At 72.1% G+C, this 225,610-nt stretch carries 199 protein-coding genes, 7 pseudogenes and 1 riboswitch (1 of these 207 cut by a window edge); of the genes and pseudogenes, 78 read left to right on the plus strand and 128 right to left on the minus strand.

The features are described 5' to 3' along the window. The 3 genes and pseudogenes from ACFPFQ_RS04900 to ACFPFQ_RS04910 form a co-directional block, all read left to right on the plus strand. Positions 1–1,354 (plus strand): annotated as a pseudogene (locus ACFPFQ_RS04900) (hypothetical protein); the annotation flags it as partial. Between the two features lie 48 nt (positions 1,355–1,402). After that, positions 1,403–1,972, plus strand: coding sequence for a phosphotransferase (locus ACFPFQ_RS04905; protein ID WP_379615193.1), 570 nt, complete (start codon positions 1,403–1,405; stop codon positions 1,970–1,972). 271 nt (positions 1,973–2,243) lie between these two features. Further along, positions 2,244–2,756 (plus strand): SRPBCC family protein, encoded by a 513-nt coding sequence (locus ACFPFQ_RS04910; RefSeq protein ID WP_379615195.1) that lies wholly within the window; start codon positions 2,244–2,246, stop codon positions 2,754–2,756. A gap of 20 nt (positions 2,757–2,776) precedes the next feature. On the opposite strand, the gene ACFPFQ_RS04915 is transcribed toward ACFPFQ_RS04910, so the two are convergent. The 3 genes from ACFPFQ_RS04915 to ACFPFQ_RS04925 are packed head-to-tail and all read right to left on the minus strand — an operon-like array spanning position 2,777 to position 5,123. Next, positions 2,777–3,802 (minus strand): TIGR03617 family F420-dependent LLM class oxidoreductase, encoded by a 1,026-nt coding sequence (locus ACFPFQ_RS04915; protein ID WP_379615197.1) that lies wholly within the window; start codon positions 3,800–3,802, stop codon positions 2,777–2,779. Next, complete coding sequence (locus ACFPFQ_RS04920) at positions 3,784–4,410, minus strand: winged helix-turn-helix transcriptional regulator (RefSeq protein ID WP_379615199.1); 627 nt, start codon at positions 4,408–4,410, stop codon at positions 3,784–3,786. Before ACFPFQ_RS04920 ends, ACFPFQ_RS04915 begins: the two co-directional genes overlap by 19 nt. After that, entirely contained in the window at positions 4,305–5,123 is an 819-nt protein-coding gene (locus ACFPFQ_RS04925) for an esterase/lipase family protein (protein ID WP_379615201.1), read from the minus strand. Before ACFPFQ_RS04925 ends, ACFPFQ_RS04920 begins: the two co-directional genes overlap by 106 nt. Positions 5,124–5,227: 104 nt before the next feature. Between ACFPFQ_RS04925 and ACFPFQ_RS04930 the strand changes: the two genes are divergently transcribed. Continuing rightward, on the plus strand, positions 5,228–6,973 hold the full coding sequence (locus ACFPFQ_RS04930; protein WP_379615203.1) for an MFS transporter: 1,746 nt from the start codon (positions 5,228–5,230) through the stop codon (positions 6,971–6,973). Positions 6,974–7,001: 28 nt separating this feature from the next. On the opposite strand, the gene ACFPFQ_RS04935 is transcribed toward ACFPFQ_RS04930, so the two are convergent. Continuing rightward, positions 7,002–9,245 (minus strand): DEAD/DEAH box helicase, encoded by a 2,244-nt coding sequence (locus ACFPFQ_RS04935; protein WP_379615205.1) that lies wholly within the window; start codon positions 9,243–9,245, stop codon positions 7,002–7,004. Between the two features lie 502 nt (positions 9,246–9,747). Here ACFPFQ_RS04935 and ACFPFQ_RS04940 point away from each other — a divergent pair. Continuing rightward, complete coding sequence (locus ACFPFQ_RS04940) at positions 9,748–10,197, plus strand: hypothetical protein (RefSeq protein WP_379615950.1); 450 nt, start codon at positions 9,748–9,750, stop codon at positions 10,195–10,197. On the opposite strand, the gene sigJ (ACFPFQ_RS04945) is transcribed toward ACFPFQ_RS04940, so the two are convergent. Beyond that, on the minus strand, positions 10,191–11,111 hold the full coding sequence (sigJ, locus tag ACFPFQ_RS04945; RefSeq protein ID WP_379615207.1) for an RNA polymerase sigma factor SigJ: 921 nt from the start codon (positions 11,109–11,111) through the stop codon (positions 10,191–10,193). The genes ACFPFQ_RS04940 and sigJ (ACFPFQ_RS04945) overlap by 7 nt on opposite strands. Before the next feature lie 21 nt (positions 11,112–11,132). Continuing rightward, positions 11,133–12,179 (minus strand): nuclear transport factor 2 family protein, encoded by a 1,047-nt coding sequence (locus tag ACFPFQ_RS04950; RefSeq protein ID WP_379615952.1) that lies wholly within the window; start codon positions 12,177–12,179, stop codon positions 11,133–11,135. 255 nt (positions 12,180–12,434) lie between these two features. Between ACFPFQ_RS04950 and ACFPFQ_RS04955 the strand changes: the two genes are divergently transcribed. From ACFPFQ_RS04955 to ACFPFQ_RS04975, 5 genes are all read left to right on the plus strand, one after another. Next, positions 12,435–13,262 (plus strand): patatin-like phospholipase family protein, encoded by an 828-nt coding sequence (locus tag ACFPFQ_RS04955; protein WP_379615208.1) that lies wholly within the window; start codon positions 12,435–12,437, stop codon positions 13,260–13,262. After that, positions 13,259–14,245, plus strand: coding sequence for a 1-acyl-sn-glycerol-3-phosphate acyltransferase (locus ACFPFQ_RS04960; RefSeq protein ID WP_379615210.1), 987 nt, complete (start codon positions 13,259–13,261; stop codon positions 14,243–14,245). Before ACFPFQ_RS04955 ends, ACFPFQ_RS04960 begins: the two co-directional genes overlap by 4 nt. Next, the gene (locus ACFPFQ_RS04965) at positions 14,242–14,601 is read left to right on the plus strand and encodes a DNA polymerase ligase N-terminal domain-containing protein (protein WP_379615212.1); all 360 of its coding nucleotides are present in this window, start codon (positions 14,242–14,244) and stop codon (positions 14,599–14,601) included. Before ACFPFQ_RS04960 ends, ACFPFQ_RS04965 begins: the two co-directional genes overlap by 4 nt. A gap of 141 nt (positions 14,602–14,742) precedes the next feature. Beyond that, the gene (locus ACFPFQ_RS04970; RefSeq protein WP_379615214.1) at positions 14,743–16,365 is read left to right on the plus strand and encodes an ABC transporter transmembrane domain-containing protein; all 1,623 of its coding nucleotides are present in this window, start codon (positions 14,743–14,745) and stop codon (positions 16,363–16,365) included. Beyond that, the gene (locus ACFPFQ_RS04975) at positions 16,362–18,095 is read left to right on the plus strand and encodes an ABC transporter ATP-binding protein (RefSeq protein WP_379615216.1); all 1,734 of its coding nucleotides are present in this window, start codon (positions 16,362–16,364) and stop codon (positions 18,093–18,095) included. Before ACFPFQ_RS04970 ends, ACFPFQ_RS04975 begins: the two co-directional genes overlap by 4 nt. Before the next feature lie 150 nt (positions 18,096–18,245). Here the strand turns inward: ACFPFQ_RS04975 and ACFPFQ_RS04980 are convergent, their stop codons facing one another. Further along, entirely contained in the window at positions 18,246–18,524 is a 279-nt protein-coding gene (locus ACFPFQ_RS04980) for a GlsB/YeaQ/YmgE family stress response membrane protein (protein WP_379615218.1), read from the minus strand. Positions 18,525–18,780: 256 nt separating this feature from the next. Between ACFPFQ_RS04980 and ACFPFQ_RS04985 the strand changes: the two genes are divergently transcribed. After that, positions 18,781–19,377 carry a hypothetical protein gene (locus ACFPFQ_RS04985; protein ID WP_379615220.1) on the plus strand — a complete coding sequence of 199 codons (597 nt, stop codon included), beginning with the start codon at positions 18,781–18,783 and terminating at the stop codon, positions 19,375–19,377. Positions 19,378–19,450: 73 nt separating this feature from the next. After that, positions 19,451–19,951 carry a hemerythrin domain-containing protein gene (locus ACFPFQ_RS04990; RefSeq protein WP_379615222.1) on the plus strand — a complete coding sequence of 167 codons (501 nt, stop codon included), beginning with the start codon at positions 19,451–19,453 and terminating at the stop codon, positions 19,949–19,951. Positions 19,952–19,966: 15 nt separating this feature from the next. Here ACFPFQ_RS04990 and ACFPFQ_RS04995 read toward each other — a convergent pair whose 3' ends face one another. Next, positions 19,967–20,977 carry a LacI family DNA-binding transcriptional regulator gene (locus ACFPFQ_RS04995; protein WP_379615224.1) on the minus strand — a complete coding sequence of 337 codons (1,011 nt, stop codon included), beginning with the start codon at positions 20,975–20,977 and terminating at the stop codon, positions 19,967–19,969. Positions 20,978–21,099: 122 nt separating this feature from the next. On the opposite strand from ACFPFQ_RS04995, the gene ACFPFQ_RS05000 reads away from it, so the two are divergent. Both ACFPFQ_RS05000 and ACFPFQ_RS05005 read left to right on the plus strand, forming a co-directional pair. After that, complete coding sequence (locus tag ACFPFQ_RS05000; protein WP_379615226.1) at positions 21,100–22,908, plus strand: glycoside hydrolase family 2 protein; 1,809 nt, start codon at positions 21,100–21,102, stop codon at positions 22,906–22,908. Positions 22,909–22,982: 74 nt separating this feature from the next. Then, positions 22,983–23,402: a nitroreductase/quinone reductase family protein gene (locus tag ACFPFQ_RS05005; protein ID WP_379615228.1), complete on the plus strand. Its 420-nt coding sequence runs from the start codon at positions 22,983–22,985 to the stop codon at positions 23,400–23,402. 439 nt (positions 23,403–23,841) lie between these two features. On the opposite strand, the gene ACFPFQ_RS05010 is transcribed toward ACFPFQ_RS05005, so the two are convergent. Together ACFPFQ_RS05010 and ACFPFQ_RS05015 are read right to left on the minus strand one after the other, a co-directional pair. Continuing rightward, positions 23,842–25,647 carry an NAD(P)-binding domain-containing protein gene (locus ACFPFQ_RS05010; RefSeq protein WP_379615230.1) on the minus strand — a complete coding sequence of 602 codons (1,806 nt, stop codon included), beginning with the start codon at positions 25,645–25,647 and terminating at the stop codon, positions 23,842–23,844. Between the two features lie 303 nt (positions 25,648–25,950). Then, positions 25,951–27,147, minus strand: a complete 1,197-nt coding sequence (locus tag ACFPFQ_RS05015) for a cytochrome P450 (protein WP_379615232.1) — start codon at positions 27,145–27,147, stop codon at positions 25,951–25,953. A gap of 318 nt (positions 27,148–27,465) precedes the next feature. On the opposite strand from ACFPFQ_RS05015, the pseudogene ACFPFQ_RS05020 reads away from it, so the two are divergent. Continuing rightward, positions 27,466–27,600 (plus strand): annotated as a pseudogene (locus tag ACFPFQ_RS05020) (2-oxo-4-hydroxy-4-carboxy-5-ureidoimidazoline decarboxylase); the annotation flags it as partial. 192 nt (positions 27,601–27,792) lie between these two features. On the opposite strand, the gene ACFPFQ_RS05025 reads toward ACFPFQ_RS05020, so the two are convergent. From ACFPFQ_RS05025 to ACFPFQ_RS05045, 5 genes are all read right to left on the minus strand, one after another. Further along, positions 27,793–28,560, minus strand: coding sequence for an IclR family transcriptional regulator (locus tag ACFPFQ_RS05025; RefSeq protein WP_379615954.1), 768 nt, complete (start codon positions 28,558–28,560; stop codon positions 27,793–27,795). Positions 28,561–28,636: 76 nt separating this feature from the next. Next, positions 28,637–29,791 (minus strand): glycerate kinase, encoded by a 1,155-nt coding sequence (locus ACFPFQ_RS05030; RefSeq protein WP_379615234.1) that lies wholly within the window; start codon positions 29,789–29,791, stop codon positions 28,637–28,639. A gap of 7 nt (positions 29,792–29,798) precedes the next feature. Further along, the gene (gene gcl / locus ACFPFQ_RS05035) at positions 29,799–31,574 is read right to left on the minus strand and encodes a glyoxylate carboligase (RefSeq protein WP_379615236.1); all 1,776 of its coding nucleotides are present in this window, start codon (positions 31,572–31,574) and stop codon (positions 29,799–29,801) included. Positions 31,575–31,578: 4 nt separating this feature from the next. After that, positions 31,579–32,493 carry a 2-hydroxy-3-oxopropionate reductase gene (locus ACFPFQ_RS05040; protein ID WP_379615238.1) on the minus strand — a complete coding sequence of 305 codons (915 nt, stop codon included), beginning with the start codon at positions 32,491–32,493 and terminating at the stop codon, positions 31,579–31,581. Continuing rightward, positions 32,490–33,341 (minus strand): hydroxypyruvate isomerase family protein, encoded by an 852-nt coding sequence (locus ACFPFQ_RS05045; RefSeq protein ID WP_379615240.1) that lies wholly within the window; start codon positions 33,339–33,341, stop codon positions 32,490–32,492. The genes ACFPFQ_RS05040 and ACFPFQ_RS05045 overlap by 4 nt, the downstream gene beginning before the upstream one ends. 652 nt (positions 33,342–33,993) lie before the next feature. Here ACFPFQ_RS05045 and rpoB point away from each other — a divergent pair. Then, the gene (rpoB, locus tag ACFPFQ_RS05050) at positions 33,994–37,473 is read left to right on the plus strand and encodes a DNA-directed RNA polymerase subunit beta (protein ID WP_379615242.1); all 3,480 of its coding nucleotides are present in this window, start codon (positions 33,994–33,996) and stop codon (positions 37,471–37,473) included. A 53-nt stretch (positions 37,474–37,526) separates the two neighbouring features. Here the strand turns inward: rpoB and ACFPFQ_RS05055 are convergent, their stop codons facing one another. The 4 genes from ACFPFQ_RS05055 to ACFPFQ_RS05070 form a co-directional block, all read right to left on the minus strand. Continuing rightward, a complete protein-coding gene (locus tag ACFPFQ_RS05055) occupies positions 37,527–37,913 on the minus strand; it encodes a hypothetical protein (protein ID WP_379615244.1) in 387 nt (128 codons plus the stop codon). Positions 37,914–38,158: 245 nt separating this feature from the next. Next, the gene (locus ACFPFQ_RS05060) at positions 38,159–38,662 is read right to left on the minus strand and encodes a nitroreductase family deazaflavin-dependent oxidoreductase (RefSeq protein ID WP_379615246.1); all 504 of its coding nucleotides are present in this window, start codon (positions 38,660–38,662) and stop codon (positions 38,159–38,161) included. Beyond that, on the minus strand, positions 38,659–38,859 hold the full coding sequence (locus tag ACFPFQ_RS05065; RefSeq protein WP_379615248.1) for a hypothetical protein: 201 nt from the start codon (positions 38,857–38,859) through the stop codon (positions 38,659–38,661). Before ACFPFQ_RS05065 ends, ACFPFQ_RS05060 begins: the two co-directional genes overlap by 4 nt. Further along, positions 38,856–39,299 (minus strand): CBS domain-containing protein, encoded by a 444-nt coding sequence (locus ACFPFQ_RS05070; protein WP_379615250.1) that lies wholly within the window; start codon positions 39,297–39,299, stop codon positions 38,856–38,858. Before ACFPFQ_RS05070 ends, ACFPFQ_RS05065 begins: the two co-directional genes overlap by 4 nt. A gap of 124 nt (positions 39,300–39,423) precedes the next feature. Here ACFPFQ_RS05070 and ACFPFQ_RS05075 point away from each other — a divergent pair, with 124 nt between their 5' ends. Together ACFPFQ_RS05075 and ACFPFQ_RS05080 are read left to right on the plus strand one after the other, a co-directional pair. After that, entirely contained in the window at positions 39,424–39,915 is a 492-nt protein-coding gene (locus ACFPFQ_RS05075) for a MarR family winged helix-turn-helix transcriptional regulator (RefSeq protein ID WP_379615252.1), read from the plus strand. Positions 39,916–40,065: 150 nt separating this feature from the next. Next, positions 40,066–41,862 carry a chloride channel protein gene (locus ACFPFQ_RS05080; protein WP_379615254.1) on the plus strand — a complete coding sequence of 599 codons (1,797 nt, stop codon included), beginning with the start codon at positions 40,066–40,068 and terminating at the stop codon, positions 41,860–41,862. A 40-nt stretch (positions 41,863–41,902) separates the two neighbouring features. Here ACFPFQ_RS05080 and ACFPFQ_RS05085 read toward each other — a convergent pair whose 3' ends face one another. The 3 genes and pseudogenes from ACFPFQ_RS05085 to ACFPFQ_RS05095 form a co-directional block, all read right to left on the minus strand. After that, positions 41,903–42,268 (minus strand): enolase C-terminal domain-like protein, encoded by a 366-nt coding sequence (locus tag ACFPFQ_RS05085; protein WP_379615256.1) that lies wholly within the window; start codon positions 42,266–42,268, stop codon positions 41,903–41,905. 124 nt (positions 42,269–42,392) lie between these two features. Further along, a pseudogene (locus tag ACFPFQ_RS05090) lies at positions 42,393–42,632 on the minus strand (enolase); the annotation flags it as partial. Positions 42,633–42,764: 132 nt separating this feature from the next. Continuing rightward, the gene (locus ACFPFQ_RS05095) at positions 42,765–42,977 is read right to left on the minus strand and encodes a substrate-binding domain-containing protein (protein ID WP_379615258.1); all 213 of its coding nucleotides are present in this window, start codon (positions 42,975–42,977) and stop codon (positions 42,765–42,767) included. A gap of 415 nt (positions 42,978–43,392) precedes the next feature. On the opposite strand from ACFPFQ_RS05095, the gene ACFPFQ_RS05100 reads away from it, so the two are divergent. From ACFPFQ_RS05100 to ACFPFQ_RS05115, 4 genes are read left to right on the plus strand one after another with little or no spacing between them, the layout of a single operon-like run. Further along, positions 43,393–43,983: a TetR/AcrR family transcriptional regulator gene (locus ACFPFQ_RS05100; protein WP_379615260.1), complete on the plus strand. Its 591-nt coding sequence runs from the start codon at positions 43,393–43,395 to the stop codon at positions 43,981–43,983. Continuing rightward, positions 43,980–45,410, plus strand: coding sequence for an amidase (locus ACFPFQ_RS05105; RefSeq protein ID WP_379615262.1), 1,431 nt, complete (start codon positions 43,980–43,982; stop codon positions 45,408–45,410). Before ACFPFQ_RS05100 ends, ACFPFQ_RS05105 begins: the two co-directional genes overlap by 4 nt. A 31-nt stretch (positions 45,411–45,441) precedes the next feature. Next, positions 45,442–46,365, plus strand: a complete 924-nt coding sequence (locus ACFPFQ_RS05110; RefSeq protein ID WP_379615264.1) for an alpha/beta fold hydrolase — start codon at positions 45,442–45,444, stop codon at positions 46,363–46,365. Next, positions 46,362–47,675, plus strand: coding sequence for an MFS transporter (locus ACFPFQ_RS05115; protein WP_379615266.1), 1,314 nt, complete (start codon positions 46,362–46,364; stop codon positions 47,673–47,675). Before ACFPFQ_RS05110 ends, ACFPFQ_RS05115 begins: the two co-directional genes overlap by 4 nt. Here the strand turns inward: ACFPFQ_RS05115 and ACFPFQ_RS05120 are convergent. After that, positions 47,672–48,619, minus strand: a complete 948-nt coding sequence (locus ACFPFQ_RS05120) for a LysR family transcriptional regulator (RefSeq protein ID WP_379615268.1) — start codon at positions 48,617–48,619, stop codon at positions 47,672–47,674. The genes ACFPFQ_RS05115 and ACFPFQ_RS05120 overlap by 4 nt on opposite strands. A 91-nt stretch (positions 48,620–48,710) precedes the next feature. On the opposite strand from ACFPFQ_RS05120, the gene ACFPFQ_RS05125 reads away from it, so the two are divergent. Beyond that, positions 48,711–49,907, plus strand: coding sequence for an MFS transporter (locus tag ACFPFQ_RS05125; RefSeq protein WP_379615270.1), 1,197 nt, complete (start codon positions 48,711–48,713; stop codon positions 49,905–49,907). A gap of 171 nt (positions 49,908–50,078) precedes the next feature. Further along, positions 50,079–52,385 (plus strand): hypothetical protein, encoded by a 2,307-nt coding sequence (locus ACFPFQ_RS05130; RefSeq protein WP_379615272.1) that lies wholly within the window; start codon positions 50,079–50,081, stop codon positions 52,383–52,385. 43 nt (positions 52,386–52,428) lie between these two features. On the opposite strand, the gene ACFPFQ_RS05135 is transcribed toward ACFPFQ_RS05130, so the two are convergent. The 11 genes from ACFPFQ_RS05135 to ACFPFQ_RS05185 form a co-directional block, all read right to left on the minus strand. After that, positions 52,429–52,572 (minus strand): hypothetical protein, encoded by a 144-nt coding sequence (locus ACFPFQ_RS05135; protein ID WP_379615274.1) that lies wholly within the window; start codon positions 52,570–52,572, stop codon positions 52,429–52,431. 32 nt (positions 52,573–52,604) lie between these two features. Then, entirely contained in the window at positions 52,605–53,378 is a 774-nt protein-coding gene (locus ACFPFQ_RS05140) for an ANTAR domain-containing protein (protein ID WP_379615276.1), read from the minus strand. A gap of 29 nt (positions 53,379–53,407) precedes the next feature. After that, complete coding sequence (locus ACFPFQ_RS05145; protein ID WP_379615278.1) at positions 53,408–54,118, minus strand: GAF and ANTAR domain-containing protein; 711 nt, start codon at positions 54,116–54,118, stop codon at positions 53,408–53,410. Positions 54,119–54,340: 222 nt separating this feature from the next. Next, positions 54,341–54,895 (minus strand): phosphatase PAP2 family protein, encoded by a 555-nt coding sequence (locus ACFPFQ_RS05150; protein ID WP_379615280.1) that lies wholly within the window; start codon positions 54,893–54,895, stop codon positions 54,341–54,343. Positions 54,896–54,966: 71 nt separating this feature from the next. Continuing rightward, positions 54,967–55,689, minus strand: coding sequence for a TetR/AcrR family transcriptional regulator (locus tag ACFPFQ_RS05155; RefSeq protein ID WP_379615282.1), 723 nt, complete (start codon positions 55,687–55,689; stop codon positions 54,967–54,969). Between the two features lie 205 nt (positions 55,690–55,894). Next, positions 55,895–56,293 (minus strand): YciI family protein, encoded by a 399-nt coding sequence (locus ACFPFQ_RS05160; RefSeq protein WP_379615284.1) that lies wholly within the window; start codon positions 56,291–56,293, stop codon positions 55,895–55,897. A gap of 26 nt (positions 56,294–56,319) precedes the next feature. Beyond that, a complete protein-coding gene (locus ACFPFQ_RS05165) occupies positions 56,320–57,528 on the minus strand; it encodes a cytochrome P450 (RefSeq protein WP_379615286.1) in 1,209 nt (402 codons plus the stop codon). Positions 57,529–57,564: 36 nt separating this feature from the next. Further along, a complete protein-coding gene (locus ACFPFQ_RS05170) occupies positions 57,565–57,840 on the minus strand; it encodes a 2Fe-2S iron-sulfur cluster-binding protein (RefSeq protein ID WP_379615288.1) in 276 nt (91 codons plus the stop codon). Between the two features lie 14 nt (positions 57,841–57,854). Continuing rightward, complete coding sequence (locus tag ACFPFQ_RS05175) at positions 57,855–58,778, minus strand: VOC family protein (RefSeq protein ID WP_379615290.1); 924 nt, start codon at positions 58,776–58,778, stop codon at positions 57,855–57,857. Positions 58,779–58,806: 28 nt separating this feature from the next. After that, positions 58,807–60,021, minus strand: a complete 1,215-nt coding sequence (locus ACFPFQ_RS05180; RefSeq protein WP_379615292.1) for an acyl-CoA dehydrogenase family protein — start codon at positions 60,019–60,021, stop codon at positions 58,807–58,809. Positions 60,022–60,155: 134 nt separating this feature from the next. Further along, entirely contained in the window at positions 60,156–61,163 is a 1,008-nt protein-coding gene (locus tag ACFPFQ_RS05185; protein ID WP_379615294.1) for an AraC family transcriptional regulator, read from the minus strand. 121 nt (positions 61,164–61,284) lie between these two features. Here ACFPFQ_RS05185 and ACFPFQ_RS05190 point away from each other — a divergent pair, with 121 nt between their 5' ends. The 3 genes from ACFPFQ_RS05190 to ACFPFQ_RS05200 are packed head-to-tail and all read left to right on the plus strand — an operon-like array spanning position 61,285 to position 63,677. Continuing rightward, the gene (locus ACFPFQ_RS05190; RefSeq protein WP_379615296.1) at positions 61,285–61,509 is read left to right on the plus strand and encodes a hypothetical protein; all 225 of its coding nucleotides are present in this window, start codon (positions 61,285–61,287) and stop codon (positions 61,507–61,509) included. Positions 61,510–61,569: 60 nt separating this feature from the next. Next, positions 61,570–63,018 (plus strand): hypothetical protein, encoded by a 1,449-nt coding sequence (locus ACFPFQ_RS05195; RefSeq protein WP_379615297.1) that lies wholly within the window; start codon positions 61,570–61,572, stop codon positions 63,016–63,018. Positions 63,019–63,065: 47 nt separating this feature from the next. Continuing rightward, positions 63,066–63,677, plus strand: coding sequence for a copper resistance CopC family protein (locus ACFPFQ_RS05200; RefSeq protein WP_379615299.1), 612 nt, complete (start codon positions 63,066–63,068; stop codon positions 63,675–63,677). A gap of 14 nt (positions 63,678–63,691) precedes the next feature. Here ACFPFQ_RS05200 and catC read toward each other — a convergent pair whose 3' ends face one another. The 10 genes from catC to ACFPFQ_RS05250 form a co-directional block, all read right to left on the minus strand. Beyond that, positions 63,692–63,982: a muconolactone Delta-isomerase gene (gene catC / locus ACFPFQ_RS05205; RefSeq protein ID WP_379615301.1), complete on the minus strand. Its 291-nt coding sequence runs from the start codon at positions 63,980–63,982 to the stop codon at positions 63,692–63,694. 4 nt (positions 63,983–63,986) lie between these two features. Continuing rightward, positions 63,987–64,853: a catechol 1,2-dioxygenase gene (gene catA, locus ACFPFQ_RS05210; protein ID WP_379615302.1), complete on the minus strand. Its 867-nt coding sequence runs from the start codon at positions 64,851–64,853 to the stop codon at positions 63,987–63,989. Positions 64,854–64,906: 53 nt separating this feature from the next. Then, entirely contained in the window at positions 64,907–66,010 is a 1,104-nt protein-coding gene (locus tag ACFPFQ_RS05215; RefSeq protein ID WP_379615304.1) for a mandelate racemase/muconate lactonizing enzyme family protein, read from the minus strand. An 18-nt stretch (positions 66,011–66,028) separates the two neighbouring features. Further along, positions 66,029–67,087 carry a 2Fe-2S iron-sulfur cluster-binding protein gene (locus tag ACFPFQ_RS05220; protein WP_379615306.1) on the minus strand — a complete coding sequence of 353 codons (1,059 nt, stop codon included), beginning with the start codon at positions 67,085–67,087 and terminating at the stop codon, positions 66,029–66,031. Then, entirely contained in the window at positions 67,084–67,404 is a 321-nt protein-coding gene (locus tag ACFPFQ_RS05225) for a phenol hydroxylase subunit P4 (protein ID WP_379615308.1), read from the minus strand. Before ACFPFQ_RS05225 ends, ACFPFQ_RS05220 begins: the two co-directional genes overlap by 4 nt. 2 nt (positions 67,405–67,406) lie before the next feature. Continuing rightward, positions 67,407–68,936, minus strand: coding sequence for a YHS domain-containing protein (locus ACFPFQ_RS05230; RefSeq protein ID WP_379615310.1), 1,530 nt, complete (start codon positions 68,934–68,936; stop codon positions 67,407–67,409). A 1-nt stretch (position 68,937) separates the two neighbouring features. Next, positions 68,938–69,222 (minus strand): MmoB/DmpM family protein, encoded by a 285-nt coding sequence (locus ACFPFQ_RS05235; RefSeq protein WP_379615311.1) that lies wholly within the window; start codon positions 69,220–69,222, stop codon positions 68,938–68,940. Next, entirely contained in the window at positions 69,219–70,166 is a 948-nt protein-coding gene (locus ACFPFQ_RS05240; RefSeq protein WP_379615313.1) for a phenol 2-monooxygenase, read from the minus strand. Before ACFPFQ_RS05240 ends, ACFPFQ_RS05235 begins: the two co-directional genes overlap by 4 nt. Positions 70,167–70,180: 14 nt before the next feature. Beyond that, the gene (locus tag ACFPFQ_RS05245) at positions 70,181–70,591 is read right to left on the minus strand and encodes a hypothetical protein (RefSeq protein WP_379615315.1); all 411 of its coding nucleotides are present in this window, start codon (positions 70,589–70,591) and stop codon (positions 70,181–70,183) included. Positions 70,592–70,710: 119 nt separating this feature from the next. Further along, positions 70,711–71,625, minus strand: a complete 915-nt coding sequence (locus ACFPFQ_RS05250; RefSeq protein WP_379615317.1) for a LysR family transcriptional regulator — start codon at positions 71,623–71,625, stop codon at positions 70,711–70,713. Between the two features lie 57 nt (positions 71,626–71,682). Here ACFPFQ_RS05250 and ACFPFQ_RS05255 point away from each other — a divergent pair, with 57 nt between their 5' ends. Then, entirely contained in the window at positions 71,683–72,702 is a 1,020-nt protein-coding gene (locus ACFPFQ_RS05255) for an LLM class flavin-dependent oxidoreductase (protein WP_379615319.1), read from the plus strand. 30 nt (positions 72,703–72,732) lie between these two features. Here ACFPFQ_RS05255 and ACFPFQ_RS05260 read toward each other — a convergent pair whose 3' ends face one another. The 4 genes and pseudogenes from ACFPFQ_RS05260 to ACFPFQ_RS05275 all read right to left on the minus strand — a co-directional run bounded on the left by ACFPFQ_RS05260 (position 72,733) and on the right by ACFPFQ_RS05275 (position 73,804). Further along, the gene (locus tag ACFPFQ_RS05260; RefSeq protein WP_379615321.1) at positions 72,733–73,128 is read right to left on the minus strand and encodes a VOC family protein; all 396 of its coding nucleotides are present in this window, start codon (positions 73,126–73,128) and stop codon (positions 72,733–72,735) included. Positions 73,129–73,144: 16 nt separating this feature from the next. Continuing rightward, positions 73,145–73,321 (minus strand): annotated as a pseudogene (locus tag ACFPFQ_RS05265) (SDR family oxidoreductase); the annotation flags it as partial. A 295-nt stretch (positions 73,322–73,616) separates the two neighbouring features. Next, positions 73,617–73,661 (minus strand): annotated as a pseudogene (locus ACFPFQ_RS05270) (hypothetical protein); the annotation flags it as partial. Beyond that, a complete protein-coding gene (locus ACFPFQ_RS05275) occupies positions 73,658–73,804 on the minus strand; it encodes a hypothetical protein (RefSeq protein ID WP_379615323.1) in 147 nt (48 codons plus the stop codon). The gene ACFPFQ_RS05275 and the pseudogene ACFPFQ_RS05270, both read right to left, overlap by 4 nt. 136 nt (positions 73,805–73,940) lie before the next feature. Between ACFPFQ_RS05275 and ACFPFQ_RS05280 the strand changes: the two genes are divergently transcribed. From ACFPFQ_RS05280 to ACFPFQ_RS05295, 4 genes are all read left to right on the plus strand, one after another. Continuing rightward, the gene (locus tag ACFPFQ_RS05280; RefSeq protein WP_379615325.1) at positions 73,941–75,173 is read left to right on the plus strand and encodes an MFS transporter; all 1,233 of its coding nucleotides are present in this window, start codon (positions 73,941–73,943) and stop codon (positions 75,171–75,173) included. Between the two features lie 447 nt (positions 75,174–75,620). Further along, the gene (locus ACFPFQ_RS05285) at positions 75,621–75,941 is read left to right on the plus strand and encodes a hypothetical protein (protein ID WP_379615327.1); all 321 of its coding nucleotides are present in this window, start codon (positions 75,621–75,623) and stop codon (positions 75,939–75,941) included. Positions 75,942–76,030: 89 nt separating this feature from the next. Further along, positions 76,031–76,477 carry a Pr6Pr family membrane protein gene (locus tag ACFPFQ_RS05290; RefSeq protein ID WP_379615329.1) on the plus strand — a complete coding sequence of 149 codons (447 nt, stop codon included), beginning with the start codon at positions 76,031–76,033 and terminating at the stop codon, positions 76,475–76,477. A gap of 89 nt (positions 76,478–76,566) precedes the next feature. Beyond that, positions 76,567–77,400 (plus strand): TIGR02391 family protein, encoded by an 834-nt coding sequence (locus ACFPFQ_RS05295; RefSeq protein WP_379615331.1) that lies wholly within the window; start codon positions 76,567–76,569, stop codon positions 77,398–77,400. 412 nt (positions 77,401–77,812) lie between these two features. On the opposite strand, the gene ACFPFQ_RS05300 is transcribed toward ACFPFQ_RS05295, so the two are convergent. Continuing rightward, positions 77,813–78,709, minus strand: a complete 897-nt coding sequence (locus tag ACFPFQ_RS05300; protein ID WP_379615333.1) for a LysR family transcriptional regulator — start codon at positions 78,707–78,709, stop codon at positions 77,813–77,815. A gap of 94 nt (positions 78,710–78,803) precedes the next feature. Between ACFPFQ_RS05300 and ACFPFQ_RS05305 the strand changes: the two genes are divergently transcribed. Next, on the plus strand, positions 78,804–79,658 hold the full coding sequence (locus ACFPFQ_RS05305; protein ID WP_379615335.1) for an alpha/beta fold hydrolase: 855 nt from the start codon (positions 78,804–78,806) through the stop codon (positions 79,656–79,658). Further along, positions 79,655–80,425 carry a class I SAM-dependent methyltransferase gene (locus ACFPFQ_RS05310; protein WP_379615337.1) on the plus strand — a complete coding sequence of 257 codons (771 nt, stop codon included), beginning with the start codon at positions 79,655–79,657 and terminating at the stop codon, positions 80,423–80,425. The genes ACFPFQ_RS05305 and ACFPFQ_RS05310 overlap by 4 nt, the downstream gene beginning before the upstream one ends. A 13-nt stretch (positions 80,426–80,438) precedes the next feature. On the opposite strand, the gene ACFPFQ_RS05315 is transcribed toward ACFPFQ_RS05310, so the two are convergent. The 3 genes from ACFPFQ_RS05315 to ACFPFQ_RS05325 form a co-directional block, all read right to left on the minus strand. Beyond that, on the minus strand, positions 80,439–81,377 hold the full coding sequence (locus tag ACFPFQ_RS05315; protein WP_379615339.1) for an NADP-dependent oxidoreductase: 939 nt from the start codon (positions 81,375–81,377) through the stop codon (positions 80,439–80,441). Positions 81,378–81,409: 32 nt separating this feature from the next. Next, entirely contained in the window at positions 81,410–82,048 is a 639-nt protein-coding gene (locus ACFPFQ_RS05320; RefSeq protein WP_379615341.1) for an HD domain-containing protein, read from the minus strand. Positions 82,049–82,187: 139 nt separating this feature from the next. Further along, positions 82,188–82,889 (minus strand): DUF899 domain-containing protein, encoded by a 702-nt coding sequence (locus ACFPFQ_RS05325; RefSeq protein WP_379615343.1) that lies wholly within the window; start codon positions 82,887–82,889, stop codon positions 82,188–82,190. A 146-nt stretch (positions 82,890–83,035) separates the two neighbouring features. On the opposite strand from ACFPFQ_RS05325, the gene ACFPFQ_RS05330 reads away from it, so the two are divergent. From ACFPFQ_RS05330 to ACFPFQ_RS05345, 4 genes and pseudogenes are all read left to right on the plus strand, one after another. After that, complete coding sequence (locus ACFPFQ_RS05330; RefSeq protein WP_379615345.1) at positions 83,036–83,500, plus strand: phage tail protein; 465 nt, start codon at positions 83,036–83,038, stop codon at positions 83,498–83,500. Between the two features lie 665 nt (positions 83,501–84,165). Next, on the plus strand, positions 84,166–84,330 hold the full coding sequence (locus ACFPFQ_RS05335; RefSeq protein WP_379615347.1) for a hypothetical protein: 165 nt from the start codon (positions 84,166–84,168) through the stop codon (positions 84,328–84,330). A gap of 52 nt (positions 84,331–84,382) precedes the next feature. Further along, entirely contained in the window at positions 84,383–85,834 is a 1,452-nt protein-coding gene (locus tag ACFPFQ_RS05340; RefSeq protein ID WP_379615349.1) for an MFS transporter, read from the plus strand. Positions 85,835–85,967: 133 nt separating this feature from the next. Beyond that, positions 85,968–86,321 (plus strand): annotated as a pseudogene (locus ACFPFQ_RS05345) (alpha/beta fold hydrolase); the annotation flags it as partial. Here ACFPFQ_RS05345 and ACFPFQ_RS05350 read toward each other — a convergent pair. Next, entirely contained in the window at positions 86,287–86,694 is a 408-nt protein-coding gene (locus ACFPFQ_RS05350; RefSeq protein WP_379615351.1) for a VOC family protein, read from the minus strand. The pseudogene ACFPFQ_RS05345 and the gene ACFPFQ_RS05350 sit on opposite strands and share 35 nt — an antisense overlap. A 62-nt stretch (positions 86,695–86,756) precedes the next feature. On the opposite strand from ACFPFQ_RS05350, the gene ACFPFQ_RS05355 reads away from it, so the two are divergent. Continuing rightward, positions 86,757–87,767, plus strand: coding sequence for a helix-turn-helix transcriptional regulator (locus tag ACFPFQ_RS05355; RefSeq protein WP_379615352.1), 1,011 nt, complete (start codon positions 86,757–86,759; stop codon positions 87,765–87,767). A gap of 82 nt (positions 87,768–87,849) precedes the next feature. Further along, positions 87,850–89,061, plus strand: coding sequence for a DUF480 domain-containing protein (locus ACFPFQ_RS05360; RefSeq protein ID WP_379615354.1), 1,212 nt, complete (start codon positions 87,850–87,852; stop codon positions 89,059–89,061). A 92-nt stretch (positions 89,062–89,153) separates the two neighbouring features. Here the strand turns inward: ACFPFQ_RS05360 and ACFPFQ_RS05365 are convergent, their stop codons facing one another. Next, entirely contained in the window at positions 89,154–89,531 is a 378-nt protein-coding gene (locus ACFPFQ_RS05365) for a hypothetical protein (protein WP_379615355.1), read from the minus strand. A gap of 222 nt (positions 89,532–89,753) precedes the next feature. Between ACFPFQ_RS05365 and ACFPFQ_RS05370 the strand changes: the two genes are divergently transcribed. The 3 genes from ACFPFQ_RS05370 (at position 89,754) to ACFPFQ_RS05380 (ending at position 92,471) form a co-directional block, all read left to right on the plus strand. Continuing rightward, positions 89,754–90,800, plus strand: a complete 1,047-nt coding sequence (locus ACFPFQ_RS05370; protein WP_379615357.1) for an ankyrin repeat domain-containing protein — start codon at positions 89,754–89,756, stop codon at positions 90,798–90,800. Between the two features lie 67 nt (positions 90,801–90,867). Next, a complete protein-coding gene (locus ACFPFQ_RS05375) occupies positions 90,868–91,284 on the plus strand; it encodes a Zn-ribbon domain-containing OB-fold protein (protein ID WP_379615359.1) in 417 nt (138 codons plus the stop codon). Beyond that, on the plus strand, positions 91,281–92,471 hold the full coding sequence (locus ACFPFQ_RS05380; RefSeq protein WP_379615361.1) for a thiolase C-terminal domain-containing protein: 1,191 nt from the start codon (positions 91,281–91,283) through the stop codon (positions 92,469–92,471). The genes ACFPFQ_RS05375 and ACFPFQ_RS05380 overlap by 4 nt, the downstream gene beginning before the upstream one ends. A gap of 70 nt (positions 92,472–92,541) precedes the next feature. Here the strand turns inward: ACFPFQ_RS05380 and ACFPFQ_RS05385 are convergent, their stop codons facing one another. The 7 genes from ACFPFQ_RS05385 to ACFPFQ_RS05415 all read right to left on the minus strand — a co-directional run bounded on the left by ACFPFQ_RS05385 (position 92,542) and on the right by ACFPFQ_RS05415 (position 100,326). After that, a complete protein-coding gene (locus tag ACFPFQ_RS05385) occupies positions 92,542–94,014 on the minus strand; it encodes a class I adenylate-forming enzyme family protein (RefSeq protein WP_379615363.1) in 1,473 nt (490 codons plus the stop codon). A 6-nt stretch (positions 94,015–94,020) separates the two neighbouring features. Then, the gene (locus tag ACFPFQ_RS05390) at positions 94,021–94,332 is read right to left on the minus strand and encodes a hypothetical protein (RefSeq protein ID WP_379615365.1); all 312 of its coding nucleotides are present in this window, start codon (positions 94,330–94,332) and stop codon (positions 94,021–94,023) included. A 28-nt stretch (positions 94,333–94,360) separates the two neighbouring features. Further along, positions 94,361–95,593 (minus strand): CaiB/BaiF CoA transferase family protein, encoded by a 1,233-nt coding sequence (locus ACFPFQ_RS05395; RefSeq protein ID WP_379615367.1) that lies wholly within the window; start codon positions 95,591–95,593, stop codon positions 94,361–94,363. 1 nt (position 95,594) lies between these two features. Further along, positions 95,595–97,730 carry an acyl-CoA dehydrogenase family protein gene (locus tag ACFPFQ_RS05400; protein ID WP_379615369.1) on the minus strand — a complete coding sequence of 712 codons (2,136 nt, stop codon included), beginning with the start codon at positions 97,728–97,730 and terminating at the stop codon, positions 95,595–95,597. Positions 97,731–97,754: 24 nt separating this feature from the next. Next, entirely contained in the window at positions 97,755–98,024 is a 270-nt protein-coding gene (locus ACFPFQ_RS05405) for a hypothetical protein (protein ID WP_379615371.1), read from the minus strand. After that, entirely contained in the window at positions 98,024–99,178 is a 1,155-nt protein-coding gene (locus tag ACFPFQ_RS05410) for an amidohydrolase family protein (protein ID WP_379615373.1), read from the minus strand. Before ACFPFQ_RS05410 ends, ACFPFQ_RS05405 begins: the two co-directional genes overlap by 1 nt. Before the next feature lie 77 nt (positions 99,179–99,255). Further along, on the minus strand, positions 99,256–100,326 hold the full coding sequence (locus tag ACFPFQ_RS05415; RefSeq protein ID WP_379615374.1) for an enoyl-CoA hydratase/isomerase family protein: 1,071 nt from the start codon (positions 100,324–100,326) through the stop codon (positions 99,256–99,258). 107 nt (positions 100,327–100,433) lie between these two features. Between ACFPFQ_RS05415 and ACFPFQ_RS05420 the strand changes: the two genes are divergently transcribed. The 3 genes from ACFPFQ_RS05420 (at position 100,434) to ACFPFQ_RS05430 (ending at position 106,307) form a co-directional block, all read left to right on the plus strand. Beyond that, complete coding sequence (locus ACFPFQ_RS05420) at positions 100,434–101,597, plus strand: CoA transferase (protein ID WP_379615376.1); 1,164 nt, start codon at positions 100,434–100,436, stop codon at positions 101,595–101,597. Further along, the gene (locus tag ACFPFQ_RS05425) at positions 101,594–102,973 is read left to right on the plus strand and encodes an amidohydrolase family protein (RefSeq protein WP_379615378.1); all 1,380 of its coding nucleotides are present in this window, start codon (positions 101,594–101,596) and stop codon (positions 102,971–102,973) included. The genes ACFPFQ_RS05420 and ACFPFQ_RS05425 overlap by 4 nt, the downstream gene beginning before the upstream one ends. Positions 102,974–103,151: 178 nt before the next feature. After that, positions 103,152–106,307 carry a BTAD domain-containing putative transcriptional regulator gene (locus tag ACFPFQ_RS05430; RefSeq protein ID WP_379615956.1) on the plus strand — a complete coding sequence of 1,052 codons (3,156 nt, stop codon included), beginning with the start codon at positions 103,152–103,154 and terminating at the stop codon, positions 106,305–106,307. A gap of 9 nt (positions 106,308–106,316) precedes the next feature. Here ACFPFQ_RS05430 and ACFPFQ_RS05435 read toward each other — a convergent pair whose 3' ends face one another. The 5 genes from ACFPFQ_RS05435 to ACFPFQ_RS05455 all read right to left on the minus strand — a co-directional run bounded on the left by ACFPFQ_RS05435 (position 106,317) and on the right by ACFPFQ_RS05455 (position 110,886). Beyond that, the gene (locus ACFPFQ_RS05435; protein ID WP_379615380.1) at positions 106,317–106,745 is read right to left on the minus strand and encodes a hypothetical protein; all 429 of its coding nucleotides are present in this window, start codon (positions 106,743–106,745) and stop codon (positions 106,317–106,319) included. Positions 106,746–106,804: 59 nt separating this feature from the next. Further along, complete coding sequence (locus ACFPFQ_RS05440; protein WP_379615382.1) at positions 106,805–107,566, minus strand: ABC transporter permease; 762 nt, start codon at positions 107,564–107,566, stop codon at positions 106,805–106,807. Continuing rightward, complete coding sequence (locus tag ACFPFQ_RS05445) at positions 107,563–108,381, minus strand: ABC transporter ATP-binding protein (RefSeq protein ID WP_379615384.1); 819 nt, start codon at positions 108,379–108,381, stop codon at positions 107,563–107,565. The genes ACFPFQ_RS05440 and ACFPFQ_RS05445 overlap by 4 nt, the downstream gene beginning before the upstream one ends. 172 nt (positions 108,382–108,553) lie before the next feature. Next, positions 108,554–109,786 (minus strand): CoA transferase, encoded by a 1,233-nt coding sequence (locus ACFPFQ_RS05450; protein WP_379615386.1) that lies wholly within the window; start codon positions 109,784–109,786, stop codon positions 108,554–108,556. 140 nt (positions 109,787–109,926) lie between these two features. Beyond that, entirely contained in the window at positions 109,927–110,886 is a 960-nt protein-coding gene (locus ACFPFQ_RS05455) for a helix-turn-helix domain-containing protein (protein WP_379615388.1), read from the minus strand. Positions 110,887–111,089: 203 nt separating this feature from the next. On the opposite strand from ACFPFQ_RS05455, the gene ACFPFQ_RS05460 reads away from it, so the two are divergent. Genes ACFPFQ_RS05460 through ACFPFQ_RS05470 form a run of 3 tightly spaced genes read left to right on the plus strand, consistent with a single transcriptional unit; the run spans position 111,090 to position 113,620 of the window. Then, positions 111,090–112,040: a ring-cleaving dioxygenase gene (locus ACFPFQ_RS05460; RefSeq protein WP_379615390.1), complete on the plus strand. Its 951-nt coding sequence runs from the start codon at positions 111,090–111,092 to the stop codon at positions 112,038–112,040. Positions 112,041–112,085: 45 nt separating this feature from the next. Then, positions 112,086–112,580 (plus strand): nuclear transport factor 2 family protein, encoded by a 495-nt coding sequence (locus ACFPFQ_RS05465; RefSeq protein WP_379615392.1) that lies wholly within the window; start codon positions 112,086–112,088, stop codon positions 112,578–112,580. Between the two features lie 50 nt (positions 112,581–112,630). Further along, positions 112,631–113,620 carry an aldo/keto reductase gene (locus tag ACFPFQ_RS05470; protein WP_379615394.1) on the plus strand — a complete coding sequence of 330 codons (990 nt, stop codon included), beginning with the start codon at positions 112,631–112,633 and terminating at the stop codon, positions 113,618–113,620. Here ACFPFQ_RS05470 and ACFPFQ_RS05475 read toward each other — a convergent pair. Further along, complete coding sequence (locus ACFPFQ_RS05475) at positions 113,586–114,773, minus strand: FAD-dependent oxidoreductase (RefSeq protein WP_379615396.1); 1,188 nt, start codon at positions 114,771–114,773, stop codon at positions 113,586–113,588. The two genes, ACFPFQ_RS05470 and ACFPFQ_RS05475, sit on opposite strands and share 35 nt — an antisense overlap. A 5-nt stretch (positions 114,774–114,778) precedes the next feature. Beyond that, positions 114,779–114,871: riboswitch (SAM riboswitch) on the minus strand. 644 nt (positions 114,872–115,515) lie between these two features. On the opposite strand from ACFPFQ_RS05475, the gene ACFPFQ_RS05480 reads away from it, so the two are divergent. Further along, positions 115,516–116,217 carry a GNAT family N-acetyltransferase gene (locus tag ACFPFQ_RS05480; RefSeq protein ID WP_379615398.1) on the plus strand — a complete coding sequence of 234 codons (702 nt, stop codon included), beginning with the start codon at positions 115,516–115,518 and terminating at the stop codon, positions 116,215–116,217. Positions 116,218–116,268: 51 nt separating this feature from the next. Here the strand turns inward: ACFPFQ_RS05480 and ACFPFQ_RS05485 are convergent, their stop codons facing one another. From ACFPFQ_RS05485 to ACFPFQ_RS05495, 3 genes are read right to left on the minus strand one after another with little or no spacing between them, the layout of a single operon-like run. Next, a complete protein-coding gene (locus tag ACFPFQ_RS05485) occupies positions 116,269–116,475 on the minus strand; it encodes a hypothetical protein (RefSeq protein WP_379615400.1) in 207 nt (68 codons plus the stop codon). Continuing rightward, a complete protein-coding gene (locus tag ACFPFQ_RS05490) occupies positions 116,475–116,675 on the minus strand; it encodes a hypothetical protein (protein ID WP_379615402.1) in 201 nt (66 codons plus the stop codon). The genes ACFPFQ_RS05485 and ACFPFQ_RS05490 overlap by 1 nt, the downstream gene beginning before the upstream one ends. Positions 116,676–116,724: 49 nt before the next feature. Beyond that, positions 116,725–117,030, minus strand: a complete 306-nt coding sequence (locus tag ACFPFQ_RS05495; protein ID WP_379615404.1) for an STAS domain-containing protein — start codon at positions 117,028–117,030, stop codon at positions 116,725–116,727. Between the two features lie 50 nt (positions 117,031–117,080). Here ACFPFQ_RS05495 and ACFPFQ_RS05500 point away from each other — a divergent pair, with 50 nt between their 5' ends. Beyond that, the gene (locus ACFPFQ_RS05500; RefSeq protein ID WP_379615982.1) at positions 117,081–117,215 is read left to right on the plus strand and encodes a hypothetical protein; all 135 of its coding nucleotides are present in this window, start codon (positions 117,081–117,083) and stop codon (positions 117,213–117,215) included. Between the two features lie 20 nt (positions 117,216–117,235). Here the strand turns inward: ACFPFQ_RS05500 and ACFPFQ_RS05505 are convergent, their stop codons facing one another. Beyond that, complete coding sequence (locus ACFPFQ_RS05505; RefSeq protein WP_379615406.1) at positions 117,236–117,979, minus strand: TetR/AcrR family transcriptional regulator; 744 nt, start codon at positions 117,977–117,979, stop codon at positions 117,236–117,238. A gap of 110 nt (positions 117,980–118,089) precedes the next feature. Between ACFPFQ_RS05505 and ACFPFQ_RS05510 the strand changes: the two genes are divergently transcribed. Further along, positions 118,090–119,256, plus strand: coding sequence for an FAD-dependent oxidoreductase (locus ACFPFQ_RS05510; RefSeq protein ID WP_379615408.1), 1,167 nt, complete (start codon positions 118,090–118,092; stop codon positions 119,254–119,256). A 154-nt stretch (positions 119,257–119,410) separates the two neighbouring features. On the opposite strand, the gene ACFPFQ_RS05515 is transcribed toward ACFPFQ_RS05510, so the two are convergent. Both ACFPFQ_RS05515 and ACFPFQ_RS05520 read right to left on the minus strand, forming a co-directional pair. Continuing rightward, positions 119,411–119,842 (minus strand): OsmC family peroxiredoxin, encoded by a 432-nt coding sequence (locus ACFPFQ_RS05515; protein ID WP_379615410.1) that lies wholly within the window; start codon positions 119,840–119,842, stop codon positions 119,411–119,413. Positions 119,843–119,928: 86 nt separating this feature from the next. Next, on the minus strand, positions 119,929–120,516 hold the full coding sequence (locus ACFPFQ_RS05520; protein ID WP_379615412.1) for a PadR family transcriptional regulator: 588 nt from the start codon (positions 120,514–120,516) through the stop codon (positions 119,929–119,931). Positions 120,517–120,639: 123 nt separating this feature from the next. On the opposite strand from ACFPFQ_RS05520, the gene ACFPFQ_RS05525 reads away from it, so the two are divergent. From ACFPFQ_RS05525 to ACFPFQ_RS05550, 6 genes are all read left to right on the plus strand, one after another. Continuing rightward, on the plus strand, positions 120,640–122,154 hold the full coding sequence (locus tag ACFPFQ_RS05525) for a class I adenylate-forming enzyme family protein (protein WP_379615414.1): 1,515 nt from the start codon (positions 120,640–120,642) through the stop codon (positions 122,152–122,154). Further along, positions 122,147–124,570: a xanthine dehydrogenase family protein molybdopterin-binding subunit gene (locus ACFPFQ_RS05530; protein ID WP_379615416.1), complete on the plus strand. Its 2,424-nt coding sequence runs from the start codon at positions 122,147–122,149 to the stop codon at positions 124,568–124,570. The genes ACFPFQ_RS05525 and ACFPFQ_RS05530 overlap by 8 nt, the downstream gene beginning before the upstream one ends. Position 124,571: 1 nt before the next feature. Further along, the gene (locus ACFPFQ_RS05535; protein WP_379615418.1) at positions 124,572–125,351 is read left to right on the plus strand and encodes an enoyl-CoA hydratase/isomerase family protein; all 780 of its coding nucleotides are present in this window, start codon (positions 124,572–124,574) and stop codon (positions 125,349–125,351) included. Further along, positions 125,351–126,253 carry an FAD binding domain-containing protein gene (locus ACFPFQ_RS05540; RefSeq protein ID WP_379615420.1) on the plus strand — a complete coding sequence of 301 codons (903 nt, stop codon included), beginning with the start codon at positions 125,351–125,353 and terminating at the stop codon, positions 126,251–126,253. Before ACFPFQ_RS05535 ends, ACFPFQ_RS05540 begins: the two co-directional genes overlap by 1 nt. Next, positions 126,250–127,425: a 2Fe-2S iron-sulfur cluster-binding protein gene (locus ACFPFQ_RS05545; protein ID WP_379615422.1), complete on the plus strand. Its 1,176-nt coding sequence runs from the start codon at positions 126,250–126,252 to the stop codon at positions 127,423–127,425. Before ACFPFQ_RS05540 ends, ACFPFQ_RS05545 begins: the two co-directional genes overlap by 4 nt. A 114-nt stretch (positions 127,426–127,539) precedes the next feature. Further along, positions 127,540–128,586 (plus strand): LLM class flavin-dependent oxidoreductase, encoded by a 1,047-nt coding sequence (locus ACFPFQ_RS05550; protein ID WP_379615424.1) that lies wholly within the window; start codon positions 127,540–127,542, stop codon positions 128,584–128,586. A gap of 22 nt (positions 128,587–128,608) precedes the next feature. On the opposite strand, the gene ACFPFQ_RS05555 is transcribed toward ACFPFQ_RS05550, so the two are convergent. From ACFPFQ_RS05555 to ACFPFQ_RS05570, 4 genes are read right to left on the minus strand one after another with little or no spacing between them, the layout of a single operon-like run. Further along, a complete protein-coding gene (locus ACFPFQ_RS05555; RefSeq protein WP_379615426.1) occupies positions 128,609–129,457 on the minus strand; it encodes an SDR family NAD(P)-dependent oxidoreductase in 849 nt (282 codons plus the stop codon). Further along, a complete protein-coding gene (locus tag ACFPFQ_RS05560) occupies positions 129,454–130,935 on the minus strand; it encodes an APC family permease (protein WP_379615428.1) in 1,482 nt (493 codons plus the stop codon). The genes ACFPFQ_RS05555 and ACFPFQ_RS05560 overlap by 4 nt, the downstream gene beginning before the upstream one ends. Before the next feature lie 11 nt (positions 130,936–130,946). Next, positions 130,947–131,723, minus strand: a complete 777-nt coding sequence (locus tag ACFPFQ_RS05565; protein WP_379615430.1) for an SDR family NAD(P)-dependent oxidoreductase — start codon at positions 131,721–131,723, stop codon at positions 130,947–130,949. Positions 131,724–131,728: 5 nt separating this feature from the next. After that, entirely contained in the window at positions 131,729–133,090 is a 1,362-nt protein-coding gene (locus ACFPFQ_RS05570) for a flavin-containing monooxygenase (protein ID WP_379615432.1), read from the minus strand. A 272-nt stretch (positions 133,091–133,362) separates the two neighbouring features. Between ACFPFQ_RS05570 and ACFPFQ_RS05575 the strand changes: the two genes are divergently transcribed. Continuing rightward, complete coding sequence (locus ACFPFQ_RS05575; protein ID WP_379615434.1) at positions 133,363–133,968, plus strand: TetR/AcrR family transcriptional regulator; 606 nt, start codon at positions 133,363–133,365, stop codon at positions 133,966–133,968. A gap of 74 nt (positions 133,969–134,042) precedes the next feature. On the opposite strand, the gene ACFPFQ_RS05580 is transcribed toward ACFPFQ_RS05575, so the two are convergent. Further along, on the minus strand, positions 134,043–134,939 hold the full coding sequence (locus ACFPFQ_RS05580; RefSeq protein ID WP_379615436.1) for an SDR family oxidoreductase: 897 nt from the start codon (positions 134,937–134,939) through the stop codon (positions 134,043–134,045). A 105-nt stretch (positions 134,940–135,044) separates the two neighbouring features. On the opposite strand from ACFPFQ_RS05580, the gene ACFPFQ_RS05585 reads away from it, so the two are divergent. From ACFPFQ_RS05585 to ACFPFQ_RS05595, 3 genes are all read left to right on the plus strand, one after another. Then, on the plus strand, positions 135,045–135,641 hold the full coding sequence (locus ACFPFQ_RS05585; protein WP_379615438.1) for a TetR family transcriptional regulator: 597 nt from the start codon (positions 135,045–135,047) through the stop codon (positions 135,639–135,641). Between the two features lie 500 nt (positions 135,642–136,141). Further along, positions 136,142–137,104, plus strand: coding sequence for an RNA polymerase sigma factor SigJ (gene sigJ / locus ACFPFQ_RS05590; RefSeq protein ID WP_379615440.1), 963 nt, complete (start codon positions 136,142–136,144; stop codon positions 137,102–137,104). Continuing rightward, positions 137,101–137,559, plus strand: coding sequence for a carboxymuconolactone decarboxylase family protein (locus tag ACFPFQ_RS05595; protein ID WP_379615442.1), 459 nt, complete (start codon positions 137,101–137,103; stop codon positions 137,557–137,559). The genes sigJ (ACFPFQ_RS05590) and ACFPFQ_RS05595 overlap by 4 nt, the downstream gene beginning before the upstream one ends. An 80-nt stretch (positions 137,560–137,639) precedes the next feature. Here the strand turns inward: ACFPFQ_RS05595 and ACFPFQ_RS05600 are convergent, their stop codons facing one another. The 7 genes from ACFPFQ_RS05600 to ACFPFQ_RS05630 form a co-directional block, all read right to left on the minus strand. Continuing rightward, positions 137,640–164,021: a protein phosphatase 2C domain-containing protein gene (locus ACFPFQ_RS05600; protein WP_379615444.1), complete on the minus strand. Its 26,382-nt coding sequence runs from the start codon at positions 164,019–164,021 to the stop codon at positions 137,640–137,642. 92 nt (positions 164,022–164,113) lie between these two features. Continuing rightward, positions 164,114–164,533, minus strand: coding sequence for a pentapeptide repeat-containing protein (locus tag ACFPFQ_RS05605; RefSeq protein WP_379615446.1), 420 nt, complete (start codon positions 164,531–164,533; stop codon positions 164,114–164,116). A 450-nt stretch (positions 164,534–164,983) separates the two neighbouring features. Beyond that, a complete protein-coding gene (locus tag ACFPFQ_RS05610; protein ID WP_379615448.1) occupies positions 164,984–165,574 on the minus strand; it encodes a hypothetical protein in 591 nt (196 codons plus the stop codon). After that, positions 165,540–165,893 carry a hypothetical protein gene (locus ACFPFQ_RS05615; protein ID WP_379615450.1) on the minus strand — a complete coding sequence of 118 codons (354 nt, stop codon included), beginning with the start codon at positions 165,891–165,893 and terminating at the stop codon, positions 165,540–165,542. Before ACFPFQ_RS05615 ends, ACFPFQ_RS05610 begins: the two co-directional genes overlap by 35 nt. A 97-nt stretch (positions 165,894–165,990) precedes the next feature. After that, complete coding sequence (locus tag ACFPFQ_RS05620) at positions 165,991–166,563, minus strand: hypothetical protein (RefSeq protein ID WP_379615452.1); 573 nt, start codon at positions 166,561–166,563, stop codon at positions 165,991–165,993. Beyond that, positions 166,560–166,862: a hypothetical protein gene (locus ACFPFQ_RS05625; RefSeq protein ID WP_379615454.1), complete on the minus strand. Its 303-nt coding sequence runs from the start codon at positions 166,860–166,862 to the stop codon at positions 166,560–166,562. Before ACFPFQ_RS05625 ends, ACFPFQ_RS05620 begins: the two co-directional genes overlap by 4 nt. 55 nt (positions 166,863–166,917) lie before the next feature. Continuing rightward, positions 166,918–169,779, minus strand: a complete 2,862-nt coding sequence (locus tag ACFPFQ_RS05630) for a helix-turn-helix transcriptional regulator (protein WP_379615456.1) — start codon at positions 169,777–169,779, stop codon at positions 166,918–166,920. Positions 169,780–169,886: 107 nt separating this feature from the next. On the opposite strand from ACFPFQ_RS05630, the gene ACFPFQ_RS05635 reads away from it, so the two are divergent. Then, the gene (locus ACFPFQ_RS05635) at positions 169,887–170,534 is read left to right on the plus strand and encodes a maleylpyruvate isomerase family mycothiol-dependent enzyme (RefSeq protein ID WP_379615457.1); all 648 of its coding nucleotides are present in this window, start codon (positions 169,887–169,889) and stop codon (positions 170,532–170,534) included. Positions 170,535–170,740: 206 nt separating this feature from the next. Here ACFPFQ_RS05635 and ACFPFQ_RS05640 read toward each other — a convergent pair whose 3' ends face one another. Both ACFPFQ_RS05640 and ACFPFQ_RS05645 read right to left on the minus strand, forming a co-directional pair. Beyond that, a complete protein-coding gene (locus ACFPFQ_RS05640; RefSeq protein ID WP_379615459.1) occupies positions 170,741–171,283 on the minus strand; it encodes a DUF421 domain-containing protein in 543 nt (180 codons plus the stop codon). Between the two features lie 54 nt (positions 171,284–171,337). After that, on the minus strand, positions 171,338–171,586 hold the full coding sequence (locus ACFPFQ_RS05645; RefSeq protein ID WP_379615460.1) for a PLP-dependent transferase: 249 nt from the start codon (positions 171,584–171,586) through the stop codon (positions 171,338–171,340). 7 nt (positions 171,587–171,593) lie between these two features. Between ACFPFQ_RS05645 and ACFPFQ_RS05650 the strand changes: the two are divergent. Beyond that, positions 171,594–172,271 (plus strand): annotated as a pseudogene (locus ACFPFQ_RS05650) (thiamine pyrophosphate-dependent enzyme); the annotation flags it as partial. Here the strand turns inward: ACFPFQ_RS05650 and ACFPFQ_RS05655 are convergent. The 7 genes from ACFPFQ_RS05655 to ACFPFQ_RS05685 form a co-directional block, all read right to left on the minus strand. After that, positions 172,231–173,505, minus strand: coding sequence for a dihydrolipoamide acetyltransferase family protein (locus ACFPFQ_RS05655; protein ID WP_379615461.1), 1,275 nt, complete (start codon positions 173,503–173,505; stop codon positions 172,231–172,233). The pseudogene ACFPFQ_RS05650 and the gene ACFPFQ_RS05655 sit on opposite strands and share 41 nt — an antisense overlap. 51 nt (positions 173,506–173,556) lie before the next feature. Then, complete coding sequence (locus tag ACFPFQ_RS05660; RefSeq protein ID WP_379615462.1) at positions 173,557–174,549, minus strand: alpha-ketoacid dehydrogenase subunit beta; 993 nt, start codon at positions 174,547–174,549, stop codon at positions 173,557–173,559. A 51-nt stretch (positions 174,550–174,600) separates the two neighbouring features. After that, complete coding sequence (gene pdhA, locus ACFPFQ_RS05665) at positions 174,601–175,626, minus strand: pyruvate dehydrogenase (acetyl-transferring) E1 component subunit alpha (RefSeq protein ID WP_379615958.1); 1,026 nt, start codon at positions 175,624–175,626, stop codon at positions 174,601–174,603. Positions 175,627–175,866: 240 nt separating this feature from the next. Beyond that, the gene (locus ACFPFQ_RS05670; protein WP_379615464.1) at positions 175,867–177,078 is read right to left on the minus strand and encodes a PucR family transcriptional regulator; all 1,212 of its coding nucleotides are present in this window, start codon (positions 177,076–177,078) and stop codon (positions 175,867–175,869) included. Between the two features lie 271 nt (positions 177,079–177,349). Then, complete coding sequence (locus tag ACFPFQ_RS05675) at positions 177,350–177,568, minus strand: hypothetical protein (protein WP_379615466.1); 219 nt, start codon at positions 177,566–177,568, stop codon at positions 177,350–177,352. A gap of 45 nt (positions 177,569–177,613) precedes the next feature. After that, a complete protein-coding gene (locus tag ACFPFQ_RS05680) occupies positions 177,614–178,051 on the minus strand; it encodes a VOC family protein (protein WP_379615468.1) in 438 nt (145 codons plus the stop codon). Positions 178,052–178,141: 90 nt separating this feature from the next. Next, on the minus strand, positions 178,142–178,684 hold the full coding sequence (locus tag ACFPFQ_RS05685; RefSeq protein WP_379615470.1) for a cysteine dioxygenase: 543 nt from the start codon (positions 178,682–178,684) through the stop codon (positions 178,142–178,144). Positions 178,685–178,758: 74 nt separating this feature from the next. Here ACFPFQ_RS05685 and ACFPFQ_RS05690 point away from each other — a divergent pair, with 74 nt between their 5' ends. Then, a complete protein-coding gene (locus ACFPFQ_RS05690; RefSeq protein WP_379615472.1) occupies positions 178,759–179,652 on the plus strand; it encodes a LysR family transcriptional regulator in 894 nt (297 codons plus the stop codon). Between the two features lie 12 nt (positions 179,653–179,664). Here the strand turns inward: ACFPFQ_RS05690 and ACFPFQ_RS05695 are convergent, their stop codons facing one another. Genes ACFPFQ_RS05695 through ACFPFQ_RS05705 form a run of 3 tightly spaced genes read right to left on the minus strand, consistent with a single transcriptional unit; the run spans position 179,665 to position 181,838 of the window. Next, positions 179,665–180,417: an amino acid ABC transporter ATP-binding protein gene (locus ACFPFQ_RS05695; RefSeq protein WP_379615474.1), complete on the minus strand. Its 753-nt coding sequence runs from the start codon at positions 180,415–180,417 to the stop codon at positions 179,665–179,667. Next, positions 180,414–181,082, minus strand: coding sequence for an amino acid ABC transporter permease (locus tag ACFPFQ_RS05700; protein WP_379615476.1), 669 nt, complete (start codon positions 181,080–181,082; stop codon positions 180,414–180,416). The genes ACFPFQ_RS05695 and ACFPFQ_RS05700 overlap by 4 nt, the downstream gene beginning before the upstream one ends. Continuing rightward, positions 181,083–181,838, minus strand: coding sequence for a transporter substrate-binding domain-containing protein (locus ACFPFQ_RS05705; protein WP_379615478.1), 756 nt, complete (start codon positions 181,836–181,838; stop codon positions 181,083–181,085). Positions 181,839–182,329: 491 nt separating this feature from the next. On the opposite strand from ACFPFQ_RS05705, the gene ACFPFQ_RS05710 reads away from it, so the two are divergent. The 3 genes from ACFPFQ_RS05710 to ACFPFQ_RS05720 all read left to right on the plus strand — a co-directional run bounded on the left by ACFPFQ_RS05710 (position 182,330) and on the right by ACFPFQ_RS05720 (position 185,434). Further along, entirely contained in the window at positions 182,330–183,397 is a 1,068-nt protein-coding gene (locus tag ACFPFQ_RS05710) for a helix-turn-helix domain-containing protein (protein WP_379615480.1), read from the plus strand. A gap of 79 nt (positions 183,398–183,476) precedes the next feature. Continuing rightward, a complete protein-coding gene (locus ACFPFQ_RS05715; protein ID WP_379615960.1) occupies positions 183,477–184,184 on the plus strand; it encodes an SDR family NAD(P)-dependent oxidoreductase in 708 nt (235 codons plus the stop codon). Next, entirely contained in the window at positions 184,184–185,434 is a 1,251-nt protein-coding gene (locus tag ACFPFQ_RS05720) for an acyl-CoA dehydrogenase family protein (protein ID WP_379615482.1), read from the plus strand. Before ACFPFQ_RS05715 ends, ACFPFQ_RS05720 begins: the two co-directional genes overlap by 1 nt. A 19-nt stretch (positions 185,435–185,453) precedes the next feature. Here ACFPFQ_RS05720 and ACFPFQ_RS05725 read toward each other — a convergent pair whose 3' ends face one another. Continuing rightward, entirely contained in the window at positions 185,454–186,638 is a 1,185-nt protein-coding gene (locus ACFPFQ_RS05725) for a PP2C family protein-serine/threonine phosphatase (RefSeq protein WP_379615484.1), read from the minus strand. 789 nt (positions 186,639–187,427) lie between these two features. Here ACFPFQ_RS05725 and ACFPFQ_RS05730 point away from each other — a divergent pair. Then, positions 187,428–187,613 (plus strand): hypothetical protein, encoded by a 186-nt coding sequence (locus ACFPFQ_RS05730; protein WP_379615486.1) that lies wholly within the window; start codon positions 187,428–187,430, stop codon positions 187,611–187,613. Positions 187,614–187,635: 22 nt separating this feature from the next. On the opposite strand, the gene ACFPFQ_RS05735 is transcribed toward ACFPFQ_RS05730, so the two are convergent. The 6 genes from ACFPFQ_RS05735 to ACFPFQ_RS05760 form a co-directional block, all read right to left on the minus strand. Next, on the minus strand, positions 187,636–188,796 hold the full coding sequence (locus ACFPFQ_RS05735; protein ID WP_379615488.1) for a phytanoyl-CoA dioxygenase family protein: 1,161 nt from the start codon (positions 188,794–188,796) through the stop codon (positions 187,636–187,638). Between the two features lie 111 nt (positions 188,797–188,907). Then, a complete protein-coding gene (locus tag ACFPFQ_RS05740; RefSeq protein ID WP_379615490.1) occupies positions 188,908–191,754 on the minus strand; it encodes an ATP-binding protein in 2,847 nt (948 codons plus the stop codon). A 48-nt stretch (positions 191,755–191,802) separates the two neighbouring features. Then, positions 191,803–192,462 carry an RNA polymerase sigma factor gene (locus ACFPFQ_RS05745; protein ID WP_379615492.1) on the minus strand — a complete coding sequence of 220 codons (660 nt, stop codon included), beginning with the start codon at positions 192,460–192,462 and terminating at the stop codon, positions 191,803–191,805. A gap of 131 nt (positions 192,463–192,593) precedes the next feature. Further along, complete coding sequence (locus ACFPFQ_RS05750; RefSeq protein WP_379615494.1) at positions 192,594–192,743, minus strand: hypothetical protein; 150 nt, start codon at positions 192,741–192,743, stop codon at positions 192,594–192,596. Positions 192,744–192,858: 115 nt separating this feature from the next. Then, the gene (locus ACFPFQ_RS05755; RefSeq protein WP_379615496.1) at positions 192,859–194,640 is read right to left on the minus strand and encodes an AMP-binding protein; all 1,782 of its coding nucleotides are present in this window, start codon (positions 194,638–194,640) and stop codon (positions 192,859–192,861) included. After that, positions 194,640–195,824: a thiolase family protein gene (locus ACFPFQ_RS05760; protein WP_379615498.1), complete on the minus strand. Its 1,185-nt coding sequence runs from the start codon at positions 195,822–195,824 to the stop codon at positions 194,640–194,642. The genes ACFPFQ_RS05755 and ACFPFQ_RS05760 overlap by 1 nt, the downstream gene beginning before the upstream one ends. Positions 195,825–195,921: 97 nt before the next feature. Between ACFPFQ_RS05760 and ACFPFQ_RS05765 the strand changes: the two genes are divergently transcribed. Then, positions 195,922–196,485, plus strand: a complete 564-nt coding sequence (locus tag ACFPFQ_RS05765; RefSeq protein WP_379615500.1) for a helix-turn-helix domain-containing protein — start codon at positions 195,922–195,924, stop codon at positions 196,483–196,485. A 46-nt stretch (positions 196,486–196,531) separates the two neighbouring features. Here the strand turns inward: ACFPFQ_RS05765 and ACFPFQ_RS05770 are convergent, their stop codons facing one another. Together ACFPFQ_RS05770 and ACFPFQ_RS05775 are read right to left on the minus strand one after the other, a co-directional pair. Continuing rightward, positions 196,532–196,963: a nucleoside deaminase gene (locus ACFPFQ_RS05770; protein ID WP_379615502.1), complete on the minus strand. Its 432-nt coding sequence runs from the start codon at positions 196,961–196,963 to the stop codon at positions 196,532–196,534. Further along, complete coding sequence (locus ACFPFQ_RS05775) at positions 196,960–197,811, minus strand: LLM class flavin-dependent oxidoreductase (RefSeq protein WP_379615503.1); 852 nt, start codon at positions 197,809–197,811, stop codon at positions 196,960–196,962. Before ACFPFQ_RS05775 ends, ACFPFQ_RS05770 begins: the two co-directional genes overlap by 4 nt. Positions 197,812–197,905: 94 nt before the next feature. On the opposite strand from ACFPFQ_RS05775, the gene ACFPFQ_RS05780 reads away from it, so the two are divergent. The 3 genes from ACFPFQ_RS05780 (at position 197,906) to ACFPFQ_RS05790 (ending at position 200,477) form a co-directional block, all read left to right on the plus strand. Then, positions 197,906–198,364 carry an Lrp/AsnC family transcriptional regulator gene (locus ACFPFQ_RS05780; RefSeq protein WP_379615505.1) on the plus strand — a complete coding sequence of 153 codons (459 nt, stop codon included), beginning with the start codon at positions 197,906–197,908 and terminating at the stop codon, positions 198,362–198,364. 107 nt (positions 198,365–198,471) lie between these two features. Then, positions 198,472–199,509, plus strand: coding sequence for a helix-turn-helix domain-containing protein (locus ACFPFQ_RS05785; protein WP_379615507.1), 1,038 nt, complete (start codon positions 198,472–198,474; stop codon positions 199,507–199,509). A 50-nt stretch (positions 199,510–199,559) separates the two neighbouring features. Continuing rightward, positions 199,560–200,477 carry an alpha/beta hydrolase gene (locus tag ACFPFQ_RS05790; RefSeq protein WP_379615509.1) on the plus strand — a complete coding sequence of 306 codons (918 nt, stop codon included), beginning with the start codon at positions 199,560–199,562 and terminating at the stop codon, positions 200,475–200,477. A gap of 351 nt (positions 200,478–200,828) precedes the next feature. Here the strand turns inward: ACFPFQ_RS05790 and ACFPFQ_RS05795 are convergent, their stop codons facing one another. Both ACFPFQ_RS05795 and ACFPFQ_RS05800 read right to left on the minus strand, forming a co-directional pair. After that, positions 200,829–201,044: a dodecin gene (locus tag ACFPFQ_RS05795; RefSeq protein WP_379615511.1), complete on the minus strand. Its 216-nt coding sequence runs from the start codon at positions 201,042–201,044 to the stop codon at positions 200,829–200,831. Between the two features lie 106 nt (positions 201,045–201,150). Continuing rightward, on the minus strand, positions 201,151–202,353 hold the full coding sequence (locus ACFPFQ_RS05800) for an MFS transporter (protein WP_379615513.1): 1,203 nt from the start codon (positions 202,351–202,353) through the stop codon (positions 201,151–201,153). Positions 202,354–202,492: 139 nt separating this feature from the next. Between ACFPFQ_RS05800 and ACFPFQ_RS05805 the strand changes: the two genes are divergently transcribed. Next, positions 202,493–203,176 (plus strand): GntR family transcriptional regulator, encoded by a 684-nt coding sequence (locus tag ACFPFQ_RS05805; RefSeq protein ID WP_379615515.1) that lies wholly within the window; start codon positions 202,493–202,495, stop codon positions 203,174–203,176. After that, positions 203,173–203,595 carry a carboxymuconolactone decarboxylase family protein gene (locus ACFPFQ_RS05810; protein ID WP_379615517.1) on the plus strand — a complete coding sequence of 141 codons (423 nt, stop codon included), beginning with the start codon at positions 203,173–203,175 and terminating at the stop codon, positions 203,593–203,595. Before ACFPFQ_RS05805 ends, ACFPFQ_RS05810 begins: the two co-directional genes overlap by 4 nt. A gap of 36 nt (positions 203,596–203,631) precedes the next feature. Here ACFPFQ_RS05810 and ACFPFQ_RS05815 read toward each other — a convergent pair whose 3' ends face one another. From ACFPFQ_RS05815 to ACFPFQ_RS05870, 12 genes are read right to left on the minus strand one after another with little or no spacing between them, the layout of a single operon-like run. Then, entirely contained in the window at positions 203,632–205,089 is a 1,458-nt protein-coding gene (locus ACFPFQ_RS05815; RefSeq protein WP_379615519.1) for a UbiD family decarboxylase domain-containing protein, read from the minus strand. 10 nt (positions 205,090–205,099) lie between these two features. Next, entirely contained in the window at positions 205,100–205,519 is a 420-nt protein-coding gene (locus ACFPFQ_RS05820; protein ID WP_379615521.1) for a Zn-ribbon domain-containing OB-fold protein, read from the minus strand. Between the two features lie 5 nt (positions 205,520–205,524). Further along, a complete protein-coding gene (locus ACFPFQ_RS05825; RefSeq protein WP_379615523.1) occupies positions 205,525–206,673 on the minus strand; it encodes a thiolase C-terminal domain-containing protein in 1,149 nt (382 codons plus the stop codon). Then, on the minus strand, positions 206,670–207,134 hold the full coding sequence (locus tag ACFPFQ_RS05830; RefSeq protein ID WP_379615525.1) for a hypothetical protein: 465 nt from the start codon (positions 207,132–207,134) through the stop codon (positions 206,670–206,672). Before ACFPFQ_RS05830 ends, ACFPFQ_RS05825 begins: the two co-directional genes overlap by 4 nt. Continuing rightward, entirely contained in the window at positions 207,121–207,735 is a 615-nt protein-coding gene (locus ACFPFQ_RS05835; protein WP_379615527.1) for a UbiX family flavin prenyltransferase, read from the minus strand. Before ACFPFQ_RS05835 ends, ACFPFQ_RS05830 begins: the two co-directional genes overlap by 14 nt. Further along, positions 207,735–209,024 (minus strand): CaiB/BaiF CoA transferase family protein, encoded by a 1,290-nt coding sequence (locus ACFPFQ_RS05840; RefSeq protein ID WP_379615529.1) that lies wholly within the window; start codon positions 209,022–209,024, stop codon positions 207,735–207,737. Before ACFPFQ_RS05840 ends, ACFPFQ_RS05835 begins: the two co-directional genes overlap by 1 nt. Positions 209,025–209,033: 9 nt before the next feature. Further along, complete coding sequence (locus ACFPFQ_RS05845) at positions 209,034–209,819, minus strand: IclR family transcriptional regulator (RefSeq protein WP_379615531.1); 786 nt, start codon at positions 209,817–209,819, stop codon at positions 209,034–209,036. Continuing rightward, a complete protein-coding gene (locus tag ACFPFQ_RS05850; RefSeq protein WP_379615533.1) occupies positions 209,819–210,808 on the minus strand; it encodes a quinone oxidoreductase family protein in 990 nt (329 codons plus the stop codon). Before ACFPFQ_RS05850 ends, ACFPFQ_RS05845 begins: the two co-directional genes overlap by 1 nt. Continuing rightward, positions 210,805–211,530 carry an alpha/beta fold hydrolase gene (locus tag ACFPFQ_RS05855; protein ID WP_379615535.1) on the minus strand — a complete coding sequence of 242 codons (726 nt, stop codon included), beginning with the start codon at positions 211,528–211,530 and terminating at the stop codon, positions 210,805–210,807. The genes ACFPFQ_RS05850 and ACFPFQ_RS05855 overlap by 4 nt, the downstream gene beginning before the upstream one ends. Next, positions 211,527–213,866: a molybdopterin cofactor-binding domain-containing protein gene (locus ACFPFQ_RS05860; RefSeq protein ID WP_379615537.1), complete on the minus strand. Its 2,340-nt coding sequence runs from the start codon at positions 213,864–213,866 to the stop codon at positions 211,527–211,529. The genes ACFPFQ_RS05855 and ACFPFQ_RS05860 overlap by 4 nt, the downstream gene beginning before the upstream one ends. Beyond that, positions 213,863–214,357, minus strand: coding sequence for a (2Fe-2S)-binding protein (locus tag ACFPFQ_RS05865; RefSeq protein ID WP_379615962.1), 495 nt, complete (start codon positions 214,355–214,357; stop codon positions 213,863–213,865). Before ACFPFQ_RS05865 ends, ACFPFQ_RS05860 begins: the two co-directional genes overlap by 4 nt. 2 nt (positions 214,358–214,359) lie before the next feature. Continuing rightward, positions 214,360–215,265, minus strand: coding sequence for an FAD binding domain-containing protein (locus ACFPFQ_RS05870; RefSeq protein WP_379615539.1), 906 nt, complete (start codon positions 215,263–215,265; stop codon positions 214,360–214,362). A 192-nt stretch (positions 215,266–215,457) separates the two neighbouring features. Between ACFPFQ_RS05870 and ACFPFQ_RS05875 the strand changes: the two genes are divergently transcribed. Further along, entirely contained in the window at positions 215,458–216,279 is an 822-nt protein-coding gene (locus ACFPFQ_RS05875) for an IclR family transcriptional regulator (RefSeq protein WP_379615541.1), read from the plus strand. 8 nt (positions 216,280–216,287) lie between these two features. Further along, positions 216,288–216,830, plus strand: a complete 543-nt coding sequence (locus ACFPFQ_RS05880) for a carboxymuconolactone decarboxylase family protein (protein WP_379615543.1) — start codon at positions 216,288–216,290, stop codon at positions 216,828–216,830. On the opposite strand, the gene ACFPFQ_RS05885 is transcribed toward ACFPFQ_RS05880, so the two are convergent. The 6 genes from ACFPFQ_RS05885 to ACFPFQ_RS05910 all read right to left on the minus strand — a co-directional run bounded on the left by ACFPFQ_RS05885 (position 216,779) and on the right by ACFPFQ_RS05910 (position 222,838). Continuing rightward, the gene (locus ACFPFQ_RS05885) at positions 216,779–217,780 is read right to left on the minus strand and encodes an NADP-dependent oxidoreductase (RefSeq protein ID WP_379615545.1); all 1,002 of its coding nucleotides are present in this window, start codon (positions 217,778–217,780) and stop codon (positions 216,779–216,781) included. The two genes, ACFPFQ_RS05880 and ACFPFQ_RS05885, sit on opposite strands and share 52 nt — an antisense overlap. Before the next feature lies 1 nt (position 217,781). Continuing rightward, complete coding sequence (locus tag ACFPFQ_RS05890; protein WP_379615547.1) at positions 217,782–218,498, minus strand: enoyl-CoA hydratase/isomerase family protein; 717 nt, start codon at positions 218,496–218,498, stop codon at positions 217,782–217,784. A 49-nt stretch (positions 218,499–218,547) separates the two neighbouring features. Then, complete coding sequence (locus ACFPFQ_RS05895) at positions 218,548–219,870, minus strand: MFS transporter (protein WP_379615549.1); 1,323 nt, start codon at positions 219,868–219,870, stop codon at positions 218,548–218,550. Positions 219,871–220,002: 132 nt separating this feature from the next. Next, positions 220,003–221,028: an ABC transporter substrate-binding protein gene (locus tag ACFPFQ_RS05900; protein ID WP_379615551.1), complete on the minus strand. Its 1,026-nt coding sequence runs from the start codon at positions 221,026–221,028 to the stop codon at positions 220,003–220,005. Then, complete coding sequence (locus ACFPFQ_RS05905) at positions 221,025–221,990, minus strand: ABC transporter ATP-binding protein (RefSeq protein WP_379615553.1); 966 nt, start codon at positions 221,988–221,990, stop codon at positions 221,025–221,027. Before ACFPFQ_RS05905 ends, ACFPFQ_RS05900 begins: the two co-directional genes overlap by 4 nt. Beyond that, positions 221,987–222,838: an ABC transporter permease gene (locus ACFPFQ_RS05910; RefSeq protein ID WP_379615555.1), complete on the minus strand. Its 852-nt coding sequence runs from the start codon at positions 222,836–222,838 to the stop codon at positions 221,987–221,989. Before ACFPFQ_RS05910 ends, ACFPFQ_RS05905 begins: the two co-directional genes overlap by 4 nt. 341 nt (positions 222,839–223,179) lie before the next feature. On the opposite strand from ACFPFQ_RS05910, the gene ACFPFQ_RS05915 reads away from it, so the two are divergent. Then, complete coding sequence (locus ACFPFQ_RS05915) at positions 223,180–223,695, plus strand: MarR family winged helix-turn-helix transcriptional regulator (protein WP_379615557.1); 516 nt, start codon at positions 223,180–223,182, stop codon at positions 223,693–223,695. Positions 223,696–223,802: 107 nt separating this feature from the next. Here ACFPFQ_RS05915 and ACFPFQ_RS05920 read toward each other — a convergent pair whose 3' ends face one another. Next, the gene (locus ACFPFQ_RS05920) at positions 223,803–225,116 is read right to left on the minus strand and encodes an NtaA/DmoA family FMN-dependent monooxygenase (protein ID WP_379615964.1); all 1,314 of its coding nucleotides are present in this window, start codon (positions 225,114–225,116) and stop codon (positions 223,803–223,805) included. A gap of 129 nt (positions 225,117–225,245) precedes the next feature. After that, on the minus strand, positions 225,246–225,610 hold the 3' portion of the coding sequence (locus tag ACFPFQ_RS05925; protein ID WP_379615559.1) for a PIG-L deacetylase family protein. It continues 346 nt past the right edge of the window; the window shows 365 of its 711 coding nt (coding positions 347–711); its start codon lies off the right edge, out of view — the gene reads right to left on this strand; it ends in the stop codon at positions 225,246–225,248.

The following is a 225,610-nucleotide window of genomic DNA, read 5'->3' on the forward strand; positions in this document are numbered from 1 at the left end:
GTTGGTCAACCGGTTGCCGCTCGTGCACGCGGCGTTGTGGGCGGGGCGGTTGGATCATCACAAGGCGCGGGTGTTCGCCGACTACCTCGCTGACCTCACCGACCGCCAGATCGCGGTGATCTGCTCGCGGCTGGTGGGTCCTGCGGAGGGGTGGACGACGGGGCAGCTTGCCCATCGGCTTCTTCGGGAAGTTCTGGCGGTGGATCGGTCGTATGCGCGGAAGAAGTACCAGGCCGCGGTCCGGGAGCGTGGTGTCACCGGCCATTTGGCGCCGGATGGCACGGCGACGATGACCGCGCACGGCTTGACCCCGACCGAGGCGGCTGCAGCCGCGGCACGGGTGGAGGATCTCGCGGACGTGATCCGGCGGGCGGGGCATCCGGGAACGGTGCAGCAGGTCCGTGCGGATCTGTTCGTGCGGTTGCTCGATGGGAGCCTGACGGGGTTGGGGCGGGCGGAGATCATCGCGGTGATGGTCGCCGAGGGCCGCACCGCCGCCGCCCAAGATGCCGCCGCCCAAGATGCCGCCGCCCGGGGTGACGCTGATGCCGCTGCCGATGGAGAGCCATCGGGTTCGTCGGAGCAGCCGCCGCCGAGCAGCGTGCCGGAGCCGATCGCATCGGAGCCGATCGCATCGGAGCCGACCGAGCCGGAGCCACAGCCGAGCGCGCACGGGTTCGGGTTGGATCATGAACCGGTGGGCGTTCGACCCGCACCCGCCGGTCCTCGGGAGGGTGTGGTGGTGCGGGTCGGGGTCGCGACCCTGCTCGGCTTTGATGATCACCCGGCGGAGTTGCCCCGGTGGGGCCCGGTCCTGGCCGAACAGGCACGGGAACTGGTGCGCCGCCAGCGCAGCGCGCAGTGGTGGTTCGCGATCACCGACCCCGACGGCTACCTGATCCACGGCGGCATCACCACCCGCCGCGCGTATCCGGCCACGCCCGGGTCGGCATGCCGGGGTGGGGTCGTGGAGATCCACCTCCCGCTGACCTTGTTGCAGGAGTTGGCCGCGCGCAGCGATCTCCCCGACCACTGGGCGGCCGTGATCACCGACATCGCCAACCAGTACTTGTGCGCGTTTCATCATGCGCTCGAACACCGCGGCGGCTGGCGGCTGTGGCAGCCGGTGCCGGGGCAGTTCGTGTGGCGCTCCCCGCTGGGGCGGGTCTACCGCACCCGCGGCGCCCCGATCGGGCCCGACCTACCCGAGCCGATCTCGCGGGAGGAGGAACCCGAGGTGACCGACCGCTCGGGCGCGAAGCGAGACCTGCCGATCCTCGAGCCACCCTGTCCCCACGAGCCCGATCCACCGCCGCCACCAGCGGTGGATCTCGACGACCTCCCACCGTTCTAGCGGTCCCGCGCCGGATCGTGCTCACCACCGCGGGAGGCTGCCGAGGCGATGACGGACGCCACCCAGCCGAGCGTGCCGGTAGCGACGGTGCGCGCATTGCTCGTGCGGCAATTCCCGCAGTGGGCGCACCTACCGGTCACGGCGGGGCCCTCCGCCGGGGCCGGCAACGCGTTGTTCCGCCTGGGCGACGACCTGGTGGTGCGCCTTCCGCTCCATCCCGGTTCGGCGGCGGCCGTCGCCCTCGAGCTGACCTGGTTGCCCCGGCTGGCTCCGCGGCTGCCGCTGGCCATACCGATTCCGGTCGCCGCGGGAGTCCCGGACGAGACGTTTCCCTGGCCGTGGGCCGCGTTCCGGTGGCTTCCCGGTACCAGCGTGGACACCTTCCAGGACATCGATCACAGGGACGTCGCAGAGCGCCTCGGCCAGTTCGTGGCCGCACTCCGCAACACCGACGTCACGGGTGCGCCGGCGTCGCTGCGCCCGCATCCGCTGGAAGGCGACGACAGCGAGGTCCGCTCCGATATCCGCATGCTCGACGCAGCGGGTCGGTCATCGATTTCGACCTGCTGGGAGTGGGCGACTCGGCCGTCGACATGGTGCCGGCGTGGACACTGCTGACGGCAGCGACGCGGCCGACGTTCCGGGCCGCCTCCGGCGTCGATGACAACACCTGGATCCGGGGACGAGGCTGGGCGTTGAAGGCCGCTCTCGGCGCGATCCGCCGATACGGCGAGGTCAGCCACCCCCAAGCGTTCACGGGACGATACGCATTGGCCCAAACCCTCGCCGACCATCGGCAGACTTCCTGACCCGACAGACTTGACGCAACTCTACGGTTGCCATAGTGTCGCAACCGTTCAGTTGCCACTACGAATGAAGCAGGGATGTCATGACCGGCACCGGATTCACCACCACCTTCACCGTCGACCAGACCCGCGCCGAGGCGTTCGCCGCCGTGCTCGACCCCCGCGGATGGTGGGCGGAGGGGATCGACGGCCGCACCGACGAGGTCGGCGCCGAGTTCACCTACGCCTTCGAGGACGTCCACCGCACCCGCATCCGCGTCACCGACATCGAGCCCGACCGGAAGGTGTCCTGGCTCGTCCTCGAGAACCACTTCAACTTCACCCAGGACGACACCGAGTGGACCGGAACCACGATGACCTTCGACATCACCGAGGCCGACGGCGCCACCACCGTCCGCTTCACCCACGAGGGGCTCGTGCCCGCCTACGAGTGCTTCGAGGCCTGCTCGACCGGATGGACCTTCTACGTCGCCACCAGCCTGCGAAACCTGATCGCCACCGGCACCGGGCAGCCCAACGCCGACGGCCGCCCCCGCCTGGACACGGAGGTGGCCGCCGTCGAGGCCACCGGACGAAGGGCCGCAGCACACGCGTGAACGCGCGGCCTGGCCCTTCCTCAGGCGATCGCGCGGGCGATCGCGCCCCACCGCGCCGGTGCCAGCGGGTCGGTGTCGATCGTCTCCTCGGCGAGGTAGGAGACGAGCCGGGCCGCCCGGCCTGCGTAGCGGGAGACGAGGGCGTCGGGGATGTCGTCCCAGCGTCCGACGACGGCGAACTGCTCGACGATGTCGTCGGTGATCGCGTCGCGCATGCCGTCGAGGTCACCGGCCTTCAGCAGCGTGTTGAGCCGCGCCGACAGCCCGGTGAACCCGAGGTCGTCGAACTGGAAGGCGTAGTTGCGGGTGGAGCCGTAGAACGCGATCTGCTCCTTGGCGCGGCGCAGCAGCGGCGCGCGATCGGCCGCCGTGTCACCGCCGACGACGAAGACGGGCACGATCAGGTCGACGTCGGAGACCGGCCGACCGGCACGGGCGCAACCCTGCGTGACGGCGGGGAGCAGCCGGTTCTCCAGGTACGGCAGCGAGTGCAGGGGATGGACGTGGATGCCGTCGGCCACCTCGCCCGCCATGGCGCACATCCAGTCACCCACGGCCGAGACGTCGATCTTGATGTCGGGCCACGCGTGCTGCTCGGGACGCCAGGAGTCCGGCAGTAGCGACATCCGGTAGAACTCGCCGTCGTAGGCCAGCGGCGCGCGGCCTGCGAACGCGTCGAAGCAGGCGCGCACGGCTCGGACGTAATCACGCAGCCGCGGGCCCGGGTGGTCGAACTCGGCCGAGTACCGGCGCTCGACGTGTGCCCTGACCTGCGTGCCCAGGCCGAGCCGGAACCGGCCGCCGGTGTTGCCGGCGAGCTCCCACGCGATGGCTGCCGTCACCATCGGGCTGCGCGGGAACGCCACCGCGATGCCGGTGGAGAGTTGCAGTTCCGGCGCGACGGACGCGGCCTGCGCCAGCGACATCCACGGCGTCTGGGTGGTCTCGGTGAACACGATGCCGGCGAGCCCGGCACCGCTAACCGCCCGGGCGACGCGAGCGGTGTGCGCCCAGGACGACGGGCCCTTCATGATGTCGAGCTGCATGCCGTCATGGTGCACCGCCGACCGACGCCCCGAAACGCGGCACTCCCAGGATCACACCGCAGCGGGCTCAGCGCCCGGCCCGGATGTGCGGCACGTTCAGGAACCGGCGCGCGCCGGCACGATGGGGTCGAGGAGCCGTCGGGGCGTGTTGATCGCGGCCGAGATCGGATCGAGCACGGCGCCGCACAGCTCGCAGCGCCCACCCGCGTCGAGCGCCGCCGTCCAGGTCGTGACGCAGCGGCGCGTCTCGCCCCGGCCGGTGAGTAGAACTCATCCCCCAGCCCATGAGTGCCCCAGCCCATGAGCGTGCGCACGGCGGGCCACAACGCGATGCCCTTGGCCGTCAACCGGTACTCGGGGTTGCCCGCAGCATCATGATCACGCGTGAGGACACCCTCCTGCACGAGGGACCTCAGCCGGCTCGTCAGCACCGCGCGCGGGATGCCGAGCTGGGTGGCGTGGTCGCCGAACCGGCGCACCCCGTAGAACGCCGGGGCGGCGCTCAGGCCGCCACCCCACCGGCAGGCTTGCGCAGCGGCGCGGGCAGGAGATCGACCGGGTTCGGGAACAGCCGCCGCCACAGCGGCGTGGACCGGAACGGGCGCCACGTGCCCTCCGGCTGGGCGAGGCGGTCGGCCACCGCCCACAGCACACCCGGGTTGTGCCCCAGGCCGATGTGGCTGCCCACCACCGCGATGTTCTCGGTACGCGGTCCGACCTCGTCGAGGCACGCCTCCCAGGCGACGATGCCGTCGGTGCGGGAGTAGACGGAGGTGGCCGGCACCGCGAGCGGCTCGCAGCCGTGCTCCAGCGGCAGCTCCCACTTCTCCACGTGCAGGTGGGAGTACTGCTCGAACGCGGAGAAGGCGCGCGTCTGGCTCTCGCACTCCAGCCGGATCGGGCTGCCGAGCGTGATCACCTGGCGCACCGCGTCCGGTGTCCGGCGGGCCAGCTCGCGCGCGAAGATGCCACCGAGGCTCCACCCGATCACGGTGACGGGCCGGCCGTGCCGGTCGGCGAGCTCGAAGAGCCGATCGCGCATCCCGTCGACGATGTGCTCGGTCGGCCCGATGTTGCGGCCGAGCCGCCAGCCGTGCACGTGGTAGCCGAGCCTGCGCAGCGAGCCGCGCAGCGGGCGGGTCGAGGAGTCGGCCGCCAGCAGGCCGGGGATCACGAGCACCGGATGGCCGTCTCCCGTGGGCAGGTGCGCCCGCAGCGGGCGGCTGGCGAGGTGGAGCCCGAACTCGGTGACGGCGCGCACGGGATCGGCGAGGTACCACCCCAGCGCGGGGGCGCGATCGGAACGCTGCTCGGTGTCCATGTGGTCCTCCTCGACCGGTGGTCCTCGTTGCCTCCCGGGTTCCCCGTTTCGCTCTCGATCAAGCATCGCTTGTTCTATTGCTTGCCGGCAGGCAATGATGGGGGATGCGCACGCGAGGGCATCGGTCGACCGGACCGACGATCGACGCCGACGACCGCTACAAGTGGGTAGCGCTCACCAACACGACCGTCGGCGTGCTGCTGGCCACGATCGACTCGTCGATCATGCTGATCGCGATGCCGGACATCTTCCGCGGCATCGGCCTGGACCCGCTGCTGCCGGAGAACAGCTTCTACCTGCTCTGGATGATCCTCGGCTACCTCGTGACGAGCAGCGTGCTGGTGGTGAGCGTCGGCAGGCTCGGCGACATGTTCGGCCGGGTGCGGATGTACAACCTCGGCTTCGTCATCTACACGTTCGCGTCCCTGATGCTGACGATCACCTGGATGAACGGGCACGCCGGCGCCATCTGGCTGCTCGCGTGGCGCGTCGTCCAGGGCGTGGGCGGGGCGTTCCTGGTGGGCAACTCCGGCGCCATCCTCACCGACGCCTTCCCCTCCCACCAGCGCGGGCTCGCGCTGGGCATCAACAACGTCGCCGGCATCAGCGGCACGTTCATCGGGCTGGTGCTGGGCGGGCTGCTCGCCCCGGTGAGCTGGCGGCTGGTGTTCCTGGTCTCGGTGCCTGCCGGGCTGTTCGGGGCGATCTGGGCCTACCGGCGGCTGCGCGACATCAGCGCCCGCTCAACGGACCCGATCGACTGGCCCGGCAACGTCACGTTCGCCGTCGGTCTCGTGCTGGTCATGGTGGGCATCACCAGCGGCATCCAGCCCTACGGCGGGCGCACCATGGGATGGACCAGCCCCTACGTGCTCGGCTCGCTGGGCATCGGGATCGCCCTGCTGGCCGCGTTCGCGGTGATCGAGGCCCGGGTCCGCTACCCGATGTTCCGGCTGCCGCTCTTCCGGATCAGGGCGTTCACGTTCGGGACGCTGTCGACCTTCCTGTCCGCGCTCGGGCGCGGGGGCCTGATGTTCATGATGATCATCTGGTTGCAGGGGATCTGGCTGCCGCTGCACGGCTTCACCTTCGAGGAGACGCCGCTGTGGGCCGGGATCTACATGCTGCCGCTGACCGTCGGCTTCCTCACCGCCGGTCCGCTGTCGGGAGTGCTGTCGGACCGCTACGGGGCGCGCCCGTTCGCCACGGGCGGGATGCTGGGCGCCGCGCTCAGCTTCGCGCTGCTCGAGCTGCTCCCCATCGACTTCCCGTACTGGGCGTTCGCCGGGATCCTGCTGCTCAGCGGCCTGTCGATGGGCTGTTTCGCCTCCCCCAACCGCGCCGCGGTGATGAACAGCCTCCCGGCCCGCGACCGGGGTGCAGGCGGCGGGATGAACTCCACGTTCCAGAACTCCGCGCAGGTGTTCTCGATCGGGATCTTCTTCACCCTCATGATCAGCGGGCTCGCCGCGGCGCTCCCGGCGGCCCTCACCGCCGGGCTGAGCGCCCACCACGTGCCCGCCGACGCGGTCGCCGCCGCGGCGGGCAGCCCCCCGGTGTCGGTGCTGTTCGCGGCCTTCCTCGGCTACAACCCCGTCGAGCACCTCGTCGGACCGGCGGCGCTCGCCCACCTGTCGCCCGCCGACACCGCGGCGCTCACCGGCAGCACGTTCTTCCCGGGCCTGATCTCCGGCCCGTTCGAGGCCGGCCTGCACATCGCCTTCGCCTTCGCCATCGCCACCTGCCTCATCGCCGCCGCGGCGAGCCTGTTCCGGGGCACCCGCTACGTGGCGGTGGAACCGGAGACCCCGAGCGACACCAGCAACCCCCGCGTCGAGAACTCGATCTGACCGGGCGACCGACGCCGGGGCTCCGCGCTCAGCGTTCGGGGTCTCCCCCGGACAGATCCGCGAACGGTTCCGCGAAGCTCGGTGACAGGGGGTCCCCGTCTGCCGAGAACGCGTCGAACTCCCGATCGTCGGGCACGGCCGTCCGGTTCGCGAGAGCCTCGGTCAGCAGCGCGACCAAAGCCTCGAGCTGCACGTCCGCAGAGGACTGCACCTCCTCGTCGGAACCGTCCAGCGCGCGGGCGGCGAGCCCGGCCTTGCTGTCGATCAGCTCCGCGATCTTCGCGTCGATCGTCTGGGCGGCGATGATGCGCCAGGCGGTGACGGGTTCGGTCTGGCCGATGCGGTGGCAGCGGTCGATGGCCTGGGTCTGCTCGGCGTCGGTCCAGGACAGCTCGGCGAGCACGATGTTGGACGCGACCTGCAGGTTGATGCCGACCCCGGCCGCGGTCAGTGAGCAGACCGCGATCGCGACGCCGGGATCGTTGACGAAGGCGTCGATCTGCTTCTGCCGCGCCGTGGAGGTCTGGTCGCCGCGGATCGACGAGAACCGGATGCCGGCCTTGGCGAACGTCTCCTCGGCGGCGTCCATCACGTCGACGTGTTTGGCGAAGAAGACGACCTTGCCGGCACTGCGCGCGAGCTGCGCGGCGTAGTCGGCCGCGAGGACGGCCTTCGCCTGCCCGATGCGACGCATCATGGCGAACACGTTCTCGCCGCTCTCGGCCTCGGCCGCCTCCTTGCGCTCCCGGGTGGCGATGCGGCGCACGAGGTCGTGGTCGATCCCCTCGACGACAGGTCCGGACTTGCGCCGCACCAGCGCGCTCTCGTAGTGCGCCACCATGCGGCGGGCGAGGCGCTGCTCGGCGTCGCGGATCGACCGGATGACCTTCCCGTCCAGCTCGACGGGGAGATCGGCGATCCGCCGGGCCGGGATGTCGGCGGCGACGTCGACCTTGCGGCGGCGCACGATCCCCAGGTCGACCACGGACTGCCGGGCGGCCGGGTAGAAGCCGGGGTCGGCCGGGGTGAGCGCGGTCTCCTCCAGCGCCCGCATCAGCTCGACGAGCGGCTTCGTGTCGTCGATCCAGCCGAGGAACTGCCAGATCGCGCGGAAGTCCTCGATGTCGTTGATCAACGGGGTGCCGGTCAGCGCCATCAGGAGCGGCCGCGCGACGCGGGCCCGGATACGCTCGGAGAGCTGCAGCACGTGCTGCGAGCGCTGGGAAGCCTTGTTCTTGATGAAGTGTGCCTCGTCGATCACCATGCCGCGGAAGCCCAGGTCACCGATCCAGCCCACGTGGCGGTCGAGCACCTCGTAGTTGACCACCACGATGTCGGCGAAACCGTCCATCGTGTCCCCGTTGCCGTGGATCACGGTGGCGCGCCGGGTGGGAGTCCAGAGTGCCGCCTCGCGCGCCCAGTTGGCCTTGACGACGTTGGGCACGACCACGAGCAGCGGGTAGGCGTTGGCCGCCTTCGCGGCGAGCAGCGCCTGTGCCGTCTTGCCCAGGCCGGGCTCGTCGGCAAGCAGGAAGCTGCGGTGTCCCGCCGCGGCCGCGGCCACCAGCTCGCCCTGGTGGGGCATCAGCTCCCGGCCACCCGGTGCCTGCAGGGACCGCGGCCTCGGCAGCACCATGCAGGGCGACGAGCCGGCGCCGGCGCGCTCGAACGAGCTGAACAGCGGCCCGAGCAGCTCCCACGTGACCAGCCTGCGCGCCGGTGCAGCGCTCGGCCGGGCCGCGGAGAAGTCGGGCGCGAGGAACGGGTTGGCGAGCTGGCGCGAAACGATCGACTGCGGCACCACCCGACGCTCGGGAACCGCGGGGGCAGCAGCTTCCGGCTCGGGATCCGCGACCTCCACGGGTGCCACCTCGACCCCGGCGTCCTTCAGCAGGTTGCGGGTGAGCGCCCTGGCCGCGTCGGACTGGACGGCGTCCTCGCCGAGCAGCTCGATCAACGACGTGTCGAGCGTGGCGATCTGCGCGAGGATCAGCGCGATCCCGTCGAGTCGCTTGAGCATGGCGGAGCGGCCCGTGTCGCTGCCGACCTCCGCACGCACCCGGGCCCGCTCCTGCCGCGCGAGCGCGGCCACGACCTGGAACTTCGTGCGGTCCGACGGCAGCACGCGCCCGCGCTGGGCTGCCACCTCGACCTCACGTGCTGTGCGCGCAAGGAGCGGGATGATGCCTTCCTCGTCGCGCGGGCGGGTACGGCGTTGCGGCGCGCGCGTCGTGCGGCGAGCGCGCGACGGGCGGTTGTCACCTCGAGCCAAGAACTGCTCCTGTCTACACACGGTGGAAGCCCGGCCACCCAGCGGCGGTCGGGCCCTCACGTGAGGCGGCGTAGCGGGCACAGGATGAAGAACCTGTGGCTTTCCGGGTCAGGAGCCGGGCAGGCGACCGGGACGAGTTGCCAGCGCCATCCAGTTGCCAGCGCCATCCACATGCAAGCTCGTTCAGCTTACTCGAATCGGTGCCTCCGCACCCACCCGCCCATGGTCGTTCCGTCCCGTGTTGTCCACCGAACGCCACGAAGGAGTTCGCGGCGGCGACGCGCGGGCCCCGCGGTGGACGGCGCGACCGCCTGCCCCGAGAATGCACGCGACCGAGAGCGCCCGCGGCGCTCTCCGGAGGGACCCACCCGAGGACCCGACACCGGCGAGATGCGGAGCTGACCACAGATGCCCGACTACGACGAGACGATGCGCATGGGCGACGGGCGGAACGTGCCCCCGCCCCGGCGAGTCGAACGTCCCGTACGTCAACGCCGCCCGGCTGTGGTCGGGCGGGGCCGCCACCGCGGTGGTCGCCGCGCTGATCGGCGTCGTCGGTGTGCTCGTCCTGCGCGCGCTGTTCAAGGTCGCCGTGCTGGGACCGGCCACGGCAGGGGTCCTCGGTGACTCGGGCACGATCTGGCTCTGCCTCTCCGGTGCGCTGGCCGCCCTGCTCGCCACCGGCCTCGCGCACCTGCTGCTGCTGGGCACCCCGCGCCCACTCGCCTACCTCGGCTGGATCGCCGGGCTGGTCACCGCGATCGCCACCATCTGGCCGTTCCTGCAGGGCAACGTGTTGGTGATCATGATCGGCACCGCCGTGATCCACCTCGTGATGGGCCTGGTGATCGTCAGCCTGGTCACCGGTGCGGCCGCGAGCGCGTCGCGGCGCCCGCGCCCGGTGGCGGGCCAGCCCGACTACCCGCAGAGCTGGCCCGACACCCGCTACTGAGTGCCCCTGTCCGTCCAGGTGCGCAGCTTCTCCGGGTTGCGGACCACCCAGATCCGCTGGATCGTCTCGCCCGCGATCTCGAACGCGTAGACCGCGATCGGGACACCGTCCTGGGTGGCCACGAGCCCGGCGTGTCCGTTGACCGTTCGCTCCAGCAGCGTCAGCGCTCCCGCCGACCCGGCCAGCTCGATCTGTTCTGCCAGTCCGACGAGGTAGCGCGCGATCTGCTCACCGCCCTCGACGGGCTGCAGGGAGGCGGTGACGAGGCCCCCACCGTCGGCGACCGCGGTGGCCGACGCGTCGAGCAGCTCGATGAGCGCGCCGATGTCCTTGGCCTCCCACGCCTGCTTGAACCCGCGGACGATCTCCGCGCGCTGCGGCGACGGCGTCGCGACGGGTCGTGCCTCCCGGACGCGGCGACGGGCCGAGGTGGCGAGCTGGCGGCAGGCCGCCGGCGTGCGCCCGACCATCTCGGCGACCTCCGCGAAGGGATAACGGAAGACGTCGTGCAGGAGGAAGGTGACGCGCTCGGCAGGCGTCATCGCGTCCAGGACGACGAGGAACGCCATGTCGATCGACTCGTCGAGGGTGATGCGGTCCGCCGGATCCGCACTACCCGACCACTCGGTGAGGTCGGGCAGCGGTTCGGGCAACCACTGGCCCACGTACTGCTCGCGTCGCGCCCGCGCCGATCCGAGCTGATCCAGACAGATCCGGCTGACCACCGTGGTGAGCCACGCCCCGGGCGACACGATCGACCCCTGCTGCTGTGGCGAGAGCGCGAACCAGCGGGTGAAGGCCTCCTGGACCGCGTCCTCGGCGTCGGCGAGCGACCCCAGCAGCCGGTAGGCGAGGTTGATCAGGTGCCGGCGCTCGTCCATGAGCAGTTCCGCGGCGTCGGATCGGCTGTCCATGACGGTTCAGCATGCTCCTGTTCAGAATCCGATGGCTTCGCGCAGCAGCAGGACCGTGCAGCGCCCGGGGTGGGGCTCCGCGTTGAGCACGAGCAGCCGGTTGACGGCGCTGCCCTGCCCGTAGACCGCCCGCGCCCGGGCGTCCTCCAGCGGTAGCGCGTGCTCCTCGACCCGACGCAGCGCGGTGCCCAGGTCGGGAACGACCTTCTGCGCCCCGACGACCCAGATGGCCCGGGCGGCCCCGCCGGAGTAGGAGGGGATCTGGCTGCCGCTGCCCGACGCCACCACGATCGAGCCGGTCTCGGTGAGCGCGGCGACGCTGCCCACGACGACATCGGGGCTCGCGAGCAGGCGCCGGATCTCGTCGGCCCGGGTGGCGCGGTCCATCGCGAGCACGCGCGGCTTCACCGCGTCGTAGCGCCCGCCGGCATTGATGTCCGCGTCGATGCCGGAGAGCCGCAACGTCTCGCTGGCCGAGGTGAACACGGTGGCGCCCGCCGGGATCAGCCCAGCGATGCGACCTCGTGCGGCGGCGACGTCGTCGAGGATCTCGACCGTGAAGCCGTTCGCCCGCAACGCCGCGGCCGCCCGCTCCAGGCGCGGTGCCGATGCCGGTTCACCGAATCCGGGTTCCGCCGCCGCGCGGGGTGCCGAGCCGGGCAACGCGGTGGTGTCGACGTAGCGGACCTCGTAGACGCGCTCGGCGAACCGCCAGCCCTCGTCGGTCCGGCGGTACTGATCGTGGTAGACGGCGTAGTTCTGGCCCTCGCGACCGTCGAGGGTGCGCGCCAGCTCCTGCATGTAGGCCCGGCCGCTCGCGGTGTCGCCGTCGAGCCGGACGGAGCCGGGGTGGGTGGTCTGCACGAAGAAGTCCCACTGCGCCTGCAGCCGCTCTCCCCCGGCGAGGATCTCGTCGCGGCCGATCAGCTCGACCGGGATGTTGGGCATCCGCAGCGCGCCGTCGGTGGTGAACAGCGCGGCGAGGCGGCCGCGGTCGCGCATCATCACCGCGTCGCTGAACTCGCTGCGCAGCGCGTCGATCTCGACGCGGTCGGCGATGGCCTGCATGTCACGCACGGGGTTCCTCCTGCTGATCGTCCGGGCGGGTCGTCCACCCCTCCGACGACGCAGGCCCCCCGGACGTGAGGTCGGGCTAGTCGCCGCGCAGTTCGATGCTGATCTGATCGGCGTCGAGGTTCTCCAGCGCCGTGCTGAGCTGGGCGGGCTTCACCAGCCGGACGACCCACGCCCGCGTCGCGCCCTGGGAGGCCCGATCGGGTCTCCGGCCGGGCGGCCGGTCACGGACGGGCGTATACCGAGCCGGTGACAGGAACTGCGTTCGTTCTCGGGGGTGGGGGCGTGCAGGGCGCAGCCGAGGCCGGGATGGCCAGGGCGTTGCTCGAGGCCGGGATCGTGCCGGACCTGATCTACGGCACCTCGATCGGGGCGATCAACGGCGCGGCGATCGCGGCCGATCCGACCCCCGCGGGCGCCCACGAGCTGATCCGGACCTGGGAGGCACTCGCCTCGGGCGACGTGCTGGGCGGATCGCTGCTGGAGCGCGTCGGACAGATCGTCCGGAGCGGGACGGCCCTGCACGACAGCGACGACCTGCGGCGCCTGCTGCACGAGCACCTCCCGGTCCGCCGGTTCGACGAGCTGGCGGTCAGCTTCGAGTGCGTGGCGGCGAGCATCGAGAACGCGCGGGAGCACTGGTTCAGCACCGGCGAGCTCGTGGAGGCCGTGCTCGCCTCCTGCGCGCTGCCGGGGATCTTCCCGCCCGTGCGGATCGGCGACGAGCACTTCGTCGACGGCGGCCTGGTCAACAGCATCCCGCTCGCGCGGGCGGTCGCCGCGGGCGCCGACACGGTGTGGGTGCTGCACGTGGGCCGGATCGAGGAGCAGTTGCGGGTGCCGCGGCGCCCGTGGGAGGTGGGATTCGTGTCCTTCGAGATCGCCCGGCGCCACCGCTTCCACGCCGACCTCGCGCACGTCCCCGACGGTGTCACCGTGCACGTGCTGCCGACAGGTCTCCCGGCCCGGCCCGCGGCCACCTGGTCCAACCTGCGCTACCGCGACCCGAACCGCATCACCGCAGGCGCCCGCCGCGCCTTCGACGCCACCCGCGACTACCTGGCCGATCACCGATGAGCGGCCTGGGCGCGGTAGTGCGCCGCACCGTGACGGTGCCGATCGTGATCGCCCTCGAACTCCTGATCATCACCACGGCACCGATCACGCTCGCCGTCGCCGCACTGGCGTGCCTGGTGGCGCGCTCGAGCCTGCCGGTGCGCAGCACGGCGCTCGTGGTGGCCTACGCGGCCATCGAGCTGTCATTCCTGCCCCGGTTGCTCGCCGCGACCGAACCCGACTGGGACGCGCTGCTGCGCGAGGTGCTCGACCGTGCCTACCGGGCGATGCGCGCCATCCTGGACGTCACGGTCACCGTCGACCCCGGGTCGGCCGCACCGGAGCGGCTCCGGGGCAGCGGCGGCCTGATCGTGCTGGCGCGCCACTGCGGCCCCGGCGACTCCCTGTTCATCGCCTGGCTGCTCGCCGTGCGCTACGGCCTGCGGCTGCGGGTCGTGCTCATCGCCTTGCTGCGGCTGGAACCGAGCGTCGACCTCGCCGGTGACCACCTGCCGCTGTGCTTCGTCGGCCCCGACCGCCGCCGGGCCCGGGCGTGCGTCGAGGACGCGGCCCGCTCGATGAGGGCGGGCGACGTGCTGCTGCTGTTCCCCGAGGGTGGCAACTTCAGCCGTCCCCGCTGGCACCGGGCGCTGGCGGAGCTGCGGGCCTCCGGTGCGTACGCGCGGGTGCGACGGGCCCGGCGCAACACCCACACCCTGCCGCCCCGCCTCGGTGGCACCCTCGCCGCGCTCACCGGAGCACCCGATGCCGACGTGCTGCTGCTCGCCCACTCCGGTTTCGCCGACGACGGCCGCGAGCGGCCGCTGTGGCGCCTGCCCACCCACCGCGACCTCGTCGTGCACACCGCCTTCGTGCCCGCCGCCGACGTCCCGCGGGTCGACGACGCCGCCCTCTCGACGTGGCTCGACCAGGCCTGGTCCGGCATCGATGCCTGGATCGCCGCCGCCGTGACGGAGCCGGTCGACCAGGTGCTCGGACGGTGACGGACCGGCCCGCCTTCGTCCTGCACGAGCACCGCGTGCCGCGTCCGCACTTCGACCTGCGGTTGGAGGAGGGCGGCGCGCTGCGGTCGTGGGCCGTGCCCCGCGGGCTCCCCGACTCCCCCGGCCGCAACCGACTCGCCGTGCCGGTGCCCGATCACGCACTCGATCACCTCACCTACACCGACGCCGACAAGGACATCGCCGACATCGGCTGGTGGGAGGAGCACGACCGCACCGACCGGCGGATCCTGTTCACCCTCCACGGCCGGGGAGCGCCGCGGCGCTACGCGCTCATCCACACCGGTCGCGACTGGCTGCTGCACCTCACGAAGGACCAGCCGCCCGACCCCGGCTGACGCCGCACGCTGCGTGTAAGGGACCTGTAAGGCTGAAGGTGCCGAAATTCGGGCTCGTTCAGCGGCGTGTCGCCGCTACGGTCGTCTGACGACTTGGCCCGCGCTGACGCACCCGCGCGGCCACCCGGGAAGAAGGACACCGTGCATCCCCAGTTCACCGCAGGCTCGGTCATGGGCCGCGCGCTCCGCGTCCGACGGCGCGACCTCGTCGTCGGCGCCGCCCTGATCGCGCTGCTGCAGCTGTCGGAGGCCGCGGTGCCGGTCGCCGTCGGCTCCGTCATCGACACCGCCGTGTCCACCGGTGACCCCGGCGCCCTCGTGGGCGGGCTCGCCATCACGGCTGCGGTCTTCGCCGTGCTGGCGACGTCGGGCTTCGTCGGCAGCAGGCTGGCGGAACGGGCCGAGCGCGCCGCCGCGCACGAGATCCGCATGGCGGTGGCGGCACGCGTGCTGGACCCGGCGGGTGGCGCACCGGGCCGCGCGGGCGAGCTGGTCAGCATCGCCGGCTCCGACGCCGATCGCACCGCCTCGATCTGCAAGGTCATCACCGAAGCCGGTGCGCTGGCGGCGCTGGTCGGCGGGGCCGTCGTCTTGCTGAACGCCTCCGTGCTGCTGGGCGTGGTGGTGCTGGTCGGTGTGGGCGGCGTGCTGGTGGCGTCACGGCTGCTCGCCACGCCGCTGTCGCGACGAGCGGAGGCCGAGCAGGAGTCACTGGCCACCGCCACCGCGGTGGCGGGCGACCTCATCACGGGTCTGCGTGTGCTGAAGGGCATCGGCGCCGAGCGCGCAGCGTCGCGGAACTACCGCTCGGCCAGCAGCGCGGCACTGCGCGCGCGGCTGGCCTCCACCGTCACCGACGGCGTGCACACGGGCGCCACCACGTTCCTGTCCGGGGTGCTGCTGGTGCTGGTCGCCTGGCTCGGTGGGCGGCTCGCGCTCACCGGGACGATCACCGTCGGCCAGCTCGTCGCGGCCGTCGGGCTCGCCCAGTTCCTCCTCGAGCCGCTGCGCGAGCTGACCGATCTCACCCCGGTCCTCGCCGGCGCCCGCGGTGCTGCGGTCCGGGTCGCCGCGCTGCTGGGCGCGCCCGGGGCCGTGACGGCGGGCAACGCAGCGCTGGCGGCCGGTCCGGGCGCCCTGCGCGTGCAGGTGCCCGACGGCACCGCGATCACCGTCGCTGCCGGGGAGCACCTCGGGATCGTGACGGCACAGGCGACGCCGCTGATCGACCTGCTCGCCCGTGACGTCGACGGGCTCGTCGAGGTGGACGGCACCGACCTGCGCACCGTCACGCTCGACGACGCCCGCGCCACCGTGCTCGTGGCCCGGCACGAGGCCATTCTCTTCGAGGGAACCGTCGCCGAGAACGTGAGCGGACCGGCTGCGGGCCCCGCCCTCGCGGCCGCGGCAGCCGACGAGATCGTGGCCGAGCTGGGGCCGGACGGCACGCTCGCCGAGCGCGGTCGATCCCTCTCGGGCGGGCAGCGCCAGCGCCTGACCCTCGCCAGGGCGCTGGCCGCCGACGCTCCCGTGCTCGTCCTGCAGGAGCCGACGACCGCCATCGACGCGGCCACCGAGCACCGCATCGCCGAAGGGCTCGCGAAGCTGCGGGCCGGACGCACCACCGTCGTGCTCACCTCGAGCCCGCAACTGCTGGCCGGCTGCGACCGGGTGCTCCTGATGATCGACGGTGCCGTGGCCGGCTCCGGAACCCATGCCGAGCTCGTCGCCGACGAGCGCTACCGCGAAAAGGTCCTCGCATGACCGCCCTGCCCGTTGCCACCGCCGCCCGCACCCGATCCGTGGTGGGCGCGCTGCTGCGCCCGCTGCGGCTGCGGCTGGCGCTGATGGCGCTCGTGTTCGTCGCCGGGACCGTCGCGGTGCTGGCGATACCGCTGCTGCTCGGCGGCATCGTCGACGCCGTGATCGGCGGCGGCCCGGCAACTCGTCTGGACCTGCTGGCCGCGGGCGTGCTCGCGGCGGTCATCGTCGCCGCTGCGCTGGGCGCAACCGGTTCGGTGCTGCTCGGACGCCTCGGCGAGACGATGCTCGCGCAGCTGCGCGAACGCGTCGTCGACCGGGCCCTGCACGTACCGCTGGCCACCATCGAGCGCGGTGGCACCGGCGATCTGCTCTCCCGGGTGAGCGGGGACGTCGCGGTGGCGTCGGAAGGCATCCGCTCGGCACTGCCTGCGCTGGTCACCGCCGTGCTGGAGCTGGGGCTCACGATCGTCGGGCTCGGCCTGCTCGACTGGCGCCTCGCGCTGGCCGGGCTGCTGCCGATGCCGATCTGGCTGCTGGTGACCCGCTGGTACATCCGCACATCCGGGCCGCGCTACGCGACCGCGCAGGCCGCCGCCGGCAGGCGCACCCAGTCCCTGCTGGAGGGTGTGGGTGGGGCCGCGACGGTGCGGGCCTACCGCCTGCAGGAATCCACGCTGCGCCGGATCGCGCGCGACTCCGTCGCCACCGTCACCGCCGACCTCAAGGCCTTCGCCCCGCTCGGCCCGTTCGGGGCGAGCATCAACGGCGCCGAGCTGCTCGGCACCGCATCGGTCCTGACCGTGGGCTTCCTGCTGGTGCAGGGCGGAGCGGTCACGGTCGGCGCGGCGACGGCGGCCGCGTTGTACTTCCTGCGCCTGTTCAACCCGATCGGGCTCGCGCTGTTCCTGTTCGACCAGGCGCAGTACACGAGCAGCGCGCTGGCCCGGCTCGTCGGCGTCGTGGACCTGCCGGTGAGCCCGGAGCCGGTGGCGCCGCGCGAACCGGCCGACGCCACCGTGCGGCTGCGCGGCATCCGCCACGCCTACGACGGTGGCGACGACGTGCTGCACGGCATCGACCTCGACGTGGCCGCCGGTGAGCGGCTCGCGGTGGTCGGCGCGAGCGGGGCGGGCAAGACGACGCTGGGCGCGATCATCGCGGGCATGCACGAGCCCACGTCCGGCACCGTGGAGATCGGCGGTGCCGCCCTCACGGCGCTGCGCGAACCGCATCGCCACGTCGCGCTCGTGACCCAGGAGGTCCACCTGTTCGCCGGCACCGTCGCCGACAACCTGTTGCTGGCCGCCGACGCCGGATCACCAGGGGAACAGGCGGGGCCGGACGAGCTGGCGACCGTGTTGCGGCGCGTCGGGGCCACGGTCGGGCTCGACGACGTCGTCGGGGACGGCGGCGACGAGCTCGGCGCGACCCAGGCGCAGCAGCTAGCGCTCGCCCGCCTCCTGCTCGTCGACCCGGCCGTTGCCGTGCTCGACGAGGCGACGGCCGAGGCAGGCAGTGCGGGCTCGCGGGTGCTGGAGCGCGCGGCGGATGCCGCGCTGCAGGGCCGCACGGCCGTGGTGATCGCGCACCGGCTCACACAGGCGGTGTCGGCGGATCGCATCGTCGTGCTCGACAAGGGCCGCATCGTCGAGACCGGCTCCCATGCCGAGCTCGTCGCCGCGCACGGCCGGTACGCGCAGCTGTGGGAGGCCTGGAACCAGCCGCGGTGAGCGAACCTCTCTCGGACCTACCCATAATTCGGCCACCCCGATCCGGCTCGCACACACCGCAGGGGCACCGCACACACCGTCTGCGGTGTGTGCGGTGCCCCTGGGATGTGTGCGAGCAGCGCCGACGTGCCGGTCCCTAACCGTCGAAGGTCAGCGGCGGACCCCCCGGCGTCCGTAGGCGGCCGAGACCAGCCCGACCCCGATCACGGCGACCACGAGCTGGACGAGCAGTTCGAGCCAGTCGATCCCACTGGTCTGCGTGGGGATCCCGATCGCACGGGCGATGAACGTGCCGACGAACGCCGCGACGATACCGACGACGATCGTGAGCCAGATCGGGATGTTCTGCTTGCCGGGCAGGATGAGACGGGCCAGCGCGCCGATGATGGCACCGATGACGATGGCGGTGATGATGCCGGTGACGGTCATTGCTTCCTCCGAGGGGACACGGATCGGTGAGCGTCGTCGATCCGTCCGATGTGGCGGGACTGGACCGGATTACCCGGTTCGGTGCCGACACATGCACGCCGGGTCGCCAGATTCTGGACCCGCAGGCGCGAACTTGCGTTGCGGGCCGGCCGACCGCATCATCGGATTCCCTCGGGTTGGACACACAGCCTCCACACCTCGCGCGATCCCGCCTCCGGCTCGGAGTGCCGGGCCGCGCCGGCGGACGGAGCCGCGGATGGCCACCCCCTCGATGCGCACACCCGGACGGCGCGACCGCCGGACCATGGCGGTCATCGCCGCTGCCGAGACCGCGGGCGGCGCCGCGGCGAAGCTGTTGCGCCCCATGGGCCAGAACGGGCGATCGGCGATCTGGGCCTACCGCGCCGCGGTCCACGACGCGGTCGAGCGGGCCGGGCGACCCGTGGAGCTGGCGCACGACCAGGGTCAGACCCAGATCGGGTTGCGCGTCGACGGCGCCCCCGAGCTCCTGATCATCTGGCGGATCGACACCGGCTGGTACTACCTCGATGCGAAGCTGGGCACCCCGCTCGTCGCCCCGACCCGCTACTACGTCCCGCCCCGTCACGACGGCCCGACCCACGACGACGGCGCAGCCGACCCGATCGAACGGCTGCTGCCGGTCGCGTCGGAGGTGGCGACGTGGATCGTCGAGCTGGCCGACGGCAGGCGCACCGGCACGACCCTGCCACCGCCGCCGATCTCGGCGACGCTGGCGCTCGCCCTGCGCAACCGGCTGTCCGGCCTGCTGCCCGGCCTGCTGCCCGCCGACGGCGCCGCCGTGCGCTACTTCGACGTCGATCCGCGCCCCTGACCCGTTCGGATCGGTGTTTCAACACGACGTGGGTGGTTATCCCGGCAGGTACCACCACAACGAGAGGCCCACCATGTCGACTGACGCCATCGTCGTACTCAAGGACGACCACAAGGCGATACGCGGCCTTTTCCGTGATTTCCAGCAGGCGGGCCCGAATGCCGCGAAGACCCGGGCGAAGATCGTCGACCGGATCCTCGAACTGCTCACGGTGCACACCTACATCGAGAACGAGTGCATGTACCCGGAGATCCGCAAGCTGGTGCCCGAGCTGGAGGACGACATCCTCGAGTCCTACGAGGAGCACCACGTCGCCGACGTGCTGTGCATGGAGCTCGCGGCGATGTCGGCCGATGACGAGCGGTTCGCGGCCAAGGCCACCGTGTTGATCGAGAACGTCGACCACCACATCGACGAGGAGGAGAAGGAGTGGTTCCCGCAGGTACGGGAGGCGCTCGGGCGCAAGCAGCTGCAGGAGATCGGCGCCGCGATGCTGGAGATGAAGAAGACGGCGCCACGCAAGCCCTCGCAGCCCGGCGCGCTGAAGAAGGTGGCGGACGCCGTCCTGTCCTGACCGGCCGCGACGCCGCTACCGGGCGGGCGCGCTCTCCCGGACCAGGATGCGGTGCCCGACGGTGACGTGGCGGCCGGGCGTCTCCGGCTCTTCGATGCGTTCGAGCAGCAGGCCCAGCGCGCGGCGTACCAGCGCATCGGTGTCCGGCTCGACGGTGGTGAGGCTCGGCACCGTGCTCGCGCCGAGCTCGATCGCGTCCCAGCCGATGACCGCGACGTCCCCGGGCACGTCGATGCCGCGCCGCCGCAACGCGCGCAGCGCACCGATGGCGGCCAGGTCGTCGCGGCAGAGCAGGCCGTCGAGCGTGAGCCCGGCGTCGAGCGCCGCACCGAGCGCGGCCTCGGCGCCCACCGCGTCGCCGCCGTCGCGGGCGACGAGCAGTCCGTCGTCGAACGTCAGCCCGGCGCGGGCGAGTGCCAGCCGGTAGCCGGCGATGCGGAGCTCCGACGGGCGGGACGGCTCGCCGACCTCGTGGCCGAGGAAGCCGATCCGGCGCCGTCCCAACCCGAGCAGGTGCGCCATCGCCTCGTCCGCGGCGGCGACGTTGTCGATCGCCACCTGGTCGGCCGTCGGCGGTCGCGGGTCCTCCCCGAGGAAGACGAGCGGGGTGTCGCGGCGCAGTCCCTCCAGCTCGGCGGCGGTGAGCGCCTGCGGGTGGATCACCACACCGGCGACGACACCGGCCTCGAGGTCGCGCAGCACCGCGCGCTCCCCCTCCGGCGTGCCCCCGGTCTCCTCGAGCAGCAGCCGGTAGCCGCCCGCCGTGCTCACCCGCGCGAACACATGGGCCAGCTCGGCGAAGTACGGGCGCCGCAGATCCGGCACCGCGAGCGCGAGCATGCTCGACCGGCCGGTGGCCAGGCTGCGGCCGCTGAGGTTGGGCCGGTAGCCGAGCTCGTCGAGGGCGGCCTGCACCCGCTCCCGCATCGGGGTGCTCACGTGCCGGTAGCCGCGCACCACGTTCGACACCGTCTTCGTCGACACCCCGGCGCGCACGGCAACGTCGCGCAGCGTGACCCTCTCCACGGTCGCACCGTAGCGGTTGACCCCGATTTACAGCGCTGTAAACTTGCGCGGTGCGCATCGCCGGCTCGCTTTCCGACCTTCCGCAGGCCTCCCGACAGGACGGGTCCTACCCCCGTCCCCAGATGATGCGCACCGCCTGGGCCGACCTCGACGGCACCTGGTCGTTCCGCCACGACGACGAGGACACCGGGCTCGGTGCGCAGTGGGCCGCCGGGCTCCCGGACGCCCAGCAGATCGTCGTCCCCTTCCCCCCGGAATCGACGGCATCAGGCATCGCCGACCCCCGGTTCCACCCCGTCGTCTGGTACGCCCGCACGATCACCGCGCACGAGCTGGCCGCGGCCGGCCGGTCCGAGCAGGCACCCGTGGTGCTGCTGCACTTCGGCGCCGTCGACCACCGCGCCCGGGTGTGGGTCGACGGCCGGCTCGCCGGGGAGCACGAGGGCGGCCACACCCCCTTCACGTTCGACATCACCGCACTGGTCGACGGTGGCCCTGACGGCGGCTCTGACCAGGACGGGGACCACGTGCTCGTCGTCCGGGCGCAGGACGATCCGCATGACCTCACGCAACCGCGCGGCAAGCAGGACTGGCACGAGGACCCGCACGCCATCTGGTACAGGCGCACCACCGGCATCTGGCAGACGGTGTGGCTGGAGGCGGTGCCCGCCACCGGCATCGAGCACCTGCAGTGGCTCCCGGCCGGGCCGTCCGACGTCGAGCTGAGCGTGCGGTTCCGCGGCCGGGCCGGCGGGACGCGGCTACGGGCGGTGCTGCGGTTCGACGAGCGGGACGAGAACCCTGCCGAGGTCGCCGAGGTCGAGGTCGCCGTGCCCGCCCACGCCACCCGCGTCCGGGTGCCGGTGCCCCTCTCGCAGCAGCGCAGCGGCCCGGCCGCCGACGAGCTGCACTGGTCGCCGGAGCGCCCGCGGCTGATCGACGCCACGGTGTCGCTGCACGACGCGGACGGGGCCGCCGTCGATGCCGTGGCCTCCTACCTGGGATGGCGCACCGTCGGCGTGGCCCGCGGCACCTTCCTCCTCAACGGCCACCCCTACGACGTCCGCTCGGTACTGCAGCAGGGGTACTGGCCGGAGAGCCACCTTGCCGCACCCTCCCGGGCGGCACTGCGCCGCGAGGTCGAGCTGATCAAGGAGCTGGGCTTCACGGCGTGCCGGATCCACCAGAAGATCGAGGACCCGCGGTTCCTCTACTGGGCCGACCGGCTCGGGCTGCTCGTATGGGGCGAGGCGCCCGGCGCCTACGAGTTCTCCCCCGTCGCGGTGCAGCGGCTCACCCGCGAATGGATGGAGGCCGTCGACCGGGACGTCTCGCACCCGTCGATCGTCACCTGGGTGCCGTTCAACGAGTCCTGGGGGATCCAGCAGGTCGCCGACGACCCGCGCCAGCAGGCGTACTCCCGCGCGCTGTCCGACCTCACCCGGGCGCTGGACCCCAGTCGTCCGGTGATCTCGAACGACGGCTGGGAGCAGCCGGACTCCGACATCGTCACGGTGCACGACTACGAGGGCGTAGGTGCGGTGCTCGCCCGCACCTACGCCGACGAGGCGGCGCGCGACCGCCTGCTCGCCGGGCCGGGACCGGCCGGCAGGCGCATCCTCGTCGACGGCGTCGCCTACCGCGGCCAGCCGATCATGCTCACCGAGTTCGGCGGCATCGACCACCAGCCCGCGGAGCAACGGGCCGACGGTTGGGGCTACACCAGCGCCGCCGACCCGCAGGACTGGATCGCGCGCATCACCGCGCTCTACGACGCCATCCGGGCGAGCGCGTTCCTCGCCGGCTCCTGCTACACCCAGCTCACCGACACCCTGCAGGAGACCAACGGGCTGCTGACGGCCGACCGGGAACCGAAGGTGCCGATCGCGGAGATCCGCCGCGCGGTGCTCGGCAGGGGCCCGGCCGGGTGACCGGCGGTCCGACCCCGCACTTCCGGGCGGATACCGCCATTCAGCCCAGGGACACCGCAGTTAGAGTGCGCCACATGGCATCGTTCAACGACAGCGTGATCGAGGACTTCCGGGCCAAGGACGGCGTGCTCGGCGGTCACTGGGAGGGCAAGAAGACCCTCCTGCTGCACGTGCCCGGCCGCAAGTCCGGCCGGGATCTCGTCAACCCGCTCGTGGCGGCGCCCGACGGCGACTCCTACATCGTCTGCGGCAGCGCGGGCGGTGCCCCGGCCGAGCCGCAGTGGCTCGCCAACCTGGAGGCCACCTCCGGCCCCGTCACGATCGAACTGGGCGCCGACACGGTGCCGGCCGACTTCCGGGTGGTCCGCCCGGGCCGCGACGACGACTGGGATCGCCTCTACGGCGTGTGGCGCGCGTACTGGCCCGACGCCGCCGACTACGAGACGAAGACCGACCGCAAGTTCCCGGTCGTCGTGATCACCGTCAACGCCTAGCTCAGCCCGACTTCGCACACCCTCGCCGGTCCTCGCACGCGTTCCAACCCGTGCGAGCACGGGTAACGGTGTGCGAGGTCGGCAGGCGGTGCTCCCCGGCTCGACGACATGGTCACCGCGGCCGGCGCGACTCTGCAGCAGCTGCCGTGGCGGGGCACGGCGCTCGCTGCGCTGCTCGTCGGGTTCGCCGCGAGCCTCCCGTTCTCGAACACCACCTCGGCTCGGAGCTCGCCGCGCACGGCCCGCTCTTGGACGCGCTGTTCGGTTCGGTCTCGCGCGACGCGCTGCACGGCGCCGACCTGGCCTACCCCGTGGGCTCGTGCTGGGCGGTGGCATCTACCTGGCGCTGGAGGGGGTCCGCGCGCTCCAGGCCGTTCGCATCACCCGGGCGGTCGGATGCGAAGCGACGTGATCGAGCGCGCGGTCCCCGCCCCGCTACTCAGGAGGTGTGGTGCACCTCCTGCAGCCCGTACACGGGTGTCGGGATGCCTTCCGCACGCGCCTTGAGCTGCAGCGCGAGGTAGAGCGAGTAGTACCGCGACTGGTGCAGGTTGCCGCCGTGGATCCACAGCCCCTCCTGCTGGGTGGGCTTCCACATGTTGCGCTGCTCGCCCTCCCAGGGCCCCGGGTCCTTCGTCGTGTCCGAGCCCAGGCCCCAGACCTTGCCGACAGCGTCGGCGATCTCCTGCCCGACGATGTCCGCGGCGAGGCCGTTCATCGACTGGTAGCCGGTGGCGTAGACGACGAGGTCGGCCGGGAGGCGGGTGCCGTCGGTGAGCACGACCTCGTCCTTCGTCAGCTCCTGGACGACACCCTTGGCGAGTTTGATGCTGCCGTCGGCCACCAGCTGTGACGCGCCGACGTCGATGTAGTAGCCCGAGCCGCGGCGCAGGTACTTCATGAACAGGCCCGAGTCGTCGTCGCCGAAGTCGAGGTCGAAACCGGCGCGTTCCAGCGAGGCGTAGAAGTCGGCGTCGCGCTCCCGGATCGCGTCGTACACCGGCTTCTGCAGCGTGTGCAGGATCCGGTAGGGCAGCGAGGCGAAGATCGTGTCGGCCTTGAACGTGGTGACGCCCGCAGCCACCGCCCGCTCGGAGTAGAGGTCGCCGAGTGCGAGGTCCATGAGCGAGTCGGAGCGCACGATGTGGGTGGAGCTGCGCTGCACCATCGTCACGTCGACGCCGCTCTCCCACAGCGCCGCGCAGATGTCGTGCGCGGAGTTGTTGGAGCCGATGACCACGGCCTTCTTGCCCTTGTAGGCATCCGGTCCGGGGTGGGCCGAGGAGTGGTGCTGATCGCCGGCGAAGACGTCCGCGCCGGGGATCTCCGGCACGTTCGGCTTGCCCGAGACGCCCAGCGCCAGCACGAGGTGGCGGGGCCGGAGCGTCACCTCCTCGCCGTCCCGGTCGACGACGACCGTCCACCCGTCGCCGTCCCGGGTGGCGCTCTTCGCGGTGGTGGAGCCCCAGTAGTTGAGCTCCATCACCCGCGTGTACATCTCCAGCCAGTCGCCGATCTTGTCCTTCGGCGAGAACACCGGCCAGTTGGCAGGGAACGGGATGTAGGGCAGGTGGTCGTACCAGACCGGGTCGTGCAGCGAGAGGGACTTGTAGCGGCTGCGCCACGAGTCCCCCGGCTTCTCCCGGCGCTCCACGATGATCGCCGACACCCCGAGCTGGCGCAGGCGGGCCCCGAGCGCGATGCCGCCCTGCCCGCCACCGACGATCACCACCTCGGGCTGGGTGGTGTAGCCCAGCTCGGTGGCCTCCTTCGCCCGCGCCTCCAGCCAGGTGACCCGCTCCTGGTTCGCGCCGTGCTCGGCACCCATCGGCCGGCGCTCGCGCTGGGGCTCCTCGTGGCCCGTCAGCTCGTCGAGCGTGGTGAGGAGCGTCCACGCCCTGCCGTCGACGAGCCGCAGGTGACCGCTCCCCCGTCCCACGGCCGTCTCGAACTCCAGCCAGGCCTCGGTGACACCACCGGCCTCGGTCGGCTCCTCGCTGACCCGGAAGCCCGTGGGGTCGGTGGCGTCCAGCTGGGCGCGCAGCATGGCGGCGATCTCGGCCGGGCCCTCGACGGTCTTGATGTTCCAGTTGAAGGCGACGAGATCACGCCAGTAGCTCTCGGCGGCGAACAGGGCGCCCACCGCCTCGGGATCGCGGGCGGTGAGTGCTGCCTGGAACTGCTCCAACCAGGCGTCCACCCCCACGGCAGCAGCAGAGCGGGTGCTGTCGACGGTCTGGGTCACGACGAACCTCCTACGAGCACAACAACGGGCCGAGGCGAGGACCTGTACGCAGGCGAGCCCACGAGTCGTCCTTGCGTTCGACCCTAGTGCCGTTCACCCGCAGTCCGCCCGCGTCGACCCCGCTCTCATCGGAGCTCGGTGGCACCGAGCCTCGGCGCGAGTTCCCTCGCCGACCTCGCGGCGGCCGACCTCGCACACCGTCGCCCGTCCTCGCAGGGGTTGGAACGCGTGCGAGGACCGGCGACGGCTTGCGAAGTCGGCCGGCACCCGCACCGTCTGTTGCGCGGGTGCCGGCCGACTCGTTCACCACTGGACGGGCAGTGAGCTCAGGCCGTAGATCGCGCTGAAGATCCGCGCGTCCATGTCCGATCCGACCGCCCGCAGGTCGGGGAACCGGCGCAGCAGGGCCGGGAACGCGATCCGCATCTCCATCCGGGCCAGTGGCGCACCCAGGCAGTGGTGCACGCCGTGCCCGAATCCGACGTGACCGAGGGCGCCGCGCCGGACGTCGAGCTCGTCGGGGCGCTCCACCAGCGCCGGATCCCGGTTCGCCGCGGCCAGCACGCAGATGATGAGCTCGCCGGCCCCGATCGTCCGGCCGGACAGCTCGACGTCCGTCGTGGTCACCTTGGCGGTGCCCGCGTGCAGGATGCTGAGCCAGCGCATGAGCTCCTCGATCGCGGGGCCCACCGCGTCGGGGTCGTCGCGGACGAGTGCGAGCTGGTCGGGGTGGCGCAGCAGCGCGAGCGTCCCGAGACCCAGCATGTTGGCTGTGGTCTCGTGGCCGGCCACCAGCAGCAGCGAAGCGACCCCGGTGAGCTCCTCGCTCGTGATGGCGTCGCCGTGCTCGCGCACCAGCATGCCGAGCATGTCCTCACCCGGATCGGTCCGGGCCTTCGCCACGAGCCGCGCCATGTAGGTGCGGGCATCGGTCTGGGCCCGCACCTGCTCCTGCGGCGGCAGCGACTGGTCCAGCTGCCGCGCACCCAGCTCCTGGAACTCCGCGCGGTCGGTGTAGGGCACACCCAGCAGCTCGCAGATCACGAGTGACGGGATCGGCATGGCGAACTCGGCCACCAGGTCGGCCGGTGGGCCCTTCCGCTCCATGGCGTCGAGGTGATCCGCGACGATCTCGGTGATCCGCGGCTCCAACCGTCCGATCCGCCGCATCGTGAACTCCGGGGTGAGCAACCGCCGCAGCCGCCCGTGCTCGGGCGGATCGAGGGTGAGCAGGTTGCCCACCTGCGACGCGGCGAGCTCCGCGGCCAGCGCCTCGTCGAGCCCCTCGGTCTGCATTGCCGCCTGCCGCGCATTGCTGAACCGCCCGGGATCGCTGAGCACCGTGCGCACGTCCTCGAAGCGCGTCACCAGCCAGCCGAAGTACCCGCCACCGAAGTCGAGCCTGCGGACACCCTCGTCCTTCCGCAGCGCCGTGAGCTCCGGAACCGGATCGAAACCATCCCGCTGCATGAACACGGGCAGCACCGGCGTCTCCGTCACGAGAGATCCCCCAACGTCCACCGCGGTGTCGGTCACCGCGACCGACACCGATCCTGGCGCACAACCGATGCATCCGGTTGCGGGACACCGCAACGACAGCGGCAGACCTGGCCGGAGCCCCACCCCGACCAGGTCTGCCGCACTTCAACTACGCAACGCTCGCCCCCACCACCGAGACCCGGTACGGGCTCGGCCCCCCAACGGGAGGCTCCGTGGGCATAGTGCCCGGTCAACGAGCGGGCGGCGGCAACAGATGCGCACCTAAGGGATGGTGAGCCGAGCCTCTCCTGACGGAATCAGTTACGGAGAGTACGCATGATGCCGCGCAGCACGTTCCTGATCGCGGCGGCGGGGCTGTCCGGCAGCCAGGTGCAGGACGACCTCACCGCGCGGCTGGGCCACGATCCCGACACGGAGCTGAGCATCGCCCGCCGGCACCTGGAGCGGATCTGCCGGTCCCGGGTCGGGCGCATCGTCGGAGCCGGCTCGGCCTCGTCACGCCTGGATCGGCACCGTCGAGGGCCGGGCCGACCGCGCCAACCAATTGGCCACCGCGCCGATGTCCAGACGTTGGCGCCGTGGCCACCAGGTTGGCGCGGTGAGGGCCGCGTCGACGGCCCCGCTGTCGGGTGCGGTTCGGGCCGGTCAGGCGCTCGAACGCACCGCGAGCCGGCTGCGCAGTTCCACGGCCGCGTCGCCGAGCAGCCGCACGGCGCGCTCCACCAGCTCGTCGGTCATGCGGGTGGCGGGGCCCGACACCGAGACCGCCATCCTGGTGCCGTCGCTGGTGACGGGGACCGCGACGCAGTGCACACCCATCTCCTGCTCGCTGTCGTCCACCACGTAGCCGCGGGCCCTGGCCCGGGCGAGCTCGGCCAGGAGGAGGTCCGGATCGGTGATGGTGCGTGCCGTCATCGCGGGCATCCCGGTCCGTGCGACCAGCGCTCGGACCTCGGCGTCGGGAAGCTGGGACAGCAGCGCCTTGCCGACCCCGGTGGAGTGCAGTGCCACGCGCTTGCCGACCTCGGTGAACATCCGCATCGAGCGCGTGGAGGGCACCTGCGCGACGTAGACGGCCAGGTCACCGTCGGGCATCGCCAGGTTGGCCGACTCGCCGAGCGTCTCGACCAGCAGCGACAGCACCGGCTGCGCCCAGGAGCCGAGCATGCCGCTCGCGACGTCGCCGAGCGGGATCAGGCGTGGCCCCAGCGCGTAGCGGCGATTGGGCTGCTGGCGCATGTACCCGCCGGTGACGAGCGTGCGCAGCAGCCGGTGGATGGTCGGCAGGGGCAGCCCGGCCGCGTCGGCGATCTCGCTGATCGACGCTGCCCCGCCCGCGCGCGCGACGACCTCCAGCAGCTCGAAGGCCCGCTCGACGGCCTGGACGCCGCCACCACCGGAGGACTCGACCATGGCCGTGCGAACCCCTTCACCATCAGGCGGCTCGGCGCCGCCCGCCCGCGGGAACCGCTGTTCCTCGATCACGACACTAGAGCATGTCCGACAACGCATCCGGGACGGCGGCGAGGTGATCCCGCGCGATCCGGTGGGCCAGCCGCTCCAGCAGCGGGCCCGCGTGCTCCATGCACCGGGCCGGGTCCGCCTCGATGTCGGTCAGCGCGTAGGCACCCTGGATGCCGGACGCCGCGAGGTCGGCATCCGAGAGCGCGTTGCGTCCCGCTGCGGCGATCACCGGCACGCCGGCCACGCGGGCCGCGGCGGCGACACCGGCCGGGGCCTTGCCGCGCAACGTCTGCGCGTCCAGCGATCCCTCGCCGGTGATCACCAGCCGGGCCCCCGCGAGATGGCGCGGGAACCCGACCATGTCGAGGACGAGGTCGATACCCGGTTGCAGCACGGCGCCCAGCACGGCCAGTGCGGCGAACCCGACACCACCGGCCGCACCGGCACCGGGGCAGCTCGCCCGGTCGTGCCCGGTGGTGGCGGCGACCACCGCCGACCACCTGCCCAGCGCGGCGTCCAGCTCCTCGACCTCGCCGGTGTCGGCACCCTTCTGCGGGCCGTAGACCGCCGCGGCACCGGTGGGGCCCAGCAGCGGGTTGTCCACATCGCAGGCCACCACGATCTCGGCCGTGCGCAGGCCGGGGTGCAGCCGCGAGAGATCGAGATCGGCGACCGCGCCCAGCGCGGACCCGCCGTCGCCGATGTCGCGCCCCGCGGCGTCGAGCAGCCGCCCGCCGAGGGCCACGACGATCCCCGCACCGCCGTCGGTGCCGGCGCTGCCGCCGATGCCGAGCACGATCCGGGTGCAGCCCGTGTCCAGCGCCGCGGCCAGCACCTCCCCGGTGCCGCGGCTCGACGCCGTCAACGGGGCCGGTCGGCCCCCGACGAGCCGACCCAGACCCGAGACGTCGGCCAGCTCGATGACGGCCACCCCGTCGCGTCGCGCGTACCCGGTCCGCACCGGCTGCCCGGTCGGACCGGAGGCGACCACCGGCACCAGCGTGAACCCGGCGGACACCGCGGCGTCCAGGGTGCCGTCACCGCCGTCGGCGACCGGTACCGCCACCACCGCCAGCCCGGGCAGCGCCGCCAGCAGCCCGGTGCGCAGGTGCGCGGCGACCCGCGACGCCGGGATCGAGCCCTTGAACTTGTCCGGAGCCAGCACCACGTGCCCGGTCATGTCGGCCTCAGTCCAGCAGCGCGACGTGCGTCGGGGCGTCCTGGTCGTTCGCCGCCAGCTCGTCGAACTCGACGACGTTGTCGATCTCGGTGCCCATCGCGATGTTCGTGATGCGCTCGAGGATGACCTCGACGACGACCGGGACCCGGAACTCGGCCATGAGCTTGCGCGCTTCCTCGAACGCCGGAGCGAGCAGGTCAGGCTCGTGCACCCGGATCGCCTTGCAGCCCAGGCCCTCGGCCACCTTGAGGTGGTCGACGCCGTACCCGCCGACCTCCGGCGCGTTGACGTTCTCGAACGCGAGCGACACCTGGTAGTCCATGCCGAACCCGCGTTGCGACTGGCGGATCAGACCCAGGTAGGCGTTGTTCACGACGACGTGGATGTAGGGCAGGTTGTACTGCGCCCCGACCGCCAGCTCCTCGAGCATGAACTGGAAGTCGTAGTCGCCCGACAGCGCGACGACCAGCGCGTCCGGATCAGCGGTGCACACCCCCAGCGCCGCCGGCAGCGTCCAGCCCAGCGGGCCGGCCTGGCCCGCGTTGATCCAGTGCCGCGGCGCGTAGACGTGCAGCAGCTGCGCCGCCGCGATCTGCGAGAGCCCGATCGTGCTGACGTAGCGCGCCTCGCGGCCGAACGCCCGGTTCATCTCCTCGTACACCCGCTGCGGCTTGATCGGCACCTCGTCGAAGTGCGTGCGCCGGTGCGAGCCGCCGCGGCGGTCCTTGCACTCGGTGGCCCATGCCGAGAAGTCCGGCAGCGTGCCGGCGTCGCGGCGCTCGGCGGCCGCCTCGACGAACAGCTTCAACGCCGCGCCCGCGTCGGAGACGATGCCGAACTCGGGGGCGAACACCCGCCCGATCTGGGTCGGCTCGATGTCGACGTGCACGAACCGGCGACCCTTCGTGTACACCGGGATCGAGCCGGTGTGCCGGTTCGCCCAGCGGTTGCCGATCCCGAGCACGAAGTCCGACGCGAGCATCGTCTCGTTGGCGCACCGGTGCGCGGTCTGCAGGCCGACCATGCCCACCATCAGCGGGTGGTCGTCGGGGATCGTGCCCCAGCCCATCAGCGTCGGAACGACCGGGACGCCGAGTATCTCGGCGAACTCGACGAGCAGGTCGGCGGCATCGGCGTTGACGATCCCGCCACCGGCGATGATCAGCGGCCGCTCCGTGCTGCACAGCATGTCGAGCGCCTTGTCCACCTGCGCGCGGGTGGCGGCGGGCTTGAAGGCGGGCAGCGGCTCGTAGGTGTCGGAGTCGAAGTCGATCTCGGCGAGCTGGACGTCGAAGGGCAGGTCGATCAGGACGGGACCGGGCCGACCGGAGCGCATCAGGTGGAACGCCTGCTGGAAGGCGCCGGGGACCTGGGCCGGTTCCAGCACCGTCATCGCCATCTTGGTCAGCGGCTTGGCGATGGCGGCGATGTCGACGGCCTGGAAGTCCTCCTTGTGGAGGCGAGCGACGGGCGCCTGGCCGGTGATGCACAGGATCGGGATGCTGTCGGCCGATGCGGAGTACAGACCGGTGATCATGTCCGTGCCCGCGGGCCCCGAGGTGCCGATGCAGACGCCGATGTTGCCGGCAGCGGTGCGCGTGTAGCCCTCGGCCATGTGGGAGGCGCCCTCGACGTGGCGGGCCAGCACGTGCTCGATGGTGCCGTCGGCCCGCATCGCCGCGTAGAGCGGGTTGATGGCGGCACCGGGAACCCCGAACGCGTGCTGGACGCCCTCGCGCTTCATGATCGCGACAGCGGCCGCGGCAGCAGACATGCGTGGCATGGTCCTACTCCTGTTCCTGGTTGCGCGGTTCCTGATGGGAGCGGCCGGCGAGCCGCTCCACCCCGCGCAGCAGCGCGGAGTGGTCGAGCCCGCCGTCGCCCTGGGCGCGGGCGGCGGCCATGAGCTGGCCGAGAACGGCTCCGACCGGCAGCACCACCCCGGCCTCGCGGGCCGCGGCGAGCACGATGCCCATGTCCTTGTGGTGCAGGTCGATCCGGAAGCCGGGCTGGAAACTGCGCGCGAGCATGCCGGGCGCCTTGCGCTCGAGGATGGCGTTGCCGGCCAGCCCACCGGCCAGCACGCGCACGGCCGCCTCGGTGTCCACCCCGAAGGCCTCGAGGAACACGATCGCCTCGGCGACCAGCTCGATCGTGCCGGCCACGATGAGCTGGTTGGCCGCCTTGACGGTCTGCCCCGAGCCGGCCGGCCCGACGTGCACCACCGTGCGGCCGAACGTCTCCAGCACCGGGCGCGCCGCCTCGACGTCGGCCGCGGCACCCCCGACCATGATCGAGAGGATGCCGTCCTTCGCGCCCTGTTCCCCTCCGGAGACCGGGGCGTCGAGCACGCGGATGCCCTGTGCGGCCCCGATCTCGGCGATGCGCGCGGCGGTGTCGGGGCGGATCGTGCTCGCGTCGATGTGGAGCGTGCCCGGCTTGGCGTGGGCGAAAACCCCGTCGTCACCGAGGACGACGGCCTCGACGTCGGGTGAGTCGGGCAGCATGGTGATCACGACGTCGGCATCGCGCACGGCATCGGCGATGTCGGCGGCGGCCCGGCCACCGGCCGCGACCAACCGGTCGACCGCTGCCTGGCTGCGGTTGTGGCCGACGACGTCGTACCCGGCGGCCACGAGGTGCGCCGCCATCGGCGCACCCATGATCCCCAGTCCGATGAAGCCCACCGTGGTCGCGGTCATCGCTGCGCTCCTGTCGTCGTTGCCGCTGCGTGTGCTGAGCCGCGGTGCTCCCGAGGAAGCCACGCGAAGCTGTCGGCGCTGGCGCCGCTCGGCTTGTACTCGAGGCCGACCCACCCGTGGTAGCCGCCCGCGCCGAGCGCGTCGAGCTGCCGGGCCAGGGCGAGGGTGCCCGTGCCGGGTTCGTTGCGGCCGGGGGCGTCGGCGATCTGGACGTGGGCGATGTCGCCGCAGTGGCGGGCGATCACGGCGTCGACGTCGTCGCCGTTGACGGCGAGGTGGTACAGGTCGGCGAGGAGACCGATGTCGGTCGCCCCGGAGGCGGCACGGACCCGGTCGATCACCGCCAGCGCGTCCGCCGCGGTCAGCAGCGGGTACCGCGGTGCGCCGCTGACCGGCTCGACGAGCACCACGCCATCGATGCGAGCCGCGGCGGCCGCGGCGAGCGCGAGGTTCTCGACGGCCACGGCGTCCTGCTCGGCGGCGGAGGCCCCGTCGATCCGGTTGCCGTAGAGGGCGTTGAACGCGCGGCAGCCCAGCCGCTCGCCGATGGCCACCGTCACGTCGATGTTGTCGCGGAACTCCGTGCGCCGCGCCGGCCACGAGACGAGACCGCGATCCCCCGCGGGCATGTCGCCCGCGAAGAAGTTCAGCCCCACCAGCGCCACCCCGGCGTCGGTGATCGCGCGCTCGAACGCGGCGACCTCGCTGTCACCGGGCACCGCGGCGGCGAAGGGCCACCAGAACTCGACGGCGTCGAACCCCGCCGTCCGCGCCGCTGCGGGCCGATCGAGCAGCGGCAGCTCGGTGAACAGGAGCGAACAGTTCACCGCGTAACGCGATGCCGTCATGGCGTTGACCCGCCCTTCCGTGGTTTCCGTATTGTGGAAATCTTCTTCTGTGATACGGAAAAGATAAACCGATGTGCCCCGTCCGTCAACCACGCACCTGCCGCGGTGCCACGACGGCCCGGAACGGCCGCACCGGGCGGACCGATCGCCGAACCGACCCGGCCGGGCGGCAGCGCGGCGTCGGGCCCCGGTCGGGCCCGCCCCGCCGGACCCGACCGGACCCACGCCTCTCACCAGTACGTATCCGTGAGATCATGAGCCGGCGAGGCCGCCACGCGACGCGCTGAGCCTTGACGCCGCGCAGCGGCCCGGGTTACTGTTCCCTTGCGCTCGTTGATTAGCTCGGTGACGTATGTCGACAGAGTTCAATTGAGCAGCTACACTCCCCCCTTGCGCTGCCTCCGCATGGTCTGCGCGCACCCAGGGAGCTCCCCACGCCATCGGGAATCCTTCTGTCGCGCGCGGGTCCGTCGGCGGCTGTGCCTGTCAACAGACGGCGTGCGCCGGTTCCGCGCTCCACACGACCCGCTCGATCCGGGCCTCCCGCCCGGAGCGCAGGTCCGACGGGGGTCGCGAAGCCTGCTGCCCGCCGGATGCGCGCACAGTTCCGGAAGGACGCACCTTGGCATCGCCGCAAGGCACCACGAACACCATGACCTCCGTCTTGGCCCATCCGAACTTCCCCGGCGCGCCCAACCGGGTCACCTTCGCGAAGATCCGCGAACCGCTCGAGGTGCCCAACCTCCTCGACCTGCAGATCCAGTCCTTCGAATGGCTCGTGGGCGACGAGGCGTGGTTCCAGCGGCGCATCGATGCCGGCGACGAGAACCCGGTCGGTGGCCTCGAGGAGATCCTCGCCGAGATCTCGCCGATCGAGGACTTCGCCGGCACCATGTCGCTGTCGCTGTCGAACCCGCGCTTCGACGAGGTCAAGGCCAGCGTCGAGGAGTGCCGCGACAAGGGGCTGGTCTACTGCGCTCCCCTGTTCGTCACGGCGGAGTTCACCAACAACGCCACCGGTGAGATCAAGAGCCAGACCGTCTTCATGGGCGACTTCCCCGTGATGACGCCCAAGGGCACCTTCATCGTCAACGGCACCGAGCGTGTCGTGGTGTCGCAGCTGATGCGCTCCCCCGGCGTCTACTTCTCCCACGAGATCGACAAGTCCACCGAGAAGGACGTCTACTCCGTCCGCGTGGTCCCTGGTCGGGGTGCGTGGCTGGAGTTCGACGTCGACAAGCGCGACACCGTCGGTGTGCGCATCGACCGCAAGCGCCGCCAGCCGGTCACCGTGCTGCTCAAGGCGCTGGGGTGGACCGCCGAGCAGATCGCGGCGCGTTTCGGGTTCTCCGAGACGATGCTGGCGACGCTGGAGAAGGATCACACCGCCGGGCAGGACGAGGCGCTGCTCGACATCTACCGCAAGCTGCGCCCGGGTGAGCCGCCCACCCGTGAGAGCGCGCAGACGCTGCTGGAGAACCTGTTCTTCAAGGACAAGCGCTATGACCTCGCGCGCGTCGGTCGTTACAAGACCAACAAGAAGCTCGGGCAGAAGACGCCGAACTCGGTGGGCACGCTGACCGAGGACGACATCGCCACCGCCATCGAGTACCTGGTGCGCCTGCACGCTGGCGACACGATGATGACGGTCGGCGAGGGCGAGAACGCGGTCGAGATCCCGGTCGAGACCGACGACATCGACCACTTCGGCAACCGCCGCCTGCGCACCACCGGTGAGCTGATCCAGAACCAGGTCCGGGTCGGCCTCTCGCGCATGGAGCGGGTCGTCCGCGAGCGGATGACCACCCAGGACGTCGAGGCGATCACGCCGCAGACCCTGATGAACATCCGTCCCGTCGTGGCGTCGCTGAAGGAGTTCTTCGGCACGTCCCAGATGTCCACGTTCATGGACCAGACCAACCCGCTGGCCTCGCTCACCAACCGCCGCCGGTTGTCCGCGCTGGGTCCGGGTGGCCTGTCGCGGGAGCGCGCCGGCTACGAGGTCCGCGACGTCCACACCAGCCACTACGGCCGGATGTGCCCGATCGAGACGCCGGAGGGCCCGAACATCGGCCTGATCGGCTACCTGTCGACGTTCGCGCGGGTCAACCCGTTCGGCTTCATCCAGACCCCGTACCGCAAGGTCGAGAACGGCCGCGCCACGGATCAGATCGACTACCTCACCGCCGACGAGGAGGACCGCTTCGTCATCGCGCAGGCCAACGAGCCGCTCGATCGCGACGGTCGCTTCACCGGCGAACGGGTGCTGGTGCGACGCAACGGTGGCACCGAGATCGACCTCATCCCACCGGCGGGCGTCGAGTACATCGACGTCTCTCCGCGGCAGATGGTGTCGGTCGGCTCGGCGATGATCCCGTTCCTCGAGCACGACGACGCCAACCGCGCGCTCATGGGCGCCAACATGCAGCGTCAGTCCGTCCCCCTGCTGCGCAGCGACTCACCGCTGGTCGGCACGGGCATGGAGCTGCGTGTGGCCGTCGACGGCGGCGATGTCGTGATCACGCCGAAGGCGGGCGTCGTCGAGGAGCTGTGCGCCGACTTCATCACGGTGATGGCCGACGACGGCACCCGCCAGACGCACCGGCTCGACAAGTTCCGCCGCAGCAACCAGGGCACCTGCATCAACCAGCGCCCGATCGTCGACGAGGGGCAACGGGTGGAGGCCGGGCAGGTGCTGGCCGACGGGCCCAGCACCGAGAACGGCGAGATGGCGCTCGGCAAGAACCTGCTCGTGGCGATCATGCCGTGGGAGGGCCACAACTACGAGGACGCCATCATCCTCTCGCAGCGGCTCGTGCAGGACGACGTGCTCACCTCCATCCACATCGACGAGCACGAGGTCGACGCCCGCGACACCAAGCTGGGCACCGAGGAGATCACGCGCGACCTCCCGAACGTCTCCGAGGAGGTGCTCGCCGACCTCGACGAGCGCGGCATCATCCGCATCGGTGCCGAGGTCCGCGACGGCGACATCCTCGTCGGCAAGGTCACGCCCAAGGGCGAGACCGAGCTGACGCCCGAGGAGCGCCTGCTGCGCGCGATCTTCGGCGAGAAGGCGCGCGAGGTGCGCGACACGTCGCTGAAGGTCCCGCACGGCGAGACCGGCAAGGTCATCGGCATCCGGGTCTTCTCCCGCGACGACGGCGACGAGCTCGCACCCGGTGTCAACGAAGTGGTCCGGGTGTACGTGGCGCAGAAGCGCAAGATCCAGGACGGCGACAAGCTCGCCGGCCGCCACGGCAACAAGGGCGTCATCGGCAAGATCCTCCCGCCCGAGGACATGCCGTTCCTGCCCGACGGCACGCCGGTCGACATCATCCTCAACACCCACGGTGTGCCGCGCCGGATGAACATCGGCCAGGTGCTGGAGACCCACCTCGGGTGGATCGCCAAGACCGGCTGGGAGGTCGAGGGCCGGCCCGATTGGGCGTCGAGCATGCCCGACGAGCTGCTCTCCATGCCGCCCGGCACGAAGACGGCCACACCGGTGTTCGACGGTGCCAAGGAGCACGAGATCACCGGCCTGCTGGGCTCGACGCTGCCCAACCGCGACGGCGAGCGGATGGTCGGCCCGGACGGCAAGGCGCAGCTGTTCGACGGTCGATCCGGGGAGCCGTTCCCGTTCCCGGTGGCCGTTGGCTACATGTACATCCTGAAGCTCTCGCACATGGTGGACGACAAGCTGCACGCGCGTTCCACCGGCCCGTACTCGATGATCACGCAGCAGCCACTGGGTGGTAAGGCCCAGTTCGGTGGCCAGCGGTTCGGTGAGATGGAGTGCTGGGCGATGCAGGCCTACGGCGCGGCATACACGCTGCAGGAACTGCTCACGATCAAGTCCGACGACGTGCTGGGCCGGGTCAAGGTCTACGAGGCGATCGTCAAGGGCGAGAACATCCCCGAGCCGGGCATCCCGGAGTCGTTCAAGGTGCTCCTCAAGGAGCTCCAGTCGCTGTGCCTCAACGTCGAGGTGCTCTCCAGTGACGGCGCGACGATCCCGATGCACGACAGCGACGACGACGACCTCGAGCGCACGGCGGCGAACCTGGGCATCAACCTGTCCCGGCGCCCGGGTGCCGACTCGATGACGATCGACGACGTCGTCGGCTGATCACGGCACCGCGCTTCACGGCACGGCACTGAGCGGCCACCGCCTCCTGATCGTCAGGAGGCGGTGGCCGCTTTCACGCGGCGGAGCAGTTCGCGCACCGTGGCGAGCGTCTCGTCGGGGTGGTCGAGCTGCAGGTTGTGTGCCGCGTCCGGCCACGAGATGAGCGGCGCGTCGAGCGCGGACGCGAGCCGGGTGTGGGACCGGCGGATCGCGTCGGTCGGCTTGCGGTCGGCGGTGACCACCACGGCCGGCACCCGGGGCAGGTCCGCGTCGCGCAGCCCCGCCGACAGCGCCGTGATGCCCCGCACGGCGCGGGCCAGCTTCGGGATGTCGAGGTCGCCGATCCTCGCGTGGGGGGCCGCACAGTCCGGTCGCAGCCGCAGGCGACGGCGCTGCCGGGCGAACGATGCCCGCAGTGCCGCGGCGAGCAGTCGGCGCACGGGCGCGACGCGGGTCGCCTTCTCGATCAGGTTCGTGGTGCGTTCGAGCCGCGCGCACCCCGCCGCGTCGTTGAGCGGGGTGGGGTCGAGCAGGACCAGGCCCGCAACGGTCTCGGGGTCCGTCCACGGGCACCGGTGCTCCTCGCTCTCGCCGGTCCACGCATCCTGCCAGCGCCTGCGCGACGGGTGGCGCCGGAGATCCTGGGGAAGACGGGACCGTGCGGAATTACGGAGACCGCGCCGACTCAGAGCGGCCGCAGCGCCACGAACGGGAGCTCCGCCACGAGCCGGCGCCGTGCGTCGGGAGTGCCGTCGTAGGTCCACCCGACGAGCCGGCTCAGCACGACGCGGATCACGGGAGCCGCCCACCGGTTGCGGCGCTCGTAGTCCGCCAGCACCGCGAGGGCCTCGGTCGCACCGAGGACGCGGTGGCGGGGTGCGAACCGCTCCCGCCCGATGGCGACCTCGACGGCCGGTCGTGCCTGCAGGTTGCGGTACCAGTCCGCGGACCGTCCGGTGCCGGACAGCACGATGAACTCGGCCGGTTCGCGACCGACGCCGACGACCTCGAGCATCGTCCGGTAGCGGCGACCGGAGCGCCGCCCGACGTGGGAGAGACGCAGGAACCGGTGGCCAAGCAGCCACCCCGCGTTCCGGTCGTAGAGCACCGCCGGGGCCCGCAGCAGCCACCGGCCCGCACGGCGGAGCGCCCGCCTCGACGCTGATCGCGCGGCCCGCGGTCGGTTCACGTCCGACGGATCCGGTCGCAGGTCTGCTCGACCTCGTCCCAGACCCGGCGCGCCTCGGCGTCCCGATCGAGCCACTGCCGAGCGGTCGCGGCCGCGTCGGGATCGCCGTTCTCGGCGAGGACGTGCAGGTCCACGATGCGGTCCCGCCACGAGCCGGCCGCCTCGACGGGGAGCGGGGGAACTCCCGGCGTGATCACCGGTGCGCCAGGTACATGTCGCGCAGCACATCCGCTTCCAGGCGCATCTCGTCGAGCCGGTGGCGCACGACGTCGCCGATGCTGACCAGGCCGCACAGCACGCCGTCCCGGACGACCGGGAGGTGGCGCTGACGGGTGTGCGTCATCTCCGCCATCAGGTGCGCGAGCGAGTCGTCGGGAGCGCAGACCGGCACGTGCCGGTGCATGAGGTCGCCAACGGACCGCTCCAGCACCGCCGGGCCGGCCCGGTGCAGGGCCTTGATCAGGTCGCGCTCCGTGAGCAGGCCCTCGACGCGGCCGCGGCCCTCACCGTCGCAGACGACCAGCGCTCCGATCTGCGGCGGCCCGGCCAGCCTGCGGATCGCCTCGGTGACCGGTGTCCACGAGTGCACCGTCTCCACCGCATGCCCCTTGATCTTCAGGATGTCCGAGACCTTCACACCGCACCTCCGAGCGCACCTGGTCACTATCACGCAATGATTGCGCTTAAGCATACATTGCGTCCGATCGAACACCCCATGGCAATGTTTGGCGCTGCGCAGGCGGCGGGGCACACTGGCACACGTGAAGAGCAGCGGCCGGACCGGCGACGAACGAGACATCGAGGCGGTGATGGCCGCCGCCCGCGTGCTGGTCGGGGTCAGCGCGCAGTCCGTGGCCGCCATCGACGACCTGGTCACGCTGCCGCAACTGCGCGTGCTGGTGATGGTGGCCAGTCGCGGACCGCTCAACCTCGGCGCCGTCGCAGCCGGCCTCGGCGTCCACTCCTCCAACGCGACGCGCCTGGTCGAGCGGCTGGTCGTGGCCGGGCTGCTCGACCGCCGCGACGACCCCGCCGACCGCCGCAACCTCCTCCTGGACCTGACCGCGGCCGGTCGCGACCTCGTCGACAACGTCATGGACCACCGCCGGGCAGCCATCGTCAAGATCCTCGAACGGATGCCGGAGAGCAGGCGGCGCGCGCTCGCCTCGGCGCTGCGGTCCTTCGCCGAGGCCGGGGACGAGATCTCCGACGACGCGGTCTGGTCACTGGGCTGGACCACCACCCACGGCTGACACCCTCCGGGGCGAGTGCTCTTCATCACCGAACGCACAAACGATGCTGACCTATCATCGTTGCGGTTGAGCACATATCCCGCCTCGGAGGTACCCGCAGTCGTGAACGCCGCACCGCATCCGCGACGCTCCCATCTCGGGGACTTCACCGTGACCCCGCGCGTCCTGCAGATCATCGGCTGGGCGCTGCCGATCGGCGCCGCCGCGGCCGTGGCCGCCTGGGGACTGCTGCGTCTGATCGGGCTGATCACCAACCTGGTCTTCTACCAGCGGGTGTCGTCCGCGATGGTGGCACCGGGCGCCGCCCATCCCCCGGCGTGGCTCGTGCTGGTCGCCCCGGTGCTGGGCGGCCTCGTGGTGGGTCTCATGGCCCGATACGGCTCGGAGAAGATCCGCGGCCACGGCATGCCCGAGGCGATCGAGGCCATCCTCATGCGCCGCAGCCGCGTGGAGCCCCGGGTCGCGGTGCTCAAGCCGGTGTCCGCTGCGGTGAGCATCGGCAGCGGCGGCCCCTTCGGAGCCGAGGGCCCGATCATCATGACGGGCGGCGCCGTCGGCTCGATCCTCGCGCAGGCGCTGCACCTGAGCGCCGACGAGCGCAAGGCGCTGATGGTCTCCGGCGCGGCGGCCGGGATGGCCGCCACCTTCAACGCGCCGCTCGCGTCGGTGCTGCTGGCGGTGGAGCTGTTGCTGTTCGAGTGGCGCCCGCGCAGCTACCTGCCCGTTGTCGCCGCGGTCGCCGTGGCCACGATCGTGCGGGGCCCGCTGCTGGGCACGGCACCGGTGTTCCCGATGGCCGCCGACGCGCTGCACCCGGGCGCCGCCGCGGAGCTGCTCTGCGTGGTCGCCGGGGTGATCGGTGCGCTGCTCGCGGTGGCCGTGACGGCGCTGGTCTACTTCTCGGAGGACACCTTCGCCCGGCTGCCGCTGCACTGGATGTGGTGGCCCGCCATCGGCGGGCTGATCATCGGCATCGGCGGCCTGATCGAGCCGCGCGCGCTGGGCGTGGGCTACGACGTCATCGCCGACCTGCTCAGCGGGCGGGCCGCGATCTCGCTGATCGTGGGCATCCTGATCGTGAAGAGCCTGATCTGGGGCCTGTCGCTGGGATCGGGCACCTCCGGTGGCGTGCTCGCCCCGGTCTTCATGATCGGGGCGTCGCTCGGGGCGCTGGAAGGGCTGGTGTTCCCCGCGGTCGGACCCGGGTTCTGGGCACTGATCGGGCTCGCCGCGGTGGTGGGCGGCGTCATGCGATCCCCGCTGACGGGGGTGGTGTTCGCGCTGGAGCTCACCCACGCGTGGCCGGCGCTGCTACCACTGCTGATCGCCTCGAGCGCTGCGTACGGGGTGTCCGCCCTGGTACTGCGGCGGTCGGTGCTCACCGAGAAGATCGCCCGGCGCGGCTTCCACCTCTCCCGCGAGTACGACGTGGACCCGCTCGAGGTGCTCTACGTCAACGAGGTCATGCACACCGACCCCGCGTGCCTGCCGATGACCGACCACGTCGGGTCGGCCGCGCTGCTGCTGGAGCGCACCGTGCCGCGGCCGGAGGGCCGCGGCGGCGACACCCCCGTCCGGGAGCCGTTGCAGCGGCTGTTCCCCGTCGTGGACGCCGACCGCAGGCTCGTCGGTGTCGTGCCCCGCCAGTCGCTGGCCGAGGCGGTCGGCAGCGCGCCACCGACCGCGGATCTCCTCCTGACCCGGCCCGTCGTCGTGCACGACGACGACACCCTGCGCACCGCAGCATCCCTGTTCGCCGAGTACGGCGTGACGGCCGCGCCGGTGGTCGCCCGCGACGAGCCCGACCGGCTGCTCGGGCTCGTCACCGTGGAGCACCTGCTCGACGGTCGCCTGCGCGACCTTGCCGAGCACCACCACCGCGAACGCCTCATCACCCCCGGCCGCTGGGTGCGCGGCGGCCGTCGCCGCCAGGCCGATCCCCTCTAGGGCTTCAGCACGCCCGCCCACCCGTCAGCGCCGCCCACCGTCAGCGACCGCCCCCGGACGGGGGTTCCCCGACCTGGAACTCGGCCACCGTCCAGGCTCGGGCCTGCTCGCTGATCGTCACGCCCAGACCGGGACGGGCCGAGAGGTGCATGAGCCCGTCACGGATCTCCAGATGCTCGACGAACAGCGGGTCGAGCCACTCGAAGTGCTCCACCCACGGCGCCATCGGACAGGCCGCGGCGAGGTGCACGTGGATCTCCATCGCGAAGTGCGGGGCGAGTTGCAGGTTGCGGTGCTCGGCCAGCGCCATCACCTTCAGGAACGGGGTGATGCCGCCGATGCGCGGCGCGTCGGGCTGCACGATGTCGGCGCCGCCGAGGCGGATCAACTCGGCGTGCTCCGCCACGCTGGTGAGCATCTCGCAGGAAGCCGCCGGAGGTGTTGTAGCAGCGCACCGCGTCGCGGTGCGCGCCGAGCAGCTTCGCGAGCGGCAGTCCGGCCCGCTTGGCCTTCAGGACCCACAGCGCCACGTCGAAGGCCGCGATCGCCTGCACCGCCAGCCCGCTGCGTCCCACCGACGCACCCGCCCATGCGAGCTTCGTCGCGATCTTCGCGATGTCGCTGGGGTCCTCCCCGATCAGGACGGGGGCGAGCTCGCGGGCGTGCGCGAACTGGCCGGGGCCGCCCGCGCGCTTGGAGTAGCTGAAGCCCACACCCTCGACGCCCGACGCGGTGCTGATCTCCGCGAACAGCATCGCCACCTCGGTCATCGGTCGCTGCCGGCCCGTCAGCACCTTCGCGTCGCTGATCGGGGTGGCCAGCGGCAACGTCACCGAGGAGATCCGCACGCCGGTGATGCTGTCGAGGACGGCCGGATGGGACGCGCCGGGATCGGACACGTGCTACTCCTTCTCGATGACGGCGGGCACCGGCCCGCTGGTGGCGCGGACGATCAGCTGTGCGGGCAGCACCCGCTGCGGGGTGATGTCGCTGCCGGCGATCATCGCGAGCAGCATCGCGACGGCCGTGCGGCCCGCCTCGAGCGTGGGCACCGCGATCGTGCTGAGCGCCGGGTGCGTCATGGCCGACATCGGGATGTCGTCGTAGCCCAGCACGCTGATGCGGCCCCGGCACCGCGACGCCCCGCACCCCGAACCGGTTGAGCAGGCCCAGCGCGATCAGGTCGTTGTAGGCGATGACGGCCGTGGCGCCGGAGGCGAGCACGAGGTCGGCTGCGGCGACACCCGCGTGGAACTGCGGCGGGAAGTTGCCGAGGTGGACCAGATCGATGCCGGTGGCCGTCGCGTTGATGCAAACGTTTGGAGAGCTGGGCAGGGGGTGCGGTTGGTGATCAACGCCCACCGGTTCGGTGTTGACCATGAGCAGGTGGGCGTTGATCACGGCACCGTTGGTCGAGCCGGCCGCCGGCGCGCCTGCCGCTCCCGAACCAACCCCTGATCCGGCATTGCGCACACGACGGGCGCAGCCCTATCCTCATTCGACTACAACATGTAGCGAAATGAGGTTGATGTGGCCGGGCGCCCCCGAGATCCCGATCTCGAACTGCGACTGCTGGACGCGGCGTGGTCCCTTCTCACGAGCGGGGGCTACGACGCGCTGAAGCTCAGCCAGGTCGCGTCGCAGGCCGATGCGCACCGCACCGACGTCTACCGGCGCTGGTCGAGCAAGGCACAGCTCGTCGTCGATGCGCTCGCCGAGCACCTGCCGCCCGTCGCGGCGGTCGACACGGGCACGTTGCGCTCGGACCTGCGGGCCATCGTCGAGGACTTCGCCGCGTCCTGGTCGTCGGAGTGGATCGACGGGCTGATGGGGTTGCTGGCCGACCTGCAGCGCGACCCCGATGCCGAGCTCGCCTTCCGGCGGATGGCCGAGCGCCGGGGCGAGCCCCTGCGCACCGCCATCGTCCGCGCGACCGAGCGCGGCGAGATCGGCGACGTCCCCGATCTCGCGCTCGTGGGCGACCTCGTCGAGGGACCGCTGATGCACCACCGGATGCTGGGTCGCCAGCCGCTGACACCGGAGTTCCTGGACGCGGTCACGGTGGTGGCGTGGCGCTTCCTGACCGGGGCCCTCCTCTCCGCCGATCAGGCGACGCCGTGAGCGGCGCGCTGCACGACCTGTCCGCCGCGGCGCAACTGCGAGCGCTGCGGGCCGGTGAGGTGAGCTCCCGGGAGCTGACCCGGCACTACCTGGACCGCATCGAGAAGCTCGACGATGAGCTCGGTGCCTTCGCCACCGTCACGCCGGAGCTCGCCACCGCGGAGGCCACCCACGCCGACGCCCGAATCGCCGCAGGCGAGTGGTCGCCCCTGCTCGGGCTCCCGATCGGCATCAAGGACCTGTACGCGACGGCAGGCGTGCGCACGACCTTCGGTTGCGCCGCGCTGGCGGAGTTCGTCCCACCGGCCGACGCCTGGACCGCGGGTCTGCTGCGGAAGGCGGGCGCCGTGCTCGTCGGCAAGACCAACACCGCCGAGTTCGGGGCCACCTGCTTCACCGACAACGACGTGGCGGGTCGGGCCACGGTCACCCCGTACGACCCGACGCGCTACGCGAGCGGCTCCAGCGGGGGCGCCGCCGCCGCCGTCGCCGCCGGGCTGCTCCCGCTAGCGCAGGCCGGTGACGGCGCCGGTTCGACCCGCACCCCCGCCGCCACCTGCCACCTCGTCGGGGTCAAGCCCAGCCGCGGGCTGGTCACCTCCGCGGAGCCGACGACGTCGTTGATCAGCACCACCGCCGAGGGCCCGATCGCCCGGACCGTCGAGGATGCGGCGCTGCTGCTGGACGTGATGGCGCAGCCCGCACCCGGCGACCCGTACGGCTGGCGGCCCGATGGCCGCTTCGCCGACGCCATCGCGGTGGCCCCGCGGCCGCTGCGCATCGCGATGTGGACCGAGACCGGTGTGGACGGCCGCGATGCCCATCCCGAAGCGGTCCACGCGGTGCAGCGAGCAGGAAAGCTGCTGCAGGAGCTGGGCCACGAGCTGCACCAGGTCGCGATCCCGGCACGCTGCGCCGAACCGGTCGCCTCCGCGCTGCGCACGATGTTCGCCTACGCCGTCAACGCCGTGGTGTCGGCGGCGGTCCCGGCCGACCGCGAGCACCTGCTGCTGCCCTACACCCGGCTCCTCCACACCGCGGGTCGGGCGCTGCGCGGAAGCGACGTCGTCCGTAGCCAGACCGTGCTGGCCCGGTACGCCAGCACGTTCCTCGCCGCCCTCCACGGCTACGACGTCGCGCTGACCCCGGTGACGAGCGGGCCACCCGTGCCGCTCGGGCACTTCCACGCCGACGGGGTGGCGGGCGTCGCCGACGCGATGCTGGCCTGGTCGGCCCCGACCCCGTGGGCCAACCTCACCGGCCAGCCCGCGGTCGCACTGCCGTCCCACCTCGACAGCGACGGCCTGCCCTTCGGCGTGCAGATCGTCGGACGCCGGCAGCACGACGCCGAGCTGCTGGCCCTCGCCACACAGCTCGAACACGCCGGTCTGTGGAACGACGTCCATCCCCCCTGCTGGTCCCAGTGAGAGGCCGCATCCGATGACAACGCAGCATCCAATGACAACGCAGCGTCGCGCCACCGGCAGCAGTCCCGGACACCTCGACCCCGGAGCGGGGTTGGCCGAGAAGGTCGTCCTGCTGCCCGATGGGCGCAGGCTCCGGACCATCACCGCCGGGGAGGGCGACGGTCCGCTCGTCGTGTTCGAAGCCGGCATGAGCGCGCCCGCCGCGTCGTGGGTGCACACCCAGCGCGAGATCGGTGCGCACCACCGCACGGTGTCCTACGACCGCGCCGGCTACGGCGGCAGCGATCCCGACCCGCAGGACCGGACGCTCGAACGGATCGTGGACGACCTCACCGCCCTGCTCGACGGCCTCGGCGAGGAGCAGCCCGTCGTGCTGGTCGGACACAGCTGGGGTGGGCCCATCATCCGGCTGTTCGGCGAGCGCCACCCGCAGCGCGTTGCCGGCCTCGTCTTCGTCGACGCGACCCTCGCCGAGATCATGAGCGACGGGGACGGCCGGGTGCTCGCCTGGTCGTTCCGCGCCGTGGCACTGCTCGCACGCCTCGGCCGCCGGAACCTGATCAGGAAGCTGACACTGCCGCACCTCTCGCCGTCGATCTCCGCGTCCGATGTGGACATCCTCGTGCGCGACTACGCCAACGCCCGCGCCATGCGCGCCGGTTGCCAGGAGGCCGCGCAGGTGGCACCGGCGCTGCGCACGATGCGCCGGCTGCAGGCGGCGGGGACCCCGGACGTCCCGACGGTCTGCCTGCAGGCCGGGCGGATCGACCGCGGCAGGGCGAAGGCCAAGGGGCGCCTGCTGTTCAACCGGGTCGCGACGGAGCTGATGGCCGCCGCGCCGGACGGGCGGGTCGTCGTCGTCGAGGGGGCCGGGCACCTCATCCCCCAGGAGGATCCCGCGGCGGTGCGCGAGGCCGTCCTCGAGGTCGTGGCCGCGGCCGGAGCCCGGCGATGATCCCCGACGAGGTGCTCCCGCCGGTCGTCGCCACCGGGTCCCCCTCCGGGATCGCGGCCGTCCAGGCGACCGGCCAGCGGCGACTGGTCGGCGCGCTGGTCGGCACCAACGCCGCCGCCTACATCATGACGGCGGTACCGATCAACCTGCTGCTCGTCACCCACCTCACCGTGATCGCCGGGGCCGAGGCGACGTCCGCGTTCAGCATCGTCACCGGCGTCGGCGGTCTCGCCGGGCTGATCGCGAACCCGCTCGGCGGGAGGATCAGCGACCGCACGGCGGCCCGCTTCGGCAGGCGCCGCACCTGGATCCTCACCGGCGGCCTCGGCGCCGCCATCCTGCTGGTGATCATGGGCTGGACGACCGAGGTGTGGCAGGTGGCGCTGGGCTGGGCACTCGCCATGGTGCTCGTCAGCTTCCAGCTCGCGGCGACCGCCGCGCTGGCCGCCGACCAGGTGGCCCCGCAGCGGCGGGGAATGGTGTCCGGGGTCGTGGCCTTCGTGGCACTCGCCGGCCCGGTCGTCGGCTTCGCAGTGGTGAGCGCCGTGCCGGCCGTCCCGTGGCTGCAGTGGCTCGTGGTCGGCGTGCTGAGCGCGGCAGGCGTGCTCATGACCGTGGTGCTCGTGCGCGATCCCCAGCACCGGGTGCCGGCGGGCGAACCGCCACTCGACCTGCGGATCATCCTGCGCTCGTACTGGGTCAGCCCGCGCGAGCACCCCGCGTTCGGCTGGGCGTGGGCCGTGCGCTTCCTGATCACTGCCGCGTGGGCGGCCAACAGCTACCTGGCGTTCCTGTTCACGCAGCGCTTCGCCGTGCCCACCGACGCGGTGCCGGGAATGATCTTCCTGTTGACGTTGCTCGCGATCGCCTGCGTCGCCGTCACCGCCTGGGTGACGGGCTGGCTCTCCGACCGGATCCAGCGGCAGAAGCCGTTCGTGCTCTTCGGCGGCATCGTGCTCGCCGCCGGGCTCGTGGTCGTGGCTCTCGCCCCCGACATCCCGATCGCCTACCTGGGCACCGGGATCATGTCGCTGGGCTACGGCACCTTCCTGGCCACCGACTTCGCCCTCTGCCTGCGCATGCTGCCCGACGCCGAGTCGGCGGGGAAGGACTTCGCGGTGCTCAACATCGCCGCCACCCTGCCCGTCGCCCTCGTGCCGCTCGTCGCGCCGGCGCTGCTCGCGGTCGGCGGGTTCCCCGCCCTCTTCGGCGGCATCGCCGTGCTCGGCCTCGTCGGCGCGGCGTGCGTGGTCCGCATCCCCGACATCGGACAGGAAGGCCGGCCGGGCTTCGCGGCCATGCAGCGCTAGGGCGTCGTGGCCCAGATCGGTCGCCAGGCCGGCTCGGGTGCGGGCGCGAGGCTCCGGCAGTGCCGGGTGATCGCGCGCAGCGCCGGATGCGGACGCGTTCCGGCGAACAGCAGCGAGATCGGGTACACGAGCGCCGGACCCCTGATCGGGATGCGGCGCAGGTCGTGGGTCGGCGGCCACAGGTACCGATCGCGGGCACCGACGAGGGTGGCCACCTCCGCGGAGTCGGCGAGGACGTCGAGGAGGACCTCGTTGCCGAAGTTCGGGCCCGCCGCGTCGATGCAGAGGTCGAACTCGGCGGCGAGCTGGTCGTAGAACACGGCCCACTCGCTGCGGGCGGCAATGCCCGGCACCCGGATCCGGTGGCGGCGCAGCTGCGACGGCGTCAGCGTTCCCGTGCCGTCCGCGGCCACGCGGGCGAGGGGGTGCCGGGGGCCGACGAGCACCTCCAGCGGCGAGTCGAACGCGTGGATCATGTGCACGGCGGGTGGCAGGCCGGCCGGATCGGTGACGGTGCGGAACGAGGCGTCGACCTCACCCGCCCGGACGGCGGCGACCGCAACGCGCGGGTCGTCGGCCCGGATGGTCACGACGTCGAGTGCGATCTCGGGGTGCGCGCGCCAGTAGTCGTGCAGGACGACGGCCTGGGCGCTGCGCAGGCCCAGCACGTCGATCCGCAGCGCCCGCGAGCCCGGCCGGACCGCGGTGAGGGCGCGCTCGACGTCGGCGACGATGCCCCGCGCGTGCGGGAGGAACACCTGGCCGTCGACGGTCAGCTCCACCCCGCGTGCGGTGCGGATGAACAGCCGGACGCCCAGCTCGCGCTCGAGGGTCGCGATCCGCTTCGAGACGCCCTGCTGCGTCACGCCCAGCTCGTCGGCCGCATGCTGCAGCCGGCCGAGCTCCGCCGCGCGGACGAACGACCGCACCGCCTCGACATCCACGGGTGCAGCCTAAGCGTGCCCAACCGAGCGTTGTGGCTCGCCGCGAGCCGGTTGTTCGCCCCGGCCCCGGCACGGTTGGTGGGATCAGTGGATGTCGCGATTCCACTGGCTGTGGGCGTCCTACGCCGTCAGCACCTACGGCTCGTGGATCGCCTTCGGGGCGTTCCCCCTCCTCGCGGTGCGCGAGCTGCACGCGACGGCGTTCGCCGTCGCGGTCCTGGAGGCGGCCGGGCTCGCCGTCGCTGCGGTCGTCGCCGTCCCGCTGGGACCGTGGGTCGACCGTCGGGCCGCACGCCCGGTGCTGATGACGATGGACCTGGCCCGGTTCCTCGCGATGGTGAGCGTTCCGATCGCCTACCTCGCCGGCGCGCTGTCCTACGGACAGCTGCTGGCCGTCTCGGTCGTCGCCGCCACCGCGAACATCACCTTCGGCGCCGCCTCCGGCGCGTACCTGAAACACGTGGTCGGGCGGGAGCAACTCCTCGTCGCGAACGGCAGGTTCGAGGCCGCGATGTGGGTGGCGACCGCAACCGGCCCGCCCCTGGGCGGCGCGCTCATCGGGCTGCTCGGCCCGGTCGTCACCGTCACGGCCGACGCCGCCAGCTACCTGCTGTCCGCACTCGCGGTCGGGCGCATCCGGGGCGGCGACGTGGCGCCGCCCGGTGACCCGACCCGGGGCCCGGCCACCACCCTGCGCGGCGCCGACCTGCTGGCCGGCGGGCGGTTCATCCTCCACGACGCCGTGCTGCGGCGGCTGTTCCTCAACGGGATACTGGTCAGCGGCCTGATCATGGCCACCAGCCCGCTGCTCGCGGTCCTCCTGCTGGGCCAGTACCACTACCCGGCCTGGCAGTACGGCCTCGCCTTCGGCATCCCGGCGCTCGGTGGCTTCGCCGGTGCGCGCCTGTCGGGCCGCCTCACGACCCGCTGGGGCCGGCACCGGGTCCTCATCGTCACCGGCCGGCTGCGGTCGCTGTTCCCGCTCGGCCTCGCGCTGGTGGGCCCCGGGGTCCCCGGGCTCGTCACCGTGATCATCGTCGAGGGCCTGCTGATCACCTGCATGGGCATCTTCAACCCGATCTCCGCGACCGAGCGCCTGCAGCGCGCCCCCGCGGGCCACGCCGCCCAGGTGCTCACGACGTGGACGGCCGCCAGCAGGCTCGTGCAGGCCGCCCTGATGGCGCTCTGGGGCGTCCTCGCCACCTGCACCGGCCCGCTCGCCGCGATCACCCTCTCCGGCCTCCTCCTGCTCGCCACCCCGCTGCTGCTGCCCCGCCGGCAGCCATGATGCGGGGTGCCGGACGAGCACCCGTCGCCCCGTTCGACCGCGCCGACCCGTTGGCCACCGCGCCGACGTCCCGACATCGGCGCCGTGGCCACTAGGTTGGCGCGGTCGAACGGGTCGCGGCTTGCTGCACAATCGTCGAGCCACGGGGACTGCGGAGATCCGGAGCTGGTCATGATCGAGCGGCAGGTCGTCGAGCTTCGGGTCCACGGTGTCTCGGGCACGCCCGCGGGTGAGCTGCTCGACCGCGCGCTCGTCCGGCAGGTCGCCGGCGACACCACGGCCGGCTTCTACCGGCCCCAGCTCGCTGCGGAGACCCTCGACGAGCCGATCCCACCCGCCGCGGTTCCCACGACGGCGGCCCACCTCGAGGGATACGCGTGGGGCGGGCTGACCTCCGGGGCGCCGAGCCGCGCGCTGTGGCTCCTGCTCCTGCCCTTCGCCGTGATCAACGTGGCCTCGCGGTTGCGTCGGACGAACCGCCGGCTGCTCCTGCAGCTCGCGCTCCACCGGCTCGCGGCGCTCGCGGCGACGGTCGCGCTGCTCGTCGCGATGACGGGGATCGGCGCCGACCTCGTCGGTTGGCAGTGCGGCGGCGGCACCCAGGGCGGCTCCGCCGCCGACATCGACGTGCGATGCGGCGGGCTGCCGGACTGGTTCGCGCGCTGGCTCACCGGGTTGCCACCGGGGTCACGGCTGCTGGTGGGCGCGGCGCTCCCGGTGGCCGTGCTGATCATCCTGTGGTTGCTGAGCCGTCGCTCGGCACAGCGCTACGAGCACGTGCCCGACGGCAAGCCGCTCGGCGCGCCGTCGACCAGCGGCGACCCCGACGAGCCAGACCCCGCGATGGCGAGCGAATGGATGTGGCGGGGCGCCTACATGGTCGACCGGCTGCGGCGCCTGCACCTCGCCGGCGGTGCCGCCGGCATGCTCACCGTCCTGTCCACGACGCTCGGGGCGGTGTGGTTCTGGGCGGTGGCGGCGACCGCGGCCGCCGGGCTCGTCACGGTCGCCGTCGCCCTGTGCACCCCGTCGGTCGTCGGACGTTCGGCGCGGGCGACACCGGAGGCGAACGGGACCCAGCGCGCGGCGTTCACGGCCGTCACCGTCTCGGCCGCACTCGCCGCCGTCGCGCTCGCGACCGGCCAGGTCACGACCACCACTGCGCCGGGCCTACCGGGGTACGACCTGCTGATCAGCATCGGCTTCGCGGTGCAGCTGCTGCTCGTGCTGGCGATCGTCGTGGTCTCCGGACGGCCCGGGGCCGGGTTGGCGAACTGGCGGGCGCCCATGTTCGTCGCGCTGGGCACGTTGCTCGGGGCGGTGTTCAGCGCCGGCGCCTACATCTACGTCGCCACCTGGCTGGCCACCGGCGACGTCGCGCCGGGCATCGGGAAGATGGAGAGCAGCCGCCGGGACCTGGTGGTGCCACCCGCGCTCCAGGCCGCCGCCGAGGCGCTCACCTGGACACTCGCCGGGCTACTTGTCGCGCTCGCCGTCGGCGTCGTGGCCGCCGTACGCAGCCGGCGTCGCGCTCTCGCCGGGCCGCTCGGGGCCGGGTACCCGGCGGTCACCGATCCCCGGGCCGACCGGCCGCGACAGATCCTGTCGATCTTCTGGCAGGCCCGGCTGGTCGACTCCGTCGGCACACCCGTGGTCGCGCTGCTCGCCACCGTCACCGCGACGGCAGCGGTGGTCACGGCCGTCACCCTCGCCTTCGCGGTGGCGGCGCCCGCCGACACGCCGTGGCTGTCGGCATGGGAGTGGACCTACCAGCTCGGCGCCTACGCCGCCGCCGGCGGCCTGGTGCTGCTCGTCGGGCTCGGCGCCGCGGTGTTCCGGGTCGGAAGGACTCGCCGATCGGTCGGGATCCTCTGGGACCTGGCCTCGTTCTGGCCCCGTTCCGTGCACCCGCTCGCGCCGCCCTGCTACGCCGAGCGCACCGTTCCCGACCTCAAGGAACGGATCCGCTGGCACGTCAACGGGCTGTCCGGCGAGGCGTCCGACCTGCCCCGCGGAGCACTCGTGCTCGCCGCGCACAGCCAGGGCACCGTCATCACCGCCGCCGCACTGCTGCAGCTGCAGGCACACCCCGACAAGGAACGGGTGGACCTCGCCCACGTCGCGTTCCTCTCCTACGGCTGCGTCCTCCAACGCCTCTACGCCGACTACTTCCCGCTCTACCTCGGGGAGGCTCAGCTCAAGGATCTCGACCGCGCCGTCGGCGACGACCGGCGCTGGCTCAACCTCTGGCGGCGCAGCGACCACCTCGGCGGCCCGGTCAGCCGCAATCCGGTGGACCGGCAGCTCGTCGACCCGCGCTACTCCCCCGTCCCGGGCGACCTCAGCTACCCGGCCCCCGGCCGGCACTCGATGTACCCGCGGGACCCCGCGTTCCAGCAGGCCGTCGCCGACCTCGCCGAGCGGCTCCCCCCGGCCGCACCGGGCACACCGGAAGCCGCTCCCCGCACCCTCCCGTGATCGCGATGAGCGGGGACGGGGACACACCAGCCGAGACGCCCGCTCAGAACCGGACCGCGACCCCGCCGATCTCGCTGCGCAGCGCGACGAGAGCGGCGTGCTGGACGGCGTGCACCGCAGCACGCGTCGAGCCCAGCGCTGCGGCGATGTCGTCGACCGAGCTCCCCGCGATCCGCCGCGCGAGCACCTCCCGCTGCCCTCCGAGCGCGACGAGCCGAGCTACGAGGTCGGGCCCGTCCGGCGGCGGGCGGTCGAGCCCGGCACGATCAACGTATCCGGGAGCAGGTCTCGCTCCACGAGGAGCCGGGCCACCTCACCGAGTCGTTGGTTCGTCGTCCGGGCGTGGTGGCGGATCCGCGCGAAGGCGTCGTTCATGCTCAGCCCGAACCGCTGGGCGACGACCCCCTTGGCCTGCTCGATGATCACCCGGCTGTTCAGCGCGGACTGGAGTTGCTCGATGACCACCTCGCCGCGCCGGATCGCGCGCTCCTGCAGGATCCCGATCGTGGCGACGTCCGCGAGAGCCTGGCCGAGCTCGCGATCGGACACCGACAGGTCACCGGTCCCGCGGCGGAACAGGTTCAGCGCCCCGATCGACTCCCCGCGCAGGCGCAGCGGCAGCGCGTGCGTCGAGCCGAACACGCCCCGTTCCGCGATCGCGGCCGCGAACCGCGGCCACCGGATTCCCGCGTCGTCGAGATCGGCGACGCTCACCGGCATCGCGGTGCGATAGCAGTCCAGGCACGGGCCCTCATCGTTCTGGAGCTGCATGAGCTCCATGAACTCCGCGTCGTCGCTGGTGGAGGCCATGACCCGGAGCGCGTCGCGCGCATCCGCCAGCACGATCACCGCGGCATCCGATTCCAGCAGTTCAGCGCAGTACGCGACGAGCTGGTCGAGCAGATCCAGCACGTCATAGTCGTCGACCAACGTGTCCGCGAGACGGACGAACGCCCGTCCTGGCATGCCATCGCGCTCTTCAGGTGGACTCATGTCCGCTGCAACCCCTCTGGCTTTCCTGCTCAACCCATGTCCTCGCCGAAGTCCAGCCGCCGCGCGATCACGTCGCGCGCGACATCGATGAGCAACCGTTGCTCGGTGAAGGCGTAGCCGCGCATGCGCGCCAACGCCACCTCCACCGATGCCCCGAGCTGCTGCAGGACCATGCCGGTGGCCTGGTGAATCTCTACTCTGCTGTCGGTCGAGCGGTCCAGCCACCCGTCATCCCCGGGGTCGGTGCGCAGCGTCAACAGCATCAACGACGCCGCATCGGCGACGCCGATCGCGTCGCGCATCGCGTCGGTGGACAGCGGGCCGGGCCGCGACCGGTAGAGGTCGAGCACCCCGAGGTTCACGGCACCCCACTGCAGGGGCAGCACGAACAGGGCGCGGACGTCGGTGCGCTCGAGCACCGACGCGGCGAACATCGGCCACTGCGCGGACTCCGTGCCGTGCTCCAGGTCGGGGACGAACACCGGACGTCCGGTTTCCGCCGCCTCCATGCACGCACCCTCGTTCAACGTGAACTGCATGTCCTCGATCATGTCGGCGGTGGCGTCGGTGGCCCAGAGCGTCAACCGCGCGGGCGTGCTCGTCAACAGCGAGAGCGCGGCACCGTCGACATCGAGCCCGTCGACGCAGGCCCGGCAGATCCGGGCGGCCAGATCCCGCTCATCGAGAACATGGCGGTCGATGGCCATCAGCGCCCGAGTGACGTCACCGATCCGCGGCACGACCACCCCTGACGATGCCTGGTCCGGCCACGGCAGGTGTTGCCTCCGATCCGGGTCGTACACAGCGGTTCCCACGAACCGGGGCACGACAGGGAGGGATCGGGCACCGACAGTGCTGGCCCCACCGTAGCGCCGATCCGCAACGGCGGCCGGACCACCCGTGGGTTGCAGCAGCGGTTCGTCGTCGACTGCGCGCCCCAGCGGGCGGGATGCGCGATCGCCTCACGCACCCGGCGCCGGCCACCACCTCCGGGAGGCGAGCGCGATGGTCGTACCCAACGCCGCCCCGGCCGCCACGTCCGTGGCCCAGTGCACGCCGACGTGGATGCGGGAGTACGCGACGGCCGCGGCCAGCGGAGCCAGCACCACACCCACCGCGGGACTCTCGATCATGAAAGCCGTGGCGAACGCCGCCGCCGACGCCGAGTGCCCGGACGGGAACGAGGACGACGTCGGCGGGTCCGGGATCGTCTGGTAGGCGGGCAGCTCCGACGCGGCCGGTCGCCGCCGGGGCAGCAGGGGCTTCAGCACGGCGTTGGCGACGACGCTGGAGCAGCCCAGTGCGACGACACCGCGGACGGCGCCCCGGCGCGTCGCCCCGCGCCTGGTCGCGAGCAGCGCCGCCGTCGCGAACCACAACAGTCCGTGATCGGCCGCCTGGGAGACCGCCTTCATCACCGTGTCGAACGGGCTCGGCGGGATCTCCGAGACGGCGCGGGAGATCGCCCGATCCAGGTCGTCGATGCGGTCACCGGTCCGGCGGGATGTGGGGTGCACGCCGCGAACCTACGGCGACCGGCACCGCTGCGCCGGGTGGGTCAGCGCCGGGTGGGTCAGCGCCGGGTGGGTCAGCGCCGCGGACGTCCGGTCGAGCGGACCGCCCGCCCCAGCTCCTCCTCGGTGAGGGCCGGGGTGGGCAAGGTCGCCACGACATCGGTGCGGGGCTGCAGCCCCTCGAGGATCATGCTGATCATCCGTTGCTCGATGCCCGGCCGGGCGTCGCTCGCGAAGCCGACGATCGCCTGGACGGCCGCGTTGATCAGCTGGACGTCGGTCGGTTCGACGTCGGGCCGCAGCGCGCCTGCCACCTTCGCCCGTTCGATCAGCACGGCGAGGTACCCGCTGACGGAGGCGTTCATCCGGTCGATCGCGGCCGTCAGCGCGGTGGGCGGTCCCGAACGGGCCCAGCCCAGCGACTCGGTCAGCCCGCCGAGTACCAGCTCCCGGAATCCGCGATCGCTGGCGAAGTCCGCGGCACCCGCCTCGATGAGCCACCGGAAGGCGGCACCGGGGTCCGACGCGACGCTGGCCTGCTCCGACTTGCCGACCGCGGCGTGCATCTTCTCCTGGTAGACGGCGAGGATCAGCTCGTCCTTGTCGGGGAAGCGGCGGTACAGGGTGCCGACGCCGACACCCGCCTCGGCCGCGATGTCGGCGAGCGCGACGCCCAGGCCGCGCTCCGCGAACACGCGCGATGCGCGCTCCAGCACGCGATCGAGGTTCTGCTGCGCATCGCGGCGCAGCGGGCGGGAAGGGGACGAGTCGGCCATCGCGGCGCCCACACTACGCATCAGGGGACCTGTGACAGCCGCGCGACCCGCCCTGGAGATTCATCGGCGACCAGCGTCGCCCCGTCCGAGCCTCGCGCGGACGAGATCGACGTGGTGGCGGGTTTCAGGCCCGATTTCCGCCACCACGTCGATCTCGTGCGTACCGCCTCAATGTTGATCTGCCCGTCCGGACGGGGACACACCGGCGACGAGGGGTGAGCCGCGCTCAGACGATCCTCGGTTTGCCGCCGGAGTAGAACAGCTGCACGGAGAAGGTGCCCTCGTTCAGCATCCATGATCGGATGGTGAAGCTGCGGGCCCCGCTGGTGTGCATGGGATCGGACTCCGCGATCTTCCGCGCCGCGGCGAGCGACTCGGCTCGGTAGATGAACATCCCTTCGCCGTTCCACTGCTGCTCGTCGTCGCTGGCGAACGGTCCCGCGGCGAACATCGTGCCGTCGAGCTCCAGGCGGGTCTGGTGCTCGACGTGCGGGTCGAGGTTCTCGAGCACCGGCCCCAACCCGTTGGTCGGGTTGGAGAACACCACGAACAGCCGCTTGGCCAGCAGGTCGTGCGTCTCCGAGTACTCCACCAGATCACGCCACGCCATCGTGGGTTCGGACATGGGTCTGCTCCTACTCGTGGATGAGGTCACCAGGTCACGTGCAGCTGCCGCGGTCCGCGGAAGATCCAGCCCCAGACCTCGACCTCGTGGGCCGGGTCGAGGCGCACGTCCGGGAACGCGGCGAACAACTCCTCCAGCGCGATCCGGGCCACCTGTGGCGCGAACGCCGCGCCGGAGCAGACGTGGCGGCCGCGGCCGAAGCCGAGGTGGCGCTGGGCCGCCCGATCGAGGTCGTAGACCTGCGGCTCGGTGAACTGGGACTCGTCGCGGTTGGCCGAGCCGTAGGACACCCACACCGTCTGGCCCGCACCGATGCTGCGCCCGGCGAGCTCGACGGGAGCGGCGGGGATCCGGCTGGTCCCGCTGAAGATCGGTGCGATCCAGCGCAGGCCCTCGGCCAGCGCACGGGGTATCACTGCGGGGTCCTCGACGGCCCGGGCGAGCTGCTCGGGCCGCGTGGTCAGCCCCAGGAACGTCGAACCGCAGGCGTGCCCGGGTTCCTGCAACCCGCCGAGCAGCAGCACGTGCAACGACGGGTACAGGCCGTCGAGGGAGCGCACGCTGCCCGCCGGCATCCCGTCGTGGAGCCAGTGCGAGACCACGCCGTCGTCGGGCTGGTCGACCAGCCTCGCGGCCATCGCCTCGACGACGGTCCGGATCTCGGCCTTGGCGGCGTCGGCCGCCGCGAACCCGCCGGGATCCATCATGATGTTGGCGATGCCACTGGCCAGGCCGTGGAACCAGCGGCGCAGGGTGTCGTCGTCGACGGCGGCGAACCCGAGCGCGTCACCGACGCAGCGGACGCTGATCGGCTCGAAGTAGTCGGCCATCAGCTCGGCCCGGCCCTGACCGCGCAGCTTCTCGACGAGCGCCTCCGCCGCGGGGCGCACCGTCGCGTCGAGCTGGGCACGGAACGCCCGTGGCTTGAACGCCGGATCGATCGCGGCGCGCAGCTGCTTGTGCTCGGCGCCCTCGGCACCGAGGACGTGCGGGGTGCCGAAGACCCGCTCGTGGACGGGACTGGTGCCGCCGAGGAAGGTGTCGGCGTCGTCGGCGATCCGGGAGCAGACCTCCCAGCTCGTCGCGATCCACGCCTGGATGGCGGGGACGAACGCCACCGGCGCCTCGGCACGGAGCCTGGCGAAGATCGGATCCGGGTCGGTCTCCAGATCCTGGACGGTGAGCAGGCCGAGCCAGCTCTCGAGATCGGACGTCGGTTGCGCCTGGGTGGACATCGTGCTCCCTTCGGATGATCGGGTCGGGTGATCGGGTCAGAGGTCGAGCACGAGCCGTTCGGTCTTCGCCCTCGCGGTGCAGACGAGCAGGACCTCGCCGGCGGCGCGCTCCTCCTCGGTGAGCACCTCGTCGTGGTGCTCGGGGACACCGCCCAGCACCAGCACCTCGCAGGTCCCGCAGGTGCCGGTGCGACACGAGGACAGGACCACGATCCCGGCGTCCTCCAGCACCTCCAGGATCGAGCGCCCCGGTGGCACGAGCAGCACCTGCCCGGAACCGGCGATCTCGACCTCGAACGCGGTCGGCGGCATGGATCTCGCCCCGGTCAGGGCGCGGCGTGCACGCCGGCCATCAGCGCGCCCAGGTCGTCGGGCGCGAGGAAGGACGGCGGTGGCGGCGGGCCCCAGTTGAACAGCCCGCGTGCTCCTTCGAGCGTCTCCGGGGTCCAGAGCTGGTCGTCGAGGATCGCATCGAGGTCGGAGTAGTACTCGGAGAAGTTGCCCGCCGGGTCCTTGAGGTACCAGAAGAAGTTGGACCCGGCGTGGTGGCGGCCCAGCCCCCACACGTGCCGTTCGGGGTGGCCCTCGAGCATCGCGGCGGCCCCCCGGCCGATCTCGTCGACGTCGTCGACCTGCCAGGAGGTGTGGTGCAGGAACGGCACCGGTGCCGCGAGCGCGAGGAGGTTGTGGTGGTCGGTGGAGCACCGCAGGAACGCCCCGGCGCCGGCGATCCGGTCCGAGAGCTTGAAGCCGATGCCGTCGGCGAAGAAGCGTTCGGTGGTCGCGAGGTCGGTGGTGCCCAGCACGACGTGCCCGAGCTTGCGGGGGCGCACGGCCCCGACCCGTTCGACGCCCGGGGCTCGGGTGTTGCGCCGCTCGGTGCGACCCGGGCCGTTGTAGGGCGTGGCGGCGACGGCCTGCTGGTCGCGCCGCGGCTGGATCTCGACGACCACCCGCACCCCCGACACGGGCTCGACCGCAGCGACGCACCCCTCCCCCGCCTCGGTGGGCACCTGCATCGCGGCGAGCCGCTGCGTGACCCGGCCGAGGTCGTCGCCGTCATCGGCACCGATCCGCATCTCGACGAGGCGCCGCATCCCGGACGCGACGAGCCGCAACTGCTCCCCGCCGTCCTGGGTCGCGAACGCATCGTCACCGGTGGGCGCCAACCCGAAGTCGGTGTAGTAGCGCGCGGTCTCCGCGACGTTCGGCACGCCGATGACCACGGAGGACAGCCTGTGCAGTCCCATGTCCCGTCCCTCCTCAGGCAGGGCCCGCTCAGACGAGCGGGGTGACCTTGCCCTGGATGCCCAGCAGGGCCTGGCCGTAGTTCTCCGCGCTGATCTCCGGGTTCGCCACGGCGTGGCGGCTGGCCACCTCGCTGTCGCGCCAGATCCGTTGCAGCGGGCTGGCATCGGCGAAGCTCGACGCACCGTGCGCCGTGACGAGCTCGCGGATCGCCTCGCGTGCCAGCACGATCGCCCGGCCGGTGTCCATGCGCACCCGGGCCCGCTCGGTGTAGCTCGGGAACACGCCCCGGTACGCCCACTCGTCGATGTCGGCGGCCGCACGGTAGGCGTGCAGGTGCGCGCTGTCGACGAGTGACGCCGCCCGCGCGATGGCCAGCTGCACCACCGGGGCGTCGGCCTGCACGTCGTAGAAGGTGTAGGCGATGTTGCGCCGGTGCGCCTTCTCGATCACGAAGTCGAGCGCGGCCTGCGCGAGCCCCAGCTGCGGCCCGACCAGGATGATCGCGGCGCCCGGCACGAACGCGGCCCGGTAGAGCACCTCGTCGTGGTGCGGGTTGTCGGCCTTGCCGCCGATCAGGCCGAACACCGAGACGTAGCGGTGCGTCGGCACGAACACCTTGTCGGCCACCAGGGTGTTGCTGCCGGTGCCCTTCATCCCCGTGACGTACCAGGTGTCCTCGATCGTCAGGTCCGCCATCGGGATCAGCACCAGGCCCTGGTCCTGCAGCGCGCCGTCCGGCCCGAGGATCGGGATGCCGACGAGCCCCCACTGCGCGTGCAGGCAACCGCTCGCCCAGCCCCACTTCCCGGTGACGATCCAGCCACCGTCGACCGGTTCGGCGACGCTGGTCGGCGCGAACACCCCGGCGATCCGGCTCGCCGGATGCTCCCCCCAGACGTCGTCCTGCGCCTGCTCGTTCCACAGTCCGGTGAACCACGCGCAGACGTTGAGGAGGCTGGTGGCCCACGCCGTCGAGCCGCAGCCGCGGGCCAGCTCGCGGGTGACCTCCAGCTTCGTCCGGAAGTCGACCTCCAACCCCCCGTACCGCTTCGGCTGCATGATCGAGAAGAGCCCGGCCTCCTCGATGGCGGTGATGTTCTCCTCGACGACGCGACGCTGGTCCTCGGTCTGCTGGGCGTGCGCGGCGAGCTGCGGGACGAGCTTCGCGGCGCGTGCCACCAGGTCCGCGCGGAGCTCGCGGTCGGAGTCGGTGGCGCTGGGACGGTCGAGCACGATGCTCATGCCGAATCTCCCTGAGGTCGGTCGTGGTGATCTTCTCGACCACGGAGACCGAACGTAGCCAGCAGCGAATCCGCAGGTGGGCGTCCGACGCTGATCGGACAGGATCCGTGCGCGATCCGGACAGGGCGAACCGGTCAGGTGCGGCGCAGCGTCTCCGAGGGCAGCACGCCGTGCACCTGGCGGTACTGCTGGGCGAACCGCCCGATGTTGACGAAACCCCAGCGCCGGGCGATCTCGGAGACCGTGGCGCCGTCGTCGCTGCACGCCCCGAGCAGCTCCTCGTGGGCCCGGCGCAGCCGGACGTCGAGGATGTAGGCGTGCGGCGAGGTGCCGAGCGCCTGCTGGAAACCGGCCTGCAGCGCCCGGACGCCGACGCCGACCGCGACGGCGAGCGACGGCGTGGTCAGGTACCGGGCCGGGTCCGCCTCGACCAGGTCGACCGCTTGGCGCACCGCCGCCCGGGACACGGGCCGACGCCCGCCGGAGAGCTGATCGCGCCGGGAGTGGGGCTGGGCCAGCAGCAACGTCATCATGGCCTGCTCGCGCAGCCGCGTGGCCACCGCAGGCGGCCACCCGCCGTCGACACCCAGCTGGTCGGCGGCGAGCTGGATCATCCGCGCGCAGCCCAGCACGCCCGCCAGCGCTGCCCGGTCGGCGAGCAACGGGTCGAACCGGATCGTCTCGGCCGCTTCGAGCCCGCCCGCACCGGGGCCGAGGCAGCGGGAGAAGGAGCGCAACGCCGTGACCTCGATCCGCAGCAGGAACATGCGCAGGTCACGGCTCCACTGCAGGACCATCGGCGCTTCTGGTGTGATCACCGCAGCCGCCCGGCCGGCCACGGCGTCGAACCGGGACCGCGCGTGGTCGACCCGCAGGACGCCCCGCAGCGGGATCGTGATCCCCACGTAGCCGTCCAGCGGTGGACCGGTGACGGTCACGGCGCTGCCGTAGTCCATGTGGAACAGGGCGACCGAACCGAGCGAGACGCCGTGGATCCGGGCGTCGAGCTGGCCGTCGGTCACCCGCAGCCGATGGGCCGAGAGCAGCCGGGCGGCACCGTCCTCGGCCTCCTCGATCGACGAGGTCCGCAGGAGCATGCGCCCGGGAGTGTGCTCGGTGATGGCCGGCTGTGGCGCGCTCATCGGGGGACCGGAACGCGAGGGCAGGGAAGCCGCGGACATGTCACCCTCCGACCCCTTCGTCGACGGTCAGTGCAGGCTTCCCGACCGCCGCTTCGCTTGTCAATCGACGACCTGGATCGACATGGCGAGCGGATCCACCGCCGCCTGCGGTCCGCTCCAGCAGCAGGCGGCCGCGCGCGGCGTCGCCGTGCTGGAGTGTCCGGTCGACGGGGGCGTCCGCGCTCGTGGAGAGCGCCTACCGGCGCGCGGTGGCGCGCTACGGCGCCGCCGACGGCTGGCCGTCCGCCTGCTCGAGGAGGAGGCAGGGCTGCAGCTGCGTCCGGATCAGCTCCGGGGGTCCGGATAGTCTCTTTCCGTGATGAGGTGGCGGGGCCGTGGTGGCCGGCGGTCTGGTGCGGTCCTGCTGATGGCGCTGGTCGCCTGGGGCGCCGGCAGCGGGGTGGCGATGGCGCACTCCACGGCGGCCGCGGGCGTGGTCGACATGGCCGCGACCCTCGGTGAGCGCGAGCTGACGGTCACGATCTCACTGCCGTCCGGCGGCACCGGTGCGCTGCCGATCGCGGTGACGACGCGGGGTTCTGCTCCCGAGGCCACGATGCGGGTTCAGGCGGTACCCGGCGCCACCGGCGACCGGGCCACCAGCGAGGCGTCCGTGCGGATCGGCCCGGCGCAGCGCTCGGCGAGCACCGTGCTCCAGATCGATCGACCGGGACCGTGGCAGATCGTCCTCAGCGACGGGGCCCACGTCGCCCGGCTCCCGCTGACACTCGACGCCGCCACCGCGGCGGGCTGGGTCTGGGCCGTGCGGGGCGGCCTCGCGGCCGCCGTGATCTTCGCCGTCGCCGCGCTCGTGCTGCGGGCCCGGCGCCGACCGCGATGGGCGGTGGGGCTCGGCGGGGTCGCGGTCGCCGGTGTCGCCGTGGTGGTCACCGCGGCACTGCTCGGCGGCTCGACCCCGGCAGCGTCGCCCGGCGCCGGCGGCTTCATCGGTGCAACGGACCCGGCAGCCATGCCCGGGATGGACATGGCCGGGATGGGTCACAACGGGATGGTCATGACCTCGCCTGCCATGAGCGCTGGAGACATGAGCGCTGCTGACATGGCGGGAGGCGCCGTCGTGCTGGGCCTGCGCCCCGACACCCCGCCCGTCGCCGGCCAGGCGATGCAGCTCGGCCTGGACCTCACCGACGGCTCCACCGGCAACCCGGTCGACGACCTGGCCGTCCACGACGACGCCCTCATCCACCTCGCGGTCATCGGCCCCGACCGCAGGCTCTGGCACGTCCACCCCGTCCGCACGGCACCGGGCCGCTACACCGTCGAGCTGACCCCGTCCGGCCCCGGCCGCTACGGCGTGTTCGCCGAGCTGGAACGCAGCGGCGGCGGCCACCAGGTGGTGCGCTCCGCGTTCACCGTCGAGGGCACCGCGGGGGCGGCAGCACCCGGCTCCGCGGGTGCGGGACGCCGGGACGTCGCCGGCATGACCGTCGACACCACGGTCGCGTCGCCGGTGGCAGGCAGGCCGAGCCGCATCGCCCTCACCTTCACCGATGCCGGAGCACCGGTGGGCCTGCAGGCCTGGCTCGGGATGGCCGGGCACCTGATGATCCTCGGCCCCACGCCGGCCGGGCCCGGAGCAGCGGACGCGGCGCTCGACCCGGCCGACCCGACGCTGGCCTTCGCCCACGTCCACGACATGACGCCACCCACGGCCACCGGCTACGGACCGACCACCACGTTCACCTACGCCTTCCCCCGCGCCGGGCGCTACCAGCTGTGGGCACAGGTCCAGCGCGACTGGCAGCTGGTGACCGTCCCGATCACCGTCGACGTGACGGCCGCCCCGACCGCCTGACCCCCGTCACCCCGCACCCCGACCGTTCCAGGAACGAGAGACCTCTGATGAAGACGCGACGTGGCCTGTTCGCCGTCCTGCTGGCCGGAGCGGCCCTGCTGATCACCGCCACCCCCGCGCTCGCCCACACGACGCTGAGCAGCAGCGATCCGGCCGACGGGAGCACCCTGACCGCGGTGCCGGCCCGGATCAGCCTGACCTTCGCCGAGGCGGTCACCGTGGCGGCCGACCCGATCACGATCACCGGGCCCGGCGCCGCGACGTGGCAGCTCGGCACGCCGACGATCACCGACTCCACCGTGGCCGCATCGGTGCAGGCGGCCGGCCCCGCCGGGGCCTACACCCTGGCCTACGCCGTCGTCGCCGACGACGGCGACACCATTCGCGGCACCGTGAAGTTCACCCTGGCCACGGCGACAACGCCGACGACCGCGCCCGCCACGACCACCGCGCCCGCGACCACCACCGCGCCCCCGACAACGACGGCACCCGCCACCACCACAACCTCCGCGGCACCCACGACCCCGGCCGCGCCGGCCGCCGCCCCCGACTCGGGCGGCGGCGTGCCCTGGTGGGTCTGGATCGGCGTCGTCGTGGTGGTGCTCGCGATCATCGCCACGGTCCTGCTGCTGCGCAGCCGGGGGCGCACCGGATCCTGACGACGACACCGACGTCAGGGCCCGGTGCCCGCGATGTCCGACGGGTGCGCGGCCAGCGACGTGACCTCGATCGTCATGTACGGGAACAGCGGCAGGTTCCACAGCAGGTCGTGCAGCTCGCCGTTGTCCGCGACATCGAAGATGCTGAGGTTCGAGTACTGGCCGACGACCCGCCAGATGTGCGGCCACTTCCCCGCGCGCTGCAACTCCTGGCTGTAGGCCTTCTCCCGGGCGAGCGTGTCCGCCCGCTCGCCCGGGTCCATGTCGAGCGGCAGCGCGACGTCCATCCTCACGGCGAAGAGCATGGGCTCAGGCCGGGTCCAGGACGAAGTCGTACTCGACGTCGACGCCGGTGCCGTCGGCGGTCGGCCGGGGGTCGAGCATGAGCTCGGGCTTCACGGCCGCGGCGATGTCGTCGTCGTTGTGCGGGTCGCCGGGGAAGTACAGCTGGGTCGTGATCAGCATGTGCTCGGGCGCCGAGACCTTCAGGTGCAGGTGGGCGGGCCGCCAGGCGTGCCAGTCCGCCGCGCGGATGAGCGCGCCGGTCGAGCCGTCGGTCGGGATCTGGTACGGCGCGGGCTGGATGGTGTGGATCGTGAAGCGCCCCTCGTCGTCGGTGGTGAACCGCCCCCGCAGGTTCCACTCCGGGATGCCGGGGGCGAACTGGGCGTAGAAGCCCTCGTCGTCGCAGTGCCAGATGTCGACGGTGGACCGCGCGATCGGGACGCCGGCGACGCTGCGGACCTGGCCGTGGAAGGTCATCGGCGTGCCGGGCTCACCGTCGCGCATCGGCAGCGTGCCCTCGGCGCCGAACTCGGGCGCGCCGGGCGCGTAGAACGGGCCCTCGATGGTGCCCTTGCTGCCCTCGCGGCGGGCGTTGGCGACCTCCTCCACGACGTGCTCGACGAACACGTCGAGGAACAGCGGCCACTCGCCGTCCACGCCGACCTGGATGAGCCACGCCTTGAGCGCGTCGTACTCGGCGTAGGTGACGTCGTGCTTGCGGATGGTCGCGTGCACCGCCTCCAGCACCTCGCGCGCGAGCAGGCTGACGCGCTCGGGCGGCGTGTCGGCGGCGAGGGTCTTGTCGGTGCGGAACCGCTCGGTCGCCGATGCGCCGGTGGCGGCCGCTGTCGCCGTGTCCTCGACCGTGGTCGCGTTCTCGACGGTTGTCATGATGGGGTCCCTTCGTGGGGCGAGGTGGTGGGTGCCTGCGCCGGTTCGGGTGGTCAGCTGTCCTGGCGGTAGTGCGTGAGCTTGTCCTCGTCGATCTCGATGCCGAGCCCGTGGCCGTCACGCACCCGCAGGACACCGTTGCGGATCTGCAGCGGCTCGGCGAGCAGGTCGTCGCTCATGTCGAGGAAGTTCGACAGCTCACCGGCGCGGCGGGAGGTGAGCTCGAAGGCGGCACCGAACGCGAGGGTGCACAGCGTTCCGATCTGGCTGTCGATCTGGTTGCCCATGACGACGTCGACGCCCATGCCCTCGCACTGGAACAGCACGCGCTGGGAGTAGGTGAACCCGGTGCGGGCCGTCTTGATGCTGATGCCGGTGGCCGCACCCCCGAGCAGCTCGCGCGTGACCTCACCCGGACGGGAGACGCTCTCGTCGGCGAACATCGGGATGGTGCTCTGCGTGACGAGCCAGCGGCGGCCGAGCACATCGTCGGCCGGGCAGAGCTCCTCGGCGAACTGCAGGTCCAGATCGGCCATCGCCCGCAGCGCTCGCGCCGACTCGGCCGGGGTCCATCCCCTGTTGCCGTCGATGTAGAGCTCGATGTCGTCACCGAGCGCCTCGCGCAGCGCCCGGCAGGCGGCGACGTCCCGGTCGATGGGGCGCCTGCCGACCTTCACCTTGAACGTGGTGATCCCGAACGCGTCACGCATGCGACCGGCCTCGGCGACCATCTCGGACGGTTCGGCGAAGCCCACCATGTGCGAGACCCGCATGTGGTTGCCGTAGCCACCGAGCAGCTCGGTGACCGGGGCGCCGACGGACTGCCCGATGACGTCCCAGATCGCCATGTCGATGGCGGACTTCGCGGTGGGGTTGGCGACCGTGCGGTTGAGCCGGGCGTGGATGTTCTCGCGCTCCAGCGGTGAGATGCCGACGATCTGCGGCGCGAACACACCATCGATCACCGCGATGATCGACGCCTGGGTCTCCCCGTAGGTGAACGGTCGCGGCGGCGCTTCGGCCGTGCCGACCACACCGTCGTCGGTGTGCACCCGCACGAGCACGTGCTCGGCATCGGTGACCTGGCCGGACGCGAAGCGCAGCGGCTTGCGGTAGGGGATCGAGAACGGGATCGCCTCGATCCTGGTGATCTTCATCGGTGCTCTCCGGTCCCTTCAGCGGCGGATGAGCGGGCTGCGTACGACGTTCGTGCCTGCGGCCCGATCGGCCGAGTCGAAGAAGTCCTCCCGGTAGATGTCGCGCGGGAACAGCCGGGCCTTCATCAGCGCCTTCATCGTGTCGGTGACGAACTCCGGGCTGCCGCAGATGTAGGCGACGTTGCCGGCCGCCCGCGGGAAGTCCGCGGCGAGCAGCGCCGGGACCCGCCCCGTGCGACCCTCGTGCTCCTCCCGCGACAGCGCCGGGCGGTAGTCGAACCAGTCGTGCTCGGCGGCGAACGCCGCGAACCAGGCGTGCTCGTAGAGGTCGTCCGCGCCGGGCACGCCGTGGTAGAGCACCACCTCGTGCTCGGCGCCGGTCTCGGCGATGTGCGCCACGATCGACTTCATCGGGGCGAGGCCGGTGCCGCCGGCGAGCAGCAGGATCGGCTGGGTGCGCGCGGGGCGGAAGGAGAACCGGCCGTAGGGCCCCGACAGCGAGACCGCGTTCCCCACCGCCAGGTCCTTGAAGATCCAGCCGTCGGTCGCGACACCCTCGGGTGTCCGCTTGACGTGCAGCTCCACCCGGTCGCCCTGCCCGGGGGTGGAGGCGACCGAGTACGGCCGGTTGCCGCCGCCGGGCAGGTTGAGCTGGACGTACTGGCCGGGGTTGAAGCGCAGCGGCTCGGTCAGCCGGATCACCACGCGACGCACGTTCGGGGCGGCGTCCTCGAGCACCTCGACGACACCCTCGTAGTCACGGACCGGGTGGACATCGACTCCCTCTTCGGCGTCCACCTCCCCCTCGATCGTCACGTCGCCCTTGGGCCGGGCGACGCACAGCAGCGCCGCACCCTCGTCCCGTTCGGTGTCGAGCAACGCGTAGGGCGAGGCGTCACCGAGATCGAGCTCGCCGTCGAGCACCTGGGCCTTGCACGTGCCGCAGGTGCCGTGCGTGCAGGCGTGGGGCAGCCAGATGCCCTCGCGCAGGCAGGCGTCGAGTACGGTCTGGTCAGCGCGGCAGGTGATCTCCGCACCCAGCGGTTCGACGGTGACGGTGAAGCTCTGCGTGCTCATGCCGAGAACGACAGCAGCGCCTTGTGCCCCACACCGAGATCGGCGAGCGAGGCGTCGGCAGCCGCGGTGAGCGGTGTGTCGAACAACTTCCAGTCCCGCACGGCGGCGGCGTCGAAGTCGGGGTCCGATCCCGCCCACGGCGCGACGACGCCGTCGACGAACTCACCGAACGGCATCGCCTTCGGCACCCGGAAGCACGCCGCGGAGCAGAACAGCAGGTTGCCGGTCCACGTGACGTAGACGAGCTGGTCGTCGCCGAAGTTCTCCGCCCGGTCCGCGGAGGGGAACGTGTAGTCGTAGAGCGCCCTCACGGTCATCGTCAGCTCCCCTGCTTCGGTCCGTCGTCGTGCCACTCCGCCCACGACAGCGCGTCCGGCGAGCCCTTGTACTCACCGTTGTCACCGTCCTGGATGCCGTACCACTCCAGCACCTCCGGAACGGTCGGACCGCCGCAGTTGCCCTGGTAGATCTGGTGCACCGGCAGCCAGGCCTGGATGTACTTCTCCGGCTCCCGCTCGAAGATCCACTGGCAGCCGTTGCTGCAGGTGTGGAACGTCTCGCCGTTGAACTCGCTGCGCCGGAAGGAGATCTTCGTCGGGTCGTCGGCCTCGGTGAACGCCATCGGGATCTGGCACACCTCGCACAGCTGGGGCAGGCCCTGGAAGAAGACGCGCCCGCCATCGGCCTCGATCTTGCGGTGCTTCTCCCATGTCGGGCGGTAGACGGTGTCGAAGGTGTCCGGGTACTGCTCCGACAGCCACGCCATGTGCTCGTCGTTGGGCGTCTGCGTGGTGAAGGCGGCGGCGAAGCTGAAGTTGTGCAGGATCTTGTAGACCTCGTGGGAGAGCTTGTCCTTCTCCGCGATCGCGTCCTGCACGAAGCGCGGCGGCTTGATGCCGTAGAACTCCAGGTCCGGGAACAGGCCGCCGAGCATCTGGTCCTCGAAGTAGAGCTCGAACGCCTCCTTCCAGCTCATGACCTGCTTGGGGAGCATGTAATCCATCATTCCGGCCACCAGCGCCGACATGCGGTACGCCCGCCAGAACCACTTGTCGATCCAGTCCTGGATGATCGGCACGTTGGCCTCGTCCTGCTCCAGCAGGAACTTGATGGCCTCCAGACCGAGCGTCATGTGCCGGCTCTCGTCCGACTGCGCCGAGAAGCCGAAGCTCATGGTCGGCATGTCGCCGTTGAAGCTGGCACCGCTCATGAACGGCACGAACAGCAGGTTCGTCAGCAGGTACTCGAAGCTGAACGAGATCGAGATCAGGAACTCGAACGGACCCGCGGTCATCGCGTCGTCGAACAGCGACTTGGGCACCGACAGGTACCAGACGCGGTCGTGCATCTTCGACCAGCTGTGGAAGCCGCCGTAGTACTTGTTGTAGTTGCTGATCGTGTGGATCTGGGTCTGCGCGTGACGCAGCTCGTCAACGCTCTGGCACAGCGCGGCGAACCGCGGGGCCGGGCCCTCGAGGTAGCGGGCGAGGTAGGCGAAGTGGCGGTGCGCGGCGTACTCCAGCGGCGTCACGCCCTGGATGAACAGCTTGATCGCGTTCAGGTAGCTCGCGTCGGAGAGGCCCAGGTGGCCCTGGCTCTGCGCGAAGCTGTCCAGCACCGCGTAGAGGCGCTTGTCCTTCTCCGCCTGGTACTTGTAGTAGGCGTCGACGGTGAGGCGGAACGGGTCCTGCCACCCGTCCCAGTCGTGGATCTTGATGCCCTCGTAGGAGGTGTGCGGGAACAGCTCCTCCTTGGTGACGTAGCTCGGCTCCCAGTCCAGGTCCCTGGTCAGCAGCGAGTACCGCTCCTTGAGGGGCAGCTTCTTCTTGCGCGGCGTCGTCTGAGTCATGTCAGTGCTCCCAGCTCACGATGATCTGGTCGTCGTCCCATTCGGAGAAGTTGCCGGCGTAGGAGATGATCGCGAGCTGGAACTCGCCGGTCTCCCACTCGCGACCGATCTGGGCTTCCACGGATTCGCGGTTGATCACGATCCGGCCGGCGGCCTGCAGCTTGACCATTCCGGGCAGGCTGCGAATCGTCAGCTCGGGGTTGTCGGCCTTGATCGCGTCGATCAGGCCGCGGTTCTCCTCGGCGTCCTGGATGTCGATGCCGACCTGGCGCAGGGTTCCGGTCATGCCGTTGCTCCCTCGAGTCGATCGGTGATGACGGCCGACAGTGCGTCGACCGCCTGCTCGGCACGGGGCCGCCAGGTCGCCTCGATGCGGGCGAGGTGCTCCTGGTTGGACGTGCCGTTCTCCGGGTCGTCGCGCCACGCGCCCACCAGCGCGTCGAGCCACCGGCGCTGGTCGGAGAACCAGGTGCTCAGGTGCTGCGCGAACAGGCTGTACGCGCCGGCACCCTCCAGCAGCGCCCGCTCGTCGAGTCCGCTGTAGACGAGCGGGTAGATCAGCGAGTCGACGATGTCGACGGCGAGCACGCCCTCCGCCCAGTCCTCGACGATCATGATCTCCTCGACCAGCCGCCGCAGCGGCTGCAGGTGCTCGCTGTCGAGCCACTCCTGCTTGGCGGTGGTCAGCACGTCGGCGGTGCCGGTGCCGAGCGCGATGCCGACCCGGGAGAGCATCTGCGCGTTGCCGATCCGGTCGAACGCCGCGAACGTGCAGCACTGCTCCAACGACGTGCCGTAGGCGAAACGCGCACCGGCGACGGTGATCAGCTGCGCACCGGACTCGTAGTGGCGCAGCGGCACGACGACCGACGCGAGTACGGCACGCCAGCCCGCCGGCATCCGGGCCAGTAGGTCGCGGTCCTCCAGGTAGGACAGGGTCTTGCCGAACTCGTCGTGCAGCGCGGCCCGGTTGGTGACATACGGCGTGTAGTAGTACTGCCGCGGGTCGGTGAACGTGTAGGGGTCGGTCAGGCGCAGCGCCGAGTAGCGCTCGTCGTAGAGCTCCCGGTTCTGGGCCCACGTCGGGCGGTAGTGGAAGTTCTCGCGGGGCTCGATGTCGAGGGTGGCCTCCAGGTAGCGGCTGGCCGGCTGGTCCCCGAAACGGTCGATGACGTTCTGGTAGCTCTGCCGCTTCTGCTCGATGACCTGGTACCGCAGTTCGTACTGCACGCGTTCTCCTGGTGTCAGCGGGTGGGCGAGTGGCTCGAGGCCGGATCGATGAGGTTCAGCACGAGCGCCTGCAGCTCGTCCTCCCCCGAGAGCCGGCGCGGGACGTCCTCGGTGCGGCCGTCGACGATCAGGCGGACCAGGGCCGAGCGCCCCGCCATCACCGTCTGCACGCGGGCCGCCCGTTCGCCGAAGCCGACGGTGAACGTCAGCTCGCCGGGGCCGACCTCATCGGTCAGGCTGAGGACCTCGCCGTGCTCGCGCAGGATCGCGTTCGCCTCGCTGATCAGCTGCTCGGCGAGCGAGCGGACCATCATCTGGGCGTCGGCGGCGACCGGCATGGGGATCGGTCGGCTCTCGGTGGTCGCGGCCTCCGGAGCGGGCGCACCGTCGAGCAGCGCCTGCACGCTGAGCATGAACGGGGTCATCGAGGCGGTTTCCCCTCAGCCGATGCCGGTCGACGTCGACCGGCGGGTGCGACGAGTGTCGGCCTACGGGAGGGGTGTTGTGAAATACAAGATTCGTTGAAACCGAGACGCTGAGCGTCCTAATTCGGGCGAGCGCGCAACGGGCGGCCGCCACCGATCAACTTCTCGGCACGCGCGCGGACCCGGGCGACGTGCGCCGATCGCTCGTCCAGGCGCGTCGCCAGTGCGAGCTCGACCTCCTCGGTGTTGCCCGCCAGCGGCAGGTACTGGGCCCCGGTGATCTTCAGGTGCTGCACGGAGGCGGGCACCAGCGCGACACCGAGCCCGGCCGCGACGAAGGACACGAGCGTCGAGGTCTCCCCCACCTCGTGCACCTGTGACGGCGTGAACCCCGACCGCTGGCAGGCGTCGATGACGGCCTCGTAGACCACCGAGCGGTGGTGGGAGGGGTAGGTGATGAAGGGCTCGTCACGCAGGTCGGCGAGCCTGACCTTGGCCCGACCGGCGAGCGGGTGGGCCTCCGGGAGCACGGCGATCAGCGGCTCCCGGCGCAGCACCCGCACGTCGATGTCGAGGCTGCGCACGGGCGGGCGGAGGAACCCGAGGTCGAGCGTGCCGTCGAGCAGGGCGGTGACCTGGTCGGGGGTGAGCATCTCCCCCTTCAGATCGAGCTCGATGCCGGGGAGCTCGGCACGCAGCACGCGGGCCAGCGACGGCAGGAGGTCGTAGGTGGCCGAGCCGGTGAAGCCGATGGCGAGGCTGCCCAGCATGCCGTCGGCGACCCGGACCGCCTCCTCGACGGCGTCGTCGATCGAGACGACGATCTGCCGGGCCCGGTCCAGGAAGCGTTCGCCCGCCGGGGTCAGCTCGACCTTGCGGGTGGAACGGGTGAACAGGGCGACACCCATCTCCGCTTCCAGCTGCTTGATCTGCTGCGACAGCGGCGGCTGCGCCATCCGCAGCCGGGCGGCGGCGCGTCCGAAGTGGCACTCCTCGGCCACCGCGATGAAGTAGTGGATCCGCCGCAGCTCCATCGCTGCAGGTTAACCATGCAGCGGAATGCCGCCCGTCGGCGCCGGGTTGAGCGGCAGGTGAAGAAGATCGGGTTCCTGTCCTTCGGGCACTGGTCCGCGACGCAGCACTCCATGGTCCGATCCGCGTCCGACGCCCTGTTGCAGTCCATCGAGCTGGCCGTCGCCGCGGAGGACATGGGCGCCGACGGCGCGTACTACCGGGTGCACCACTTCGCCCGGCAGCTCGCCTCGCCGTTCCCGCTGCTGGCCGCCGCCGCGGCGCGCACCAGCCGGATCGAGCTGGGTACCGCGGTGATCGACATGCGCTACGAGAACCCGCTCTACATGGCCGAGGACGCCGGGGCCGCCGACCTGATCTCCGGCGGCCGGTTGCAGCTGGGTATCAGCCGGGGCTCGCCCGAGCAGGTGATCGACGGCTTCCGGTACTTCGGCCACGTCCCGCCCGAGGGCATGAGCGACGCCGACATGGCCCGCGAGCACACCCGCGTCTTCCTGGAGGTGCTCGCGGGCGAGGGCTTCGCCGAGCCCAACCCGCGTCCGATGTTCGCCAACCCGCCGGGGCTGCTGCGGGTCGAGCCGCACTCCCCCGGTCTGCGGGACCGGATCTGGTGGGGCGCAGGCACGCGGGCCACCGCGGAGTGGACGGCCGCGCACGGCCTGAACCTGATGAGCTCGACCCTGCTCAGCGAGGACACCGGGGTGCCCTTCCACCAGCTGCAGGCCGAGCAGATCCAGCGCTACCGCGACGCCTGGACCGCCGCGGGCCACGACCGAGAGCCGCGCGTCTCGATCAGCCGCAGCATCTTCCCCATCGTCAGCGACCTCGACCGGCAGCTGTTCTGGAACGAGCGCGGCGCCACCGACCAGGTCGGCAGGCTCGACGGCGGCAACGCCCGTTTCGGCAGGACCTACGCGGGCGAACCGGACAAGCTCATCGCCGAGCTCGCCGAGGACGAGGCGATCGCCGCAGCCGACACCCTCCTGCTGACCGTGCCGAACCAGCTGGGCGTCGACTACAACGCGCACGTGATCGAGAGCGTGCTCACCCACCTCGCCCCCGAGCTGGGTTGGCGGTAGCCGCTTCCGCCGGGCTCGCGCACGGGTGTGTCAGTGCTGCCAGCTCTTGTAGACGAACTCGAGGCTGTACCCGTCCGGGTCAAGGACGTTGGCCGCGTAGTAGCGGGGGTCGTAGTGCAGCCGCGGTCCGGGCGCACCGTTGTCGGTGCCACCCGCGCCGAGCGCCGCGGCGTGGGCCGCGTGGACGTCGGCCTCGCTGTCGGCCACGAAGCCGACATGCGCGGCCCGGCTGTCGACGTCGCCGCGGCGGAGCCAGAAGAAGATGCGCCCACCCGCCCCGAAGCCCTTCAGGTCGGGATGCCCGGGAGGGCCGTCACGTCCGTCGTAGTCGACGCGGACCGTGATGCCCAGCGGTGCGAGCGCTGCCGTGTAGAACGCGATCGAGCGATCGATCTCGCTGACCGGCAGGATGACGTGGTCGAGCATGGTCGGGTTCCCTTCCTCAGATGACGAAGCCGCCGGAGACCTCGATCGACCGGGCGTTGATCCAGCGATTGTCGTCGGACAGGAGCGCGGCGACGACACCGGCGACCTCGTCGGGATCGCCGACCCGGCCCAGCGCCGTCTGCGCCGCGAGCTGGGAGGCGAACTCGTCGGTGAGGCCACCGCCGAGCTCGGTGCGAACCCGCGCGGGTGGTCGCGCTCGTCATGTTCACGATCTGCCCGCCGTCGCCGAGCAGTGGGAGCAGCGCCCGGGCCAGGAAGAACGGGCCCTTGAGGTGAACGTCGACCGCCGGGTTGGCGATCAGGACGCGGAACGCCGGGTTCGTCACGTAGGCGGCCGCGGCGGGGAACGACTCCATCGTCTGCAGCAGCTCCGGGCCGACGCCCTCGCCGCCACGCCCGATGCCCGGCGACAGCCGCGCGAGCCGGAACGTCCGGCAGAGCGCCTCCAGCACCGGTGCCGACGGCGATCGCTCGCGCCCCTGTTCCAACCGGGCGTAGTAGTCGGCGCTCACCCCGAGAGCACCGCGACCTCCTCCCGGCGCAGCCCCGTGACGCGCCGGCCCGACACTGCCGGCAGTCCTGCCTCCTGCGGCGTCATCCGAGCCCGCTGACCGCGGAGGAACTCCCCCAGCTCGTTGCCCGGCGTGGTGACCACGCCGGGAGCGCTACGCGTCGCCGGTCGCCTCGGCCGGTCCGGCGTGTGACGGCACGCACGGACGATTAGCTATGGCAAGCGGTATCGTCCCGACACGATGAGTGGCACGGGGCCGGCACCGATGACATTGCGATCGATGGTGCCGTCGATGTTCCTGCCGGCCATGGTCTACGAGATCGGCAACGGCGCGGTCGCCCCCGTCATCGCGATCACCGCGCTCGATCTGGGCGCCTCGACCGGCACGGCCGGATTCCTCGTGGCGCTGCTGGGGATCGGGCAGCTGGTCGGTGACATCCCGGCCGCCGCACTGGCCGGGCGCCTGGGTGACCGGCGCGCGATGGTCCTCGCGGGCGGTGTGTCGATGGCGGCGATGCTGGGCTGCGTCCTCGCACCGTCGCTGCTGATGTTCGGCGCCTGCCTGCTCGCGCTCGGCATGTGCAACGCGACGTTCTACCTCGCCCGGCAGGCGTACCTGTCGGAGGTGGCGCCGCTGGGGTTGCGGGCGCGGGCGCTGTCCATGCTCGGGGGCTCCCACCGGGTCGGGTTGTTCATCGGGCCGTTCGTCGGTGCCGCGGTGATCAGCCTGACGACGCTGCGCGCGGCCTACGTCGTCGCGGTCGTGACCGCGGCGCTGGCCGCGCTGCTGCTGCTGGTGATCCCCGACATCGAACCGGCGGGTGGCGGGTCGGGACAGCGGGTGGGCCGGCCCGTCCGGACGCAGCCGAGCGCGGCGGTCGGGTTCGCTGCGACGTTGCGGAGCTATCGGCGGTTGCTGGCGACGCTGGGCATCGCCGTGCTCGCGATCGGCGCGACCCGCGCCGCGCGCCAGACCGTGCTCCCGCTGTGGGCCGTGCACATCGGGCTCGGCCCCGAGGCCACCAGCATCGTGTTCGGGATCGCCAGCGCCGTGGACATGGCGCTGTTCTATCCGGCGGGGAAGCTGATGGACAGCCACGGACGGCTCGCGGTCGCGGTGCCGTCCATGGTCATCCTGGGCGTGGCGATGGCCGCACTGCCGCTGACCGGCGAGGTCATCGGGCTGACCGTCGTCGCCATGGTCATGAGCTTCGGCAACGGCATCGGCTCCGGCATCGTCATGACACTCGGCGCGGACGTCGCACCTGCGGACAACCGGCTGCGCTTCCTGTCGATGTGGCGCCTGATGAGCGACACGGGCAACGCGATCGGACCCGTGATCGTCTCGGTCGTCGCCGGGTTCTGGGCACTGGCGGCCGGGATCGTCGCGGTCGGCGGCGTCGGCCTGCTCGCGGCGGGCGCACTCGTCGCCTGGGCACCGCGGTACTCACCGTTCGCGACCCGGGCCATGGTCCGCGCACGCCGCGCAGCAGCCCGGGCCGAATCGTCCTGACCCGGTCACCGTGCCTGGTCGGGGTCTGCACCGTTGCGGCGACGGCGACCGTCTCGAGACGGTGTGTCATCGCCGTCTGCCGGCGTCTCCGCGAGGGGGTGCGCCGCGGCTCCGCCGCTCGATGGGCGAACGGGCGGGCGGGTCTCCTGACGGGCGATCCGTTTCAGGTGGGGACCGACGATCAGGGCGACCACCACCGCGACGACGAGCCAGGCGGCGACGCCGACCGCGATCCAGGCGATGACGCTCACCGGCAGCCCGCGGGTGGCTCCGGGACGGAGCGGTACATCGCCCGCGGCTGGTCAGTGAACACGCGGCCAATGATCTCGCGGGTTCACGGATCCACAACTTCCCGCGTGGGTGATATTCCACTACCCCTAGTCACCGAATCGGTCCAACTTCCGGCCGGCCGTAACGCTTCGGGGTCATATCTACGAACCACTGGGCATGACTCTCCGCAGCCGGTGGGGCTTCGGCGGCGCACCGCGGTCGAAGTGGCGACCCGTCGACCAGGCCAACCGGATCATGGCGTGGGCCCGACTCGGCCTGATCGTCGCCGCAGTGATCATCGCGATCGGGACCGGGCTGCTCGCCGCCGACACCACTCCCACCCGTCTCGACGGTGTGCTGCCCTGGTCGGCAACGGCGGTCGGCTGGACCGTCGGCCTCGCCGTACTGGCCTGCTGCCTGACACTGCTGTTCGTGGTGGGCGGGCGGTGGTGGCGCCGGCTCGGCCTGGCCGAGCTCACGGTGCGGGCGCCGCGGTAGAACCGCGGGACTCGCTCACGCACCTCGTCGAGGTCGACGGCGTCGGCAAGCTGCCCGGGGCGGTGCCGCGCCACGCTACGGTGTCTCCGATGAAGTCCGCCGTGATCGTCGGTCGTTGCGCGCTGGCCGCGCTGTCACTCGCCGGGGTCGTCACGCAGTTGGTGATCGCCATGTCCGGAAACCTCGGGGTCGTCAACTTCTTCAGCTACTTCACGATCCTGTCCAACATCTTCGCGGCCACCGTCTTCATCGTGAGCGCTGTGCGGCTCGCCCGCGACGCCGAGCCCACACCGGCAGCCACCGCTGTCCGTGGCGCGTCGGTCGTCTACATGCTCTTCGTCGGCGTCGTGTTCACGACCCTGCTCCGCGACGTCGAGCTCGGCGCCCTGCAGCCATGGGTCAGGCTGGAGGCCGGGCGATCGTCACCCCGACCTCGCAGCCCTGCACCCGTCCTCGCACACGGTGCAACGCGTGCGACGACCTACGGCGGTGTGCGAGGTCGGATGGGGTGGCCGGCAAGGCCGACGCGCCGTTGAGGGTAGCCACGCGATCACCCATGCGCGATCCTCTCGGGACAGGCTGTACTCACCGCACGGAGATTCCTCGTCCGAAGGAGGATCCAGCGATGGTCGTGCACCACCCACCCTGGGAACGCGACATCGTTCTCGGCGTCGCCGGCGTGCTCGGGGCACCTGACACCGGGCTGACCGGCCCCGAGATCCAGCGCCTGCTCGCCGCCCAGAGCGCGACGGATCCGGGCTCCTCGATCGCGTCCCGCCACCGGATCGCCCACGCACTGCTCGCCCGGCAGACCGCCGACCACGCGTCCAACTGCATCATCCGGTTCATCCGGGACGCCATGGCTCCCGCGCGCTACGTCAACACACCCGGGCTGCGCCGGCTTCGTCGCGACGCGCTGAACGAGGTGCTGGCCTGCCAGGGACTGCGGGTCCTCGACGACGGTCGGCTGAGCAAGGGAGCCCGACCGACCACCCCGGACGGGCCCGGCCGGAGCGCCGACATCACGAGCACCGAGCGGCTCCGCACCGAACTGCGCCGCCGCGGCACCCATCCCGACGTGCTCAGCAGCCTCCCCGCCGACGACACCGCCACGAGCCCGCTGCACACGATGCACGCGGCGTCGCGGAGCGTCTTCACCAAGCTCCGCATGCGAGCGGGTCTCACCAGCGACGGTGCGCCGCTGGTGGACGCGGCACTGACGCCGGACGCGGCCGGGCTCCCGATACTCGCGATCAACGGCCTGACCACCGAGAGCGAACGCGCCGAGCAGCGCGGACTGGTCCATCTGATCAAGGGCCTGGCCGGGATGTGCGGCGCCCCGACGGTGCCGGATCCGCGACGCTCCCGCGCTGTGGCCGACGACGAGCTCCTCGAACTGCTCGCCATGGTCTCGATGGTGCACCGCAGGCTCGACGCCGCGAAACGACCTCTCGGATAGGCCGCGCCCGGGCACCTGCGTAAGGAACTGCGCGTGTCCTCACCCGCTTCGGCGAGCACCGTCCGGCGTACCGACCACCGGCCGGAGAGGCACGACCACGACACGTCCCACCCGATCGAGGAGATCCTGCCGCACGACTCGGCGCCCTCGGTGCGCTCATCGCCGGACTGCTGCTGGGCGCCGCCGTTCCGGCGGCCGCGGCCACGTCCGGATCGCCCGTGGCCGACCGGGTGGGTCCACTGCCGACGGTCATCGCGACGCCGCACATCTCGTTCAAGGACGCGCAGACCGGGAAGTGCTCACCATCGCGGGCGGGAGCAGCACCGCCGACAACGTCGTCGCCCTGCACTACACGTGCGACACCGACCCGTCGCGCCGGTGGCAGCCCGGCCCGAACGCCTGACGGCCGCGGTCACGCGCGTTCGGCGAACCTGCCGGCGACGTCCACGGCGATCTCGATCGCCCGTGCCGCCAGTGGGGAATGGGTGCGATCCGCCTGCCACGACAGGAAGATCTCGCGTGGCGGCAGGCCCGGCTGCAGCTCGTGCAAGGACAGCGACTCGTCGGAACCGACATCGGCGCCGTGGACGGCGAGCCGCGGCATGATCGCCGACCCCATCCCGGCGCGCACCATCGACAGCACGGTCTCGTTGCCCACGGTGCGGAACACCGTCCGCGGCTGCACGCCGCGGCGGGCGAGCGCCTGCTCCACCCGGGGCTGGTCGCAGACCAGCGGGAACGCGACCATCGGGGCGCCGTCGAGCCGGGCCAGGCGCACCGGACCGTCGGGGAAGGTGCCGCGGCGGGCCACCAGCAGGTAGGGGTCGTCGAGCAGCTTGCGGTGCTCGACGGCCCCGTCGACCCGGCCGTCGACGAACACCAGGTCGAGATCGCGGACCTGCGGACGGTCGATCTCCTCGTCGAACAGCCTGATGTCGCAGCCGGGGTGCTCGTCGCGCAGCCTGCGCACGACCATCGGCAGGATGGCGGTGGACATGCTCTGGAACGTGCCGATGTCGATGCGGCCCTCGCCCGCCCGGAACCGGTCGATCGCTGCTGTCATCGCCCGGGTGCCCGCCAGCAGCTCGCGGCCGTGTGCCAGCACCACCGCGCCGAGCGGGGTGATCCGCACCGGTCGCGGGCCCCCCGGCCGGTCGAACACGGCACCGCCGACGGTGCGCTCCAGCGCCGCGATCTGCTGGCTCACCGTGGACTGGGTGTACCCGAGCCGCGTGGCCGCACGCCCAAACGAGCCCTCGTCGGCAACAGCGACCAGCGCGGTGAGATGGCGCAGTTCGACGTCGGACACGGCGTCACCCTAGCCCATTACATCGCCGCATACGATTGCTTCGATCGGACATCATCGCTTTTGGCGATGCCCCGGTTGTCCTAGTTTGAGGGTCATGACCGATCACCTCTCCCACGGCGAGCAGCTCGTCCCGATCGGCGACGTCGAGCTGTGCGTCGAGACCTTCGGAGACCCCCGCGACCCGGCCGTCCTGCTCATCGACGGCGCGGCCGCCTCGATGCTGTGGTGGGGGTCCGCGATGTGCGAGCAGATCGCGCGCGGTGACCGCTTCGTGATCCGCTACGACAACCGGGACACCGGCAGATCCACCAGCTACCCGCCGGGGCGGCCGGGCTACACGTACCCGGACCTGGCCGGGGACGCACTCGAGATCCTGGACGCCCTGGACGTCGAGCGGGCACACCTCGTGTGCCGGTCGATGGCGGGCGGGGTCGGCGTCATCGTCGCCGTCGACCACCCCGACCGCGTCGCGTCGCTCACCCTGGTCTCCACCTCCACGGGCGAGGACGGCCTGCCACCGTCGTCGGACTCGGCCCGCGTCACCCTCCCCGATCCGGACCCCGCCGATCCCGCTGCGGTGGTGGAGGTCGTCGTCGCGTGGGCGAAGGCGTACTCGGGCGGCTCCCCCTACTTCGACGAGGCCGCCACCCGCGTGCTGGTCGAACGCGACGTGGCCCGCACCCGCGACATCGCGTCCATGCTCACCAACCACTACGCCATCGACTTCACCGGATCCGCCCGCGACTTCGCCGCCGTCACGGCGCCGACGCTGGTGGTGCACGGCGATCACGACCCCGTTCTCCCGCTCCCCCACGGGCAGGCGCTGCGCAACGCGATCCCCGGCGCGGAGCTGCTGGTGCTGGCAGGTGCGGGTCACGACCTGCCGGAACCGCTGTGGGACGTGTTCGTCCCGGCTCTGATCCGCCATACCGCGGGAGGCCGTCCATGAACGACCTGTTCGACTACGACGCCGAACTGCGCCGGCACAACGTGCCCTTCCGCGCCGCCGCCCGCGTCGGCCCCCGCGACCGGGTGCTCGACGTCGGCTGCGGCACGGGCCAGTCCACGCGCGAGGCCGCAGGCGCCGCGGTCGCCGGCAGCGCGATGGGCGTGGACGCCTCCGCACGGATGCTCGAACGGGCCCGACTGCTCAGCGCCGACCAGGGAATCGCCAACATCACCTTCCAGCAGGCCGACGCCCAGGTCCACGCGTTCCCCCCGGCGCACTTCGACCTGTGCATCAGCAGGTTCGGCACGATGTTCTTCGCCGACCCGGGCGCCGCGTTCACCAACATCGGGCGCGCGCTGCGCCCCGCGGCGCGCCTGGTGCTGCTGGTCTGGCAGGAGCGCGACCGCAACGAGTGGGCCACCGCGATCCGCCGGGCCCTCACGGACGCACCGCCTGCACCCAGCGCCGGTCCGGACGCGTTCTCGCTCGCCGATCCGACCGCCACGGAAACGATCCTGGCGGCGGCGGGCTTCACCGACGTCGGTTTCACCGAGGTGCACGAGCCCGTCTACTACGGCCCGGACAGCGCGACGGCCTTCGCGGCCGCGCTCGGGCTGTGGGAGGCCAACGACCAGCTCGCCCACCTCGACCCCGCGGCGGCCGAGCAGGCACGCACGCGGCTGCGCGCCACCCTCGACGCCCACACCACCGAGGACGGCGTGCTCTTCGACTCGCGAGCCTGGATCGTCACGGCCCGCCGCCGCTGATCACCGCCGCTGATCACACTGGCGGCGACGCCGGCTCCTCCACGACCCGGATGATCGTCCGGCCGCGGGGACGGGTGCGCCGGGCGAACGCCGACGCCGTCTCCGAGAGCGGTCCTACGGCCCCGATGACGGGGGTGAGCCGCCCGGCCCGGACGCGCTCGGCGAGGTCGGCCAACCGGACCCGGTCGGGTTCGACGACGAAGAAGACGGCGCGCCCGCCGCTGGGCTGCACGGTGGGTGGCTCGGCGATGGACACGAGGGTGCCGCCGGGGCGCACCAGCGCCGTCGACCGCTCGAGGACGTCGCCGCCGATGACGTCGAACACGACGTCCACCTCGCCGGCATCCCGCAGATCGTCGGCGTCCAGGTCGAGGAAGGCCTGCGCGCCCCTACCGAGCACTGCAGCGCGGTCGGCGGCTCGCCCGGTGCCGATCACCCGCGCGCCCGCGTCCCGCGCGAGCTGGACGGCGAGCGAACCGACGCCGCCCGCGGCGCCGTGGATGAGCACGCTCTGGCCGGTCGTGAGGTGGGCGTGGTCGAACAGCCCCTGCCATGCGGTCAGTCCGGAGATGACCAGCGCGGCCGCGACGGTGTGGTCGATGTCGGCCGCGAGGGGGGCGAGGTTGCGGGCCTCCACCGCGGTGTACTCGGCCAGCGATCCGTTGCGGGCCCAGTCGGCCAACCCGAACACCCGCTGGCCGACGGTGAGGCCGGTGGTTCCGTAGCCGAGCTCGGCCACGACCCCGGACAGCTCGTGCCCGGGGATGCTGGGTGTCCGGTCCCGGCCGGCGCGGTCGGTCCAGGTGGCGGGCCAGTCGAGCTCGCCGGGGGTGAAGCCCGCGGCGTGCACCCGCACGATGACGTCGTTCTCCGCGGCGTGCGGGTGCGGCACCTCGGTCAGGGTGAGGCCGTCGACACCCGCAGCACGGTCCTGGACGGTGATCGCTCGCATGCTCGAACCCTTCCCGATCAGCCCCGTCCCCCTCAACTCGGCCATGGCGAGCCCACGATCCGCTCGACCGTCGTCGTGCGCCGGAACCCGGGGACGAAGTGCTCCAGCACGTCGGAGTTCACGGTGCCGTTCGTGGTGTCGGGACGGTGCTCGAGCCCGTCGACGAAGGCTCGCAGGAACTCGTTCTTGAAGTCCCCACGGGGGTGGACGGCGAGGATCTCGTCCACCTGGTCGCGGTCCATCCCGGCCAGTCCGAGGCCGAGCACGTCGGTCAGGACACCGAGGTTCGTCGTCGCGATCTCGGGGGACATCCGGCCCGGGATGCCTGGCGTGGTGTGCAGCGCGATCGCCGTCCAGACGGTGTCGGCGGCAGCGCTCGAGAAGCCCTGTTCCAGGAGGAACCTGCGCGCATGATCGGCACCGTCGACCTCGAAGCGCTGCTCGACGTCGGAGAAGGGGGTCAGCAGGCCGGTGTCGTGGAACAACGCCGCCAGGTAGAGCAGCTCCGGGTCCGGTTCGACGGCCAGGCGCTGAGCGTGGATCAGTCCGAAGAGGAAGACCCGCCTGGAGTGGTGGTAGATGAGAGGGCTGGTCGTCTCCTGGATGAGCCCGGTCGCCTTGGCGACCGCGCCCGTCCCCGGAATCTCCAACCCCGCGATGACCTCGGCCATGACCTCTGACCTTCCGGGAATTGTCGGGTGCGGACGGTGTGTCCGACATCCATGCTGCCCAACGGTCACCCGGTTGCGCCGCCACCGTCCGGCCAGGAATCACCCGTATCCGGACAGGGGCGGCGTCACGCGGCCGGCCTCACTCCTGCGGCAGGCCGACCGCGTCCCCGTACGCCGCGGCGATGTCCTCGGAACTGCTCCACCTGCTGTAGGTCGGCGACTGGGGCCACCCCGGCGGGGAGTCCTGCCATTCCTCCTGGCGCCCGTAGGGCAGCAGGTCGAGGAGCCCGAACAGGTAGCCGAGCTGCTCGGTGCCGCGGCCGGCGGTGTGCCAGGTGCGGAACACCCGGTCGCCGTCGCGGAGGAAGACGTTCACGGCGAACCCCTCACCGGGCCCGGCGCCGACATCGGCGCCGAAGGGACTGTTCGCCGTGGAGTACCAGGTCATCGCATTGCCGACGCGCCGCTTGTACGCGAGTGCCTCCTCGATCGGACCCTGGGTCACGATGACGAAGCGCGCGTCGAAGTTGTCGAGGCCCTCCAGCCGCGTGAACTGCGTGGTGAACCCGGTGCAGCCGGGGCACTGCCACACCTCGCCGGGGAACCACATGTGGTTGTAGACGATCAGCTGCGAACGGCCGTCGAAGACCTCGGCGAGCCGAACCGGCCCGTCCGCGCCCTCCAGCGTGTAGTCGGGCATCTCGACCATCGGCAGCCTGCGCCGCTGTGCGGCGATCGCGTCCAGCTCGCGGGTCGCGGCCTTCTCCCTGCTCCGCAGGCTGTCGAGCTCACGCTGCCACGTGCCCGCGTCGACGACGGGCGGTAGGGACGTGGTGCTCATGGGACCTCCAGTGCTGCTCGGATCGTGGTCGCAGCCGCGGCCACCGGTGGTTGACTCCCCCCGCACGGTGAACTCATCGGTGGATCGGCGACGTCCGGGCTCGTCCACCGCTACCGTTGCGCCGACAGACCATCCAGGGAGGGCCCGTGCAGCAGGTCGTCGACTTCCAGGACGTCTCCGCCGCCGGGCTGGAATCGTCCCCGTTCGCGGCGGCCCTCGCGGGACTGCGGGCCAACGAGGCGCGCTACTACCGCAACAAGTACGACCACACCTTCACCGTCTCCCCTGCAGGCGAGGCGGCGGAGATCGTCGACTGGGTGCACCGCATCCTCGAGGAGGAGCGCGACATCGTGATCGCGGCCAGCCCGCTGGAGGCCACGTCCTTCGAGGTCGAGGGCACGCGGATGGCGTACGTGTTCTACGAGTCCGGACTGTCGGTGAACGTGATGTACGGCCTGGCGGACGGGATGAAGCGCGCGGTCGGGTTCAAGCTGGCGGAGGGGATGGAGGTTCCCGAGGAACTCGCGTCCCGCTTCAAGTTCGCGCGGCAGAAGTCGAAGCTGGCCGGCACGATCCGTGGCACCTTCTTCGTGATCAAGGGTGAGTACTGATCCTCGGGATCGGTGGCGGCCCCGCCACATCGTCCGGTGCCGCGATGACCTCCACCGACACCAGTGCCACGCCCATGTCGCGGATCTTCCCGAGCAGCCCGTGCAGCGCCGCCTGGTCCGGGTGCCGGCGGCCAGCAGCAGCGCGGCCCACCGGGCGAGGACGGCGGCTCGGAACAGGGCGATGCCGAACAGGAGGCCGCCGCCCACGTAGGCGATGCCCACGGCGGTGTTGAGGGTCTGCAGCAGGCCGATGTCGCCGGTCGCGGTGCCGCCGGAGGCCACGGCGAGGACGTCGGTGACGTAGCCGGGTGCGCTGTGCGCGAGCGCGGGCAGCACGGTGACGCCGATGACCTCGACGCCGAGCACGAGCAGGTAGCAGGCGCCGAGCACGAGGTAGCCGAGCAGGCCGAGCAGCCCGGTCCGGCGCACCTGACACAGGTACATGCCGGTGATGCCGGCGAGCGCGAGGACCGCCATGGCCACCCTCGCACCCTGCCGGGCCGCGTACTCGGCCGTCGTGACGAACGCGAGGTCCAGCGACGGGTGGTTGATCTGCACGCCGATGAACAGCAGGCCCGCGGCGGCGGCGCACAGCCCGGCGGCGCGGCTGAGGTGGTGGTGCCGACGTCGCACACCCTCGCCGGTCGTCGCACACGCTCCACGGCATGCGAGGACGGGTGCCGGTCTGCGACGTCGGCAACGAGCGGCGCCGCCAGTATGGCTCGGCCGTCGCCGTGTGGACCGGCTCACTCCCGCCTGCGGTCGAGGTGCAGGCACAGCGCAACCGCCTCGACGCCCGCCGGATCGCTCGCCATGCCGGATGGCTCTGACGTCACACCTCGTTAGGTTGTGCGACTACCTTTAGTCAGTTAATCTACTGCCATGATCCCGACGCGCCCCCCACGGACACTGCGGCACTCCTGGCTGGCGCTGGCCGGTCTGTCGGCGGTGTTCCTCTTCGAGATGCTCGACAACTCGATCCTCAACGTCGCCCTGCCCACGATCGGACGCGAGCTGGACGCGTCGACCACCGCCCTGCAGTGGGTGACCGGCGCCTACGGTGTCGTGTTCGGCGGATTGATGCTGGCGTTCGGCGCGCTGGCCGACCGGTCCGGTCGACGGCGGATGATGCTCATCGGGCTGGTCCTGCTCGGCGTGGCGAGCCTGGGGACCGCGTTCGTCACCACCGCGGACCAGCTGATCGCCGTGCGGGTGGCGATGGGGATCGCGGCCGCGATGACCACTCCCGGCTCGATGGCGCTGGCCTTCCGGCTCTACGCCGACGACGACCTGCGCGTCCGCGCCTTCAACCTCATCTCGACCGTGGGCATGGTCGGCCTCGCCGTCGGACCGACGGCGGGCGGTTTCGTGCTGGCGTTCGCGCCGTGGCAGGTCCTGCTGCTGGTGAACGTGCCGATCGCCGTGTTCGCGTTCGTCGCCATCCGGGCCGGCATAGCCGCGGACACCGCGGCCGAACTGCACCGCGACCCGGTGGACATCGCCGGGGCCGCACTGGGCACGGCCACCATCGTGCTCGCGCTCGTCGCGCCGACGTTCTTCGTCGACCAGGGCGCCGGATCCTGGGCGGCCTGGGCGGCCACCGCCGCGGCGGTGGTGGCGGGGATCCTGTTCGTCCTGCGCGAGCGCTCGGCGCGCTACCCGCTGCTCGATCTCGCGCTCGTGGCCCGTCCGCTGGTCTCGAGCGGCCTGGCCTACAAGGCCGCGGCCGGACTCGCCGTCGCCGGCCTCGGCTACATGGTGACGCTGCAGTTGCAGCTCGACTGGGGCTGGCCGCCCGCGCTGGCCGCCATCGGGATGCTGCCGCAGGTCGTGGTGCTGGTCGCCGGCAGCGCGATCGTCGCTCCGTTCGTGAAACGGTTCGGCCTCGACGACGCCGCGTGGATCAGCGCGACGGCGGTGGTGCTCGGGCTCGCGGTCTACGCCGCGCTGGGCCGCCTCGGTTACGCGTGGATCGCACTCGCGCTCGTGCTCGTGGCGGCCGGGCTGCGTGTGCTCGGTGTCGTCGCCGGAACCAACGTGCTCCGAGGCCTGCCGGCGAACCGGACCACGATCGGCGCCGCGCTCGTCGACACCGCCTCCCAGGTGACCACCGGCGTCGGCATCGCCGCCACCGGCACCATCCTCGCTGCGATGTTCACCGGCAGCATCGCCACGCCGCACTGGACAGCGGCGCAGACCGCGCAGTTCCAGGACGCCATCGGCGTCGCGGGCTGGACGCTGACCGGGGTGGCCGGAGCGCTCGTCACCTGGGCGTTCCTGCGCACCCGACGCGCTGCCGGGCCCGACGTCACCGGAGAGCTCGATGGTGCTTGACCTGGACCCGAGGTCAGGGTGGACGCTCGTCGCATGACCAGGTCGATCACCTCATCCTGGACCGGCATGGTGCCCGTCGACGACATCGAAGCGATCCGCGGACTACTCCTTCGAAGCGTGCCTTCGCGACGTCGACGCGATCATCGAGGCGACCGGCGTGGAGCGGCCGCTGCTGGTCGGCTGGTCCTACGGCGCGGCGGTCGCGGTGCACTGGGCCCGCCCGAAACCCGCACCGGGTCGCCGGCGTGGTCCCGGTCGACGGCGCGGTTCCGTGGGGGCTGACCGGCGAGGCGTGACGGGCCTGCAGCGAGGCCGCCACCCGCTACCGGCTGATCGCCCACCACGGCGAGCAGCGCCCATCAGCCGGGGCCCGGCTGGGCCGTGCTCGTCGAGGCGAAGCTGCGCGCCGCGGGCGTCCAGGTCTCGGGACCGGACACGTCCTGACCCGGTCGTCAACGCCCGAACTTCGCCTTCGCCTCCGGCGTGACCGGGGTGAACAGGTTGACGAGGTTGCCATCGGGGTCACGCAGCAGCAGGGAGCGATTGCCCCACGGCATCGTCGTCGGCGCGGCGACGAACGTGCTCGTCAGTGGCCGGAGCCGCTCGTACTCGGCGTCGACGTCGTCGACGAGGAACTCGATGATCGCGGAATGGTTGTCGGCGGCGCGGGCCGAGCCGGCCCCGAACAGCGCGACCGTGCGCGTGCTGCCGATGGCGACCGTGCCCGCCGGCGTCTCGAGCTCGGCGAAGTCGGGCGTCGACCATCGGACGGGCAACCCGCTGACCTGCTCGTAGAAGCCGGCCAAGCGGGCGACATCGTCGGTGATGAGGCGGATCGACACCAGCATGTGGTTGCTCATGACCAGCACGTTAGGACCGGTACCGGACAGTCCCCGCCCGGTATCAGCGGCATACTTCCGCCATGACGCGACCCACCACGCGGATGCTCGCCCTGCTCGAGATCCTGCAGGCCGGTGGTACGCGCACGGTCGGTGAGCTGGCGGCCCGGCTGGACGTCGATGAGCGCACCGTCCGGCGCTACGTCGAGCACCTGGGGGACCTCGGGATCCCGGTGCGGTCGCTGCGCGGCCGCTACGGCGGGTACCGGCTCGAGCCCGGGTACCGCATGCCGCCGCTGATGCTCACCGACGACGAGGCCCTCGCCGTCTTGCTGGGACTGATCCTCGGGCGCCGGACGGGTCTGGTGGCCACCTCCGTCACCGCGGTCGAGAGCGCTCTGGCGAAGGTGCAGCGCGTGCTGCCGGCAACGCTGGGACGTCGGCTGGACGCGCTGCTGCAGTCCAGCGAGCTGACCGTCGGCAGCACCGCCGGGACCGAGGTCGAGACGACCGTACTGCTCATCGTCGCCGAGGCGGCCCGCGACCGCCGGCCGGTCGCGATGGCCTACACCGCACCCGACGGGCGGCGCAGCGAGCGGACCCTGCACCCGTACGGCATCGTCGCCCATTCCGGACGGTGGTACGTCACCGGAGCGGACTCGGCCAGTGGCGAGACCCGGACCTTCCGCCTCGACCGGATCACCGCACCTCAGCTGCAACCGGGGACCTTCGAGCTCCCCCGCGGGTTCGACCCCACGCAGCACGTCCTGTCCGGGCTGGCGCAGGCACCGCGCCGCCATGCGGTCTCGGTGCGGGTCCAGGGCACGGTCGAGCGCGTCCGGTCCCGGCTGCCGACCGGCCTCGCGACCGTGCACCCCGTCCCGGACCGCGACGGCTGGGTCCGCGTGCGGCTGCAGGCCGAACGGCTGGACTGGGTACCCGCCGTGCTCGCCGGGCTGGACCTGCCGTTCGCCGTGGAGGAACCCGAAGCGCTGCGCGATCTCCTGCGGTCGCTGGCAGCGCGACTCAGCAGCGGCGCCGAGGCCACACCGTTGGCGCCGGCACCGACAGACCCCACCGCGCCAACCCCGTAGCCACCGCGCCGACGTCCCGACATCGGCGCCGCGGCCAACGGGTTGGCGCCGTCACCGGTGTCCGCCGTACTAGGCTCGCGGCGTGGCCGAGTTGCGACCGCAGTTGTCCGCCGTCGAGCAGCGCGTGCTGGGCGCGCTCCTGGAGAAGCAGCGCACGGTCCCGGCGAGCTACCCGCTCACCCTCACCGCCCTGCGCACGGCCTGCAACCAGACGAGCAACCGGGATCCGATCACCGACTTCGACGACGCGCTGCTGCAGCCGACGCTCAAGGAACTGCGGGACCGCGAGCTGGTCCGGCCGGTGTGGACGGGCGCGGGCTCGCGGGTGCTGAAGTACCACCAGCGGCTCGAGGAGCACCTCGGGGTCGGCGAGCCCGAGGTGGCGGTGCTGACCGTGTTGTTGCTGCGCGGGCCCCAGGCCCCCGGCGAGCTGCGGACCCGGACCACCCGGCTGCACCCCTTCGAGGACCGCACCGCGGTGGAGGCGACGCTCCGCGGCCTGGCGGAGCTGCCGGAGCCGCTGGTCGTCGAGCTGGAGCAGCGACCGGGTCAGCAGGACCGGCGGTGGGCTCATCTGCTCGGGCCGCTGCCGGAGTCGGTGACGCCCCCCGCCCCGCACGTCGATCGCGATGTCGTGATCGCCGAGGGTACCGCGGCGCGGGACGCCCGCGTGCTCGCCGGCTACGACGCCGCCGCCCCGGGCTACGCGCGCGAGCTGGCCGGCGAGCTGGCGCACAAGCCGTTCGACTGCTGGCTGCTCGACCGCATCGCGGTCGACGCGGACGGCGGACCGGTCGCGGACGTCGGCACCGGGCCCGGGCACATCGCGGCCCGGCTCGCGGCAGCCGGCGCGTCGGTGCTCGGCGTCGACCTGTCCCCCGTGATGATCGACCAGGCCAGGGAGCTGTTCCCGGACGTCGAGTTCCAGGTCGGTGACCTGACGAACCTGCTGCGCCCGCGCGCCGCCGCCGGCTGGTCGGCCATCACCGCCTGGTACGCGTTCGTGCACATGGCCACCTCCGAGCTCCCGGCCGTGATCGCCGGCCTCGCCCGGCTGCTGGTTCCCGGCGGCCGGTTGGCGTTGGCCCTGCATGAGGGCGAGGAGGTGCACCACGTCGACGAGATCTTCGGTGCCGCCGTGGACCTGGACTTCGTGCTGCACAACGCGGCCGAGGTGCTCGACGCCGTCACCGCCGCCGGGCTGGTGGACGTCGAGTGGTACCGGCGCTCGCCCCTCCTCGACGTGGAGACGCCCACCGACCGCCTCTACGTCATGGCCCGCCGACCGCTCTGATCGCAAGACCGGGCGACTTCGCACACCGTCACCGGTCCTCGCACACGTTCCACGCCGTGCGAAGACGGGTCACGATGTGCGAAGTGGCCCGCTCAGCCCGGTGCGTCCAGCCAGCGAGCCGCGGCATCGAACGTGTCGCTCGCCGTGCTGTTGAAGGCGATCGCGGCATCGGGTGCAAGCCGGTGCACCAGGTTGATGATCCGCTCGAACAGTTCCACCTGGTCCTCCGGCTTGCGGACACCGCCGCCCACGACGACGACCTCCCACACCGCACGCCCGAGCGCGGCCGTCACGACCGCCTCGATGTCGTCGCTCCCGTCGAGACCGAACAGGCAGGACTCGACCGCGACCCCGGCCTCGGCGAACCGCGTCATCCCGGCGGCGATCGCCTCGGCAACGGGCGCCGGGTCCCATGGCCCGGGCACCCGGTACGGATCGAGCCCGATCACCAGAACCCGCGGCGCATCCACCTGTGCCACCGTAGTCGTGAGACCGCCCTCGACGCTCCCGTCGGCACCTGAACTGGCGCTCTCCTCGGGTCGGGGCGCTATCGTCACGCGTGAGTGCTGGAGGGCGCTTCCGGGTCCGCGGGCAGGACTGAGTCCACCTCCGCGGTACGAGGCCGATCGACCCCGCGTTGCCGACCTCCTTCCCGGCTCGGCACGCGGACCTCGAGCCGGCGAGGAGTCCGCATGCCCGCGCTGCCGTCCCGCCCGGATCTGGAGCAGCTGCGCCACCGGGCGAAGGATCTGTTGCACGCCGCAAGGGCCGGTGATCGCGCGGCGCGATCCCGCATCGATGCCGTGGCGGATCGGGTGGCGCTGGCCACGGCCCAGCTCGCCATCGCGCGCGAACACGGGTTCCCGAGCTGGGTGCAGCTGCGCGCCGAGGTCGACCGCCGCCGCATCCTCGACGACCGCGACCTCGGGCGGCTCACCGCTGCGCTGGCGCGGGACCCGGGCTCGGCGACGTCCCCGCTGCGGAACTGGTCCGATCATCCGCACGGGACGGCGCCGCTGAGCTACGTCGCGATGCTGCGCTACGACACCGCCGCCAGGATCTGGCGGGAAGTCCCCGGCACGGCGGCGATGGCCCGGGCGCTGCTGCGCGCAGGCGCGCCGGTCGACGGCGCCGCGGGTGATCCGGAGACCCCGCTGATCACGGCCGCGAGCTATGGCGATGCCGGCGTCGCCCAGGTGCTCATCGACGCGGGCGCGGACCTCGCAGCCGTGGCCGCACCGACGGCGGGCGGCATCCCGGGGGCGACCGCGCTGGAACACGCGGCGATCTTCGGCATGACCGCCGTCGTGGACGTGCTCGTCGGCGCCGGAGCCGAGGTCGGCAGCCTCGCCATCGCGGCCGCAGCCGGAGATCTCACCGGGTGGGAGCTCGGCACGGAGTCCGAACAGGACCGGATCCGCGCGCTGGTCATGGCGGCCGACCACGAGCGGCTCGACGTCATCGACGAGCTCGTGGCCGCCGGCACCCCGATCGACGGCGTCGACCGGATCTGGGGTCGACAGCCACTGTGGACAGCAGCGGAGAACGGGCGTCCGGCGGGTGTGGCGCACCTGCTCGCCCACCACGCCGACCCGAACCTGCGCGATCCCGAGCACCGCACCGCGCTGGATCGCTGCCGGGCCGGGCGGGCCACGCAGCAGGACGGCTCCCACCACGATCGGGTCGAGGCACTGCTCGCGCCCGGCACCCGGGGTGGCCCCGCATCCGGCCCGCGGTGACCTCCTCTCGACGTGCCTCGCCCGTCGGAATACGCTACACATTTGGCCGATTTGAGGACGGGAGCTCGTGATCGATCCGCTGCTGAGCCGGGCCGCGCCCGCCGACGACCCGCTGACCCGCTTCTTCTGGAGCTCGGGTGCCGACGGCCTGCTGCGCATCCTGCGCTGCGGCGCGTGCGGCTACTACACCCATCCGCCCACGTCACGCTGCCCGCGCTGCCTGGCTGTCGAGGTCGCGCCGGCGGCGGTGTCGGGGCGCGGCACCGTCCACACCTTCACGATCAACGTCCAGGAGTGGACACCCGGCCAGCAGCCCTACGTCTACGCCGTGGTCGAGCTGCCCGAGCAGGAGGGCCTGCGCCTGACCAGCAACGTCGTCGGCGTCGCTCCGGAGGAGGTGCACATCGGCATGCCGGTGCGCGTCGTCTTCGTCGAGCGGCACGGCAGCCACTACCCCCTCTTCACCCCGGACGGCCCCGCATGAGCCGCCCGTTCGAGCACGACGTGGTGATCAGCGGGGTCGCCCGCTCCGCCGTGGGCCGCCGACTCGGCCGCTCCTCCCTCGATCTCACCCTCGACGCGGTGCTCGCCGCGCTCGCCGACGCCGGCCTGACCCGCGCAGACGTCGACGGCCTGTCGACCTATCCCGGCGGGTACGCCGACCAGACCCACGGCTACGGGGGTCCGCCGCCCGCCGCGGTGCAGGACGCGCTGCGGCTGGACCTGTCCTGGTTCGTCGGTGCCGCCGAGCTGCCGGGGCAGCTCGGGGCGCTCGTGTCCGCGGCGATGGCGGTGTCGACCGGCCTCGCCCGGCACGTCGTCGTCTACCGCACGGTCACCGAGTCCAGCGCGCAGGGCGCGGCCGGGCGGGGCTCGGTGCTGCCGGGTGCCGAGCCGGCAGCGAGCGGGATCGGCGAGTGGAGCGCGCCGTTCGGTGGTGTGTCCGCGGTCAACTGGCTGGCACCGGTCGCGATGCGCCACATGCACTGCTACGGCACCACGCGCGAGCAGTTGGGGCAGATCGCGCTGGCGGCCCGTCGGGGTGCCGCGCTCGACCCCGGGTTCGGGGTGTTCACCGCACCGTTGGGCCTCGACGACTACCTGGCCGCCCGGATGATCTCCACACCGCTGTGCCTGCTCGACTGCGACGTGCCGGTCGACGGGTCCACCGCCCTCGTCGTCTCCCCGGCCGCGTACGCACCGGACGCTCCGCACGGCGCCGTCGGGATCGAGGCGTTCGGCACCGCCCTGCACGGACGCCCGTCATGGGACCAGTACGCGGACCTGACGTCGATGGCCGCCCAGGGCGCGTCCCGGCACCTGTGGAGCCGCACCGACCTGAAGCCCTCCGACGTCGACATCGCCCAGCTCTACGACGGCTTCAGCATCCTGGCGCTCGTCTGGCTGGAGGCGCTCGGGTTCTGCGCACAGGGCGAGGGCGGGCCGTTCCTCGACGGCGGGGCGAACATCGCGCCGGACGGGCGGCTGCCGCTCAACACGGCGGGCGGGCAGCTGTCCGGGGGCCGGCTGCACGGCTTCGGCCTGCTGCACGAGGCCGTGGTGCAGCTGCGCGGCCAGGCCGGATCGCGCCAGATCCGCGACGCGGAGGTGGCGGTCGTGGCGAACGGCGGCGGCCCGATAGCCGGCGCAACGCTCCTGACCCGCCGCTAGCTGACGCACACCGCGAGGGGCTCACGCACACCGTTGACGGTGTGCGTGAGCCCCTGACGGTATGCGTGGGCTAGCTGCGGCCCGTCAGCTCGGCGGCGATCTCGCGCCGCACGATCTTGCCGGTGACGTTGCGGGGGATCTCCGCCCAGACGACGATGCGGTCGGGGGTCCGGGAACCGCGCAGCGCCGCCCGCACGTGCTCCCGCAGTGCGTCGCCGTCGACCGCGCGCCCGGCCACCGGCACCACCACGGCCTCGACGCGCTGGCCCCATTCCTCGTCCGGGGTGCCGACCACCACGGCGTCGGCGACGTCGGGGTGGCGCAGCAGGACGTCCTCGATCTCGGCGGGCGCGATGTTCTCCGCGCCGCGGATGATCGTGTCGTCCACCCGCCCGTCGACGAAGAGGTAGCCCTCGGCATCGAGGCGGCCCTGGTCGCGGGTGTCGAAGAAGCCCCGGTCGTCGACCGCGGGCCCGGACCCCGCGTACTCCCCCGACACCTGGTCACCGCGCACCCAGATCCGCCCGGCCACGCCCGGCGCCACCACCGAGCCGTCGTCGGCGCGGACCTCGATCTCGATGCCCGGGACGGCCCGCCCCGCCGAGCCCAGCCGCGCGCGCACGTCGGCATCGTCGGACGCGAGCGCGGCCCGGTGCTCCGCCGGGCCCAGCACGGTGATCGTGGAGCTGGTCTCGGTGAGGCCGTAGGCGTTGACGAACCCGACGTGCGGCCACTCCCGCAGCGCTGCGTCGATGACGCGCGGGGGCATCCGGGCCCCGCCGTAGGCGAGGGAGCGCAGCGCGGGAAGGGTGCGGTCGAGGTCTGCGCTGTCGAGGTCGGGGCGCTCCATGATCCGCGCGAGCATCGTCGGCACCACCATCGCGGACGTGACGCCCTCCGCCCGCACCAGCGCCAGCCAGCCCTCCGGGGTGAACGCGGGCAGCGTCACGACCCGCCGGCCGGCGTACAGGCTGGTCAGGACGTTGGAGACACCCGCGATGTGGTACGGCGGCACGCTGACGAGCGACGCCTCGTCCTCCTCGGCCGACGCGAACTCGACGGTGCCGAGCACGTAGGACACGAGGTTCTCGTGGCGCAGCAGCACGCCCTTGGGCGCCGACGTGGTGCCGCTCGTGTAGATCACCACGGCCGGGGCGTCCGGGGCCTCGGGCGCATCCGACGACCCCCCGGTGGCCGCGGCTGCGTCGGCGAGCCACTCCTGTGGCGTCCGGCCCTGGCCCTCGTCGGCGATCACCAGCGCACCCGGGTGGCGGGCCAGTATGCCGTCGAGCTGCTCGGCGCCGAGCCGGTAGTTCACCGGCACCAGCGGCACACCCGCCGTGGCGGCGGCGAACAGCGCCGCCGGGAACGCCGGGCCGTTCACGGCCAGGTAGACGAGCGCATCGGCGTCGCGCAGCAGCCGCGCACCGCCCCGGGCGAGCGCCTGCAGCCGGGCCGCGGTCAGACCGCCCGAGCGCGGGCCCGCGACCACGCGGTCGCCGAACCCCTCCACCGCCATGTCGAGCAGCACCGTCACGTTCATCGCGGATCAGTCCGACGCGGGCAGCGGTGACGCCGTCTTGACCGGCAGCGCCTCCCCCGCGACGGCGAGCGTGCCGCCGCCCGGCTTGGTGCAGAGCAGCTCCACCCCCAGCGCAGGCGCGGCGTAGCGCTTGCCCAGCAGGGTGCCTGCCTGCTGATCCGGGTCGCCTGCGTGGGTCGCACCCGCGTCAGGCCCCTTCGGATCCACCATCGGCGCGCCACCGCAGGTGATGTCGATGTCGCCGTCCGGCCAGCGGATGACGATCACCGTTGTGGCGTCGACGGTGCTGGCGAGGATCTGTCCGACGCGTGCCTTCATCGGGCCTGCTCCTTCTCGATCTCGCGGTTCACGTCGCCGCGCCCGCGATCTTCATCGCGATCAGCTCGTCGTCGGTGAGGCCCAGCTCGCGCAGCACCTCGTCGGTGTGCTCGGCGAACTGCGGAGCCCGCGTCAGCGCGGGCGGCGCCTCGTCGAACTGCACGGGGCTCGCCACCAGCTCGCGCTCGGCGCCCTCGGCGTCGGTGACGCGCGCGATCAACCCGTTGGCCCGCAGCGACGGGTCCTGGCCGACCTCCCACGCGTCCTGCACGGCCGCCCACTGCCCGCTGCCGCGGGCGAGGACCGTGCACCACTCGGCGAACGTGCGGCCCGCCATGATCTCCGCGACCAGCGCACCGGCCTCCGCGGCGTTCGCCATGATCTTCGCGGTGGTGTCGAACCGCTCGTCGACGGCGAGCTCGGGCCGGCCCACCACGGCGCAGAACTCGGGCCAGTACCGGCCGGGCTGGAGCATGGTCAGCTCGATCCAGCGGTCGTCGGAGGTGCGGTAGGAGCCGCTGAGCGGGTTGCTCGCCGAGCCGTGTCGCGGCCGGACCTTCTGCGGGATGGGCCTGCCCGCCATCAGCGCCAGGTTGACGGTGCTCTGGGTGGCCCAGGCGCCGACGCCGAGCAGCGAGACGTCGACGATCGACGTCTCACCCGTGGTGGCCCGGCGGTAGAGAGCCGCGGCGATGCCGCCCGCGATCGTCATGCCCCCCATCGAGTCGCCGTACGCGCCCGCGGGCATCCGGACGAGCCGATCCGCGTCCGGCGGCGTGACGCCCGCCGCGCTGCCACCGCGCGCCCAGAACGCGGTGCTGTCGTAGCCGCCCTTGTCGGCGTCCGGGCCACGGGCCCCGAACCCGCTGCCGCGCACGTAGACGATGTCGGGGTTGATCGCGCGGATGTCGTCGGCGTCGATGCGCAGCTTGGCCCGGGCGGAGGGCAGGTAGTTGGTGAGGAACACGTCGCTGCGACGAACGAGCTCCTCCAGCACGGGCCGCGCTGCCGGGTTGTCCAGCGCCAGCCCCACGCTGCGCTTGCCACGGTTGGGACCCTCCATCATCGGGACGAACGAGGATCCCGCGCTGTAGGCGTCGTTGCCGAGCATCTTCACGATGCCGCGCTGGGCGTCGCCGCGCTCGGCGTGCTCGATCTTGATGACCTCGGCCCCCCAGTCGGCGAGTACCGCACCGGCCGCCGGGACGAACGTGTACTGCGCGACCTCCAGGACGCGCACCCCGGTCATCGGACCCGGCATCTCACCCTCCTCGATTCGTCGTGCCCGTGCCGGCACGGGCCCCGGCGTTGGGCGTGATCTCCCGGGGCAGGCCGAGCAACCGCTCGGCGATGACGTTGCGGCTCACCTCCGAGGTACCACCCGCGATCGTCATCGCCCGGTCGAACAGGTACTCCGTGGTGACGGCGGGCTCCGCATCCGCGACCCCGGCCGGGCCGAGGATGCGCATCGCCAGCTCCGTGACGTGCTGGGTGTGCTCGGCGACGGCGAGCTTGGTCAGGCTGCCGACCGCCGTGGCCGCCTGCGTCAAGCCCTGCACCGCCCGCTGCACCTCGCGGAGGTTGACCAGCTCGATCGCGCGCTCGCGCGCGGCCAGCACGGCGATCTGCCGGTGGAGGCCGACGTCTCCGGGGGCGTACCGGTCCACGAGCTCGAACAGGGAGAACGCCGACCGGTACTGGTCGACGAGCGTGCCGATCGTGACGCGCTCGTTGCCCAGCGTCGCCCGCGCGACGGCCCAGCCGCCGTTCACCTCGCCGATCACGTCGGCGTCGGGGACGAAAACGTCGTCGAGGAAGACCTCGTTGAACAGGGCGTCGCCCGTGATCTCGCGCAGCGGGCGGACGGTGACCCCCGGTGCCGTCAGGTCGATCGCCATCGCGGTGATGCCCTGGTGCTTGGGCCGGTCGGGATCGGTGCGGACGGTGGCGAGGCCACGGTCGCAGTGCTGCGCGTCGCTGGTCCACACCTTCTGGCCGGTGACGCGCCAGCCACCGTCGGCGCGCACGGCACGGGTGGACACCGCGGCGGCGTCGGAGCCGGCGCCGGGCTCGCTGAACAGCTGGCACCAGCGGTGCTCACCACGCAGGCCGGGACCGACGATCTCCTCGACCTGTTCGGCCGTCGCGGTCTGCAGGATCGTCAGGAGCACCCAACCGCCGATCTGCAGGTTCGGCACGTCGATGCCGGCGAGCTCCTCCTCCACCACGAGTTGCTCCACCGCGCCCGCCGCCCGGCCCCATGGCCGGGGCCAGTGCGGCACCAGGTACCCGGACTCCACGAGCAGGCCGCGCCGCACCTCCGGCGCCGCCGCGGCGAACCGCTCGACGAAGGCACGGGCCTCGACGCGGTGCCGCTGCGCCTCCTCCGGGAGGTCGACGCCCTGGGGCAACCGGACACCGCTGCGCACCGAAGCGGCCACCTCGTCCTCGACGCCGACGGCCGGTCCGGTGAGCGCGCGCAGCGCCGACGCGCGGCGCAGGAACAGATGGGCGTCGTGCTCCCAGGTGAACCCGATGCCACCCAGCACCTGGATCTGCATCCGCGCGTTGCGCTCGTAGGCGTCACCGGCGAGCACGACGGCCAGCGCCGCGGCCAGGTCGGCCGCGGGACCGGGAGCGGCGCGGGCGGCGTCCCAGGCGACGGCGGTGGCGAGCTCGGCGCGCAGCAACATGTCGGCGAGGTGGTGCTTGACGGCCTGGAAGCCGCCGATGGGACGGCCGAACTGCTCGCGGACAGCCGCGTGGTCCCGCGCGGTGCGCAGGGTGGCGTGCGCCCCGCCGGACGCCTCCGCCGCGGCCAGCACGCGCAGCACCCGGCGAGCCACGGCCGCGCCGCCGACCAGCACGTCCACCACGCCGGTCGGGGCGATCCGCGTGAGCCCGAGCGACGGGTCCAGGCCGGGCACCGGCACACCGGCCGGGCCGGTGGCGACGGTGAGGTCGTCGGCACCCGAGGCCACCAGGTGCAGGGCGGCCCACCGGCCGCCGAGCTGCAGCCCACCGGCCACCGGCACCGACGCCGCCACGGTCCCGTCGGCCAGCCCGGGCAGCAGCCGGGCCCGCTGCTGCGCCGTGCCGACGGCGGCCACGACCGCCGAGGCCACCACCGTGGAGAGGAACGGCCCGTGCATCGGCGCCGCGGCCAGCGCCTCGACCACCACCGCCGTCTCCGGCAGCCCAAAGCCGGAGCCGCCGTGCTCCTCGGGCAGGTGCAGCCCGAGCCAGCCCAGCTCGCCGATGCGCTTCCAGAGCGGCCCCGGGTCTGCGGTGCCGGTCTCCAGCGCCGCACGGGTGGCCGCGCGCAGATCCTCGGCCGCGGCGACGGCGCGGACCACCTGCGCCAGTTCCTCGTGCTCCGGGGTGAGGGCGAGTGCCATGAACGGGTGCTCCAGGGTCGTCGGTCAGTCGGGGGGACCGGGGGTCTGCGCGACCTCGGCCCGGGTCCGGACGCGGCCGGGTGTCACCACGGGGGTCGCCGTCTCGGCGCGGGCGAGCGAGCGTTCCAGCTGCTGCAGGCGCCGCTGCGCCGCCCCGAGCCGGTCCGGATCGATCTCGGCGTCGATCTCGGCGAGCAGCGTGACCCGCTCCGCGCCGAGGCGCTCGACGGCGTCGGCGACCATCAGCAGGTCGAGCTCGCTCCAGTCGGAGGCGTTCGGGTCGGGCAGCGGCATCAGGGCGCCGTTCGCGGGAAGCGGAACAGCTCCCTTGCGTTCAGCTCGACGATCTTGTGCGCCTCGTCGTCGGGCACCCCGGCCAGCACGTCGGCCGCCTTCTTGCGGCTGTTGGGCCAGTTCGAGTCCGAGTGCGGGTAGTCGCACTCCCACATGATCTTGTCGATGCCGATCACGTCGCGGTTGCGCACGCCGTGCTCGTCCTCGATGAAGCAGCCCCAGATGTTGCGGGCGAAGATCTCCGACGGCTTCATCTCCTGGTTGACGTTCTGGTAGTGGCGGTGGCGCTCCCAGACGTAGTCGGCGCGCTCGAGCAGGTAGGGCACCCAGCCGATGCCGCCCTCGGCCAACGACACCTTCAGCTCCGGGTGCGTGTGGAAGACGGGCGAGAACATCAGGTCGGTCGCGGCGTACATCGAGTTGCAGCCGTAGAGCGTGATCTGCGTGGCGAACGGGGCCTCCGGTGCCGTCGTCGGCGCCCTGCCCGACGAGCCGAAGTGCATCGACAGCGGGATCTGCGCCTCGGCCGCCAGCGCGAAGAACCGATCCCAGTACGTGGTGTGGAACGACGGCAGCCCCAGCGGGGCGGGGTTCTCCGAGAACGACACCGTGCGCGCGCCCTTGGCTGCGGTGCGCTCCAGCTCCGCGACGCACAGATCGACGTCCCACAGCGGCATGATCACGATCGGGATCAGCCGATCCGGCGCCGTCGCGCACCACTCGTCGATCATGAAGTCGTTCCAGGCCTGCACGCAGAGCAGCGACAGGTCCTTGTCCTCACCCATCAGGAAGTTGGTGCCGGCGAACCGCGGGAACGACGGGAAGCACAGCGCCGCGTGGCTGCCGTCGAGGTCCATGTCGATGAGCCGGGCCTCGGGGTCGTAGCAGCCGGGCAGCATGTCGCTGTAGCGCAGCGGCTCGGTGCCGAACTCCTCGGGACGCTTGCCCGCCACGGCGTTGAGGCCGATCTGCGGGTAGCGCCTGCCCTCGTAGTACCAGACGTGCGCGGGGGCGCCGCCACTCTCGGTCTCCTCCTCGACGATCCGGGGCGCGGCGTCGAGGTAGCGCTGCGGGAGCCGCTTCTGCCAGACGTCCGGCGGCTCGACCACGTGATCGTCCACGGAGATCAACTGCATGTCGTCGCGCAGGGGCATCGCCTGGGCACCTCACCAATCCACCAGCCGTCGTTGCTCGGCGAAGCGTAGCCCAAATCAAGTATAAGTTCTACCGATTAATTCTCGTCCACCAAACCCCACCGGCGCGCGCCCCCGACGTCGAGGGCGGCGCCCGTCAGCGCGAGGTGGAGGGTGCGCCAGCGACCGATCCGGCGCGGGATGCTCACCGTCCCGCCGGCACCGGGCACCAGCCCCATCGCGACCTCCGGCAACAGGAAGGTGGTTCCCGGGGCGGCGACGACCCGGCCGGCGAACGCGGGCAGCTCGATCCCGGCGCCCACGCAGGAACCGTGCACGTGCACCTCCGTCCGGTCGCGGAGCTCGTGCAGCAGCCGGGCCGCCCCTCCTCTCGTGCGCACCAGGTGCGCCGTGACGAGGTCGGGAGCCGTGCCGAACTCGTCGAGGTCACCGCCGGAGCAGAAGGACGGGCCGGCGCCGTCGAGCACGACGTGGTCGATCCCGTCGTCGAGCACGGCCAGCTGCAGGCCCGCCACCAGCGCGTCGCGGACCTCGCGACCGTAGGCGTTGCGGCGTTCGGGCCGGTTGAGGGAGAGCCGCAGCGTGCCATCCTCGCGCACGGCCAGCACCGGATCGGCCACCATCCCGGGCGGCGGCGGCCGCTCGCCCCGCCGGCTGAGCCACGCCGAGAACTCCGGGCCGCCCAGCAGCGTGGAGTAGGCGAACGACTCGATGTCCAGGGCGTCGCGGACGGGCAGCGCCGCCGTCACCCGCAACACCCCGGCCAGCACGGACGCGGCATGGGGGTTCGCCGCGACCGCCGCCGCGAGCACGTCGACCGCGGCCCGCGGGTCCGGGGCGGCGACGATCTCCCGGGTGGGCGCCGTCGGGGCCAGCGTGAGATCGAGCGCCTCGGTCAACCCCCGCAGCGCCGGAGCGGGGGCGCCCCGCACCGCCACGCCCACCACGATCCGGTCGAGCCGCGCGACGGCCCGGGCCGCGGCCTCGACGACGACCGGCGCGAGATCCTCCGCGCCGTCCAGACCCACCACCAGCAGCGGAGCGGCCGGCTGACCGCGCTCGCCCAGCACCGGGCCGTGGCCGGCGGCACCGGTGGCCAGGTCGGCCACGTCCGTCCATGCGGGGCCGGCCGATCCGGGAAGAGTCATCGCGACGTGAGCGTATCGTCGCCGCGGTGCAGCCCGGCGCCGCTCCCACAGGTCCCCGCGCAGATCACAGCGCAGATCAGACGGCAGCGTGGGCCCGCAGCGGGGTCGTGGCGTTGACGGGCCATCCCGAAGGGCCACCGCTCGTGCCGCCCGGGTGCGCCGCCACGCGGGCCGGGGAGCTGGCCGCGCTGCTGGCCGACGTCACCGGGGTGCGGGTCGACGGTGCGGCGCTGCTGTCGGAGCGCGCCGCGTTCACCGGGCACCGCAGGCGCGGGCCGGTGTCGGTGGGCGGGAGCTGTCGGCTGCTGCCCACCGCCGACGGGTGGGCGGCCGTCTCCTGCGCCCGGCCCGGGGACGCGGCGCTGCTCGGCGCGCTGGTCGAGGCCCAGCTGCCCGCCGATCCGTGGCCGGGCGTCGCCGCGTGGCTCCGGGCGCATCCCGGAGCCGATCTCGCCGAACGTGCCCAGCTGCTCGGGGTGGCGGCGGCGCCGATCGCTCCCCCGGTCGCCCGGCCGCCGCGCGGTTGCGGCACCCGACGGGCCGTGCCGGGACTGCGCGTCGTCGACTTCAGCGCGCTGTGGGCCGGACCGCTGTGCGCCCACCTGCTCGGGCTCGCCGGGGCGGACGTCGTGAAGGTCGAGACGCCGCAGCGCCCCGACGGCGCCCGCCGCGGGAACCCGGACTTCTACCGGCTCCTGCACGCCGGGCACCGCAGCGTGGTCCTCGATCCCGACGACCCGGCCGGCAGGCGGGCCATGGCCGCGCTGGTGGAGGCGGCCGACATCGTGATCGAGGCATCCCGGCCGCGAGCGCTGGCCGGGTTCGGGCTCGACGCGGAGGCCGCCGCGCGGGCCGGCACCACCTGGATCTCGATCACCGCGGCCGGTCGCGACTCGCACCGCGTCGGCTTCGGCGACGACGTCGCGGCCGCGGCGGGACTGGTCGCGCTCGACGCGCTGGGCGGGCCGGTGTTCTGCGGGGACGCGATCGCCGACCCGCTCACCGGGCTCACCGCCGCCGCGCTCGCCGTCACGGTGCCGCCCGGCAGGCTGCTGGACATCGCGATGGCAGCAGTCGTGGCGGACACCCTCGATCCCGGTCCGGTCGGCGCCGCCCCGGCCGCCCGTCGCCACGGGACGGGTTGGGTGGTCGACGCCGGTGGACCGGTCCCGGTCGCAGAACCACGCAGGCGGACCGTCGCGGGCGAGGCCCGGGTCGGTGGTGCCGACACGTCAGCGGTGCTGGCGGAGCTCGGGATCCGCCTGCCGTGAGCGTGGTGCTGCGTGACGTCGAGGTCCGGGGCCGTCGTACCGACGTGCGCGTGAGGGACGGCCGGGTGGCCGCCATCGGCGCGCTCGAGCCGCAGCCGGGCGAGGAGACCGTCGACGGGTCCGGCGGGGCGCTGCTCCCCGGGCTCGTCGACCAGCACCTGCACCTGCTGGCGATGGCGGCGGCGGCCCGCTCGACGCCGTGTGGGCCACCCGCGGTCCGCGATCGATCGGCGCTGGTCGCCGCGCTGGCCGCTGCCCCGGCCGACGCGCACGGCTGGGTCCGCGGTGTCGGCTACCACGAGACGGTGGCCGGGCCGCTCGACACCGCAGCGCTCGACGGGCTGCACGCCGACCGGCCGGTGCGCGTGCAGCACGGCAGCGGCGCGCTCTGGATCGTCAACGGCCGCGCCGCCCGGCTGCTCGGCCTCGCCGGGGCCACGCACCGGGGCATCGAACGCGATGCCCACGGCGAACCGACCGGACGGCTGTGGCGGGCCGACGACTGGCTGCGCACGCGGCTGCCCCACCCCGAACCGCCCGATCTGGGCACGGTCGGCGCCACGCTCTCCCGGTTCGGCATCACCGCCGTCACCGACGCCACGCCCGGCCTCGACCCGGGCGCGTTGGCCGCGATCAGCGGGGCGATCGACCAGCACACGACCGCGCTCGGTGTCCCGCTCGGCCACCCCGTCCCGCCCGGCGTCACCGCGGGACCGTTCAAGATCGTGCTCGCCGACTCCGGGTTGCCCGAGCTGGACGCGCTCATCGCGGACATCCGCGCGGCACACGCGGTGGGGCGCGGTGTCGCCGTGCACTGCGTGACGCGGGAGGCGCTCGTGCTGCTGGTCGCGGCATTGGAGGAGGCCGGCAGTCATGGCGCCGACCGCATCGAGCACGCCGCGCTCGTGCCGGAGGAGCTGATCGACACGCTGGCGCGGCGCGGGCTGCGCGTGGTGACGCAGCCGGGTTTCCTCGCCGATCGCGGCGATCGCTACCTGCGCGAGGTGCCCGCCGAGGATCATGGGGATCTCTACCGGTGCCGGTCGCTCCTGATTGCGGGAGTGCCGCTCGCCCTGTCCAGCGACGCCCCCTACGGACCGCTCGACCCGTGGTCGGTGATCGCGGCGGCGGTGCACCGTCGTGTCCCCGGCGACACCGTGACCGGCCCTGCCGAGCGGCTCACCCCCACCGAGGCGCTGGCCGCCTACCTCGCGCCCGCCGACGACCCCGGCGGCCCACCCCGGCGGGTCCACGTCGGAGCGCCTGCCGACCTCGTCCTGCTGGCGGCGCCACTGCCGGAGGTGCTCAAGGCGCCCGACTCGGCGGCCGTGCGCGCCACCCTGATCAACGGCCGGCGAGTGCACGACAACGGGTGAATACCCCAAATCCGCTACCACTTACACCGATTACTCAAGGCGCTCGCACACACCGCAGGTCGGCCGCACACACCTTCCACGGTGTGTGCGGTGCCTCTGCGGTGTGTGCCGAGCTTCCGCGGTGGGTGCGAGCGTCGCGGCCGGCAGGCCTGCGCAGGCGGCGTGGGAAGATCGAGCGGTGCGGATCGGGGTGCTGGGATCGTTCGAGGTGCGCGCCGACGACGGTGTCGTGGCCGACGTGCCCGGCGCCCGGTTGCGCGCGCTGCTGATCGCCCTCGCACTCGAACCGGGGCGGGTCGTGCCGAAGGCCAGGCTCGTCGACTGGATCTGGGGTGAGCAGCCACCGTCCGACGCGGCCGGTGCGCTGCAGCGCCTGGCCTCCCGGCTGCGCAAGTCGCTGCCGGACGGGGTGGTCGATGCGCAGACCGGCGGCTACCGGTTGACGGTCGAGCCCGACGCCGTCGACGCGCTGCGGTTCGAACGCCTCGTGCGCCAGGCAGGCGAGGCGCAGGAGCAGCAGCGGGTACTGCTGCTGCGGAAGGCTCTCGCCCTCTGGCGTGGTGCGGCCATGCAGGACGTCGGCCTGCCCGACAGCGAAGCGTTCGATGCGGCGGCCGTGCGGCTCGAAGGACTGCGCCTGACGGCCACGGAGGACCGGTTCGATGCGGAGGTCAGCGGCGGGCAGGGTGTCGAGCTGGTCGCGGAGCTGACCGACCTGGTGGCCGCGTTCCCGCTGCGGGAACGGCTCGCCGCAGCGCTGATGCGGGCGCTCGTCGCCGCCGGTCGCGACACGGAGGCGTTGCTCGTCTACGAGCGCACGAGGGAGGCGCTGGCCGACGCGCTGGGCGTCGATCCCGCACCGGAGCTCTCCGCGCTCCATGTCGCGCTGCTGCGCGGTGAGGTGGGCCGCCGCGAGGAGTGCCGCCGTGAAGAGGGCCGGCGGTCCAACCTCCGTGCCGAGCTGACCAGCTTCGTCGGCAGGGCGGTCGATGTCGACGTGGTCCGCGAGCTCGTCGGAGAGCATCGGCTCACCACCCTCGTCGGGCCGGGCGGTGCGGGAAAGACCAGGCTGGCCACGGAGACCGCACGCTCGCTGCTCGGCGGCTTCTCCGACGGGGTGTGGCTGGTGGAGCTCGCGGCCGTCGGGGCCGACGGGGACGTCGCCCAGGCGACGCTCGCCAGGTTCGGCCTGCGCGACGCCCTGCTCGGCGATGCGTCCACCGTGGACCCGACCGACCGACTCGTCGCCGCGATCCGCGAGCGGGAGACGTTGCTGGTACTGGACAACTGCGAGCACGTGATCGAGTCGGCCGCGGTGTTCGCCCATCGGCTGCTCGGGGAGTGCCCGCGGTTGCGGATACTCGCCACGAGCAGGGAACCGCTCGGGATCACCGGTGAGGCGCTGTGGCTGGTCGAGCCGCTGGCCGTACCCGACGCGGGTGCCGGTCCCGGCGAGATCGAGGCCTCGCCCGCGGTGCAGCTGCTGCTCGACCGGGCCCGCGCCCTGCGCCAGGATCTCGCGGTCGACGCCGCCGCGTTGTCGACGATGCTGCGCATCTGCCGGACGCTGGACGGGATGCCGCTGGCGATCGAGCTGGCCGCGGCCCGGTTGCGCACGATGTCGGTCGACCAGCTCGCCCACCGGCTCGATGACCGGTTCGGGCTGTTGACCGGCGGCAGCCGCACCGCGTTGCCCCGGCACCGCACGTTGCGCGCGATGGTCGACTGGAGCTGGGAGCCGCTCACCGACGCCGAGCGGATGGTCCTGCGCAGGCTCTCGGTCTTCTCGGGCGGGGCGAGCCTGGAGGCCGCCGAAAGGGTGTGCACCGAAAAGGCCACGATCGCGCCGGAGGAGGTGATCGAGGTGCTCACCGCACTGGCCGAGAAGTCACTGCTGCGCGTCGACGGCGCGGGCGCACCGCGCTACCGGATGCTCGGCACGATCAAGGAGTACGCCACGCAGCGGCTCGCGGAGGCCGGGGAGACGGACCTGGCCCGCCGTGCGCATCTCGCCCACTTCACCGAGCTCGCCGAGGCCGCCGAGCCGCACCTGCGCCGCGCCGAGCAGCTGGAGTGGCTCGCCACGCTCCACGCCGAACACGACAACATCAGTTCCGCGATGCGTGGTGCGCTCGCGGCCGGCGAGGCCGAGGCGGCGATGCGGCTCGCCGCGCGCGCCAGCTGGTACTGGTGGCTCAGCGGGCACAAGACCGAGGGCCTGGAGCTGGTCACCGCGGCCACCGCGATGCCGGGCGAGGTACCCGATGAGATCCGGGCCGTCGTGTACGCCTTCGTCGTGCAGTTCCTGACCTCCGGGCTGGGCGGCGAGCACCAGGTGACGGAGTGGATCCACAAGGCGTACCGGTTCAGCCGCCACGGGCAGGCCGGGCACGTGCTCAGCGGCTTCATCGTCCCGCTGGAACGCATGCTGCAGGCGCCGGACATGGTCCTGCCCGCGTGGGAAGCGCTGCTGGACCACGAGGACCCCTGGGCGCGGGCCATGGCCCGGCTGCACCTCGGCAAGATGCGGATCGGTCTCGGCCATGGCGGGCGGGATGCGGACGCGCACCTCGAGCAGGCGCTCGCCGAGTTCCGGGCGCTCGGCGAACGGTTCGGGCTCTCGTTCGCCCTGTCCGAGCTGGCCGACCGGATCGCCACGCGCGGCGAGTTCGCGCAGGCATGTGAGCACTACGAACAGGCGGTCGTCGCCGTCACCGAGGTCGGATCGGTCGAGGACGTGATCCGGCTGCGGTCCCGGCAGGCCCAGCTGTACTGGCTGATGGGCGATGCGGACGCCAGCGCGGCCGCCATGAGCGAGGCCCGACGGCGCGCGGCGGGGGTCACGTGGCCGAGTGCGCTCGGACTGCTCGCCCTGTCGCAGGCCGAGCTCGCTCGCTGGCGCGGTGATGCCGAGGAGGCGCACCGCCACCTCGATGCCGCGATGCGGACGCTGGGGGACGAAGCCGAGTGGGCGCACGTCCGCGCGCTGACGCACGACCTGCTGGGCTATCTCGCCGACGACCTCGAGGAGTCCCGGCGGCACCGCGCCGCGGCCTGCGAGGCGGCGGCCGAGGCGGGGTATCGCCCCGCGATCGCGCACGTGCTCGTCGGGGTCGCGGACCTGGCGCTGCGTCGCGGCCGGCACGAGGATGCCGCCCGGCTGCTGGCGGCGAGCGCCGCGGTGCGGGGGTTGCCGGATCGCTCCCACCCGGACGTGACCCGGATCGAGCAGGCCGTCCGACACCACCTCGGCGAGCCCCGGTTCGCCGAGTCGACCGCCGAGGGCACCCGAACGAGCTGGGACGACCTGGCAGCACCGACCCTCGCCCCCTGAGCCCCCGACTCACCGACACGAACGGCGCGTTCGTCCACCTGGAGTGGGCGAACGCGCCGTTCGTTCGGCCTGCAGCGCGGTGATGCGCTCCAGCTGGACCTGCCCCTGTGCCGTGTGCAGTTCGAAGTCGCCCAGAGCGCCGGCAGCTTCGATCGTCGAGTGCGCCGTGTAGGCGATCAGGCCGGATCCGGTGGGCAGGTCGATCGTGATGGCGACGGAACCGCGGCTGTTGCCCGAGACGGTCGTCTTGACCGTGAGCTTTCCGCCGGCGAAGGCCACCCTGGTCCGGTCGGCCACCTTGACGTCCAACCGGTTGGTCGGGTCGAGGGGCTCGACCAGTACGACGGTGTCGCTCCGGTCGCTCGCGGCGACCCGGACGTGAGCGCCGGCCACCTGCACGACGGCGGTGATGGGACCGGGGGTGAGGAATGTGGACATGCTGTTTTCTCCCGGTGGTGTCTGCAGTTCGAGGAGACGGCTTCGTGCTCGCCGTTCGTTCAGCTGATCTTGCGTCGATAACCGGCCATGGCGAAGGCGTAGCCGACGACGAGGATGCCGAGGCACCACGCGAGTGCGATCCAGATGCTGCTGCCGACCGGGCGTTCCGCGAACAGGTCCTGGATCGTGTTGACGATCGAGGTGACCGGCTGGTTCTCCGCGAAGAAGCGCACGGGTCCTGGCATGGTGTCCGTCGGTACGAAGGCCGAACTGATGAAGGGCAGGAAGATCAGCGGATAGGAGAACCCGGCGGCGCCGTCCACGGACTTCGCCGACAACCCGGCGAGGACCGCGATCCAGGTCAGCGCGAGGGTGAACAGCGCCAGTATGCCGGCGACGGCGAGCCAGGCCAGCGGGCCCGCCGAGGTGCGGAACCCCATGACGAGGCCGACCAGCACGATGATCACGACGGAGATCCCATTGGCGACCAGCGAGGTCAGGACATGCGCCCACAGCACGGACGACCGGGCGATCGGCATGGAGTGGAACCGCTCGAAGATGCCGCTCTTCAGATCCGTGAACAGCCGGAACGAGGTGTAGGCGATGCCCGAGGCGATCGCGATCAGCATGATCCCCGGCAGCAGGTAGTTGACGTAGTTGTCGGTGCCGGTCCGGATCGCCCCGCCGAGCACGTACACGAACAGCAACATCATGGCGATCGGTGTGATCGCGGTGGTGATGATCGTGTCCACGCTGCGGAAGATGTGCCGCATGGAGCGACCCAGCAGTACCGCCGTGTCGCCGAAGAAATGGGTGCTCATGACTGGGCCTTCCGGGACTTGTCCGTGTCGCGGTTCCCCACGAGCGCGAGAAAGATGTCTTCCAGGGTCGGCTGCTTCTCGACGTACTCGACCGTCGCCGGTGGCAGGAGTTGCTTCAGTTCGGCGAGAGTGCCGTTCGCGATGATGCGGCCCTGGTGCAGGATGGCGATCCGATCCGCGAGTTGCTCGGCCTCGTCGAGGTACTGGGTGGTGAGCAGCACGGTGGTCCCCTGCTCGGCGAGCCCCTGGATGACCCGCCACACCTCGATGCGTCCCTCCGGGTCCAGCCCGGTGGTCGGCTCATCGAGGAAGATCACCTTCGGCCGGCCGATCAGGCTCATGGCGATGTCGAGCCGACGGCGCATGCCACCGGAGTACGTCGACGCCCTCCGCGACCCGGCCTCGGTGAGGTCGAAGCGGGCGAGCAGATCGTCCGCCACCTGGCCGGGGGCCTTCAGATGCCGCAACCTCGCGACCAGCACCAGGTTCTCCCGACCGGTGAGGATCTCGTCGACCGCGGTGAACTGTCCGGTCAGGCTGATCGACTCCCGAACCCGCAGTGGCTCCGTCGTGACGTCGAATCCCCCGACGATGGCGACGCCGGCATCCGGCCGTAGCAACGTCGACAGGATCCGCACGACGGTGGTCTTCCCGGCTCCGTTCGAGCCGAGCAGGGCGAAGATGCTGCCCGGCGCCACCTCGAAGTCCACGCCGCGCAGGACGTGCAGGTCGTCGTAGGACTTCTCCAGATGCTGCACCCGGATCGCCGGATCGCCGGAACCCGGCGCCGGTACCGCTCTCGTTGTCCTTGTCATGTGACCACCATCGACGCCTGGCCAGACACGCACCTGACACGCGTCAGACACGGCCCAGACGCGGCCGCTCCCAGCACGGGCCCCGACTTCGCAGACCCTGCCCCGTCCTCGCACAGGTGGGAACGCGTGCGAGGACGTGCGACGGCATGCGAAGTGGGCCGACCGGCCCGGCTCAGCCGGGTAGCGGAGCGGCGATCACCTTGTCGTCGACCAGCCCACCGATCTCGCGCTCGTCGAGGCCGAGCACGTCGGCGAGCACCGCAGCGGTGTCCCGACCGAGGTCCGGTGCCTGCCCGGCCTCGCCGTGCTCCCCGTTCCAGCGCATCGGTGACCGTGCGGTGATCGCCGCAGCGCCACCGGGCAGCTTCAGCTCCGCCAGTACCGGATGGCGGTCGGCCCGGTGCGCCGCCACGACGTCCAGCATCCCCTGGTAGCGGCCCCACAGGACTCGTGCCGAGTCCAGCTCCGCCGCCACGGTCGCGGAGTCGCGCGCCGCGAACCACGGCTTCAGCACCGCCGCGATGGTGTCGCGCAGCCGGTAGCGCTCCGACTCCCGCGCCAGGTCGGCGTCCAGCGCCGTCTCCAGCGCGGCGAAGACCTCGGCCGTCCCGGTCACCGTCCGCAGCGCGGCCCACTGCCCCTCGGTCAGCGCCACCACCATCACCCGCTGCCCGTCCGAGCACGCGAAGTCGGTGCCGAAGCTGCCGTACACGTGGTTGCCGTGGCGGGGCCGCTCCCGCCCCCGCTCGGCCGCCTCCGACAGCCAGCCCAGATTGGCCACGCCGGCGAGCGCGACGTCGGCCAGCGCCAGCTCGACGTAGGCACCCCGCCCCGACCGGGTCCGGTCGTGCAACGCGGCCAGTACCGCCGTCGACACCGACAACCCGGTGACCAGGTCCCAGGCCGGCAGCACGTGGTTGACCGGCGCCGCGCCCTCCTCCGTGCCGGTGATCTGCGGAATCCCGACCTCCGCGTTGACCGTGTAGTCCACTGCAGGGCGGCCGTCGGGATAGCCCTGCACGCGCAGATGGATCAGATCGGGCCGGCGCGCCACGAGCGCCTCGTTCGACATCCACCGGCGCCCGACGACGTTGTCGATCAGCACCCCCCGATCCGCGCCCGGCGCCGTGACGAGTGCGGTGACCAGCTCGCGCCCCCGATCGGACCGCATGTCGACCGCGACCGAGCGCTTGCCCTTGTTCAACGACGCCCAGTAGTACGACTCCGCCTCGGCGGGCCCCGTCCCACCCCCGACGACCGGCCAGCGCCGATGGTCGGACCCACCGCCGAGCGGGTCGATCCGGATCACCTCGGCCCCGAGCTGCGCCAGCGTCATGCCACCCGTCGGCCCGGCGACGAAGCTGGCGCACTCGATCACGTGCAGCCCGTCGAGCGGTCCGTTCATCGCGCCACCTGCCCGAGCATCGGGGTCGTCCGCCTGTCGAGTCCGCTCCTGACCACGTTCACCCCTCGATCCTGCCCTGCCCGGGACCTGCGACCCGATGTTTGTGCCCGAGCACTCCCGCGATGCGGCCCGGGGACCGCTCAACCTGACCCGGTGAGCGCAGCCCGGTACGCCCCTGGCGTGCACCCGTGGACCTGGCGGAACAGGCGGTTGAAGTGAGGTGCGTCGGTGAAGCCGCGCGCCACCGCGAGCGCCCGGATCGAACAGGGTGCCAGCATCGGATCGGCCAGGTCCCGGGCCACCGCGTCGAGCCGGCGGGTGCGGATCCAACCGGCGACGGTGTGCCCCCGCTCGGCGAACGTGCGGTGCAGCAGCCGCGGCGAGACGAAGTGCGCGGCCGCGAGGCTGCGTGGGGTCAGCGCGGGATCGGCGATGTGCCCCTCGATGTAGGCCTTGACCTGCACGAACAGCGCGTCGCCCGGCCGGTCGAGATCCGGCGAGGACACACGGTCGGGGCTGAACACCATCCGCGTCATGTCGGCGACGCAGTCACCCAGCCCGGCCGCGTTCGCGTCCAGGCTGCCGTCCTCGATGCGGTCGGCGATGCTGCGCAGGAACGGACCGGCGACCGCCGCCGGCCCCGAGCGGCCGCTGACGGTGATCGCGGTCCGGGCGCAGATCGCCTCGGCACGCGCACCGAGCAACGCCCGTGGGAGCGCGAACAGCAACAGCTCGAACGGGCCTGCCGACTCGACGCGGTAGGGGTGTGACGTCTCGTAGCCGGAGAGGTCACCAGCGTCGACGAAGGCGGTGCGACCACCCTGCTCGATCCGGAACCGACCCCGGACGAGGTGGGTGACCTGCAGCTCCTCCGGGTCCTGCTGGGCGACGAGCCGTGCGGTGCGTTCGATCGTGGAGGCGTCGCCCTCGATGCGGAACACGGTGACGGGCCCGACGCGGTGTGCCCGGATCCGGCCGGTGAACGGCTCGCGGCCGGGCCGTTCCAGCCGCAACGGATGTAGGACCCGACCGTGGGCGCCTGCCCAGTAGTCGAACCGGTCGGGTGCGGGCACGGTGCTGGTGTCGACGAGCAGGGGCATGGGCAGTCTCCGGTGACGACGCTGTCGCCATCATCGTGCTCCCGCCCGGCCCGCACCAGTGGCCGGGACGCCGTTGTCCGGTGGCGCCATTGTCCCGGAGCGCACCGCAGGGCTGGATCGTTGTCGCGCAGTGCCGTCCTCGCTACGTGGCGCCCGAGGCGTTCTAGCGTGGGCCGCTCGGCGATCCGGTGGAGGAACTTCTCATGGCCCATCTCGACGGCAGCCATCACGTGACGTTGTCCGTGGGCCCGGCCCAGGAGGACGTCGACTTCCACGTCGGCACGCTCGGCATGCGCTTCATCAAGCGGACGGTGCTGTTCGACGGGTCGACACCGATCTACCACCTCTACTACAGCAACGCGGCAGGTGACCCGAGCGCCGTGGTGACCACGTTCCCCTTCCGGCAGGCCGGGTTGCTGGGCAGGCGCGGCACCAACCAGGCCCGCGAGGTGCTGCTCGCCGTCCCGGCCGGTTCGCTCGACTACTGGAGCGCCCGCCTGACCGAGCGCCACGTCGACGTGGCCGACGCCGAGGTGCTCGGCAGGCGCCGGCTGCTGCTGCGGCACCCGTGCGGCGTCGAGTACGCACTCGTCGGTGTGGACGGTGACCCGCGTGCGGGCTGGACCGGCGGCGGCGTCCCGGCAGAGCACGCGATCCACGGGATCCACGGGGTCGGGGTGCACGTCGCGAACCCGGAGAACATGGTCGAGTTCACCGCTCAGCACATGTTCGCGAAGGACCTCGTCGAGGAGGGTGACCGCGTCGCGCTGCAGATCGGCGCGGCCGACCGCGGCGGCGCCGTCGAGCTCGTCGTCAACCGCACCGACGACCCCGGCACGTGGCGCTACGGCGAGGGCACGATCCACCACTTCGCCTGGAACGCGGAGACGCTGCAGAACCAGGACGAGCTCAAGTTCGCCATCGAGGGTGCCGGCTACACCGACATCTCCGAGCTCAAGGACCGCAAGTACTTCAAGTCCGTCTACGTGCGCAGCCCGGGCGGTGCGCTGTTCGAGCTCGCGGTGACCCACCCCGAGGGCGGCTGGACCTGCGACGAGTCCCCGAAGGAGCTCGGCAGTGCCTTCCAGCTGCCCGAGCAGTTCGAGTCCCGCCGCGTGGAGCTGCTCGACCAGCTCGAACCGATCGACATCTGACCCGGCCGCCCCGCACGTCCACCCGTCCCGACACTGGAGTCGACGATGGCCATCACCACGCAGACCATGACCGACGAGCAGCGCAAGTCGGTGGCGCTGGAGTACCTCAAGGCGTTCGACCACGGTGGCACGACGAGCAGCGGCGCGAGCATCCTGGAGCTGTTCGCCGCGGACGCCCAGGTGTACTTCCCCAAGTGGGGCATCGCCGAGGGCCACGAGCAGATCGGACGGATGTTCAGCGACGTCGGCGCCACGCTCACGGCGATCAAGCACGACTACGCCTCCTTCAACTGGATCTTCTCCGGTGGCGACACGGTCGTCGCGGAGGGGACGAGCTTCGGCGAGCACCAGGACGGCCCGTGGCGCGCCGGGGTGCCCGAGTGGGGCGCCGGTCGCTGGTGCGACGTGTTCGAGATCCGCGACTTCCTCATCCAGCGCTGCTTCATCTACCTCGACCCCGACTACGCGGGCTCCGACACCGGGCGCTATCCGTGGCTGGCCGACGCCCGGGCGCGACAAAATGGAGGCTCCTCCGTATAGTCGGCCGCAGGCGGTGAGATCTCCGCCTTCGGCCCGGTAGGAGCACGAACATGAGCGACACCACCACACTTCCCCGCCGCCGCCCCGGCGGCGCGATCGGCCTCGGCGACCACACCGTCGCGCGCATCGGCTACGGAGCGATGGCACTCGAGCAGTACGCGGGCGACCTGCCCGCAGGCGAACGGCTGCTGCGACGGGCCATCGATCTCGGCGTGGACCACATCGACACCGCGGACTTCTACGGCGACAGCACCGCCAACGCGATCATCGCGAGTGCCGTCCGGCCGGCGGACGGCGTCGTCGTGGTGAGCAAGGTCGGCGCGGTGAGGGACCCCGGCGGTCCGCTGCCCCTGCGCCCGGCACAGCGGCCGGCCGAGCTCCGCACCGCCGTCGAGGACAACCTCCGCTCGCTCCGCCGCGATCGCATCGACATCGTGAACCTCCGGCGCCTCGACGTCGGGCCCGGGATCCGCGCCGAAGGCGACCAGCTCATCGATCTCGACGACCAGCTCGCCGCGCTGACGGCCCTGCGCGACGAGGGGCTCATCGGCGCGATCGGGCTCAGCGCTGTCGGGATCGGCACGCTGCGCAGAGCGCTGCCGGCCGGCATCGCGTGCGTCCAGAACGCCTACGGCCTCGTCGCGCGGCAGTTCGAGGACATGCTCGAGCTCTGCACCGCGGAGGGGATCGCCTGGGTGCCGTTCTTCCCGCTCGGCTCCCGGTTCGCCGGCATGCCGAAGGTGACCGAGCAGCCCGAGGTGGTGGCCGCCGCTGCGCGGCTCGGGGTGACGCCCTCGCAGGTCGGGCTCGCGTGGCTCCTGCGGCACGCACCGAACACGCTCCTCATCCCCGGCACCGGCAGCGCCGTGCACCTGGCCGAGAACGTCGCCGTCGACGAGGTCGTCCTCGACGACGCGACGACCGCCGAGCTCGACGGGATCTGGGCCGCGCGCTTCGCGGCCGCGGGCGAGGCGGCACCCCGCTGGGCCGACCGAGGCGCGGCCGTCAGCCGGTGGGCACCAGCGGCTGCTCGTCGATGACGCCCGCCGACAGGTCCGCGAGGACCCGCCCCAGCGCCGGAGCGAACTTGAAGCCGTGCCCGGAGAAGCCGGCACCCACCGCGACCGGGCCCTGGCTGCGGAGCACGAAGTTCGCGTCCGGAGTGGACGTGTAGGTGCAGCTGATCGGCTCGGGCCGCTGGTGGTCCAGCCCTGGCAGGAACGTGGCGACGTAGTCCTGCAAGCGGCGCAGCTGCGCCGGTTGCGGCTCGAACGACCGCCGATCCGGGTGACAGAGCGGCCCCACCCCGTGGAACCCGACCTTCACGCATCCCTCCTCGGTCGCCAGCCCGTAGACCCCACTGGGCCATCCCTGCTCCGGACCGGCGTGGTGGATGAACGTCGGCCACCCGACGTGGCGCAACGGCGTGCAGGGGCCGGCCCCGAGCACTGGGAAGTGCGCCGGTTGCTCCTGCGTCACCCGCAGCGGCGGCAGCTCGACGAGGCCGCCGACCAGCGCTTCCGTCCACGCCCCCACCGCGACCACGGCACGTCGCGCACGGACGGAGCCTGCGGAGGTCTCCACCTCGACGAGGTCGGGGCCGCAGACGGTGACCGCGCTGACCCGGGTGCGGTGCCGGACGTCGGCACCGCGCCCGACCGCCGCCGCCGTCAGCGCCGCAACAGCCTGGTCGGCGTTGATCCGTCCCGACCGATCCGACTGGTAGAGCACCGGACCGTCGAACACCATGCCGGGCCACCGGGCCATCGCCTCGTCGCTGCCCAGCCACCGGTGGTCGATGCCGTGCCGGGCCAGCGAGAGCGCCAGTTCCGCGACGAGCTCCTGATCACCGTGGTCGATGCCACCGGTCATCTGCAGCACCGAGGCACCCGTCTCCGTCTCCAGCTCGCGCCACAGCCGCAGCGCCTCACCGGCGAGCTCCACGTAGGGCGTCGACGCATAGGTCTGCCGGTAGATCCTCGACGAACCGTGCGACGCGCCCCGCGTGTGCCCGGCGTCGAACTGTTCGACCAGGACCACGTCCTGGCCGCGACGCGCGAGCTGCCACGCCGCGGCCGCCCCGACCACTCCCCCGCCGATGACCACGCAGTCGACGACGTCGCGGTGCTTGCGCGCCGGACATCGACGGCCCGGCTTGGGCACACCTGAGTGGGACACAGCTGAGTGGGGCATGACGCCTCCCATCGGTCCCGGCATGAGCACCCCACCGTGGCACGGCGTGGTTGCTGCGGCGTCGACGAGCCAGGTCTCTCGGCCGCTCTGGATGGACTCCTGAGCCTAGGCGGCCGTCAGCGGGAAGTGTCAATGTTTCCGAAGGGTGGGCGAACCGGAGTCAGCACGTCGGACATTTGTCGGCCGGCGTTCGACGCGGTGAACGAACCGGGATCAGTGCGGTGCGGAGACCGGCGACACCTGCGGGAATCGTCGGACATGGTGGCTCCAGGACATCGACGAGCAGGCGCGCGAAACTGCACGCGACCACTCAGGCGGGCGAAAGGGACGTCGGACGGATCCCGCCGGGACAGCCGGAATCGCTCGAGAACAAAGCGAATGGCGGCCAATTTGCCATCATCGCGCCTTGCGCACCGGCTGACATGACCAGACCCTGTGTCCGGCCGCTGTGTGCGGTCCCCTGTGCCGGGACTCACCCTCCCCCTGCCCCGTCGGGGCCGGTTAGGGTGCGGGAGTCGACATCGATCCCGTGCGTCGATCCCGTTGCGTCGATCCCGTTGGAAGGTCGAGAGATGCCCGGTCCCGCACGCGTGCTCGTGGCACGCCGCTGGCTCGACGGGCTCGGCTCCCCTCCCGGTTCCTGTCGATCCTGACCCGGAACCCGGCGGCCCGCCCGCCTCCTCCCGCCCCGCCGCTGCAGGGTGACTCCTGCGCGCGGACACCCTGACAAGGATCTTCAGCTGTGAGCGAGTGGCATGTTCTCGACAATCCCGCGCGCGCGTCCCTGCTGGGCCCGCACGCCCACCTCGCCGTGAGCCACGGCCTCGCCGTGCGCTACCGACCCGACGTCTCGGTGTTCGTCACCCTGCCCGCCGAACCCGACGACACGGCGTGGCGCGACCTCGCCGACCTCATCGGCCCCGGTGCCGTCGCGCCCCTCTCCGGTCTGCGCACACCCCCGCCTGCCGGCTGGGAGGTCGTCTCCGACGGCGCCGGAGTGCAGCTCGTCGACGACGGCGTGGCGGCCGCACCCGACGCCGAGGCCGTCCCCCTCGGGGACGCCGACGTTCCCGAGATGCTCGCGCTGGTCGAGCGCGCTCGACCCGGACCGTTCGCACCCCGCACCATCGAGATGGGGACCTACCTCGGGATCCGCCGCGGCGGCCGCCTCATCGCGATGGCAGGCGAGCGCCTGCACCCGCCGGGGTTCACCGAGATCAGCGCCGTGTGCACCGATGCCGACTTCCGCGGCCAGGGGCTGGCCACCCGCCTCGTCCACGCCGTCGCTGCCGGCATCCGCGCCCGCGGCGAGACCCCGTTCCTGCACGCAGCCGCCATGAACACCAACGCCATCCGGCTGTACGAGTCACTGGGCTTCCGGCTGCGCCGCCACAACCGGTTCGTGGGCGTCCGGGTCCCGGCAGGCGAACGCGTCGCGACATGACTCCGCGGCTGTCGGTCCAACCTGAGCAGCAGGATGGAAGGGGTCGGCCGCTCAGCCACCGCCCAGCAGCCGCACCACGGCACGCTCGACGGTGCCCCGCGTGGCGTCGTCGAACTGCTCGTTGAGGTGCTCGGCCCGCACGTCGACCCACTGCCTCCCGACCTTGTACGCCAGCAGGTCGTCGCCCCCGCCCTTGCGCCGCAGCAGGGAGTTGCAGGCCCGGTGCAGCGGCTTGTCCCGCAGCGTGAGCAGCCGCATCACCCTCCCTTCGCCGGGTAGGAGAACTCCACGGCGCCGCGGTGCAGGCGCACGTGCTCGCGGCGCATCGTCGCCAGCCCGAACGTCCCCTCCTCGTCGTCTGCTCGGCGTCGGCGAAGCTCCAGCCACGCCCGCCCCGCCGCCGCGTCAACCCCGGCACCGCCGGATCGACGTGGTCGCAGCCGCAATGCCCTTGCCATATCGACGTCCTACCCCGCATCGCGATCGGTCACACGCGGTCGGGTCGGATCAACGCCGGGGGGCGGCCGCCAGCGCATCGGCCGGTTCCACGCTCACGCTCAGCACCCGGTCCAGGCCGGTGATCGTGAACGGGCGCAGGAGATGCCGTCGGCCTCCGCAGGCGATGTGCAGGACACCGTCGTGGGCGCGAGCGCGCTCATGCGCCTCCATGAACGCCTGCAGAGCGCTGCTGCCCAGGAACGTCACGCCGCCGAGGTCGATGATGACGTGCCGACCCGGGCGGTCGAACTGTGCGCACAGGCGCTGTGCGAGAACGGGTGCGGTCTGCCGGTGGCGGGCACCGCCGCTACTCACGACGCCAGCTCGAACTGGCCACCCGGGTGCGACAGCCCTTCGACGAAGGGATGACCCTCGATGCCGCCGCCCGGATCGTGGGCCTGCAGGACGAGCTCAGCTCGGTGCGAGCCCGCATCACCGAACTCGAGTCCCCCGACGACCCACCACCGCCCGACCGATCGACACCGGCAGCGAGGGACTGAGCCTCCCGGATCCCCGAGGATCAGCCGAGCCCGGCGGTGTCCACGTCAGCCCGAGCGGCGATCCTGACCGCCAGCCCGTCCAGCACCATCGCCAGGCGACGTTCGAACACCACGTCCGGATCGGGAGCGTCATCGGCTTCCACGATCAGCCGCTGCAGGTAGGGGGCCCGGCCGTCCTTGAGCAGTTGCATGATGTAGGGCCCGGCCTGGCGCTGGTAGCCCGCGAAGTCGAGGCCGCTGCGCCGCTGCGCTTCGACCTCCCCCAGCTCCTGCTGGACGAAGCCACGGGTGAACGTCATGGCGGTGGAGAGCAGATCCATCATCGCGTTGATGCCGAGGCCGAGCCCGTCCACGCAGGCCAGACCGGCCTCGCGGAACCGTCGGGCATGGGGCCCCAGCGACGGCCGGTGCCCGAACCGGGCGATCCAGGGGTGGGCGTGATGGAGCCGTCGCATCTGCCCGGCCAGCCGCGCGACGTCGTCTCGCCAGCTCCCGGACGGGATCCCGGTCAGGTCCAGCTCGCCCAGCACGGCGTCGTACATCAGCTCGGTCAGGTCGTCCTTGTTGCCGACGTGCCGGTAGAGCGCCATCGGGCTGCTGTCCAGCCGTCCCGCGATCTTGCGCATCGAGATCGCGTCGACCCCGTCCTCGTCGGCCAGTGCGATCGCGGCCGTGGTGATGCCCTCGTGGTCGAGCGTGCGCGCCGGCCCACGTCCCTGACTGGAGAGGCGCGCCCAGATGACGGGCGGCGGTTCGTCGGTCACAGCTGCACTCCTCGCGCGGGTTGCGAGCATCCTACGGGACGAATACGGTGTACACGTCTAGTCGTTTACACCGTACTCGTCTACTCGTCGACCACATTCGAGGTGCCGGCATGCCCCCTTCGTCCTCCCGATCCATCGCCGTCATCGGCGGCGGCCTCAGCGGGCTGGTGCTGGCCCGCATCCTGCAGCAGCACGACATCGACTGCACCGTCTACGAACTCGACGCCACCGCCGATGCGCGGAGGCAGGGCGGCCTGCTCGACCTGCACGTCGAGTCCGGCCAGCTGGCCCTGCGCGAAGCGGGACTGTACGAGCAGTTCCGCGGGCTCACCCGACCGCAGGCCGAGGCCATGCGGGTGATGGACAAGGCAGGCACCGTCTTCATCGACCAGGCCGCCCCCGAGAGTTCTGGCGCAGGCGGGCGACCCGAGATCGACCGGACGGAACTGCGTGGCCTGCTGCTGGATTCGCTCGACCCGGGCCGGGTGGTCTGGGACCACAAGTTGCGCAGCGCCGCCCGCCTGGATGACGGGCGGTACGCCCTGGACTTCGCGAACGGCTCGCGCCGGACCGCCGATCTGCTGGTGGGGGCCGACGGCGCCTGGTCCCGCGTCCGGCCCCTGCTCTCCAATGCCTCCCCGACGTACACCGGGGTGAGCTCCGTGGAGTTCCACGTCATCGATGCGCCGACCACGGTGCCCGCCTCGGCGGCGCTGGTCGGCACCGGAAGCCTGTTCGCCCTCTCGGACAACAAGAACCTCGGCGGGCACGGTGGCCGTGACCTGCATCTGGGCGTCATGCTGCGAACCGCCGAGGACTGGCTGGACACGCGTGGCGTCGACTGGTCGTCCGACGCTGCCGCCGCGCGCGCGGTCCTGCTGGCGGAGCTCGCCGACTGGACGCCGGCGCTGACCGACCTGATCCGCCACTGCGACGACGAGATGGTGCCGCGGCGGATCTACGCCCTGCCCACCGACCACTCGTGGCCACACACCCCGGGCGCCACCCTGGTCGGCGACGCCGCCCACCTGATGTCGCCGTTCGCCGGCGAGGGTGCGAACGCGGCGATGCTCGACGGTTGCGAGCTGGCGCTGGCGCTGATCGAGCACGGTGACGACGTCGAGGCCGCGCTGCGCGAGTACGAGACGGCCATGTTCCCGCGCTCGTCCGACGCATCCCGGAGATCCGCCCGCGGACTCGACCTCTGCTTCGCCGACGACTCCCCCCGAGGCCTGGTCGAGTTCTTCGGCCGGGTCGGCGCCGGCGGGGTGAACTAGCTGCGACCTCGCACCGCCTACCGACTTCGCATGGCGTCGCGGGTCCTCGCACAGGCTCCACCGTGTGCGAAGACGGGTAACCGTGTGCGAAGACGGGAGAGCAGGCGGCCGGGTGATCCGGGGCCCGCTCGCAACGGGCCCCGGATCCTCCTGACTACTCGGTGAGGGAAGCGGCCAGCGTGACCTCGGCAACACCCGAGAGCGCACGCGTCACGAGGCAGGCAGCCTTGGCCTTCTCGGCGTAGTCGGCGAACTCCTCGGCCGACATACCGGGCACGGTGCCCTCGGTGGTGAGGGAGATCTTCGTGATGGTCGGTGCGCCGTCGACCGTGTCGAGGGTGACCCGGGCCGACGTGTGGACGCTGGTCGGGTTCTTGCCGTCGCCGTCCAGCATGGCCGAGAGCTGCATCGAGTAGCAGCCCGCATGCGCGGCCGCGATCAGCTCTTCGGGGTTCGTGCCCTGGCCGTCCTGGAAGCGCGACTTGAACGAGAACGGACCGGTGTAGGCGTTGTTGCCGACCACCAGCTCTCCGTCACCGCTCTGAAGTCCGCCGTTCCAGGTGGCCTGTGAGGTCCGCACCGGCATGGGAGGTGTCCTTTCGATCATGGGCTCGGACGGGATCGTAGCGACGTTCGAGGTCGGCGGGGTGTCTTCACGGGGCGAAGTGGCCCTCAGCGATCCGAACGGCTCCCGCCGCGGGTCTGCGTGCGCGCCGCCCGCAGGGGGCCCAGGTCACCCTCGGCCATCGCCTGCCAGAAGCGCAGCGCGGCGAACTCCATCTCCAGGCCGAGTTCGAGTGTGAGCATGCGCGGGGCTGCGGCCGGATCGTCGCCGAAGCGCTCGACCATGCCCTCGTAGATCGCGATCCGGGCCTCGTGCTGGCGGATCTGGTCGTGCGCCAGCGTGGATACGTTGCCGGGGTCGCCTGCTTCGTTGAAGAACAGCTTGAGCTCGGCGATGTCGCGCATCTCGAAGTGCTCCTGCGTCGGAGCCGCCAGCCAGTGCCGCAGCGCGTCCCGACCGGCCTCGGTGAGCGAGTACGTCTTGCGCCGTCGCCCCGCGTCCTCGACGTGCAGCGCCAGCAGGCCCAGCGACGTCAGCCGGTCCGGCTCGGAGTACAGCTGCGCGTGCGGGAAGTTCCAGAAGTAGCCGACGGAGTGGCCGACGCCGCGCTTCAGGTCATAGGGCGTGGACGGGCCGCGCAGCGCGATCATGCCCAGCACGACGTAGGACGTCGGGGACAAGCGGACCTCGGCCACAGATCTCCTCAACCCGAATGATCGACGACCCTACGCGACCGATCAGACCATCCGAAACATACTGTCCCCGGTTGCCGCTCCTCCATCCGTTCAGTACCGTCCGATCCATACGATGGAGGCATCATGGATGTAGCGACGGCGCTGCGCTGGGCCGCAGCACGGCACCCCGACCGGGCCGCGGTGACCGGTTCGGGCAGGCACCTGAGCTATCGGGACTGGGACCTCCGGACCGACCGGCTGGCGGGCGCGCTGGCCCGGGCCGGGGTGCACCGGGGTGCGCGGGTCGGGCTCGCGATGACCGGCGGCGAGCCGCTCGCGAGCCTGCACCTCGCCGCGCAGAAGCTCGCCGCGGCGTCGGTGCCGCTGTCCACCCGGTTCTCCGTGGACGAGCTGCGCTACTGCCTGGCCGACTGCGGCGCGGCGCTGCTGGTGGTCGACGAGCAGAACCAGGAACGTGCGGCGGCAGCCGCACCGGACGGGGTCGCGGTACGCACGGCCGCCGAGCTCGACGCGCTCGCCGCAGCCGCACCGCACGCGCCGGCCGGCCCGGTGACCGGCGCCGACACCAGCGTCGTGCTCTACACGTCCGGGACGACCGGCCGGCCGAAGGGCGTGCCCCGCTCGCATCGTGCCGAGCACGCGGCGGCACTCGCCCACGCGGTGCAGACCCAGCAGCGCCTGGGCGAGGTCGCGCTCGGCGTGATGCCGCTGTTCCACACGATGGGCCTGCGAACGCTGCTGACCAGCATCGTCGTCGGCGGCACCTGGGTCGCCCAGCCGGTGTTCGACGTCGAGGAGTCCCTCGACCTCGTGCTGTCCCAGTCCGTCACCTCCCTCTACCTGGTGCCCACCATCTTCTGGTCGCTGGCGCGCTCCGGGCGCCTCGCCGAGGCTCCCGGGCTCGACCGCCTCGCCTACGCCGGCGCCGCCATGGCGCCCGAACTGGCGGAGCGGCTCGCCGAGCAGGTTGCGCCGTCGTCGTTCGTCAACCACTTCGGCAGCACCGAGATCTACACCTTCACCATCCATCCCGACGTCGCAGGCAAGCCCGGCTGCGCGGGTCGGGCCGGGATGTTCTCCCAGGTGCGGCTCGTGGCACCGGAGGCCGACGCCCCGCCGGATGCCGTGGTCGCGGCGGGCGAGCAGGGCCAGGTGATCGTCTCCACCGCCAGCCCGGAGGCCTTCACCGGCTACTGGCAGCGCCCCGACGCGGACGCGCGTGCGATCCGCGACGGCTGGTACTACACCGGCGACCTGGCCGTTGCCGATCCCGACGGTGATCTCTGGGTCGCCGGTCGGGTGGACGACATGATCAATTCGGGCGGCGAGAACGTCTACCCGGACGAGATCGAGGCCGTGCTGGCGCGCTGTCCCGAGATCGACGACCTGTGTGTCGTGGGCATGCCCGACGAGCGGTGGGGGCACGCGGTCACCGCGTTCGTCGTGCCGGCGGCGGGCACGACACCCGAGACGGCCGCGGCGAAGGCGCTCGCCTACGCGCGCGACGCCCTGCCCTCGCTCAAGCGGCCCAAGCACGTGATCGCCGTCGATGCGGTGCCGCGGTCGGGCGTCGGCAAGACGCTGCGCCGGGTGCTGCAGGCGGGTGACTACGAGACGCGCGGCGAAGCCCGTGCCTGACCCCGCGATCACCGAACCCGAATGGGCACCCGCCCGCATCGAGGACGCCGCGCTCGTGGCCGGCCGGGGCCGCTTCCTCGACGACATCGACCCGCTGCCCGGCACGCTCGTCGCCGCCGTGGTGCGCTCGACCCAGCCGCACGCGCGGCTGGTGGCGGTGGACCTCGAGCGGGCCCGCGCCCATCCCGGGGTCGCCGCCGTGATCGGTCCGGAGGACGTGCGCGCGGCGCTGCGGCCGTTCCCGCTGTCCACGGCCACCCCGATGCCCTACTACCCGACCGGCGTCGACAAGGTGCGCTTCGTCGGGGAGCCGGTCGCGGTCGTCGTCGCCGTCGATCGCTACACCGCGGAGGACGCCGCCGAGCTGGTGACGATCGACTACGAGCCCCTCGACGCGGTCGTGACGCCGCGCGCGGCGCTCGCCGCCGACTCACCGCTGCTGCACGAGGAGGCCGGCACCAACGTCGCCACCGACCGGACCTTCTCGTTCGGTCCGGTCGAGGAGGCCTTCGCCACGGCGGCGCACGTCGTGGAGGGCGAGTACGACTTCCCGCGCTACTCCTCGGTGCCGATGGAGTGCTACGCGGTGATCGCCGCGTGGACCGATGCCCCCGACGGACCGTCGGTGGAGGGATGGGCCAACTTCCACGGCCCGTTCAGCATGCTGCCGGTGATGGCGGGGGCGCTGGGGCTGCCGACCTCGCGGGTGCGGCTGCACGTGCCCGCCGACATCGGCGGCAGCTTCGGGATCAAGGCGGGCATCTACCCGTACGTGGTGCTGATGGCGCTGGCGTCACGCCACGCCGGCACGCCGGTGCGGTGGAGCGAGGACCGGGTCGAGCACCTGCTGGCCAGCTCCACCGGCGCGGACCGCATCATGCGCTGCGCGGCCGCCGTCGACGCCGCGGGCACGATCACCGGGTTGAAGGTCGACCTGGTGGACAACGTGGGCGCCTACCTGCGCCCGCCGGAGCCCTCCACGCTCTACCGCTGCTTCGGCAACATCACCGGGCCCTACCGGATCGGTGCCGTCGAGATCCGGGCCCGCGCCGTGGTCACCACCACGATGCCGACCGGGCTCAACCGGGGGTTCGGCGGCCAGCAGCTCTACTTCGGACTGGAGCGGCTGCTGGACGCCGTTGCCGCCGCCACCGGCCGTGACGTGCTGGCGGTGCGGCAGCAGAACCTGGTGCGGTCCTTCCCCTACGAGACGCCGACGGGTGGCGTCTACGACTCTGGTGACTACGCGGCGGCCGTCGAGCTGGCCGTGAAGAACGCCGATCTCGACGAGCTGCGGGGACGGCAGGCGGCCGCGCGGGCCGACGGGGCGCACTACGGCATCGGCGTGGGTCTCGTGGTGGACCCGTCCGGCACGAACATCGGGTACGTCGGGCTCGCCACCCCCGCCGAGCAGCGCAAACCCGGCCGCGACAAGTCCGGTTCCACCGAGCACGTGCGCATCTCGGTGGACCTGCAGGGGCTGGTCACGGTGCTGCTGGGCAGCGTCCCGCAGGGCCAGGGGCATGCCACGGTGGCCCGGTCGGTCGCCGCGCAGCGGCTCGGGCTGCCGGTCGATCAGGTCCGCGTCGTGGTCGACATGGACACCGCCACCACTCCGTGGACGGTCACCTCCGGCAGCTACTCGTCGCGGTTCGCGCCGCTGGTCACCAGCGCCGTCGTCGTCGCGGCCGACCGGATCGCCGCCACGCTGCGCGCCGCGGCTGAGGTGCTGCTGGACGTGGCGGCCGACGAGCTGGAGCTCGCCGACGGCACCGTGCGCCACCGTGTCGATCCCGAGCGCGCGGTGCTGTTCCGCCACGCGGCCGGGGTGGTGCACTGGGACCCGGGTTCGCTGCCCGACGGTGTCGCGGCGCGGCTGTACGAGGAGGCGGCGTTCAGCCCGCGGGAGACCCGCGCGGCGACGCGGGACGACCGGATCAACTCCTCGCTGTGCTACGGGTTCGTCGCCGAGATCGTCGCGGTGCGCATCGACCCGGACACCCTCGAGATCAGCGTCGACCGGGTCTCGTCGGTCCACGACGCGGGCACGGTGCTCAACCAGCAACTGCTCGACGGGCAGGTGCACGGTGCGCTGACCCACGCGCTGGGCGGGGCGATGTACGAGGAGTTCACCTACGCCGATTCCGGGCAGCCGACCTCGGCGACGTTCCTCGACTACCTGTGCCCGACGAGCGCCGAGGCCTGCTACGAGCTGCGGACCGACCACGTCGTGAGCCCGTCGCCGCTCACCCCGCTCGGGGCCAAGGGCTGCGGCGAGGGCTCGTCGATGAGCTTCCCGGTCGCCTTCGCCAACGCCGTGGCCGACGCGCTCGCACCGGCCGGGGTGTCCATCACGCGCCTGCCGCTGCACGGCGAGGTGCTGCACCAGCTGTTCCAGGAGAAGGAGAACCACTGACATGGCCCTCACCGGCGGCGACGTCCTGCTCGACCACGGCCACGAGGGCCGGGTGGCGTACCTGACCCTGTCCCACGGCCCGTACACGGTGATCACGTGGGAGATGCGCGCGCTCGTCGCGGAGCGCTTCGCCGCGATCGACGCCGACCCGAACGTCCGGGTGGTGGTGATCCGCAGCGACGGCAAGCACTTCACCTCCGGCGGCGACATCGCCGGCTTCATGGAGGTGGACCCGATCGACTTCACCGATCTCGGCCACAACATCACCGCCGCGGCGCGCAGCACCCGACCGGTCATCGCGGCGATCGACGGGTACTGCTTCGGCGTCGGCCTCGAACTGGCGCTGTCGTGCGACATCCGCCTCGCCACGCCGCGCAGCCAGTTCGCGCTGCCCGAGATGAACCTCGGGATGATCCCCGGATCCGGTGGCACGCAACGGCTGTCGCGGCTGATCGGGCTCTCCCGCGCGAAGTTCCACATCCTCTCGGCCACCCGGATCGCGGCCCAGCAGGCGCTGGACTGGGGCCTCGTCGCCGGCCTGCACGAGGACCGTGCCGCGCTGGACTCCGCAACCGACGAGCTCGCCGGCAAGCTCGCCGACTTCTCCCCCGCGGCCCAGCGCACGGCGAAGGAGGTGCTGGACAAGGGCATCGACGGGCCGCTGTACACCGGCATCGACCTGGAGCGGAAGGCGTACGCGATGCTGCGCTCCACCCACGACTTCGCCGAGGGCGTCGCCGCGTTCACCGAGAAGCGCAAGCCGAACTTCACGGGGCGCTGATGAAACCGGCGCCCTTCGCCTACGTCCGACCGGCCCGGGTCGAGGACGTGCTCGCCGAGCTCGCCACCGAGGACACCAAGGTGCTCGCCGGAGGCCAGTCACTCGTGCCCGTGCTCGCCATGCGGCTGGGCCGCCCGGCCACGCTCGTCGACATCACGTCCGTCGCGGAGCTCCAGGCGATCGATCGCGCGGGTGACACGCTGCGGATCGGCGCGGCGGTGCGCCAGCGCGCCGTGGAGCGGTCCGACCACACCCGCTCCGTGCCGCTGATCGGGATGGCGCTGCCCTTCGTCGGGCACCGGGAGCTGCGCAGCCGCGGCACCGTGTGCGGCAGCCTCGCCCACGCCGACCCGGCGGCCGAGCTCCCGGCGATCGCGTGCTGCCTGGCGGCGCGCGTCGAGGTCGCCGGCCAGAACGGGCGCCGATGGGTGGACGCCGACACGTTCTTCCTCGGCGCGATGACGACCGGCACCGGTAGCGACGAGGTGGTCACCGCCGTCGAGTTCCCGGTCGCTCGGCCGGGGCAGGGGTTCGGGTTCGCCGAGATCGCCCGCCGCCACGGGGACTTCGCGCTGGCCGGGGTGGCCACGGCGGTGACGGTCGACGCGGACGACACCGTGACCGCGGCGCGGCTGACCGGGTTCGGCATCTCCGACCGGCCCGTCACCCGCGACGTCACCGACCTGCTGGCCGACGGTCCGACCGGACCGGCCGAGCTGCGGCCCGCGCTCGCGGAGCTGGCCGCCGAGATCGTCGACACGGGCGGGGACGCCCACGGCTCCACCGGCTACCGGCGTCGCCTGTTCGCGGTGCTGGCCGCCCGCGAGCTCGCGACGGCCCGGCGCCGCGCTGCCGCTACCGCAGCCACTGCCGCTGCGGGGACGCCCGAGGCGGCGGCGTGACCGCGCCACGGCCGGAGAAGGTGGCCGCAGGTGACCGCGTCGACGTCGCGCTCACGGTGAACGGCACGCCGGTGACGGTGCGCGTCAGCACCCGGGAGCACCTGGCCGACGTGCTGCGCACCCACCTCGGGCTGACCGGCACCCACCTCGGGTGCGAGCACGGCGTCTGCGGGATGTGCACCGTGCTCGTCGACGGCGACGCGGCCCGCGCCTGCCTGCTGTTCGCGGTGCAGTGCGACGGCGCCGAGATCGTCACCGTCGAGGGGCTGGGCGCGCCCGAGCGGCCACACCCGCTGCAGCGGGCGTTCTCCGCCCACCACGGCCTGCAGTGCGGCTTCTGCACGCCGGGGATGCTCATGAGCAGCTACGACCTGCTCGCCCACGATCCGAGCGCCGCGGACCTGCCCGCCGCGATGTCGGGGGTGATCTGCCGCTGCACCGGCTACCGCGGCATCCTCGCCGCGATCTCCGACGTGGCCGACACGTTCCCCGCCGGGGTACCGGCGCCGGGCAACTGCGGCAGGCGCACGCTCGTCGGCCGGGCCGGACGGTCGCTGCCGGTGGGTACCGCTGACGCCGCACCGGCCGCGGCACCGACGCGCGAGGTGCGAGTACCGGCGGGCGTGCCCTCGGCCACCGTGGACGTGACGAGCGCGCTCGACGCACCGCTCGCCGACGTCTGGGCCGTCCTGTCCGACGTCGAGCGGCTGGTGGCCTGCCTGCCGGGCGCCCGGTTGCTCGAGGTGCTGGGCGAGGACCGCTACCGCGGCCGCGCAACGGTGGCGCTGGGCCCGGTGAAGCTCGGCTTCGACGGGCTCGCGCAGGTCGTCGAGCGCGACGCCGAGCACCACCGCATGCACCTGGTCGCGCAGGGGGCCGACGCGGGCGGCAGCGCCACGCAGGCCGATATCCGGCTGGTGGCGAGCACCGGCCCCGACGGCGCCACGGTGCTGCGGGCCGAGGCCGCGCTGCACCTCTCCGGCCGGATCGCGCAGTTCGGTCGGGCGCTCGCCGGGGATGTGAGCCGCCGGATGTTCGAGCAGTTCGCCGCGGCCGTCGCCGAGTCCGCGAAGACGGGCACCGCGCCCGCGCTGACCGGACCGAACCCGCTGCGGATCGCCCTCGCCGCACTGCTCGACACCCTCAAGCGCGTCGCGCGCCTCCCGCGCTGACGCCACGGATCGTCGGCATGTGCACGCCCGGAGCGGAACAGCGCGCGCGGCGCCGGGGTTGTGCAACACGTCCCGCGCTCGACCGCGACGGTCGTGACACGAGAAGGAGCCGGTATGCCGACGCCCGACGTCCCCCTCGAGAAGCTCGGCTTCCTCACCATCGGACTGTTCGACGGCGATGATCCCGCGCCCGGGCACGAGAGCGTGCTGCAGGTCATCGAGCTCGGTGAGCAGCTCGGATTCGACAGCGTCTACCTGCGCCACCGGCACTTCCAGACCGGCATCTCGTCGCCGGTCGCGATCATGGCAGCGGCCTCGCAACGCACCAGCCGGATCGCGATGGGCACGGCGGTGACGCCCCTGGGTTGGGAGAACCCGCTGCGCATGGCCGAGGATCTCGCCACCGTCGACATCCTCTCCGGCGGCCGCCTGCAACCCGGCTTCTCGGTCGGTCCGCCGATCCACTGGGACGACGTCAAGAACGCGCTCTACCCCGACACCGCCGACGCCGAGGACCTGTCCTTCGAACGTGTTCTCCGGTTGCAGCGCATGATCGCCGGTGCGGACGTCAGCACCTTCGCCGGTACCTCGGGCTTCGAGCAGTTCTCCGCACGCGTGGAGCCGCACTCCCCCGGGCTGGTCGACCGCATCTGGTACGGCTCGGCCAGCAGCCGATCCACGCGATGGGCCGCCGAACAGGGCCTGAACCTCCTCACCAGCAACATCATCAAGCCTGAGCAGTCCGACCTCGAGACCGACGGCCGCTGGAGCTTCGCCGCCATCCAGCAGCGCCAGATCGCGCTGTTCAAACAGCACCACCCCCACGGCGACACCGCACGCGTCTCGCAGGGCCTCGTCGTGATCCCCACCGACACCGCCACCCCCGAACAACGGGCCCGGTACCAGGCCTACGTCGACAAGCGCACCCCGCGAACGCTCGCACCGGGTGGACCTCCCGGCCCGGGCCTGCTCGCGGCGCCCGACATCATCGGGACGTCGCAGGAGATCGCCGAGAAGCTCTACGCCGACGTGGCGTTCCGCGAGGTGCGCGAGGTCGTCTTCGCACTGCCGTTCAGCTTCGACCACGCCGACTACGTCCAGATCCTCACCGACATGGCCACCTCGCTCGGACCGGCGCTCGGGTGGAAGCCCACCACCTGACCCACCATCGTCGAAGCCGTGATCAGACCAGGCCGGAGACGATCCCGCCGTGGACGGGGATGACGGTTCCGGTGACGTAGCCCGCGTCGGCGACGAGCCAGCCGACCGCGACCGCGACGTCGGTGGCGAGCCCCAGCCGCCGCAGCGGGATCGACGCGACCACGTTGCGGGTGGCCTCGTCGACGCCGAGGCCCTCCGCGTCCGCGATCATCTCGAGCTCCGCCGCGCCCATGTCGGTGTGGATCATTCCCGGGGCGACGGCGTTCACGCGGATGTCGCGGGGTCCGAGCTCGGCCGCGAGCAGCCTGGTGAGCCCGACCACGGCATGCTTCGTGACGGTGTAGGCGCCGTATCCGGCCATCCCCGCCAGGCCGGCGGTGGACGCGATGTTCACGATGCAGCCCGGGCCGCGGCGGCCAAGGTGCGGTGCCGCCAACCGGCACATCCGCGCCGCCCCCAGCACGTTCACCTGCCAGGACAGGTTCCACTCCGCGTCGGTGACGGTCAGGAAGTCGCCGACGCCGACGCCGGTGCCGGCGTTGTTCACCAGGATGTCCAGCCCACCGAACCGCGCGACGGCGGAGTCGACGGCGACGGCGGCCTGCTCGGCGTCGGTCACGTCGAGCGAGACGGCGAGGCCGCGGGCGCCCTGCTCGCGGACGAGCCCGGCGACCGCCTCCAGCGCCTCGGGTGAGTCGCCCAGCCCGACCGTGCCGAAACGCAGGTCGCCACGATCGCGGGCGAGGTCGGTGACGACGACGTCGGCGCCTGCCGCGGCGAGCCGCACCGCGACGGCGCACCCGATCCCGCGGGGCCGGCCGGCGCCGGTGACCAGTGCGACCCGGCCCGCCAGCGGACGGGGGGCGGTCATGCGGGTTCCGGTGCGGTCGCTGTCTCCGGCGCGGTCGCGGCTTCCGACATCGCGGGCTCGCCGCGGACGTGGCTCTCCGCCGCCAGCCCCGCGTAGATCTCCGGGCGGTTGCCGCGCAGCCAGAGCGCGTAGCCCAGGCCCCCGGCGGCGGCGATGACGATCAGCCACGGGAGCCCGTTGACGATGGCCGAGTCGGTGCCGGTGACCAGCGAGAAGTTGGCGACGATCAGGACCACGGCGACGACGAGCCCGACCAGCCCGATGCCGGGGGCGACCAGCGTGCGCCACCAGTGCCGGTCGGCGCGCCCGCGGAAGAAGCCGATGACCGACGCGGCCGCGGCCGCCTGGATGACGATGATGCCGACGACCCCGAGCCCGCCCATGCTCGTGGCGAGGTTGAGGTACGGGTCCAGCCCGGCGAGGGCGTAGATCGCCGGGACGACCACGTTCACCGCGGTGACCACCAGCGACGCGCGGGCCGGGGACCCGTGCACCGCGTGCGTGCGCCCCACCGCGCGCGGCAGCACGCGTTCGCGGCCCAGCGCGTAGATGTAGCGGCTCGCCGCGTTCTGCACGGCCACGAGCGAGGCGAACAGGCTGGTGCACATCAGTACCGACATGATCGTCGTCATGACGGTGCCGACGTACTGGTCGTTGAGGGTGAAGAAGTAGTTCCCGAGCTGCTGCCCGGCCACGTCCCGCACCTGGTCGGCCCCCACGGCGCCGACGCCGATCCAGCTGGTGAGCCCGTAGAAGACGGTGATGACGGCCAGCGCCCAGTAGGTGGCCATCGGGATGGTCCGCGCCGGGTTGCGCGACTCCTCACCGTAGAGCGCGGCGGACTCGAACCCGATGAACGCGCTGAACGCGAACACCGACGCCACGGCCAGACCGGTCAGCGCCGTGCTGGGCGTGATCGAGGCGAGCGGGAGCGCGGCGGCGCCGCGGTGGCCGACCACCGCGACGTCGAGCACGAGCAGGACGCCGATCTCGCCGACCATCAGCAGGCCGAGCACCCGGGCGCTGAGATCGACCCGGCGGTAGGTGAGCACGGCGGCACCGGCCACGCCGAGCGCGCTGTAGAGCTCCCACGGCAGGGTCACCCCGAGCTGTTGGGCGAGGACGAGCTGAGTGAAGTAGCCGAAGCCGCCGACGAGCTGGAGCCCGACCGCGGTGTAGGCCACCAGCGCCACCAGTGCCCCGGCAACACCTTGGGGGCGGCCCAGTCCGCGGGAGATGAAGGTGTAGAAGCCGCCCGTATTGGTGATCCGCCGCGACATCGCGGCGTAGCCCACCCCGAAGCAGAGCAGCACCAGCCCCGCGATCACGAAGGCCGCGGGGGCGCCTGCGCCGTTGCCGATCGCGTACTGCAGCGGGACCAGCCCGACGATGGCGGCCATCGGCGCGGCCGCAGCCACCACGAGGAAGACGATCCTGGGGGTGGTCAACCCACCGCCCGACGTGCTCGATCCGGTCATGGTGGCGCCCTTCAGACGGGGAGCAGTGACGTGGCGAGACGTTCGAGGAGCTCCGTGCTGTACCCGGCGGTCATGCCGGCATCGATGGCGAGTGCCTGCCCGCTGATCTGCGGGCAGTCGTCGGCGGCGAGGAAGTGCACCAGCGCGGCGATGTGCTCGGGCGAGCTCAGCGTGCCCAGCGGCGACGCGGCTTTCGACAGCGCCGCCTCCAGCGCACCGTTGACCTGCGCGTGCAGCATCGGCGTGTCCACCGAGCTCGGGCACACGCAGTTGACGCGGATGCCCAGCGGGCCGTACTCGACCGCCGCCACCCGTGCGAGGGCGAGCACCGCGGCCTTCGAGGCGGCGTAGGCGCCGTAGCCGGGCAGGCCGAGCGTGGCGGCCAGCGACGCGATCGTGACGATCGACCCGCCCGCGGTCATCACCGAGGGCGCGTGCTTGAAGCCGAACAGCACCCCGCTCATGTTGATCCGCAGCAGCCGGTCGAGTTCGCGCGCGTCGAGCTGCGGGAGCGACGCCTCGGTCATCACCCCGGCGGCCTGCACCAGTACGTGCACCGGGCCGTCGACCGCGGCGGACGCGAGCAGCTCCCGCACCGCGTCCTCGTCGGTGACGTCGGTCCGGTGGAACCTCGCGCCGAGCGCCGCCGCGGGCCCGGCGGCGTCGGCGATGTCGGCCAGCACCACGCGGGCACCGGCATCGGCGAGCCGGGTGGCGGTGGCCAGCCCGATGCCCGACGCGGCGCCGGTGACGACCGCCGTCCTGCCGGTCAGGTCGAAGTACCGCACGGCCGTCAGCCCGCCTTCTCGAGGGGGTCCCGGCGCAGCGCGTCGAAGGTGGTCTCGGTGAGCGCTTCGAGGCCGAAGCGCTCCCGCACGGCCGCCAGCGCGTGCTGGAAGGTGTGGGTCTCGACGTAGCTGGCGTGGCGCGGGGAGTCGATGTAGTGCATCCCGCCGCGCAGGTCGGGTGCGTCGGTGCGCTTGAGCTCCGACAGCTGCTGCTTGCGCGCGCCGGTCGCCACCACGTCGAAGGCGATCAGCTGCGCCATCTCGTCGAAGCGGTGGTAGGCGGCGTCGGCGAACTCGATGAACCCCAGCACGTAGAGGTTGTCGATCTCGCGGTTGAACATGTTGAGGTACAGCTCCGGGTGGCCATGGCGCCACTCGAACAGCGACGGGTCGACGTAGGCGATGTCGTAGTCGTAGCCGGTGGCGAACAGGACCAGGTCGACCTGTTCCGTGCTCCCGTCGGTGAACTCGACCGTGTCGCCGCGCAACCGCGCCACGTCGGGCTTCCCGGCGATGTCGCCGTGGGTCAAGTGGTGGACGATCGCGTCGTTGACGATCGGGTGCGACTCCAGCGCCGCGTGGTCGGCCTTGGGCAGGCCGAACCGGCTCAGATCGCCGACGAGTGCGTCGATCAGAGCGCTGGGGTCCTCGGGCACCGTGACGCCTTCCGGTGGCCGGCCACCCTCGTTGATGAAGACGTCGAGCGGCACCCCGAAGATGTGCTTCGGGATCACCCGGTAGCCCCGGCGCACCGACCAGAACGCCGCGTCCGCGTTGCGGGCGGCGTCGCACGCGATGTCGACGCCGGAGTTCCCGCCGCCGACGACCAGCACCCGCTTGCCGTCGAACTCCCGCGCGTGGCGGAAGGTCGAGGAGTGCCGGTACTCGCCGGTGAACGTGTCCAGACCCGGGTAGTCGGGCATTCGCGGGTGCCAGGTGACGCCGTTGGCACACACGAGGTGGGTGAAGGTCTCCGACCGGCCGTCGGTGTCGGTCACGACCCAGCCGCCGTCGACCTGCTCGGCGCGCTGCACGCCGGTGCCCAGCCGCACCACGTCGTAGAGGCCGAAGGTGGCGGCGAACTCCCGGATGAAGTCGCGCAGCAGCTTGTAGCCGGGGTAGTCGGGGAAGGACTCCGGCATCGGGAAACCGTAGAAACCGGACGTGTAGCGCGACGAGATGAAATGTGCGGACTCGTAGATCGGGCTCCCGGGATTCTCCGGATCCCAGATACCGCCGACGTCGGTGTGCCGCTCGTAGACGACGACCTCGGCGCCGGCCTGCAGCGCCGCCCGGGCCATGACCAGGCCGGACGGACCCGCCCCGACAACACACACCCGACTGTCCGATGGGGACTTCTCGCTCACGATTCCTCCGGTGGGCACAGCTGATTCGGATTTCCGCGCTCCCCGAAAGGCCACAACACACCGCGTCCGGGGGCCCTTCGAAGTGGGCCGAGTATGAAGTCGGGCGATCGCCCCAGTCAAGCGCCCTAGGGCGATCGCCCCAGATTGCCTCCGCGGCACCACTCGAACAGCGCAGCGCCTCGCCGCAGCCGACCGGGGACGCTGCTACCGTCATCAGGGCGATCGCCCCACTCTGGGCCGATCAGGGTCCGCCACCCGATCTGGAGCCGCCCATGACACGCCTCGCCGTCGACGACCGCCGTCGCCTCCTCGTCGAGGCGGCGGCCCGGGTCGTGGCCCGCGACGGGATCGCCGAGGCGTCCACCCGGGCCATCACGACCGAGGCCGGGATGACCCGCGGGACGTTCCACTACTGCTTCCGCAGCAAGGACGAGCTGTTCGAGGAGCTCGTCCGGATGCTCGTGAAGGACATGATCGACGCGGCACTCAACGTCTGGGACGACGGTGCCGACCTCGCCACGAACCTGCGCGCGGGCATCGACGCGATCTTCCGGACCGGGATCGCGGATCCCGACGGTGAGCTGTTCAGCTACGAGCTCACCGTCTACGCGTTGCGCCGGACCGACACGGCGGTCGCGCGCAACCAGTACGACGACTACAGCCGGCAGGCCACCGAGTACCTGACCTTCGTCGCGGACCGGGCCGGCATCCGGTGGACGCTGCCGATGGACCAGCTCGCGCGGATGGTCGCGGTGATGGTGGACGGCTCGGTGCTCAACTGGCTGGCCGACCGCAACTCCGAACTGGCCGCCGCCACCCTCGGGGACTTCGCCGGAATGCTCACGGGTCTCGCGGTACCGGCATCCCGATCAGCTTGATCAGCGATTGCGGCACCTGAGCTGCATCGGCGCACCTCCGGTACCGCACGCGGCGATCATGGCCGGTGCCCGGCTCAGGCGTGCGAGTAGGCACCGCCGTCGAGGTCCTCGATGAGGGTGGGCCCGGTGGGCGTCCAGCCGAGCAGCTCCTGCGTCCACGCGCTCGAAGCCGGGATGTCCATGCCGAAGAAGCCGCCGATCCAGCCGAAGTGGGCCGGTGCGTCCGCGGCCGGGACGGAGGCGGCAGGCACCCCGACCACCCGTCCGATCGCCTCGGCGATCCGGCGCGTCGCCACGCCCTCCTCCCCGATCGCATGCAGGCGCGAACCCGCCGGCGCCGCCTCCAGGCCGAGCCGGACCATGCGGGCGGCGTCGGTGCGGTGCACCGCGGGCCACCGGTTCGCACCGTCATCGATGTAGCCCGCCACCCCCTTCTCGCGGGCGATGCCGGCGAGGTGGGCGACGAAGCCGTGGTCGCCGGTGCCATGGACGGTCGGGGCGAAGCGCAGGCTGATCACGTGCACCCCGCGCGCGGCGTAGCTCAGCGCGAGGTTCTCGCTGCCACCGCGCGGTGAGTCGATCCCGTGGAACGGGGCGGCGTCGTCCTCCCGGAGGGGGCGACCGCCGCCGAACCCGCCCACCCCGGACGCGAGCAGGAACGCGCGGCCCGAGCCCTCGAGCGTCTCCCCGATCGCGGCCACCGCGGCCCGTTCGGCGGTGTTCGAGACGGCGGGGTCGGCGAAGTCGTGCTTGTTCGCGAGGTGGATGACCGCATCCGCGTCCGCCGCTCCCTCGCGGATGCCCTCGACGTCGTCGAGGTCGCCCCGGCGGACCTGGGCACCCTTGGCCCCCAGCGCGGCGGCGGACGCGTCGGAGCGGGCGAGCCCGACCACGTGATGGCCGGCGGCAAGCAGTTCGTCGACCGTGGCGGAGCCGATCCAGCCGGACGCTCCTGTCACGAAAACGCGCATGAGCAGCTCTTCCTCTCGTCGCCGGTGACCCGGCACCCCCTGATGTCAGAGGCTGACATGAACGTAGCACGGAATGTCAGCGACTGCCATCAGTATGCTCACGGCATGGTGCGATGGGAGCCGGGCGCGGGGGAACGCCTGCGGGTGGCGGCGCTGGAGCTCTACGTCCGGCAGGGCTTCGAGCAGACCACCGTCGAGGAGATCGCGCGCAGCGTCGGTTTGACCGAGCGCACGTTCTTCCGGTACTTCGCCGACAAGCGCGAGGTCCTGTTCGACCCGCAGAACCTGTTGCAGGAGGCCTTCCTCGCCGGCGTGAACGCGGCCCCGCCGACCGCGGCACCGCTGGAGATGATCGCGTCGGCGCTGGCGACATCGGCCGCCTTCTTCCCCGACGACCGGCGGAACTGGTCACGGCAACGGCAGTCGGTCATCGCTGCGAACCCCGCGCTCAAGGAGCGGGAGCTGCTCAAGCTCGCGACGCTCGCCGCCGCGATCGCCGAGGCGCTCCGCGCACGGGGCGTCGCCGCCCAGGCCGCCACCCTCGCGGCCGAGTCCGGCACCACCGTGTTCGGCGTGGCCTTCACCCAGTGGATCGCCGACGGCGAGCAGCGCTCCCTCGCCGCCATCGAACACGAGGTGCTGGGCGAGCTGGCCGCGCTGACGACCGGCCTGGCGACCGCACTAGACCGTGGCCCGGCCTGAGGCGAGCCCGACGTCGCACACCGTGACCCGTCTTCGCAGGGGTAAGAACGTGTGCGAGGACCGGCGACGGCATGCGAGGTCGGAATGACGCCGCGATCCGGGGATCACCCGCGGCTTGCAGCGCCAATCGGGTCTTGCCCACTCCCCCGGCCCGATCAGGCTCACCGGCCGGCCGGCCGCGAGCCGGTCGCGGATCTCCGTGCGCTGCTGGCGCCGTCCGATGAAGCTCGTTGCGGTGAACGGAACGTTGCCGCCGCGCCGTCTCGCCTTCGACACGACACCTCCACGGGACTGCTGAGCGATCGGCGGGCCCGCACATGATGAGTTCGAACGCGACAAGGGTCAACGTCGACCGGCCGGGCCCCACCCCCGGCAGCGCTGGGCGTGTTGCGGTCACGCCGGTCGTGGCTGTTGGCTGTCTCGACGACCGCCGGACACCCCGCGGGTGCCACGAGACACCGGGCATGATCTGCTCGTCCGCGGAGGAGGTTGCGATCTTCATGGGTGAGGGCCCGGTCCCCGCGGGCTCGGAGCAGGACGATCTGCTCGGCGCCGGGTGGGAGACGCATCGGCGCGCTGTCTTCGGCGTGGCCTACCGGCTGCTGGGGAGCGTGGCCGATGCCGAGGACGTGACCCAGGACGTGTGGCTGCGGGCGGCCGGCGCGGAACTGCGGGGGGTCGACGACCTGCGGGCCTGGTTGATCACGGTCGCCGCCCGCCGGTCCTACGACATCCTCAAGAGCGCTCGCTCGCGCCGGGAGACCTACGTCGGGCCGTGGTTACCGGAACCCCTGCTCACGGGGCCGGACGCGGCCGAACCGGTCCTCGTCGACGAGTCCGTCAGCTCCGCACTGCTGCTGGTCATGGAGGAGCTGGGCCCGTCGGAGCGGGTGGCCTTCGTCCTGCACGACGTCTTCGGGTTCGACTTCGGCCGGATCGCCGAGGTGCTGGACGTCTCGATGCCCAACGCCCGCCAGCTGGCCTCGCGCGCACGTCGCCGCGTGGCGAAGGCGAAGCAGTCCGCTCCGCGCGCGCCGAGAGCGGAGCGGGAACGGGTGCTGAGGATCTTCCGCGCCGCCTACGAGGCCGGGGATCTGGACGGCCTGGTCCGGCTGCTGCACCCGGACGCGGTGTACGTCACCGACGGCGGCGGCAAGGTCTTCGCCGCCCGCAAGCTCATCCGGGGCGGTCGGCGCGTCGCCGAGGTGATGGTGCGGGTGGGACGGCAGTGGCGGCCGGACAGCATCGATCTCGTCGAGGTCGGCGGCGAGCTCGCCATGGTGTTCCACCGGGAGGGGCGCGCGTACTCCGTCGACACGGTCCAGATCACCGGCGGCCTGATCACCGCCTACCGCAGGGTCATCAACCCGGACAAACTCGCTCACGTCCAGCTGTCACGTTCCGAGGGGGTAGCTCGTCTCCCTGGCGAGAACGCAGAGCGAGACGGAACGAAGGAACCATGACGAACACCCAGCGCGTCAACATCGGCAAGCTGCACCCGGCGCCGTACAAGACCCTCATCGCGATGTCCACCGAGGTGGAGGAGCTCGCGGCGGCGGCGGGGCTCGACCCGCTGCTCGTCGAGCTGCTCAAGATCCGCACCTCCCAGCTCAACGGCTGCGCATTCTGCCTGCGCATGCACACCCGGGACGCCCTCAAGGAGGGCGAGAACCCCGACCGGATCGCCGTGCTACCCGCCTGGGCGGAGACCGGCTACTTCTCCGCGACCGAACGCGCCGCCCTCCGGCTGACCGAGGCGATCACCTGCGTGCCGGACGGGCATGTCAGCGATGACGACTACGACGCCGCGGCGGCCGCGCTCAGCGCCGACCAGGTCTCGGCGGTCGCTTGGCTCGCCACGGTGATGAACGCCTTCAACCGGGTCGCGATCACCAGCAGGTACCGGGTCGACGGCTGACCTCGTTGATCGCGCCCGAGTGTGGCGCGCGAACGGCACTCTCGTGCAGCCGGGGTGTACGAAAGTGCCGTTCGCTCGCGCTAGCGCCACGGCGACCAGACGAAGCGGAACACGAGCACCGCGTGCGGTAGTGCCGCGTCCTCCCGGTTCAGGGCAGGTGCGGTGAGGATGTCGGGGCCGACGCGGGACTCGGGCACCTGGAACCGCACCGCCGCCTCGGGCGCGAGCATGCCGAGTGCGGCAGCTTCCGCTTCGGTCAGGAGCAGCGGCCGGCGCGTGGTCGTGGCCCAGGTCTCGAGGTAGCCCCACAGGGCGGGGCCGGCGGCGGCGACCGCGCTGTTCCCGATCGGGAGCAACCCACGATCCGTGGCGAGCACCGCGACGTCGGCCACCCAGCCCGCCCGTTCGCCTGCCGCATCGGCGGTCCACATCCGGATCACCGCGACGTCCGGGTGCAGCACCCACGTCTTCGCGGCCGCGGCGTCGAGCCCCTGGCGCAGTGCCGCCAGCAGGATCTCGACCGGATCCTGCTCCACCCCGACGAGGACGGCGTTGTCGCCGGCGAGGTACAGCCCGTCGGCGAGCGCGCGCTCCCGCGCGACGCCACGGCCGTCGTAGGCGAGCCGCGGACCCCGTGCCCGCCAGCTCTCCCAGAACGTGGCGTACGACGCGAGCAACCCGTTCCAGGACGGATCGCTCGCCGCCACGAGCGCGTCCAGGACGACCGGGTCGTCGACCGGCGGCCCGGCGGGTCCCAGCTCGGCGCGGACGACGTCGAGAGCGAGCGCTCGCACCTCGTCCGTCGCCTCGGGAACCCGGCCGGGATCGGCGCGCAACCCCTCCAGCAGCAGGAGGATCGAGCCGGTCGCGCGCGGGACCGAGCTCGCCCACTCGACCCGCTCCGCCAGCGCGATCCATGCCGCGCGCGCCCCGGCGTCGGCCGGCACCAGCGCATCCACGGCGTCGCGCAGGACGTCGGTGCCGGGCCGCAGGTGCCACCGCAGCAGCAGCCCGACCGCCGGCTCGCTGCCCAGCAGGTGCAGCGCGGCGACGCGGCCGGAGCGGGGCAGGTGCGCGACGTCGCCGAGCGCCAGGAAGTCGACGATGGCCCGCAGGTCGGCCAGCCGGACCGCGAGCTCCCGGTCGGGGGCCGCGGCGAGCAGGATCTCTACCTCGCCCAGCTGCGCGTCGACGTCGGGGAGCCACGACGAGGTGAGCAGCAGCTCGACCCGCTCCGTCGCGGTGTCGAGCAGCTGCCGGGCGCGGTCGGGATCCGAGAGATCACGCACCACGGCACGGGCGACCGTGGCCCGCCGGGGTTCCTGCAGCTCGGCCCACCATGGCAGCAGCTGCTGCAGTGTCGTGGCGCGGTTCGACGGTGGGATCCACCGGAGCAGCGGCAACGCCTCCCGCCAGAACTGCGCGGCGGGCAACGGGCTGCGCAGCAGCGCGTTGAGCGTGCGGATCGCGACGGACCGGCGTTGGACCTGGTGGTGGCGCAGCATTCTGCGGGCCCATGGCAACAGCAGCAGTGCAGCCATGCCGGCGCCGACGGCGAGCACCGGCCAGGCGTCGAGCAGGCCGGCGAAGGGCAGCAGCGCGAGAGCGGAGAGGGCGCCGCGGCCCGACGTGCGCTCGTGGGCGTCGAGCGCTTCTTGAATGCGCCGCACGGCCTCCTGCGCATCGGCAAAGGCGAGTGCCTTCTCGGCTTCGTCGGCGGAGATCTCGGGAGGGGTCGACGTGTCGATCGGCGATGTTCCCAGTGCGGGACGCAGGTGCGGTGGTGCGAAGAGCGCCAGCAAGCGCAGCTGCTCCTTCCGGTCGATGCCGCGCGCGATCGAGGCCCAGGTGACACGGCGGACGGCCAGCTCGAACAACTCGACCTGACCGGCCCGCAGCCCCTTCCGCACGACCGAACGCCGAAGTTCCAGGAAGTCCCTCTCGATGCGGTTGTCGCCGAGGTCCATCCGGGCAGCGGCTGCCCGCACCCGCTTCTCCCACGACCGCCACTTGCGGGCCCTTTGCGGGGGTGCCGATGCCTGCCACGCGATGATCTCCTCGACTGCCCGCGCGTGCTCGATGCGGAGATCCTCCTCGTCGAACGCGAGCTCCAACGGCTTCTCGAGGGCGAAGAGGCGGAACTCCTTCGCGTAGTCGAGCACCAGCTGCTGCCAGCCAGGGAGCTCGGCGAAGCGGGCGGCGATCTCCTCGCGCACCAGGTCGTACTCTGTGATCAGCATGTCGAGCGCCTCGGGGTTGGACTTCGCCAGTCCTTCCAGCTCTGTCCGCGCCCGAGCGGTCAACCACCCCGTCCCGGCGGTGGCCGCTACGTCCAGCCCGTCCCACTGACCGTCGACAAGCCGTTCGGTCAGGGTCGCGATCACGTGCGCTTGCGGCCGGGTGAGGCCGTAGACCTGCTCGAGCCGCGCCGCCGCGTATCCGTGCTGCACCCCGAGCCCGCCGACCGAGAAGATGTGGAGCACACCATCACGCACCTCGTGGGCCGCGCCGGGACGGGTACCGAGCACCGGATCCTTGAGCACATCCCTGCTCAGGTCGTCGAGCGTGAGCACGCGAACCGATCCGGTGGCACTGCGCAGCATCGCGATCGTGGCCAGCACCAGCTCGCGCAGTACAGCGTGCTCCGCCGCGAACGTGACCGGAGTCGGCGTCGCCTCCAGCCAGGATTCCAGGTGGTCGGCGAACTCGTGCCTCTCCTCCTCGGTTCTGGGAGACCCGACGAGGAGCCGACCCACGCCCACGCCGTGGTCGATGCCCCCGTGCGGCGTGTGCAGCCCGACGAGCCCGTCGCGCCACCGGTCCGGCACCGCCATGGCCTCGTCGACAACGGGCGTCTCCTCGGCCGACGGCGGTCGGTGGTCGCTGAGGATCCAGTTCCACACGCCGTCGGTCGGCAGCAGCGCAGGACGCAGGTGCGGTGATGCGGAGGACACCAGCCTCCGGGCGGCCTCCCCGCGGTCGATCCGGTAGTTCCGCCGGCGATCGATCACGGCCCACGTCACGTTGCGTGCGGCCAGTTCGAGCAGCTCGGTCGGGTCGGCCCGAATGCCCAGCCGCACCGCCGAATTCCGGAGCTGCAGGAAGTTCGACGCGATCTCCTCAAGGGATCGCGTCCTGGTAGCGACCAATCGCAGCTGTACTTCCTCCTGCGAACTCGACTCGGGGATGGTCCGGGACCAGACCGACACCTGCCACTCCACCAGCTCCTCGACGGCCCGCCGGTACGCGGCGATGAGCTGATCGTCGTTGAACGGACTCCTGCCGGCCCGCTCGGCGGCGAACCGGTTGAACTCCGCCGCGTACTCGAGCACCAACCGTCGCCAGCCGGGGAGGCTGTCGAAGCGATCGGCGATCTCCACCCGTACCTGGGCGTACTCGTCTCTGAGCACCGTGAGCGCCCCGGGGTTGTGCCACGCGAGCCACGTGAGCTCCTGCTGCGCACGGCGGGTCAGCCACCCGCGACGGGACCCGTCGACCAGCCGCTCCGCGAGCGTCGCGATCACGTGCGCCTGTCGCGCGGTGAAGCCGGCAGCCGGCGCGAGCACCGCCTCCACGTACTCGTGCAGCACCCCGACGTGGTCGACCGCATGGATGTGGAGCAGCCCATCACGCCAGACGTGGCCCGCGATCGGAGCGAGGCCGAGCACTGGATCGACCAACGCCTCCGTGCTGGCGACGTCGAGCAGGTGCACGCGAACCGGCGCGGTGCCGTCACGCAGCATCACGGCCGTGGCCTGCCCCATCCCGCGCAGCACGGACCGCTCGCCTCCGAAGGCATCACCGAGCAGCGTCGCATCCAGCGCGTCGATGATGTCGTCGGCGAGCTTGTCCCGCTCCGCCATGGTCCGGAGCGCGCCGTCCAACGACTCGCCCACGATCTCGCCGTCGAGGCTGCCGCCGTGCGGCTTCTGCAACCCGCTGTGCGAGGCAGCACCGCTCTCGTCCCTGGCGCTGCTCGGCGACGGCGAGTTGCCCACCTGCTCGGCAGCGCCCCGGCCGGGTGGGGGCAGCTCAGCGGCATCGATGGCGTCCTGCAGCTCCCGTGCCACGGCCATCGCGGCGTCGAAGGAAAGCGCCACGTCGGTCGCCTGCTGCGTCCGTTCGTTACCGATCCTGTCGCGGATCGAGCCCCAGGTGACGTTGCGGACGGCCTCCTCGAACAGCTCGCCCCGGTTCACCGGCAGGCCCTTCTCCACAGCCGAACGCCGGCGTTCCAGGAAGTGGTTCTCGATCCTGTTGTCGTTGAGGTCCATCTGTGATGCGGCTGACCGCACCCGCTTCTCCCACGAACGCAACTTGCGGGCGCTGCGCGGACGGGCCGAGGCCTGTGACGCGACGAAGTCCTCGACGGCCTGCGCGTGCTCGACGCGAACATCCTCCTCGTTGAACACGATCCGCATGGGCTGCTCGACGGCGAACCGGACGAACTCCTCTGCGTAGTCGAGCATCAGCTGCTGCCAGCCGGGCAGGTCCGCGAACCGGGCGGTGATCTGCCCGCGCACCAGGTCGTACTCGGTGATCAGCATGTCGAGTGCCTCGGGGTTGAACCGCAGGCGCTCCTTCGGTGCTTCGGGGTCGTACCGCGCGAGCGCTTCCAGCTCCTGCCGCGCGCGGGCGGTCAACCACCCCAGCCGCCGCTCGACATGCCCCCACCTTTCGCGATCGGTCGCGTCGACGAGCCGCTCAGCCACCGTGGCGATGTCGTCGGCGTGCTCCGGCGTGAACCCGTGGACCTGCTTGAGCAGGGCCGCCACGTACTGGTGCAGCACCCCGATCTCGTCGACCGCGAAGATGTGGAGCACACCATCACGCACCACATGGCCCGCATCGGGACGCAGACCGAGCACCGGATCCTTGAGCGCGTCCCTGCTGATCTCGTCGAGCGCATGGACCCGAACCGAGCCGGTGTCGGCACGCATCATCGCGATCATGGCCAGCACCAGCTCGCGCAACATGGCGTGCTCCGCCGCGAACGCGACCGGAGCCGGTGTTCCCTTCAGCCAGCTCTCCAGGTGCTCGGCGAACTGGTGCCGCTGCTCCGCCGTTCTCGGAGACCCGACGAGCAGCCGGCCAACACCCTCACCCTGGTCGACACCCCCGTGTGGCTTGCGCAGCCCGACCATTCCGTCGTTCCACCGGGTCGGCACTACCTTCACGGCGTCGACATCCGGTGTTTCCTCGGCCGACGGCGGTCGGTAGTCGCTGAGGATCCAGTTCCACACACCCTCCGTCGGCGTCAGCGCCGGCAGCAGGTGACGTGGTGCCGCATCCACCAGCCTGCGTGCCGCCTCCCGACGGTCGAACTCGTAACTTGTCTCGCGATCGACCAAGGCCCAGGTGACGTTGCGGGCGGCCAGCTCGAGCAGCTCGGCCGCGCCGGCCCGAAGGCCCAGCTGCGTGACAGACCTCTGAAGCTGCCAGAAGTTCGACTCGATCAGCTGAAACGACCACGACCGTGGAGCGACGTCCCGCAACCGCTGCTCTTCCCAGGGAACCCAGTCGGGCTGACTTCGGGACCGGACCGACACCCGCCACTCGACCAGCTCCGAGACGGCACGCTCGTAGGCCGCGTAGGCCTCATCGGCCTTGAACGGACTCTTCCTGGCGTCCTCTCTGGCGAACCGGTTGAACTCCTCCGCGTAGTGCAGTACCAGCTGCTGCCAGCCGGGCAGGTCTGCGAAGCGTTCAGCGATCTCCACTTGGACCTGGCCGTAGTCGGCTATCAGCATGTCGTGCGACCCGGGGTTGAACCATGCGAGCCACTCCAGCTCCTCCTGCGCTCGGACGGTCAACCACCCGCGCTGAGACCCGTCGACCAGCCGCTCCGCCAGCGTCGCGATCACATGCACCTGCTGCGGGGCGAACCCAGCGGCCGGCGCGAGCACGGCCTCCACGTACTCGTGCAGCACACCGATCGCGTCGAGCGCGTAGATGTGGAGCACCCCGTCGCGCTCGACGTGCCCTGCGTCGGGTCGCAGGCCGAGCCCCGATTCCGCCAGCGTGTACACGCTGTCGTCCACGAGCAGGTGCAGGCGGACCGGCGCGGGCTCATCCCGCAGCATCGCGATGGTGGCCACCACCATCTCGCGCAACGCCGAACGCTGGTCTGCGAAGGCACCGGCGAAAAGCATCGAATCCAGCGCCGCGAGGAGGTAGTCGGCGAGCTCGTTCCGCTCCACCATGGTCATGAGCGGCCCGTCCATGGACTCGCTCACGGTCTCGCCGCCGATGCCGCCGATGCCGCCGTGCGGCTTGCGCAACCCACTGCGGGGTGCTCCCTGGAGCAACGCGAGGACCGAGCGGTGAGCCGCGTCGCGGGTCCGCAGCCGCGCCGCGACGAACTCGGCGGCCAGCCCGGCCGCGTGGTCGTCGTGATGCTCCATCGACCTCGTCGCAGCGAGGTGGAAGTCCCGCTCGTGGCCCATCAGCCGGGTCCACCAGCCGCGATCCAACCGCCCGGCCGCGATGTGGCCCTCGATCTCGGCCAGCATCCGGTCGGTCACGACGACCGCGCCGCCCGCGTACTCCGCCCAGCCGTAGGCGATGAGCCGGTCGGCCAGCTCCCCGATCCCCGCTGTGGCAAGGCGCTCGGCCACCACGGCGTGCGGGACGACCAGCAGCGCCGGCTGTCCCGGCCGCCGGACCAGCCGCCCCTGCGCGGCGATGGCGGGGAGCTCCCCGCGCAGCACCCTCTCCACGGGGGCAGTGAGCTTGTCGATCGCGACGGCACCGCTGTGGCCGAACCGGCCCATCTCGCCGGCGACCAGGTCGGCCCACCACGCGTCGGTCAGCCGGCCCGCAGCGATGCGGACCTCGAGCTCGGCGGCCCGGTCGTCGAACACCATCACGACGCCGCCGGGCGCCAGCCGCGGGTGCCGCCAGCCGAACGCCAACACGTTCTTCGTGCCCTCGGGCCGAGCGGCAGCGGGGACGATACGCACCTCGATGCCGGACGGTCCGCGCGCCAGGTTGGGGAACCGGGCCCGATCGAGTGGACGAGAGGCGATGTAGAGGCGGGTGCCGACCTCGCGGAGCGCTGCCCGAGCGCTGCTCCCGAAGCCGTCCACGGCGAGCTCGCCGACCGGGAACACGATGCCGTATCGCAGGAAGACCGCGCGGCCCAGTGCCAGCGCGGCGAGGTTGCGCGCCGCGCCGTCGGCGCGATAGCGGTTCACCCGCAGGTAGTGGCCGCTGTTGACGTCGATCGCGACCGGATGGCCGGCAGCGTCGAACGTGGCCTGGCCGGCGGCCAGTACGGGACGGCCGGCGGCGAGCACCGAGTGGTGGACGTTGGTGGTGCCGACGTTCTGCCGGGCGACCCAGAGCGTGCCGTCCTCGCGCACCACCCAGTTCACGTTCCGGTGCTCGGCCAGCACCTGGGTCGCCTCGACCGTGCCCAGGAGAGCCGGCGTCACGCCGACGTCCTCGGCACGTCGGCTCTCGTTCGCCAGGTACTTCGGGTACCAGTTGCGGTAGAGCCGGCCCGACACGAACGCCGACAGGTCCGGCAGCGGCGCCAGCGCCTGCACCTGCATCTCGGTGAGGTGCGGGTGCCTGATGTGGAACAGCTCGTGCGCATGCAGCAACTGCTGATCGGTCGCGGGCAGTGCCCGGACCCCGGAGTCGGCGTACTCCCAGCCGTTGGAGTGGGCCCAGGCGACAAGGTCCGGCGGGCCGCCCGCGGCGCGGACGAGGTCGGTGAGGCCGTCGATGAAGCGGACACCACGCGCCCCGTGCTCGGTGTACACGGACCGCTCGAGCCCGCCGGTGGCCACGCTCAGACCCGGGTGCTCGACACCGAACTCCCGCGCCACCAGCGCCGTCGCGAGGACGTGCGTCATGACCGTCGACGTTCCGACCGGTGGGGTTCCGTGGGAGGCGAGAGCCGGGCCACCGCCGGCCTGCGCCCCGGGCGTGACCGTGATCGCGGCAGCCGTGCGGTCCTCGGCCCATCCGCGCGAGCCGGAGTCGGCGATGAGCTGCCCGACCGCCACGTCGGCGTCCTCGCGGCCGGCCGCCGTGATCGACCTGCCGACGTCGCCCACCTTCCGCCAGAGGCCATCGGTGAGGACGAGCACCGAACCGGGGCCGCTGGGCCGGAACACCTTGATCCTCGGAGCCGGCCTGCTGTCGAAGGCGAGCCAGGCGGACATGCCGCGGGGACCCACGTCGTCCTTCGTGAGTCGGGCGACACCGGTCTCGCCCGCAGCGGCCCACAGGATGCGGGTGTCCCCGACCGACACGTGCGTGAGTTCGAAGACCCCACCCGCGGGCCGCAGGAGCGCGATGGCGATCGTCGTGCCGGGCGGGAACGCGACGCCGGGCTCCGCGAGCGTCGCCACCGCGTCAAGAGCCTCCCGGTAGGCGCGCCGGACGGTGCTCTCCGCGGTGCCGCCGTCGCGAAGCACCTCCGCGGCTGCCTCGACGGCCGCGCGGGCGGCCGCGCCGCCGTGCGGGTGGCCCGACATCCCGTCCGCGACCACGGCGAAGGTGCCGCCCTGCGAGTCCGATCCGACGTGCGCGGCATCCTGACCGGTGCCCCGGGCCGTGCCGGGGATCGTCGCGGCGGAAGCACCGACCGGGCTCCCGGGGAGGCTCGACTGCTCCCAGCCACCCTGGTCGGGGATCGTCGATCCGGGTACCTGGGTCGCACCGCGGTTGCTCGGCGTCCACACCACGTTCTCGGCGCGGATCCGGTGGTGCAGCCTCTCGATGAGCTCGCCGGACCTGTCGATGGCGTTCCAGCCACCGAAGGTCCGCCAGAGCCCGCCGTCCGACGCCGTCTCGCTGGCCGCCTGCTGTCGCTCGATGAGCGCCTCGACCTCGCCGACGTCGAGCGGGTGCCCCTTGTCGAGCCTGCTGAGCAGGCTCTTCGCGTCCTTCAACACGCGTGCGAGCTCGGTCGCAGCCGAACCGTGCAGCTGGTCCACACCCGGGATCCGCGCGAGCATGCGGTCGACCGGCGCGAGCAGCCGGTAGCGCACGTGGGCGTAGACGCCCGCCGCGATGAGTACGCGTTCGGCCTCGTCACGGCTGCGGCGCAGGTTGTCGAACCGCTGGTCGAGGTTCTCGCGGGCGATCTGCTGCGCGGTCGGCGGGCCGCGCGGGCCACCGGCACCGCCGCGGCCGACACGACCGGGGTTGCGCACGGTGAACTCGTAGTAGCGGAGGGCGTCGGCCGCCTCCCGGATGTGGAGATCCAGGATCGCCTGCTGCTCCGCGGCGACCTTCGCCAGCATCCGTCCATCCACCGTGTACGGCTGGACCCGCGAGCCACGGGCGAGCAGGCCACCGTCCATCGTGCGCCGGAACCGCCGGTTGTCGAGCGCGTCGCTGAACCTGTCCAGCTCGTAACGGATCCCGTCCTGGTGGTGGCGCAGCGCCGCGATCGAGTCGACCAGCACGTCGCGCAGGACGTGGCCGGCATCGACGAGCTCGGCGGCGGAACCACCGCCGAGCAGCGGCGTGAGCCCGCGCGCGCCCGGCACCAGCAGGGGCCGCACCCGCAGGGCGTGCCGCACGATCGGGTCGGTCTCCCGCCACAGGGCACGCAGCACGGCATCCACCTCGTACCCGGACTTCTTCGACCCGGTGATCAGGCCTGCCTTGCGCAGCTCGGTCAGCACCCCCTGCCAGTGCGCGGTGGTCAACGTTCCCGAACCACTCAGGTCGGCGGCGCGCACCGCGCCGTGGGCACCCGCGAGCTCGAGCAGGGCATGCAGCCGGGCACCCGATCCGAGCTCCGGCGCCTGCATCGTGCGTAGCCGCAGCAGCCGCCAGCGCCAGTCGGCGTGGACCTTCGCATGCCGGGCGTGGTGGATGGTCGATTCGACCAGCAGCACACCGGTGGAATGCATGATCTTCATCGTCACAGCGGTCATGCGGAGCTCTGCGTCCCCCACGGATCGCTGCACGCCGTCGCGCGTGACGCTCTCCAGCCGCTGCGCCAGCAGGTGGACGGCAGCGTTCAGGTAGGAGGGATCGGTGTCTCGCACCGACTCGCGCGCCTCACGCATCCACAGCTCGCGTTGCGCGCGGACGACCTGGCCGAACGCCTCGTCGTCGAGCCCGTAGTGCCGCCGGAGCGCGCTGAGCAGCAGGTGCCAGTCCTGCTGGAAGGCCCGGCGCAGCTCGTCGCGCTCGGCGATCTTCTCGATCAGTCGCGAACCCCAGCCGGAACGCTCGTCGACACCCGAACCCAGCAGTGTCGTGAACCCGTCGGTCGACCCCAGGCGGTCGAAGATGTCGCGGAGGAACTCCAGCTTCAACGCCGCGGCCGGGTGCCCGTGCCCGTCCAGGCGCCGCAGCGCAACGATCAACACGGCGACCGCGTGCGCCGACACCACGGTGTGGTTCGCGGCGCGGGCCCTCGCCCGCCCCTGCACGTCGGTCCGGGCGCCGCTGACCGGTGCCGAGCCGGCTGACGGAACCGTCCAGTCCGGGAGCTCGTCGACGAGTTCGAGGTCGAGGGCCTCGGCCAGCTTCGTCGCGATGTCGTCGCGCTCCTGGGTGGACAGGAGCTTGACCTGCTGCACGCCGGGCAGCCCCAGCAGGGCGAAGAGCTCGTCGAGCGCCTCCTGCACGTCGCGCAGCGCGCCGTGCAGGTGCCGGTCCGGGACCCGCCCGTGCCACGTCGGTCGGGCCCGGGGCGTGCTGCGCGTGTTCCGCGACATGAGGCCGCTGTAGGTACGGGTACGCGCCTCCGCCACGTCGCGCTTCGGGTTCGTCAGTAGCAGGACGACGAACGCTCCGGCGACCTTGATCCCCTTGAACCACACCGGTTCGTCCGCGTGCCACGGCCGGACGATGAAGTAGCCCAGCACGGCGTTGATGACCGGGTCGAACTTGAGGATCTCCGAGCGGGGGTCGAAGCCGGCCGTGATGATCAGGTTCACCGTCCGGCGGATCGCCTTGCCCAGCGTGCGCAGCTTGCCCACCGGAGCGGCGATCGCGGTCGGGTTGTGCGCGAGCTGCCACGTCGCGGTCGCCGCGACGATGCGGTTGACGCCGAACCCGCCGATCGCCGCCGTCTCCCCGAGCAGCACGAGCGCGTAGAGGTAGCTGCCGACGTTCGTCGGCACGGTGGTGACCTCGATCAGTACCCGGGCCACGACGAAGGTCACCCCGGCCCACAGCCCGGCTCCGATCGCCAGGTACGCCTTGTTGTGCCCCGCGACCTTGCGTTGCACGGCCACGGCGACGCCGGAGGCGATGATGGTCAGCGCCATCGAGACCCCGGTGATGCCCACCGGACCGGCCGGCAGCAGCCCGTGCGCGGTACCCACGAGCAGCAGGTTGTGGATCGCCGAGACGACACCGGCACCGACCACGGAGTACACAGCCTCCCGCATCGGGCGCCGTTCCTGGCCGCCCTGCTTGTGGGCGGCACCGCGGCGGTGCACGGAGCGGAAGGCGAGCGCGACCGACACGGTGATCGCGCCGGACACCACGACCAGTCCACCGACCACCGGATGGGCCAGCAGCACGGCGAGCACCACGGGATGGGACGTGACGGCCACACCGAGCCCGACGCCGAGGAAGGCGGCGGTCCACCGCGGCGGGGCACGCACCGAACGGTTGACCACGTGCGCGACGACGGCGCCGACGACCGCGCCACCCGCCACGATCCCACCCTCGACGACACCCCCGGCAGCCGCCGCAGCCGGACCGATCAGCAGCCCGACGGTGAGGCCGACGAAACCTGACGGCAGTACCCGGCCGACCGTGGTGCGGCGCTCGTGCAACCAGGCCCGCAGGTGGGCGATCGGGAGGCTGCCGACCCGCCCGATCCAGTCGGTGAGCTCGCCGCGCCAGCCCGTCCCCCGGACCGCCAGCTTCTCCTGCTCCAGCTCGTCCCGTTCCGCATCGAGCATCCGCTCGGCGGTCTTGATCTCCTTCTTGCTCTGGCCCGCCTCCCGGCGAGAGGCGAGCTCCCGTTCCCGATCGTTGCGGCTCGCGGCGCGCTGCTGCACGGTTCGCAGGTCGCGCACGAGCGGGATGCGCCGCAGCAGGCTGAGCGCGGCGGCGGCGATGATCCCGCCACCCGCGGCGATGCCGCCGCCCCACAACAGGTCGGGTCCCCACCGGCGACCGGATCCCGGGTCCGCATGCTGGTCGGGGGCCGGGCTCGGCGTCGCCGTCGGCCGTCCCGGTGTCGGGGTGGTCGTCGCGGTCGGTGTCGGGGTCGCGGTCGGGGTCGCGGTCGGGGTCGCGGTCGGGGTCGCGGTCGGGGTCGGAGTGGCGGTCGGCTGCGTCGGGGTGACCGGCGTGGTCGGCGTGGTCGGCTTGGCCGTCGGCTTCGTCGTCGGCTGTGCAGCGGCTCCGGGGATCCGCAGCACCTGGCCGATCGCGATCTTGTTCGGGTCACGGACCGTCGCACGGTTGCTGTCGGCCAGCCACTTCCAGCCGCCGTCCGGGTCGAAGCGAAGAGCGATGACCGACAGCGACTCGCCGCGCCGCACCCGCCACGTCTCGTTCCACGACGTCGGAAGGTTCAGCTGCGCCCGAACACCCAGCTGGTCCCAGCTCGTCCCCTTCGGCCACACGCGCGGGTTCGCCGCGACGAGCGCCTCGGGGGTGACGCCCAGCGCCTGGGCCAGGCCGATGAGCGTGTCGCGGCGCCTGACCACGATGGTCTCGACCGCGGGGCGTCCGGCTGTGGGTGCGGTGGTCGATGTGGGGGCGGCTGCCGAGCCCTGCGGGGTGAAGAGGATCTGGATCCCGGTGGTCGCCCCGATCGCGAGGAACAGGGCCGACGTGACCGCACCGAGCACCTTCGCGGTGTTCCGCGGTGCGTGAGCCGGAGGCGGCCCGCGGTTGCGCACGGACGTGCCGATCCGACGGAGCGTGGCCACCACGGCGGCGGCGACCCCGATCGCGACGAACGTGACCGCCGGGGCGGCTCCGCCCAGCAGCGCGACGGCACCGCCGATGAGTGTCATCGCCAGTGTCGCGCCGTGTGCGGATCGGGTCGATCCAGGCTGCTCCAGGCCCCCAGCGGGAGCCGAGCGACCGAACCGTTCCGCGCCCGTGCCCGCGGCCGCACCGATCACGGCGACCAGCGCGGTGGCGGTACCGAAGAGGCTCGCGGCGACAACCACGGACGACAGGCTCGCCGCCGTGGTGAGGAGTGCGCCGCGCCGCGGTGGGGCGCGAGCCTGACTGCCATCGCGACCCGATCGCAGCGCCACGGTGATCAACGTCGAGACCGCGGCACCCGCCACGAGCTGGATCTCACCGACCGCGAGCCCGGCGAGCCCGAGGCCGCCGCCCCCGAAGATCGATGCGGCGACAGCGGCACCCCCGACGAGCAGGGTGCGACCGTGCGGGCTCAGCCGCGGGGCGTCGCGTGCGAGCGGTGGGCTCGTGGCGCGCACCGGACCGTTCGGGAAGCGGGCCCGGACCATCGCGTCGAGCATGAGCAGCGCGGCACCGTGGTGGGCACCGGGGATGAGGACCGGGCCGACGGCAGCCTGGGCGGCCAGGATCGGCGCGTACGCGGGATCGACGGCGAGCGGGAGCCCGTCGGCGACGACGGCGAGCCGGTCGAGCCCCGCAGCAGCGCGCAGGGCGTCCAGCATCTCGACGGTGATCGGCTGATCCGACGCCGGGGCCGGCAGCCCGGCCGCCAGTGCCAGCGCGGTCGCCAGCTCGCGGTGACCCCATGCGGGCCGCTGGACGAGGTCGTTGCGCACTGCCCGTTCGGCACCGAGCGACACTGCGGTCGATGCACTGACCTGGTCGAGCGCGCGCAGACCGGAGATCTGGGTCGAGGTCAGTCCGGCGGCACGCAGCTCGTCGGTGTGCGCCGCGGCGAGCTGGCCGATCGAGAAGATCCCGGCCTCCACCAGGTGGCGGTAGACGGGCTCGCGCCGCCTGGACGGTAGCTGCTCGATGAGTTCCTCGACGCGGTCGTCTCGACCCCACAGGAGCGACTTCTCCAGGGGATGCAGCGTGTCCTCGGTGGCCCGCAGCTGATCGCGGACCTCCTGCCACGGGCGCGGGGTGGCGCCGTCCGAGGTGGCGATCAGTTCGTCGCGCCGCGCCCGCTCGATCAGTACGCCTCGGCCCGCGGGCTCCCGGGTGCCCAGCACCGCGTTGTTGCGGGTCTCCCGGGTCAGCTTCTTGATGACCACACCGGGCCGCCGGGCGTCCATGCCGAGGAACCAGCCGACCTCACGCGGCTCGATCGTCAACAGCGCGGCGATCTCGTCGGTCGTCATTCCCCTGGCGTAGCCCAGCAGTGCGTGGAGCTCCCGGGAGCTGAATGCCGACAGGCGCAGTCGCTGCTCCGGATCCGCACTGACGGGTGTTCCGCCGTTGTACCGCGATACCAGCATCCGCAGGGCCACGGTCAGTGTCGCGGCCAGCTCGGTGCCGGTCATCCCGAGGCGGTCGGCCAGCTCGGCGGACTGCTCGGTCGCCCGCTGCGTCTGCATGACGAGATCGCGGAACACCGCCATGTCGGCGGGGGTCATCTGGCGCTGGCGGAGCACGGCCGGGTGGTCGCTGCCAACCGTGAACTCGGGCAGCTCGGTACCCGCGCCGAGCACGTTCGGGATGCGGTCCGCGCCGGACGCGGTGGTGCTACGAGTGCTCTTCTGGGTCAGCCGCGCGGCGAGTGCGACGTCGCCGTCGTGGCGGGCGAGATCGAACAACGCGTTCGTCTCCGGTCCGTCGAGACGCCCGGCCTGGACGGCGGTGTCCTGCTCGGTCACGTACTCGTAGGGGGCGCGCTCCAGCAGCACCCGGTCCTCGAGCGAGCGGTGGATCCGCGTGACGCTGTGCTCCCCCTGCCGGCCCCCGCGGCCACGCAGCTGGTCCTCGATCCGGAGGTTGCGCGAGGCGCCGACACCGATCACGTGGAGGCCGCGCCGCTTGCGGTTGAGGATCTTCTTCTCGGCGGCGACCTGCTTGCCCGCCTGCCTCCACGCCTCGGCGTACTCGGGGGTGTCGGCTCCCTTGCCGGGATGCTCGCGGCGCATGATCTCGGCGGCGACGAACTCGACGCTGCCGCCGAGCTTGATGTCGATGCCACGTCCGGCCATGTCGGTGGCCACCGTCACCGCACCGCGCCGACCGGCCTGGGCGATGATCTCGAGTTCCTTCGACGCGTGCTCGGCCCTGGCGGTGAGCACGTTCGGCTCCATCCCGTGCTCGCGCAGCATCTGCGCCACGAGCACGGTCTCGGCCACCGTGTCGGTTCGGATCAGCAGCGGAGCGCCGTTGCCGCCGCGATGGGTTCGGACCGCGTCGCGGACCGCTGCGTCGAACTTCGCCACTGCGGTGGCATGGGTGACGGGTCGGTGGTCGACCCGGCGCCACCTGAACGAGAGCGGGACGTGGCCGACGTCCTTGCCGTAGGCGTCCTTGAACAGCTTCCGACCGGCCGCGCGGCCGGTCGTGCCGGTCATGCCGGCCCAGTCCCCCTTGCCCGTCAACAACTGCTCGACGGTCATCGAGGCGAGGGTCCGCCTCGGGGCGCCGACCTGCGCGGGGTCGAGCTCCTTGAGCTCCACGGCCTCGTGGAGCCCGCCACTCCAGCGCCGGCCCGGCAGCCGCCGGTTCTCGGTGGAGAGCAGGAGGATGCGACCGTTCTCGACGAGGTAGTCGACGTCGCGCGTCAGGCGGTCGGCTCGGAGCGCGTTCTCCACCCGCCGCTGCAGCCCGGCTTTCGCCTCCACCGGGAGGTCCTTGAAAGCAGCCAGATCCGAGAGGAACGCAACGCCCTCGGGTGTGAGTTGCAGGGTGTGGGGGTCGTAGTGACCCTTCGGGGTGGACCCGGTACTCGCCTGGAGGTTCTTCGAGCGCACCAGTGACCGGGCCAGCTGCAGATCGCGGACCGGGGTCATCTCGCCCGGGACCGCCTCGCTCAGTACGAAAGGCATGCCGCCGTCGTCGATCAGCACCATGTCGACCTCGTCGATCAACCGGAACCGGCGCTGGCCCGGCCTGCCGGCATCCACCCAGGCGCCGTCGAGCTCCCTCAGGGTGTCGAAGGCGAACTCGCTGACCTCGCCGATGACGATGTCCGCCCGGTACAGCTCCGCCTTCTCGGCCGGGGTGAGGTCGGGCCGCAGCTCCTTGACCGTCAGCCCCAGCGGCTCCGCGATGCGGGTGACCTCCGCCGCGGCCTGACCGACCAACGTCTTGTTCGTGGTGAGCCACTGCACGGCACCGCCGCCCACACCGCCCCGGTGTTCCAGCTGGGCGCGGGCGACCTCCGCGAGCGCACCGGTCAGGGTCTTGCCCTCGCCGGTGAGCATCTCGATGACCTTGCCGTCGCGGGCGAGCGCGGTCGAGCCCATGACCTGCTGCTTCGTGGGCTCCTTCGATCCCTCCCCGCGGCTGGAGATCTCGCAGGCGATGGCGACGCACTCCACCGCCGCATCCTCGTGCGAGCGCTGTCCCTCGTCGACCTGGCGCTGGATCTCGCCCGCCCGCGTGCCGAGCTCCTCGTTCGACCGGCCGTCGTACCCGCGGCGGAACTCCTTCACGGCCGCCGCGTCGGGCCCGTACTGCTTCGTGAACGCCGCCCGCTCCCGGTTGACGTCGTGCCGCTGGTCCAACCAGGACCGCACCGGGTCCGGCGCCGTCGCGGACGTGGTCGAGCCCGCGGGCGGATCGGTACCGCTCGACCTGCCTGCGTGCGGCTCCTCGAGCTTCTCGCCACCGGCCGCCTTGCCGGTGCCCGCTCCGTCGCCGGGCATCGTCTCGGGAGCAGTGTTCGGGTCGACCCCGTACCCGTCAACCCCGGGCCCGTCGGCAGTCGACTTCTCCCCTGCGGTCGCGATGCCGTGCCCGGGCTCGAGCACCTGCTCCTGCTCGACGGCGGGCATCCGATCCGCCGGTCGATCGGCGCGAGTCAGCCGGCTCGCCGCCGCGACGGTCGCGAGCAGGCCCGGTCGGGTGCTGAACTGCTGGAGGGTGTGGTGTGCCCGGTCGGCCGACCGCACGCGCAGCGCGGTGGCCATCTCCGAGCCGAACACCGTCGCCGCCATCGTCGGCTTGCCCAGCACGTCGTCGCCGTGCGCGAGGTCCAGCTCCCGCTGGTGGGCGGCGGTGATCTCCTTCGGACCGGCGGTGTGGTCGAGGCCGAGACGGCTGAACGCGGCCGAGGTCTGCACCGTCCTGACGAGGCCGTGGCTCCCGACCGTCCTGGTCCCCCAGGCGGCCTTGCCCAGCCCCGTGCTCAGGGCGGGCACCTTCCCTGCGGTCAACCGGGCGGCCGGGCCGAGCACCGTTCGGGACACGGCCGCCGATGCTCCACGACCCACCAGGCCCCATGCCCGGTACGGCGCGGCCAGTACCTGCCCCGGTGCGTTCAGGACGGTGGCAGCGGTGTTCCAGCGCTCGGCACGGCGGTCCAGCTTCACCGCGGTGAACGCGAGCCTGCTCAGCTCACCGCCCGTCGCCGTTCGGGTCGCGACCCTCGCCGCCGTCGCGCCTGCCGCGGCGCCGCGCGAGATCCCCCTGGCGATGATCCCGGCCCCGCCCAGCACGAGGGTCGGCCACACGAGATCGCCCGACAGCGTCGTCAAGGGCGCATCGCTGTACCCGGTGATGCCCTTCGCCGGATCGCCGTGCAGGAGCACCGTGGCGTCACCGTGCAGGACGAGCGGCTTCCACCGCGCGAGCATCTGGGAGCCCGCGGTGCCCATCTCCGCCATGAACGGGAAGCGGCGGGCGAACCAGCCCTTCGTCGACTCGCCCGGGAGATCCGACGTGCTCCGGGGATGGAGGATGCCTTCGCCGAGGTGCTTCACATCGGTGCCGGCGGTCTTCGCGAGATGGATCGCGCCGTCGGGAGCCGACGTCACGAGCTTCATCGCGTCGTCCTCGAGCCTGCTCGCGAAGTCACGGTCGTTGCGATCCGCGTAGCGGTCCTGCCCCGGAGCGTCGTACTTCAGGTACTCGTACGCGCCGTAGGTCTTCTTCCCGACCTGGTGCCAGAAGTTGCCGAACTTCCCCGGGCGCGCGTCGTCGAACGCGTTGTCGAACGTGTTCAGCTCGGCCTCGTTGCCGTCCTCCCGCAGGTAGTGGGTGACGCCGTCCCACCACGTCGGCTTGTCCCTGCCCTCGGCGAACAGGGCCTCGAACGCCTTGTCCCGCTTGACCCGGTCGAGCTCCGGTGTCGCCTCGCTGATCTCGATCCCCGTGAGGAACGTCGTGACCTCGTCGCTGGTGTCGAGCAGCGGCCGCTCCCAGCCCTCCGCGGTGTTGTAGGCGGCGATGTTGGCCTTGGTGTCCGCGCCGAGCGTGTCCCAGTAGGCCTTCTGCTGGTTCGGCAGCGGGGTGCCCAGCACGTGCAGGTCCTGTTGCCACGTCTGCAGCCGCCTCGCCGAGGTCTGCGCGTAGACGACATCGGGCCGGCCCGTGGACGGCAGGCTCAGGTCGCCCAGCTTGTTGCCCGCCGAGCGCGGCCCCGTGGCGATGGCGTCGTAGCGCACCCCGGCCGTGCCGCTGTAGCCGCGCAGCGCCATCGCGAAGGGGTCCCTGTCGCCCGCCTTGCTCGACCTCGCGATGCGGGAGGCGAGCTCGTCGATCCCCGCGGCCCGGCCGATGGCCGCGTTCGCGTTCGCGAGCTGGGTGTGGAGCGCCGGGTCGTCGGCGTACCTGCTGAAGGCGAGGTCGAGCGACCGGCGCTTTGCCTGCTGCGCGGCGGCACCCGGGGCGGGCTCGGGCAGGTTGGCCTTGATCCGGGTCTGAACGGCCTTGATCCCCGCCGCCTGCTCCGTGACCCCCGCGAGCTCGGTGTTGTAGCTCTTCACCTCGGCGTTGTAGGCGGCCCACTCGGCCGGTGTGACGACCTTCTTCCGGTCCAGCCCCGCCTTCTTCCCGCTCAGCGCCGTGCTCCAGTTCCCCAACGCTGCGGCCCGCTCGCCCAGTGCTGCCTCGCGCGGGATCAGGCTGAGGTCCGCGACGTCGGCGGCGGCGGCCTTGATCTGGTCCGGACGCTGGGACCGGGCCACCTTGTTCTGGTACGGCTCCAGGTCCACACCCTGGGGCAGGTTCGTGCTGCAGAGCGCGGCGACGGTGCAGCTCGACGGGCGCCCGACGGCCGTGACCGGGTCGAGACGGTGGACCCGCGCGAGCTTGCTGTCATAGGGCTCGAGGTCCACACCCTGCGGCTGGGTCGCGCTGCAGAGCGCCGGCACGGTGCAGCTCGACAGGCGCCCCGCGGCCTGGTTCACCTGACGGACCTTGACCGGGTCGTCGTCGGGCAGCTCGACCCCCATGATGTCGGCCGTGATGCCGCGGGCCCGGTCGAACTTGCTGTCGTAGGGCTCGAGGTCCACACCCTGGGGCAGGGTCGTGCTGCAGAGCGCGGCCACGGTGCAGGTGGACGGGCGACGCCCGGCGATGTCCTGCACGAGCCGCGGATCCGCGGCGAGCTTGGCGTTGATGTCGGACACCGTCGGCGGCTGGTAGGTGATCCGGTCGATGCCGTCGACGAACCGGTGGGTGGCCGCCAGCTCGGCGCCGAGCGCACCCGCCTGTTCGAGCACCTTGAGCTGTGGCGCCAGCGCGGCACGTTCCTTGTCGGTGAGCCCGCCGACCTCGGCTCGCTGGACGGCCCTCGCCGCCGCAGCAGCCTTGTCGTCGCCCTTGGCCAGCTGTCCGATCAGCGTCGCCTGCTTGCTCTGCGCGCCACCGCTGCGCAGGACCAGCGCGTCCTTCTCGAAGGCGGTCAGCGACCGCAGGTTCGTGTCGTACCGCTGCTGGTCGGCGGGCGACAGCGTCGCGTACTGCTCCTTCGTGAGCGGGGGCAGCGGCGAGCCCGCCTCGAGGCCGAGGGTCTTCGTGATCTCCTTGTCGAGGGCGTTGCCCAGGTTGGGGCGCCGGTAGCTCCCGTCCGCGGCGAGCATCCACGACGCGTCGGGGTCGCCCTGCCACCGCAGCTCCGGCGCCGAGCTGAGGCACTTGTTGTGCCCGTCCCGGCACCCGAACCCGGTGTGCTCGCCCTTGGCGTCGGGGTAGAGCAGGAAACCCTCACCGATGAGGATGTCCGCGCCGTGCTCCTTGTTGCCGACGCTGAGTGACGCGCAGCCCTGGCCGCGGCAGACCGAGCCGCCACCGGGACCGTAGGACTGCCCGAACTCGCACTGCGCGGTGCACTGCTGGGCGTTGCCGAACGGGTCGAACCAGTGCAGTTCGCCGTCGCTGCGGTTGGTGATGTGGACGCGTCCGTTCGGAGCGGCGCCCTTGCCGGTGGCGAGCTCCTCCTGGATCCGGCAGTCCGCGCACTCCGGGGTCTGGTGCTGCGCGCGCGGCCGCGAGATCCCGCACTGGCCGGTGCAGTCGAGCGTGCCGCCCTTGCCCGTGGCGTCCGGCGTCGTGACGTCGATGCCGTGGTCGCCGCCGACCTTCTTCGTCACCTGCAGGAGGACGGTGTTGATCGTCTCGGGACTGCCGGGAACGGCCGGACGGACCGATGTGATGACCGTGCTCTTGCTCTTCTGGCTGACCCGGTAGCCCTCGATCAGGTCCACGTAGCCGGTCTGGCCACCGGCGATCGAGTACCGGCCCGGACCGCTGACAGCGCTGCGGGTCATGATCTTCGCGCGGTTCTTGTCCGGGAAGACGCCGTTGCCGTCGGCTTGCACGACGTCACCCTCGGCGGAGGTGAAGGTCCCCTTGCCGTTGAAGTCGAAGATGCCGGCGTGGCCCTTGCCGTCGCGACCGAGGATGGTGCCGCCCGTGCCGGTGACGGTGACCTCGTCGAATCCGGGGGCACCCGGCAGCGCGTTCTTCGGGAGCGTGATCCGCTGGCCGTTGAACCGGTACTCGCCGTCCTGGCGACCGGTCTTGATCACGCCGTAGACCGGGGATCCGTGGCGATCGGTGAGCCGGATCTGGTTGGTGGTGTTCGCGTCGATGACGTCGAGGTCGGTCCGCGCGCCGGTGCGCCCGTCGATGATCGTGCCCCGGCCCCTTGCCGTGGCGGCGCCGTTGCCGTCGATGTCGCGGCCGACGCCGGCGTGTGACTCGCTCGTGGACACGTCGCGTCGCTTGTCGCCCTTGTCGACGACGTTGGAGGTGACGAACCGGTTCTTGGGGTCCTTGGCCTTCGGGTCGTAGCTGCCCTGCGGCCCGGTCCTGGTCCCGTAGGAGCACCTGGTGGCGCAGGGGATGATCTTGCCGGCCGGCTTGCCCGACTCCTTGATCTGGACCCCGCCGATGCTCCCCCGCGGAATCGGCTTGTTCCCGAGGATGAAGTTGCCCTGGGCGTCGATGTAGCCGGCCTGAGACCCGCTGTCCTCGGGCTTCATGTCCTTGACCGCGATCGGCTTGCCGTTGCGGTCAAGGCCCGCCGCGCGCTTGCGCGCCGCGTCCTGCGCCTTCAGCGACGGCGCGGTCACGACGTAGGTGTTGGATCCACTCTGGCGGAAGTTCTTGCAGTTGCCGCTGCAGGTGGCGCCGCCACCGCCGCCGGGCCCGGCCTTGGCCCATGCCTGCACGCCGCAACCGCTGTTGCCGCCGCCGGAACAGGTGCCCTCGCCGTGCGCCTTCCACGCCTTGCCGGGCTGGTTCCACGTCGGCTTCGTCGTCGCGCGGTCGTTCGCCTCGGCATGCGCCTTGTAGCTGGAACGGCAGTTGCGGGCGCCCGAGCAGGAGGCCGACGCGTTGGCCCAACCGGGGCCGGCCTGCGCCTGCGCCGTGACGGCGACCCCGCCGGCACCCTGCCGGCCACCACCGGAGCCCTTCGCGGAGGCGTGGGCCCAGTTGACGCCGTGCCGCGCCCCTGCCGAGGCCTTCGCCTGGTAGGAGTAGCGGCAGCTCGCCGAACCCGAGCAGGACGCCGAGGCGTTGGCGAAGCCGGGACCCGCCTGCGCCTGCGCCGTGACCAGGACACCACCGGTGCCCTGCTGGCCCTTCCCCGCGCCGGACGCCCGCGCGGAGGCCTTGTTGGAGCCGTACCGGTCCGACGCCGACGCCTTCGCCGAGTAGCTGCGGCGGCAGTTGCCGGTGCCCTCGCACGACGTCGAGGCGGCCGCGAAGCCACGGCCGGCCATGGCCCGCGCCGATACGCCGACCCCGCCGCCACCGTGGGTGCCGCTGCCCCAGCCGACCGACTGCGCCGACGCCCGGTTGCCCGCCTTCTTCACGGACTGTCCGGCGCGGGCCAGGTAGGTGAAGCCGCACGTGCTGCCCTTCGTGCCCTGGCAGGCCGCCGACGCGACGGCCTGACCGGGCGCGGCCTTCGCCACGGCGCTGGTCAGGACGTTGCCGCCGCCGAAGCGGCCGCTGCCGAAGCCGTTGGCGTTGGCCTTCGCACCGGCGCCGCGCGCCTTCGCACCCTGCGTGCTGCGCCCGCCGAAGCCGTACGTGCAGTTCGCGGTCTTGCTGCCGGCGCACATCGCACCGGCGAGTGCCTGGGTGTCGTTCGTCTCGGCGATCGCCATCGTCGTGCACCCGCCGGCGCCGGTGCCGCCGCTGTCGCGGCAGGCGGCCCGACCGTAGGCGCCGTTGCCGCGGAACGCGTCGCTGACGCGGCTGGTGGCGGCGAACGTGTACCGGCACGACGGCGAGCCCTGGCAGCCCGCCGACGCCTCCGCGCCCTGCGGCGACGCACCGACGTGCCCGTCGACCTGGCAGGTCTGCTTGCCCGTCGCCGTGCAGGACGACCCGGCGACGGCGCCGTGCATCCCCTTGATCGGCGACGTCGGTGTGCAGACACCGGAGCACTGCAGCCACGCCGGCTCGGCCTGCGCCTTGCCCTTCGCGGGCTTCTTGGCGGCAGCTGCTGCTTCCTTGGCCATCTGGGCGAGTGCGCCGCGCTGCGGGGCGGCCGTGGCACGGCCGGTGGTGCCGGCGTGGCAGCCGGCGCCGGTGCAGGCGGCGGTCCCATCGGCAACGTGGTCGGCGGCGAACGAGCCGCTCGAGGCGTCGCAGGCACCGGCGGCGGCACACGTCGCCGTCGCGTTCAGCTTCGCCCCGCCGCCGGGCACGACGACCCCGGGGCGCCCGATGGTCGTCGGGTTGTCGGTGCCGACCGACGCGGTTGCTGCCTTCGTCGTGCACTTCGGGGTGCGCTCGCTCGCGCAGCCTGCGGACGCGAAGCCCGACGTTGCCGCGAACCGCTGGCCGGTGTCGGGGGTGACGCTCGCGGACACCCCGGTCACCACACCGGACTGGCAGGCACCCCGGTCCTGCGTGCAGCCGGTGGAGGCGACGGTGCGGGTGGTGGCGACCGGATCGGTCCGCGTCGCCTTCGCGGGCCGCTTCGAACCGGCCCGCACCGCGTTCATCGCCGCGGTCGCGCCGCCGTCGGGGCCGGCCGCCGACGTGGAGTCGCCGGTGACGGTGCCGGTGCAGCCGTCCGGGCAGTCGAGCGCCGAGCTGGTCTGAGCCGTGCCCGCGACGCCGGGGATCGGCCGGGGCTTCTTCCCCTTGGCGGGCGGCGCCGTCATGCCGGTGTCGCTGGTGGTGCTCGCGACGGCGTCGGAGCCGACGCCGCAACCGGTCTCGGCGCGACAGGTGCCGCTCGCGTGCGAGCTGGTCTTCGCCGCGTCCCGGGCGCCGCTCGTGAAGGCGTCGCTCGCGGTGGTCGCGGTGCAGTCCGGGCCGCCGCACTCGGCGAACACACCGGACTGGCTCATCGTCGCCGGGATGGCCGACGGAGGCTTCGTGTTGTTGCGCTGGAGGAGGTAGTTCACACCGGCGCCTGCGCCCGAGCTCGACTGCGTCTGAACTCGGCACGGGTCGGTGGCCGTGCAGGTACCGCGGGTGGTGCTGGTGGCGGCCGATGGGGGTCCGCGCGACCCGGTGCTGCCCTTCTGCGCGTTGACCAGCGCGGGGGCGTGGCTTCCGGTGGTCCGGGAGTACGCACCGCCGGTGCAGCCGTCCGGGCAGTCGGCGATCGCGGAGGAGTCGGAGAAGCTCGACGGACCGGGCACCGGCGCCGGGACGACGATCGGCTTCGAGTCGTCGGAAGCGGGGGGCTGGGGGGCGGACGGCTGGTCGTCACCCCCCGCGGAGACGGCGGGCCGCGGGTCGGGCAGCAGCGCGGCGACATCGGCGCCGCCGCTCGCGACCGAGCGGGTGGTGCCCTGGCAGCCGCCGCCCTGCACCGTGCAGCCCGCGGAGCCGCCGGAGCCCTTGCGGGTGACGTTGTCCGAACCGGACGCGGCAGTGGTGACCCGGCCGGTGCAACCGTTCGGGCAGTCGATCTTCGCGGTGGCGTCGGCGACGCTCGACGGGGCCGGGCCGCGAGGCTTCGCCGCGACCGGGGTCTTCGGGTCACCGGTGAGCATGCGGGCCGCGGTGCCGCTGGTGTTCGCCACGGACCGGGCCTCCCCGCCGCAGCTGCCGCCTTCGAGGGTGCAGGTGACCGTGCTCGTGGTGCCCTTGGCCAGCTTGGTGCCGGCGTAGGCGGAGGTGCCGCTGCTGGCCGTGCCGGTGCATCCCTGCGGGCAGTCCAGCGCGGCGGTGGCGCGGGCCTGTGCCGAGCCGCCCTTGGCGGTGGTGGCCGAGCCGCCCGCGTCCGCGGTGCAACCCCCACCGGCAACGGTGCAGCTCGCGCTGCCGCGGGTGCCGCGTGCCAGCGGCGACACCGCGAGGTCGACGGTCTTCGTCTCGGTGTTCGCGATGCCCCCACAGGTGCCGGTGCAGCGGACCTTCGCCGCCACGGTCGACGCGCTCTGCGCGCTCGCGGTGGTGTCGGCGTCGGTCGTGCAGCCGCCGCCGGCACCGTGGACGGTGCAGCGGGCGGTACCGCTGCTGCCGCGGGCCTTCACATCGCCGGTGAGGGAGCCGGAGGTCACCGCGGAGGCGCCGCCGGTGCAGGCCTCGACAGCGCAGTCGACGTGGGCGCCGCCGCGGCTCGTCGCCACCGCCACCCGCGTGCCCGCCGCCGTGCCGGGACGAGTGGTGATCTCCGAACGGGCCTCGGTGCCGCAGCCGCCCGCGGCCGCGTTGCAGCGCGTCGTCGTGGTGGAGGCGCGCACCGGGAGCGGCTTGCCGGCGGCACTGACGCCGCGCACCGCACCCCGTGCAGCAGAGCCCGCGCTGCCCTTGCAGGTGGTGGCGTCCTCGGCACAGTCGACGTTCGCGGCGGCGGTGCTGACCAGCACGCCGGCCTCGTAGCGGCTCTTGCCGCCGGCATCGCAGGTGCCGTCATCGACCGCGCACCACGCGGTGCCACTGCTCACAGCGCGATCGGCACTGCGGACCGTGCAGAAGCCGTCCTCGGCCTGGCAGTTGGTCTCGGCGCCCGCGGCGTCGGCCAGCCCGTCGAGCTCGCAGCGCCCGGTGCACGACGCGGTCGTCGCAGCCGGCGCGACCTTCACGGAGTTGCGCTGCCCGGCCGTGGTGCCGCGACAGGTGCCGGCAGCGGTCTTGCAGACCACCACAGCGTTCCTGTCGGTGGCTTGGGCGTTCATCCCGCAGTCGGCTCGACCGGGGGCGCACTTCGCCCCCGCGGACACCTTGCCGTACCCCGCGACGCTGCTGCAGCCCTGCGCGGGCCCGGTCAGCACGCACGACGCGGTGCCCTTCGTGGCACCGGCGGCGGTGGTGGCCGTGCAGCCGGTCGAGATCCCGACCAGCGCGACGCACCGGTCGCGCTTCGTGCCGTTGCCGAGCGTGGTGACCGAGCCGCACTCGACGAAGGCACCGTTCTTGCCGCAACCCGCGGTCGAGCCGTTGCCGGCGACCTTGTCGGGGAGCGTGTTCGGCGACGTGCGACCCATCAGGGTCAGCAGCTCGTCGCTGGCCTGGTAGACGGCGGCCTTGCGCTGTGCCAGCGCCGCAGCGTGCGCGCGGTAGGTGGCGGGAGCCAGCTTCCCGGCAGCCACCTGCTGCTGCTCCGCCTTCAACGCGGCCTCGCCCTTGGCGATCGAGTTCTGCCCCCCGACCACATCGACGACCAGCTTCACCTGGTGCTTCGAGAGCCCCGCCGAATCCGCCGCGACCTGCCCGGCCAGCTTCGCGTTCGCCGCGACGTGCTGCGCGTAGACCTTCTTGTCGCCCTTGCCCGCGGCGATCTGCTTCTTCTCCGCCGCCAACGCCTCATTGCTGTGGACCAACGCGATCCGCCCCTGCAACGCCTTGTCGAACTGCGTCGCCGGCGGGCCACGCTGCTGCACCCGGTTCGACGGCGGTGTGGCATGGGTGGCGCAGTCCCGGCCGCCCGCAGCGGTGGAACACGTCGCGACCGGCTCCTTCACGCCGGGGCGCAGCGCGTCGAACGGGCCGCCGCGCTTGCCCAGCTCCTTCCTCAGCTGGGCGACAGCTGCCGCAGCCGTCGGGTCGGTCGCCTGCTTGCGCGCCGCCGCGATCCAGGCCGCCGCCTGCTTCGCCAGCTCCTGGCGCTTCATCTCCGACGAGGTGCGGATCTGCGCGATCAGCCGGGCCGCATCCTTCTGCAGCTCTGCCGCCACCAGTTGCGCCGTGATGGCCTTCGGGTTGATCGCGGGCAACGTGTGGGGCTTCTCCACAGGCTTGGTCGCACCCGGCTTCGGCACTGCCTTCGGATTGATCGCCGGCAACGTGTGAGGCTTGTCCGCCGGCTTGGGGGCTGCGGGCTTCTTCACGACCGGCTTTGCGGCCGCCGGCTTCGTCGCGACCGGCTTCGTCGCAACCGGCTTCGTCGCAACGGGCTTCGTCGCGACCGGCTTCGTCGCGACCGGCTTCGTCGCAACCGGCTTCGTCGCAACCGGCTTCGTCGCGACCGGCTTCGTCGCAACCGGCTTCGTCGCAACCGGCTTCGTCGCGACCGGCTTCGTCGCAACCGGCTTCGTCGCAACCGGCTTCGTCGCAACCGGCTTCGTCGCAACCGGCTTCGTCGCAACCGGCTTCGTCGCAACCGGCTTCGTCGCGACCGGCTTCTTGGGATCGGGCTTCGGCGCGGCGGGCTTCGCAGCCAACGGCTTGCTCGCCGTCGGCTTTGCCGGCGCCGGCTTCGCCGCTGGTTTTGCCGCCGGCTTCGGTTCTGCTTTCTTCGTCGCATCGGGCTTCGGTGCGGGCTTCGGGGTGGGCTTTCCCGAAGGCGTCTCTTTTCCGCCCTTCGGGGCGCCCTGCGAAACGGTGGTCACCGGCACCGCGGCCGAAGCCGGAGTGGCCAGGACCGCCGCACCGAACCACAGCACCACGACCCCCACCGCGGTGCCGAGCAGCCACCGCGCGAGCAGCAGCGCCCGATCCAGAGCGGACGACCGCAGCCGCACAGCACGCACGGCGAGGCCCGGGGCCTCGTCATGGTGCAGGTGTGCGTGCATGCGGAAGACGTCCCGTCAGAGGTCGCGACAAGGCTCAGGAGAGGGCACGTCGCGCACGAGGCTGCGACCCGCGAGCCGGACGGTGGTCTACACGCCCAGCCAGGTGGCCGAGCGACCGTTGCGAGCGACAGCAACGATCGAACCGGACCGTGATCGAAGCTACGGCAGCCCGCCGGGCCGTGTCAACCAGAACTGGATCTTGCCGACACCGGGGTCACACGACCGGCAGGCCGCCCGCCGGCTGCGGCTGCTCGACCATCTGCGCGGCGCGTGGCAGCGGCGGCCGAGCTCGGTCCGATTTCGGCCAGGAATCCGACAATGCTCCGAGCGGCATCTCCGTCCGGATCCAGATCGGTGTTGTAGACGCCGAAGCTCATTCCCCGACATCGTGGCGCCTGCAGCGCCATCTTCACGATGACGGCCAGCTCGGCCCAACTCAGACCCCCCGGCATCGCCGGATCGTTCGCCGACGCACAGGCGGGGAACTGATCGCCGCGAAGGACGTCGAGATCGATGTGCAGCCACCATGCGGGACTGTGGCGCGAAAGTTGCTCGGTGGCGCGGAGAGCGATCTCGTGCGGATGTGCGTGCATTGATTCGGCGGGGTGCAGGCTCACGCGCCCGGCGATCGACGGGGCTCCGATCGCCGCACGGAAACCGTCATCGCGCTGGCCGAGCAGGACGATCGCGTCCGGATCGAGCGCAGGCAGTCGGCGACCCAACGGTTCTGGCGAACCGTCACCGGTCAGGCCGAGCAGGAGCGCGACCTCCATGTCCGAGCAGCACGGCGCAGTCGGCGCCGTAGCGCACCGGGAACCGACTCTCGCCCACCACATCCCGAACGCGCGCGTGCACAGCCGCTGCCATCGCCAGCAGGGCGCGCTCGTTGAGGAACCCGCCGGGGCCCCACGTCGCACTGGGCGTCGAGGTGGTGCTGTCCGGGCCCACGATCCCCTGTGGGACAGCCTCCGCAAGGCCGGCGTCGCGAAGCGCGGTGGCGGCCTCCGCCTGCCCGCGAGCGCGCCCCGAACCGTCGAAGGCGACACCGATGAGGTCGAGCGCGGCCTCGGGAGTGACGTCGTGCTCGGTCATGTGCCTGCTCGTCCTCGGTGGTCACCCTGGCGGAGTTGCAGGAAGGCCACAGCCACCTTCCCGCAAGACTCTTGCGGGAAGGTGGCCTTCCTGCCATTCAGAGTCGGGGTGTGCCCGGCGCTCCGGCCAGCGCGACGCCGAGCAGGATCAGCGGGACGCCGAAGCCGGCGATCGCGGGGAAGTTCGGCTCCCCGAAGATCGCGAAGGCGGGGATCAGGATGACGAACGGGTAGAGCCCGCACGCCAACGGCGTGAACCGCCCCCACCCAGGCCAGCGGCCGGCGCGCAGCACCGCGACGCCGGTGAGCAACAGTCCCAGCGAGCCGAGCACCTCGATGCGGAACAGCGGTGAGTCCGACTGCGTGGCGTCCAGGGCGGCGAGGGCGTGTGCCACGGCGAAACCCGCCATCCCCACAACCGCCGCCACCGAGCCGCACCGGGCGAGCACGCCGGCTCCGGCCAGTGCGGAGCGGGCCAGCCCGAGCAGCCCGATGACGATGAGCACCAGGCCACCCGTGGCCAGGGCCATCCAGGGGTCGAACCCGCTGGTCACCGTCGGGAACAGCGGGGCGGTGAGGCCGAGCACGAGGAACACCAGGCCACCCGCCGCGCCGCAGATGCCGGCGGCGAAGACGAAGCGGTGCGGTGCGCTGGTCCCGATGGCGGTCATGACGTCTCCCGGGTGGTGGGGTCGGCGAGGAACAGGTCGGTGGCCTCGAACGCGACGTGGATCTGCTGGTCGCCGAACCGGTGGCCGAGCCGCTGGCACGCCGGGTACAGGCACTCGGCGACGAACCGGTCGTGCTGTACCTGGGACTGCCACACCTCGACGGTGTGCAGGCCCGCGTCGGTGCTCCCGACCGCGCGAGCGAGCAGGCCGTCCGGTGGGTCGTCACCGAGCACGGTGGCGACGGCGGTCAGCAGGCCGGTGGCGCTGCCGGGGTACTGGGTGATCGTGGTGTAGGGCATGGTCTGACGGTAGGAATCCCGAGGCGGCGAGCCATCGCGGAAAGTACTGCCACGACTACGGACGTCGGGCTGCCCAGCCGGCGATCTGGCTGCGGTTGGCGAACCCGAGCTTGGTGAGGATGTGCTGCACGTGGCTCTCGGCCGTCCGCTCGGAGACGAAGAGCTCGGCGGCGATCTCGCGGTTGGTCAGCCCGCGGGCCACGCAGGCCGCGACCTGGTCCTCGCGGCGGGTCAGTGGCGACGATCCGGCGCGGGCGCCGAGCTGCGTCGCCAGCCCGGCGAGCCGCTCGCGGAACGGCACCATGCCGAGGACCTCGGCTTCGGGCAGGCAGCGGGCCACCAGCAGGCGGGCCCGCGGCTTGTCAGCGGGGCGACCCCGACGGGCCAGCACGCTCGCGAGCTCACATCCGGCCTCCACGGCGAAGCCCGCGGCGCCGATGGCGGCACAGATGCCGGCTGCGGCGTCGAGGTCGGCCACGGCGGCGTCGAGATCGCCGAGATGGGCCGCGGCGCGGCCGAGGTGCAGCTCGATCGGCCCTCCGTAGTTGGTCACGTCCTTGCCGGAGATCGCGTGCTGGCCACGGTGCTCGCTGAGCAGGGTGCGCAGGGCCGCGACGGCGTCGTCCGCGCCCACCCGGATCCCGACGTTCACCCCGAACCCGAGCAGCGCCAGCTGGTGGTAGGGCGGTATCTGCCACGTGGGGACGGGACCGAGCGCGCGGAACTTCGCGGCAGCCTCCTCGATGAACCCGGCGTCGACGAGCACCGCGGCCGGGCCCAGCAGGTCCATGATCCGGAACGCGTGGCCGGGCACGGTCGAGCTCGGTCCCGGGCGCAGGCAGGCCTGGACGTGCTCCGCATCGAGGTCGGTGCCGATGTGATGGTCCACGCCCAGGCGCAACGACATGTGGATGGGCCTCGCGGACGGGTGCCCGACCGGGGCGATCGTGGCGGCTGCGGCGGCGAGGTGCCGGTTCGCGGCGGGGAAGTCGCCGCGGGCCTGGGCCAGGGTGGCGCGGTAGAGCTGCAGCCACCACCGGGCGACGGGGTCGCCCAACGTGTCGACGCACCACACCAGCTGCTCCAGCTCGGCGGCGACTCCGGCCAGGTCACCGCGAGCGAAGGCCACATCGATGACCCAGCGGTGGCCGACCAGCTCGATCGACGGATCCCGCTGCTCGCGGCCGATGTGCAGCAGCCTGTCGGCCAGCGTCGCGCGCTCCTCGACGGCGTCGGGTCCGCAGCGCACGAGCGCCCGCACATGGAGTGCAGCCACGAGCGCTGCGGGGTCGGCACAGCGCTCGGCCACATCGAGGGCTTCCGCGCTCGCCGTGGATGCGCCGGGGAGATCGTCGACGTACATGCCGGTCTCGGCGAACCGGGACAGCACCCGCGCACGCAGCGCCGTCGTGCTGCCGTCCAGGGCCGCCAGCGCGTCGAGGCACAGGACGCGCTGAGCGCGTTCCCAGCTCAACACCATCACGCAGGGGATGACCAGCGCCGCCTCAGCGAGCAGGTCGACGGCGCCGAGGCTGCTGGCCAGTGCGGCTGCCTCGTCGGCGGCGGCGCGCGCCTGGTCCAGTTCCGAGGAACGCTGCAGGTCGTGGGCCAGCGCGAGCAGCAGGCGGCAGCGGTGAAGATCGTCGAGCTCGTGGGCGCCGGTGTCGAGTGCGAGCCGGTGCAGCCGGGCCCCTTCCTCGAAGGCGAGCCGGTGCCCGGCGTCCACCGCGGCCCGTTCGGCCCATCCGGCCGCGACCAGCCGTTGTCCCGCCACGGCGGCCACCGACCAGTGCCAGGCCAGGTCGGACAGGTGCGGCGCGAGCCGATCGCCATGGAGCTCCGCGAGCGCCTCCGCCACGGCCCGGTGCTGTCGCGTCCGCTCGTCGCCCGGCAGCGCCGACTCGATCGCGTCCCGCACCAGCACGTGGACGAAACGCAGCTCGCCCGCCGCAGGCGCGGCTTCGACCAGCCCGGCCGCGATCGCCTCGTCCATCGGGGCGAGGCAGCTCATGATCGGCTGGCCGATCGCGGCCGCGACCACGGCGACGGAGAACTCGCGACCCACCACCGATGCCACCCGGACCTGGTGGCGGGCCCGCGGCGACAGCCGACCCAGCCGGGCCACGATCGCCTCGCGGACGCCGACCGGCACGGGCCGGGCGTCCGGCACGAGCGCCACCTCCGCCACGAAGAACGGGTTGCCGCCGGTCAACGCGTGCACGCCCGCCGCTGCCTCGGGCGACACCGGCGAACCCGTGATCGCCGCGAGCTGGCGCGCGACCCCGTCGCCGCTGAGCCCGTGGAGCTCGATGTGTGAGGTCGCCGGCTCGCGCACCAGCTCGGTGACGACCGATGCGTACGTGGGGTCGGTGCTGCGACAGGTGATCAGGAGCAGCAACCGGCTCGGTTCCAGATCGCGGACCAGGTGGCGCAGCAGCAGGACGGACGGCTCGTCGGCACGGTGCACGTCGTCGAGCACCACGACCAGGCCGCGGTGCTGCGACGCTGCGCGGACGAACCGCGCCACCGCGGCGAAGAGCCGGAAGCGTTGCCCGGCGTCGGCGTGGCGGGCCCGCGTCGGCACCACGCCCGGAAACGCCTCGGGCGCGATCAGGGCGAGGTCGGCGGCGATCTCGGGAATCCTCGGTGCGGCCTGATCCAGGGCGGCGATCGCCCGCACCACCTGCCGCCACGGCCAGAACGGCGACGCGCCGTCCACCTCGGCAGCCCGGCCCCACACCATGGGCAGATCCCGGCGTGCGGCGAACGCCCCGAGCTCCTCCGCGAGCCGTGTCTTGCCGATCCCGGGCTCCCCCGAGCACAGCACCACCCCCGGCGTCCCAGCCTCGGCGGACTCGGCCGCCGTGACCAGTGCCGCGAACTCCCGTTCCCGACCGACCAGCTCCACCCGCCGCATCGAGCCCCCTCGAACGTCCCCGAGATCACCACATCAGACAGTGGCAGAACGGGCGCGAGTAGTCCGCTACCCGTGTCGGACCGCCGCGCGGCTGCCACACTCCGCCCATGGTCGATGTCTGGTCGCAGATCGCGGCAGAACGGCGGGAGCTGGCCGACTTCCTCGAGACGCTCGCACCCGCAGACTGGGACGTCCCGTCGCTGTGCCCGGGCTGGGCCGTGCGCGACGTGGTGGCACACATCGTCTGGGGCCCGGGCCAGCCCTGGTCGCAGGCCATGCTCGAGATGCTCAAGGGTGGATTCCGGATCAACCACGTGACCGCGGCGACGGCGCGGCGCTGGGGCCGCCGCCCGACCGCCGAGATGATCACGGGCCTGCGCGAACGCGAGCACGACCGCAGCCACTCCCCCATCATCACCGACACCCACGTCCTCGCCGACATCGTCTGCCACAACCTGGACATCCGACGCCCCCTGGCCCGATCACGCGCCATGTCGCCACCGGCCTTCCGGGCGACCGCGGACCTGATGGCCTCGACCGGCCCACCGCTCGACATCGTGTTCGCCCGCAGCCCCCGCAGGACCGTCCGGGACCTGCGGCTCGTCGCCGACGACCTGGACTGGACACACGGCAGCGGAGCGGAGGTACGCGGCACCGCCGAGGCACTGCTGATGGTGATCACCGGACGGCCCGTGGCTCACGACGAGCTGACCGGCCCCGGTGCGGCACAGCTGCGCGCCCGGATCGGTCGCTGACGGGCGGCGCTGACGGGCGGCGGCGGCCGGTCGTTCAGCAGCGCCGAGGTGCCCCGCCGCGCTCGGGCGGATCAGGCAGCCACAAGGTTCCAGGTGGCCGCTCGCAGACGCCTCCAGACAGCCACAAGGTTCCATGAGGCCGCCCACGCACGCCCCAAGACAGCCACAAGGATCCATGTGCACCTGGCTCGGGCGGACGCCACCCGTCAACCGTGCGGTGTCCTCGATCCGCTGTCGTCGAGGTCGCTCAGCAGCCACCGTTCCGGCTCGGCCCCCGAACGCAGGACGCTGATCTGCCCGGTGCGCTCCAGCACGGCCAACCGCACCTGCTCACGATGCGAGATCCCCGCCAGCCGCAGTTGCTGCCGCAGGTCGTTCTCACTCACCCGCGAACGCCGCAAGGCGTCATCGCAGAGCCGGCCATCGCGCATCAACACCGTCGGGCGCCGCGACAGCACCCGCCCCCACGCCGGAATCCGTCCCAGCACCGCCAACAAGCGCTGCATACCGAACAGGACGGTCAGCGCGATCACCCCGGTGACCAGGGTGGGCACCTCCAGCAGTGCCGTCCGGCCCACCACCGCGCCGAGCGCGATCACGCACGCCACATCCGTGCCCGACATCGCCGCCAGGCCGCGCTGACCACTGACCCGGACCAGAACGAGCAGGGCGAGCGAGATCCCCACCGTGGCGACGGCGACGTGGAGAGCGGTCGCAGGGTCCGTGATGAGCTGGTCCCAACCGGTCATCGGTTGATTCTGCTGGCCCCTCCGTCGAGGATCGCCCCCCGAGTGGCACGGGTCTCACGAGGTGATCGATGCCGCGCGACCCTCGTCATCCAGTGCGGCGCGAAGCTCGGCCACGAGGTCCGCGGGCTCCTCGATGCCGACCGACAGCCGGACCAGCCCCTCCCCGATGCCCAGCGCCGCGAGCTCTGCCGGCGGCAGCGAACGGTGCGTGGTCGTGGCCGGATGGACCAGGGTCGTGGCGACGTCGGCGAGGCTCGGTGAGAGCGGGATGGCCGTCCCGAGCCGGCAGATCAACTCGTCCACGGCCGGACATGTGATCGAGCGCATCGGCGCGATCGCCGGACCCGAGGCTGTCTACGTCGCAGGCGTCGGCCAGCACCAGATGTGGGCGGCGCAGTTCGTCCGGTACGAGAATCCCCGTACCTGGCTCAACTCCGGCGGCCTGGGCACGATGGGCTACGCGGTGCCGGCCGCGATGGGCGCCAAGGTCGGCCATCCCGACGCCGTGGTGTGGGCGATCGACGGCGACGGCTGCTGCCAGATGACCAACCAGGAGCTCGCCACGTGCGCGCTCGAGGGCATCCCCATCAAGGTCGCGATCATCAACAACGGCAATCTCGGCATGATCCGCCAGTGGCAGGCCCTCTTCTACGCGGAGCGCTACGCCCACAGCGAGCTCGGCACCCACGAGCACCGCATCCCCGACTTCAAGATGCTGGCCGAAGCCACGGGCTGCGTGGGGCTGCGCGCCGAGTCCGAAGACGATGTCGAGCGGGTGATCCGGCAGGCCATGGAGATCAACGACCTGCCGGTCGTGATCGACTTCATCGTCGCGGCCGACGCCCAGGTGTGGCCGATGGTCGCCGCGGGGACGAGCAACGACGAGATCATGGCGGCCCACGACATCCGGCCGCTGTTCGAGGGCGCCGAGGGCCGGTGGTGCCCGCTCAGACGACGATGCGCAGGGGGTGCTCCAGCAGCCCGGTGAGGGCCTTGAGGAAGCCGGCGCCGGTGGCCCCGTCCACCGCACGGTGGTCGCACGAGAGCGTGATGCGCAGGATCGAGCGCACGACGAGCTCCCCGTCTCGCGGTCGCACCTCCTCGGTGGCCGCACCGACGGCGAGGATCGCGGCCTCCGGCGGGTTGATCACGGCTGCGAACTGCTCGACCCCGAACATGCCCAGGTTGGAGACGGTGAACGTGCCGCCGCTCATCTCGTCCGGGCGGAGCTTGCCGGCGCGGGCCCGGCCGGAGAGCTCGCGGCTCTCGGTCGCGATCCGGGAGAGGCTCTTGCGGTCGGCGTCGTGCACGACCGGCACCAGCAGCCCGCCGGGCACCGCGACGGCCACACCGACGTTGACCTTGCGGTGGTGGTGCACCGCGTCACCCGCGAAGGACACGTTCACCGCGGGCTCGACGCGCAGCGCCGTGGCCACGGCCTTCACCACGAGGTCGTTCATGCTCACCCGGGGCCCGTCGGAGGCGGCCAGATCGGCGTTGAGCGTTGCGCGGAACGCGACGAGGTCGGTCACGTCGACGGCGCTGGTCAGGTAGAAGTGCGGCGCGTCCCGCTTGCTCTGCGTCAGGCGCGCGGCGGCGACGCGCTGCATCCCCGTCAGCGGAACCGCCACGAAGTCTCCATCGGAGGACGGTGGCGCCACCGGGACGGGTGGGGCCGGGACAGGCGGGACGGGCGGGGCAGCCGCCGGAACCGGGTCGGGACTTGCGCTGGGCTGGGCCGACTCGATGTCGACCCTGATGATGCGCCCGTTCGGACCGGACCCGGTCACCGTCGCGAGATCGACGCCACGCTCGCGGGCGATGCGACGAGCCAGCGGCGACGCCGGCGGTCGAGTCGCGGGGGCCGGCGCCCCGGCCGGGGCGGGTTCGACGACGGCGACGGTTGTGCTGGCGACGGTGGTGGGAACCGGCTCCGGCGCCGCCGCCGGCACGTCCGGGGACGCGGCGCTCCCGACGGCGCCACCGCTGCCGTCGCCGATCACGCCGATGGGTGTGCCGATCGGCACCCGCTCCCCCTCGCCGACGAGGATGGCGTCCAGCACGCCGTCGTCGTAGGCCTCCAGCTCCATGATCGCCTTGTCGGTCTCGACCTCGACCAGGACGTCCCCGGCGGCGACGGGGTCGCCCACCTGCTTGCGCCAGGTCGCGATGATGCCCTCCTCCATGGTGTCGGAGAGGCGGGGCATGGAGATGTCGGGCATCGGGGTCCTCGGTGTCGTGAGGTGCGATCGGGGCAGGCGATCGGGGTGGGGTCAGCGGCGGCGGCCGACCGCGGCGAGGGTCTCGCGCACCGCGGTCAGCAGGGAGTCGGCCGAGGGCAGCGCGGCGTTCTCCAGTGGCTTGGCGTAGGGCAGCGGCACCTCGGCGGCCGCCACCCGCCGCACCGGCGCGTCGAGGTGGTCGAACGCTCCGTCGGAGATGGTCGCCGCGATCTCGGCGCCGATGCCGTAGGTGAGCCAGTCGTCCTCCGCCACCACGGCGCAGCCGGTCCGGCGCACCGACGCGACGATGGTGTCGCGGTCGAGGGGGCGCAGGCTGCGCAGGTCCACCACCTCGGCGGAGATCCCTTCGGCGGCCAGCTCCTGCGCCACGTCCATGGCCACGGCGGCCATCCGCGAGTACCCGATGATCGTGATGTCGGTGCCGGGACGCGTCACGGCGGCCTTGCCGATCTCGGCGGGCGGCAGGTCGTCGGGCACCTCGCCGCGGACGTTGTAGAGGGCCAGGTTCTCCAGGAACAGGACCGGATCGTCGTCGCGGATCGCCGCCCGCAGCAGCGCTTTCGCGTCGGCGGGGGTGCTCGGCGCCACGACCTTGAGGCCGGGCACGAACGCGTAGTAGAGCTCGATGTTCTGCGAGTGGGTGGCACCGAGTTGCTGGCCACCGCCACCCGGGGTCCGGATGACCATCGGCACGCTCGTCTGGCCGCCGAACATCCCGTAGATCTTCGCCGCGTGGTTGACGATCTGGTCGATCGCGACCAGCGAGAAGTTGATCGTCATGAGCTCCACGACCGGGCGCAGGCCCAGCATCGCGGCCCCGATCGCGGCCCCGACGAACCCCTCCTCCGCGATGGGGGTGTCTCGCACCCGCTTCTCCCCGAACTCCTGGAGCAGCCCTGCGGTGATCTTGTAGGACCCCTCGAAGACCCCGATCTCCTCCCCGATCAGGAAGACGTCGTCGTCGCGGATCAGCTCCTCGCGCAGGGTGCTGCGCAGGGCCTCGCGGTAGCTCATGACAGTCACGGGATGTCCTCTGAGATCAGGCTGGTGTGAGTGGGGGGTCGCCGAGGCTCGTCAGAACAGGGGGTCGGCCGGCAGGCGACGCGCCTCGCCCGCGACCGGCGTGGCGTAGGTGTGGTCGAACAGCGTCGACACGTCCGGGTGGGGGCTGTCGTCGGCGAACGCGACGGCCGCATCCGCCTCGGCACGGGCCGCGTTCTCGATCGCGGTGAGCTCGCCGTCATCGGCGACGCCGGCCGCGAGCAGCGCGGCCCGGAACCCGGCCACCGGGTCCGCCGCTCGCGCCGCCTCCACATCGGCCGCGGTCCGGTACCGCGCCGGGTCGACGACGGAGTGCCCCTTGAGCCGGCCGCTGACCGTCTCCAGCAACGCCGGCCTGCCTTGCGTCCGTGCCCGTTCGACGAGTCGGACCGCCGCATCGCGGACGGCGAGGACATCCGTGCCGTCCACCCGTTCGCCGTGCATGCGGTAGGCCGAGCCGCGTTTGTACAGCTCCGGCTCCGCCGACGACTTCTCGACCGTGGTGCCCATGCCCAGCCCGTTGTTGACCACGACGTAGACGATGGGCAGGTTCCAGAGCGCCGCGATGTTGAGCGACTCGTGGAAGGCGCCGATGTTGGTGGTGCCGTCGCCCATCTGGCACATCACGACCTCGTCGCCGCCGCGGTAGTCGATGGCCAGTGCCGCACCGGTCGCGAGCGGCACCTGGCCGCCGACGATCCCGTACCCGCCGAGCAGCCGCTTGCCGGCGTCGAACATGTGCATCGACCCACCCCACCCCTTGGACGTGCCGGTGGTGCGGCCGTACAGCTCGGCCATCACGCGCCCGGGTTCGATCCCCTTGGCGATGGCGTAGCCGTGCTCGCGGTAGTTCGTGAACAGGTAGTCGTCGGGCCGCAGTGCCGCCATCAGCCCGACGACGGTGGCTTCCTCACCGAGGTTCAGGTGGCAGTAGCCACCGATCTTCGCCTGGGTGTAGCCCTGCGCGGCGCGTTCCTCGAAGCGCCTGATCAGGGCCATCTGGCGGAAGTAGCCCAGCAGGGTGGCCGGATCCCCAGCCGCGATACCCCCAGCGCCGATGTCCCCGACGCCGATGTCCCCAGCGCCGGGATCCGAGACAGCGACGTCGTTCGCCGCGGTGACCCGCTCGGCCCGTCGTGCAGTGCGCGTCGCCACGGCTGCTCCTTCGCATCTCGCTTCCGCGAGCGGGCAATCGGTGCGCCCGCCACAGTGGCGATGGTCGTCGGCAGCAGACCTCGACACCATGATGGTGCGCCCAAGACCGGAGCCTCCGGATTGGGCAATCTGCCCAATCCCGGTTCAGGGCGACGGGGTGTCGGCCGGCAGGTCGAGCGCGGACAGCGCCAGGGAGAGCTCGACGAAGGCCTGCCGCCCGGTCAGGTCGCGGCCGACCAGTGTGGTGATCCGGTGCAGCCGGTTGAGCACGGTGTTGCGGTGGCAGTACAGCCGCTCGGCCGCCACGCCGGCCGACCGGTCGGCCTCCAACCAGCGAGTGAGCGTCTCCAGCAGCAGCGCGGCATCCTTGGTCGGCAGGGCCAGCACCGGTCCGAGCCAGTCGTGCACGAGGCGGCTGCGCAGCGCGGGCGACATCAGCAGCAGCGACTGCTCGTAGCGATCCTCGATGCGCACCAGCTCCGTGACGCCCGTGGGCATCGTGCCCAAGGCGACAGCAGCCAGCCGGTGGGCCACCCCGACGTCGGCGAGACCGCGTGACGTGGTCGCGACGGCCGCCCTCCCCCGCACGACGCCCCGCAGCCGGTCGAGCACGAACCGCGGATCGTGGCCCTCGAGCGGGACGAGGCCGACGAGGCTGTCGACGCGGGCGTGCCACAGCGAGCGGACACCCAGCGCGGCGAGCGCGGTCTGCGGGTTGTGCAGGGCCGCCGATCCGCCTGCGTCGACCTCGGCGACCGCCACCAGGTAGCTGCCACCGATCGTGAGCTGCAGCTGATCGGCGATCCGCTGCCCGAACCCGCCGTCCGTCGCGTGGCCCGCCAGCACCTCCTCCATCAGCGCGTGCCGGTGCTGGTCGTCGCGGCGGAGCTGCTCGGACTGGGCGCGCCGGTAGGACGTGGACAGTGCCGAGGACAGCCCGTCGACCACCGTCCACATGGCCGTCGCCGCCGCACCGACCGCGCGCGGCTCCACCTGGGCCGCGGCCGCGCGTTCCAGCAGCGCCTCCCAGACGATGCGGCCACCGAGGCGGAACGTCCGCAGCATCGCCTCCAGCGGAACCCCCTGATCGGCTCGTTGCCGTCCGATCTGCTCGGCGACGTCGTCGCTCTCGTCCATGTCCCGGGCCCCGCCGAGGAGCTCCAGCACCCTGGCCAGGTACCGGCGGCAGCCGTCCTGCAGGTCGGCGCGCGGCACCGGGCGGTAGTCGGTCCACTCCGGATTGTCGGTGAAGATCGCCGCCATCAGGCGGGCGGTCAGCGTCTCGACATCGGCCAGCCATGCCGTGGCCAACGGCCGGGTCATGCTCGTGGCGGCCGAGGCACCGGCGGCTTCCATGACTGGCGACCGTACGCGCAGCGCGACCCACCGGTCATCGGGCGGTGCCGGCACCTCCCGTCAGCTCGACACCGGACGGGTCACATCGCCGAACGGTCACGGGGAACGCTCGAGCCGTGCCCGGCGGCGCGCAGCGATCGCCGCAGGGACTCCGCCTGCCGGTCCTGCACACCCAGCCAGGCCGACGTCGCATGCCGTCGCCGGTCGTTGCACACGTTCCAGCCCCTGCGAGCACGGGCAACGGTGTGCGAAGTCGCGAACGCACGCTCCCCTAGAGACTCGCGACCGCACCGGCGAGAACGCGCTCCAGCCGCTCCGGCTCCGCACCCGAGCGGGCGAGCACGCTCACCCCCCTGACGGCCGCGAGGAGCAGCTCGGCGAGCTGCTGGGGTGTCGTGGTGGCGTAGCCCTTGCGCCAGAAGATCTCCACCGCGGCATCCACGGCGGCGTCGCCGTCGAACTGGAGCGGTCGTCCCGTCATGGAGCCCATGAGTAGGCTCCTTGACCCCAGTTCGAATATCGGCGCCGGGCCGCATCAGCCGAGCTCCTGGGCCAGCGCGACGATGATGCCCTCGGGCCCCCGGACGTAGCAGAACCGATAGCTGTTCTCGATCTGCTCGAGCCCGCCGACGAGCTCGGCACCGTGGGCACGCAGGCGGCCGAGTACCTCGTCGATGTCGTCGACGGAGAACAGGATGCGGCGGATGCCCAGGGTGTTCGCCGGCGCGTTCGGTGCGGCGCCCACCGCGGCGGGGGTGTGGAACCGCATCAGCTCGAGCCGGCTGTGGCCGTCCGGGGTCCGCACCATCGCGACGTCGAGCCGGATCTCGTCGAATCCGGAGATGCGGGCCGCCCACTGCCCGTCAACCGTCGTCTCGCCCTCGAGCTCCATGCCGAGTTCGACGAAGAACGCGACGGCGGCCTCGAGGTCCTCGACGACGACACCGACGTTCTCCATGCGCTTGATCGTCATGCTGGTCTCCTTCGTGTGGTGCGGCCGCGGTGGCCGCATCTGCACGGGGAACGGAGCCGGCCGGTCGTTCTCGACATCGTCGACCCCGCGTCAGGCTCCCGCACGGTTGTCGAGCACGGGCGCGGTGTACGTGCGCAGGACGCTGCTGCTGCCGTCACCGAGGTCGGCGCCGTAGACGTGCAGGGTGATCGTGGTGGCGGCGCCGGTGTTGACCACCTTGTGGATGTCTCCGGGCGGGGCGAACCCGTGCACCGCGCCGGTGGGATTGGTCGCGTGCCCGACGACGGTGAGGTGGTCACCGTGATCGCGGTAGCGGGTCTCCTCCTCGGCACCCTGCAGGACACCGAGCACGCACCAGGCCCGGTGGTCGTGGATCGAGGACGCCTGGCCGGGACGCCACACGACCGCCTGGATCGAGAACGCGGGCTCGGCGTGCAGGAGGATCCGGAATGCGGCGGCCGGCTCGCCCGCACGCTCCCGGCTCGTGAGGAGGTCGGTTGCGGGCAGGTCGGCGCGCAGAGACGCGGCGACCGCACTGGCCGCGGCGGCCGGCTCCATCGCGGGGTCGAACGCGGCGCGGACCGTGGCGATCAGCTGGTCGAGGCCGGTACGGGTGAGGGTCTGCGTGGTCATGCTCCCAGCGTGGGCCGTCACGAAAGATAGGTCCAATGCCTGATTTCTGGCGGTTCCATCGATACGGTTGATGAATGCTGGACATGCAGCGGCTCCGGGTCCTCAGCGCGGTCGCCAGGACGGGTTCGGTCACCGCGGCCGCCCGGTACCTGCACTACGCGCAGCCCTCGATCAGCCACCACCTCGCCCGGCTGGAGGCCGAGACCGGGGCCCAGCTCGTGCAGCGCGTCGGGCGCGGGATCCGGCTCACCGCGGCCGGGCAACTGCTCGCCGGTCGGGCCGAGGAGATCCTCGGCCGGTTGGAGACCGCACAGCTGGAGCTGGCCGCCCACGTCGGGCTCAGCGCCGGCACGGTCCGCGTCGCGTCGTTCGCGTCCGGGCTGCTGGAGCTGATGCCGCCGGTGATCGAACGGCTCGCCGCCGAGCACCCCGGCCTCGACCTGCACCTCACCGACACCCACCCGCCGGAGGCGCTGGAGCTGCTGCGCACCGGCGAGGCCGACATCGCGCTGATGTTCCGCTACGACGACACCCCACCCGACGAGGGCGTGCGGCTGACCCACCTGCGCGACGACGCCACCTGCCTGATCACGCCGGCCGGGGCAGGCGGCACGCTCGCCGACCATCGCGACGCGCGCTGGATCGCCGGGTGCGCGCGGTTCCAGGCCAACCTCGTGGACCTGTGCGCCACGGCCGGTTTCGCGCCCCGGATCATCTGCTCGACCGACGACATCGCCACGATCCAGGCGCTGGTCGCGAGCGGGCTCGGGGTGGCGGTGCTGCCCCGGCTCGCGCTGGCCTCGCAGCGCCATCCCGGCATCGAGGCCACCGAGATCCCCGGTGCGATGCGCCGGATCTACGCGGCCACCTACGGCGAGCCGCCCGACCCACCCCCGACGGCGGCGGTGCTGAACGCGCTGGTGGCCGCAGCGCGCGAACGCGGCCGGGTCATCGACGCCGGCCCCTGAGCGCGCAGGCCACTAGATCGGGTCGAGGATCCGCCGGAGGAACTGCCTGGTACGCGCCTGCGACGGCTCGCCCAGCACCTGCGCCGGTGGCCCGGACTCCAGCACCACACCGGCCTCGATGAACAGCACCTGATCGGCAACCTGCTGCGCGAACCGGATCTCGTGGGTGACGATCACCATCGTCCAGCCCTCCGCGGCCAGGTCCTTGATCACCCGGAGCACGTCCCCGACGAGCTCCGGGTCGAGCGCCGAGGTCGGCTCGTCGAAGAGCATCAGCTTGGGCCGCAGGGCCAGCGCACGGGCGATGCCGACGCGCTGCTGCTGGCCGCCGGAGAGCTGGTAGGGGTACTGGTCGGCCTTCTCGCCCAGCCCCACCTGCTCCAGCAGTTGCTGCGCGTCCTTGATCGCCTCGGCCTTCGGCCGCTTCTGCACGATCACCGGGCCCTCGATGACGTTCTGCAGCACCGTCTTGTGGGGGAACAGGTTGTGCGCCTGGAACACCATCCCGCTCTGCGCGCGGAAGCGGGCCAGCGTCGCACGGTCGATCGACTTGCCGAAGTCGACGGAGACGTCACCGATGCCGATCACGCCCGCGTCGGCCCGATCCAGGGCGTTGAGCGTGCGCAGCACCGTGGTCTTGCCCGAGCCCGACGGCCCGATCACCACGGTGACCGAGCCGGCAGGCACGTCGAACGTGATGTCGCGCAGCACCTCGAGCTCGCCGAACGCCTTGCGCACACCCCGCACCGTCAGCAGGTCGGTCATCTGGCCACGTACCTCTCGAGTCGGGCTTCGAGCCGGTTCTGCAACGACGACAGGATCAGGCAGATCACCCAGTAGTAGACGGCCGCCACCCCGTAGAGCGCGAAGAAGTCGAACGTCGGAGCCGCCGCCAGCTGAGCCACCCGTAGCAGCTCGGTGACCAGGATCGTCGAGGCCAGCGACGTGTCCTTGACCAGCGATATCAGCGTGTTCGACAGCGGCGGCACGGCCGTGCGCGCCGCCTGCGGCAGGATCACCCGCTGCAGGGTGGTGGCGTAGCCCATCCCGATGGTCTCCGACGCCTCCCACTGGCCCTTCGGGATGCTCAGGATCGCCGCCCTGATCACCTCGGCCGCGTAGCCGCCGACGTTGAGGCTGAACGCGAACACCGCCGCCGGGAACGGGTCGATCACGAGCCCGATCTGCGGCAGCGCGTAGAACACGATGAACAGCTGCACCAGCAGCGGCGTGCCGCGGATGAGGGAGATGTAGACGCGCGCCACCGCCGAGAGCGGTCGGATCTTCGACAGCCGGGCCAGCGCCACGAGGAGCGCGATCACCAGTCCCAGCACGAAGCTGATGGCCGTGAGCGGGATGGTCTGGGTGAGCGTGGCCTTCAGCATCGGCCACAGGTTGCGCGCGATCAGCTCCCAGGTGGACGAGTCCACCTACTTTCCGCTCACGTCGGAACCGAAGTACTTCTCCGAGATCGTCTTCAGCGTGCCGTCGGCCCGCAGCTGGTCCAGCGCCGTGTTGATCTGGGCGGTCAACGCGCTGCCCTTGAGGAGCGCGAACGCCTGCTCGCTGGTGTCGCCGGTGGTGCCGGCGACCTTGATGCCCTTGTCGTTGGTGGTCTTCTGGTACTCACCCACGGCGAGGGTGTCGTTCACCAGCGCGTCGACCCGGCTCTGCTTGAGCAGCTGCACGGCCTGCACGAAGCCCTCGACGGCCTCCACCTTGGCGCCGGCGTTGCGGGCGACGTCGGCCCAGTTGCTCGTCGACGACTGGGCGGTGGTCTTGCCCTTGAGCCCGGCGAGGTTCGTGATGTCGGTATTGTCGGCGCGGGTGACGATCACGCCCTCCGACACGGTGTAGGGCTTCGAGAGGTCGTACTTGGCCTTGCGCACATCGTTGATCGTCACCTGGTTGGCGATCAGGTCGAACCGCTTGGCCTCCAGGCCCGCGAAGATCGAGTCGAAGGGCGTCTGCGTGAACTCGACGGTCTTGCCCAGCTTCGCGCCGACGGCCTGGACGACCTCGATGTCGTAGCCGGTGAGCTTGCCGTCGGCGCCCTGGAAGCTGAACGGGCTGTAGGTGCCCTCGGTGCCGACCCGCAGCGTGGAGGAGTCGGCGCCGCTGCTGCAGCCGACGATCGACATGGCGGCCAGCAGCGCGGCGGCTGCGGTGAGGAACGTACGGCGCACGGATCTCTCCTTCGAGTAGCGGTCGGAAGGCACGCTGAGGAGCGCGGACCGCGGAATTCAACCGGTCGGGCCGGGGTGGTTCGGTGTCCGGACGACGCAACGTCGCCGACGTCGTGGCGTCGCGACGTCACGGACAGAGCGCGGCCTGGGTGCGACACAGGTCGACGTGCCGGCGGGACCACGGCGTCGGCGGCGTCGCCGGTCCGACATGCCCAGCTCGCACGTTCGCTCCCACCGAGGTCGATTCAGGAGCCTCTGAGCGTAGTGACTCATCTGCGCAGAGCCCGACGCGGCCCTGGCGTGTCTCACCGCGCGCCCGATCCGGTCCGCGAACGAGCACGAACGACCGTTCCGGCCGGCCCGGGCCGGCTCGCCGGTGGTGCGCTATCTGGCGGCCACCAGTGCACGCAATGGCAGCCCGACGGGGGTGGCGCACCCTACAGTCGAGGCACGCGGCCGGCAGGCGGCCCGCGAGGCCAGGGAGGTGGCGGATGAGCCCGTACCGCCCGTCCTCGTCCGGTCGACCGGTGCCCCACCTCGTCGATGCGGCCGAGACCATGGACCGCGACCGCTTCGCCACGCTCGTCGCCCCGACCTTCTCGGCGGTCCGGGTTCGGCCGCTGACCGACGGGACGTTCCGCAGCTCCCTGCGCAGCGCGGTGGCCGGGGACGTGCGGGTCTCGGTGCTGAGCGGCAGCCCGTGCGTCGTGACCCGCGGTCCCGATCTCGTCCACGCCGGTGATCCCGCGTTCCTCAGCGTCTCGATGCAGCGGATCGGGCGGTCCGCCGTCGCGCAGGACGGGCGGCGCTGCCTGCTCGGTCCCGGCGACCTGGTCAACTACGTCACGTCGAGGCCCTACGAGGTCACGTTCTGGGAACCCTACGAGGCGGTGCTCGTCACGGTCCCGCTCGCCGCGCTGGGAGCGCACGCCGACACCCTCGCCCTGCGGACCGCGATCGCCGTCGGCACGGATCGCGGCCCCCGCGACGTCGTCGGGACGCTGTTCGACGCGCTCGCCACGAAGATCACCGACTGCTCGGCAGGCGACGCGAGCAGCAGCAAGGAGTACCTCGCGGACGCGATCGTGTCGCTGGTCATCGCCGAGCTCGTCGACATCGCCCCGCTGGGCGCTGGTGAGGATCTCGCCGACCGCATGCTCGCCCACTGCCTGTCGCACCTGTCCGATCCGGGGCTCACCGTCGAGTCGGTCGGGCGGGCGCTCGGCGTGTCGGTGCGGTACCTGCACAAGGTTCTGGCCCCCACCGGGATGACGCTGTCGGCGTGGATCCGCAGGCAGCGTCTGGAACGGATCGGCCGCGACCTCGCCGACGAGTCGCTGCGCGGGCGCACTGTCGGCGCCATCGCCGCACGCTGGGGGATCTCCGACGCCGGGCACCTGAGCCGGGCACTGAAGGCCGAGTTCGGCATGACCGCGAGCGAGATCCGCCGCTCGGGGCACTGGGAGCGCGGCGGTCCCCGCCCGCTGCCGGGGCGGCCCCATCTCCTCGGAACCGGTGGCGCGCAGACCGTGCCGCTGCGGTCCGCCGCCACCGGCTGACCCACCCCGTCGCGTCCGTTCGGGCGCGGCATTCACCTCCCACGTCTGTCCACTGTGCACAGAAGGAGCTGTCGTGACCATGAGCACCGCGAAGGTCGTGATCGTCACCGGCGCATCGCGCGGCATCGGGGCCGGCGTCGTCGAGGGGTACCGCAAGCAGGGCTTCTCCGTCGTTGCCACCTCGCGTTCCAGCACCGCCTCCGACGACCCGCAGGTGCACACCGTCGCGGGCGACCTCACCGACCCGCGGACGGCCGAGCGGGTGGTCGAGGCGGCGCTGGAACGCTTCGGTCGGATCGACACGCTCGTCAACAACGCCGGGATGTTCCTCGCCAAGCCGTTCACCCAGTGCACGGACGAGGACTTCGCGGCGATGGTCGGGCTCAACCTGGCCGGCTTCTTCGCCATCACCCGGCCGGTGGTCGCGACGATGCTCGAGCAGGGCTCCGGCCACGTCGTGACGATCACGACCTCGCTGGTCGACCACGCGCTCAGTGCGGTGCCGTCGGTACTCGCCTCGCTGACCAAGGGCGGTCTCGACGCCGCAACGCGGTCACTCGCCATCGAGTGCGCAGGCAGCGGCGTGCGGGTGAACGCCGTGTCCCCCGGAATCATCAAGACCCCCATGCACCCCGTCGAGGCCCACGAAGCCCTCGCCGGACTGCACCCGATGGGGCGCATGGGCGAGATCGACGAGATCGTGCACGCGGTGCTCTACCTCGAGGCCGCCACCTTCGTGACGGGCGAGACCCTGCACGTCGACGGTGGCCAGGGCGCGGGCCACTGATGTCGGCGACGGAGGCGCTCCACTCCCGACAGACCCTGCGGGCACAGGCCCGCGAGTTCGCCGGGGACGTGCTCAGCCGGGTCCGTGAGGTGACCGATCCGCTGCCGACCGCGATCGAGCGGTACCGGGCCACGCGGCCCTTCTACGAGCAGATGGTCGAGGCGGGGTTCCTGCGCAGGCTCGTCCCGCAGGCGTTGGGCGGGGACGGCACCGGTGCGTCGGCCACCGCCGCGCTCGCGGAGGAGCTGGTCGCGGGCGATCCCAGCGTCGCGCTCAACCTGTTCTCCACCGGCCTCGGGCTCACGCCGCTGCTGCGGGCGGGAAACCCGGCCCAGCACGCCGCGTTCCTCCCGCCGTTCCTCGCCATGAGCGGCACGCCGATCGCGTCGCTGGCACTCACCGAACCCGGTGGCACCGCGAACCTCGACGAGCCCGACACCTCGACCGGCGAACGCCTTGGCCTGCAGACCACCGCCCGGCGGCACGGGGACGGCTGGCTCGTCGACGGGGAGAAGCAGTGGGTGTCGCACGCGGCCGGATGGGACGGAACGGGACCGGACCTGATGATCGTGGTCTGCCGCGCGGGCGACGACCCGGACCCCCGCAACTCCCTGGCCGCGCTGATCCTCCCGGCACCGATCGAGGGGTTGACGATCACCGACGTGCTCGACCCGCTCGGTCACCGCGCGCACCTGCTGCCGCGCTTCACCCTCACCGCCTCCCCGGTTCCGGACGCGAACGTGCTGGGCGAGGTCGGCGACGGCCTCCGCATCGTCAACACGGCCTTCGGTGGTGCGCTGATCGGCGCCTGCGCGGCAGGGGTCATGCGCTCGGCCTTCGACGTCGCGCTGCGGTTCGCCCGCACCGACCGCCGCGGTGGACGCGTGCCGGTCATCGAGCACCAGGGCGTGGGGTTCCTGCTCGCCGACGTGAAGACCCGGATCGAGGCGGTCCGGGCACTGACGCAGCGAGCCTGCGCCGCACTGGACGCCGGGTCGCCGGGCGCCGAGGAGCTGTCCGTGCACGCCAAGATCTTCGGGTCGGAGACGGCGGTGCAGTCGCTGATCGACCTCATGCGCGTCGTCGGTGTCGAGTCCTACGGCCACCACCTCCCGCTCGCGGGCCTGGTCCAGGACGTGCTCGCCTACCCGCTCTTCAGTGGCGGGAACATCGGCTTCCGCAGGCGACGGCTCCAGGCGCTGCTCGCCGATCCCGGCTACGACCCGTGGTGCACGATGGCCGACCTCTGACCCGAACCGTCGTCGACGGTCAGTGCCAGTCCAGGCAGACCGCGGTCGCGTCGTCGGAGAGGTCGCCGCCCCGGAACTCCTGCACCTCGCCGGTGAGGTGGCGGACGAACTCCGCGGGCGGCAGCCGCCGCCGCTCCAGCAGGAGCTCGACGACCCGCTCGAGCCCGAACGCAGGCGATCCGCGCTCGTGGGCCTCGGCGATGCCGTCGGTGAGCAGCAGCAGCCGGTCACCGTGGCGCAGGCCCAGTCGCTGCAGGCGGTAGGCCGGGCCGGTCTTGAGGCCCAGCGGAGGTTCCGGGGACAGCTCCACCTCCTCGACGACGCCGCCGCGCAGCAGCAGCGGTGCCGGGTGGCCCGCGTTGATCACGACAGCCTCGCCGCTGACCACGTCGATCTCCATGAGCTGCCCGGTCACGAAGCTCGCACCCGGGAACTGCTCGGTGAGGTGCTGGTTCGCCGCCTCCGCCTGCGCCAGCACCCCCTCGCCGCTGCGCCGGGCGTTGCGCATGGCCGTGACCGCCAGGCTGCCCAGCAGCGCCGCGCGCAGGCCGTGCCCGACCGCGTCCGTGATGGAGATCGTCAGGCGGGTCGAGCTGACCGCGTAGTCGAAGGTGTCGCCGCCGATGTCGTAGGCCGGTTCCAGCGCGCCGGCGATCGAGAAGGCCGGCAGCTCGTAGGCCAGCACCGGCAGCAGCTCCCACTGGATCTCCGCGGCCAGGCCCAGATCCTTGCGCCGCCGCAGCATCTCGAAGCGGTCGGTGTAGCGGCGAGCACTGGCCAGCACGTGGGCCAGCACCCGCGACGCGTCCGTCAACAGATCCTCGACCGTCCCCCCGACGGGGTGATCCAGACCGACCATCAGCACCCCGAGGCGCTCGGCACGGATCGTCACCGGCACGAACAGCACCGCATCGCTGCCCTCGGCACCGGTGCTGCCGACGACCCGCTGCTCGCGGTAGCAGAGCCCGGCCGGGCCCTCGGCCACGACGTGGCGCTCCCCCGGTCCCGATCCGCTCTCCGGTACCGGCTCCAGGATCGTCTGGCTGTAGTCGACCAGCAACAACCTGCTCCACCGGGCGCCCACCCGCCGGCGCAGCCACGCGTCGCACACCTCGACCAGCTCGTACGGCGCAGCCAGGTCGAGCTCGCCCAACAGCTCGCCCAACAGCTCGCGGACGGGCTGGGGCGCCGCCGGACCGTCCACGCCATCCACGATCAGTCACCTCTCGACGAGCCACCGATCCACGGATCACAGATCCCACTGGTCACCGAGGCGCGGGCGACGCCACAGTGCATCACAGCTCGCCCCGGTCCGCCGACCCCGACCACCCCGACGCGCTCGGCGGAGGGAATGCTCCCAGGGGGTTGGCGCGGTCAGGCCCTGACCTGACCACCGAGATGGCGCGGTGGGGCCCGATCCGACGGCGCCAACCAAATCGCCACGGCGCCGACGTCCAGACGTTGGCGCGGTGGCTGCGCGGTTGGCGCGGTGACGCCCCGACCCGACCACCGAGACGGCGCGGCGGGGCCCGACCCAACGGCGCCAACCAGTTGGCCACGGCGCCGACGTCCAAACGTTGGCGCCGTGGCTACGCGGTTGGCGCGGTCACGCCCCGACCCGACCCCGAGGTCACCGCAGCGAGGTCACCGCCACCGCTCCCCGAATCGGTCGGAGATCAGCCTCGGTCGAGGACAGGAGTCCCGTGACGATCGCATCGGCTGCCGGCGCCGGAACCCCTGCCGCGGCACAGTCACGAGCGAACTTGTCGATCACCCGCTCGGCGGGCCACGGCCGGCGCGAACCCCCGTCGACATCGTCGATCCGGACGGTCCGGGTGGTGCGAGGTGATCGGCGACTTCGGATTGATCATGAGCGGCGGCTCGGGCGACGAGCTCGACCGGTCACAGCGACTACTGCCAGCTCGTCGGGGAGGACCGCCTCGCCACGCGACCCGGTGTGGGCGGTGCCCGGTGCGACGACGTCCGCTCGGACATGACGCTGCTTCGCCATGCCGGCGGCGGCGGGGTGTTCAGCGTCGGCTCGATCTGCTTCACCGGGTCGATCTCGCACGACGCCTACGACAACAACGTCGCCCGGCTGCTCGGCAACGCGCTGCGCGGGCTGCTCGCCGTGCCGGCCGAGGTCCCGGACGAGAGAGGACACGCCCGGAGCAGGTGAGCGTGAACACCGGGAGGCCCGCTCATCCGCGTCGCCGGGTGTCCTGCGCGGTGAGCTCCGCGGCGAAGCGGTCGTCGTCCCAGCCCTGCTCGACGGCCGTCCAGAGCAGGTCGGCCTGGGACGGCGGTGCGAGCCCGTCGATCGGTGGGTCCCGGTCGAGGTCGGTCGGGAAGGCATATCCCTCGGCCGTAGCGGCCACCACGTTGCGCAGCGCGCTCTTCGACGCGCCGGCGTCCTTCGCCCGGCGCAGTGCGGGCAGCACCGCCCGGCTGATCCGCGACCGGTCCACGGTCTCCATCGCCCGCCCGAACGCCGAGGAGACCTGCAGCAGGTTCGCCATCCGCCGGATGTCGGCCGAGCGGTTGGTGCCGGCCCCGTGGAGCAGTGCCGGGTTGAAGAACACCGCGTCGCCCTGGGCCAGTGGCAGCTGGACGTGGTGGTCGGCGAAGTAGGCGCGGAACTCGGCCCGGTCCGCGACGAGGTAGCCGTGCGCGTACTTCTGGGAATGCGGCAGGTACAGCGTCGGGCCGCTCTCCAGCGGCATATCGCAGTGGGCCACCGCGCCCTGCAGCGTCAATGCCGGGGTGAGAGCGTGCTGGTGCGCCGGATACCGCGCGGCCGCGGGGCCGGTCATGAAACCCAGGTGGTAGTCGCGGTGCGGGGTCTGCGCCCGGCCCCCGGGATTGACGACGTTGACCTGCGAGGTCACCTGGTAGCCGGGACCGAGCCACGCCTCGCAGACCAGCGCCAGCACGTCGTTGGCGTAGTAACCGGCGAACGTCTCGGGTGCGGCGATCGCGAGCTTCTCCAGCGCGTTCCACACCCGGTCGTTGCTGCCGGCCGCAGCGAAGTGGTCCCCGGCCGGACCACCCGCGACCCGCTGCGCCTCGATGAGCGCGAAGAACTCCGCGGTGGCCCGGTCGATCACAGCGGGCTCGAAAGCGCCCGTGACCACGACGATCCCGGGTCCGTCGAGCAACGCGCGCACCACCTCGCTCTGGATCGTGCGCCGATCGGTGTCGCGCAGGGTGTGCGCCGCGTAGACGGCCACGTTCTCCACGATGTCCGCGTGCGGGAACGCCGCCGCATCGGTGTCCTGCTCGACGACGGCGCGCAGGTCATCCACCCGGCACTCGGCCGGATCGAGCCAGATCGAGGGTCGGAGGTCGAGTGCGGGCTCCATCGCGGACTCCTCGGTGATTGGACCGGTCCAATACCGCAGGATTCCCGGTGCGCGGACCGAAGTCAAGCCCGGTCCGGATCCGGCGAGCCCGAGGAGAGCTCGTCCCGTGCGTCAGGGTGTGCGGCGCGCCGCCCAGACGGCGATCTGGCTGCGGCTGGTGAACCCGAGCTTGCTCAGGATGTGCTGCACGTGGCTCTCGACGGTGCGCTCGGAGATGTGCGTGGTAGCCGCCACCTGCCGGTTCGTCAGGCCGCCCGCCACGAGGTCGGCGATCTCGCGCTCCCGCCGACTCAGCACGCCCCCCGCACGCAGCGTGGCTCCCAGCGCCGCGACCTGTGCCTGCAGCGGCGCCATGCCCAGCCGGGCGGCGATCGCGCCCGCGTCGTTCAGCATCGCGACGGCCTCGTCGACGTCGCCCGCCCGGCCACGAGCCCGCAGTGCCGCTGCCAGGCGGAACCGCGCCATGCCTGCGAACGGGACGAGCCCGCACGCGTCGTTGACCGTGATCGCCACCCGCAGGTGCCGGACCGCGACGTCGGGTTTACCGGCACCGAGAGCCGCGATGCCGAGGTAGAGCTGCACCGAGCCCCCGGTGGTGATCGCGCCCGCGCCGCCGACGGAGTGCAGGTGGGCGTGGGGCAGGAGCAACCGGTGCACCATCTCGGCGGCAACCGGATCACCCAGGTCGGTGGCCAGCGCCGACCGCGAGGTCTCGAGCACCAGCGCCATGAACGCCGGAGCCCGTGGCGTTCCCGGCGGCGGCAGGGCCGCGTACCACCGCTCGGCGTCGTCGCGCCGCCCGAGCGCGAGGTGCCACAACCCCAGCGAGGCGCGCAGGAGGAAGACCCACGGGAGATCCTGCGCGGCGTAGGTCTCGAGCCAGTCGATGCTCTCCCCCGCGTCTCCGGTGAACGCCGCGAAGTGGTGCCGGACCACCCGCGCGGTCATGAGCGCGCCCTCGTGCCGCCCGTCCGTGGCGATGCCCAGCGCCTCGTCGTTGAACCGGGCGGCGTCGACGTACTGCCCGCGGCCCATCGCCAGCGCCGCGCGCCCCCGCAACAGGTGCAGCCGCGCGAGCGGCAGCCGCAGCCGGGCGACGACCGGCGCGAGCAGGTCGAGCTCGGCCTCGGCTTCATCGACCCGACCGGCCTGCAGGACGGCGTCGAACCGCCACAGGTGGCCCCACATCGTCGTGTCCGGATCGCCCGTGTCGACCCCGAGCGCGAGCATGCGGCCACCGACAACCAGCCGCTCGGCGTTGCCCTCGGCTCCGGCGCTGGCCAGCTGCCGAGCTCTCAGCGCACTGGCCAGCGCGACCGCGTCGCCGACCCGTTCGGCCATGGCCAGTGCCCGGGCGCTGGTCTCGTCCAGTCCGACGTTGCCTGCGGTGGCGAGCATGGTGTGGGAGAGCTGGGCGAGCAGCTGCGCCCGCTGCGCGCTGTCGGCATCGGGGGTGCCCCGCAGGGCCTCCTCACACCAGTCCCGGCACAGGTGCAGCCAGGCCAGGTCCGACACACCCGGCATCACGAGCGCCGCGCGACCCACGAGCGCCGGGTCACCGATGCGGCGGGCCAGCGCGACGGCCTCGGTGCCCAGCTCGATCGCGGACTCGATGTTGTTCGCCACGGCCTGCGCGTGGGCGGCGACGACGAGCAGGTCGGCCCGCGCGACCGGCGGCAGCACGGTGCGTCCGGCGTCGACCGCGCGGACGAACAGCCGGGCGGCGTCCTCGTGGGCGAGCGCGGTCATCGCGTTCTCGGCCGCCTGCCGGGCCCAGCCGACCGCGGCGGCGGCGTCACCGAGCGGGAGCGCGGCGAGTGCGTGGTGGGCGAGCTCGGGGAGGACGTCAGGATCGTCTGCGGACGCCCTGAGCGAGTCCGCGGCCCGCTGGTGGATCCGGGCGCGCTGACCCGGAGCGAGGTCGTCGAGCACGGTCTCGCGGACCAGGTCGTGTGCGAACCGCAGCCCGGTGCGCCCGAGTGGCCGGTCGAGCACCCCGTCGTCGTGTGCCGGTTGCAAGAGGTCGAGCACGGTGTCGACGGGCAGCTCGGCGGCCGCGGTGAGCACCGCCAGGTCGAGCTCGCGCCCGAGCACCGCGGCGACGGCCAGCACGTCACGGCAACCGTCCGGCAGCCGGGCCAACCTGCGGCGGACCACGTCGCGAACCGCACCGGGCACCCGCACCGTCGCGGCGTCGGCGCCCAGCACCCGCCCCAGTTCCCCGACGAAGAACGGGTTGCCGCGGGTCCTGCGGGCGACAGCGGCCACGACCTGCGGGGAGGGTCGCGCGCCGATCCGTTCGGCCAGCGCCGAGGCGACAGCTCCATCATCGAGTCCCGCGAGTTCGAGACCGATGGTGCCGGGCGACCGCGCGAGGTCGGACACCACCTCCGCGAGCAACGGGTTGTCGCCGAGCGCGACGTCGCGGTAGGTCACGACCAGCAGCAGGCGGGCGGCGCGGACCTCGCGGCCCAGATGGGCAAGCAGTGCCAGTGACGCGGGGTCGGCCCACTGCGCGTCGTCGATCACCAGCACGAGCCCGCCCGCCGCGGCCGCCTCGGTGAAGAACCGTGCCGCGGCGTCGAACAGGACGAACCGCTGCTCCGGACCGGCGGGCTCCGCAGGGGCCGGGCCCAGCTCCGGCGCGATCCGGGCCAGCTCCCCCGCCACGGCCGCCATCCGCGCGACCTCACCCGGTGCCGCCGCAGCCAGCCAGGATCGCAGGATCCGGCGCCACGGCCAGTACGCCGGCGCACCCGCGTCCTCACTGCAGCCACCCCACCACGCCGGGACGGCCCTGGCGCCGGCCAGGCGGCACAGCTCGGCCACGAGCCGAGTCTTGCCGATCCCGGCCTCGCCCGACACGAGCACGATCCGCGGCCGCGCCGCCAGCGCGTCCTCGAGCTGGTCGGCGACCTCCTCCAGCTCGGTCGCCCGACCGACGAACCTGGGCTCCACGGCGCGAACATAGCGCAGCACCCGATCTCCCCGAGCCTGCCGGCTTCCTCAGGAGGCGCGCAGCGCGACGCCGTCGCAGGCAGCCAGATCACAGGCGACCGCGGCCTGCCGCAACAGATCGAGTGCGCGCCTGCGTGCCGGGCCGATACTGCCGATCGGCATTCCCAGTGCCCGCGCGACAGCGGCATAGCAGGGTGTCGGGTTGGCCATCAGCATCCGCAGCAGCTGCTGGTCACGAGGTCGCAACGAGGCGAGCGCGCGCCACAGGGCGGCGTTGCGCTCGTCGGTCAGCAACCGGACGGCGTGCGGATCCGGGTCCGGGTCTGCGACGTCGAGCGCCTCCACGTCGATGTCGGAACGCAACCGCCGGGCGACGCGCAGCTGCCGGAGGCACTCCCGTCGCAGTGTGGTCGCCAACCAGGCCCCGAGCGACTCCGGTGCGGTGATCCGGTCGAGGTTCTCGACCAGCCGCAACCACGTGGCCTGCACGGCGTCCCCGGCGTCGGAGGTGCTCAGCCGGTAGCTCCGCGCGATCGACCACAACATCCGCTCGTGCTGCTCGACGATCGTCGACCAGGCCTGCGCATCCCCGGTCGCTGCCGCCTGCAACAGGTTCGCCGGTCCCGTTCCGCGCCGGTCCCGATCATCGACGACGTCCGCGGACCAGGCGGATGCGCCCGAGGTGGCGGAGCTCGCTGTTGGCGTCACAGCTGATATTTCTACGAGCCCCCGGGCGTCCGAACATCGGGGAGACCACGGACTCCGGGTACGGAGCCCGCCCCGTCCGAGCGGCGCGTGGACGTTTGAGGATCCCTCCTGCCCGGATCGCGTCGAGACGATCACCGGTGGCGGACACCGGCGCGGACGGCAGGGCCGTGACGGCGCACGTGATCGTCGATCTCGCCGGCGTCGGACATTTCGGTGAGGGCGGCCTCGACGTGCTGCACCACCCCCATCACATGGCCGGCGAGACCGGGGTGACGCTGCACGTGACCGGCCTGACCGCCCGTGCCGGTCTGTTGCCGGTGTGGATGGCCACCCAGATTCCGCAGTTCAGCGCCTTCGCCACCCTCGAGGACGCGCTCGCCTCCTTCGGGCCCGACGTCAGCCGCGGGCGACGACCTGCGGCGCCGGCGGCACGGCGGACAGCAGACCAACCAGATCGGCACGCCGGTCCCGGACAGCGGCCTGGTTCACGTAGCCCTTGTCGGTGATCTCACCGGCGTCGAGCTCGGCGGGTTCACAGAGCACGAGCAGCCGCTCCACGATCTGCGACGATCCACCGCCACCCGCGGCGAGCCGACCCATCGTGGCCACCAGTTCTGCCCGCAGCTCCGCATCCGGGACACCGTCGGCACCTACCCGGCCGGCGTGATCGGGATGCAGCCACACCATCGCGGTCACCCGCTCGCCGTCCTGCCCGCAGATCACCGCATCGGTGAGCAACCCCTCCGATGCCGACAGCAGCGCCGGGCGCAGCGTTCCCACGCTGACGAAGGTGCCCGTCGCGAGTTTGAAGTCCTCCGCGATCCGGCCCCGGAACAGCAGGCCCGCCGCCGGGTCGGCCGGATCGACCGGTGCGACGGCGTCGCCGGTGCGGAAGAAGCCGTGCTCGTCGAACGCGGCCGCGGTCAGGTCGGGCCGCCGATGGTAGCCGGGTGTGACGTTCGCGCCCCGCACCCGCACCTCGGTCTTGCGCCCCACCGGGACCAGCGCGAGCTCGACACCGGGTAGCGGCACCCCGAGCACATCGCTGCGGGTGATCGCGAAGTGCGCGGCGGTGGCCGCAGGCGCCGTCTCGGTGAGCCCCCACGCGGTGGTCATCTGCATCCCGGCCCCGTGCTCGGCGGCCAGCTTCGTCATCCGGTCCCACAGCTGCTGGGGCAGCGCAGCAGCGGCGAAGAACCCCAGCCGGAGGCGGTCGAGGAAGGCCCGGGCCGTGTCGGGGTCGCGTTCCAGGTGGGGAAGCAGGGCGGCGTAGCCCGCCGGCACGTTGAAGTAGACGCTCGGGTGGACATCGGCGAGGTTGCGCACCGTCCGCTCGACCAGCGCCGGTGCCGGGCGCCCGTCGTCGATCCACAGCTCGCCGCCACGCGTGAGCACCACACCGAGGCAGAAGTTGCCACCGAAGGTGTGGCTCCAGGGCAGCCAGTCCAGCAGCACCGGAGGTTCCTCGGCGAGGAACGGCCACGCCTGCAGCAGCTGCTGCTGGTTGGCCGAGAGCATCCCGTGGGTCGTGAGCACACCCTTCGGGCTACCGGTCGACCCGGACGTGAAGAGGATCTTCGCGACGTCGCCGCGGAGCAGCGCGCCGCAGCGCCGGTCGACCTCGCCGGTCGGCTCTGCGACGAGATCGGCGAGCGCGAGCGAGCCGGGGAGCTCACCATCGCGGCACAGCAGGACCCGGTCGCCGCGCACGGCATCGACGGCGCGGGCGAACGACGGGTCCTCCGCCACGATCAGCCCCGGTTCGGTGAGCTCGGCCATCGCGCGCAACTTCGCGTGGTCGGTGCTCTGCAGGGAGTACGCGACGCTGGTGGAGACGACCGGCGCCGCCACGGTCATCCCGGCCAGCATCACGGCGAGGTGCAACCGGCTGTTGCCCGAGAGCACCATGATCGGCCGGTCGGCGAGCCCGCGATCGATCAGACCCTGGGCCAGGCCGTCGACCAGTGCGCGCATCTCGCCCCAGGTGGACCGGGCCCACGACTCCCCCACGCGCTCCGCGACCAGCAACCGGTCGGGATGGGCCGTGGCGTGGGCTCGGAAGGACTCCACGACGCTGACCGGGTGCGCGGCGAGCGGCTCGGCCGAGCGCAGCAGCAGCCTGCCGTCGGGCAGCTGCTCCGACTCGATGCGCGGCACCGCGAACGACGACGTCGCCATCAGTCCGTGACCTCCAGCACCAGCGCGGCACCGGTGTCACCCGCTGCGCACCCGGTGAACAGGCCGATCCCCCCGCCCCGCAGCCGCAGCGTCTCGATGAGCTCGGCGATCGAGCGCAGGCCCGTCGGGCCCTGCGGATGGCCGAACACGAGGCTGCACCCGTACACGTTCATGTCCTCGGCCTTGATCCCCGTCTCGCGGGCGAAGTAGAGGTCGTTGACGGCGAACGGATTGTGGGTGGTGACCGCCCGGACATCGCCGATCGACCGGCCCGCCGCGGCCAGCGCGGCCAGCGCCGCAGGCACCGGGGCCTGCGGCATGCGGCTCTTGCCCACCCGGGCGACACCGCTGCCCAGTATCCGCACGATGCCGTGGCCGGAGATCTCCCTGGCCCGCTCCGCGGTGGTGACCACAGCACCGGCGCACCCGTCGGCCGGATGGGTCTGCGTTGCGAACGTGTGCAGCGCGCCCGGCGCGGCCGGCGGCAGTGCCGCGATGGCGGCGGGCTGCTTGGGCCGGATCCCCTCGTCGGCGTCGAGGCACAGCGAGACCTTGCGCTGCGCGATCTCCACCGGCACCTGGTAGCGACGCTGGAACGCGCGGTCCGCGGCCAACGCGGACCCGTACTGCTCCCAGCGCAACGCGGTGAGCTCGTCGAGCTCCTCGCGGGTGGCACCCATCTCCGCGGCCACGGCCTCGGCGGCGGCGAGCATGCCCGCCCCGGCCCACGGGTCGCGGGCGAAGCTGTCCAGCACCCAGTGCGAGGTGATCGGCGCACCACCCGCGGCACTCGGCGCCGGCCAGGACAGCGTGGGGCCGTTGGAGATGCGGTCGGTCGCCACCACCAGCTGCGGGCCCGCCCCGCCTGCTACCGCCCCGGCCGCCACGTTGATCGCCGCGACGCTGGTGGCGCAGGCCTGCGCGATCATCGGCCCCGTCAGCGTCGGCGCACCGAGCCGTGCGGCCAGGGTCGGGGCACCGTAGAAGACGTCCCGCTGCGGCACGGTCGTCCCGAGGACCACACCGTCGAACTGCTCGACGTCCAGCGCGCGATCGGCCAGCGCCCGCGACGTCACCGCGGCGGCGAGGTCGAGGCTGTCGACCTCGGCGAGGCTCCCCTGCCACCTCGCGAACGGCGACGACCACGCGGAGCCGAGCGGGATGGCGATGTCGTCGTACTGCATCGGGCGACTCCACAAGCCGGGACGGACGGGGCGCCCCATTCCTGCACGCACGGGCTGATCGAGTCAAGATGGACGGCCGTCCATTATATTGGCCAGCGTGGAGGACATCCCGTCACTCGGTCGCAACGTCCGCCGGATCCGTCACGAGCACCGGCTCAGCCTCGGGGCGCTCGCCCAGCAGGCCGGGCTGGCCAAGCAGACGCTGGCCAACCTCGAGAACGGCAACGGCAACCCGACAGTGGAGACCCTGCTCGCAGTGGCCAGGGCACTGGGCATCGGCGTGAACTGGCTGATGACCGAGTGGGGCAGCCCGGTTCTCGTCCGCCGCGGCAGCGATGCCGAGTGGGAGGACGACGTCGCCGGACGCCGCCGCACGCTCGACCAGATCTACGGAACCGGCCAGGTCACCACGGCGCTCGTCGAGCTGACCAGCACCCGGGAGGTGCGCCCCGCCCAACCACCCGGGGCCCTGCACCACGCCTACGTCCTCACCGGCGAGGTGCTCGCGGGGCCGGTCGAGGACCTCCATCCGCTCGGGCCCGGCGACTTCATCCGCTTCGCAGGCGACGTCCCGCACGTCCTGCGGGCCGCCACCGACGGCGGGGCCACCGTCCACGTCGTCACGACCGTGCCCAAGGTCCAGCAGTTCACCCCGAGCTAGGCCGTCCAACACAATGGCCGACGGGCAGGCGGCAGCCCGCGTCGGTTCAGCCGTAGAAGCTCTCGATCGGTCGACGGGCCTCGTCGAACAGCGCGGGGCCACTCTGTGGCACCGGCTCGAACCCGCTCCCGGCCGGCTTGAGCGCGGTGAGCTGCTCGCTCGACATCGCGAACACCACGCGGCCCAGTCCGGAGCGGGCGAGCGCACCGGCGCACATGCCGCACGGCTCGCAGCTCGTGAACATCGTGGTGGCGGCCGCGGTCGCGGCGTCGAGCTCGCGGGCGGCCCACCGGGCGAGCTTCAGCTCGGGGTGGGCGGTGATGTCGCCGTCGGTGATCGACGTGTTGTGGTCCTCAGCGAGCACCGTGCCGTCGGGGCCGGCCAGCAGCGACCCGAAGGGCGGGTTGCCCGAGGCCACGGCGGCCTCCGACAGCTCAACGGCCCGGCGCAGCAGGCGCTGCTCGTCGTGGGTGTTCATGACAACTCCGTTCGGGGACGCAGGTCGGCGACGGCGGCGAGCGCGCGCCAGGCCGTCTCGGGATGGTGGGTCTCGTCAGGATCGCCGCCGAAGGGGTCCAGCACCACCGTGGCGGCGCCGAGCTGCCACAGCTGCTGGAGATCGTCGGCGATCTGCTCGATCGTGCCCTCGCCTGCCGACCGGTCCTCGTCGGGAACCGGTGCGTCGGTGAGGCGCAGCAGGATCCGCGGTACCAGCTCGGGCACCGGGCGGCCTGCGGTGGCTGCCGTCGCCGTCAAGCGTTCCACGGCATCTCGCAGCCACGGCAGGCTGAACCGCAGCGGGTGCCAGGCGGCTGCGTGCCGCACCGCGCGCCGGATCCCGGCGTCGCTGTTGCCGCCGACCCAGATCGGGATCCGACCGTTGCGGTAGTCGCCGTCGTCGGCCCACGCGGCGCGCAGCACGTCGAGGAGCTCGTCGGTCAGCCGCCCGCGCTGCGCGAAGTCGACGCCGAGCGCGGCGTACTCCTGCTGCGCCCACCCGACACCGACACCGAGCACGAGCCGACCGCCGCTCAGGTCGTTGAGGTTGGCCGCCATGCGCGCGACGAGCAGCGGGTGCCGGTAGGGCGCGACGAGCACGGTGGTGCCGAGCCGGACGCGGTCGGTGATCCCGGCCAGCCACGACAGCGTGGTGAACGGCTCGTAGAACGGCGCCGGGTACTGCTGCGCCACATCGGGGGTGACCGCGACGTGGTCGGACACCATCAGCAGGTCGAAGCCCAGCCCCTCCACCGTCTGGGCCCAGCGACGCAGCACGCCGGGGTCGGTGCCGGGCCCGAAGTTCGGGACGTTCACACCCAGTTGCACGAGAACGAGACTAGGGGCCGAGCATGCCCCACCGGAAGGGATCATCCCCAGCAATGGCCGCTTTGCACCGGGGAATCCCCGGTAGATTGGCACGATGACCGAGAGTCTCGACGACACCGACTGGGCGATACTCGCAGTGGTCCAGACCGATGGCCGCGTCTCGCTCACCGAGCTGGGCCGCCGGGTCAACCTCAGCGCGTCCGCCACCACCGAGCGCCTTCGCCGGCTGGAGTCCACCGGCGTCATCACGGGCTACCGCGCCGACGTCGACCTGGCGAGGGCCGGCTTCGCGGTGTTGGCGGTGGTGCGGCTGAAGTACCCGGGGAGCAGGCACGAGCCGCTGCACGCGCTGCTGGCGGAGCGCCCGGAGATCCTCGAGTGCCTGCGCACCACCGGCGACGACTGCTACGTACTGAAGGTGGCGGCGACGAGCATGGCGAGCCTGGAGCAGACGGTCAACGACCTCGCCGCGCTGGGCAGCACCACCACCAACATCGTCTACAGCGCCACCCTCCCCTACCGCGGGCCGGCCCGCGGTCCTGTCGAGGGGTAGCGGCACGGCGCGGAGGTTCCTGCTCGTGTCGCCGAGGTGCTAGCGAACGGCGGGCGGCTGGGGTCACCATGGCGGTACGACCACGCCGAGGCCGGACGGGAGGGACCGTGGAACACGGTGAGTACTGGGCGACCGGACAGGGACCGGACAGCGACCGCGCCGAGGACTGGCGCGAGATGCTCTCGGCCACGCACCTGCCGTGGTCCACGCGCGTGGACCACGACGCGGACGCCCCTGCGTTCGACGCCTGGGTCCGCAGGCTGTGGATCGACGACCTCGCGCTGATCGACTGCGAGTGCGGGCCGTGCTCCGGCACCCGCCAGCGTCGGCACATCGCCGAGACGGACGGCGAGTTCGTCATCGTGCTGATGACACGCGCCGGTCGGGAGACCGTGAGCCAGGGCGACGCCGAAGCGGTCCTGCGAGCCGGTGACGCGGTCGTCTGGGACAGCACGAAGCCGGCGAAGTTCACGGTGTGGGAGCCACTGACGAAACGCAGCCTGCTGATCCCCCGCGCTGCGCTGGAAGAGGTCAGCGGGCGGGCCGTCATGTCCGCAGGCGTCATGCTCGACGGCAACAGGCCGGCCACCCGGTTGCTGACCTCGTACCTGGATACGCTGAGCACAGCGCTGCCGGAGCTCGACCAGTGCGGGGTCAGCGCCGCGCGCAACGCCACGCTGGAGCTGTTCATCGGGGCGATGCGGTCCGGAGGCGACACCCCGACGACGTCGATGGCGCAACCGGCCCTGCGCGCGGAGATCGACCGCTACATCGAGCGCCACCTGCTGGACGCGACGACACCGGCGGACGTCGCAGCGGCGCACGGGGTGTCGGTGCGGACGGTGAACCGGATCTTCAACGCGACGGGCCAGACCGTGGGGGAAGTGATCCGTGTCCGTCGACTCGCCCGGGCGCGGGAGGAGCTGACCGACTCCGATCAGCCGGTGTCCTCCATCGCGCATCGTTGGGGCTTCTCGGATCCGAGTCATTTCACGCGATCCTTCAAGGCGCACTACGGGACGTCGCCCCGGGCGTACCGCTCCGCCACCCGGCTGGCTGGCGGATCCAGGCAAGTGTCTGGCGCTGTGGTGCAAAGAGCCCGCTCAGCCGGGCGTGAGACTGGGGTCACAGCGACCCGGAGCTGAGTCGAGGACTCCTGCGGGCCGACTGGCCGACTCACGGAGGAGTTCTGAGAATGGCTCGACGCGACATCGAGTTCGACGCAGAAGGCGTGACGCTGCGCGGCTGGTTCTACAGTGCTGATGGGGCTGATGGGGCTGATGGGGCCGACGGGGCGGCACCGACCGTCGTACTGGCGCACGGCTTCTCCGCCGTGAAGGAGATGTACCTCGACAAGTACGGAGAGCTCTTCTCCGCGGCCGGGCTGAACGCGCTCGTGTTCGACAACCGCAACTTCGGCGCCAGCGACGGCATACCGCGCCAGGAGATCGACCCCTGGATGCAGGTGCGCGACTACCGCCACGCCATCACCTACGCCACCAGCCTGCCCGAGGTCGACGCCGACCGCATCGGGATCTGGGGCTCGTCCTACTCCGGCGGACACGTGCTCGTCGTCGCGGCCATCGACCGCCGGGTCAAGGCCGTCGTGTCGCAGGTCCCGCTGGTGTCCGGGCACGACAACTTCCGCGCGCTGGTGCGCGCCGACTTCATCGACGGCTTCCGCGACATGTTCGTGGCCGACCGGGTCGCCCGTTACGAGGGCAAGGAGCCGGCGATGGTGCCGGTCGTGGACAAGGACCCGCTGGCACCGTCGGCGTTGCCGACGCCGGACTCCTACACGTGGTTCACCGACACCCACGAGCTGCGCGCGCCGTCGTGGCGCAACGAGGTCACGCTGCGCAGCGTGGAGCTGTTCACCGAGTACGAGCCGATCACCTACGTGCCCTACATCAGCCCCACCCCGCTGCTGCTGATGCCGGCCCGCAACGACGTGCTCACCCCGACCGACCTGGCCATCGGCGCCTACGAGAAGGCCCGCGAGCCGAAGAAGCTGCAGATCCTGCCCGGCGGTCACTTCGACGCCTACGTCGACGGCTTCGGCGCGTCCGGGCCCGCCGCCCGCGACTGGTTCGTCGAGCACCTCGGCCGCTGACACCCAGCCCCGAACGGGTTGCAGGAAGTCCGTCATGGCCTGCGGCCACCATGAGAGATGAGAATCGGCACTGTCGCGTGCGGTGGGGAGCGTGCCCGGCTTCACGGCGCCCTCGCCGGGCGGGCAGATCAACAGGAGGGTCCGGCGTGGGGGCGCTGCGGTGCGATTCGGTGATCAACGCCCACTGGTTCGGTGTTGACCATGAGCCAGCAGGCGTTGATCTTCGAGCCGGTGGTCGAGCGCGCACCGGCTCATGATCGAACCGGAACCTGTGGGCGTTGATCACCCGCCCGGGGCGGCGGGCTCGCGCGTTGCCTCCTGCCATCCGGAATCACCGACCGGCGCGCACCGTCACGCAGGGTCGTCGAGGCGGAAGCCGACCTTCATCGTGACCTGTACGTGCGCCACGTCGCCGTCGTTCAGGTTGCCCCGGATCTGCTGCACCTCGAACCAGTCGAGGTTGCGCAACGTCTGCGCCGCACGGGCCAGGCCGCTTCGAATGGCCGCATCGACACCGTCCGGGGACGTGCCGACGATCTCCGTGACCCGGTACGTGTGCTCGGTCATGGAACCTCCAAGATTCGGGATCGGCCCGGCGGATCCGGCGCCCGCACGGCTCGACGGGCTCAAGGTAACGCGCGATCACGCCCCCTCGCAGGACGAGACGGCCGCCTCAGTCGCCGCTGCGGCCGGCATCCCGGAGGGCCCGCATCATGGCCCGCGTCGCGTACGGCGAGTAGCGCGGCGCCCACACCGCCAGTGCGACGGCCGCGAGCAGGGCACCGGTGCCGACGGCGAGGATGCCGGCCGCGAGCGTCCACACCGCGGCGACCACCGAGACGGTGGCGGGCCCCGCCGCGTTGCCCGTGTCGTTCATCAGCCGCCACATCGAGATGAACCGCAGCCTGTTGTCCACCGGCGCGACGTCGGCACCGAGGGTCATCACGATGCCGGATCCGATGCCGTTGCCGCAGCTCATCACCATGGCGACGGCCGTGAGCCCGATGATCTCCTGGCTCAACGGGAGAACGGCCATCGACAGCCCCATGATCAGCATCGACGGGACGGCGACCGCGAGCCTGCCGTGGCGGTCCATCACCTTCCCCGCCGGGTAGAACAGCGCCATGTCGACCGCGCTCGCGATCCCGAACATGACGCTGGTCGCCTCCGGGCCGAGGCCGATGTGGACCGCCCAGAGCGGGAGCACGACCTGCCGTGCCGCACGTGCCGCGCCGATCCCGAGCACCGCGAAACCCAGCGTCGCCAGCACCCGGCGGTGCTCCCGCGCGGCGCCGAGGAACCCACCGGACCGGCCTGGGCAGGTGGCCGGCCGCACCATCGGGCCCGTGGTCGGCTCGAGATCGGGGATCACGATCAGCAGAACGGTGGCCACCGCGGCGGCCGCGACCGCCACGAGGTAGGCGGCCCGCACCGTCGTCAGACCGATCACCGCCGCCCCCACGAACGGCCCGATGAACAACCCGATGCGGTGCGCGCCACCGAGCATCGACATCGCCCGCGCGCGCAACGCCAGCGGTGCCACCTCGGTCAGGTACGACTGCCGCGCGAGGTAGAACGTCGCGTTGCACATGCCGAGCACGAACAGGCAGACACCCAGCAGCAGCAACGACGACGCCACGACGCAGACCGCCATGGACGCCGTGGCGATCCCACCCGCGACGACCATCGCACGCCGGTCACCCAGCCACGCCGCCAGCGCCGCGGACGGGATGTCACCGACCAGCTGGCCGATTCCCAGCAGCGCCACCAGGAAGCCGGCCATGGCCGGTGATGCCCCGAGCTCGACCGCGGTGATCGCGACGATCGGGATCACCGCGCCGTTGCCGATCTCGTAGACAGCGGTCGGCAGGAACATCGACGGCACCATCGAGCGCAACGTCTGCGGTGACCTCTGGGGCGACGGCTGCGGCAACGGCGGTCTCCGTGGCATCTGCACAACCCTTCCCAACAGGAATACCGTAATACCGTATGATGATCGGTGGAGGTGAGAGCCGATGACAGGTGTCGTGCGCGAGGCTGCCCCGCTGCGCGCCCAGGTGGTCGACCTGCTGCGCCAGGCGATCGTCGGTGCCGCGTTCGCGCAGGGTGAGCGACTCGTCGAGCGGATCCTGTGCGCGCGGTTCGGGGTGAGCCGCACCGTCGTGCGAGAGGCCCTGCGCCAGCTCGAGTCGGAGGGGCTGGTCACGATCGTGCCGCAGCGCGGACCCATCGTCACCGTCCTGACCAGGGTCGATGCGGTCGCGCTGTACGAGGTGCGTGCGGTGGTCGAGGCGCTGGCTGCCCGGCTGTTCGCCGAGCGGGCCACCGCGGACGAGCGGGCGCTGTTGCGCGGCAGGCTCGCCGAGCTCGACACCGCACTCGACGATCCCGCTGCCGGCCTCGTCCACACGCTGGCCGCCAAGGACGCGTACTACGAGGCGCTGCTGGACGGCGCGCACAACGAGGTCCTCCGCTCCACCCTCCGCGGCGTGCACGCCCGCACCAGCCTGCTGCGCGGGCTCACCCTCCAGGCGCCGGGGCGATCCGCAGACACGCGTCGCGAGCTGCACGCCATCACCGACGCGGCCGCCACCGGTGACGGCGACGGCGCCTGGCGGGCGTCCGAGGAGCACGTGCGGTCCGCGGCGGCGGTGGCACTCCGACAGCTGGCAGAACGCAACCCGGAAGGATCATCATGAGCGACCGGAACGACGCACAGGCCTACGTCGACGACATGGCACGCACCCGCGGCTACGTCCTCGACTACCACAAGGTCATGGCGAAGCAGGACTTCCCGGTGCTGCAGGCCGCGAACGACCTCGTCGGAGCGGCCTACCTGCACCAGCGCCTGCTCGACCGCCGCACCAAGGAGCTGATCTTCATCGTCAGCCTCACCGTGATGCGGGCGGCGAAGGGGCACATCCAGAGCCACATCCGGGTCGCGCTCGATCTGGGCGTCACCCCGCAGGAGATCCTCGAGGCGATCGAGATCAGCCTCCCCGAGGCCGGGGTCGTCGTGTTCCAGCACGGCTTCGAGGCCTGGAAGGAGGTCGTGGGCGCCGACGGCATCGAGCCGACCGTCAGCGTCCACGACGGTGCCGGCGCCGCCTCGGCCTGAGCCAGGGAGCGCAGCCGGAGTCACGACCCCGGAGCCTCAGGCCGGCTTCGGGGCCGTGATCAGCGGCCCGAGCACGTCCTCCCACTTGGCGGCGGTGGCAGCACGCAGCTCGTCCTGGATGTCGCTGCGCGCGAACATCCGGTCCCAGTCGGCACGCCACCGGAACGGCTTGCACGCGTCGATGATCGTGGTGCCGAGCGTGTAGTCCTCGATCGCCCGCTTGGCCGGGGTGAGCCCCGCCGGGTTGATCACGTTGCACCAGCGGTCGCGCTGGATGTGGATCTGGCTCGCCGGGTCGACGCGGGTCGCGATCGCCCAGTTCACCAGCGCGGTGTTGCTCGGGTCGATGTCGTCGTCGACCATCACCAGGTAGCGCGGCGGCCGGTCGGCCAGCCCGGCCATCACGTAGTCGGCGATGCGCATCACCTGCCCCGAGTAGTGCTGCTTGATCGAGACGACGAGGAACGGGCCGACCTGGCCGATGCCGCGCACCCCCTCCAGGCCGGAGCGCTCGAGCAGGTGCAGCCGGCGAGCGGTCTGCGCGAAACCGCCCGCGGCGCCGCGGTTGCGGAACCGCAGCGTCGGCTCACCCATGACGATCGGGTCGTCGCGGTGGTAGACGGCCCCGATCCGGACCGCGGGTTGCGCGAACGCCGACGCGTAGTAGCCCAGCCCCTCCCCCCACGGTCCCTCGGACCGCTTCGGCTCCACGTCCGGGTGCAGGATCTCGCCTTCCAGCACCACCTCGGCGGTGGCCGGGAACGGCAGGCCGGTCAGGGGGCCGGTGACCATCTCGTAGGGAGCACCACGCAGGAAGCCGCCGAACTCGAGCTCGTTCTGCCCGAAACCGACGTTCTCCGCACCGGCGAGTGTGAACGACGGATCGTTGCCCAGGGTGATCACGACCGGGCAGTTCTCCCCGCGCGCGAAGTACTTGTCGCGGATGACCTGCCCGTTGTGGCCGCCCGCGAGATGGTGGCCGATGGTGTTGCGGTCGTAGCGCATGCCGCGGTAGCAACCCGCGTTGAGCTGCCCGGTGTCCGGGTCGCGCAGCACCGATGCTCCCCCGGTGGCGAGGTAGGGGGCGCCGTCCTGCGCGTGCCACATCGGCGCCGGGAACCGGAAGAGGTCGACGTCCTCGCCGATCATGAGGTTCTGCATGACCGGACCGGTCTCGACCTCGACCGGCGGCACCGGGACGTAGTCGCCGAGCCGGTCCTTCCACCACGCTGTCAGCGCGGCGCCCCGCAGCCCGTCCGGGAAACCGTAGATCAGCTGCATCCGGCGGTACGAGTCGAAGGAGTGCACCGCGATCCGGGTGCCGACCGGGTGGCCGGTGATGTCGTCGAACAGCACGAGCGGGTGCTCGGCCGACCATGCCGTGATCTCGGTGATGCTGCCGATCTCCGAGGCGAGGTCGGCGCCGTGCACGACCTTCAGCTCGTCGACCTTCTCCACCGCGTCGAGGAACTCGCGCAGATCCTGGAACGCCATCCCCGCCCCCTCAGTCCCGGACCCAGCGCACGAGCGTCACGTCGGCCGTGACGGCCTCGTACGTGGCGTGCACGCGCTGCCCGATCTCGACTCCGTCGACTTCGGCGAGCGTGCCCACCATGCGGATGCCCTCGTCGAGCTCGATCATGGCGACGGCGTAGGGCACGCGGTCCTTGAACTGCGGATTCATCGCGCGGTGGTAGACCGCGTAGCTCCAGACGGTGCCGGTGCCGGCGAGGTCGACCCAGTCGCCCCCGGTCGTCAGGCACTCGGGACAGATCACGGCGGGCAGCCAGCGCAGCGCGCCGCAGGATGCGCAGCGCTGCACGGCGAGGCGGCCCTCGCGCGCTGCGGCCCAGTGCGGCGCGGTCAGCGGGTCGGCGAGGTCGGGCAGGGGTGCTGAGTAGACGGTCTCCGGGTAGGTGCTCATGGTGGTCACCGGTGCGTCGAGAGGATCGACGCCGCTCCTTTCAGGAAGTCGTGGGACGAGCAGTCGACGGCGATCTCGGGCGCCTTCCCGTTCGTCGCGACCTGCCGGTCGCCGCATTCACCGCGCAGCTGCCGGACGGCCTCGCAGAGGTGCAGCCAGCCCCACATGTAGCTCTCCGCGAGCTGCCCGCCGTTGGTGTTCACCGGCAGCGAGCCGCCGGGCCGCGTGTGCCCCTCGGCGAGGAACGGCCCCGCCTCCCCCGGCTTGCAGAACCCGTACCACTCGAGCATCTGCAGCACCCAGACCGAGGTGGCGTCCTGGATGTAGAGCAGGTCGACGTCCTGGGGGCCCAGCCCCGAACCGGACCAGAGCCGCGACGCGACGTCGCCGAGCCACGGGCGCAGCAGGTTGTCGGGGTTCTGGTCGCCGCGCAGGGCCGTCTGCTCGGCCATCCCCAGCACGTACACCGGCGCCTTGGGCCGGTCCGCGGCCTTCGCCGCGCTGGTGACGACGATGGCGGCGCCACCGTCGGAGATCATCGTGAGGTCCGGTCGGCGCAGCGGCTCCACCAGGTACGGCGAGGCCAGGTAGTCGTCGATGGTCAGCTCCTTGCGGAAGATGGCCAGCGGGTTGCGCTGCGCCCACTCCCGCTGCGCCACCGACACCCAGCCCAGCTGCTCCTCCGTGGTGCCGTACAGGTGCTGGTGGCGCTTGAACGCCATCGCCGCCGGGCCGGCCACGTGGACGAGCCCCGCGACCGTCCCGAAGTTCGCCGCCCCGCCCACCGCGACCCCGAAGTCGACCTTCGCCGAGCGCTGGTTGGTGCCGTAGCAGAGCACGATCGTCTCGGCGAGACCGCAGGTGATCGCCATGACGGCCAGGTGCAACGAGAAGTTGCCCGTGCCGTAGTCGAGGGTGGCGCTGTATTTGGGGTTGAGCCCGGCCAGCAGCCCGATCTGCTCGTCGGTGCCGATGTGCGAGCGCAGGTTCTGGCAGGTGATGAGCCCGTCGACGTCGCTCTTCTCGAGCCCGGCGTCGGCGAGCGCGAGCTCGATCGCGTCCACGGCGATCTCGTTCGCCGAGAGGCCCGGGAACTGGCCCTGCTCGGTGGTGCCGACCCCGACGATCGCGGTGGCTCCCCTGATGTCGGTCATGAGCGCGTCTCCTCTGCAGTGTCACGTTCAGCGGCCAGCCGCGCGAACAGCACGGCGTTGTCGTCCCAGCGCTCGGTCGCGGCGAGCGCGGCGTCGGCCAGACAGGTCATGGGGCGCAGCGGGATGCCGAGCGTGTCGCGTTCGACGTCGGTGACGAGCAGCTCGACGGCAAGGCCGCCGAGATCGGCGATCTCGCGGCCGATGCGGGTGCGCACCGACCAGCTGACGGTGCCGGTGACGACCTGCAGGACGGCGATACCGGTGCGGCGCAGGTTCGCCGTGGTGCGCCGGCTGCGCAGCGCGCACAGCACCGCGCCGGAGCGCGGCACGAGCTCGGCGCGCGAGAGCAGGCACACCCGCGGCTCGCCGCCCGGGTCCACGGTGAGCAGGGGGAACACCGGCTCCCACGTGTCCGCGACCGGCGGGCCGGCGAGCTGGTCGACGACCTCAGCGGGCAGCATCGGCCACCACCGCACCCTGCTCCGGGACGCCCTCCCAGCGCCGGAAGAGGTCGTGCTCCAGGTCGAACTGGTCGAGCACCTTGCCCGCGATGTGGCGCAGCAGGTCCTCGACGGAACGCGGCCGGTGGTAGAACGCCGGCACGGGCGGCAGGACGGTGGCCCCCGCGAGCGTGACGGTCTCCATGTTGCGGATGTGGATGAGGTTGAGCGGGGTCTCCCGCGTGACGAGCACGAGCCTGCGCCGCTCCTTGAGGCAGACGTCAGCGGCCCGGGACACCAGGTCGGTGGTGTTGCCCGTGGCGATCGCGGCCAGGCTGCGCATCGAGCAGGGCACCACCACCATCCCCCGCGTCCGGAACGAGCCGGACGAGATGGCGGCGCCGAGGTCCTCGGCCCGGTGGACGACGTCGGCGAGCTCCTCGAACTCCACCGTCGAGACCCCCATCTCGGCCTCGATGCTGAGCGCCGCCCCGGCCGAGAGCACCAGGTGCACCTCGATCGGGACGTCCCGCAGCGCCTGCAGCACCGTGAGTCCCAGCTGCGGCGCGCTCGAACCGGTGACCCCGACGATGATCCGGTCAGGCACCACGCGCGCGGGCATCAGGCGCTCCGGGCCGGCGGTGCGTGTTCGGTGTCCTGGCTGGTGTCGCGGCCGCCCAACCGGGGGATCCGCGACGGTCCGACCGCCCCGGCTGCCGCCAGCTCCGCCACGTCGGCCGGGGTGAAGCCGCCCAGCGAGCGCAGCACGGCCTCGGTGTCCTGGCCGAGCCGCGGCGCCACGCGGTGGTCCGTTCGCCCGTCGCTGATCTTCAGCGGGTCACCGACCGCGAAGACCGCTTCCCCGCCGCGCTCCTGCTCCACGACCATGTCGCGGTGGCGGACGTGCGGGTCGGCCAGCGCGGCGTCGACGGTGTTGATCGGCGCGCTCGCCACGCCCTCCTCCCCGAGCCGGGTGAGCAGGTGCGCGGAGTCCATCGCCAGCGCGGCCGGATCGAGCACGGCCGCGAGCTCGTCGCGGTGGCGCCTGCGGTCCTCGTTGGTCGTGAACCGGGGGTCGCCCAGCAGGTCGGTGGTCCCGAGTGCGCGGCACAGGCCGATCCACATCTTCGGGGTGTTGGCCGTGACCGCGATGTCGCGACCGTCGGCGCAGGTGAAGGCCCGGTAGGTGGGGATGCTCATGTGCTGGCGGCCCTGCAGGCCTGGTACCTCGCCGCCGGTCAGGTAGTAGCTGGCGACGTAGCTGAGCAGCGAGATCTGGGTGTCGAGCATCGCGACGTCGACGCGCGAGCCGACACCGTCCTGGCTCGCGCGGACGAGCCCCGCGAGCGTCGCGATGGCCGCGTTCATGCCGGCGCACAGATCGCCGATCGGCAGCCCCGATCGCACCGGGCGGCCACCGATGTCGCCGGTGAGCGACATCCCGCCGCTGAGCGCCTGCACGATCATGTCGAACGCGGGCCGGTCGCGGTACGGCCCGTCGAGACCGAATCCGGTCAGCGAGCAGACCACCAGCTCCGGCTTCAGCTCGCGCAGGACGTCGGCGCCGATGCCGAGCTTCTCCATCGTGCCCGGCCGGAAGTTCTCCACCACGGCGTCGGCAGCGCGGACCAGCCGCAGCAGCGCGGCGCGGCCCGCATCGGTCTTGAGGTTGATGCAGACGCTCTCCTTGTTGCGGTTGACGCTCAGGTAGTACGCGCTGTCGCCGTCGACGAAGTGCGGGCCGATGGTGCGGGTGGAGTCCCCGTCCGGCGGCTCGATCTTGATCACCCGCGCGCCGAGATCGCCCAGTATCTGCGTCGCGAAGGGGCCTGCCAGGTGCTGGGTCAGGTCGATCACGACCGTGTTGTGCAGTGGACCCGTGGCTGCCACGGGTGGGGATGTCTCGCTCACGTGTCCTCCTCAGCCACGGCGGTAGCCCGCCCGGCTCAGCTCGTCGGTCACGGCGCGCGCGGTCGTCATGACGCGCTGCGCCAGCGGGGCCTCGCGGTCGGCGTGGAACCGCTGCTCGGGCACGGTGATCGACACGTCCCCGACGACGTCGCCCACCGCGTCGAACACCGGCGCGGTGACCGCGGCGGCCCCGGACAGGCGCTGGGCCACCGAGATCGCGTAGCCCCGCTCCCGGATGCGGACGCACTCGGCCTCCAGTGCCTCCGCCGAGACGATGGTCGCGCTGGTGAGCCGCGGCAGGCCCGCCGCGTACACGGCCCGGCGCTCCGCCTCGGGCAGGAACGCGAGGATCGCCAGCCCGCTGGCCCCGGAGTGCACCGGGATCCAGCGGTGCAGGCCGACGTCGTACTGCAGCGGGTGCACCGCCTGCACGACATCGACGAACATCATCTGTCGCCGCGCGGGCTCGTAGGCGCCGAACAGCACCGCCTCACCGGAGTCGCGCGCGAGCGCGTCGACGTGCGTGCGGGCCAGCTGCAGCGGGGTGAACCCGTCGCGCAGTGCGCCGCAGAGCCGGAACAGCTCCGCGCCGGCCTGGTAGCCACCGTCCCCGTCGCGGTCGAGCAGGTTGCGCCCTTCGAACGCGGTGAAGATCCGGTGCACCGTCGCGGGTGAGGTGTCCAGATCGCGGGCCAGCGACCGCACGCTCCACGGCCCGTCGGGGTCGTCGGCCAGCGCGATGAGCACGCCGAGCGCCTTCCCGACCGGATCACGTTCCGCTCGACCGCGTTCCATCACGGACCTCCTGGGGAGCCGACAGCGAGCAGGACCTTGCCCCGGACCTGCCGGGATTCCAGCAACCGGTGAGCCTCCGCGGCCCGGTCGAGCGGTAGCACCGCGTGCACGGGGATGTGCAGCCGACCCGCGGCCAGCCAGCCCATCAGCAGCTCGGCGGCCGCTGCGAGCGCAGGACGATCGTTGCGGCGCAGGACGTCGAGGTGGAAGCCGACGACGCCCAGGCAGCGCTCCCGCAGCGCTCGCGGTGCGGGCAGCGTCTCGGTGGTTGCGGCGGAGTTGCCGAAGTGGACGAGCCTGCCGAACGGCGCCAGCCGCGCGACAGCGCCGTCGCGGACGCCACCGCCGACCCCGTCGAGCACGAGATCCACGGGATCGACGGAGGCGAGATCGGGGTAGGCCACGGCCTCCGGCGCACCGGCGGTCCGAGCGCGCTCGACGTCGCCTGCCGCCGCCACGACCCGGCCGGCGCCGAGCAGCGTGGCGAGGGGAACGGCGACCGAGCCGACGCCGCCGGCCGCAGCGGTCACCAGCACCGACTCGCCGGTGCGGAGCCCGCCCGCCCGCCGCATCAGGTGGTAGGCCGTCTGCCCGACGGTCGGGAAGGCGGCGGCCTGCTCGTCGGACACGGCGTCGGGGACGGGCCAGACGAGCGTGTGGTGGGCGACGGCGAACTCCGCGTAGGCGGGTGTCGAGCTGAAGCCCGCGACCCGCAGGCCCACCCGGAGCGCACCGCCCTCGACCCGGTCCCCGACCGCGACGACCTCGCCGAGGATGTCGCGGCCGAGACCGCGCGGACCGGTGACGGCGGCGTAGGTGCCCCGCCGGGCGTTGACGTCGGCGAAGTTGACCCCGGCGAGCCGGACAGCGACCAGCACGTCCTCCGGTCCGATCGCGGGCCGCTCGACGACGTCCACCCTGAGCACATCGGGGCCGCCGGCCGCCTGCGCACGGGCCATGCGCATCGGGCTCGTCGCGACCGCCTTCACCGGACCCCGACCTGCGTGTCGACCCAGGCCAGGTGCTCGTCCACGGCGGCGACGAATCCCGCGGGCTCCTCCAGCACGACGATGTGCGGTCCCGGGATCTCACGCATCCGCCCGCCGGGGATCGCGTCGGCAACGGCCCGCATGGCCGCGACCGGCACCGAGGCGTCGGCGGTGGCTCCGATGCACGTCGTCGGGACCGTGACGGCGCCGAGCGCGCCGGTCAGGTCGTGCCCCGCCATCGCGGCCCAGTAGTCGGCGACCACGTCGGCGTCGTCGGCGAGCAGGCGCGCCCGGGCCCACGCCACCCCGGGGTGGTCGGGGTCGGCCAGCGCGGCGGCGGTGAACCAGCGCCGCAGCGTGACGTCCAGGGTGCCGGTGACACCCAGCAGGCGGGTGTCGGCAGACCGCTGCGCCGACACCGCGGGGTCGGTGCGCATGCCGCCGCACGCCAGCACCATCGACCGCACCAGTTCGGGCCGGTGCACCGCGACCTGCTGCGCCACCATGCTGCCCAGCGAGATGCCGACCAGGTCGGCCGGGCCGCCGCCGTGCTCCTCGATCAGGTCGGCGACGTGCTCGACGAGCGCCGCCATCGTGAGGGGCCCGGCCGGGCGCGGCGCGCCACCGTGGCCGGGCAGGTCGGGGGTGAGGGCACCGGGCCGCGCCACGTCCGTCCAGAGCGCGCCGTCCAGGCCGACGGCGTGCAGGTAGACGACGGTCATGGCGCGGCCTGCCGGGCGATGCGCGCATCCTCGATGAGGTCACCGATCCGCCCGGGCGAGAGCGGCATCGACGTGATCCGCACGCCCAGCGGCGCCAGCGCGTCCTCGACCGCCGAGGCGATCACGGCCGGGACGCCGAGCGTGCCTGCCTCCCCCGCACCCTTGACGCCCAGCGGGTTGAGCGGGCTGGGAGTCGACTGGTCGTACAGCTCGATCATCGGCAGCTCGCGCGCGGACGGGATCGGGTAGTCCAGGAACGACGTGGTGAGCGGCGTGCCGTCGGCGCTGTAGAGCGACTCCTCGTAGAGGGCGTTGCTGAGCCCGTGCACGACGCCGCCGAGCACCTGCCCCTCGACGAGCAGCGGGTTGATGATCGTCCCGCAGTCGTGGCCCACTACCCAGTCGAGGATCTCGACCTCACCGGTGCCCGGGTCGATCTCCACCACGCACACCTGCACGCTGCTGGAGTAGCCGGCGCTGCTCGGGTTGAAGTAGGAGGTGGCCGTCAGTCCGGGCACGGTGCCGGCGAGCATCGTGACCCCGGGCGAGCCGACGTTCGACATCCGCGCGGCCTGCGCCAGCGGCATACCGGTCTGCGTACCGCGGACGCCGACCTCGCTGACCCCGACCCCGTCGGCGCGGATCTCCAGGTCGTCGGGCGAGACCTCCAGCACGGCGGCGACGGACTGGAACAGCTTCTGCTTGACCTCGCTCGCGGCCGTCATCATGGCCGGGCCCGCGGTGGCCATCACCCGGCTGGCGAAGGTGCCCACGCCGTACGCGATGGTGCCGGTGTCACCGGTGACCACGTCCACGGAGTCGGGATCGACCCCCATCGCCTCCGCGCAGATCTGCGCGTAGGTGGTCTCGAAGCCCTGCCCCTGCGGCGGCGCACCCATGATCGCGGTGACCCGACCGTTCGACTCCATGCGCACCGTCGCACCCTCGAACGGGCCCAGACCGACGCCCTCGACCGCGACGGACACGCCGATCCCGCGCAGCGCCCCCTCGCCGCGACGCTTGGCCTGCAGCTCGCGCTGGCGGGGGTAGTCGATCTTGGCGAGTCCCTTCTCCAGCAGGCCCGGGTAGTTGCCGCTGTCATAGGTGAGCGGGCTGCCGTCGCGGAAGGTGAGGCCGACCGCGTAGGGGAACTCGTGCTCCTGGATGAGGTTGCGGGCGCGCACGTCCGCCGGATCGAGGCCGAGGTCCTCGGCGATGCGGTCCATCACCCGTTCCATCACGAACACGCCCTGGGGGCGACCCGCGCCGCGCACCGCGCTGGAGGGCACCTTGTTGGTGAACAGCGACGTGAACTCGATGTGCAGGTTCGGGATCTTGTACGGACCGGGCACGGTCGTACCCGCGATCAGCGGCACGATCAGGGAGCTCGCGTAGGCGCCCGTGTCGTGCAGGAACACGTCCTTCAGACCGAGCAGCATGCCATCGTCGTCGTAGGCGACCTCGAGGTGGTGCTCCTGCAGGTGCTCCTGGGTGCAGGAGACGAAGTGCTCGTAGCGGTCCTCGACGAACTTCACGGGCCGGTCGAGCAGCTTCGCGAGCCAGGGGACGATGATCTCCTCGGGGTACTTGCCCGCCTTCGGCCCGAACCCGCCACCCACATCGGGCGGCGCGATCACCCTGATCTTCTCCTCGGACAGCCCGTAGCAGTACGCCAGCTGGGCCCGGATCTGATGCGGGGTCTGCGTCGCGTCCCAGACCACGAACTCGCCCATGGCCCGGTCGTACCGGGCGGCGACCGCGCGGCCCTCCATCGAGTGCCCGCCGCCCCGGTTGATCGAGTACGTCTCGCGCAGCACCCGCGGCGCCGCTGCCAGCGCGGCCTCGACGTCACCGGTGGACTGCACGACGTGCGCGGCCACGTTGTCGTCGATGCCGTCGTGGATCGCCACCGGGAGCTGCTGGGACACCGCGAGGTGACCCGAACCGGGCAGCGGCTCGTAGTCGATCACAACGAGCTCGCACGCGTCCTCAGCCAGGTACCGGCTCTCCGCCACGACCACGGCCACGAGCTCGCCGACGTACCGGACCTTCTCGATCGGCAGCGTCCGCTGCTCGGCGGGGCGCAACGACGAGTGGGCCAGGTGCACCGGCCACGGCCGGTTGATCTCCGCCAGGTCCGCGGCGGTGTAGACCGCCACGACGCCCTCGCCCCCGGTTGCGGCGCTCGTGTCGATGTTCAGGATCCGCGCATGCGGCTGCGTGCTGCGCACGGCGGCCATGTGGAGCACGCCGGGCAGGTCGATGTCGTCGACGTACTCGCCGCGCCCGCGCAGCAGCCGCAGGTCCTCCCGCCGGACCCGACGCTCGCCGATCATCGGGTCACCCCTGCGGTGCGGTCGGACCCTGCGTTGCGGTCGGATTCGGCGAGGGCGGCCTGCACGAGCTGCTGGTAACCGGTGCAGCGGCACAGATGCCCCTGCACGTGGTCGCGGATCTGCTCCTCGTCGGGGCTGGGCTCCTCACGGAACAGCGAGGTGAGCGACATCAGGATGCCGGGTGTGCAGAACCCGCACTGCAGCCCGTGATGGTCCTGGAAGCTCTGCTGCAGGCTGTTGAGGCTGCCGTCCGCGTTCTCCAGCGATTCGACGGTCTCGACCGAACGGCCCTGCAGCTGCACGGTGAACAGCAGGCAGGACCGGGTCGGGCGACCGTCGACCAGCACCGTGCACGCTCCGCAGACGCCCTGCTCGCAACCGATGTGCGTGCCGGTCAGGCCCAGCTGCTGGCGCAGCGTGTCGGCCAGCAGCGTGCGCGGGTCGACCTCGACCTCGCGGGCCGCGCCGTTGATCGTCAGTGCCACCTTCATGATCACGCCGCCTGTCCGTTTCGAGTGGTCGTCAGGTCGTTCTGGGCCGTGCGCCAGGCCTGGCGGACGGCGCGGCCGGCGAGCACGCCCGCGGTCCGGCGCTTGTACGCCGCCGACGTCTTCAGCTCGGGGGTGGGGTCCAGTGCCGCGGCGACGGCGGCCTCCAGCGCGGCGATCACCGACGGGTCCGCGGCGGTCCCGCGCAGCAGCGCCTCCGCGGCGGGGACGCGGACCGGTGTGGCCGCGACGGAGGCGCACGCGATGCGGGCGTCGGTCACCACGCCGTCCGCGTCGACGGTGACGGCGGCCGCGGCACCGGCCAGCGCGAAGTCGCCGTGTCGGGCCGCCACCTCGAGGAACGCGGCGCCGCCGCGGGGCCGCGCCACCGGCACCTCGACCGCGACGAGCAGCTCGTCGGGTTCGAGCGCGGTGGTGAAGTGGGTGATGAAGAAGTCGGCGGCCGGGATGCGCCGCTCGCCGCGCACGCTGCGCGCGACGAGCGTCGCGTCGAGGGCGAGCACGACGCTCGGGAGCTCGGCTGCGGGATCGGCATGCGCGAGGCTGCCGCCGAGGGTGCCCATCGACCGGATCTGGACGTGTCCGACGTAGGGCGCGGCCGCGGTGAACAGCGGCGCCGCGGCGCGCACGATCGGCGAGGTCTCCAGTTCGTGGTGGCGGGTCAGCGCGCCCAGCCGGAGCACGCCGTCGGTGACCGCGTGGCCCGCCAGCTCCGCCACCCCGTTGACGTCAACGAGGTGCTGCGGTACCGCGAGCCGGAAGTTCATCAGCGGCACCAGGCTCTGCCCGCCGGCCAGGACCTTGACCTCGTCGTCGACGAGACGGTCGAGCAGGCTCGTCGCTTCGTCGACGGTCTCCGGACGGTGGTAGTCGAACGCGGGTGGCTTCACGCCGGTTCACCTCCCAGATCAAGGAGTGTTCCTTTCAACGAAACAGCCGTTCCGTTGCAGGTCGATACTCGCCCGACGATGAGAGGGTTGTCAAGAAGGGCGGCGGCGCACCCTCGCCGATCTCGGCATGTATTCTTCGACGTCTACGAAACAGCCGCTCCGTTGAGCGGAACGGGGAGCTGGGGGCGACGGATGGCCGCGAACAGTGCCAGGGATCCGGTGGGCCGCGCGCTCGACCTGCTGACCTGGCTGGCAGAGCACGGATCGAACGGACCGATGGGTGTCCGCGAGATCGCCAGGGCGATGGGCACATCGCCCACCACGGCCCACCGGCTGTTGCAGGCGTTCGAGGAACGCTCGCTCGTGCGCCGCGACGGCAACGGCGCCTACTACGGCGGCCTGGAGCTGGTCCGACTCGGCCGGCTCGCCTCCCGCTTCTCGGTCCACGAAGCGGCCCGTCCGGTGTTGGAGAAGCTCTCGGCCGACGTGGACGAGACCTCGATGCTCGGCCTGTACGACCCCCAGCGTGGCGAGCTCATGCTGGTCGACGCCGTGCAGACCAGCCATCCGCTGCGCTACCTCGTCCAGCTCGACAGCTGGCGCCCGCTCTGGGCGGGCGCGGCCGGCCTGGGCGTGCTGGCCTTCCTCCCCGACCCCGACCGTGCACGCGTGCTGCGCGAGCACCCCCCGGCACGGATCACGCCGAGCACGCCGAGCACGCCGACGGCCGTCGAGGAGTTCTGCACGAGCGCCCGGGCCAAGGGCTATGCGCTGACCCGCGGCCAGCGCACCGAGGGCGCGGTGGGCATCGCCGCCCCGATCCGCGACGCCGACGGGCACGTCGTGGGCGACGTCTGCCTGACGGTGCCCGACAACCGTTTCCGCGAGGCCGACGAGGAGCGGTTCGCCACGGCGCTCACCGCAGCGGCCGAGCAGACCTCGACGATCCTGATGGCCGCCGGGTACCGGCTCGCCGCGGCCGGTCCGGACGTCGGCGGGCGGGCCCGCCGGTGACCGACTCCATGCCACGCACGCGACAGCCGCTCCCCGCCGAGCTCGAGCCCGAGCAGCGCCGGCTCTACGACGCCATCGTCAGCGGGCCGCGCAGCGGCATCGCCGACGCGGACGGGCGGTTGCGCGGGCCGTTCGGTCCCATGCTGCTGAGCCCCGCGGTCGGCGACCCGCTGCAGGCGTTGGGTGCGGCCCTGCGCTACCGGTCGGCGCTGCCCGCACGGGCGCGGGAGATCGCGACACTGCTGGTGGCGCACCGGTGCGACAGTGCCTACGAGTGGGCCGCGCACGTGACGCACGGCCGCGCGGCGGGCCTCTCCGACAGCGAGATCGCGTCGCTGCGCACGGCGGAGCCCGCGGTGACCGACGAGGTCGAGATCGTGGTGGTGCGCGTGACCACGAGCCTGCTCGACGGCGGCGACCTGCCCGAGCCGCTCGTCGTCGACGCGGAACGGCTGCTCGGACCGGGCACCCTGTTCGACCTGGTCACGCTGGTCGGCTACTACCGGCTGCTGGCAGGCGTGCTGGCGGTGTACCGGATCCCGCCCGGCTGAGCGGAGGGCACGGTCAGCACGATCCGCCCGCCGGGGTGGCCGCCCTCGCTGATGCGGTGGGCCCGCGCCGCGTCAGCCAGTGGCAGGTGCACCGCGACCGGGACGACGATCCCGCCGGAGCGCAGCGCCGGGAGCAGCTCGGCGAAGACCTCGGCCATCGGGACGCGGCTGACCAGCCCGCGGGAGTAGGTCACGCCGAGCGCGCCCGCATCGCGGCGGTCGGCGATCGTGACCACCCGGTCCGGGCCGCCCGCGAGTGCGATGCTGCCGGGCAGGACGCCCCGGCCGGCGGCATCGAGCACCGCATCGACACCGTCGGGCGCGAGCGCCCGGACCCGCTCGAGCCAGCCGTCGCCATAGGCCACCGGCTCGACGCCCGCCTGCCGCAGCCGCTCGTGGTGGGCCTCGCCTGCCGTGCCCAGCACGCGGGCACCCCGCAGCACCGCCAGCTGGACGGCGACCGTCCCGACCCCGCCGGAAGCGCCGTGCACGAGCACGGTGGTGCCACCGGCCGGCGCGACGACGCCGAGGAGGCCCAGTGTCCGGAAGGCTGTCTCACCGGGGATGGCGATGCTCGCGGCGACGTCCCACGGCAGCTCCGCCGGCCGGGCTATGAGGTCGGAGGGGACGGCGATGGCGTGTTCGGCGTACCCGTCGCACAGCGCCCTCCCGAAGACCTCGTCGCCCGGTACGAGCTCCTCCACGCCGGCGCCGACCGCGTCCACGACCCCCGCGACGTCGGTGCCGAGGCCGCGGGGCGCCGGCAGCGGTGTCCCGCTCGCCAGGTCACCCCGCCGGATCCGGCACTCGACGGGGTTCACCCCGGCCGCGACGACGCGCAGGCGCACCTCCCCCGCCGCGGGCTCGGGCATCGGCACGTCGACGAGGCCCAGCTCGTCCGGACCCCCGTAGCGGTGGAACCGGATCGCCCGTGAGCTCTGCGGGGGCACGTCAGGCGGGCGCGGGAGCGCCCATGCGCCGCGCGAACGTCGCGAAGGCGTGGTCAAGGCGATCGGCCGGGGCCACCGCCCGGTTCTCCCGCAGGTAGGCCTTGCAACGGGCGAGCAGCTCCCCCGGGCTGCGCAGCAGGTCGGCCACCATCTCCGCGGCCGCGGCCGCGAGCCCGTCGGCCGCGACGACGCGCGACACCATGCCGTAGCGCTCGGCCTCCGCCGCGGGCAGCGCCCGGCCGGTGACGATGAGGTCGAGCGCCCGCCGCGGACCGACGTAGTCCTCCAGGTACGACATGACGAACGCCGGTGCCGTGCCGTGATGGATCTCGTCGAACCCGAGCTCGGCGGTGTCGGCGGCGATGCTCAGGTCGCACTGCAGCGCGAGCCCGCACCCGAAGCCGAGTGCGCGACCCTGCACCACCGCGAGCGTGATCCCCGGGAAGGCGGCGAGCGACCGGTTGGCCGCCACGATCAGTGCCGTGTTGTCGAGCTTCGACATCCCCGCCGGCAGCACCTCGTGCTGGTCGCGACCCACGGAGAAGTCCGGGCCGGCCCCGGAGATGACCACGATGTCCGAGCCGGCTGCGGTCGCCGCGTCGAGCGCGTCGATGAGCTGGCCCATCATCGTGCTGTGGATCCGGTTGGCGGCCGCGGGGCGCTCGAGCCGGATCCGGGAGACCCGCCCCGTCCTCTCGTGGACGACGTACTCGGTCATGCCCGTCCTTTCCGCGTCTCCGCGTGCAGATCTCCGCGTGCAGGTCGCCTCACGCGTCGCTCAATCGCCAGCCACGGGTCTCCGGGCCGATCCAGATCGTGAACAACCCGACCGCGAACACCAGCGAGACGATCAGCCCCGCGGTCGGGAACGAGCCCAGCCCGCCGACCAGCACCCCGGTGGTCAAGGTGCCGACGCCGGTGATGATGCGGGCGAAGTTGAAGCAGAAGCCCTGCCCGGTGCCGCGGACCGCCGTCGGGAACATCTCGGGCAGCCAGACCGCGAAGACCCCGAACCCACCCAGCATGAAGAACCCGGCGATCGGCGTCACCCACAGGATCGCGTCGACGGACCGCGCGAGGCTGAACATCAGGATCGCCGTGACCAGCGACCCGAGGCAGAACACGAAGTACGAACCGCGCCGCCCGATCCGCGAGGCGGTCAGCCAGATCAGCGCGACGTAGCCGACGATGGCGCCGCCGTTGAGCAGCATCGCGAAGTAGCTCGTGTTCTGCGCGGCCACGGCGGCCCCGCCCGTGGAGAGCGACGCGATCCAGGAGGGCGTGAACGTGGTGGCGGCGAACGAGCCGACCATCAGCGCCGCGGCGCTGAAGAACCCGCCCAGCGTGCGCCGCCGCAGGTCGGGCTCGAACAGCCTGCGCAGGCTGCCCAGCGCCTGACCGGATCGGCGTTGCACGCGGACCCACTGTTCGGGCTCCTTGACGAACAGCCGCAGGACCAGCACGAGAACCGCCGGTGCCGCGCACCAGACGAGCACGAGCCGCCAGCTCGAGGCGCCGACGCCGAGGTTCACGACGGCGGCGAAGAAGTAGCCGACCGAGAAGGCCAGCTGCATCACGATCATCAACCTGGGCCGGAGCCGTTCCGGCAGGCTCTCCGCGAGCAGCGCGGCACCCGCCGACCACTCCCCTCCGATGCCCAGCCCGGCGATCGCCTGGAACACCGCGAGCTGCACCCAGTCCTGGGAGGCGGCGCTCAGTGCGGTGAACACGGCGTAGATGAGGATCGTGACGAGCATGATCCGGGCCCGGCCGAACCGGTCGGTGAGCACGCCGAACAGCGTGCCGCCGATGCCCCATGCCGCGAGCTTGATGGCCACGATCAGCCCGCCGGTGCCGACGATGGCGGCCCGGTCGGTGGTGTGCAGGAGGTCGGCCATGCTCGGGGTCAGGATCAGGGTGAAGACGTTGAGCGCGATGGAGTCGAACATCCACGCGAGGAACGCCGAGGCGAGGACCAGCCACAGGTAGCGGGTCATCCGGGAGGGCGGCCCGCCGGGCTCGGCCGCCACCTGCTCGCTCGCTGCCGAGACAGGCACCGTCGAGGTCGGGATGTGCTCGTCGGTGCTCATGCGGAGCCCGGCACGGCGGAGATGACCGGAAGCAGCATCGCTCCTCCTGTTTTCTTCAACGAAACACTTGTTTCCTTGAGGCGTCGGAACGCTAGATCCGATCTCGAAGGTGTGTCAAGCACGACTTCCGCGTCACGACCCACCGGCAGTCCCCTTCTTCTTCGCCTCGTCGACGAACGAGTTGTCGATCAGGCTGCTCGGGTCCGCTTTCACGACGGCCGGGTTCTGGCTGAGCTTCGTGGTGGCCGCGACGGTGGCGACGTCGGTCGACGGGAAGGCCGGCATCACGGCGACGCTGACCTTCAGCACGTCGGCGACGACAGCGGGGTCGGTGAGGTTGAGGTTCTTGGTGGCAGCGGCCGAGGCGGCCTGCGTGTCGGTCCGGCTGGCATCGACCGCCTCCGCGTAGGCGGAGAGGAAGTCGACCAGCTCGGCGCGGTTGTCGGCGGCCCAGCTCTTGAGCACCCCGAAGCTCGAGTAGCCGTAGGGGGCCTTGTCCGAGATCAGGTCGGCGATGTCGGGGAAGCCCTTCTGCTCCACCAACTGCGCCGTGGGCGGCGAGACGATGATCGCGTCGACGACACCCTGTTCCAGTGCCGCGCTCCGCGCGCCGTTGTCGCCGATGAACGTCACCTGGTAGTCCTTGCCGCGCTGCAGACCCGATGCCGCCATCGCGCTCTCGATGGCGGTGTCGGATGCGGAACCGGCACTGCTCGCGGCGATCGTCTTGCCGGCGAGCTGCGATGGCGAGGTCATCCCCTTCTTCCCGTACATCCGGAAGAACTGGAAGGGGTAGGTCGTGCCGACGATCGTGATGGGCGAGCCCGCGACGATGGCCCCTGCCAGGTCGGAGATCCCCGAGTCGGAGATCTGGACCGAACCGCTGGCCAGTGCGGGCGGCGCCTTGGTGCCCGACAGCGTGATCATCTGCACGTCGAGGTTGTGCTTGGCGAAGATGCCCTTGTCGATGCCGACCCAGAGCGGGATCGACGCCGCGGTCGTCGCACCGAGAGCGATCTTGATCGTGCGGACGCCTCCCGGGGCCGATCCGCCGCCGCCCGCGGCAGGCGTGGCCCCCGAACCGCATCCGGCGACGATCAGCATGACGGCGGCGAGGCCCGCCACCCAGCGCAACGGCCCTACACGGCGTGCTCTCACTGAACTGTCCTCCTGGGGGTGGGGGCGCCGCCGCCGGTCTCGGCTGCGGCGCCGGCTCCGTGACCGGACTCGATGAGGTCCCACACGGTGCGTTCGAGCTCGCGGAACTCCGCGGTGTGCTTGACGTCGAGGTGACGCGGGCGCGACAGCTCGATCTCGACGATCTTCCGCACCTGGGCGGGGCGCGGGCCGAACACGACGACCCGGTCGGCGAGGAAGACGGCCTCGCTGATCGAGTGCGTCACCAGCACGGAGGTCTTCTTCTGCTGGGCCCAGATCCGGGTCAGCTCCTCCTGCATGTGCTCGCGGGTCTGGGCGTCGAGCGCGGCGAAGGGCTCGTCGAGCAGCAGGACGTCGGAGTCGACCGCCAGCGCCCTGGCCAGGTTGGCCCGCTGCTGCATCCCGCCGGAGAGCTGGTGGGGGTAGTGGTCGGCGAACTCACCCAGCCCGACGAGATCGAGCAATTCGTCGACGCGGGCCGTGCGCTCGACACGGCTGCGGCCGAGCACCTCGAGGCCGTAGCCCACGTTGCCGCGGACCGTGCGCCACGGGAGCAGCTGTGCTCCCTGGAAGACCATGGCCCGGTCCGTGCCGGGGCCGGTGATCGGCTCACCGTCGAGCTCGAAGCGCCCTCCCGCGAGCGGGAGCATCCCGGTGATGGCAGACATGAACGTCGTCTTCCCGCAGCCGGACGGGCCGACGATGCACAGGAACTCACCCTCCCGGACCCGCAGGTCGATCCCGTCGACGACGGTCACGAACCGGCTCGATCGGCCCTCGCGCGTCCGGTAGCCGATGCGCACACCGCTGGCCACGAGCTTGGCGGGCGCCTGCCCGTTCCGCGCCGATGATTCGCTCGCCAGCTCGCGCCGCGCCGATGATTCGCTCGCCAGCTCGCGCCGCGCCGATGATTCGCTCGCAAGCTCGCGCCGCGCCGATGATTCGCTCGCAAGCTCGCTCACCGGTCCACCTTCCAACCGGACACCCGCGACTCCAGCGCCGTCAGCAGCAGCCCGAGCAGCACCCCGACCAGCGCCAGGAACACGACCGCGAAGTAGTAGCGGTCGGTCTGGAAGATCTGGCCGGTCTGGTTGAGGTAGTAGCCGATGCCGGCCGAGGCGCCGTACAGCTCGCCCACGACGACCGCGATGATGCCGCGGGAGACGGCGTTGCGCAGCCCGACGATGATGTGCGGGACGCTCGCGGGCAGGGCGATCGTGTGGAAGATCCGCCAGTCCCCGGCACCGAAGGTCCGCGCCATCCGGATCACCCCGGGGTCGATGTCGCGGATGCCCGCCGTCGTGTTGATCACCACGGGCCACACCGCGAGCAGGTAGACGAAGGCGACCTTCGAGCCCACGCCGATGCCCAGCGTCAGCACCAGTATCGGGACCAGCGCGACGATGGGCGTCGCGAACAGCGCCGACACCACCGGATCGCTGAGCTCGCGGACCGGGCGGTACCAGCCGGCGAGCATGCCGAACGGGATGCCGGTGAGGATCACCAGCAGCATGCCGAGCACGAACTCCTGGGCGCTGACCGCGATGTGGTGCAGGAACCCGTCGTCGGTGATCGCCACGGGTGCCGCCTCGACGATGCGGATCGGCGAGCTGATGTAGAGCGGGTCGATCAGGGCGAGGCTCGAGACGAGCTGCCACCCGACGAGCAGGATCAGCACGCCGACCGTGCCGAGCACGGCCGCCCGGTAGCGGACCCACGCCCCCACCGGCTCGACGGTCACGAGCGGCCGGTCCGCCGGCACGTCGGCGGCCGCGGCCGCGGCCGGTGGTTCGAGGTGGACGTCGGTCATGCCGCGCCTCCCGCAGCCGGCTCCGCGCCAACTCGCGCGGCCGCCGTGTTCCGTCCTTGCGCAGGCACTGGATCGGCCTCCTCTCGACATCGGACAGAGGGCGTGAGCTGCGGCGAGGTCGTCCACAGCGACGGTCTGCTCATGTTCCGTTCAACGAAACACATGTACCGTTGAGCGGAGTGCTAGGTATACTTCAGGTGGGGTAGCGCGTCAAGGCCGATTGACGAGTCGTCGCGAGAATCCCTGTCGCACGGTTCGCCGGAATGGCCGATGCACCCGGCTCGTCGCCCACGGCACCCACCACGTCCACCGCCGAACGACGATTACCGATACACTCGGCGATGCCGCGCGCGACCATTTCGCGCGATCCCGATCCACGGATCGCAGCAACGGGGGCCGACATGGATTACAGCGACGATCAGCTCATGGCGGTGGCCGATGCCCGCTACCTCATGCGCCGCGCATTCCGCATGATCGACACCGAGGCGCGCAAGGTCGAGCTCGACCCACTGGCCTTCCAGGCACTGGTCCAACTGATCGGCATTCCCGCGCGCACCAGGCAGGTCGGCGAGCTCGCCGTCCGACTCGACATCCCGGCCGGCCTCGTGTCCCGGCTGATCAAGGATCTCGAGGCCGTCGGATACGTGGCCCGGCTACCGTCCCCGGAAGACAAGCGGGTCACCCTCGTCCGCATCACCGAGCCCGGCGAGAAATTGGTTCTCGATCTGTACGGGCGCGTTCGCGAGAAATTTCGAACGCTCACCGACGACCTCGACGAAGAACGGCGAGTGCGCGCACTCGCCGTCTGGGCCGACAATTTCAGCGTGTCGTTGTCCACCGTTCTCGAAAGATCCTGACAGCCCGAATGCATTCGACGCCCGCTCAGCCGGTTCGGTGCGGGCCGCGAGCTCCTGCAGGCGGCCGCCGGCGTCGACCACACGCGGGTCGACGCCGGCGGGTACGACTACGCCGCCGACCCGGCGAGCTGCCGGGCGGGCACGACGCCGAGGTTCTCGCGGAGGGTCGCGTGCTCGTAGTCGAGGTGGAACATGCCGCGGGCCTGCAGCTCGGGCACCAGCATGTCGACCACGTCGTGGAAGCCCGACGGCAGCATGTCGACCATGAGGTTGAAGCCGTCGGCGGCGCCGGCAGCGATCCAGGTCGCCATGATGTCGGCGAGCTGCTCGGGAGTGCCGACGACCTGGTGGTGGCCACCGCCGTAGCGGGCGAGCAGCCCCCGCACCGTCAGGTTCTCCTGCACCGCGAGGTTGATCAGCGAGGAGCGGAAGCCGACCGAACCGGAGAACTCCGCGTCGGGCCCGACCAGGTGCACCGGGAACGGCTTGTCCAGCTCGAGCGCCTCGACGGGGACCCCGACCCGGCGGGCGAGCTTGAGCAGCTCGGGTCCGGTGCCCAGCACGTCGTCCAGGTGGCGGCGCCGCTCCTGCGCCGCGGCCTCCGTCGCCCCCAGCACGGGCAGGATCCCGGGTAGGACCTTCATCCGGTCGGGATCGCGACCGTGCGCGGCAGCACGGGCCCGCATGTCGGCGCGGAACTCGACCGCGCCGTCGAGCAGGTGCTGCGCGGTGAACACGACGTCAGCCGTGCGTGCGGCGAGGTCGCGACCGTCGGGCGAGGACCCGGCCTGGAAGAGCGCGGGCCTGCCCTGCGGGCTGCGCGGGAACGGCAGCGGCCCCTTGACGCTGTAGTACTCGCCGTTGTGGTTGATCTCGTGGACGAGGTCGGCGCGCGCGAAGACACCGCTCGCCTTGTCGCCGACGAGTGCACCCTCCTCCCAGCTGTCCCACAACGCGACCATGACGTCGACGAACTCGTTCATGCGCTTGTAGCGGTTCTCGTGATCAGGCAGCTCGCCGGTTCCGAACTGCGCCGCCGCGGCCGGGTTGAACGTGGCCACCGCGTTCCACCCGATGCGGCCACGGCTGAGGTGATCCAGCGAGCCGAACCGGCGGGCCAGCTCGTAGGGGGTGTTGTAGGTGGTGGTGGCGGTGGAGACCAGCCCGAGCCTGGTCGTCGCCGCGGCCATGTGGGCCAGCAGGATCGTCGGGTCGAGTGCGCCGCAGGGCAGGCTGGTGCCCTGCTCGGCGTTCGTCAGGCCGTCGGCGAAGAAGATCGCGTGCAGCTTCCCGGACTCGGCGGTGCGGGCGATCTCGGTGAAGAGCTCCGGCGACACGTAGTCGGACGCGTCGCCCTCCCTCGCGAGCCACGCACCCTGATGCATGCCCAGACCGTGCATGACAGCAGCAGACAAGATCATTGAGGACGGTTCGGTCGTGGCCACTTGACGCCTCCTGGGAGCTCTCCGACGTACGTCGCACTCCTTAGATACAGCATCTAAGTATGTTACTCAAGTACTATAAATCGCGGAGCTCGCGGAGCGGAGCCGTCACAGCGTGTCCAGCACCAGGAACCCTTCGGCCAGCCGTCCCTCGGCAAGCCCCGCCGCGCGCGCCTGCGCGCTGCCCCACAACCTCATGCGTTCGTCCAGGTCCGGCTGGTGCCCGGTCTGGCTGTCATGCGCCCGCAGGGCGGCGATCTTGCGGTCGAACACGTCGGTGATGTCGACGTAGTGCTCGGCCCGGTCGTTGGGACTCATCACCCACACCGTCGGCACCGTGTGGGCGGCGAGGCCGGCCGCGGCGAGCTCCGGGAACGCGAACGGGTTGCGGGCGTCGGGATAGACCGCGCACAGCGCGGCCTCACCTGCCGCCGTGTGGTCGGGATGGCTGCCGTACATGCTGCGCAGGTCGC

It is taken from the genome of Pseudonocardia sp. GCM10023141, from assembly GCF_042653605.1.

Bases quoted from the DNA above. Each gene is read 5' to 3' on its own strand.
- rpoB (WP_379615242.1), top strand. From the start codon at position 33,994: ATGACCTCCGTCTTGGCCCATCCGAACTTCCCCGGCGCGCCCAACCGG.
- ACFPFQ_RS05655 (WP_379615461.1), bottom strand. From the start codon at position 173,505: ATGCCCGACATCTCCATGCCCCGCCTCTCCGACACCATGGAGGAGGGC.
- ACFPFQ_RS05355 (WP_379615352.1), top strand. From the start codon at position 86,757: ATGACGCGACCCACCACGCGGATGCTCGCCCTGCTCGAGATCCTGCAG.
- ACFPFQ_RS05890 (WP_379615547.1), bottom strand. From the start codon at position 218,498: ATGACCGAGTACGTCGTCCACGAGAGGACGGGGCGGGTCTCCCGGATC.
- ACFPFQ_RS05895 (WP_379615549.1), bottom strand. From the start codon at position 219,870: ATGAGCACCGACGAGCACATCCCGACCTCGACGGTGCCTGTCTCGGCA.
- ACFPFQ_RS05260 (WP_379615321.1), bottom strand. From the start codon at position 73,128: ATGCTCGACCACGTCATCCTGCCGGTCAGCGAGATCGATCGCTCGATC.
- ACFPFQ_RS05230 (WP_379615310.1), bottom strand. From the start codon at position 68,936: ATGACTCAGACGACGCCGCGCAAGAAGAAGCTGCCCCTCAAGGAGCGG.
- ACFPFQ_RS05855 (WP_379615535.1), bottom strand. From the start codon at position 211,530: ATGACCGTCGTCTACCTGCACGCCGTCGGCCTGGACGGCGCGCTCTGG.
- ACFPFQ_RS05200 (WP_379615299.1), top strand. From the start codon at position 63,066: ATGAAGACGCGACGTGGCCTGTTCGCCGTCCTGCTGGCCGGAGCGGCC.
- ACFPFQ_RS05250 (WP_379615317.1), bottom strand. From the start codon at position 71,625: ATGGAGCTGCGGCGGATCCACTACTTCATCGCGGTGGCCGAGGAGTGC.
- ACFPFQ_RS05875 (WP_379615541.1), top strand. From the start codon at position 215,458: ATGGCCGCGAACAGTGCCAGGGATCCGGTGGGCCGCGCGCTCGACCTG.
- ACFPFQ_RS05805 (WP_379615515.1), top strand. From the start codon at position 202,493: ATGACAGGTGTCGTGCGCGAGGCTGCCCCGCTGCGCGCCCAGGTGGTC.
- ACFPFQ_RS05605 (WP_379615446.1), bottom strand. From the start codon at position 164,533: ATGCGACGAAGAAAGCAGAACCGAAGCCGGCGGCAAAACCAGCGGCGA.
- ACFPFQ_RS05455 (WP_379615388.1), bottom strand. From the start codon at position 110,886: ATGCCCCTGCTCGTCGACACCAGCACCGTGCCCGCACCCGACCGGTTC.
- ACFPFQ_RS05305 (WP_379615335.1), top strand. From the start codon at position 78,804: ATGACCGATCACCTCTCCCACGGCGAGCAGCTCGTCCCGATCGGCGAC.
- ACFPFQ_RS05720 (WP_379615482.1), top strand. From the start codon at position 184,184: ATGTCGGCGACGGAGGCGCTCCACTCCCGACAGACCCTGCGGGCACAG.
- ACFPFQ_RS05185 (WP_379615294.1), bottom strand. From the start codon at position 61,163: ATGAGCGCGCCACAGCCGGCCATCACCGAGCACACTCCCGGGCGCATG.
- ACFPFQ_RS05125 (WP_379615270.1), top strand. From the start codon at position 48,711: ATGTCGCGATTCCACTGGCTGTGGGCGTCCTACGCCGTCAGCACCTAC.
- ACFPFQ_RS04915 (WP_379615197.1), bottom strand. From the start codon at position 3,802: ATGCAGCTCGACATCATGAAGGGCCCGTCGTCCTGGGCGCACACCGCT.
- sigJ (WP_379615207.1), bottom strand. From the start codon at position 11,111: ATGGACAGCCGATCCGACGCCGCGGAACTGCTCATGGACGAGCGCCGG.
- ACFPFQ_RS05610 (WP_379615448.1), bottom strand. From the start codon at position 165,574: ATGGAGGTCGCGCTCCTGCTCGGCCTGACCGGTGACGGTTCGCCAGAA.
- ACFPFQ_RS05540 (WP_379615420.1), top strand. From the start codon at position 125,351: ATGAAACCGGCGCCCTTCGCCTACGTCCGACCGGCCCGGGTCGAGGAC.
- ACFPFQ_RS05475 (WP_379615396.1), bottom strand. From the start codon at position 114,773: ATGCCCCACTCAGCTGTGTCCCACTCAGGTGTGCCCAAGCCGGGCCGT.
- ACFPFQ_RS05325 (WP_379615343.1), bottom strand. From the start codon at position 82,889: ATGAGCACCACGTCCCTACCGCCCGTCGTCGACGCGGGCACGTGGCAG.
- ACFPFQ_RS05295 (WP_379615331.1), top strand. From the start codon at position 76,567: ATGGTCGTGCACCACCCACCCTGGGAACGCGACATCGTTCTCGGCGTC.
- ACFPFQ_RS05845 (WP_379615531.1), bottom strand. From the start codon at position 209,819: ATGGAACGCGGTCGAGCGGAACGTGATCCGGTCGGGAAGGCGCTCGGC.
- ACFPFQ_RS05235 (WP_379615311.1), bottom strand. From the start codon at position 69,222: ATGACCGGAACCCTGCGCCAGGTCGGCATCGACATCCAGGACGCCGAG.
- ACFPFQ_RS05690 (WP_379615472.1), top strand. From the start codon at position 178,759: ATGCTGGACATGCAGCGGCTCCGGGTCCTCAGCGCGGTCGCCAGGACG.
- ACFPFQ_RS05910 (WP_379615555.1), bottom strand. From the start codon at position 222,838: ATGACCGACGTCCACCTCGAACCACCGGCCGCGGCCGCGGCCGCCGAC.
- ACFPFQ_RS05335 (WP_379615347.1), top strand. From the start codon at position 84,166: ATGCGAGGACGGGTGCCGGTCTGCGACGTCGGCAACGAGCGGCGCCGC.
- ACFPFQ_RS05680 (WP_379615468.1), bottom strand. From the start codon at position 178,051: ATGACGATCAAGCGCATGGAGAACGTCGGTGTCGTCGTCGAGGACCTC.
- ACFPFQ_RS04960 (WP_379615210.1), top strand. From the start codon at position 13,259: ATGAGCGGCCTGGGCGCGGTAGTGCGCCGCACCGTGACGGTGCCGATC.
- ACFPFQ_RS05410 (WP_379615373.1), bottom strand. From the start codon at position 99,178: ATGCCCCTGCGCGACGACATGCAGTTGATCTCCGTGGACGATCACGTG.
- ACFPFQ_RS05595 (WP_379615442.1), top strand. From the start codon at position 137,101: ATGACGAACACCCAGCGCGTCAACATCGGCAAGCTGCACCCGGCGCCG.
- ACFPFQ_RS05710 (WP_379615480.1), top strand. From the start codon at position 182,330: ATGAGCCCGTACCGCCCGTCCTCGTCCGGTCGACCGGTGCCCCACCTC.
- ACFPFQ_RS05585 (WP_379615438.1), top strand. From the start codon at position 135,045: ATGGTGCGATGGGAGCCGGGCGCGGGGGAACGCCTGCGGGTGGCGGCG.
- ACFPFQ_RS05435 (WP_379615380.1), bottom strand. From the start codon at position 106,745: ATGTCCACATTCCTCACCCCCGGTCCCATCACCGCCGTCGTGCAGGTG.
- ACFPFQ_RS05465 (WP_379615392.1), top strand. From the start codon at position 112,086: ATGGCCATCACCACGCAGACCATGACCGACGAGCAGCGCAAGTCGGTG.
- ACFPFQ_RS05715 (WP_379615960.1), top strand. From the start codon at position 183,477: ATGAGCACCGCGAAGGTCGTGATCGTCACCGGCGCATCGCGCGGCATC.
- ACFPFQ_RS04990 (WP_379615222.1), top strand. From the start codon at position 19,451: ATGTCGACTGACGCCATCGTCGTACTCAAGGACGACCACAAGGCGATA.
- ACFPFQ_RS05045 (WP_379615240.1), bottom strand. From the start codon at position 33,341: ATGACGGCATCGCGTTACGCGGTGAACTGTTCGCTCCTGTTCACCGAG.
- ACFPFQ_RS05405 (WP_379615371.1), bottom strand. From the start codon at position 98,024: ATGCCGCTGCCCGACCCGAACGCCTCCGACTGGAGCGAGCTCGACCTG.
- ACFPFQ_RS05625 (WP_379615454.1), bottom strand. From the start codon at position 166,862: ATGCCCTACACCACGATCACCCAGTACCCCGGCAGCGCCACCGGCCTG.
- ACFPFQ_RS05350 (WP_379615351.1), bottom strand. From the start codon at position 86,694: ATGAGCAACCACATGCTGGTGTCGATCCGCCTCATCACCGACGATGTC.
- ACFPFQ_RS05485 (WP_379615400.1), bottom strand. From the start codon at position 116,475: ATGCGGCTGCTCACGCTGCGGGACAAGCCGCTGCACCGGGCCTGCAAC.
- ACFPFQ_RS05915 (WP_379615557.1), top strand. From the start codon at position 223,180: ATGCCGCGCGCGACCATTTCGCGCGATCCCGATCCACGGATCGCAGCA.
- ACFPFQ_RS05580 (WP_379615436.1), bottom strand. From the start codon at position 134,939: ATGCGCGTTTTCGTGACAGGAGCGTCCGGCTGGATCGGCTCCGCCACG.
- ACFPFQ_RS05310 (WP_379615337.1), top strand. From the start codon at position 79,655: ATGAACGACCTGTTCGACTACGACGCCGAACTGCGCCGGCACAACGTG.
- ACFPFQ_RS05140 (WP_379615276.1), bottom strand. From the start codon at position 53,378: ATGAGTCCACCTGAAGAGCGCGATGGCATGCCAGGACGGGCGTTCGTC.
- ACFPFQ_RS05390 (WP_379615365.1), bottom strand. From the start codon at position 94,332: ATGAAGGCACGCGTCGGACAGATCCTCGCCAGCACCGTCGACGCCACA.
- ACFPFQ_RS05795 (WP_379615511.1), bottom strand. From the start codon at position 201,044: ATGACCGAGCACACGTACCGGGTCACGGAGATCGTCGGCACGTCCCCG.
- ACFPFQ_RS05620 (WP_379615452.1), bottom strand. From the start codon at position 166,563: ATGACCGCCATCGGGACCAGCGCACCGCACCGCTTCGTCTTCGCCGCC.
- ACFPFQ_RS04910 (WP_379615195.1), top strand. From the start codon at position 2,244: ATGACCGGCACCGGATTCACCACCACCTTCACCGTCGACCAGACCCGC.
- ACFPFQ_RS05920 (WP_379615964.1), bottom strand. From the start codon at position 225,116: ATGATCTTGTCTGCTGCTGTCATGCACGGTCTGGGCATGCATCAGGGT.
- ACFPFQ_RS05005 (WP_379615228.1), top strand. From the start codon at position 22,983: ATGGCATCGTTCAACGACAGCGTGATCGAGGACTTCCGGGCCAAGGAC.
- ACFPFQ_RS05190 (WP_379615296.1), top strand. From the start codon at position 61,285: ATGGCGAGCGGATCCACCGCCGCCTGCGGTCCGCTCCAGCAGCAGGCG.
- ACFPFQ_RS05515 (WP_379615410.1), bottom strand. From the start codon at position 119,842: ATGCCGGTGCGGACCTCACAGGCCACCTGGAACGGCGGACTTCAGAGC.
- ACFPFQ_RS04905 (WP_379615193.1), top strand. From the start codon at position 1,403: ATGACGGACGCCACCCAGCCGAGCGTGCCGGTAGCGACGGTGCGCGCA.
- ACFPFQ_RS05415 (WP_379615374.1), bottom strand. From the start codon at position 100,326: ATGACTCTTCCCGGATCGGCCGGCCCCGCATGGACGGACGTGGCCGAC.
- ACFPFQ_RS05555 (WP_379615426.1), bottom strand. From the start codon at position 129,457: ATGACCGCCCCCCGTCCGCTGGCGGGCCGGGTCGCACTGGTCACCGGC.
- ACFPFQ_RS04975 (WP_379615216.1), top strand. From the start codon at position 16,362: ATGACCGCCCTGCCCGTTGCCACCGCCGCCCGCACCCGATCCGTGGTG.
- ACFPFQ_RS05160 (WP_379615284.1), bottom strand. From the start codon at position 56,293: ATGTCCGAACCCACGATGGCGTGGCGTGATCTGGTGGAGTACTCGGAG.
- ACFPFQ_RS05030 (WP_379615234.1), bottom strand. From the start codon at position 29,791: ATGACCGGGCACGTGGTGCTGGCTCCGGACAAGTTCAAGGGCTCGATC.
- ACFPFQ_RS05220 (WP_379615306.1), bottom strand. From the start codon at position 67,087: ATGAGCACGCAGAGCTTCACCGTCACCGTCGAACCGCTGGGTGCGGAG.
- ACFPFQ_RS05800 (WP_379615513.1), bottom strand. From the start codon at position 202,353: ATGTTCCTGCCGACCGCTGTCTACGAGATCGGCAACGGCGCGGTGATC.
- ACFPFQ_RS05175 (WP_379615290.1), bottom strand. From the start codon at position 58,778: ATGGGACTGCACAGGCTGTCCTCCGTGGTCATCGGCGTGCCGAACGTC.
- ACFPFQ_RS05635 (WP_379615457.1), top strand. From the start codon at position 169,887: ATGGTCGATGTCTGGTCGCAGATCGCGGCAGAACGGCGGGAGCTGGCC.
- ACFPFQ_RS05865 (WP_379615962.1), bottom strand. From the start codon at position 214,357: ATGAAGGTGGCACTGACGATCAACGGCGCGGCCCGCGAGGTCGAGGTC.
- ACFPFQ_RS05825 (WP_379615523.1), bottom strand. From the start codon at position 206,673: ATGACCGACATCAGGGGAGCCACCGCGATCGTCGGGGTCGGCACCACC.
- ACFPFQ_RS05525 (WP_379615414.1), top strand. From the start codon at position 120,640: ATGGATGTAGCGACGGCGCTGCGCTGGGCCGCAGCACGGCACCCCGAC.
- ACFPFQ_RS05735 (WP_379615488.1), bottom strand. From the start codon at position 188,796: ATGGAGCCCGCACTCGACCTCCGACCCTCGATCTGGCTCGATCCGGCC.
- ACFPFQ_RS05450 (WP_379615386.1), bottom strand. From the start codon at position 109,786: ATGAACGGACCGCTCGACGGGCTGCACGTGATCGAGTGCGCCAGCTTC.
- ACFPFQ_RS05770 (WP_379615502.1), bottom strand. From the start codon at position 196,963: ATGAACACCCACGACGAGCAGCGCCTGCTGCGCCGGGCCGTTGAGCTG.
- ACFPFQ_RS05730 (WP_379615486.1), top strand. From the start codon at position 187,428: ATGACGCTGCTTCGCCATGCCGGCGGCGGCGGGGTGTTCAGCGTCGGC.
- ACFPFQ_RS05630 (WP_379615456.1), bottom strand. From the start codon at position 169,779: ATGCGGCGGGTGGAGCTGGTCGGTCGGGAACGGGAGTTCGCGGCACTG.
- ACFPFQ_RS05215 (WP_379615304.1), bottom strand. From the start codon at position 66,010: ATGAAGATCACCAGGATCGAGGCGATCCCGTTCTCGATCCCCTACCGC.
- ACFPFQ_RS05285 (WP_379615327.1), top strand. From the start codon at position 75,621: ATGACTCTCCGCAGCCGGTGGGGCTTCGGCGGCGCACCGCGGTCGAAG.
- ACFPFQ_RS05810 (WP_379615517.1), top strand. From the start codon at position 203,173: ATGAGCGACCGGAACGACGCACAGGCCTACGTCGACGACATGGCACGC.
- ACFPFQ_RS05195 (WP_379615297.1), top strand. From the start codon at position 61,570: ATGGCGCTGGTCGCCTGGGGCGCCGGCAGCGGGGTGGCGATGGCGCAC.
- ACFPFQ_RS05670 (WP_379615464.1), bottom strand. From the start codon at position 177,078: ATGGAAGCCGCCGGTGCCTCGGCCGCCACGAGCATGACCCGGCCGTTG.
- ACFPFQ_RS05315 (WP_379615339.1), bottom strand. From the start codon at position 81,377: ATGCGAGCGATCACCGTCCAGGACCGTGCTGCGGGTGTCGACGGCCTC.
- ACFPFQ_RS05460 (WP_379615390.1), top strand. From the start codon at position 111,090: ATGGCCCATCTCGACGGCAGCCATCACGTGACGTTGTCCGTGGGCCCG.
- ACFPFQ_RS05790 (WP_379615509.1), top strand. From the start codon at position 199,560: ATGGCTCGACGCGACATCGAGTTCGACGCAGAAGGCGTGACGCTGCGC.
- ACFPFQ_RS05640 (WP_379615459.1), bottom strand. From the start codon at position 171,283: ATGACCGGTTGGGACCAGCTCATCACGGACCCTGCGACCGCTCTCCAC.
- ACFPFQ_RS05320 (WP_379615341.1), bottom strand. From the start codon at position 82,048: ATGGCCGAGGTCATCGCGGGGTTGGAGATTCCGGGGACGGGCGCGGTC.
- ACFPFQ_RS05115 (WP_379615266.1), top strand. From the start codon at position 46,362: ATGATCCCCGACGAGGTGCTCCCGCCGGTCGTCGCCACCGGGTCCCCC.
- ACFPFQ_RS04950 (WP_379615952.1), bottom strand. From the start codon at position 12,179: ATGCAGGCCATCGCCGACCGCGTCGAGATCGACGCGCTGCGCAGCGAG.
- ACFPFQ_RS05040 (WP_379615238.1), bottom strand. From the start codon at position 32,493: ATGACCGCGACCACGGTGGGCTTCATCGGACTGGGGATCATGGGTGCG.
- ACFPFQ_RS05385 (WP_379615363.1), bottom strand. From the start codon at position 94,014: ATGAACGTGACGGTGCTGCTCGACATGGCGGTGGAGGGGTTCGGCGAC.
- ACFPFQ_RS05535 (WP_379615418.1), top strand. From the start codon at position 124,572: ATGGCCCTCACCGGCGGCGACGTCCTGCTCGACCACGGCCACGAGGGC.
- ACFPFQ_RS05395 (WP_379615367.1), bottom strand. From the start codon at position 95,593: ATGCCGGGTCCGATGACCGGGGTGCGCGTCCTGGAGGTCGCGCAGTAC.
- ACFPFQ_RS05835 (WP_379615527.1), bottom strand. From the start codon at position 207,735: ATGCCCGCGCGCGTGGTGCCTGACCGGATCATCGTCGGGGTCACCGGT.
- ACFPFQ_RS05685 (WP_379615470.1), bottom strand. From the start codon at position 178,684: ATGACCACGCAGACCCTCACCCGTACCGGCCTCGACCAGCTGATCGCC.
- ACFPFQ_RS05510 (WP_379615408.1), top strand. From the start codon at position 118,090: ATGCCCCCTTCGTCCTCCCGATCCATCGCCGTCATCGGCGGCGGCCTC.
- ACFPFQ_RS05820 (WP_379615521.1), bottom strand. From the start codon at position 205,519: ATGAGCACCTACCCGGAGACCGTCTACTCAGCACCCCTGCCCGACCTC.
- ACFPFQ_RS05695 (WP_379615474.1), bottom strand. From the start codon at position 180,417: ATGACCGACCTGCTGACGGTGCGGGGTGTGCGCAAGGCGTTCGGCGAG.
- sigJ (WP_379615440.1), top strand. From the start codon at position 136,142: ATGGGTGAGGGCCCGGTCCCCGCGGGCTCGGAGCAGGACGATCTGCTC.
- ACFPFQ_RS05615 (WP_379615450.1), bottom strand. From the start codon at position 165,893: ATGACCGAGCACGACGTCACTCCCGAGGCCGCGCTCGACCTCATCGGT.
- ACFPFQ_RS05445 (WP_379615384.1), bottom strand. From the start codon at position 108,381: ATGACAAGGACAACGAGAGCGGTACCGGCGCCGGGTTCCGGCGATCCG.
- catC (WP_379615301.1), bottom strand. From the start codon at position 63,982: ATGCTCTTCGCCGTGAGGATGGACGTCGCGCTGCCGCTCGACATGGAC.
- ACFPFQ_RS05675 (WP_379615466.1), bottom strand. From the start codon at position 177,568: ATGGGCTCCATGACGGGACGACCGCTCCAGTTCGACGGCGACGCCGCC.
- ACFPFQ_RS05575 (WP_379615434.1), top strand. From the start codon at position 133,363: ATGACACGCCTCGCCGTCGACGACCGCCGTCGCCTCCTCGTCGAGGCG.
- ACFPFQ_RS05780 (WP_379615505.1), top strand. From the start codon at position 197,906: ATGACCGAGAGTCTCGACGACACCGACTGGGCGATACTCGCAGTGGTC.
- ACFPFQ_RS05470 (WP_379615394.1), top strand. From the start codon at position 112,631: ATGAGCGACACCACCACACTTCCCCGCCGCCGCCCCGGCGGCGCGATC.
- ACFPFQ_RS05155 (WP_379615282.1), bottom strand. From the start codon at position 55,689: ATGCGTAGTGTGGGCGCCGCGATGGCCGACTCGTCCCCTTCCCGCCCG.
- ACFPFQ_RS04930 (WP_379615203.1), top strand. From the start codon at position 5,228: ATGCGCACGCGAGGGCATCGGTCGACCGGACCGACGATCGACGCCGAC.
- ACFPFQ_RS05110 (WP_379615264.1), top strand. From the start codon at position 45,442: ATGACAACGCAGCGTCGCGCCACCGGCAGCAGTCCCGGACACCTCGAC.
- ACFPFQ_RS05830 (WP_379615525.1), bottom strand. From the start codon at position 207,134: ATGCTGCCCGCTGAGGTCGTCGACCAGCTCGCCGGCCCGCCGGTCGCG.
- ACFPFQ_RS05755 (WP_379615496.1), bottom strand. From the start codon at position 194,640: ATGGCGACGTCGTCGTTCGCGGTGCCGCGCATCGAGTCGGAGCAGCTG.
- ACFPFQ_RS04980 (WP_379615218.1), bottom strand. From the start codon at position 18,524: ATGACCGTCACCGGCATCATCACCGCCATCGTCATCGGTGCCATCATC.
- catA (WP_379615302.1), bottom strand. From the start codon at position 64,853: ATGACAACCGTCGAGAACGCGACCACGGTCGAGGACACGGCGACAGCG.
- ACFPFQ_RS05400 (WP_379615369.1), bottom strand. From the start codon at position 97,730: ATGGCACTCGCCCTCACCCCGGAGCACGAGGAACTGGCGCAGGTGGTC.
- ACFPFQ_RS05280 (WP_379615325.1), top strand. From the start codon at position 73,941: ATGGTGCCGTCGATGTTCCTGCCGGCCATGGTCTACGAGATCGGCAAC.
- ACFPFQ_RS05440 (WP_379615382.1), bottom strand. From the start codon at position 107,566: ATGAGCACCCATTTCTTCGGCGACACGGCGGTACTGCTGGGTCGCTCC.
- ACFPFQ_RS05225 (WP_379615308.1), bottom strand. From the start codon at position 67,404: ATGACCGTGAGGGCGCTCTACGACTACACGTTCCCCTCCGCGGACCGG.
- ACFPFQ_RS05880 (WP_379615543.1), top strand. From the start codon at position 216,288: ATGCCACGCACGCGACAGCCGCTCCCCGCCGAGCTCGAGCCCGAGCAG.
- ACFPFQ_RS04985 (WP_379615220.1), top strand. From the start codon at position 18,781: ATGGCCACCCCCTCGATGCGCACACCCGGACGGCGCGACCGCCGGACC.
- ACFPFQ_RS05000 (WP_379615226.1), top strand. From the start codon at position 21,100: ATGATGCGCACCGCCTGGGCCGACCTCGACGGCACCTGGTCGTTCCGC.
- ACFPFQ_RS05380 (WP_379615361.1), top strand. From the start codon at position 91,281: ATGAGCCGCCCGTTCGAGCACGACGTGGTGATCAGCGGGGTCGCCCGC.
- ACFPFQ_RS05860 (WP_379615537.1), bottom strand. From the start codon at position 213,866: ATGATCGGCGAGCGTCGGGTCCGGCGGGAGGACCTGCGGCTGCTGCGC.
- ACFPFQ_RS05760 (WP_379615498.1), bottom strand. From the start codon at position 195,824: ATGCAGTACGACGACATCGCCATCCCGCTCGGCTCCGCGTGGTCGTCG.
- ACFPFQ_RS05550 (WP_379615424.1), top strand. From the start codon at position 127,540: ATGCCGACGCCCGACGTCCCCCTCGAGAAGCTCGGCTTCCTCACCATC.
- ACFPFQ_RS04925 (WP_379615201.1), bottom strand. From the start codon at position 5,123: ATGGACACCGAGCAGCGTTCCGATCGCGCCCCCGCGCTGGGGTGGTAC.
- ACFPFQ_RS05025 (WP_379615954.1), bottom strand. From the start codon at position 28,560: ATGGTCGAGTCCTCCGGTGGTGGCGGCGTCCAGGCCGTCGAGCGGGCC.
- ACFPFQ_RS05165 (WP_379615286.1), bottom strand. From the start codon at position 57,528: ATGTCCACCCAGGCGCAACCGACGTCCGATCTCGAGAGCTGGCTCGGC.
- ACFPFQ_RS05560 (WP_379615428.1), bottom strand. From the start codon at position 130,935: ATGACCGGATCGAGCACGTCGGGCGGTGGGTTGACCACCCCCAGGATC.
- ACFPFQ_RS05490 (WP_379615402.1), bottom strand. From the start codon at position 116,675: ATGGCAAGGGCATTGCGGCTGCGACCACGTCGATCCGGCGGTGCCGGG.
- gcl (WP_379615236.1), bottom strand. From the start codon at position 31,574: ATGCCACGCATGTCTGCTGCCGCGGCCGCTGTCGCGATCATGAAGCGC.
- ACFPFQ_RS05815 (WP_379615519.1), bottom strand. From the start codon at position 205,089: ATGGCGTTCCAGGATCTGCGCGAGTTCCTCGACGCGGTGGAGAAGGTC.
- ACFPFQ_RS05170 (WP_379615288.1), bottom strand. From the start codon at position 57,840: ATGCCGCCGACCGCGTTCGAGGTCGAGATCGCCGGTTCCGGGCAGGTG.
- ACFPFQ_RS05245 (WP_379615315.1), bottom strand. From the start codon at position 70,591: ATGACCCCGTTCATGCTCAGCGTGCAGGCGCTGCTCGACGGTGCGCCC.
- ACFPFQ_RS05500 (WP_379615982.1), top strand. From the start codon at position 117,081: ATGACCCTCGATGCCGCCGCCCGGATCGTGGGCCTGCAGGACGAGCTC.
- ACFPFQ_RS05130 (WP_379615272.1), top strand. From the start codon at position 50,079: ATGATCGAGCGGCAGGTCGTCGAGCTTCGGGTCCACGGTGTCTCGGGC.
- ACFPFQ_RS05340 (WP_379615349.1), top strand. From the start codon at position 84,383: ATGATCCCGACGCGCCCCCCACGGACACTGCGGCACTCCTGGCTGGCG.
- ACFPFQ_RS05290 (WP_379615329.1), top strand. From the start codon at position 76,031: ATGAAGTCCGCCGTGATCGTCGGTCGTTGCGCGCTGGCCGCGCTGTCA.
- ACFPFQ_RS05370 (WP_379615357.1), top strand. From the start codon at position 89,754: ATGCCCGCGCTGCCGTCCCGCCCGGATCTGGAGCAGCTGCGCCACCGG.
- ACFPFQ_RS05180 (WP_379615292.1), bottom strand. From the start codon at position 60,021: ATGAGCATCGTGCTCGACCGTCCCAGCGCCACCGACTCCGACCGCGAG.